This is a genomic window from Reichenbachiella sp. (assembly GCF_033344935.1).
GTDB lineage: Bacteria > Bacteroidota > Bacteroidia > Cytophagales > Cyclobacteriaceae > Reichenbachiella.
The window spans coordinates 1,710,417-1,941,102 of the sequence record NZ_JAWPMM010000001.1 but is presented as its reverse complement, the minus strand read 5'-3'; the positions used below and the strand labels follow the sequence as shown (position 1 = coordinate 1,941,102).

Sequence of the window (230,686 nt, the reverse complement as noted above, 5' to 3'; positions counted from 1 at the left end):
TGATTTTAGGTCTGGAGCCACTACTTATCAATTGGAGTACTCACCTATTTTTGGATTTCATGTTACAGACCCGATCACACTAGCCGACGGCACATTTATTACTTTAGGCGTGGGTCAAACTGTAGTGCAATTCAGTCTGAGTAGCTCAGATGGAAATGAGAACGTTGCTAATCCTAACATTCAAGTTTCTCTGAATTTTACCATGGGAAATGATGTAACTGTAAACTATGCAGCTACTGGTGGCAGTGCGCAAGGCAATAATGTAGATTATCTATTGACAGCAGGAACACTGACTATACCTGAGGGTCAGATGAGTGCCAACATTATTCCTGGTGTAATAGATGATAACGTATTGGAAAATGATGAAACCATTACAATCACGTTGACTACACCATCGGCCAATGTATCGCTTGGAAGTATATCCGAACATACCTACACCATTCATGACAATGACAATACAAGAGCCATCTCTTTTTCTACTCCACTAAGCGATACTCAGCTGGAATCAGTAGCAAGTAAAACAGTGACTGTGGAGGTAGATGTCGTTGACCCGTCTAATCCAACGACCGTGGATTTGGAACTGGTGGCTATTGGGAATACAGCAACTGAAACTGATGATTTCACTTTATCAACGACCACAGTAACTATCCCTGCCAATCAATCAACGGCTACTTTTGATATCAATATTGTGAATGACACCTTTTATGAAAATACAGAGGTTATTACGATTGATTTGACCAATCCTAACAATGCACAGTTGGGTACAGATGATCGTTACACCTATACCATTACAGATGATGACACCGCTCCTACAGTGGCGTATACTGAAACTTCTTCTTTTGCTTCAGAGACAAGTGGAACAGCTACTATAGAAGTATCATTGAGTACCACTTCCGTAGCCGATGTTACTATAGACTATAGCGTCACAGCTGGGACAGCCACGGATGGAATAGACTATACGCTGGCAGATGGTACACTTGTCATAAGTGCAGGTGAAATGGATGAAAATATTCTGGTTACATTGGTTGACGATATCTTATCTGAATCGGCAGAAACCATAACCGTAACCATTAGCAACCCTAGTGGGGCCACATTGGGCACTAATCAGATACATACCATCACTATCATTGATAATGATGCAGCCGGCGGCACTGGCCCTGGTGGAGTTGGTAATTCGACAAATAATGTGCTTTGGTTGAGAGGAGATCAGTATGACGGAGCTACCTGGACTGATATTTCAGGAAATAACAATGACTTGAATGGCGGGGTTTCGCCAAGTACCAGTACCAATATTAATAGTCTTGCTACCGTAAGTTTTGATGGCTCCCAATATTTGTCTGCTGATGCCTTGACTGAAGGTGCTGAAGATTTTGATTTTTTCTTTGTGACCAATTCATCTGCAACCAGTGATCAGGTACTATTTCACGTTGACGGCAGTGGCACAGAAGATCTAGCTTTTGGTTATCATCATTCGAATGGTGCATTTTTAGATCAAAACGGATGGACAGGAAATGAGCTAGCTGTTTCCGGTACAAATATCATTCAACTCAATTTGGAAAGTGGAAGCAATAATGCCGAATACTCTGTAAATGGCGTCGCACAAGCAAGTACCACCTATACCCCTACTGCCATCAGTGGAAGTCGTGCTTTGGGTGCATTAACCACAGGAGCAGAAGGATTTGTAGGAGATATTGGAGAAGTAATCGTGTTCAACAATAACTTGAACGATGCTCAGCGCATCATTACACTAAATTACCTTTCTGCCCGATTCAACATCAATATTGGGGCGCTAGACCGCTATGCTTATGATGGAGCAGGTGGGTTCACAGGCAATCTGATAGGCATTGGAAGGGAAGATGCAACTAATCTTCATGTCGAAGCAACGTCTGAGGATTATTTAACCGTCAAAAATCCAAATAGCCTTGAAGATGGAGATTATCTACTATTCGCCAACGATAATGCGGATGCCACGGCCTGGACCACAACAGAAACTCCAAATGGTAGCACAAGAAGAATAGCTAGAGAATGGCGTGTAGATGAGACCAACGAAGTAGGTACAGTGACGCTGGAAATAGATAACTCTGCCCTCCCTACTCCACCAGAAAGTGGATTGACTTGGGTACTCATGGTTGACAGCGATGGTGATTTCAATACAGTGGACAATTCATATCCACTGACTAATATTGGAGGTAATATTGTAAGCATCAATGGATTAGACTTCAATACAGGCGACTACTTTACTTTTGCACTTGTGAAGTTTGAAACTACTGGAGCTAGTTTCGATTTCAATAACCCGATAGCTTGGACTACAGGAATCGTCCCAACTGAAGGCACAGATGCAACCATCGTAAGTGGTCACCCTATGTTCCTATCATCAGATGCTGTGGTTGGGTCTTTGACGATTGAAACTGGTGCTTCCTTAGATTTAAGTGGTCAAACAATTGAATTTTCAGATGGCTGTATTACACTTGAAGGTACTGCTTCTGTAGATGTCGCTACCTCAGGTAGTTCTATTGGATACGTAAACCCTAATGTGATAGAGCAATGTGTCACAAGTATGACTTACAACAACATATTCACTGAAGGTACAGCTGGATCTGTTAAATACTTATTAGGTGATATTGTCATACTTGGAGACATGAATTTAACCAGCGCATCTGGATTAGCAGCGACTTTCGACGCCCGTGAGTTAAGTACTACAAATGATTATGATATTACGATTGCAGGCCATTGGACCAGTGAAATTACTTTCTTACCGCGGTCTGGTACAGTTACTTTTGATGGTACTGCAGATCAAAGTATCGACACAGACGGAGGTGAAACCTATAATAATCTGATCATCAATAAAGCGACTGGCGATGTGGACCTTCAATCTAGTGTATCTACCAATGGAACAGTTACTTTGACTTCTGGAAATATTGATTTGGGCATTAATGATTTGAACATAACCAGCACTTCTACAATTTCAGGAGGTGATGCGACGAGTTACATCGTGGCTGACAATATTGGAGTGCTTCGACATGCCATTACGGCTTTGAGCACAGCTTACACCTTCCCGATTGGCGATAGTGATGAATACGCTCCATTTACTTTCACCTTGAATCAGGGTACTTTAAGCTCATCCAATGTGACCATCAATATGAGAGATACTAAACATACCAACATAGAACAGGATGACTATATCACTCGTTATTGGTCGCTTAATAATGAGAACATCACAGGCACACTAGATTACGACGTTTCATACACCTATCAACAAGTTGATGTAGTTGGAACAGAACTAGCATTGAAAGCCAGAAAGTTCTCTGCTTCAGGAGATGCCATAGGCGGATCTGTGACAGTAGCGACCAATGTATTGGCTTATACTGGACACGATTCCTTCTCGGATCATACCGGCGAATCATTGGCCATTGCAACTCCAGTAGAACTAATGAGTTTTGATGCGTTACTTACAGATGCAGGCGTCGAAATTCATTGGCAAACCGCGAGTGAGCTTAACAATGATTATTTCGAACTAGAAAGATCGGGTGATGGAATTGCCTTCGAGGTGATTGGAAAAATAGATGGAAATGGAACGATCAACGAAATAATGAGTTATAGCCATTTGGATAAAGACCCTTATTATGGTATATCTTATTATCGATTGGTACAAGTGGATTACGACGGTACATACACGATCTACAATCCAATTGCAATCGACAATGATCTGTTCAGATCAGAAATGGAACTTACGCTATTTCCTAATCCAACAGATGAGTACAATATCAATGTGAGAATTGCCAGCGGTGATGAAAACACCCCAATCCAAATCTTGATTTATGATTTGATGGGACATTTGGTTCATAGTGAAACGATTGAAGCCATCTTGGGTATTTCTAATCATCAGATACAATCTAACACCAGAATGGACATAGGCGTATATCAGGTAGTCGTGTCACAAGCGAATAATCAACAAATCCAAAGATTAATTATCAAGTAAATCGAAAGCACGCACATACAGTCGGTATGTGCAGCTTTCAATACAAAATTTCATCTATTAAATGTTTTAATTGAGGTAAAACAGACTCATCAAACCACTGATTTTTGGCTCGCCATATATTGTTGCGCGGAGATGGATGAGGTAGTACAAAATAGTCCGGTAGGTACTCCTCAAAGTGTCTCACCGTATCTGTCAGTGTTTTCTTCACTCTTTCACCTAAATAGTAGTTTTGAGCATACTGCCCAATCAGAAGTGTAAGTTTAACCTCTTTCAGCTCGTTTAATAGTACCTCATGCCATTGAGCAGCACATTCTGGCCTTGGAGGTAAGTCGCCAGATTTTCCTTTTCCGGGATAACAAAACCCCATGGGAACAATGGCAATATTCTTGGGGTCATAAAAGCATTTTTGATCTATACCTAACCATGACCTTAAATTTTCTCCACTTTTATCATCCCATGGCACTCCACTGGCGTGCACTTTGGCACCAGGCGCTTGACCGATGATCAGTATTTTGCTCGATTTACTTGCATTTAGGACAGGCCTGGGTGCATGGTTTAATTGAGACTTGCAAATTTCGCATTGTCGAATCTCTTGAAGTAAAGACTGCATAAGTGATAAAAGTTAGATCCTGACTGAAGATACTCAAGAATTAACAGCTCTTCGAGTTTCGTGCTCAAACTTGAGTTCCTACTCTTCATCATCTTATTTACTATTCCAGGCTAGATATCATCAATCTAATTCATCATTAAACCGATAACCACTGCCCTTCTATTTCTCTCCAGCATTCGGTTTCCTTCATTTTTAGTCAAATTTCAGCTTGCATTTCTGGTCACTATGGTCAAAATCAAATTCTTAAAGGTTATAGAAAGACCTGTTTATTTTTTAGATTTAAACTAGCAACATGTAACCATAACCTCTACCTAACCCCCTAACTCATGATTAAAGTTGTGCTGGCTGACGACCACGAAATAGTAAGAAAAGGAATCCGATTATTGATCAATGGCAAGAAGAAAATTGAAATTATAGGAGAAGCTAATGATGGACTTCAAGCAGTAGAACTAGTCAATAATCTAAAGCCAAACGTCTTGATAACCGATTTAACTATGCCTGGCCTATCTGGGATTGAAGTAGCCGCCAAGGTGAAGAAACACCATCCTCATACCCATGTACTTATACTATCGGCCTTTTTTGATGAAGAGAATATTTTAAAATCATTCGAAGCCGGTGCTTTGGGTTACCTTCCTAAAAAATCGAACGAAGAAGAATTGATCCACGCCATAGAAGAAACGTCACTAGGAAAATTGTTCTACACTCCTTCAATCATGGAAATTGTAGGTGCATCCCTAATCGAAAGAAAAAGTCTTGGGGGTGACTTAGGGGCCTCGTTGACCACACGTGAGAAAGAAATTCTCAAACACTTGGTCAATGGCTCTACCAATAAAGAAATAAGTGCCAATCTCTTTGTGAGCACCCGAACAGTAGATGCACACCGCAGAAACATCATGAAAAAACTAAATGTGCATAACAGCGCTCAGCTGGTTAAAGTAAGCATGGAGAAGAAATTGGTGTGATTAAATACGTACGTTAGGTCGCATGGGGTCTTGTCTCAGAAGCTGGCTAGTCACCCAATACAGATGCGGATGATAGTCTTTCGACTGTCGTGGCTGTTCGGAGAATACTTAGACAATCACTACAACTATGTACATGTAGTAGATACAAAAAGCTTGAAATCAGGTTCGCAAATTAAGGTACAAATAAGATACAATCAAAAGTCGAACATTTTTTAGGACGAGCTAAAAACGTTCTCTCAAAACAATCACTGACAGAATAATAAATGCGGTTAAGAGGAAGTAATAAAAAATAAACTAAACATTGTTATATTTAAAAAATAATATTGGCAATGATAACAGCAAGCTCAAAAAACGGAAAGCACAAAAGGAAGCTCATTTTTAATGAAAATATCTTGTTAGTCGACAAGTATGATGAGATTCAATTTGAAGTAAAAGAAAAGAGTCTTAAACTAACGTTAAAATTCAAATTTGTTGACGAAGGAAAAAAATATGCAGCAGATATTGAACAATTTGATGAAGGCAGAATTCTAGAATTCACTTTACATGGATGGTACCACGATTTCAACATTGAGAACACAAACCCAGTTATATGGGAGTCTACAAATAAAGACCAAGTTCTTTGGATCAAGTATTCAACAAAAAGCCAAAAAGAACATACATTCAGAGAATTTCATATTACAGTTTGGAAGGAGGTGAAAGATGCTTCGTAACCCTGATGAACAAGGTGGCATAAGTACAGAACCCAGTAAGTTAGAAAAAAATGTTGGTCCGCATATAAATAGTATTATAGTCGGTGCCTTGATTATTTGCTGTGTGATTTGTTTCACCATTATTGTCGCGGTCAAAGAACAAATTGATGAAAACATTACGACTTATTTTGCCTCAATAACTTTAGCACTAACAGGTTTCTTTGCAGGAACTCAAATAAACAAAAGGTAGAAATCATCTCCGCTGAGCTACGGAATGACTGGTCTTTCAATTTACGTTTTTGGATAAAAAAAACCTCCAACACTTTCGTATTGGAGGCTTAGTCTGTGGGCCCACCTGGGCTCGAACCAGGGACTTTCTGATTATGAGTCAGATACTCTAACCAACTGAGTTATAGGCCCTTCAAAATAGTCTAGGAGACTGCCTTGAATTTGGAGGTGCAATGTTACATATTTGCCCAAAATTACACAAACAAACAGGTGAATATCAAAACAATAATTTTTGATCTCGGTGGCGTGATCATCGATCTTGATTTCAAACGTACACCAGAGGCTTTCTCTAAGTTAACAGATTGGAAATTTGAAGACATCTACCAAATGTACTTTGAACCTGGTTTGTTTCAGGATTATGAAAAAGGACTCATCTCTGATCTAGAACTTAGAACAGGAATCAATAATTTGTTTGGCACCAACCTCACCGATGCGCAAATAGATAAGGCCTGGTGTGCTATGCTGGGTAGTATTCCTAAAGCCCGTCTCGACTTCATGAACGAGCTGAGAAAAAAACACCAAGTCTTGGTACTAAGCAACACCAATACCATCCACGTAGAGGCCTTTAATCAAACTATAAAGCAAGTATCTGGCGAGGAGTCTCTGGAGGCTTTTGCCGATGAGGTATACTTCTCTCATGAGCTAAAGATGAGAAAACCTGACGAGGAGATATATCAAGAGGTTTTAAATCGATCCAACAACAAAGCCGAAGATTGCTTATTTCTAGACGATACCCAGCACAACCTGGATACCGCAGCTCAGTTAGGCATACACACCATGCACATTGCCCATCCAGATCAAATATTTAACTTATCAGCACATGTTTAAGGACAAAGAAGATAAAACTAAGCTCATACAAATTGGGCTATTCATTATTACCTTGATAGTCACAACATTCGCTGGAGCAGAATGGATGACTGGCAAATCGCTGTTATACGGGGAGAACACCATCACACAGACTGAACTTTTCAATGGACTTAAGTTCTCTATCCCCTTTCTGTTTATTCTGACTGTACATGAATTTGGCCATTACTTCATGGCCCAGTATCACAAAGTAAAAGTGACCCTTCCCTTTTATATCCCATTGTGGCTCGGTTTTATCCCTGGCGTGCCATCCCTTGGCTCTATGGGTGCTTTCATCAAGATTCAGGACATCATCGACAGCCGTAAAAAATATTTCGATATTGGTATTGCCGGACCATTGGCTGGTTTTGTGGTTGCCCTTTTAGTACTGGTCTACGCCTTTACTAATCTACCCGAGCGTGAGTCTATTTATAAAATTCACCCTGATTATGAAACTTATGGATTGGACTACGCTGATCATGTTTATACCTACGAACATTACATGCATCAGCATTATGGCCTTTACATGGAAGACCGTGCCCAGGACTCGTTGGCTCATGTGGCAGAATATGGAAATATCGAAAACTGGGGCTACCCAGCCTTTGAGCCATGGCCTTCTTATACTTCCACTTCCCTTGGCGGAAATCTCTTGTTTACATGCTTTGAATACCTATTTGTTTCGGACCCTGACCAAGTACCAAACAAGTATGAAATGGCGCATTACCCTTGGCTTTTCGCCGGATTTTTGGCTTTGTTTTTTACTTCTTTGAATTTGCTTCCTATTGGACAGTTAGACGGAGGACATATCTTGTATGGATTGATTGGATATAAGCAACACCGAAAGGTCTCTCAAGTATTATACATCGGTTTTCTTTTCTACGCGGGACTAGGCCTAGCCAATCCTCACCGCTTTTCAGACAGTATGATCAATGAGTTAATCTATTTGGGTTTTCTATTTTTATGTTTCACCAAATTCACTACTCAAAATAGAGATAAACTCATGTACGCCTTGGGGATATTCTCTGCTCAAATGACATTAAACTTCTTTTACCCTACACTTGAAGGATATTCAGGTTGGTTGCTCTTTGCATTTATATTGGGTAGAGCTTTGGGTATTTATCATCCACCAGTTATTGTCAATCAACCTTTGGATATGAAAAGAAAAGTATTAGGTTGGATTTCTCTTGGGGTATTCGTTATTTCTTTCAGTCCCAAGCCCTTCAATGTGGAGGAAATCAGGCCTCAGAGTAAAGAGGTCAAATCCGAGACACCAGGCATTCTATCTGCAATAAATCCCTCGCCGTATTTCACACGAATAGACATGCCGAACTCTCTGCCCCTAGCCTCAATTAATTCCATAAATTCGGGAGTGGAGATCAACGTATTAGACGATTCTCCAGAAGGGTCAAAAAACTGAGACTTGTAGGCTCTTACTGCTTCCATTCTGGTTTCCCAAAAGTCGGAAACGTCTACCACAAAATTTGGTTTGTGAAAATCTGTCTGAATGTAGTGATATAAGTTTTTGATGTACCAGTTTTCTTGTGCCTTCCCTTCTAAATCAGTTTTCACATTCTTCAGTCCAGCTAAAAAAGTAGCGCGTTTTACAACCTGAGCTCCTTTGCCATGATCTGGGTGGCGATCTGCTATGGCATTGGCCAAAATAACATCTGGTTGATACTGTCTAATTTTTTTTACTACCTCAAGCACATGTTCATCATCATTTTTGAAATACACGTCTTGAAATTTAAGATTTTCTCGAATGGTCAAACCTAGAATTTCACTGGCTGCTTCAGCTTCTGCATCACGAATCTCAGGGGTTCCTCTGGTTCCCATTTCACCTCGAGTGAAATCCACCAAACCTACTTTTTTGCCACTAGCAATCAATGAAAGAATAGTACCTCCACACGATAACTCAGCATCGTCTGGATGAGCAGCAAAAACAAGAACATCTAATTTCATATTTATACTTTTTTGTCATTTCGACGGTAGGAGAAATCTCATCGTCAATAAAAAATCATTAAGACTTCTCGCTGTCACTCGAAGTGACAGAAAAAAAATCAAGTAATCCTTAAGCGCTGACCAACTCTCAAGATAGTACTTCTTCTGATTCCATTCAAACGGCAAATCTTATTAATAGATACACCATAACGATAACTAATATGACTCAAAGTATCTCCACTGCGTACGCGATGATACCTGATCTTGCGAGCTTCTTTTAAATAAGAGAAGGTATCTGGTGTAACAATCATGGTGGTCGTGCGAATGGTATCCATATCGAAATTGAATATCTCTTTGGGGTCAATTGCATTGCCCTGATATCTCGTTTCAAAATGCAGGTGAGGTCCACTACTTCTTCCTGTGCTTCCTCCCAGGCCTAGCACGTCACCAGCTTTCACCACATCGCCCGGCTTCAACAACCGCTTACTCAAGTGTCCATAAAGTGTTTCTAACCCATTGTAATGTCTAATCAAAATATAATGGCCGTAACCGTATCGGTCATATTGAGCTACTCTTACGATTCCATCAAATGCCACTCTGACGGAATCCCCTGTTTTTAACCTTAGATCATCCCCATAATGCCATCGCCAGCGTCTCAAGCCAAATGGAGAGGTAACTTCTGTATTGGGAATAGGCAGGCACCAATCTAAAGCTGGGTTTTCAAAGGTCAATGAAAGCGCAAGGGTATCCGAAAATTTCTCTCCATCGATTTCATAAGGGTTCACTTTAGTGGTACTCCAGGTGCTGTAATACTCACGAAGCGTCACCCATACTGAGTCTATCATCAATTGCTCAGTCACCTGAACAGGAACATCATAGGCCAATATTACTTCGGCAGTATCTTCACGCAGCATATTTAACTCACGCTGCAGTGAAACCTCCTCCTCCATCGCCAAGCTATCCCAATAAGCATCTTCAATGACAAAAATATCTTCATCTATATCGATGATGGTATCCTCAGGAATGATTGGAACTATCTCTTTGTTTTTGAATTTAAAAAAATCCTTCAGCTTTTTCTGACTGAAGGATTTGTTTGCCGTGAACAATGACACAGCACATATTATTACGATTACTCTTAGTATCAAACCTTATTATTGTTCTACACTTTCAAATTCTTTGGCTGCTAAGAATCGCTCAGCATCCAGGGCACCCATACAGCCAGTACCTGCAGCAGTTACTGCCTGACGGTATACTCGATCGGCAGCATCACCCGTTACAAACACGCCTTCCACTTTTGTCTTGGACGTACCTGGCTCCACGATTAAATATCCAGATTCATCCATTTCCAAATAATCTTTGAAGATATCTGTATTTGGCTTGTGACCAATGGCAACAAAGAAGCCGCTGATTGGAATCTCTCTCTTCTCACCAGTAACAGTGTCAACCACTCTCATACCTTCAACTTCATCTTTACCCAACACTTCATCGGTAGATGTATTCCAAAGCACTTCGATGTTTGGTGTATTCAATACACGCTGTTGCATGATTTTAGAAGCACGCATTTCATCTCTTCTTACCAAAAGGTAAACTTTAGGGCAAATATTCGCCAAGTAAGTAGCTTCTTCTGCAGCGGTATCACCACCACCTACAACAGCCACTTCTTTTCCTCTATAAAAGAAACCATCACAAACCGCACAAGCTGATACACCTACATTCAATAGTCTTTTTTCAGATTCAAGTCCTAAGTATTTAGCGCTTGCTCCTGTTGAGATAATAACAGCCTCAGCGGTAATCTCATGCTTCTCATCTACAATCACCTTGTGTGGGTAACCAGAAAAGTCTACAGACGTCACCAATCCAAAGCGAACATCGGTTTCAAACCGTTCAGCTTGCTTCTGAAGATCAGTCATCATTTGAGGGCCATTCACACCATCAGGATAGCCAGGAAAGTTCTCCACATCATTAGTGGTGGTCAATTGTCCTCCAGGCTCACCACCAGTGTACAATACTGGCTTCAACCCTGCTCTTGAGGCATATATAGCAGCTGTGTAACCCGCAGGTCCTGAGCCTATGATCAATACTTTTACGTTCTCTTGAGTCATTATTTCAATACTTCTATTTAAAAATGATTTTGCAATTTAGCATGAAGCTAATCGACTATAAAACATTTAATATCAAAAAAAGTTTACGCAGATAGATAATCTTTATCTATGAGCAAATAGCTTTTTTTTAAACAAAAAACCACGCATCTAGGCGTGGTTTTTATCTATAATTTCAAAAGGGTTAATTACCCTTCTTTTTTTTCTGGCTTTGGTAAAAGCGCTTTTCTTGACAATCTGAACTTACCAGTTTTCTTGTCGATTTCGATCAACTTCACTTTGATCTCTTCGCCAACTTCTAGTACGCCGTCCATATTCTCCACTCGCTCCCATTTGATCTCAGAAATATGAAGCAAACCATCTTTACCAGGCATGAATTCGATAAACGCACCAAATGGCATGATCGACTTCACTTTACCTTCGTAAGTCTCCCCAACATCTGGCGTAGCCACAATGTTGTTGATTCTTCTTAGGGCTTCTTTCATCGCATCTCCATCAGCAGTAAAGACGTTTACGATACCGTTTTTATCGTCTTCTGTTACTGTTACAGTCGCGCCAGATTCTTTCTGAATCTCCTGAATGATTTTACCACCTGGTCCAATTAATGGCCCGATCATTTCTTTTTCAATTCTGATCATGGTAGATCTTGGTGCATGAGACTTCATATCATCTCTAGACTCAGTCATGGTCTTTCTCATTTCACCAAGGATATGAGCTCTACCTGCTTTCGCCTGCATCAATGCTTCTGTCAATACTTCGTAAGACAAACCATCCACTTTAATATCCATCTGACATGCAGTGATACCGTTGTCGTTTCCAGTTACTTTGAAGTCCATGTCTCCCAAGTGATCTTCATCACCCAAGATATCTGAAAGGATCGCATATTTTCCTGTCTCTGAATCAGAGATCATTCCCATCGCGATACCAGACACTGGCGACTTCAACGGAATACCCGCATCCATCAACGCTAGTGAACCAGCACAAACTGTTGCCATAGAAGACGAACCGTTAGATTCCAAAATATCAGAAACTACTCTGATAGTGTATGGATTCTCTTCGTCTGCAGGAAGCATTGGCTTGATGGCTCTCCATGCCAAGTTACCGTGACCTACTTCTCTACGTCCAGGACCTCTGTTTGGTCTAGCTTCTCCAGTAGAGAATGCAGGGAAGTTGTAGTGTAAGAAGAACTTGTTGTATCCAGAGTGCACTGCACCGTCTACCATTTGTTCGTCTAGCTTGGTACCCAAAGTAACTGAAGTCAAAGACTGAGTTTCACCTCTAGTGAAAATAGCAGATCCGTGCGCTGATGGCAAGTAATCTACCTCAGACCAGATGGGTCTGATTTCGTCTAGTTCACGTCCGTCCAATCTTTTTCTTGTGTCTAATACACACTGTCTGATTGCTTCTTTTTCCACATCGTGGTAATATTTTGCAATCAAACCTTCGTTGTGAGACTCACCTTCTGGTAATTCAGGAAGTCCTTCTTTGTATTCTTCGATAATCGCAGCAAATTTCTCCTTACGGATACTTTTGTTTGGATTACCTTCTTTTGCTACTGCATAAACTTTATCAAAAGTTTTTGCTTTGATGTCCGCTCTTAGCTCTTCATCTGGCTCTTCTTCGTGAGAATACTCTCTCTTTTCAGTTTTGCCTACAGCTTCAGTTAATTCCAACTGAATATTACACTGATCAATAATAGCCTCATGACCTGCTTTAATCGCACCGATCATAGTTTCCTCAGAAACTTCAAGCAACTCACCTTCTACCATCATGATATCGTCTTTAGTACCAGCGATGATCATGTCCAGGTCAGAACCTTCCAATTGAGTTTTGGTAGGGTTGATGATGAATTCACCATCCTTCTGAGCTACTCTTACCTCAGAGATCGGTCCTCCAAATGGAATATCCGATACGGCCAAAGCAGCAGAAGCAGCCAATGCAGCCAATGCATCTGGAAGATCGTTTTCATCCAATGAAATCAAAGAGATCATTACTTGTGTTTCAGCATGATAGTCGCTAGGAAACAATGGTCTCAATGCTCTATCTACCAATCTACAAACCAACACCTCGTTGTCAGACAATCTGCCTTCTCTTTTCAAAAATCCACCAGGGATTTTTCCAGCTGCAGCAAATTTCTCTTGATAATCAACAGACATTGGAAGGAAATCTACACCTTCTCTAGCTTCTTTGTTAGACACTACTGTGGCCAACAACATGGTTTTACCCATTTTGACAACTACCGAACCGTCAGCCTGCTTGGCCAATTTTCCAGTCTCGATAGTAATCTCTCTGCCGTCTTTTAATTTGACGGACTTTGTTACTACGTTTAATGACATAAGTAAAATGTTAAATTTTGACTAAAAAATTGAGTGTGAGTGAATGTCAAAATTTGTTATTAACGAGTGAGAAAGAACAAAAAAGGAAGTCTGTGAGAGACTTCCTTTTGCGCATATTTTTATTTTCTTAATCCTAATTCAGCGATTACCGCTCTATATCTTTCGATATCTTTCTTGTAAAGGTAATCGAGAAGGCTTCTTCTCTTACCTACCAATTTCAAAAGACCTAATCTAGTAGAGTGATCTTTTTTGTGTGACTTCAAGTGATCTGTCAAGTGATTGATTCGGTGAGTAAAGAGAGCGATTTGTGATTCCGCAGAACCTGTATCCTTCTTAGACTTCAACCGACCATGATTTTCAAACAATTCTTGTTTCTTATCTGTTGTTAAATACATGCTTAGTAAAAAGTTTAATTAATTGTATTTTTTCGAAATGCAAAATTAGGAATTCAAATCATTAAAACAAAGCCTTATACGGTTTGCTTTTTATTCTTTCTAGACTCCCACCAGCTTTTCGCGCGGTCAATCCAAACGCTGTAGAAGTCAGCATCAAATATCTTAGCATCCTTACGCGCCTGCTTCAGGAAGAAAACACCAATTGGAAACAGTACAACATTGGCCATCCAGGCAGCATACAAGCCATCTACCACCCCGCTTTTCGCCCACTTATCTCCTACACTAGTGAGCACATAGAAGATAATAAAAAAGAATATAGAGATGATCACAGGAAACCCTAAACCTCCTCGCTTTATGATTGCGCCCAATGGTGCGCCAATCAGAAACATCACGATACATGAAAAAGCCTGGGCGTATTTTTTATATTTCTCCACTACATGCGAATCTAGAGAAGTTTTCAAGCCTCGCATCTTTAGCACACTACTATTCAAAGTGGACTTAATGTTTCTAGCATTCCCTACAGCCCTCGACAGCACCTGATCTTTTACTCCTTGTTTTTCATAGACGCTATCCATTTTGAGTTTGATCAGGGCAATTAAAGAATCGCTATTAATAAATAAAGTATCCAAACGAGCCTTTTTCTCTATTTTTTTCTTGACTTGAAAGTTTTTTGTCTTTGCAGTGACCACGCCTCTGGTACTTTTTGTCCGGTCTTTCCTAAAAGATTTTGAAGCTAGTTTCTTTTTCGGAATCGAATCAGCTTCAGTTTCTAAAGAGTCTCTTGCATTTAGTTTAGCAATTTGCCGTAGCGAATCTCTCAAAGCCACTCTCAACTCCTTTAAAGAGTCAAGCATTTCCTTCTCTCTTGTTAATTCTTCTGGCGGAGAGATATACCCTGCCATGTGCAACTTATAAGAACCAGCTACACTTCCATACACTTTATGCTTTGAGTCCAACATAGAGTGGTTCATAGAATCAATACTCTCTGTTAATTCTTTAATGCCTTTCATGTACCTATTATCGGCAAAAAGATTATCATCCGTATCATTCAGATCAAATGATGCCAGACTGAAAACCAAATCCATATTGACGAATTTGGTCCTTACAAATTGAGTAATTTGATCCTTACCTTTCCGCCCCGAGGCCTTTTCTTCTTCTACGTAATAATTACCATTGAACAAATCCATCTTGAGATATCTATCCCCCATAAAGGAATACATTCTACAAGAATCAGCAAGTATTACCGTTTTATTACCCGATCCTGCCGTATGATCATAGATGACAATACCCTTGATGGAAATTCCGTCTGGGTATTTCTTTTCAATCTTGATACTATACTTTGGAATACCGTTATAAAATTGCCCCTCTCTAAGATCTAATGCAGGTTTCGTTTGCTTAATATCATACAACAAACTAAATGCTCGCAAGTTGGCAGTAGGCACCACTCGATCACTTAAAAAGAATGCGCCCAATGCCAGCATCAAACAAAATACAAACGCCGGCAAAATGATTCTAAGGAGAGAAATACCTGATCCTTTGATGGCGGTTAACTCGAAATGCTCTCCCAGCTTCCCATAGGTCATCAAGGACGAAATCAATACAGCTAGTGGCAACGCCATAGGCATTTGGTTGATACTGAAATATCCCATTAATTCCCCCAGAGTGGCAAAACCAATGTTCTTACCAATGAAGTCATCGAAATACTTCATCATGTAGACTAGCAACAAAATGAACACTGCCACCAAAAAGGTAATGACAAATGGCCCGATAAAAGATTTGAGAATAAGCTTATCGAGTTTTTTCATTTTTGAAGTCTAAATAAGGGGGATTTAATAATCAAAGTACCTGAATAATATTAATCATATTTGTGGAGCCACGAAATTTAGTGTGTTTTGCAAAATCAATCACAACCCATAGCAGTACGAGCAAAAACAAAAACACTGCCACAAAAAATATCTTCTTAGACTTGTTCATCAAATAGTTTACTTCGTATATCAGTAGATGCTCAGCTAAGCAAATTTCACATTAATAAATGATAATATAAAGCCAAATCAAAGATTGTCTGACAATTTACCCATACGAAAAATCATACACATAGATATGGATGCATTTTATGCATCCGTGGAGCAACGAGACCACCCGGAACTAAAGGGAAAACCGGTAGCTGTCGGTGGTAGTCGTTCTCGTGGAGTAGTAGCTGCGGCTTCCTATGAAGCTCGTAAATTTGGAGTAAGGTCTGCCATGCCGTCCGTCACTGCTTATCGAAGGTGCCCGGATATCATTTTTGTAAAACCCAGATTTGAAGTATACAAGGAGGTATCGCAAATCATTAGAGATATATTCTTTGAATATACAGATCTCGTTGAGCCTCTCTCCCTTGATGAGGCCTATCTGGATGTCACCAACAATAAAATTGGCCTTCCCTCTGCTACTTTGATTGCTGAAGAAATACGAAAGAAAATATTCGACACCACAGGATTGACTTGCTCGGCAGGTATATCTATCAATAAGTTCCTAGCTAAAACCGCCTCCGACATCAACAAACCCAATGGGTTCAAATTAATCAAACCAGATGAAGCCACTGCTTTTATAGAAACATTAAAAGTCAAAGACTTTTTTGGTGTAGGAAAGGTGACGGCAGAGAAAATGAAAAGAATGGGTATCCATACCGGATTGGACTTGAAGAACAAATCCATTGGGTTTCTAACCAAAAATTTCGGCAAGAGCGGCGCTTATTACTATAATATATGTCGCGCGATAGATGACCGAGAAGTCAACCCCAATCGCATCAGAAAATCAGTAAGCATTGAAAACACTTACGACGTAGACCTTACGGAAACTCAAGATGTTATCCTTGAATTGCAAGCTTTATCTGAATCGTTAGAAAAACGCTTGTCAAACAACCGAATAAAAGGAAAGACAGTAAATATCAAAATAAAATACGCTGACTTCGAGCAGGTAACAAGAAGTAAAACAGCACAAGTTTGGCTGTCTAAAAGTCAAGAATATGAACCGCTATGGAAGGAAATTATGAGTGAGCAAAAACTGACAGAAAAACCAATTCGACTCCTTGGTGTAGGGTTATCCAACCTGAATACAGAAGAGAAAGATGATCAAGGCCTTCAACTTACCCTTGAATTTTGATTATTTGGCGGCTCTTTGAGCCAGATGCTCCTGCGAACTCTTAAAATCTTCGGGGGTATCGATGTCATTCCAATAATATCCTACTACTTCAATTACTCTGGCTTTCTTCTCTGCAGAAAGGTGTGTAACAAGATTCGAAATAGACAATTTTTGATTCGTAGCGATATGGTCTAATACATCAAAAACATTCTTCTTCACATAGAACAAACCCGTATCGTAATAATTATATCCTTCAATCTCTTTCCCAATTCTATTGATATAATCATCAGCATCTACCTTGGTTACGTCATCCAAATCGATGTGTTCATTGTGCGCTCCAGGAATATCAACGGCTAATTTCAGATAAGCCCCTTTATCAAAGATCAATTTAGTCTTCAGATCATCCAGAAAGGCTTCTTCATAATAGTGATCCGCCATGGTAAAGAAAAATTCCTCGTCACCTATTTCATGAACCCAATCCTTTGCAGCATACAATGAATAGCCATTTTCCAATTCAAATTTCTCATTGTAAATGGTGGTGATGTTTGCATCATACTTTTGACGAATATCCTCGCAGATTTCCTCTAGTGCATCTTTATGAAATCCAGTGATTACTGCAAAGTCCGTTACTCCAATTTTTTGAAATTGGTCAATATGCCGCTCCATTAAACTTTGTCCTCCAACTGTCAAAGCAGATTTTGGCTGTCCTAAGTTTAAACGTAAGTTTTTGCCAGCGGCGAGAATTACACAGACCATAGAGTGATTGTAATCAGTTGATAGGAATGCGCAATGTTAGCAAATTATCAACGATTTATTACCCAATCTGTAATGAAATTAGGCAGATTCCTGAGTGGCCAATTGAAACTTCAATTGTTTCACGAAATCTTCATCCATGAATTTTTGAGCGAGCATCACGATAGCAATAGGTATCAGCTTGATCAGACATACAATAAGATACAAATCGAAACGTCCCATAATGCTAAAAAGCATAATTAGTGTTCTATGCGTATTGGTACCTCCCACTAACGCCCACCAAAACATGATAGGATTGAAAGTATTCCTGTATTTTTCAATAAACTTTTCTCTCGTGCTGTCATTGAAAGCAAAGTGCTCATATACATCTCGCATCTCTTCGGTACGAGTCACCAACATCCATTGTCTTTTGGTATAGTCAATTTCTAATCCTCTGAAAAACTTATTCCAAAAACCTACTTCATCAGATGCTTGTGGTAGTTCTACAATTTTTTTAACCTTAGAACTCTCAGAACCAGCAACATAATACAAGAATTCACTTTTGTAGAAATCGTATATCTGAGAGGTAAAAATATGAGAGACAACACCAGCTGGAATGGCTAACAAGAAAATAGTCCAACCCATTTCTCCTTGCACGTAATAAGCACAAGCTGCCAAGTAACAAGCGATAAATATGGCACTGTCAATGAATCCATCTATGAATCGACCAAGCTCAGTAGACTGCCCAGTCATTCTGGCTAATTGTCCATCAGCACTGTCTAACACCCCAGCAAGTGTGATAAGTACAGAAGCCCAAACCGTAATCACCCAGCTGTCTTGGTAGAACAACATGTATCCACCAGCTACTCCCACGATCAAACTTATGATAGAAACCTGTGTAGGTGTCATATTGAAAAATTTGCCCAATTTGGCAAAATACAATCCAAAGAATCGGCTGAATGCCAAGTCGAATCGCTCCTCAATATCAATAAGCTTAATGGTAGAATGAACTTCGGCGTTGTGATTGCTGAAGTGGTTTTTTATGCTACGTAACATTTACTGCGTATCTCGTTGTCAATTTAGGTCAAACACTCGCTGAGTTTTTGCGGCTGCAAAATTAGACTAATTTTCTACTAATTCCAGCCTTCCTTATACGTCAGACTTTCTAAATAGATATTTCAAACTAATTATGGATGCCACTACATGGCAAAGCCTGCTGATTCCAGCGAACACTAATGGGACAACGATATTTCGTTTACCCCCCAAACTTTTTTTCAATATGCTATTCTCAATATCAGGTTTTGAGATATTATCAATAAAACTTTGTACTATTTCTTGATTTTCCGTAATCATAACCACTTCCTCCTCAAAATAATAGCTGATGAAATCAAAATTGCTGCTCCCGCAGACAAGTCTCTTCCCATCTATCAATATGGCTTTGAGGTGTGACATTCTACCCTGATACTCGTAAAAATTAAAGTACCCTTTCATCAATTCATTGGTAAGGATCGCCTTGAATATGTTTTTATTATTGATACCCGGAGAAACAATATCAAGCCTCACCCCGTCAGCCTTATGGTTTCGAGTATAGGTCAATAAAGGATCAGAGACATATGGTGAAAAGATTTGAATCGATTCTTTGGCCTGGTCAATGTTATTGAAAACCTCTTTGTAAATCTCTTTACTTCGATAGCCATCGAGATAGTACATTTTCGTATCACCCAAGTCGTTGACGATTGATTGGTCATTCTCCGCAACAGATCGGTGAAAGTCGTTAGATAATGACCTCGCCATATCAGCGCTATTCATTTCCACCATCATATCGTGCCACTCAAAATTGTGCTCACAGAAGTTGAGGCCACCAATGAAAGAGACCTCCTCGTCGATAACCACCATCTTTTTGTGATTTCGGTGTGGGTATTTGAGAAACAAAAAACCAAGCGGATTGGTGTATTTGACTTTGATACCATTGGCTTTGGCTTTCTTGATAACAGCTGCAGTATTTTTTACTTCAGCACGGAACGCCTCATCTTTGAAATAACCCAGACTATAAATGAAGCGATCATTGATCACAAATTTTGAATAGGAATCCAGACAGAGCTGAATGTCTTTGGCTGGAGAAGCAATCAAGGTATCTACGAGCCACTCCCCCACAGAATCCCCCTCAAAAGACATGGCTTGTATATAAATACTTTTCTGTGCTTTAGCCGCTAATGCTTCAAATCGTACTTTGAATGCATTTGAATCTACTAATACCTGTCCGGTCATTTGTTTATTTATTGTCATGAAGGTCATTCAAAAGTCAATACTCACCAATACTTGTCACATTGAGCTACGTCGAAATGTCTGTCTGCTACTAGCATCTAGGCTTCGAGGGCCCGGACGGCGTACCGCTCAGCCTGACATCAGGTTTGACTTTTGAAATAGCTTCAAATTACGATTTGCAAAAAGCTTAGTTCAACCAATTGAATACCAAAAATTGGAAAGCAGCAAAATTAGCTGAAAAGCGCAATTCAGTTCCAGTTCAATCGAACTAATTCGTTTCTCCAATCAGAGTCACTCGCTAGAGAACTCTGATTCTTACTCAAAACTCAGAGTCCTTTTCAAGTGACTCTGAGTAGTCTTATGGTGAGATTATGTGAAAATATTGTAACTCCTATTGGGTACTCTTCAAAATATTGTTTTTTTGCGTCCAAACTAAGTACCCATTCCTTTATGAAGATCGCACAAGTATGTCCGTATGATTGGTCCAGACCTGGAGGTGTAAAAGCCCATATTGAAAATTTGGCCATCTATCTAAGGAAAATGGGGCACGAGGTAAAAATCATCGCGCCTAATGTAAATGCTGATCAGATTAATGATCCAAATGTCAAATTGATTGGAAAAGGTAGAAGCACCACACTATGGGGTGGAACCGAGATCGACATCAACGTGGCCAAAGGCGAGGAAGTCAATGAATTAAAAAAGTATCTTAAGGAAGAGCAATTTGATTTGTTGCATTTTCACAACGGATGGACGCCATTCATGACGTACCAGGTGAGATACTATTCCAAAGCCAAACACATTGGGACTTTTCATGATACGCCAGCCGATAATTTCCTGATGCAGAAATTCGTAGGGCCTATACTGATGCCGTTGGCGGCAAGCTTAGTTTGGAAGGTCGCCGATCATATGATTTCTGTTTCTGAATCTCAAGCCAGATATGTCAAGTCTTTTCTAGCGAAAGACCCGACCATAATTCCGAATGGCATCAATCCAGAGCAATTCAATACTTCCTTTGAACCTATCGAGGAATACAAGGATGGTAAGTTCAACCTCCTATTTCTTGGGCGATTTGAAGAACGAAAAGGGCTATTCTATACACTGAAAGCCTTCAAAGCACTAAAAGCGAAATACCCAGATATTCGTTTATTGATCGCTGGTGATGGTGAACAAAAGCAAGAAGCGCTGGACTTTGTTGCTGACAACAAATTGGAAGATGTGGTTTTCTTAGGCTTCATAGACGAAGAAATCAAGGCCAATTTGATACGCACCGCTGATGTACTACTCGCAACTGCCATCTATGGTGAAAGCTTTGGTATCGTGCTCTTGGAAGCTATGGCGTGCGGCACACCGGTAGCCGGATTCGGAAACGAAGGCTATCTCAACGTGATCAAATCGCCCTGGGACGAGTATTTTCCAACCCCTCGAGATTTAGAAACGCTCACTGACAAAATCGAAAAGCTCTACCTCAATGAAGATATCAGAAAAGAGATGTCGGCTTGGGGAATCAAAGAAGCGAAAACCTATGAATGGGAACATGTGACTAATCAGGTGTTTGAGGTGTATGAGATGGTGATGAATCGTTAAACACGCGCGTCATTACCCGGCGATGTCCGGGTAATCTTTATCGGTACGCAGGACATTCGAATATTGCAGCACTTATCATAAGCAGATTCCCTGAATGCTCCTCCGTCGCATCAGAGAATGACGAATTTCTGAATTACTTTCCCAAAATTCCTTTCAAATCAGCGGGAGAATATTCCACAGATTTCAATGTCTTATCGTCTTCCTTACGATAAACCAAGAATAGTCCATCTGCCTCTTTGATGTAGCTGTCCGTGTCTTTGTTTTCTTTGTAATGCTTGACAGTTGCTTCGGCTTCTTCCATGGTTTTGCAAGCCTTGCTCATATTCGAGCGCTGTACTTCGTTGAATAGTTCTACGAATTTATCTCCTAGGCCAAATTCCAAAACCGCGCCCGACAGTACGTATTGAATATCACAAAGTGCGTCAGCCACTTCCACCAAGTCATTGTTATCAATCGCCTCTTGTAGTTCTTTCAATTCTTCAGAAATCAACTCTACTCTCAAGGCACACCTTTTAGCATCTGGGATAGCCGGAGCATCTACGATAGGGTGTTTGAATGTCTTATGAAACTCGGCAACCTGATTGAGTGAATCTATCTTCTCCATGAAATTCTTTGTTGATGTTGAAAAATTGAAAGCTCGAAATTCTTCATTCACCTCTTAAATCCCAAAAAATGTGGAAAAGTATCTAGCCTTTCTTTTTTGATTCATTTCGCATGGCCAATGACAGAAAGTAAACAAACCCTCCGACCACAGTTCCAAGAATTAAAATCATACCGATTATTGCTGAAGTACTCATTTTTTAGTTGCGAATTTGTTGTACAAAAATTTATTCATCAAGAATCCAATCAACATCACAGCTCCCCATTGTGTAAGAATAGATGCGTTACTGTAGACATCAAAGAAATTCCAATGGCCATTGGCATCGAACCATGGATACTCACTGTAACCTTGCGACAACCACCAGTAAATTAAGAACAGCGCCAAGACTATATTTCCACTCATGCAGATCACAAAGTATTTGGTTGAAACTTTGAAATCAGAATCTTCATCTACCAGTTCTTCTTTGAATTTCTTAGCTCCAGATTTAACTACGGCGAACAAAATAAACAGACCTGTTACAATCAAACCTACCCCCCAAACCCAATCCTGGTTGGTAAAGAAATCCAAAGAATAGGCAGAAGGGAAACCAAATATGATAAAGAATATCACTACTCTGGTCATCGCACTCTTTCGACTGAAACCTAAGTCGTTTAGATTTCTTGTAAAAAGCTCAATCATGGGCAACAACGAACTAAATGCTGCCAGAAACAAAGCCGTAAAAAAGACGATTGACAATAATCCACCGCCTGGAAAAGTTGAAAACAATTTGGGTATAATGGTAAAAGTCAAGGCTTGATTTCCAGATTGCAGGTATGACACCGCACCCTCATATGATGGAGCCAGCGCAAATACTGCCGGAAGGATCGCCATACCAGCCACTAACGAAGCCGTGTTATTTCCAAAAGCACTAATAAACGTATTAAGGGTAACCTCCTCATTTTTTCTCGAATAAGAAGAAAGTGTCATCATCAGTCCCCAGCCGGCACCTGTAGACCAAGCCGATTGAGTCAGCGCTTCGATCCAAATTCTTGAATTTCCAAAATCATCCCAATTGATAGAGAACATGTATTCCAATCCTAAAACACCATTCTCCATATTGAGCGCAATGGCAGCAATGATGAGGAGCAAGAAAAACAAACTGGGAATTAGAATTTTGTTAGCCTTTTCTAAGCCTTTCTGTATCCCTTTGGACAAGACAAAAACACCTAATAAGACGTTCAAAATATAAAGTCCAATGGTGATCCAATTGCCATTAGAAATGGAATTCCAAAACTGATTGAGGTATTCGGGGTTCTCGACCAATTTTTCAGACAATGGCTGCGTATCAACCAAGTTCCCCAAAGAGAAACCAAGATAGCGCAATGCCCAAGCCGTAACGATCGAATAATAGAATGCAATCCCAAGTGTACAAATCGTGACGAAGAACCCCATCCAAGTGTACTTCTCTCCCGCCAGTTGAGCATAAGAGCCAATAACTCCTTTCTTGAATTTCTTACCGATCGAGAACTCTGCTAATAACAGAGGTATGGACCAAATAAAAAGAAATAGAATCCACAGAATAATAAATGTACCTCCGTACTGTCCTGCCAATCTTGGAAATCGCCAAAGGTTACCGGCACCAATGGCCATCCCTAAGGAGGCCAATACAATTCCCCATCTATTACTAAACTGATCTGTCTGACTCATAATTTGGTTGTTGTTTGTCAAATCGACCTAAAACAACCTAGGCCGGCATTTTTAACAATCGCCAATATTATGGAAAAAACCGACAGAAAAAAAGAATACTTATATCTGCGGAGGATTAGTGAATATAGTATCAAAAAAAGAGGTCTTCTCTCGAAGACCTCCACCAATTCAAATAATTAATTTACTCACAAAGTGAGAGTTTAATGCCACGAAACGCACCTCATTAAACAATTATTTACATAAATCCTGGCTCATGTGCTTGCTCTTGATTTGGTTGACTCATCAAATCTTTACGAGTTCGAGATTCAATTTCACATCCACTTCTTCTCCAACTACCAGGCTACCGGTATCCAATGTATCATCCCACTTCAATTTATAATCAAATCGATTGATAGTGAAACTAGCTTTAAAGCCGCTAACCGTCTTCTTCCCCATATTGATCATGCCACTATAAGTAGCAGGGAATGTGATTTTTTTAGTTACGTCTCTAATCGTGAGCATTCCGGTGATCTCATATTGATCTCCATCCTTTTTCTTAAATGATTCACTCACAAAAGTCATTTGAGGATATTGTTTCGCATTGAAAAAATCATCTTCTTTCAAATGTTTGTCACGAGTAAGATTCTCAGTTGAAACGCTTTCTACCTTCACCTTTGCATCAATCTTAGCGCCATCAAATGAGTTCTTCTTGGCTTCCAACTCACAAGTAAAATCTGTGAATTTTCCTGTCACCGTAGATATGGTCATGTGTGATACCTCAAACTGAATAGAAGAATGGGCAGGATCTGCCTTCCACATGGTTTGAGCACTGACAGAATAAACTACGAAAATCGATATTAGTAATAGAAAAGCTCTTCTCATTTTGGTTAATGTTTGTTTCACATAATATAATCAATTTTGAAAACATTACCTATGAAAAATATGTATGTTTGGAATTTGATAAATACTACTAGCTTATGAAGATTGCCCATTTGTCCTGTCTGCTCATGTTCTTGGTTTTTGGTTGTTCCACCCCCAAAAGCAATGATGAAAATACAGAGGTAGAAAATGAAACCGCAGAAATCAACCCTCCACCAAACGACAAATATTTCATGCAAGCCACAGATGGCACCTACTACTATCTGGAAGAGCTGGTAGGCAAAAGAGTCTTCATCAACTATTGGGCGACCTGGTGCAAACCGTGCATAGCAGAAATGCCAGACATACAAGCAGCAGCAGAAATCTTAACTAAAGAAAACTATGTATTCTTTTTGGTCTCTGACCAAGACATGAACAAAATCAAGGAATTCGAAAACAAAAAAGGCTTCAATTTGACTTTTGCCAAACTCAACGGGAAAATTCAGGACCTAAACATTCAGTCTTTGCCCACTACCATGATCTACAATACCAATGGAAAACAGATAAGAAAAATCGCCGGAGCGGTAAAATGGGATAGCGAGGACATGTTGAACAGCCTGAGAGAAGTAGAATAGTATGAGCGAATATGGATTCTGGTCATTAGTCCCCCCTCTTGTAGCTATAGGTCTGGCCCTTCGTACCAAACAGGTTTTTCTTTCACTTACTCTTGGTATCTGGATTGGTTGGGTAATTATCGAAGGCGGCAACCCATTGTCAGGATCGTTTGCTACACTGAACGCCTTTGTGGCCGTATTCGAAGATGCTGGTAATACTAGAACGATCATATTCACACTCCTCATTGGGGCACTCATTGCACTTATCCAACGGTCTGGTGGAGTAGCCGGGTTTATCGAATCAGTTAAGAACGTTCTAGAAAAACAAGAACAGAAAAATCGAAACAACCGACGTTTGGTGCAGCTTTTTGCGTCTCTGACTGGAATCGTAATTTTTGTAGAGTCCAACATTTCCATTCTAACCGTAGGCACACTTTACCGTCCCATCTTCGACAATCTAAAAATACCTAGAGAAAAACTGGCCTACCTCGCTGATTCAAGCTCTGCGCCGTCTTGTATTATCTTTCCATTTAATGCTTGGGGGGCTTACATTATGGGACTCTTGGTGATGCAGGGATTTGATCGTCCTTTTGCTACGATGATGAGCGCCTTGCCTTACAACTTCTATCCATTCTTAGCACTAGGAATTGTTGGCTACATCATCTACACGGGCAAGGATTTTGGTCCTATGAAAAAAGCTGAAAAACGCGCACAGGATGAAGGCAAACTCATCGCGGATGGATCAACGCCTATGATTTCTGACGAGGTGTCTATGCTAGAAGCCAAAGAAAACATTGCACACCGAAGTATCAATATGATTCTTCCTATCATCACCATGATCGTCATGATGCCGGTTATGCTGGTCTATACCGGATGGGAAAGTCTGGAATCAACCGAAGGCAGTTTCATTGATTTATCGCTGCAAGCCATGGGCCAAGGTTCTGGTTCTACTTCTGTACTTACCGCGGTAGCCACATCTGTACTCATCGCTATAGCCCTTTATAAAGCACAGCGATTATTAGGCATTAAGGAAATGGTAGGCCTTTCCCTCAAAGGCATGTCCGGCATGGTGTCTCTCGCCATATTGATGGTATTTGCCTTTGCACTCGGAAGTCTTTGTAAAGAATTGAAAACAGGACTCTATGTAGCAGAAGTCTCGAAAGCCTGGCTTTCGCCCAATCTGGTTCCGGCGATTGTGTTTTTAGTAAGTTGCTTTATCGCCTTTAGCACTGGTACCTCCTGGGGTACATTTGCCATCATGATTTCTATAGCGGTGCCGATGGCTACCTCTATGAATGTAGATCCACACCTGGCCATAGCGGCAGCTATTGGCGGCGGAGTATTTGGAGATCACTGCTCACCAATATCGGATACTACGATCATTTCATCTATGGCTTCTGCAAGCGACCATGTGGATCATGTCAATACCCAACTTCCGTATGCATTGACTGCTGGAGGTGTAACCTTGATTTTGTACTTAGCACTTGGATTTTTAATGTAATGAGAGGATTATTCATCCATATCAAAAGATTATTCCTCTTAGGAATTGTGACTGTTTTGATAGGCTCTTGTACTAAACCAAAAACAGAGCTCATTCTTTTAGGTACGGTACACCAACCAGTCGAGAACTTCAATGCAGACAGTTTGTACAACATCTTGGTAAGAATTTCGCCAGACGTCATTCTGTACGAAGTAGACTCCTCTTTTTTTACGGACCAATTTGAATTCAATACCAGCTGGAAAAGCAATGAATATAAAGCCACTTCAAAATATGCCAACCTGAATGAAGTCATCATTAGACCCTACGATTTTACGGGTAGAAATGAATATAGAAAAGCTATAGGCGCTCGTCCCACCGACGGCTTGGCCAAAGCATTGTTAGATAGTTTATATCAAACCGGTCTGCTCAACCCTGCAGATCAGCTTCAATACGAAAGCTATCTACGAGTCAATGACACTTTAAATGCGCTGGCTTATTATGGTGCAGCATCATTTAACAATCCTGCCACAGACAGCATTGCTCAATCCAGGCAACAATTACAATATGAGTCGCTGGCCAAGATCATGGAACAGTATCCTGTATTTTCGGATATTCATTATCAAATGGAAAATGGAGACAGCATCAGTTTTTTGGATGGATATAAACGAGCAGGTGAATTTTGGAAAATGAGAAATGAGGCCATGTCGAAGCACATTCTTCACTTTGTAAAAACATATCCTGGAAAACGAATTCTGGTACTCAACGGCTTCTTCCATAGGTATTACCTAAATAAGTTGCTTCTACCAGTGTGCAACGAGCATGATTTTGTTATCAAAAATTTTGACGAGTATTAAATCAACTTCACACTCCGTGCTTCGTTAAGGTAGCCATTAGTTCATATCTACAGATTGATGATATCAAGAAAGGCAACCCCAAACGACATACCAGGTATATTGGCGCTGCAGGCTCAAAACCTGATCAGTGAACTCAGTGAAGAGCAGAAAGCTACCAATGGCTTTGTTACCACACCCTTCACACCTGAATTACTAGATGAAATTATAGGATTAGGGTGGGCTTTTGTCACTGAGATTGAGGGTCAAATTGTAGCCTATCTATTTGGCGGTTCCTGGCCTTACTATGAGAAATGGCCCATCTTTCCATATATGACTTCCAGGTTTCTGAATTGGAAATTCAAAGAATGGGAAATCACGAATGAAAATAGTTTTCAGTACGGACCAGTCTGTATAGATGCTAATCACAGAGGGAAACAAATCATCAATCATTTGTTCGAAGCCATGCGCAAAGACTTTATCAAAGCTTATCCATTGGCAGCCACCTTCATCAATCAAGCCAATCTAATATCGACCAAAGCTCACCTCAAATTGGGCTGGACTATTGAAGATGAGTTTGAGTACAATAATTCTAAATACTATGGGTTAGCGTATGATATGTCTATCCCTGTTGCATTGCTTTAGATTAGATTATCGTAGTTTCACCAACACAAGATCTACAATCTCCTTAGCCGTGGTTATTCGACTCATATCAGTGTATAACTTTCCATCTCGGCCAGAATGATGTCCATGACCTATAAGATGCAACAACTCATACCGTTCAGATCGATCACTATCCAGAAGATCAGAAGAATAAATCATGGAGGGCTGACCAACCTGACCACTGCCTGAATATATTTCGTCATCAGGAAATTTATCTTCACTGTAAAACTCGTTCCAATCATAAGATTGATTCACTTCCATCAAAATTCTATATTGATTCACGCGGCTTTCACTTTTTGTTTGAATGATAAAGTTGTTCGTTGGTGTGGCTCCAGAGACGCCATCTAAATCGGCCGCCGGCGTCAGAGGAACATAGTATCCGTCCTCAGCCAAAATGTTTCTTTTATGTGACCAGAATGGCAAGGCTTCTGGACGTCTTTTCACGGAAGGTTTCCAAACGTCCCCTTCTTTGATTCCATAGTCAAAAACACCAGAAGCAATTACTCTGGAGATATACAGTGTCTCTATATAGTTACCCGCTGAGTCTTCCAACCAAATGGCAAACAATGGATATTTAAAGGCCCTTCCTTTTTTTACTTCAACTGCTAATGGTCTGGAAGCTATTGACTCATTTACTTTAATCAATTGATAGTCAAATGAACTCTCTTCTTTACCCACTTGTCTATTTCGCCACTCATTGCCCCAATCATACAAAGCATTAATTCCAGCCACATTCTGATAGCCTGCGAAAACAATCAAAGACAAAAGCACAGTCAAAATTAAACCCTGATATTTAGCCAGGTGCTTAGATCTTTTGCCGGTCAAATAGTTCTTGAGTGGTCTCTTATTATTCACAATATGAAAGGTCACACTCAATACAAAAAACATGGCGAACAAAGTATGAATGGCTGCAACATTCTTCTGAAATGCATTAAAATACATGACCCCACCTGACAGGGTTAATACAAGAAAAGTTAGGATCAAAAAGTTACCTACAAGACTTCGGTTCATATGTCTCTGTTTATTAAAAAAAACAAAGCTAGATCGAAGGGACACTTAAGTCAATAAGGGGCAAATTCACCCCTATGAATTTTCTCTTTCTACAAAGCCACAACTCTCATTAAAAACTCAAATCCATACATTTACAAAATGTGTTGACCATATTTACACCATATTCTCACTGGCATGAAACATCTTCTTTATTTCTTACTTTTCATTATTTGTCATCTTTCTTGTACGCCCACAAGCGAAGAACCATTCACCATCTACCTGGTCAGGCATGCTGAAAAAGATGTGTCGGATAAAACCAACTCGGACCCTACTTTAACCCCCTGTGGCGAGGAGAGAGCCGAAAGTCTCGCTGTTTTCTTTGACCAAGTAGCATTGGAAAAAGTCTACAGCTCAGATTACATCCGAACCAAAGACACTGCCAATCCAACTGCTGAATCCAAAAACAAAGACCTAACGCTATACAACCCTGGCGAATTAAATACCATCGCCCAAGTGCTACTGGAGCGAAAAGAAAATGCCTTAGTCGTGGGTCACAGCAATACCACAGGCGTATTGGCTGGGCTTCTTTGCGATCAAAAAATTGAACCCTTTGATGAAAGTATTTACAATCGCATCTACCAAGTGGTGATCAGTGATAAGACTCCACAACTACAGGTTTTTCATACGGCTTTCTCTTGTGAGTGATATATCTTGAGCGGTGCGGTTTAACTTTTCATTAACAATTGATAGGAAAATATTAACAAGCCCTGGTGCTGAGTTTGGCTTTCTTTGAATTCAAAAAAAAACCAAACTCATGAAACTCAAATTATCAATTCTTTTAATTTTTCCTGTATTTTTTACGTTCGCGCAAACTAGCGATATACAAATCCAACCACACATTCGATTACCACAAGACAGTCTTGTCAGCCAGCAACTTGTGCATGCACTGAATGGTTTTTTGGCAGCAAGCGCCGAACCCAACGAAGACAACCCTTGGGTGCTGGAATCCCAAAGAATAGAAACTCATATCCTATTGGATGAATTCAAGGACATAGAAAAGAGCCAGGCCTTTGCTGACAACCACTTCTACCAACCCTATTTGAATAATGTAGTAGAGTTAAATGAAAATCAATACCTCATCCAGCTCTCCTACATCGGTACAAAAGATACAGTAAGTCACCTCAGGGCATCTTACGAACTGATTGCTCATCGATCGGGAGATTCATTCAAATTCTCCTCTCCGCTCATTTACAATACACGAAACTGGAAGACAGCCGAAATCAACAACAATATCTTTCACTATGCAAACCACATCAATGAAGACAACCTGCAAGCCTTTGGCCGCCTCGCTCACGAGTTTGACGAAAAACTCAAAATTGAAAACAAAATCACAGAATTCTACTGTACAGAAAATCTCACCACCTTGCTCAAACTCATGGGTGTGAACTATCGACTGGATTACAATGGTGTGCGTCAGGCCAACTTCAGTTCGTCTCTTGAAAACAAGAAGCTGATCATCTTAGGCAATAACAATGCAACATTCGATAACCTAGATGCGCATGACCTGTGGCACGATCGATTGAGTCTGAAAATCTCGAGAAGGAAAGTAAACAAGCCCGTAGACGAAGCATGCGCCTATTTATACGGTGGTAGCTGGGGGTTGACCTGGGAAGAAATTTTCGATCGGTTTTATGCGCAAGTGGCCAGTGATAAAAAGACCAATTGGATGCAGATCAAAGAAGAGCCTGTAAACTTCGGTGAAAGTAGAGCCACGCACTTGATGGCGGACTATGTGGTAAATGCGCTTGTCATACAAAAAATAGAAAAAGAACAAGGATTCGAAGGCGTATGGCAAATGCTCAACTGTGGCCCTTTCGAAAAAGGAAATGCCAATTATTATTCAGCCCTCGAACAATTGACAGGAATAAGCAAGGCAAATTACAATAAGGCGGTCTGGAAGCTGATCAAAGAAGAAAGATAGCTTCCTTAGACAGAATAAATACACTTGATGCAACCCTCTGGCGATTCTCTGCATCTGAGTCTTAGTTTTTAAAATTTTATTAATCATAAACTCAAAACTATGACTACCAATCTTACGCCTCCTCTATGGAGACAGCATGTCTTACGTGTACTTTTTTTACTTATTCTTGTCGGCCTGGGGCCTGATCATTGGGCAGAAGTATTTGCGCCTACCAACGTACCAAGTCCCATGTCTGGGGTGACGATCAGTTTCTATGCCGCCTTCTCCTTTTTATGCCTACTGGGGATTCGGCACCCATTGAAGTTTATCCCCCTGCTTTTGATCCAACTGGTGTATAAATCCGCCTGGATCATTGGTACTTACCTGCCTGCAAAAAGCACCGGGCTGCTGGATGACAACTACGAATCCTGGTTTTGGTCGATGGCACCCGGCATCGTGATCGATCTAGTGGTTATCCCTTGGGGATATGTCTATCGAGAATACTTGAAGGACTTTTTTGTATGGAAAAAAGCCGCTGAGTAGTTCTACGGCCTGAGCTCTTGTAATTTCCCTACATATCCACTACTTTGGTAATCGGTCTGGTCAGCAGCTTGTCAATGCCTGTTTTTTTTATTGCAGACCATCAATCTGCTAGCCTAACCGCAGCCATTCTGAGAAAGTGTAATAAACGTTTAAAAAAATGCTTATTAAGCTCCGTTTGGTTAGAACGATGATTTTAAGTAAAATTAAGAGACCAAAAACATATAGTGGATAACACACACTAGTGTGTGTTATCCGGTTGTTAGCCATAACTTATGAATTATCGTACAATTGCTATTCTTGGAGTAGGTTTCTTTTTTAGCCCGACATTTCCTGGGTTCGGATTAAGAGACTTAATAACAAAGTTGTTAGAAAGGGTATTTTTTCAATCATCAATTAACAATATCATTAGTGCACTAAGTGCGAATATTATCGGACTAATTTGCTCCGTCGTAATATTTAACTACACACTTAACAGGTTATCAAAAACCAATTTTTCTGATAAATCGGAAACTCGTAGAGCATTCTTAACATCAATAGCTTTTTATTTATCCTATCAAATTATTTGGACTTCACTACCTTTTATTGACGGATTAATGGGTATTGAATATATCAACAACCTTAATCAGGGTTATAATAATTTGAATTACGATTTAACAATTGCGCCATTTTTCTGGTTAACAGGTATAATAATTGGAGCCTTCATTCTATTCAAAAACCTAAAAAAATATGGCTAACAAATTGTATGAGATCATGGTCATATCAGATGATAGAACCTCCCCTGCCATCATCGACGATCATATGTCACCGAGAACAGCTACGATGGTATTAGTGACTTGCTACGCGGACAAAGTCGTTGGCGCTCGTTGTTTCTTACCTGAAGGCGGGCTAATCCGATGACTTGTCCAGTTCATTTTGCCGCGGCAAAATGTAGGTTTTGAGCTTTTGACATATGATCTTTGACCAGCGCACCCTATCTTTATGACCACAGATCCATACAGGGTCGTTATGGCTAATTGAAGTCGATCTATGAAACTCATTTACTCACTTCTACTTTCTGTCCTCTTAATTTCATGTCAAGAGAACTCTTCCGAAGAAATTGACCTTGCGGGACATTGGCAAAGCCTTACAGATGGTGTACATGACATTTATACGGAATTCTATTTTCATGAGGACACTATTGAACGCTTCAATATCGATTGGGAATTACTGCCCTATGCGAAGTACGAAATTCGTGAAGATTCGCTAATAACTAACATAAGATATAAGATTGACATTCAAGGTGAACAGTCTATTGCCTTGATCAGTGAATTCGATACAATTCAATTGAATAAACTGATCACGAACGGCGTAACAATTGAACAGCTCCTGAACGAAGGATACTTTGCAAAGGACTTGAACGATTCGATTTATAGGAAAAAAATGAATTCATTTATCAACGAATCTTTCCGAATTAGAGAACTGGAATACAAGTTTGATAGAGCAATCCTAAATAAGGACACTTTGCTCACCTTTTGGAAATCGCAATTAACAGCAGACTCGCTCAATAAAGGTCTGTATGAGCTTTGGATCAAAGAGTTTGAGAAAAAATAGCCATAACATTATGTATGAGGCATATGCTTGCGTGCTTTCTACAAACTGCATCGGGACTCGACCGTGAATCAGCCGCTGAAGAAACTTCTCTGCTTTCTACCAAGCTCATTTCGCAGGAGTTTTGACCTTCTATGCGCACTGCCACTTGGATACTTTGGAAGCACCGGCTGAATTCACTATTTTAGAGCTGTCCACAAAGTGAGAGCATACGCCTCATACATGGTCGATATCTATGGTAAAAACAAGTGTATTGGCCTTTTTTTAATCCAATTTCTCTTGATAAGGCGTTCCCCTACTGACGCAAGTTTAGCGCAGCGTAACTTGTGATTTTTGTCAGCAGATATAGTCCTGGTTGTAATTAATTATGAAGGATAAAAGTAAGATACCGTCATTTGAAACTGAACGACTGATATTAAGAGCGGTTGAATTATCCGACGCCGATGCGTATAAAAAACACTTCGTGGACTATGAGGTAATCAGGTATTTGTCAAGCCTTGTTCCCTGGCCTTATCCGGAGCATGGTGTGCATGATTTTATCAAAAATGTAATCATTCCAAATCAAGGTCAAGGCAGATGGGTGTGGGGTATTTTCCTTAAAGATGAACCTCAAGAACTTATTGGATGTATTGATCTGTGGAAAGAAGGTAAGCCAGAGCACAGAGGATTTTGGTTGGCCAAAAAACATTGGAGCAAAGGTATCATGACAGAAGCCATGCCTCCCATATTGAGTTATGCCTTCGATTCCCTTGGCTTTGAAGAATTGATATTTGCTAATGCCGTGGGTAATGTGGCATCCAGAAGAATCAAAGAAAAAACAGGTTGCGAATTCATCAAAATCACCAAGGCAAAATACGTGGATCCAAAATTCACTGAGCAAGAGCTTTGGAAACTCACTCGAGAGCAATGGGCGAAAAATTACAACACCCCCACTGACGACTATAAATCAATTCTTTAGGAATAGAAGGATTAATATCTCAACTACTGAAAAAATCGAATGGGACCATTACTTGAATCGAACCTTTCTATACATTTGAAAACACGAAACCAACAGAACTCCATCATCACAACATCAACCTATATGTCAACATTTAGTATCGTCGTAATTGTCACCGTAGTATTGGCGGGATTTCTCTTATTTACAGCTTGCAGACCCTTCTCCGGACCGGTCGACGAAGCCCTTTCGGATAACTATTATTACAACCGCGACAAAAGCGATATCCAATACAGTCGGATGGGCAATTGGTTCGAACTGGGCAATACTAAGATGAATGCAGATGTAGCCTCTTTTGAAGTGCTTGGCTTAGAATATGCCAAAGACAAAGACAGAGTGTATTACAAAGCCGAAGACATTACGGCTGAGGTCGATCATGCTACATTTCGTGTCGTCGACTACATAGGCTATGACAAATCACATGTCTATGTAGCACAAGAATTTGCTCACGGAAGGATGTCCGAAAAACCTATGCCTAAAGAAACCATGCTAAAGATTGAAGGCGCTAATCCTGACACCTTCGAATTCATGGATTATGACTGGAGCAAGGATGACAAACTGTACTTTTATAATTACAAAGCTGTAGATGTAGACTACGCAACCTTTGAAATACTCAATGATGTAAGCAGCAAAGACAAAAACACCGTCTACCTTCACAGGCAAGATGAAATCATCCCCTCTTCTATTGATGTTGCTAGTATTCAGGTCATAGACAACCACTATATCGCGGACAAGGACTACCTCTACTCGTATAGCAACTGGCTCGAGGATATGGAAGAAGCTCTCTTAAAAATACCTGTGAAGAATCTTGAATCTATTTCAGTCATGGAGCATGATTACTTGCTAGTGGATGATAAAGTATATCATAATAACCAGCTGATGCCTATGGCAGACAGAAGCAGTTTCAAATTTTGGAAGGACACCTACTATGGAGCTGACAAAAACCACATCTATTATTTAGGGAAACCCATGGAAGGCGTCGATATGGAGACTTTCCATGTGTACGAATACCAAGCATACACCAAAGACAAAAACAATGCATACTTCGATGGCCAAGTATTGGAAGGTGTTGATTTGGCGACTTTCGGTCCCAAGGATGCCGATGGCCTTTTATTCAAAGACAAAAATCATGTCTATAGAGGGAATGAGATTGTGACGGAGTAAAGCAGGTGAGTTGCTATTATCAAAAGGCTTTTGTATTAGTTTCTTAACACTTTTTGAAAGATAAAACGGACAGAAATCAAAAAAATAGGGTATTGATCTGGCCTTGAATTAATTCCGTTAAGAAATTCGGCTTTGTGAAAATCGAATTTAAATCCACTGTTTGAGCATAGCGAGTTTGGATTTAAGTGCAGTAAAAAGCCGAAATTTAGGAATTTATTCACAGCCTAGGGTTTTTTGCTTCGTTTTTGGGCTATGCCAAAAATGAAGAGTCCACCTGGCTTGTGAACGTATGACGAATAATCTAGTACCCTCTAAAGTATCTCGTTTTGAGTCAGTTTATTTTCTGAATAATAAGACAGCAGCAAGTATCCGCAAGGGATTGCCGCACTTCGCTGCGCTCCGTTCGCAATGACGAGATGTTTCGAGCCTCGGCAAAAACAAAGATTGCAACCAATTAATTTCCCTTCACCCGCTGCCATAAATCTGCCAGTAGCTTCTTGCCATCCCTTTTGGTTTTAGGTACTTCTGTAAATGTGACTTGACCGGATGAATTTGTTTCGATCTGGTAACTAAACACAAAATCCTGTGCCTTAGGTTCTAGGCTCAAAAGGCCAAATCGCAGATCGTTGAAGTACAACTTTCCCTCCTTTTGGCTGATGGTGTACCACCCTTCTGAAATAGCGATCATTCGCTGTACCGGTTCCTGATCAATTAATGCTCCCAAGAGCTGATGATTCTTTGGATAAGATTCAAAGGTGATCGGTTGAGAATCAAACAATGAATAGTTTCCTAACAGATAAGCGACTTCAGTTTCCACATTGGCGCTCCAAAGGATGGTGTTCAAAGGTGAAGGACGAGTATCTAGTTGTGAATAGCTTATGTCTTGTGCTTTTAAGGCGGATTCAAATTGCGCGTAAGCCATCCACTTCAGTAAAAAGGTGAGTAGCAAATAGCCCGTGCTCACATACAAACCCAGACGATTGTAAAACTGACGTTTGATGGCCGATCGTTTTTGCAGCATCGTCAAAATCAAAAACACCAAGAAGGGCAATGTGTATAATGGATCGATCACAAAGATGGTCTTGAAAGCCAGTCGCAAATCAAAGGGCCAAAACAACTGCGTACCCCATGTAGTATGCGCATCTAATATGGGATGTGTAATGAATGCCCAGAAGAACAACCAGGACCAACTTTTGAAATTCCTCAGACTTTCGTATCGAGAAACTAGCCACCCAAAAACAGGAGCAAATAGCACAGAAAAAACAATGGAATGCGTAAACCCGCGATGTACAGCTAAAGCTGTCACTGTATCTGTGACATGTGAAGCCATCACATCTAAGTCTGGAATGGTTCCGGCAATGGCGCCATAAAGCATCGCTTTATTGCCTACCTTCTTTCCTAATACGGCTTCACCTACCGCGGCACCCAATACTATTTGTGTTACTGAATCCATTTAGATTTCTTCATTCTACAATACGCATATCTTGACTCATTATTAGTCACAAGTTACGCTTCGCTAAACTTGCTGCCAGTAGTTAATTCTTTTTCGAAACAGCTAATATTAAAAAACACAAAGACAGGCATTCTAAAACCACTCTCCCCCAATGCCAGCTGGCCCATGTTAGTAATTCGTTTTTCAGGTCGACTTCGTTAAATGCAGATTGATAGAAAGCTTGATTAGTCCCTTTGAAATAAATGTAAAAACAAGAGACAAATAAAATGGCCAGCGCGGTTGAAGTCAGGGCATATTTGAAACCCGCCGATCGATTGCTATAATAGTAAATAGCTAATGCAATAGGAATCAACAAAGCCACAATGGTCAGCACCGTGTAGAATCGATTAATAGCTGGTCCGAATTCTTGATAGTAGCTATAAAATTCACTGGAAGACATCGATTGCCAATAGGGAACCAGCAGAACGCCTTCTGTAATTTGGCTCCCAACAAAAATGGAAAATACGGCTATTAAGTAGTAATTCAATTGGTTTTTCATATCTAACAAATTAATTGATTTAAACTTACGCCAGCATGAGTGTTTAACACTTATGCTATCAATATTTCCGAGTTACAAACTCGATATTCATTGTTAGTCACAAGTTACGCTTCGCTAAACTTGCGCCAGTGAAAGCCAGTGAAAAGGTGTTTACCTAATCACTCCACCCCTTTCTCCAACAGCTTCAAACTTCCATTCTCTACATCCAGCTCGGCTTGCACGCCAAAGGGTAAGGTGGCATTGTCATCGATATGACCTATGGGTAGACCATAAAGTACCGGAATATTTATATGGCCGAATCGATCTTTCAAGACGTTCTCCAAGCTGGTCGACAATGCAAAGTCTGGATCATCGGGTTTGGTTTCGCAGCCTCTAAATACACCCATAGCAACTCCCTTGGCTTCGCTGAGTTTACCTGAATTGAGCAACTGCGTCAGCATACGGTCTACGCGATAAGGCGACTCCCCTATTTCTTCGATGAAAACGATCTTGCCTTTAAAATCAATATCATAAGGCGTACCCATGATTGAGCACATCAAACTGAGATTACCGCCCACCAATCCACCTTCAGCCGTACCTTCTACAATGGGCAAAGATTGGAATGCAGGATCTTCATTTTCTTCCCACTCCTTCGGTCTTTCGAATTTGGGTGCTTTGCCTTTCATTAGTACTTGCTCGAAGGCCTTATCCGTAAACTCCGAATACTCAGAAGCGCCTACCGGTCCATGAAAACAAACCAAACCCGTTTTCTGATGGATGCCATAAAGCAGCGCTGTGATGTCGCTGTACCCGACCAAAACTTTCGGGTTGGCCTTGATCAGATCATAATTGATCTTTGGCAACAGCCGTCCTGACCCATAACCTCCCCTGGCACAAACGATCCCATCGATATTGGGGTCAGAAAACATTTGATGTAGATCATCGAGTCGCTGCTGGTCAGTGCCTGCTAAAAAGCCTTTGCGCACGCTCATATTGTCCGTGTATTTCACCACAAACCCCATGGCTTTCAAGTTCTCCACAGCCTTTTCGAAAGCCTGTCTGGTCACTGCGCTGGCTGGAGTGATCAATCCAATCGTATCTCCTTTTTTTAGTGCTTTGGGTTTGATCAGCGATTGATTTTCAACTGCCTTTGCATGGGCGGCATTGAGGGTAAGCATAGTGGCCGCAGAGGCCACAGCCGATTTCTTTACAAAACTTCTTCGATCCATAGAATCGAAAATAGGGAATTCACGTAGAAGATGAAGATTAATTAATAATATATTGGCAAAATTGAGCCGTTCACCATTTCTTCATCAGTTTTGCTGGACTATTAACATTTTCTATGAATTCATACGCACCTCTATTTGGCTACTTGGCCGTGGCACTGACGATCTCCAGTTTTGTTCCGCAGGTTTGGCAATCACTCAAGACTCGATCGGTCGAAGATTTGTCCTTGTGGACATTGATCATTTTTGTTTGTTCGTCTAGTACCTGGCTCACCTATGGTATCCTAATTTTTGATTTGCCCATCATCATTACCAATACTATCGTTTTTACTCTTCAGATGGCATTGCTGGTTCTAAAATTGAAACACAATGGTCCACGGCAACCAAAAATTAAAATAGAGCATGCCGCCATTTGGGTGAATGATCTCGAAGGTATGAGTGCGTTTTACTCCAAGTACTTTCAGGCTGAAAAAGGAAATCGATATGAGAATCCAGCGAAAAATTTCAGTTCATATTTTCTTCGATTTGATCATAGAAAAACTCGAATCGAATTGATGCACAACCCCGATTACCTGCCACAACAAGAAAGTGACAAAAAGCACAATGGCTTGGCACACCTGGCCTTTTCAGTGGGTACTAAACAACGGGTAGACGAACTCACCAATCAATTTAGAGCGGATGGCTTCTCTATTTTAGGCGAGCCCAGAACCACAGGTGACGGCTATTATGAAAGTGTAATAGCCGACCCTGAGGGGAATCCCATCGAGATTACGGAATAATCTAGCCATAAAAAAAGGACCAATGGCCCTTCTTAACTTTAACTGAACTGTATTATATATTCCAATCAATCAAAATGTATTTCAATAGTACCGCGACTAATATTGCCATCAGCATCTTCAACTCTTACAATTAAATGAAGATGCTCTCCTTCTTCTAATTCATCCAGATCAGATTGACTTACCACGATAGACTCGTTGGCTAGTAGATTCCGAAATTGCACCATACCTTCACCTTCAACATCAAACTCCTTGTCATAGATGGCGTCTTCAAGTACACGTCCGTGATTGTGTCCGTCATGATCTCCTTCTTCCTCGTCCAGATGACCTACGCTAATATCAATATGTGCCAAAGTGCCACTTTCGTCGAGTACATACCCGTCAACCTCAAGCGCCTGTCCTACTACACCTTCCAGCTCTTCGATTTCAACGTCATTGGCATCAGTAAATGTGATATGTCCCATTTCCTCGTTGGTAATCCAGATTTCTACTTCTACATTAGAATCATCCTGAAAAGATGTTGAGTTGCCTGCTGCATCAATAGCTTGAACAATAAAGTGGTACGGGCCGGCGGTTACTGTTGCCGGAATTTCAATTTCCTGATGCATATGAACATTCGTACCTTCCGTCTCATAGCTTTCACTGAAACTAAATTTACTTTGCATTCTTCCGTGCGCATGGCCATCGAAATTATCATGAATAGTAATGCTATAGGTAGCCAAATCCACATCATCTTCCAAATCACCATGTACCTCCATGGTTGTTCCGGCAGCAATAGCTTCTCCATTTACAGGATCCTCTAAGGTAATCGTTGGCGCCGTTGTATCTACAGCATCATCGTCATCACAAGAAAACCAAACCGGTGCTACTAAAATGGCTAAAAGCCATACATTCATCTTTTTCATTTGAAAATTTTTATTTGCAACAATATTGCAATATTAATACTAATGTTACTTAATTGCAAAAGGAATTTTGAAAGATATGACGAAATTTCTTCCCTGCTCGGGTAGGTTTAGCAGCCTGTATCTACTCAGGTGATTGAAGTATTTTTTATCGAAAAGGTTTTGAGCGGAAAAAGTAATCTGACCAATGGCAGCTTTTCCCATTCGAATGCCCATTCCAGCATTAATACCTAATAACCAATAGCCAGGTGTCGTGTTCTCATTTCTGTCTACACGCTCTTGATCGAATACCCATTTGGTGTTAGCACCTACATGAATATCTTCCAATAGAGCCCCTTTCACGTCAAATCCATACTCCAGTTCAGAATACAGTGATCCTGGCGGAGTAAAAGGAAGCGGCAACTTGGAGTCCAGGTTGTAATTGTACACATATTCATATCCCGCACGCCAATGCAATGCTTCCAAAGGATGGTACTCAATAGCGACCTCGGTTCCGGCAAATACTGCATCGTTTTGCCGATACTGATAAATTTGACCGCTTTCTGCTGGCAAAAAGGGATTGAAATCTGAGGAAAATTGTGTGGTGGCTGCCAAATAAATGAACCCATCAAAATATGACATAAAAGGAGTGACTACTAAACTGAAATCTTTCTTCTGGTAGCTCATACTTAAGTCCATTTGCACTCCACGCTCAGAGGTCAGGCTTGGTTCGCCCAGTTCATATCTGAATGTACCGTGATGCAGTCCATTGATAGATAGTTCATTCGGTGTAGGCACACGGTAACTGGTACCCAGATTGAATTTAATGTTTAGCAGTTCGCTTGGATAATATGAAAGACCAAGCGCTCCTGATAGGTTGAAATACTCTCTATAAATATCTTCATTGTATTGAAAAAAAATCGTTCCATCTGACTCACTGTAGCCAGTAATATCACGAATGGCATAATCAACACGCAAACCACCGGTTGCAGTAAATCGATTGGCCCAGCTGTATTCCTCATAGACAAACACTCCAATATTGCTACTTCTAAATTCTGGTAATAAAAAAGCATATCCGTCCCAATCGTGCCACTGATATTGTCCTTGCAAGCCGATAATACGTGTATGGGATTCTGTGGCCTGCCAGAAGTATCTTGAGTTCACACTTATAGTCTGCAAATCCAATCCATGTTCCAGGGTACCATCAGGTCCTTCTTCTTGACCATGAGCCGTAGGGTCTGAGTGCTCTTCTCGACGATTACGCTGGTAGCCCCAGTCCATTTCCAGCCATTTGCCTCTAATTAAAACATTCGAATTACTAGCAATCTTAAAGTGCCTCGTTTCCTGATTAGGGATATCAATATTTCGGTAAGATCCGTCGTGCTCGAGCTGATAAGACCTAGGGATTCCCACTGCGCCTACAAACAACCCTGCCTTTTGATGAAAGTTGCTCACCGTAAGTGTGGAATAGCCCCAGTTCTTCTTGATACCCGTCATCAATGTGAAGTTCCGTTCTCTTCCAGCTGTATTTTTTAGACGTTCGTTGTATATGGGGAGATTGTAGCCATTGTATGTAAATTGATCTGCTGGCACGCGGTAGTCTCCAAAATCCTGCGTACTGAATCTTCCCCGATATACCCAGTCATCTTTTTTACCCTGCACTACTGTCGAAGTACCTATTAAATGGTTATTGGATTTATAGATCCCTTGCACCGAACCCTCAATCTCCTTGTTCTGAGGAATAGCCGGAGGAAATATATTAATCACACCTCCCAAACCATCAGAACCATACATTAACGAGCCTGGACCCTTTATAACTTCCACTCGACCTGGTTCGAACATGTCAATTTCCAACCCATGGTCAGTCCCCCATTGCTGACCTTCCTGCTTCACTCCTTTGTCATTTACAATCACTCGATTGAAACTCATGCCGCGAATGACCGGTTTGGAAATGCCTACGCCCGTATTAATCGCGCTGATACCCGGAATGTCTTCCAACGAGTTCACAAAAGTACCTTTTCTGTTTTTGGCCAAAAATTCGGCATCCAGAATTTCCATCGGCAAAGTCTGTTCCTTCGGACCGGTTTTGTAATGATTGGATTCCACAACAATCTCACTCAACTCTAAGGTAGTTGGCTCAAGATAGATGCTTAAATTTTCGGCTTGCCTTACACTTTTCACCATAGTTCTGGCCTTGTATCCCATATAGCTGATATGCAAATGATAAGTCGCAGGTCTTATGCTCTCAAACAAAAACTTACCATCAATATCAGTGACCTTTGTAACGTCCAGCTCGTGAATACTCACTATCGCTCCAGGTAATGGTTCTCTGTTTTCCGCATCATAGATTATACCTGACAACTGCACCTGAGACCAGGCAGATGTACTGACTACCAGCCCCACTATCAATCCCAAAAAATTCTTCATGATCTTATCCCGCGGTACAAGTTCCACAAACGCCATTTACTATAATGTCTACGGCGCCCATTTTATAATCTCGAGGAAGACTAATGGCTGGCAAGTGAATGTGTTCCTCTATACATTCTAATTGCCCGCAAGCCGTGCATTTGAAATGCACATGATCGTGCTGATGAGATTCAGGACTACAAGTATCAAAACATACACCATAGGAAGCTATACCATTGTCATTTGGGATTTTGTGAAGTACACCACTATCAATAAAACTGTGTAATGTACGGTATAGTGTCACTCGGTCATAAGCAGTGAGGTTCTCTTCTAAATCTTTTTGAGAGAGCGCTTGTTTTCTATTGATGAATAAATCCAAAACATCTAATCGGCAATCTGTAACTCTCATGCCATGTCGTTTGAGTATCTCTTTTCGTCCCTTAGTTTCCATGAGTGCAAATATAGTCTCTTTGCAACTACATTGCATAGTTGAAAGTAAGAAAAACAGGAATAACAAAATACATATTGGCAGAATCAACCATATTTTTAGTTAATTAATTATTATTTTAGTTGTATAACTAAGTTTATAGTTATAAGATTGTAAAGAAATTAAGTAATATGAAAGAACTAACAAAAGCGGAAGAACAGGTCATGAAGGCACTGTGGCAAATCGAAAGAGGCGTGGTGCATGACATCATTGCCAAACTACCGGAGCCTAAGCCGGCTTATAATACAGTCTCTACAATTGTGAGAATATTGGAAACAAAAGAGTTTGTCTCGCACAAAGCCTACGGCAAAACTTATGAATACTTTCCAATCGTGGCAAAGAAGGACTACTCCAAATTCTATTTATCCAACTTCATGGATGGCTATTTTGGTGGGTCATTCAAAAATTTGGTTTCCTTCTTCGCAGAAGAGAATAATCTGAGTGTAAATGAGCTCAATGAACTAGTCGAACTTGCCAAAAAAGAACATAAATCCACTGATCATGAATAACCTACTCAACTATCTCTTAGAATCTGGTTTGGCCTTAGGTGCCTTTAGTCTATTCTACCTTTTGGCGCTGAAGAACGAAAAGTCATTCAACTTCAATCGCTTCTTTTTATTAGGTAGCGCTACACTATCATTAATCATTCCTTTAATTTCCTTTCGATTCGAAGGCGTACCATCGAACCTCGTAGCGGGCACAATTTTTCTAGATGCGGTATCAATGGATGCTTCCCCTACCACCCAAGGAATGAATTTCCTCTCCTACTTACCTTGGGTATATATGTCTATTTCAACAATTCTATTGATCAAATTGATTGGAAGGACAGCAACACTATTGTTGAAAAGGCCTCAATCTCAAAAGATAGATCAGGTACGTCAATGCATCATTGCCGACAGTGCTGAAGCTTATACATTTCTCGATACAGTTTTTTTAGGCAGTCAACTTTCCACCGAAGAGCAAGACTTAATTCTTAGCCATGAGAAAGTGCATGCAAAGGAATGGCACTCTTTAGATATCCTATTCTTTGAATTGATTACAGCCCTATTGTGGATCAATCCATTCATATATATCATCAAAAAATTAGCACGAATCAATCATGAATATCTAGCAGATGCCCAAGCGATCCAAAACGCAAATAGGGAGTCCTATATTCAAACCTTGGCAGCACATACCATCAGAGCACAAGGCTATGAGTTGGCACACGCCTTTCATACCTCGTCGACACTAAAAAGAATTAAAATGATAAATCAACAAAACAATCAAATTATGAAAATCAAACAAATCATCCCCTTTGTCCTAGGGTTGGGACTAGTACTGACCTTTGGATGCGAAGATGCTGTAGAACAGCTCAGCGAAATGAATGATCAAGAAGCAGCAAAAGCCATCGCTCAAGTACAAACTTCAGCTGTAAAAAAAGCGGAAGGCATGGAGGGAGTTTATGACCAAGTGGAAGTCCTACCTGATCCTAGCGGCGGAATGACTGAGTTTTATCAATGGATCGCTGGCAACATGGAATATCCTACTCAGGCAAGAAAAGATGGCATAGAAGGTAAAGTGTTCGTCCAGTTTATCGTAGACGAAACCGGACAGCTCACCGAAGTAAAGTCCATCAAAGGCATTGGAGCAGGCTGCGATGCGGAAGCGGTTCGCGTGATGAAAAGTGCTGCAAAATGGGCGCCAGGTTTGGTAGATAACAAGCCGGTGAAAGTGAGAATGATTCTACCTATTACATTTAAGCTGTCTTAAGTCAAAATAACCAAATTGCTTACAAAATGAAGCTGTCTCAAAAATAGTTCGTCATTGCGAACGCCGTGAAACCATCTTACAATACGATCGGTGTCTGAACAATAAGATCACTTCGTTCCACTCGTTATGATGTAAACACGGACCTTTGAGACAGCTTTTTTATTCCTCAACCAAGTCCTCCGAGATAATCAAGCTATTGGACAAGGCTGATCTGATCACTGACATCTCCTCGGTTCCAGCATATTTCTGATTCACTTCTATTTCAATTCCCAAATACTTTTCCGCTGGAAATTGCTCTCTCAAATAGGTAGTAAATCCATCATCGGCTCCATTATAAGGCACATTGATCATGGTCAACTTTTTTGGCAATAACTGTTCGATCTGAGTCTTCCACATTTGACAAAACTCCATTTCAGGCCACCTCGACTCATCACAAAGCAATCCTATATCCACTTGTCGCCTTACACCATTCCAGACGGGTGTGAAACTATGAACCGACAGGTGAAGCACCTCCTGCCCTTCTTCAATGCATCTGGATATATTCTTCTCAATGGCATTCCGATACGGGTGATAGTACTTGCCTAGAATATATTTCTTAATTGGCTTCTCCAATTCTCTTGAATACTGAGAAAACAGTTCCTCATTTTGCAAGGATCTATTGGACTCCACCAGCAACCGGGACACACGCTGATAAGACAAGGGAGCAGGAATGTGTCTCGACATATACTTAGCTACTTCCAGTGCTCCAATATCCCAACCTCGATGAGAATTTAATTCATTCTCATATTTTGTAAATAAGTATCTAAACTCACGCGGAATATAGTTTCCGCCATGCTCACACGTGATTATAATTTTTCTTTTACGCATAACTCAAAAATTTCATTGTTTGACAAACAATCTGAAAGCTCATTGTACACGAGTTTGATATTCTCTTCGGTATATATACCATCTAAGGCGGTCATAATCCGCGTCGCCAAAGTCCCAGCCTCCAAAATCTCATGCAGGGTATCCAACCAAGGTCCGATAAAAACCGGGTGATGTACTTTCACCAATTCCAATAAATGGCTCCACAGCTCCTTGGCTGTCGCCTCTTCTTTTTCCATCCCAAAGGCCATCAAATAATCCTCATTCGCGATGACGGTATTTTCGGCAGTCATGATCATCTGTTTGAATATTTTATTCAATGGAATCGCTGACCAACTTTGCTGATCATGCGCACTGCATGTTTTTTCGGCCGTAAGCACTTTCAATACGCCAATGATCAGTGCCACAATGGCCATATCCGCTTTCGGGCATTCTTGAATGTCCAACAATCTTATTTCTATGGAGCCACGATCGAAGCGGGCAATGGCCCCACGAGAATTGAGCCATACGGGCTCCAAGATTTTCTCTTTATCATACGGTGCTACCGCCTCCTGAATCGGATCATAAATCATTTTGTGATAATGTCTTTTCGAGAAGGCCCTTTCAGGAATAACCTTACCAGTAATCTCAGGGATCACTTTTTGGTTGGACTGGTAGTAGTCCAATCGCTTATCCAAATAGCCTGTAGCCGCTCCATCCAAAATCGGTGAACTAGCCGCAATACCCGGAAGAATAGGCAAAATCAAACGTATGGCCGCATGCAGTCGCGCAAACTCCTCGTCATCATAAAACGGCAAGTTGAGGTGCGTACTTTGCAAGTTGGACCAGCCATGACCTTTGCAGTTGAAGATACGATTGTAGATATCATAGATCTCATTATTGTCGTGCGGCCACAAGAAAGTCTCCTTCTCTGGGTTCATCAAAGGGTGGGCAGCCGTCGGCATCAACTTGGCATTGTAAGCCAAAAGCTTCTGATTAATATCCTTAATATTTTTCTGAAATCCTTCAGTTAATGCAACGAGATCAGCTTCCGGCTTAGAACATTTGAGTTCCAGCACATGAAGCACCAGTTCGTTGCTCCACGTCACCAAACCACGATCTACTTCGTTACTGTATTCGCCTAATACACTCTTGATAAAATCATCCGTAATTGGCCGAATAGCCAAAGTATCAATATCTACGATCATATATTCCAGCTCTATCCCATATCGCTGAAACAAGTGCATTCTGTTACTCATCTTAATTCAATCTATTTAAATAAGCATCCATTATTCTTCCATACAACTCATTTTTGAGGACTTTATCCTCTACCCCAGCATCTATACTCGGGTTGTCATTGACTTCAATCACACAGAAATGGCCATCAATTTCTTTGATATCCACGCCATACAATCCTTTGCCAATGAGTGAAGTAGCCTTCACCGCCGTTTCGATCAATTTAGCCGGCGCATCTTCTACTTTTAATGTTTCACTCTTACCTTCTCGGTGCTCTCCGTTCTTCTTCCAATCGACGATCTGCCAATGATTTTGCGCCATATAGTACTTGCATACATAGAGTGGTTTGCCATCGATCACACCCACTCGCCAATCATAAGAGGTAGGTACAAATTCCTGAAGAATCAACAGTTCTGATTTGCTAAACAGTTCTTTCAGTGCTGGCTTCAACTCCTCTTCGTTGGCAATCTTTTTCACCCCCTTGGAGAAAGAACCATCAGGCTGTTTGATCACCAATGGGTAGTTGAACTCGCTTGGAATTTCCTGATGATCCTTTCTCAAAATATGAGACTTTGGCACCTTGATTTTGTTAGCCACTAGCAACTCATGTAAATACACTTTGTTTGTGCACTTCAGAATTGAGTTTGGGTCGTCGAAAACTACTAACCCTTCAGACTCCGCTTTCTTCGCAAAGCGATAAGTATAGTGGTTTACATTCGTTGTCACACGAATAAGTAGCGCATCGTATTGCACCAATTTACCAATGTCATTTTTGGTGATAATCTCCACATTGAACCCCTTCTTTTCCGCAGCAGCGATAAACTTCTGAATGGCCTTCGGACAAGAAGGAGGCGTTTGATCCTCTGGACTCAACAGAATTGCCAGATCATACTTCTTGCGTGCATACTTTTTTCGCACTACATTTTTGCCCATGACATAGAAATGAAGGGCTTTTTGAAGCATAGGAAAATCGTTTTCTCCTATTTCATTCAAATGTAGGGTCTTCAATGACTGCAATTGCCACTTCTCTTTCTTCACAAATACCGCCTGAACTATAGGTACCTGGTACAGGTTGAACAACAACGCACCCAATCGGCTAAACGCCTGCTCTCCCGTATGACCAAAATACACCCTCAACTCAAACTTGGATTCCGATATTCCTTTCAAACTTTCGTTGATCATATCTTCGAAATCTTCCGCGTCATCTTTGATCAAAGAAGGAAATCTAAAATCTTGTAAAGTGGCTATCTCAGGGATCACCTTATGCCCACGTGCCTCCGCCAATAGTGAAACATAGTAGCCCACACTTTGGTATTGGTGCGATTTGCACAAGTTGATGATCTTGAATTTTTTGGACTGGTATTCTGAGTCACCAAAGTACGTTGTGGGAGTGACTACGGTCACTCCTTCGAATTCTAAATCCCACTTCTCTGGGTTTTCTGTAATAATAAGTTTTGCCATCAGTTAGTTTTGTTTAGGCGCTATCATTAATAAGTTGGCATCGTAAGTCACCACGCCTAACATCACAGAGGATATTAACTTCTGATAACTCACTTTATAATATTGATTATCACTTATCGGGTTATACTTTAATGGATCTGCGATATAGACCTGTCTGCTATCCGGATTATATCCATTCACAATCACGAAATGACCGCTAGGTTCACCCTTCACGTCATTGTACACCACTTCAAACTCTCCGTATTCCCTCGGGCTATCGTACAAATAAGTCGCACTCAAACCTGAAAGAATGGGTATGTCTTTTGCCAAATAGGATCTGATCAAAGCCGGAGTCAACGCTTCGTATTTGATTTTTCCACCTAAGGATAAAAAGTCGATATAAGCCTGGCTCGCAGCAATCAATACTTCGTTGTCAGCCTTTGCTTCCATCTGAGCTTTGAGTTTTGCTATCAAATCCACCTTTCCATCAAACCAGGAAGGGTCAAAAACATGAAGGTTGAAAGTATAGATCGTAGCCTCATATCCACGCTTGAGCGCATGAGTTCCCAGCAATACAGCCAAGGTTCCACCCGTTGACAGTTGACTAACCTGCTCAATGACTTCAGCCAATGGAATCACATCTTTGTAATAATTGTACACCCCATGCAAGCATGTAGGCCCGCAGGTGACATCATTTGGCTGCGCCTTGATATCTACATCTAATATTTTTTCTTTGATTGCAGTTTGCATTTTATGCCTATACTTTATCTATATTTCATCATTGGACGCAGGTATTTAAAAAAGTCACTTATCACTTACATGTTTGATAAAAATATTTCTGACGAAGAATTGATCACTATCCTTCAGGCTGAAGAAAACCTGTCCTATTTCTCGGTACTCACTGAGCGTCATGAAAAAAGCATTCTCAAAAAATGCAAGACTTATGTGAAAGATGAGGACACTGCTGAAGACCTTTGCCAGGAAATTTTGATTAAAGTCTTTTTGAAAATCAAATATTTCAGAGGTGAAGCAAAATTTTCAACTTGGCTGTTTGCCATCGTACATAATACGTGTATGGATTACCTTAGGAAAAACAAAAAAAGCCAAGTCCTCAAGGTGATTACAGAAAAAATGGCTGATGAAGTGGCCGAAATGATTGAAGGAGTAGACGAAATACCCGAGGAGCTCTCCTTTCAAATTTTAGAAGAACTCCTCGAAGTTATTTCCCCTGAGGAAAAAATGCTCTTACTCCTTAAATACAAGGAAAAGCATTCAATCAAAGACATTCAGGAAAGTTTAGGTCTTTCGGAAAGTGCCGTAAAAATGCGCCTCAAACGCGCACGCACTCATGTGAATGAGTTGTATCAAAAGCTAAAAAAATAGTTTAAAACATCTTGGAGACGAAAGTATCAATCACTTCTACCAGGATCAGAATAATAATAATCCATTCGAGCTTACTGCTTTCCTTGTGATGATACAAATCCAAGTACGCCGATAGGTTGTCTTTGATGATATTGAAGGTACTATCGATCGAACGGTATCTAGAGCTCAACTCAAAATGCTTTGACAAGGATAAGTTCACTTGCTCCAAATACTCATTTTCCCAAGTCACAGCTGGTGCGTCAAAAATGTATAGGTTTTCTGCTATTCTGTTTTGTGTATTAAGGGCTTTCCCAACAAACTTCAAGATATTCTTTTGACTAATTTTTAGCTTTCCTTTCGTCTCGAGTTCACCTGTGAATTCACGGATACTGGAAAGTAAATCTTGAGAAACCGCATCATAGTATTTAAGTGCTAAACTCTGCCCAAGATTGAGCATCGCTATCCGAATTACCTCTTCATTAATTTCTGGTAAGGTGATGTAATGGAAATCAATTTTGTAATCTCCGTCAGACAGCTTTATCCCAAAGTCGTCTGAATAGTTTTCCAACGCTTTCACATCTTCAACAATGGCCAGTTCCATAAAAAGTTTAGAGATATCTTCTTGATTACAGCCATAAAAGACCATGACACCATAGTTGAAAATTCGCCCATACTTCCCATCACCCAGGTTGAGGAAAAGGTCCATAGAACTGGAGTCGATAACCAAACTCGATAGTGTAGACTTACACTCCTTTAAATTGATGGAGCTTTGAATATGGAAAGCCTTCAGTGTATTAATTGAATCAGACATTATATAATTGTTTTTCGATGTTGGACGCAGGTTTTCAAAAAAGTCACTCGACTTTGCCAAACATTCCTTTTCAATATTTAACATTGGCGCTGTGAAAGGCTGGAAATTTTTGGTTTGGGTTTTGGTGATTCTGTTCATCAACAAATCGGTGATTATTTCTTTGTGGAAAGAGACTCCGAAATTTTCTATCGAATCTTGCGAAGAATACACGCAGACAGGAACGTTTGCCGTGCAGCATCAACTGGCGTGGGAAGATCAGAAACACCATACGGACTATTGTTTGGCCTATGAAATGGATAAGCAGGCCAATCAATCGGCCGCTTCGAATAAGAATGAAATGGCCGACCCCAAAGCCTATTCTTATCCAAAGTTTTGGGGTAAAGTCTATCGACAACTGGCCGAAACGGATCAAGTTCATATGAAAACAGTTTTTGATTCCTTGGATCAATTATCAAAAAAAGACTCCTTGAGTTATACTGCTTTTGCTCATGCAGTGGTCAAGATGGTGCAGGATATTCCTTATCAATATATCTTGTCTGATGACTGTACCAACGAGCATAGCGACCACCCTTGCTATGGCAATCAGCGATATGGCATCACATCTCCTGTCGAATTTCTATATACATTGAAAGGGGATTGCGATTCTCGTACAGTTTTGATTTACGCGATCTTGAGGCACTTCAACTATGATCCAGTCGTACTGATCAGCAAAGAATACCGTCACTCTATGCTGGCTTTGAATATTTCAGCTGCTGGAGAATATCTAACGATCGCTGGCGAAAAATACTACTTTTGGGAAACTACAGCTACCGGCTGGGAGCCGGGTATCATTCCGCCAGGAATGGATAATAAAAAATATTGGGACATAGCATTAAAACATGAACTCTAACGTATTCTTTCTAGGTATCATAGAAATCCTCTCTGCCCTCTCGATGGGGCTGGTCATACTTTCTACCACATACAAAATTCTTAAATGGTATGGAAAGAAAAAATTCAACATTGGTCACAACAACCAGGCTTATAGTATTTTCATCGCTAGTGTACTCTTTGGCATGGGACTAATGGTCAGCGGTACGATTGAGCCAATTGTTTCTTCTTTTAGACTGCTATCCAATACTGAAACTAGTGCTAGTGGCTTATTATTTTCCTTTTTGATACGAGGTGGAGCTTATATTCTCATTGCGTATTGTGCAGGCCTGGCTATTAGCCTATTGGGGATTGTCATCTATTCTAAACTAACGCCCATTGATGAATTTGAAGAAATGAAGAATAACAATATCGGAGTGGCGATAATCTCTGGAGCCATTATCATCACGCTCATTCTATTGACTAAAGACGGCGTAGCACTGATCATCGAATCATTAATCCCCTACCCCGAATTGCCACCTAGATAATGTTCAGCCCACTACATCATATTCACCATCCAAAACCTTTACATTAAAAGGCATGTATTGAAAATTGGTAATTCGTTTGGATTTACGTCTAAACCACTTTTTTACTTCCACCACCGAATACGAATTTCTGCGTGATGTTATATCGTGATACAGTTGATGAATTTTAGGAGGTAAATTTTCAACCTTTTTTCCATCCATTTGTACAGCTATTTCCCTGAGGCTCTTTCCAAAACCATGACCTTGAAAATGAAAATGAGCGCGATCAATATCTGATTTGGTGGATTCAGCATAGGCATTTTGATCGATCAAGAAATCATCAAGTTTTCTAGCTTCATTCCATTCACTCAGTTTATCAATCATATAATACAAATTAGCCTGAGACAATTCTTTCTCTAAGTAGGTTCCCCCTATATCTGAATGAACTCCTGGGAACCAAACTTCATGAGTCACCCCTTCTTTATGATTCATGAGAGAAGGGCGAAAAGAATTGCGAGTTTCATCTATACTCACCAAATGCACAGCTTGTTGAATATTGGTAGCTATGTGCTGGTCTGTGAATAAATCTCTCTTTCTTAATTTGAAGGTAGCTAAGATATTGTTAAATAAACCCAGTGCACTTACCGTATCCCAAACTCCAAGAAACTCAATATCAACTTTCTTGCTGGCACTTCGATCGAAATTTACTCGATGTATTCGCTGTTCTACAACCTTTGTCTCACGATTTTCCACTGGTTTCAAGGTAATCTCTACACTCTTCGGAATCCCTTCTCGATTGATTTTTGAGGCCAACAACCGTGCAGCTGCAGCACCTCTACTAAAACCAAAAATATAAATCCTGTCTCCCCTCTGCCAATCTTGTACCAATCGTGCATACGCACGTTCTACAATCAAGCCGACAGCCTTACCATCCGCTCCTTTCCAATTATGACTCAACCATTTATTGTCGTTATCATTGCCTACGCCCCTATGATACCTAACAATCTGTTTATCCGGTTTATTTATAAATATCCTGGATAATTGAACAATGTTGGTTACCAGTCCACTTCCGTCCAGCCCGGTCTCATCATTCCAGGTACCATCTAAAAGGACAATATGTTTACGTTCTTTTTCATCAGCATGATGATCTTTTTCATACCGCTGGTTATAGGTTGATTTGCGCATATGTCAGGTTTAATTTTGTTGTTCAATAAATAGTAGAGTATCCGAAAAGACATTATTCTTAATCAGTTGATTAAATTGCTTGGTAGTCCATTGTACTTCAAAGTAATCTTCTTCAGTATTTGACAAGACAGGGTTAATATCCTGCTCGATCATCGCGTCAATACTTGGATAGGTCACCACCAACTTCCGCTGATCTGTAACTCCCATCAGGAACAATTCCCACCAATCATTATCACCTTTTACATTCAGTACAAATTGATCTCCAACTTGCCTCAGAAATGCTTTTCGTCCAAGCTGTACCTCTAAACTCTCTCTGATTTCATAGTAGATGGAATCATTTCTTACTTCAAATGATGTACCTACTCCTAAGATCTGTTGCCTTATGGAATCATAAGGATACACTTTGCTTCCCCTGAAAAGCGCATATGCGGTAGTGTCTCTTTTTGTATAAGGCAATGACAAACTGCTATATTCAATGTTGGCAAAAAAATACTTGGCTACAATCAATGAGTCCTTACCATCTGTCCAAATTCCTTGAAAAGGCGCTGGAAATGCATAGATATTTTTTCCATCTATGGGCTGAGGTTGATCAAAATATTGCTGACTACAAGCCGATAAAACAAAAAAGGAAATGATCAGTAGTTTAGCATACATAGCATCAATGTTTATTCCTGTCTGATAGAATAGCCCCACCTTTTGTTAACCAAGAAAACCCGAAAGCTATCAAAGCAGCTGTTTCCGCCCAAAAAGTATATTCAAATTCTGAATCAGGCCATAGTTTAGCATAAACTGGAATACTGACAACACAAAAAATGATAGCCCAACCACATAACTTATAAATACGATCTCTAGATCTCTTTTCAGGTGTTCTATTAGAATCATCATCGTCTTTAGTTTTGGTAAATAGTACCAAAGAGAAAATGGCGAAGGTGAGAAATAACGAAGCTGCGCAACCATAATGTATCCAACCTATCGTATCAATATCTCCAACTTTTGTAGTTGGAAACCAGGCTACCCCAACAGCGAAAACACCCGCACAATTTCCTGCCCAATCATCTCTCCAGTCAAATCCAGTTTAGAAAAACATAAATAGCGCCACAGCACACAATGCGCCTATAAAAACACGACCCATGGTCGAATAATAATAATGACTGATGGACTCCCATGAATTATTATCCAAAAGGTGTGTGCCAATCAGCAATACGAAAGGTAATAAAATACCTATCCAACCGACAGTTTTACGTAAAGCAAGATAGGAATGAGTATGATTTTGATACTTGCTAGGCGTAGACATGATAGGTTAGGTTTGGTGAATGTATTGAAAGTTAGAAAAACTAATGATAACTAACAACCTATGCGTTCTTCAGGCCTTGTTCTACAAACGCAATATTTCTATCAATTTGGGGGTTCGGCAAAATCACCGTCCATCAACCTAAAATAATTAGAAGGTATTGGACACAAAAACCCTGACTTCCTTTCGGAGTCAGGGTCTTATATTTAAGGATAATTTTTATACAATGTTCTAGTTAATTCTTTGTAGGTAAGTAAAACGGTAATCACTTTTACGTTCCAGCACTGTCATATTTCCGTCTAATCCCATAACCCCAGTGATGTCCTCCTCTGAAGTTAAATCAAATCCCGTAAATGATATTTCTCCAGATGAAATAAAATCATACTCATAAATTTCAATATTTGCCGGGAATTGGACTGCTTCATAAGAATTAAGTACAGCTACATCGATAGTTACACTTTCGGGGTCACTATACGTTCGCTGCTCCTCTGAAAATTTAGATAAGTCAAATTTATACATACTCTTGCTAACTGCATTCTCATTACCTATCCAAACAAAACCATCATTAAAGTGTTCGACCTTTACAAGGTCATTAGAGATGTTTTCAGGTAATACAATTTGCCTTATTCGATCAAAAGTGCCATCAAAAACAATCCCAACACTAATTATATTATCTAAATATGACCTAAGCAAATAGCCATAACCTTCATTTTCATAAGAGTATGCATACTCCCGATTAAACATATAATCTAGCTTAGCAATTTCCTTTAACTCATACGTATCCCCCCTCACAATTACTTCTACAAGATTATATACATCGTTTAGTGCTGGATCATCAAAATACTGATGATGAAATGCATAGGTTTTGTTATTAAATGAGAAAATCTCTTCAAAGGTTTCGTTTACCACAATTATTCCATTAGATGCAGTTTTTATCTTCATCCCAGAATTATTCCAATAAAAGCAATTTGATTCAGGTGAAATATAGAACTCTCCTCTTATACCATCTGGTCCTAAAATTTGACTTGAAGACACATAGGTCTCCAGACTCAATTGACCATCATTTAGTCCGCTAAGTTTTTTTAGAGATGCGTCATTTAAAAAAAGTGCGTTTGTAAAAAATCGATTGCCCTCATTGTCCTTTTGCAGAGATTCAGATCCTAAATAATAAGACGAGTATGTATCTGGGAAATTTTCGCTCATATCATAAATCCTCCCATCTGATTTATTCACCAATATACTATTGTAGAACAGGTAATTGGAAGTATCTAATGCAATTGTGAATCCTCCGTACATACACAAGTATTCAGGAGAAATATGTTTAATAGATTCTATGTAAATATCAGTAAACAAAGAATCGATAGGCTCCTTGTTTTCATCTAAGAACTGGACCCTTTGAGCGAAGAGCTCTTGTTTTTCATCCTTAGTAAACTTGTACAATTGATAATCTTTCTCATTCAAAGCTAAATACTGGCCATCACTTATGTCTAAGTATTCAACACTACTTGGAGCCCCCGCAAATGGGTCAATCTCATCGTTACATGAAAAAAACAAAAAGGTAAATATCATCAGGTAGGTCAGTGCTTTCATCGCTCTTAAATTTTTGAAGACAAAATAAACTAATAACTCACGAATACGACAACATTCATATTAATTAGTTCAACAGAGGCACAAAAAAACCCTGACGTCCTTTCGGAGTCAGGGTCTCAATATCTATTCAGTAATACAGCTTATTTCAACTGATCGATTACTGCTTTGAAAGCTTCTGGGTGATTCATTGCTAAATCAGCCAATACTTTTCTGTTCAATTCGATTTCAGAAGCAGACAACTTGCCCATGAACTGAGAGTAAGACAAACCGTGCTCTCTTGCTCCAGCGTTGATTCTTTGAATCCACAACTTTCTGAATTCTCTTTTCTTAACTTTTCTGTCTCTGTATGCGTAAGTGAGACCTTTTTCAACGGCATTTTTAGCTACCGTCCATACATTTTTTCTTCTTCCGAAATAACCCTTGGCTAATTTCAGAACCTTTTTCCTACGAGCTCTACTCGCTACTGTGTTTACCGATCTTGGCATAATTTTTAACTTTTTTGATTATTGGCGATCTCACTTCCGTCAGATACTTATGAACCAATACTCTGGTGAAAATTTGAACCTAATTCTGATCTAATCAGAATTAAATGTTGAGCATGTCTTTTACATTAGCTTCATCTGACTTGTGGACTAAGCCCATTTTAGTCAAGTTACGCTTCTGCTTGGTTTCTTTCTTAGTCAAGATGTGGCTTTTGAAAGCATGCTTTCTTTTGATTTTACCAGATCCTGTCAGCTTAAACCTTTTCTTAGCTCCTGCTTTAGTTTTAACTTTTGGCATTTGTATATATTGATAAAAAAATTAATTCTTCTTTTGAACCTTAGGAGAAAGCATCAAAAACATTCGTTTTCCTTCCAACTTAGGAAGCTGCTCCACCTTAGCATGTTCTTCGAGAGATTGAGCAAATTTCAACAACAAAATTTCCCCTCTATCTTTAAACACAATGGTACGTCCTACGAAATGAACATAAGCTTTCACTTTTGCTCCTTCCTTCAAAAACTTAATGGCATGATTCAATTTAAAATTAAAATCATGATCATCAGTATTAGGTCCGAACCTAATCTCCTTCAAAACGCTTTTATGCGCTTTAGATTTGATCTCCTTTTGTTTCTTCTTTTGCTCGTACTTAAACTTTGAGTAATCAGTAATCTTACAAACTGGAGGATCAGCATTCGGCGATATCTCCACTAAGTCCAACCCCTGATCTTTTGCCATGTTAATGGCCTGCGAAGTCGGATATACATCGACCTTTACATTTTCACCTACTACCCTAACTTCTCTGGCAGTAATCCGATCATTTACTTTGTAGGGTTCTTCGACACGACCTCTAAAGCCACGCCTTTGGAATCTTTGTTTAGCGATTTTTACTTAAGTTTTAGATTAACAAAAAATTTCGAGCTGCAAATATCAACATTATTTATATAAAAACAATATTGGCACCACGTAATAGCGCATATTATTTATATATATGCTCTTTACTTACTAACATCATCCACTATTCATTGAGACACCTTATTATATAGCGTAAATAATAGCCTGAATAAAACACCAAAAATAGCGGAATTTCACCCGGTTATTACCTCTTTTTCAGATTGCTAAAATTAGTTTGGCATTAATAGTTTAAATATCTTTCTTTGCACAGATTTTTAAACCAAACAATAATAAAATGTCTGATATAGCACAAAAAGTTAAATCAATTATTATCGACAAGTTAGGAGTAGAAGAGTCTGAAGTAAGCAACGAAGCTAGCTTCACAAATGACTTGGGTGCTGACTCTTTGGACACTGTCGAATTGATTATGGAATTTGAAAAGGAATTCAACATTTCTATTCCAGACGATCAAGCTGAGAATATCGGTACTGTAGGACAAGCTATCGAATACCTAGAAGCGAACGCAAAGTAATTTAAACATACCTAAACAGGGAACTAGCATATATGCAATTAAAGCGAGTTGTAGTTACCGGCATTGGAGCTCTCACACCTATAGGAAATAATGCCGCTGAATATTGGCAAGGACTTTCTAAAGGTGTGAGCGGCGCTGCTCCTATCACCCGTTTCGACGCGGAAAAATTCAAAACCCAGTTTGCATGTGAAGTGAAAAATTACGACCCCAACGATCACTTTGATCGCAAGGAAGTTCGTAAAATGGACCTTTTCACGCAATTTGCTCACATCGTAGCAGATGAAGCTGTTTTAGACTCTGGATTGGATCTAGAGAAACTAGACAGCAACAGAGCTGGTGTGATATGGGGTGCTGGTATTGGTGGATTGAAAACTTTCCAAGATGAAGTAATGAACTTCGCTGGAGGAGATGGTACCCCAAGATATAACCCATTCTTCATTCCGAAGATGATTGCTGATATTGCCCCTGGTATGATTTCTATTAAGTATGGCTTCAGAGGACCAAACTTCACTACTGTAAGTGCGTGTGCCTCAGGAACCAATGCAATCATTGATTCATACAACTACATTCGATTGGGAATGGCGGATGTATTTATCACCGGCGGATCAGAAGCTGCAGTTTGCGAATCTGGTGTCGGCGGATTCAATGCACTGAAAGCATTATCCGAAAGAAATGATTCTCCAGAAACGGCTTCGAGACCATTCGACAAAGACAGAAATGGATTTGTATTGGGAGAAGGTGCTGCTTCATTAATATTGGAGGATTATGATCACGCGGTGGCGCGTGGCGCAAAAATTTATGCCGAATTGATCGGAAGTGGTATGTCTGCTGATGCCTATCACATGACTGCCCCACACCCTGAGGGAATAGGTGCTACCAACGTAATGATTAATGCGTTGAAAGATGCCAATTTGAAACCAGAAGATGTTGATTACATCAATGTTCATGGTACTTCTACACCTCTTGGAGATGTGAGTGAATCTATGGCGATCCAGAATGTATTTAAGGATCACGCCTACAACTTGAACATTTCGTCTACCAAGTCGATGACTGGTCACCTTTTAGGTGCTGCTGGAGCCATTGAGGCCGCTGCTTGTGTAATGGCTATTCAAAATGGAGAAGTTCCTCCTACGATCAACCATTTTACAGATGACGAAGCATTCGATCCGAAGTTGAATTTCACGTTTAACAAATCCCAAAAAAGAGACATTAAGGTAGCTTTAAGTAATACCTTCGGTTTTGGAGGCCACAATACTTCCATCATTTTCCGTAAATTTGAAGGGTAATTTGTGAAACTAATTTAAAAGCCGCTGCTGTTATTCAGAAACGCTAAAGACCGGAAGTTTGCCGTTTTATTAAAACGAATCATTGGATTTAATCCATCCAACCTGAAACTCTATGCCCTCGCGATGAGGCACAGTTCGGCTGCGCAAGAAAGTCGCAAAGGATTTTTAGAGTCTAATGAACGGCTGGAATACTTGGGCGATGCTGTCTTAGGCATGGCTGTAGCCGAATATCTATTCAACAAATACCCGTTCAAGGATGAAGGATTTCTGACTGAGGTCAGATCGCGAATGGTCAATCGGGAACACCTGAATCAATTGGCTAGAAAAATTGGTTTAGCTGATGTCATCAAATACAATGGGCAGCTTAAAGCCAATGGTCAATCATTCAAATCTATTTATGGAGATGCGCTAGAAGCGCTTGTTGGAGCTGTGTATTTAGATAAAGGTTTTGCAGCCACCAAAGCATTTATCTTCAAAATGCTGATCATCCCGCATATCGACCTGGATGAAATCATCAACAACAACACGAACTTCAAAAGTAAAATCATAGAATGGTCTCAAAAAGAAAACAAAGACCTTCGATTTGAAGTAGAAGAACAAGACAATCAAAAGCATTTTAAGAAATTCGAGGCGAAGGTGTACGTTGGCAAGAAAGAAATCAGTGTGGGCCATGGACTAAGTAAGAAAAAAGCTGAACAGAATGCCGCTGAAAAGTCATGCCAAGTGTTAAAAATTGAATAGAATTACCCAAATCCTCACATGAGCCAAATCCGAATCGCTGGCGCCTGCCTCAACCAAACTCCAATTGACTGGGACAATAATGTTTCTAACATAAAAAAGGCGATCCGTGAAGCGCAAGAACAAAATGTTCGGATATTATGTTTGCCTGAACTCTGTATCACGGCCTATGGTTGCCAAGATTTATTCTTAAGTGAGTGGCTAGTAGAAGAAGCGATTAATCAACTTCAAAAAATCGTACCTCTCTGTGAAAACATAGCCGTTGCCGTTGGCCTACCGATTATTCACAACCACAAAATTTACAATACCACTTGCCTAATCCAAAATGGCAAGATTCAAGGTTTTTACGCTAAACAAATCCTAGCCAATGATGGCATTCACTACGAACCACGTTGGTTTTCACCCTGGCCTAACGGGCTTAAAGAATCTTTAACCATCGATGGTCAAAGCTACCCTATTGGGGACTTGACTTTCCATATTGAAGGCGTATACGTTGGGTTTGAAATCTGTGAAGATGCCTGGAATGAAAACAGACCCGCATGTCGATTGTTTGAAAAAGGCGTGGATTTGATTCTCAACCCTAGCGCTAGTCACTTTGCCTTTGGGAAGCATAAGATAAGAGAGAACCTAATCGTAACTAGCAGTCTCAATTTTGAATGCCACTATTTATACGTCAATCAGTTGGGCAACGAATCGGGCAGAGTTATTTATGATGGAGACATCATACTGGCAAGTCATGGTCAATTATTGGCCACAAACAAGCGATTATCTTTCAAGCCGTATGAGTTATTGACTTTTGATATTGATGTCAAAAGCAAAGCTTATAAGCAGACTGATCATGTAGATGACTTAGACAACAATCGTGATTTTGCAAAAGCAGCATCTTTAGGACTTTTTGATTACCTCAGAAAGAGTAGAGCCAAAGGATATGCCCTATCGCTCAGTGGTGGCGCCGATTCCTCATCCATAGCGGTACTGGTTGCGGAATCGGTTCGAAATGGCGTGAAAGAATTGGGTATTGAACCTTTCGCCAATGCCATCCATCAAGATTTGGATTCAATTCAGAGACTGACAGAAACTGAAACAATTAAACATCTGGTTGGTAAAATTCTAATCACCGCCTACCAAGGCACCAAAAACTCTTCCGAGGACACTTTAAATTCAGCTAAGTCTTTAGCTGAATCGATTGGTGCACAATTCAAACAGTGGAAAGTCGATGATGTGGTGAATACCAATCATGAGATAATAGAAAAAGCAATTGGCCGAAAGCTCTCTTGGGAACAAGACGACATTGCCATGCAAAATATACAGGCTAGAACACGTTCACCACTGATTTGGATGATTGCCAATATCACAGGAGCCATCCTACTTACAACTTCTAATCGAAGTGAGGGAGATGTAGGCTATACGACGATGGACGGCGACACCAGTGGTAGTTTGGCGCCAATCGCGGGTGTTGACAAACCTTTCCTACTTCAATGGCTCAATTACGCTGAAAAGGAATTAGGCTATTCTGGGCTTTCTCATGTCAATAGTCTGACTCCCACTGCCGAATTGCGACCTAAGGAATACACACAAACCGACGAAGATGATTTAATGCCCTACCCTATCATGGTTAAGATTGAACGTCTGGGCATTTTCCAGCGAAAGTCTCCATTAAATGTATTTCAGACTTTAAATAAAGAATTAGATATCGATTCTGAATTACTGAAAAGTTATATCCGGAAATTCTACAAGCTATGGTCGATCAATCAATGGAAACGAGAGCGATTGGCTCCATCCTTTCATCTGGATGATTTTAATGTAGACCCTAAGACTTGGTGTAGATTCCCGATTTTATCTGGGAGTTTTACGAATGAATTAAAAGCGTTGGATAAAGCTTAATACTTCCTGTCCAAAACTTCTTTAAGCACCATTGCTCTACGGACTCCATCGTAGTCAGAGAGCATTTCTTCAATATCACCTCCGATATCCTCCTCTTCTCCTACCTCTTCCATTTTAAAATGGATATCTCTTTCAAAATGAAGCTTTTTTCTTTCGAGTGGTTTATGAGGCACAATATCAATTAGATCATCTTCCTCAAGCGCTTCGATGTTCTTCTTTTGATAATCCACTAATTCAGTTGCCAATACCGGCTCTGGAACTGGCTGAAGTGGATGCTCCTTTTCTTCTTTGGTAAATGCAGGTGTCTGCTCACCAGTGAGCTCTTTCAGAATGTCCTCAAAAGTTGGTGCAGGTTTCTTCGTTGGTCTGGGCGAATCCAATTCCTGATATTCATCTACTTCAGCCGGAATATCCTGATTTTTCTTTTTACCAAAAAGCTTTGATAAAACATAAATCGCTCCTAAAACAAGATAGTACAGTATCGAATCATCCATGATTCAAATGTAATTAAAACCTAATCATTCTTTGTTTTAAACCAAGCTAAAAGTGAACATTCAATTGATATTCAGCTCAATCTCTTGCGATAGAAACAGTATCGAGAACCTTAAAAGGAAATAGACTACCTTTGTCACGGATTATTTATCCGTTGATATATATCATTTCCGTTCATGGCCAATTCGTACTGGCCAAGACTACACTAGTCTTCCTTTGATTGTTGATACACAGAGAACCACTTGATGCATGCTCTCTGCAAAGTAACTCGTCTACTATAATTATTTGGTGATCCGTATCATTCATTGCGCTACGATTCACTCCCATTTCTTTAAAAGAATATCACATGAATTTATTAACCATGGGTGTAATCGGTACATCCAAAAAACAAGACGAGCGTCGTGTACCCATCCATCCCGAACACCTCAACAGACTGCCAGAAAATATTCGCAAGCAGCTCATTTTTGAAAAAGGCTACGGAAAACCATTCAACATCACCGACGAAGAAATCCGCACTAAAACTGGTGGGATAGCCACCCGAAGCGAAATACTATCTGATATTGGCTCAGCCATCATAGCAAAACCGGTTCAATCAGACCTTGAAGACATGAAATCTGAAGGTGTGCTTTGGGGCTACCCACATTGCGCACAGCAAGAAGCCATAACGCAAATTGCTATTGATAAAAAATTAACTCTCATTGCGTTTGAGGATATGTACGTTTGGCATCCATCCGGGCAAATAGGCAGACACACCTTTTATAAAAACAATGAAATGGCTGGATACAGTGCTGTGATACATGCACTTCAGCTTAAAGGCATCGACGGCCACTATGGCAATCAGAGAAAGGTTATTATTTTTAGCTTCGGGGCAGTCAGTCGAGGAGCCATCTATGCACTAAAAGCCCATGGTTTCAGAGATATCACCATTTGTATTCAGCGCCCGGATCATGAAGTCAGAGAAGAAGTACTTGATGTTCACTATTCACGAATAAGAAAAGGCAAAAAAGGCGAACCTCGATTGATGGTCGCAGAACATGATGGGACCGAAAGGCCACTGATGGACCTCATCAAGGAATCAGAAATTATCATCAATGGCACCTATCAAGACACCGATGATCCAATAGATTATGTGAAAGAGAGTGAAAAAAATAACTTAAAGCCCGGCACGCTGATCATAGATGTAAGTTGTGATGAAGGCATGGGGTTTTATTGCGCGAAACCTACCACTTTTCAAGACCCTATCATATCTGTGGATCACATCGACTACTACGCCGTGGATCATACACCGAGCTACTATTGGGAAAGTGCGTCTCGATCAATTTCTGCTGCACTCATTGTGCACCTTCCATCTGTCATAGAAGGACGAAGCAGCTGGAAGAATAACAAGACCATTCAAAACGCCATCAATATTGACAATGGCACCATTGTAAAAGATCATGTTTTGAGATTTCAAAATAGAGAAAATGAATATCCACATTTGGTGAGAAAGTAGATTTAATATGTAATAGCTTTTCAGATGAATAGTTGATTTGTCTGAACGGCTTTTCTCCATTTTATATAAAGATTTATAAGTCTTCACGCGATTAACCGATTCTTCAAGAATGTGGTTTAATTGTTAATAAGTTTGATATTCTGCCCAATTGACCTTTCGGAAATAATTCTAAATTTGTTGGTTCTGAAAAAAGTGTATACTGCATGCAACTGACCAAGTTAGAGATTAAAGGATTCAAAAGTTTTGGTGACAAAGTGGTCATCAACTTTGATGAAGGGATTACAGGAATTGTAGGGCCTAATGGCTGTGGCAAGTCCAATGTAGTAGACTCCATCCGTTGGGTACTGGGAGAGCAAAAGGTAAAGTCCCTACGCTCAGAGAAGATGGACAATATCATCTTCAACGGAACCAAAAACCGTAAACCCACCCAATTGGCAGAAGTATCACTTTCATTCAAAAACACTAAAAACCTCCTCCCTACCGAATACTCCAATGTAACCATCACCAGACGATATTATCGTTCCGGAGAAAGTGAATACCAACTCAATGGCGTCACCTGTAGATTGAAAGATATCACCAGCTTATTCCTCGATACGGGTATTGCGTCCAATAGCTATGCTATCATCGAATTGGGTATGGTAGATAACATCCTAAACGACAAAGACAACTCAAGACGTGGGCTGTTCGAAGAGGCGGCAGGTATTTCTAAGTTTAAAATCCGAAAAAAAGAGACACTACGAAAGCTCAATGATACCGATGCAGATTTGGATCGTGTGGAAGATTTACTTTTCGAAATTGACAAAAACCTAAAGTCGCTAGAGCGACAGGCCAAACAAGCCAAGAAGTACTATCAAATCAAAGAGGACTATAAAACCTATAGCGTAGAGCTAGCCAAGTCCACTTTGCAACAGCAAAAGGAGAAACTAGAAAGTTTAAAAAAATCTACCGAGCAGAACAACGATAAAAAAATCAGCCTCAATAAACAGCTAGCAGAAAAGGAAGCACAAGCTGAAAAGTCTAAAGCTGATTTGGTAAGCAAAGAAAAAACGCTCGCTACTCGACAAAAAACGCTCAACGAGCATGTCAATAAAATCAGGCAATACGAGAGCGAAAAGAAAATTAAAAATGAACGCCTTCGCTTTTTGAATGATAGAAGTGATAGTTTGAAAGAAATCATAGAGCAGGATAGAAAAAGTAGCGAAAGAGCCTCTTTCTCTATTTCTAGCTTGAGCAATGAAAAACTCTCTTCAGAAAAGATATTAAGCGAAGTCTTTCACAAGCTGGAAACACTAAAGCGAGATTTCGAAGAGGAAAAGGCTAAAAATGAAGCTCTTAAAAATGAAGGTGAAGAGCTCAACCAAAACTTCATCAACAAAAAAGAAGAAGTATATCAGCTGATCAAGTCTTTGGAGATCAAGTCGATCCAAGTGAGTTCACTAAAACAAGAACTAGAAAAGGCCGCTACAGATACGTCTACAAAAACAGAAAATCTCCAGAATTTCGAGAAGCGAATCTCTGAAATTGAGCTTGAAAAGAAGGAAAAGCAAGAGCAATACGACTATCTGAAATCAAAAGATGAGGAACTCAAAAACAGAATCACTCATTCCGAAAAAACAATAGAAGTAATCAAAGAAGAATTGACTCAAGTCAATAGAAAACTTGACGCTTCGCAAAACGAATACAACCTTACCAAATCGCTCGTAGATAATCTTGAGGGCTTCCCTGAGGCGATTAAATTCCTAAAAAAGGAAACCAGTTGGAGTAAAAATGCACCACTGCTATCTGACATCCTGACTTGTCCTGAGGAGTATCGCGTGACTGTAGAAAACTATCTGGAGTCGTACATGAACTACTACATAGTCGACACCGAAGCCGAAGCATTCAAAGCCATTAATATCCTAAGCGATGCTGCAAAAGGGAAAGCACATTTCTTTGTTTTGGATCGATTTGAGAAATTCAAACCTACTCAAACTGATTTTATTGAAAATGCGGTGGCTGCTACGGAAGTAGTAGAATACGATCCTAAATACAAAAAACTTATCGGGTATATACTCGACAATGTGTACATCAGCAGTTTCGAAGATCCCCAAGGCACGGATCATAGAGACACCGTCTTGATTACCAAAAACGGCAAAGTCATCGACCGACAATTTAGTATATCAGGTGGCTCAGTAGGGTTGTTTGAAGGAAAGCGAATCGGTCGAGCAAAAAATCTTGAGAAGCTGTCTGCCTCAATTAAGAAATTGACCGCTAAGCTCAATGAAGTAAAGTCCAACCTGGAGGAAAAAGTATCGGATCTGAACCGCCTCAAAGAAAATAATTTTGAGGAGCAGTTAGAAGTGGTTCAAGTAGAATTGGCTCAAATCAAAGAAGAACATGTCTCCTTTGTGACGAAACAAGAGCAATTTTCAAATCTCCTTACAGAAAACACTAATAAGAGCGAGGACATCCTAGAGAACATCAATGTACTCAATGAAGAGATTGCTGAGCTTACTCCAAAGAAAGAAACAGAGCAAAAATTGCTTGAAGAGCTTGAATTGAAAAACACAAGCTTTAAAGCGGAATTGAGTTCTTACAACGACCAGCTCAACGAAAAATCTACTGCTTTCAATCAAGAAAACATACTCTATCATCAGCAGCAGAATAAGGTAGCGAGTATAGAACAAGAGATTTCGCACAAGCAAGGAAATCTAGATTCCGCCAAAGAGCGCATTGAAAAAAACCAATCAGAATTAAAACAGACAGACGAAGAAGTTCGTCAACTGATTGAAAAATCTGACTCTAATGACGACCAACTCATCGAAATGTATGAGGAGAAGGACTCGATTGAGGTAGCTGTAACCGAGGCAGAAAAAGACTACTATGCCGAAAGAGAGCTGATCGAAACAGTAGAAAAAGAAGCACGAGAAATTCAGCGCGAACGTGAACAAACCGACGTGAACATCATGGAGGTGCAGAACGAACTCAACGAAACTCGTCTTCAATTATCCAGCGTCAAAGAGCGACTCTCCGTAGAGTTTAATATCGACATAGACCAACTTCTCATAGACGGTAAAGAAGACGAAGAAAAAACGGCAGCACTGAAAGACTTGAGCGAAGAAGAGCTTCGAGCACATGTAGAAAAACTAAAAAGCCGAATGGATACCATGGGGCCAATCAACCCGATGGCGATGGAAGCTTATGAAGAAATTAAAGAGCGACATGATTTCATCATCAGCCAAAAAGAAGACTTGATAAAAGCCAAAGAGTCTTTGATGGAAACTATCAGTGAAATCGATGCAGTGGCTAAAGATACTTTCGTTGAAGCCTTTGAAAATATCAAAACCAATTTCATCAGAGTATTTAGATCACTATTCACCGAAGAAGATCAATGTGATCTGCGTTTATCTAACCCAGACGATCCTTTAGAATCAACCATTGAGATCATGGCTAAGCCAAAAGGTAAACGGCCATTGAGTATTAATCAGCTCTCTGGAGGAGAAAAAACACTCACGGCAACCGCTTTGCTTTTCGCCATTTATCTAATCAAACCTGCTCCATTCTGTATTTTCGATGAGGTAGACGCACCTTTGGATGATGCCAATATCGATAAGTTCAACAATATCATTCGAGAATTTTCGAGCGAATCTCAATTCATCATTGTGACGCACAACAAACGTACGATGATCTCTACCGATGTTATTTACGGTGTAACTATGGTTGAGCAGGGTGTTTCTCGTGTAGTTCCTGTTGACCTAAAAGAATTGGCTTAACCTATATCAGTCCCTTTTTTGTGTGATCTGAAGCCAGATAGAAAAAAACAATAGCATTGAATGCTATTGCTAACGCATCGTTTAAAGTTGTTCCAAATATCAGCCGTGTACACAATGCCCCAATCATAACAATGGCTAGTATTATTCCGCCCAAATGCCTTGTACGGGGAATTAACAAAAGTAGTCCGCCCAAAATTTCAAGCACTCCTATAAAAATTCTAAACCAAACAGGGTAGCCCCATTTTATAAATGCCTTGGTCCACATACCATCGGGATCAAATTTGCGAAAGCCATTGATCATTAACTTATATGATAAATAGGCCCCGATTAACCAGAGCAACATAGGTTTAGCTTTGGTGAGTTGAATTCGGAAATTTTGAAGAGTTGTTTGAAACATCTGATCTATATTTTGATCTACTCAAACGTAATGAGAGATTCTTGCTCGAAACAAATTAATGTGGCGAACTACAGATAAATTGTGGTGAAAAGCTATCGTTTTCTAGTAATCTCGTCAATCTTATCCCTAAAGGACTTGCTCATTTTTAAAGTTGTCTGATCTATCATCGTAATGAGGTTTCCGCCATTTGAATCAGCCTTCCAAAAAGCTATGGCTTTAAGATTAACAATAAACTTTCTATGAATTCGCTGAAAAACTAAAGGATCCAGTTGAGATTCTAACGTCGACAAGGTCATTCTAAGCAAGTGTTTTTTACCATCATTTGTCACAAGGTTCACATAGTTATCATTCGCCTCAATAAAGATTAACCGATCAGTACTAATTACATAATTCAGGCCTTGATCTCTTAATTTTATATTTTTCAAATAGGAAACTGGAGTGTCTCCAACTCTCAGTAACACAAGAGCTACGGCAATGAGTCCATACACCAACAACACCTGAAGTCCAGAATGTAGAATTGCAAATTCAAACCCTGACCAAAAAGAATACGACTGTTCAACTACCCACCAATCAATACTTGTTAAAATAAATAGGTAAGAGAACACAAATGATAATGCAGCCAGTACCGCGAGTACTAGTTTGGCTCTGCCACCCTGTCTACAACTTTTTAAAAATACGGGAGCTGCAAAGGCGAATAGCACATACTCAACCCAAATGACATAGATATCGTCCCAATTTGGCTTTTCATACCGACTGTTCAAAACTGCTAACTTAACAGTCAACACTAATGAGATCACCAAACCAATAATAAAAATGGTAGTAAAGGCCTGTCGTTCTCTGGCGTATCCCATCTTATAAAATTTCGAAATATGCATCCTCTACTTTTGTAAATTAGAAATTAGGGAAAGGTTAAAAAAGTAGCATTCAGGCAATTCTCAGCTACCAAATTACTTTCATTAAAGGTATCAAACAGATTTATCTTCCAATTATACTTTTACATGAATATCAACCAAGTCTGGATTCATGACAGCAGCAATTAGCAATAGACAAATCCCTAAAGCCATCCATACTGAAAAGATGAACAAAGAAAAGTAGGGATACCACCACCCCAAACCACTCACAACCAAGATAATCTCGGTTGCCAAAAAACCTATAACAACCAAAACCAACCCGACCCTCGTCAATTTTATGTTTGGAATCCACCCTTTGATCAATAACCAAACAAGAAAAAAGAAGGTCAGCACACCAATTAAACTCAGGTGCATATATGCCATTACTATATTTCTACTGAAGAAGGCCAATTCCTGTAATTGTGGAAATACGGAAATGCATTGCAAGGTAGTTTTTAACAAAAAGCTAATGAATGAAAGCAGTAAGAGGTTTCGAACCCAAAACCCCTTTTTCTTTAGTTCGAACTTATAAAAAGATAAAACTATTGGTACAAAATATATCAAACCCAGTCCTTGTAATAAGGCGGCAATTAGTGAAGGGATTCGAACCCAATCGGAGAAACTCATCCCCAAAAGAGATAAACAATAAGCGGGTCCCACTGCCCACAACCAACAAGTATAAAACCGTTGACTAGATAAACACTCCACCTTAATCCCTGAGCGCTCCATATACAAGTAGAACAGTCCTATAGCTACGAAAACGAACCACCCATTATACTGGAAATGCAGGAAAAAATAAATCACAGACTGGTAAAGTTCCGATCCGGCCATACCTTTGGCTGATATCACCCCTACGAACCATGGGGCAATAGACGACAAAATTCCCAGCCACAGTCCAGTTCTGATCCACTTCAAAGACAGTATATGAGCTACTGGTTTTTCCACATCTTTGAAAAATCTAAAGGTAAACCAGTAGCTCATCAATTGAAACAAGGATGAAAATAGTATTGAAAAGAAAGCATAACCTTGAAGAGCAAATGACACCAAAATTCCAACAATTATTACACCAGTCACTCCTATCATCCACTCATATTTTTTCTCTTTGATCTTTTTAGGAGGAATAAATTCATAGGTAAGAATTACCACCATCAATGTATAAATCCATCCCTGAAAAGCCACATGAGAATGTGAGTGTCGCAAATATTCAAAAGAAAAAGGCAGCTGAAAATATCCAGCTCCACGGAGAAGAGTTCCTATTAATGCAATGACTAATAGAAATATCAAGCTCATTCTACTCCATCTGAAAATCATCATGTACTCTTAATTAAATGCGCTCAAAAATATGAGGGTCGTGCAACATAACAAAGCCTATCAAATATGAAAATCGAATCTTTAGATTAACTCCTTTGATCCTTAAATCCCTTTTTAGCTCTAATCGATCCCCATTCAGCTAAATAAATTCAACAAACTACTTTTTGTCTTTAGTCTTATAAGAACATTTAAAATACGTGGATAGACAAAAGATGAAGATTCGTTACTTTTTAACCCTTAGTTTATTAGCCTTTGCAGTAGTAGCTTGCCAGGAAAAATACGTACCTGCATCCTACAATGAAGGAATAAATATTACACCAAAACCGCTCGAAGTCAAGGAAAACGAAGGTTCCTTTTTCGTTAATGAAGAAACCACTTTTGTAACAGGCGATGATGAAAGGATCCGAAAAGTAGCAGATTTTTTTGCATCAAAACTTAAAAAATCCACAGGGCTTGCTCTTCAATCTCAAAGTGAAATCAAGGAAAATAATTTCATCTTATTGACCTTAGACTCTAATTTAAGTCTAAACGAAGAAGGCTATACACTGAATTCAACCAACAAAGGCGTTTCGATAAAAGCTACCTCTCCGAAGGGAATTTTCTACGGATTAAACACCTTGATGCAGCTCTTACCTGCTGAAGCAGAATCACAATCATTGGTAAAGAATATAAACTGGACTATACCAGCAGTAGAAATCAAAGACGAACCTAGATTCTCCTGGCGTGGGTTTCATCTCGATGTTTGTCGTCATTTTATCTCACTAGAAGAGGTGAAAAAGCATATTGATATGCTCTCCATATTTAAGATCAATAAGTTTCACTGGCATTTGACAGAAGATCAGGGTTGGAGAATAGAAATAAAAAAATACCCAAAGCTTACTACTGTTGGCAGTACAAGGGTCGAAGCTGACGGCTCTGCGCACGCTGGTTTCTATACACAAGAAGAGATCAAAGAGGTGGTAGCCTACGCAGCCGAAAGATACATCGATGTGATTCCTGAAATAGAAATGCCTGGTCATGCGTTGGCCGCTTTATCGGCCTACCCAGAGCTCTCATGCAATGAAGGACCCTTCACACCCAGAATCATCTGGGGTGTAGAAACAGACGTATTCTGCTCTGGTAAGGATGAAGTTTTCACTTTCTTAGAAGACGTTATCGAAGAAATCATTCCTCTATTTCCTTATGAATATTACCATATGGGAGGTGATGAATCTCCTAAGGATCGATGGAAGACCTGCGCCAGATGTCAAAACAGAATGAAAAAAGAAGGCTTGCATGACGAACATGAGCTACAAAGCTACTTTATGACAAGAATGGAGAAGGTGCTAAAAAAACACGACAAGAAAATGATCGGTTGGGACGAAATTCTCGAAGGAGGAATCTCTAGTTCTGCCAACGTAATGTCTTGGAGAGGTGAAGAAGGGGGTATAGCTGCTGCCAATGCCGGTAATGACGTAATTATGGCTCCGGGCGCCTGGATGTATTTGGATAAATATGAAGGAGATTACAAAATCGATCCAGTGACCATTGGAGGACTATTGCCCATTAAGAAAGTGTACAATTACGAGCCTATTCCTGCAGACATTGATTCTTCCAAAGCGCACCATGTGCTAGGGGCACAAACCACTCTATGGTCAGAATACATCTACGAAGAAGAACTGTCTGAATACAGAATGTATCCACGGGCCATTGCTTTGGCAGAATTGACATGGACGGCGAAGGACAAAAAAGATTATACAGATTTTGAGCGAAGACTAAACAACCAAATGGTAAGGTTGGACGGTCATGATATGGACTATTATATTCCTATGCCAGAGGGACCAACGTCACAAATTGCATTCATCGACAGTGCCATTCTAGAATTCAAAACCCCTAGACCAGTAGACCGAATGGTTTACACCACAGATGGCAGTGAACCTAACCTTGATTCACGAGTGTATCAGGAGCCTTTAGTGTTCAGCACAGATGCTACACTTAAAATTGCTTCTGTTTTGCCGCAAGGTAAAATGAGCAGAATTAGAACCATCTCAATCGAAAAACAAGAACTATCAGCTGCAGTTGAGACTAAAGCTTTGAAACAAGGATTAGTTACTAAAACAGCCTATGGTAAATTCCTAAACACCAGCGACTTAGAAGGGGTCATGGAATGGCAGGAAAAACCTTTGGACTCATTGGCTCAAGCTAACACAACGTTGTATTGGGGATTTGTTATCGACGAGAATCAATTCAGAGCTGAAGTGATAGAAGGTTACATTAACATTCCTGAGGACGGTGTGTACTTCTTCTCGAGCAATCAAGATCAAGTTTGGATCGATGATGCTTTAGTCATCAACAATGACGGCTATGTGAAACGTTTCTCTCAAAATGACGGTTCTAAAGCCTTGGCCAAAGGATTGCACAAATTGAAAGTCATTTATCTAAACAACGTCTATCGCGGATGGGCCTCAGATTGGAATACTATTGAAGTCCAAATCAGAAAATCTACCCACGAAGATTTTCAACCGATCACAGCAGATATGACTTTCACTAATGGAACCGCGGCCCTATTAACGAGCAACTAATTGTAATTAGTTGCTTCTATTTTGCCGCTGGCTCAAGTGCATCAATGATCTCCTGCATTTTATTCCGAGTGTATTTACCAGAAGTGTGATAAATAATTTTTCCTTCTGTGTCTAGCACGTAAAAATAGGGCACATCATTACCATCGAATTTCAAGGCTTGTTTATACTGCTTGAGCGTACCTTTATAAAATAACACTAAATGTTGTAGTTCTGACGCTACGGTTTCCTGCACCTTCTTCATGGTACTTTTGTAGGCAGCTCTTTTGGCTCCGGTAAACATCGGAATGATATACATATTCAGATCATACTCGAAACTAAAAAAAGCATTTGGGTCTGGTTCAGTCAAAAATTGATTGTAGAGTGGGTTGAACCAGGAACCAAGATCCTTTTCGGACTTTTTAGAAAACGCTAATGCGATCAGACTATACTTTCCATTCAGATCAGAAGGAATATTTACTGTATCATAACGTAGGCTTTCTCCCTCCATTTCAGGAAATATGTCACCAATTTGCGCAAAGCATGTACTTACGCTAAAGACTAATATGATTGTTAATAGGTTTTTCATGGATACATGTTTTTGTATAGTCATCTTTCTCTTCATTTGAACACCACTAATCTAATCATTCCTCTCACTTCTAATAGCAGATTGAAAGCATAAAAAAGGCCGATAGAATTCTACCGACCTCTTTTATTCCATTCTTCTGGGTAAAATTATTTCTGATCCAAGGCAGGTCGCTTGTCTCTATTAACTAATTCCCATGCAGTATAAAAAACCAAACGTGTTCTTTTCAAATACACTTCTCTTTCAATTTTTTCTACTGTATCTGTTTCCTTGTGGTAGTCATCATGTGACCCTGTAGTGTAGAAAATAACAGGAATACCGTTTTTAGCAAAATTCCAATGATCAGATCTGTAATAGATTTGCTCCGGATGATTTTCATCATTGTACACGTAATTCAAATCCAGATTCGTGTAAGTAGCATTTGCCTTCTCACTAATTTCATGTAGTTCGGTTGAAAGTTTATCTGAACCTACCAGACACACATAGTCTTTGCCCTTGTAGTTTTCATCGTCATTTCTACCAATCATATCCATATTCAAATTAGTAACTGTATTCTCCAATGGAAATACAGGATTATCAGCATAAAACTCAGAACCTAAAAGACCTTTCTCTTCTCCAGTGAAAGCTAAAAACAGCATGCTTCTTCGAGGCCCATTTCCATCAGCTTTGGCCATAGCAAAAGCCTCAGCCATTTCCATCACTCCTGCCGTACCTGAACCGTCATCATCTGCACCGTTGAAGATTTTGTCCCCTCTTCTACCTAAGTGATCGTAATGCGATGTGATAACCACTAATTCATCCTTCAAATCTGTTCCTTCTAGGTAACCCATTACATTTTCAGAACTGATTGTTTTAACTTCTTTTTCGATAGAAACAGACACCTTTCCTTTTTTGATTTTTTCAAAGCCGGCATTGTCTTCTGAAAAGGCAATCTGGCTCAATTTATCATATGGCTTACCTACTATTTCTTTCAGCAGACTTGGCGCCAAAAAGTACATACCCAAAAATTCACTCTCTTCTATTCCAGTATCGACAGTCATACGGCCAGCTTCTAGGTAGCCTCTATAAGAGATAAGTAGCTGCTCCAAAATTTCATCTGTAGCTGTTCGTACAGCAATCAACGCTTTGGCACCATTGGCGGCTGCGACTTTGCTCGCCTTGATGGTAGATCGGTAATTGTTGTCGCCAATCATCAAGACAAATTTCCCTTTTACGTCTAAAGACTCATATCTTTCTGCCGCTCCATTGCCCACAAAAACCACTTCGCCTGATATTTCACCGGTTGTTGCTCCTGTACCTACAAAAACATTCTTGTTAAAGTTTTCATATTTAGTCTTTCCTATTTTTAGATAAGCACTTTTAATCTTCGAAGAAATCAAAGGTACATTTTGATAATAGCTCATTTGATCACCCTGCTTTACAGGAGCTTCCAATCCTAAACTTTGAAAATGATCACTAAGAAGTGCTGCAGCCATACGCTGGCCTCTTTCGCCGGTTTCTCTACCTTCCAGTGCATCTGATGCTAGAATACTAAGTTGGTCCATCAAATCTTCTTCAGTGATGGTATTGGCATATTTTGTTGCCAGTTCTGATTGCTGTGCATGTAGACCGGTCACGGCCAATGTCAGCATGATAATTACTAGTCTTTTCATAAAGCGTATAATGTTATATTATTCGGCGAAGATAAAAATTACAACGGGTCATAAGGTAAATATTATATCAGTGGTCAAAACATCATAAAAACGGCAGCTACAGCCGTCATAGTCATGACAAACCACCTAAAACCTTGATCCGAAATTTTTTTGATCACAAAAATACCCAGGTATGCACCTATAGCTATCATAGGCAGTGCTACAAGGTCTAGTAGAACAGAATTCAAATTGATGGTCTCCCAACTCCAAATATGAAAGGGCACTTTAAACCAATTGACAGCCATGAAGAACCAAGCCGCTGTACCAATAAATTCATTCTTTGGCATACGCATGGAGAGTAAATAAAGCGCCATGGTACTGCCAGCCAAATTCCCCACCATGGTGGTGAATCCAGCTGCAATTCCCAAAATCATCGCAAACCACCAATAATCAGGTATCTTATTTTTGTTGACTCGCTCTAACCAAACCATGATTCCCAAGCTTAGAAAGATGATAACTCCCATAATGGTCCGAAAAAGCTGGTCATCAATATAATTACCTGTCCAGGTACCGAGTAGTACGCCCAATATGGCCCACGGAAATAGTCTAATGAGATGTTTCCATTCGGCGTGACGGTGATAATAGGCGACACCAAAAACATCAGCCATGATTAGTAGAGGCAACATTAATCCACTGGAAGCTTTACCTCCAAATGTGGCAGCCAACAAGGGTACAGCTATCATACCCATACCATGAACGCCTGTTTTGGACATGCCTACCAGCACACCTACAATTAAGAAAGAAACAAAAGCTAAATAAGTTAGCTCGTAAGAAAATAATGTAATCAAACCCTTTTTGCTGCGAAGATAGCAGATTGGGATCAACCCTTAGAAAATAGCTTCCCCAAAGTTTTACTTCAGGAAAGCTATTGTTTTATATCATTCATGATTTAGGTTATCGGCAGGATTCGAGCGAGCGGCCTGAAAGGACTGAGCGCTTACCGTAATCCAAGCTATAAGGAACACAAGTGCGCAGGAACCTATGATTAAACCTATTCCAATTTCAGTTCGGTAAACGAATTCTTCTAGCCATTTCCCCATTAGGTAATAGCCTAAAGGTACCGATACCAATATGGCAATTGTCAAAAGTTTTGAAAAAGAAGAAAACAGCATGCTAACCACATTGCCTACGGTTGCACCTAGTACCTTTCGTATTCCAATTTCTTTCCTCCTTTGTTCGGCAGTAAAAGACGCTAGTGCAAATAACCCCAAACAAGCAATCACAATAGCCAAGGATGAAAAGAAACTAAATATGGTCCCTAATCGTCTTTCCTCTTCCAGCTTAGCACGATATTCCTGATCCATGAAAGAATACTCAAATGGTTGACCAGGGGCGTGTTCTTGCCATAAGTTTTCAACTTTGGCTACCAATTCTAGCGGATCATCAGACTTATATCGAATGGCCATTGAATAGTTAGCATCTGAGTTAAGAAAAAACACCAACGGCATTATTTTTTGTTTAAAAGAATCAAAGTAAAAATCCTCCACCACACCAATGATGGTGATTTTGTTTTCTTCTGAAACGCGTTTTAACTTTTTCCCAATCGGATCTTCATAACCTAATCGTTTAGCCATTGACTGATTGATCACCACGGACGCCGTATCTATAGCTCTGCTATCGTCAAAATTTCGTCCACTCACCACTTCCATACCTAATGTGGGAATGTATCGGTCATCCACTTGCCAAACCTGTGCTGATATGGCATGTTCTGCTCCACTATTCTCCTCTCTATTGAAAGGGTAATCACTACGACCACCACGAGTAGGAAGAAAAAAGCTTGCGGTTGCGTTTTCTATTTCCGAATCATTCAACAACTCATTTCTGAAGGCTTCCAACCCCTCTCCCAGCGTATAGGTATTGTCGACAATCATCACTTGCTCAGTATTGTAACCAAGTCGCTTGTTTTGGCTATACCGTAATTGTTTATAAACTACGGCTGTGGCCATGATCATAATGATCGAGATGGAAAATTGAAAAATGACCAAGAGATTTCTCAGCTTCCCACTTTTCATACCTGTACTCAGATTACCTTTTAATACGGCAATGGGCTGAAATCTAGACAGGAAAAATGCTGGGTAAATTCCAGCCAATAAACCAATCACCAGACTACTAATTAGCACATAGGGCCAAAGGTTGAGCACTCCGAATAATGGGTCTACTATATTTTTTCCTGTAAATGCATTGAAGTATGGCAAGGTCAGATAGACCAAAACGATCGCTAGCGCAAATGAGATCAAACTTATAACTGTGGATTCAGTTAGAAATTGAGCAATTAAAAATCTCTTCCTCGACCCCATGACCTTGCGCATGCCGACTTCTTTGGCTCGGCCTGCTGACTTGGCTGTAGCCAAATTCATAAAATTGATACAGGCTAATAATAGAATAAACAGGCCTACCGCACTGAATAAATAAATATTATCCATGCTTCCATTGGCCTCTATTTCAGCACCAAGATTCGAATGCAAATGGATATCTGTCATAGGAATCAATTTGTATTTAAGAAAATTACCTGAGGCCTCAAAATCTTCGATCGAAATTTGTGCCATTTCCTGAAGTCTTGGCCCTACATATGTCTTCAAAATTTCAGGTAGCTTTTCATTGACTTCCTGATAGTCAGCACCATCTTTCAGCAAGAAATAGTTGGAGTAGTTATTTGACAACCAAACCGTGTTTTTGCTATGCTCATAGCCTTCCATCGAAAGGAGAACATCGAAATGAAAATGTGTTTGATGTGGCAAGTCCTCATACACTCCATCTATCTGGTATAGCGTTCCATCACTGGATTTAATTGATTGTCCTACCGGGTTTTCAAAACCAAAATACTTTTCACTAGCGCTGCGAGATAACAACAAAGATTCCGGATTATCTAGCGTGTTTTCACCTCCGCCATGTATAAACTGGAGTTTGAATATGTTGAGAATGGAAGCGTCTGCGAAGGCAACATTTTCCTGTTTGACAAAATAATCGCCTTTTTGTAATAATATGGGCACATGAGTTCTGAATCGCCCTGATTCGATAATCTCAGGTAAGTCAGATTTGAACGCATCTTTCATAGGTGCAGGTGACTGCGCCATTCTAAACTCGTTGCCATTGAACAACATATGGGACGAAATCCTATAAATGTTTTTATGATTTTCAAAATGCTTGTCGTAATTGAGTTCGTCTTTGACGAAAATGGCTATAATCAAACAACAAGCGATGGCAATGGCTAGCCCTGAGATATTGATGACGGAATAAAACCGCTGCTTTTTTAGATTGCGAATAGCAATCAGAAAGTTGTACTTGAACATAATTGTGATATTTGAGTTTTGACTTTTCTTTATAGCAAAGGGACGTAAGAAATTCAGCACCTGAAACCAGTACATAAGAGCAGAAATTAATCGTCCTCTCTTTTCGTAGTTTTTTTGTAGATGTTCGTAGAGGTCTCCTTGTATCTCCTCGAGTAAATATCCTTTACAGAATAATTCCAAAAATCGATCGGCCCACTTCGGTGGTTGGACATCCATCATCAGACCGTTTTTATGGCATATTGTTCCCAGAGATTCACTCTCAAATCACGGGACAATTCAAGTGCCCTTCTTCCTGCTGCAGTAATTTCAAAGATTCTTTTTCGTCTGCCCCCTCTTTCTTTTGTGGCTCCTCCTAACTTTGAGTTGAGTAGTCCTTTGTCCTCCAACCTACTAAGCACGGCGTGTACAGCCCCTATTGTTGTACTTCTTCCTGCTTGCTCTTTGATCAGCTCCATGATAGCCAACCCGTAGGCTTCTTCACCAGCAATCCCCACTATGAGTAAAACAATCTCTTCAAATTCACCAAGATTTGATCCTTTCATAAGCTTTTGCAGTATTTTATTCTACAAACATAGAACATATTACGAGAGTTCAAAATCATTTGTTCTACAAATACAGAATTAATTACATAAAAAAGCCGCTACACTTCAATTTAGAAGCACAGCGGCTCAAACTACTTAACCAATATTTCCTATAAACTTTGTTCTAACAATCTGGCATTCTCAAATAATATGTTATTCTCTAAATGGATATGTCTGTGTAGGTCATTCACAAATTCCTCCAGCTTAGCGAAAGCGACCTGATAGGTATTGCATGCATCTTCCGGTGGTGTAAAGTTGCTCGACAATGCCGCTATTTGCTTGAATGCATCTCCCTCAAAATCATGCTCTCCTTCCATACCCTGTATGGGATTAGAAATACTTCCAAAAGGGAATGGAGGCATTGGCTTACCATTTAATTTTGCTTGCTCTATACTCTCAATCGCTGGAAACAAAATCATTTCTTCTTTTTTCATATGATCATATAGGGCATCCGTTGCCTCCTCATAGATATCTCTGATTTGAATCAATTCAGGATGCCGCTCTCCATGCACATTGGCTATTTTGTCTAGTAGCTGAAATAGATATGGCACGGTGTCTTCAATATACGCATGATGCACCTCGACTATATGCTTGATGAGCTGTGCGTTAGTCCATCCTTCGTAGGATATGGAATGATCACCCTGCTTTTTAAGTGCATCAAGCTCTTCGAGTACATTTTCCACATTCAGTCCACTTTTTTCACAGGCTTCAGATAGTGGCACTTTCCCTCCACAACAAAAATCTAATCCATTGGCACTGAAAATTTGCGCGGCTCTAAAGTCTTGCTTTACAATATTCGCTATCGTTTCTTGTTTATTGATCTGCATGATTTCTCTTATTTTTGATCAAAATTATAAAAGCGATTACATCGAGTTTATGACTCAAATCATAAGAGAAGAAAATGATTGACCCTAGTAGTTTAGAGAAAGCAGGAGCTAAGAAAATACATTTCAAAAAAGGCGAGTGGATTTTCAGACAAGGTGATCATGCGCTCAACTATTTTCAAGTAGTTCTGGGTCAGGTCAAGATGAGCAACTTTAGTGAACAAGGACAAGAATTTGTACAAGGGATGTTCACCGAAGGCCAGAGTTTTGGAGAACCACCATTATTCGTGGATGTCACCTATCCCGCCAGTGCATTGGCTACTACGGACTGTGAAGTCCTTAAGCTAGGAAAGGATAAATTCATAGAGCTGCTTCTAAACAACCCTAAAATGAATCTGGAAGTTTCTAAAAATTTGGCCAAACGGCTGCATTATAAAGCCGTTATGGCAACTGAAATTTCGAGTTATGACCCCGAACATCGTATCCTCACTTTGTTGAAATACTTAAAAGCAGAAATGAATATTGATCCAGATTCATTGTTTGCTATAGCGCTCACTCGTCAGCAAATAGCCGACATGACTGGACTGAGAGTAGAAACAGCGATTCGCGCTATCAAAAAAATGGAGACCGACAACCTGCTCCAAATCAAGAACAGGAAGATCTATTTGTAGAAGATATTTTTATGTCAAGAAGGTCAAACCAAGAAAAGCTAAAAAGTAAAAATATAACTATTTCAAGATGAAGTTTTAAGTATACTTGAACTTTAATCGAAAAATTAAAAGCACTCCGCTAACTTCAACATTATTACTATTTTTACTAAATGGTAATATTTGATGCTCAGGTCACATAAAAATATTAACCGACTATCCCAAAATAGTAATTGAATTTTCAAAATAATCTTGATGCAAATTGCATTTTTATCTTATTCAAGATTTTAAATAAAAAACAATAATTATGACCAGCGTGTTCAGAACCCTTAGAGATGATGAGATAGAAATCGTAATGAATGCACCCGCAATGGTCGCCATGCTGATAGCCGGTGCTGACGATGACGTTGATAAAGATGAAATAGCTGAAGCTATTCATTATGCTACTACGGCCAAACATCGCTATGATAAACTCGGAGAGTACTTCGAAGATATTGCCAATCAATTCGAGGATATTTTCAAAAATTACATCTCTGATTTACCAACTGATTTGGACACCAGACAGCATACCATCACCTCTTACCTTCGTCAGCTCAATGGTATACTTCCAAAAGTGGAGCCTGAGGTGGCTAAGCAAGTACACCAATTTTTGATAGATCTTGCCAAGGTGGTAGCCGAAGCTTCCGGTGGTGTTTTTGGCATTAAAAAAATAAGCAAAGCTGAAGCCCAATGGCTGCCGCTTGACATGATTGATAAGCCTGCAGATTACGAAATGATGTAATCCAGATCAAAAGAGAAATCTAAAAGCCAGTTTCGAATATCGAACACTGGCTTTTTTTATGGCCATTTGCAACTATTTACGTTGTACTACAATCTATACATTTAGATATAACCAAAAACTCAACTCATGTTTAAGCACAATCTGATCCTGACATTTAGGAACTTTAAGCGATTTAAAAGTTCCTTTTTCATCAACCTTATTGGCCTATCCACAGGACTAGCCTGTACGATGTTCATCTATCTTTGGGTAACAGACGAGATGAATACAGATAAGCATTACGCTAAGGATGATCAACTTTTTCAAGTAATGGAGCATCAACAGTATGCCGATCATATTATGACCACATGGTCTACGCCAGGCCTTCTGGCTCGATCACTCAAAGAGGAATTCCCTGAAATAGAATATGCAGCCACCACTACTTGGGTAAACAATATGACATTGTCATTTGAAGACAAAAACATAAAATCAGAAGGATGGTATGTAGGGCCTGACTTCTTTAATATTTTCTCCCACGAACTGATTGAAGGTAATGCGGATCATGTAATGAAAGATTTGAGTTCTATTGTTATTTCCGACGACTTGGCCCTCCGAATTTTTGGTACTACCTCAGACCTCATTGGAAAACCCTTAAAATTAGATCACGATCAAACCTTCTTAATCTCAGGAATATTTAAAAAAATATCAGCCCAATCGAGTATCACTTTTGATTTCGCGCTACCATTTGACAACTTCATGGAGCGCAACCCATGGGTGAAAAACTGGGGAAGTAATGGACCAAGAACTTATGTAATGTTAAGAAGTGGCGCACAGGCTTCTGAGGTATCAGACAAAATTGCGGAGTTCGTTAAAACCAAAAACGAAAATACTAACGTCACCTTATTTCTGAAGAAATACTCAGATAACTATCTCTATGGAAGATATGAACATGGTCATCTGGTCGGGGGTCGCATAGAGTATGTTCGCCTTTTTTCAATCATAGCCATTTTTATTTTGCTCATTGCATGTATCAACTTCATGAACCTCGCTACAGCACGAGCATCCAGAAGAGCTAAAGAAGTGGGTATAAAGAAAGCTGTAGGTGCGCCAAAATCGACGATAGTAACACAATACATGACTGAGTCTCTACTCATGTCATTGATCTCTTTTGCCGTTTCCGTTTTAGTAGTCTTCTTCCTTCTTCCCCAATTCAATGAAATCACGGGAAAGCAAATTTCTAATTCATTTGACCTCGATGTAATTTTTGCATTTTTTGGCATCACCCTTTTTACCGGAATAATCTCAGGCAGCTATCCTGCCATTTACCTTTCAAGTTTTACGATAGTCAAAGTATTAAAAGGAGAAATGAAAGGTTCTCTTGCAGAGCTATGGGCAAGAAAAGGTTTGGTTATTTTCCAATTCACACTATCCATCATTTTGATTGTATCCGTGATGGTCATTTACAAACAAATAGACTATGTACAATCCAAAAGCCTTGGATATGACAAAGACAACATGATCTACTTTGACCAAGAGGGAAAGGTGGAAAGCAATGTAGAATCATTCCTTACAGGTTTAAAAGCTATCCCGGGTATCGTCTCAGCAACTAGCACAGGTCATACCCTACTCTATAGAAACAACAATACTTCAGGTTTAGAATGGGAAGGAAAAGACCCTGAGGTCAACATACTCTTTGAAAATGTAAGAACTAACTATGGCATTTTTGAGACTTTAGGAATTGAATTCAAAGAAGGCCGTGCCTTTTCGAAAGAATTCAGTACAGATACCACAAAAATCATATTCAACGAAGCCGGCATTAAAGCCATGGGCATGGAAGATCCCATCGGAAAAACAATCACTCTTTGGGGTGACAACAAACTCGAAATCATTGGTGTAGTAAAAGACTTTCATTTTCAATCCTTGCACAATGAAGTGAAACCCTTGTTTTTTATTCTTTCTCCAGAAAACACCTGGCACATCATGGCCAGAATACAAGCCGGAACAGAAAAACAGACACTGGCTGATTTGAAAACCTTTTATGAAGAGTTTAATTCAGGTTTTGCCTTTGAATACAACTTCATGGACGAAACCTATAAAACGCACTATGAAGCTGAACAACGCGTATCCACTTTATCTAGATTTTTCGCAGGTATGGCAATTGTTATTTCTTGCCTAGGACTATTTGGATTGGCCAGCTTCACAGCAGAGCGTAGACAAAAAGAAATAGGGATTAGAAAAGTCCTTGGTTCTAGTGTATTGAATATCGTCTACCTGCTTTCCTCGGACTTCACCAAACTTGTAGGCTTGTCCATCCTCTTAGCGCTTCCCATCAGCTATTACCTCATTAGCGAATGGTTGGATCAATTTGCTTTCCGCATCAGTCTGGAAGTTTGGTTTTTTGTAGGAGCAGGCTTGCTCTCTCTGATCATTGCCTGGCTAACTGTTGGCTCGCAGGCGTTGAGAGCAGCGCACGTCAATCCAGCAGAATGCTTGAGAGATGAATAAAGAATTTTGATTGATGGTTATATTGAAACGGCTGCAAGTTGCAGTCGTTTTTTTATTCCGCTATATATTTGTTGAAAACAGAAAGTCTATGTCCTACGACGAACCAGTAATGAAACAACTGCTCCGGTCCATTCCCCAAGTTGGAAAAGTAGAATGGATAGGTATCCGCAAAGAACGAAAGGCTATTCCCACAGCAGTGGATCACGTAACTGCGAAGAAAAAGACAGGATTGGAAGGCGATCATTTCAAAGGAAGTCTTTCTGGAAAAAGACAAGTGACCTTGATTCAAAAAGAGCATCTAGAAGCAGTAGCGGCCATGCTTGGTAAAGACGCTATAGATCCTGGACTCACTAGAAGAAATATTGTGGTGTCTGGCATTAATTTACTATCTCTCAAATCTCAGAAGTTTAAGATTGGAGGAGTTGTTTTAGAAACCTCCGGAATTTGTGCGCCTTGCAATCGAATGGAAGAAAACCTGGGCCCGGGTGGCTATAGTGCAATGAGAGGGCACGGAGGCATTACCGCCAGAGTGGTCTCAGAGGGAGATATAAGGATTGGAGACGAGGTTTCATTGGCATAAAATTTCAATAAAAATCACATTATATCCCGGCAACCGATCAAATAAAATATATAATTATTTCAATATATAATTTTAGTATTGCTCGATTTTTAATACCTGAAATATAAATAAACGAGTAGAACACCCCATTCGTCGAAAACGATAGTCATTGCTGATTATAGCTGTTATTTTGCTTCTTCCATTCCCCCTCAATTATCCCCCTTTTAGTTAAGAACCAATATACTAACAGCTATGACTATAGATCATTTTTCTGAGAAAAGGGCCATGGTGAGGATGCAGCAAATCTTTGATTTGTTTACAGAGCTTTCAGCTGATCAATCTTATCACTTCGACAAAGTACTCAAAAGAGCAACTGAGTTAGTTGAAATGGACATTGGTATTATCAGTCATATTGACAATAGCATGTACGAAGTACAAGAAGTATTTAGTACAGGTGAAAATATGATTGAAAAAGGTCAATCCTTCAGTCTAGATGATACCTACTGTAGCCTCACATTCGCAAGCAATAATATTGTTGACCTCAATCACGTAGGAGCATCCGAACATTGCAGCCATCCTTGCTACCAAAACACCCAACTCGAAGCTTATATCGGCGTGCCCATTGTGGTAAACGGTAAAAAATATGGTACACTCAATTTTTCTTCGCCATCACCAAGGAAAAATCATTTTAACCAATTCGATAGAGATTTTGTGCTGTACCTAGGTCAATGGTTAGGCCAACATATCACAAGGTTAGAATACGAAAAAAAGTTGAGCCAGAAGAACAAACAATTGCAAGAACTGCTCTACGAGCGTGAAAAGCTGAGTTCTATCCTGATCCACGACCTAAAAGCACCTTTGAATAACTTGAGTGGACTATTAGATATTTCTGAATCCATGACTGATCAACATGTGATTTCTGATATGATGAAGGATTCGCTCAACCGGGCTTTTGGACTCATCACAGATTTACAAGAGGTCAATCAACTGGAACAAGGGTTAACTAAGTTTCAACCTACTGTTCTTAACGGCATTGAAATTGCAGAAATCATAATTAGTCAGTTTATCAACGCTTCTCAGCAGAAAAAAATCAATCTGGTACTTTTGAGTATTGAAGAATCAATACCAGTTGAGTCTGACATGAAGCTGCTTTGCAGATCGCTGAACAATTTGGTATCCAATGCGATCAAATTTTCCAATGCAGATTCAACGGTGGAATTAAGTGTGTTTCAGGAAAATGATCATTTGCACTACAGAGTGAAAGATCAAGGACCAGGAATCAGCAAGGAGGACCAAAAGAAGCTCTTCAAAAGATTTCAACGACTTTCAGCAAAACCCACTGCTAATGAGCACTCTTCCGGACTCGGTTTGTACATTGTTAAAGAAAATTGCAAGATCATGAAAGGTGACATTGTAGTAGAAAGCAAAGTCGATCATGGTACGGCATTTACGCTATCAATTCCCCTTAAAGTAGAAAGTAATTAGCGATAGCACTTTCATGCCATCGCTATACATAAGTCACTAAACTAACTATGATATTATATCTTCCCGAGTCACAGGCAGCTTGCGGATACGTCGACCAGTAGCATCATAAATAGCATTGAGCACGGCCGGCGCCAACGGCGGCGTAGCGGGTTCTCCTAAGCCTGTTGGAGGCTCCTCACTTGGTACAAAATGCACCTCTATCTCTGGCACTTCATCTATCCGAAGTAGCTTATTGTTGTGGAAATTGCTTTGCTGCACCACGCCATTTTTGATGTCAATTCCTCCATATTTCATAGCTGATAAAGCCCAAATAATACTTCCCTCCACTTGTCCTCGACCAAAATGTGGATTAACTACTATTCCACAATCTAAAACACTCGTGATCTTCTTGATTCGAATTCCCCAGTCAGAATTATCCTTTTCCACTTCCACTATATGGGCGCAAACTGTGTTGGCAAAAAAGTCTTCCATGGCAAAGCCTCTGCCTCCACCTTCAGTCTTCGCCTTTTCCCAAAGCCCTTCTTTTTCTACATAGTTGAGCACACTGAGATATTTATCTCTGATTTGAATTCGAAACTCCTTTACAATTTCATCAAATGGTTGTTGTCCCGGACGAGTGGGTCTATTAAACTTAACCGTTTCGATCTCCTTGGTTAGAAGTTCATTTCTTAATGCCACTGGATCCTTTTCAAGTGCTATTGCCACCTCATCTATAAAACACTCTTTGCCCATAGAACTCGAATGAACCTGCACACTTCTCCAGGCTCCTTGATGTACCAGTCCGTCCACTGCATTGAGATAAGTATCCATGTTGTCCACAGGATATGGATTCTCCCATAAATGATCCCCCGAACCATAATCCACGGTTTTAATTAGCTTGACCTGCATGCCAACCAATTGATCTTCTTTCAGTAAAGCGCTAAATCTGGATTCTTGATAAGGATGAAAATAATCGTGCTGAATACCATCTTCTCGAGTCCAAGTCAGTTTAACTGGTTTTTTAATCTGCTTAGAAATGTAAGCGGCTTCTATTGATGTGTCGGGATAATACCTTCGTCCAAAAGAACCACCTGAATTTTGAGTATGTACCTCAATTTTATCATCAGGAATATCCACAGCCTTGGCTACATTCAGTACTACACTGCTCGCATTTTGTGTACCCACCCAAATTTGACATCTATCCCCATCATAATGAGCCGTAGCATTCATCGGTTCCATCAAGGCATGAGCCTGATGAGGGTTAATGTAGGTGGCTTCTATCTCTCTTGTTCCCTCTTCATTTTTCACCTTTTGATAATCTCCTTGGGTATAAACCGGTTCCTCAAACTGCTCCCCAGCTTTATTAAAATCATCTTCTATTTTCTTATTGCTATTATTCGAATTATCTCCCAAGTCCCAATCAATCTTCAGTGCCTTTCGTCCTTTGAATGCCGCCCAGGTAGAGTTGGCTATCACCACTACCCCTTCCTGAATATGATTCATATCTTCTGCAGGTTCTAGTGCCGGTAAGGCAAATACCTGCATCACACCGTTCACCTTCAAAGCTTCTGTGTCATCGAAGGACTTAAGTTTTCCTTTATAGACAGGGCATTTCTCTATAGAAGCATAGACCATATCTGGCAAATCCACATTGATTCCGTAGTTACCTTTTCCAGTAACCACATGATCGGTAATCAGGTTTCGAACCGATTGACCTACAATCTTAAAATCTGCAGGTTTCTTAAATTCCACCTCTTCAGGCGCCTTAAGTTTGGAGGCTGCTTCGGCTAATTCACCAAAACTCAGTCTTCTAGTGGTACCCGTTTCCATCACCCACCCCTCTTCAACCTTGAGTTGATCAACTGATACCTTCCACTGATTGGCCGCGGCCGACTTTAGCATCTCACGGGCGGTTGCACCCATACGCCTCATCAAATCCCATTGATCCTGAATAGTTCCACTGCCGCCGGTGGTTTCTCTAATGACTCCGATAAATTTCTTGTCATAGCCCGCTCGATTTACTCTTACCTTGGACCAATCAGCCCCTAGCTCTTCTGCCAAAATCATAGGCAATCCTGTACCTGAACCTTGCCCCATTTCATGAGCCGTCAGCTGAAAAATCACATTCCCATCTAAGTCAATGCTCAAAAAATGATTCAGTTCGGGCAAATCTGTTTGGTTACCAGCCTGAATCAACTTCGCCACCCCAGGCACTGACACAGCCAGCATAAATCCACCCCCAGCCAAGGAGCTTACTTTCAAAAATTCTCTTCTGCTCGTTTTCATGATTCCTGTGGTTTAGCTGCTGATAGAATGGCTTTCATAATTCTTGGATAAGTACCACATCGGCAAACATTACCTTTCATGGCTCTGTGAATCTGGTCTTCTGTGGGCTGAGGAATTCGCTCAAGTAGAGCAGCCGCTGACATGATTTGGCCCGTCTGACAATAGCCGCACTGTGGCACATCTATATCTTTCCATGCCTCTTGAACAGGGTGATTGCCGTTTTCAGAAAGTCCTTCTATTGTAATGACCGACTTGCCTTGGACTCGTTCGATGGGTACCACACAGGAGCGAACAGGTGTACCATCTATATCGACCGTGCAAGCGCCGCATTGCGCAATACCACAGCCATATTTGGTTCCATACAGTTTCAAAAGGTCCCTAATGACCCACAACAATGGCATGTCTGCTTCGGCTTCTATGCTTGTCGGTTTTCCGTTAATGTTGAGTTGATAAGTAGGCATATTAATTTTTTGATAGTTGTGGTGATAAGGTTTCAAAGTCCGCCTCGTTGCCCCAAGCGTTTTGAATGTAATTGACAACTTCGATCATTTCCTTTTTAGAAATGGGAATGGGAAGCATACCTCCTTCTCCAGGAGATCCCTTTTCAATCAAATACTTGGCTCTAGCTGTAAAGTCAGGAGTGATGGATGCTCGTGTAAGTGAAGGATAGGTACCTCCTAGCCCTTTGCCGTCCGCTCCATGGCAGCTCAGACAATTCGCGAGATACACCTCTTGGCCTCTGGCCCATTCTAGTTGTTGTTCGTCCGACAATCGACTACAGGCGCTCATTCCACACAAGCAAAGACCTAGCATCGTAATTTTGAGTTTTGATATCATCTTTCGGTTCTTTTTTACAAAAAGCTAACGAAAAACGATTTTGATTAGAATCCGGTCCCTACAAACGACAGAATGAGCACGATCAATGACAACTGTTCGCCAAATCCACTATTTCGCACACCTATTGCACGGATACGAACATATCCTGGCATTTAACAAAACTCTATCTTACTGATAATCTATAAGTTAACGTTGTCGGCACGTATTTTGGCATAGAGGTAAAAAAACCAAGACATGCTGAAAAACTACTTCAAAATTGCGCTTCGCACGCTTATTAAAAACAAAACCTATGCATTGATCAATATCCTTGGTCTATCTGTTGGGATTACGTGTGCCTCTTTGATTTTATTTTATGTGGAAGATGAATTGACCTACGACCAATTCCATAGTCAACATGATAAAATCTATCGTGTGATTGAGTCAGATCATTCTGACCCGTCAGACGTCCAGCATTATGGTCAAACCTCGCCTGCAGTACCTGCTGCAATGAAAAGTGATGTTCCTGGAGTTTCCGATTTCACGAGAGTATTTCAACCGGGTGGACACAGAGATATTCTATGGAATGGAGATAAAATTCAGGTAAGAAGCTATATGATTGCTGAATCCAACTTCTTTGATTTTTTTGATTTTGAATTTGTGGCCGGGGATAAAGGCTCCGCACTTAAAGACTACAACTCCATAGTGCTTACAGAATCAGCAGCCAGACAGTTTTTCGGAAACGAAAACCCGATAGGCAAAACAATGAAATGGACCAGCATGAACGATGTGAAAGTAACGGGCGTACTCAAAGAAGTTCCAGAAAATTCACATTTACAATTCACCGTTTTATTCTCGATGAATTCGGCGGATCAGGATCGATTCAGTGAATATTTGAACTCATGGGACAACTATGGTGCATTTTCATATGTTATGCTAGAATCAAATGTAGATGCTCAGTCCGTAGCAGCTAAGTTTCCTTCTTTGATCACTACCTATGACAAAAGAAACACTCCTGAAATAAGACAGCTGTCACTTCAAAACTTGGGTGATATTTATCTTAACTCGAAAGACATCCAATATGGAATTACGGATGCCTATGGTAATATTTTCTATATCAAATTATTTATGGGTATAGCGGTTTTTATCATGATCGTTGTCTGCATCAACTATATAAACCTTTCCACAGCTAAGTCTACGCAGCGAGCCAAAGAAATTGGATTGCGAAAAGTGAGTGGAGCGAGTAAAAGTCAGTTGATCTCGCAGTTTTTAATCGAATCGATTGTTTTGGCTTTTTTCTCTTTCCTATTTTCCGTTTTGCTGATCGAAATTCTTTTGCCCTACTTCAATGAAATAGCAGGAAAACACTTTGAACTCAACAAAGAAAACATCCTTAACATCTCCTTGATTATTTTCTGTATCACCTTGCTTTTAGGTACAGCTTCTGGATTTTATCCTGCACTAGTTTTATCAAAGCTACAACCAGTAGCAAGTCTAAAGGGCGAGGTAAAGTCAAACTCAATGAACGTTAGAAGTTCATTGGTTGTCGTTCAGTTTGCTATCAGTATCGTGATGTTAGTTGGAGCGCTGGTTATATATCAACAAATGCAATTTATCAAAAACAAAGAATTGGGTTTTGATCAAGAGAACATGCTAGTGATAGACATCAACAACCGCAATGTGAGAAAGAACTTCGAAGCCATGAAAGCGGAATTGGCTCAAGTGCCAGGCGTTCAGAAAGTAGCTACCTCCTCTCGAGTTCCTGGAGAGTGGAAAGGCATTCGTCGGGTGGACTTCAAATCAAGACAATCGGCACAAGACTCTGTGAACACCTACTTTATGTGCTTCGATGAGCAAATGCTGGACACTTATGGATTTGAGCTATTAGAAGGTACAAATTTCACTGGAAACAAGGTGACCGACTCCACGAAAATCATTTTGAATGAGGCCGCTGTAAAAGCGATGAACTTGGAGAACCCAGTAGGTCAATCGATCTATCTATCCGCGAGAAATTCTGGTCCCATGCAAATCATAGGTGTAGTGAAAGACTTTCACTACCAATCTTTGCACAACGACATTGCACCTATTGCGCTAGGATACTGGGCCAATCCAGTGACAGCCATAGACTATTTTTCATTGAAACTAAATACTTCAAACTTTAATGAAACCTTAGCGGGTTTGACTGAAGTGCATGACAAGTTTGATAATAGCACTGCCATGGAGTGGCACTTCCTGGATAACCAAATCAATAACTTCTATGTCAACGATCAGCGAATAGGTCAACTATTTGGTATCGGTGCAGTCATCATGCTGATCATTGCAGGATTCGGATTGTTCGGAATTACTTCATATATGATCGATAGACGCAAAAAAGAAATTGGGGTGAGAAAAGTATTGGGTTCTACCGGCATACAGCTGGTAACACTGCTCTTCAAATCGTATGGCAAGCAGGTTTTGATAGCCTTTGGTGTAGCAGCACCATTTGCTTATCTCTTCGCTAGCGAATGGTCGAGTCTTTTCACCTATAAAGAAACTATATCAGTAGTAGTTTTTCTAATAGCCGGTTTAGTTGTAATGCTTTTTACTTTCCTCACGGTAAGTTACAGGGTGATCAACGCCGCTAGGCTAAACCCTGTAGATGTACTGAAAGACGAGTAGTTGGTTCTCCGTCTCAGTCGCAAGAAACTATAGGTCATTTACTCAAATTGATAAGCCTACCACTCAGTCGCCGCTAACGACAAAGGGTGGTAGGTTTTTTGCTTTCAGCAGAAAAATACGTTCTGAATCAAATAATTTCACCTATTGGCTCGACCCAGTTTTTCTACTTTTTTCAACCATTTGGCCCTGTAACTTTCCTTGGACTCTCTAATCGGACCAATAGCAGTTATTCGTACCTTTTTAACGCCGACAAAATGCATAGTTAATTTTTTCATGGCTTTGTGACTGGGGCTACCATATATCAACTTGTAGTACCAACCGGGTTGATCTAAAGTGCAGATGATTCGGGCCGATTTACCTGTCAACAATTCGTCCCACCAAACTGAGTTTTCTTTATGCTCAAAGGCAAAGCCAGGAAGAAAAACCCTATCTACAAAGCCCTTGGCAATGGCCGGCAGCGAACCCCACCAAACGGGGTACACCCAAACGATATGGTCGGCCCATTTAATTTTCTGCTGGGCGTCCAGCAGATCCGGCTCTAATTCAGTTCTTTTTCTATATCCATATTGAAGATTGGGGTTGAAATCTAGCTCTCGAATATTAATTTCTTTTACTTCCGCATTTGAATATTGTGCTCCCTCCTTATAAGCATCAGAAAGTGCGAAATTGAAGCTTTCCTTATCAGGATGTCCGTTGATGATCAGTATTTTTTTCATTTGATTCTTTTGATAAATTGATTTGAAGTAGTGCAAAAAAGCGGCTAAAACCAGATTTTCATTTTCAGTTCTAATTCAGTTCCGGTGAGGTTTTGGGTACTAAAGAATTTGTATAGCACAAAACAAGCCGGCACGGATAAAAAAGCAGTGCAAATAGAGAATGTCACCATACTGCAGGAGATGGTCAAAATTTGAGCACCAAGTCCTCCCAAATAACAAGTTATTTGATCTTGCGCGTTGGATAAATAGGTATGTACTGTCCAAGAATATTCATAAAATCGATAGGAGATTTCGTAGAGCAACCAGATGGGGTAAAACCATTTTCGGATCGGCATCCACCAACTACCCCAGATTGAAATGTTTTGCATTTTTCTTCCATTTTTTTCACAAATGTCTCGTGAATGGAAGAAGAATCATTTGATATAAATCAAATTCGGACTTTCGGGTTTCTTATTCTACTCAGCGTTTCTAAGGTTATCCCCAAATAAGATGCAATGTGAGTGAGTGGTATTCTATAGGCGATATCAGGATGAATATTGATAAGGTGCCTATATCTTTCTTCTGCTCTATTGAATTGAATGGTATACAATCTTTCGCAAAGGCCAAGCATAGTTTCTGTTACCACTTTGCTAATAAATCGTTCAAAATTATGGTATTTAGTAGAAAGCATGTCCATCGTTTCCTTTGAAAACTCAAGAACTATTGAATCTTCTACATACTCAATATTGTGAGGGCTCGGCTGATCACTAAAAAAACTCACAATCGGTGCCATAAACTGATTCTCGAATGTAAACCAGTCGGAAATGTCCTTTCCATCTTTTAAATAGTAAGCGCGTGCACAACCTTCTACAATCAAAGATGCCTTTTTAGAAAACTGCCCTTCACGAACAACAACATCGCCTTTTTTGAAGGTAGCCACTCGTGCGTGGGCTACAAACTCCCTTTGACACGCTACAGATAAAGGAGAGTATAATTCACCTACAGTACTTAATATTTTTTCAAAATCCATCTTTCCGATTATATCAATGCCCTTAATAGACGTGCAATTTTAGATTTTGTTTTTAGTACAATCTTAACGTCGAAATCGCTATCAATGACAAGGCACAACGCTTCATGGGCCAAGTAGAAGTACCTTTCACCTTAAGATGGAAATTAAGATATACAGGTAATTATCGCAGAAATACCTGCTGTTACATTTCGCAGCTACCTTATATAAGTTTCCTTTATAGTCTAAGGTGGATTTGCACTTCGATATGTCATTAGTTAAACCTTAAATTCACTGCATTTTGATTTAAAATTTCTTCAACACTGGTACCAATCGCTTCAGGTAAGTTTATAGACAATAAATCAAACTTTATACTGGAAAAAGAAGGATCAGCATTCCATTTATACGTTGTTGTTGGCACACTTAAACTCACTGCTAGCCTTGAAACATCATATGAAAACTGCTTTAAAATCATGCTACCCTCCTCAGACTCCAATTCTTCCAAAAAGTCATTATTCAAATTATATCTAAATATTTCAGGTATGTTAACTGATACATAACCAACAAACCCTTTCGTATTATGTGGTCTGAAAAATCTCAAATTTTCCAAATCAGATGATTCAGTTTTACAATACATTCTAACTATTTGGTTTGAAGGATATTCAGCTTTACTAAAATCAAAAACCACTGATGAATCAGATTCTACAGTATTGTAAAACTTCTTTTTCATTGCTTTTTCTCTTAGACCACCTTCATCATTAGAGATGACATATGCTTTAGTTTTAGTGATTTTTTGATCCTTAAAAAGCGAAACAGAAAATTTTGAATCGATCAAATCAGACACTTTTATTTGAATTACATATTCATAATTAGCCTTAAACAACATAATCTTGGCTGGACTGAATGTTTGATTGTAAAACGGATTTTTAGAATACCTGACAAAAGCATTTAAACAAAAGGAATTGGCTAGTTGGTTCTTTAACTCTTGTTTGAAGTCTATTTGGTTGTTATCAGTATCATAAGTATAATCCTTTAATAATGGAAGTGGGTTTTGAGAGACACAAATCATGTCAAATCCCAACATAAGGAAAGCCATCAGTATTAAATTCTTCATTGTACGGTGCGGTTAAAAAAGATTTGATATCAAAAAACGCTAAATCAAGTTTTTCAAAAAAGGCTGCTACTCAAGGATAATGTATTTTGAAGTAGTTTCAAAAGCGTGTCGTTGAAGAAAACCGTAAAAGATAACCTGTTTAACTGACAGAGTTATTACAACCTGTCAGTTCAGACGTAATGCAACGAGGTGAGAATTCTTATCCTCATTAGCTGTATGACTATTCTCATACAATTAGATTTCAATGCTACATGTTGAAATGACGAAATACGGTAGAAATTCAAAATAGATCATCTGGCACCTTCATTTAATTTGCTGCCAAAATCTCGTCAAAAAGTCGCTTGACCTGCAAATCTCCAAAGCCATAGATACTTTCTCGTTGATTAAATTCTTTGAAAACTGGTGCAAATTCAACTGTGTCTAGCTCTTTCATGATTTCTCGTAAAGCAAGCGTTGGTCTGCCAGGGTTGTCATGGGTAGGCACGCGATCCAAATGAGCCTGAATAGCATCGGAAATAAATGGAAACTCAGTCCTTAAACCCTCACCTATATTAACCAATTGATCTAAATCTCCTTTTTTGTAAGATGACCAAAGTGAAGCCAGCTTATCCAGGTTATCAATTCGTTTTCGCTTTTCGAAGATTTGCTCTAACTCATGCTGATTTAGGGCAGCAAAGCCATAGGGAGAGTGAACTTCAGGCCTGATCAAGTAGGTTTTACAGTTCTCTGTAAATTGATTCAGAAGATAGCAAACAAACCAAAAATTGACCTGGCAAAACAAGTCATCCTCAAACCAAAGATAAATCTTAGTGTGGCTAGGAATGTTCTTGATTTTTTCAAACTCATCAATAGTTTGAACTTTATACTCTTCTGTGGGAATATCATAAGCCTCAAATAGAAACTCAGCCCTTACTTGGAATAGTTCTTCAAGGCTATTGCTTTTCACCTCTCCATCTACCAAACACTCTCGAGCTACTAGGATATCTCCTTCAATGGTGTTAGGAAATTGTTCCTTGAGCGCGTCGCCGTTGAGTATGTGGTAGGTTCTCATAGTTTTTTAAACTAACCAGGTTACTTTTTATTATCCTCAAAAGACTTGTCAGGATATGCCGGCACGGGCGGCACATCTCTTGGATCTTCTTTTATTAGTTTTTGCAAATGCTCAATAGCCGCATCTAGCTGGGCATCTTGTCCTTTGAAGGTTGCATGAGGTAAATTATCCAACTCCACATCAGGTACAAATCCATGCCCTTCAATCACCCATTCGCCTTTTTCATTATACACACCGAACATCGGTGCTCTGGCATAGCCATTGTCACTGAGTCTATTGCCGCTATGTAACCAGATCTCACCTCCCCAGGTTCGTGTTCCAATGGTCACCCCCATACCTAACTCTCTAAAGCCTTCAGCAAAAGCTTCACCATCAGAGTAGGTATTTTCGTTGACCAAAACGACCATGTGCCCTCTAAAGGCATACGGCATATTCCAATACGGTTCTCCATTTCTAGCCTTCCAATACATCCAGGCTTTTCTGAGTAATTTCTCCAATATAAAGCTGTCGATATTTCCTCCAAAGTTGTAACGTACATCTACGATCAATCCACACTTATTAAATATAGGATAAAACTCACGGTAGAATTGACTTAAGTCTCGACTTCCCATAGCGCGTAGATGTAAGTAACCAATTTCATCATCGCCCTTTTCTTCGACCTCAAGACGCTTGCCATACTCCCAATCTCTATACCTCAAGCTATACTCATCGGTGATTGGCTTCACTATAATATCTCTGGTATCGGTTCCTCTTTTTACCGTCATTCTCACCTGCTTGCCTTGCTGGTTTCTGATGAGCGCTCCCATATCCATAGCAGATAAGGCGTCGATGCCATTTACTTGTGTGATTACATCCCCCACACGAACATCCAGATAAGGATCATCCAAAGGAGATTTTTCGTCCGGATAGTCTGGATCTACTTTGTAGATATAGTCTATTCTAAAACCTTGATTTACCTCGTCTCGGCTAAACTCGGCACCTAAGCTCGCCACAGAAATATCTTTTTCATCCAATCTCCAATCACCGCCTCTTACACTGGTGTGTAAGGCTGAAAGCTCACCCACAAATCGACCAATCAGATCAGACAACTCTCTTCGGGTAGTTACTCGGTCTACTAATGGCAAGTACTTCTCGTGCATCGCATCCCAGTCTACGCCGTGCATATTTTGATCATAGAAATAATCCCGTTCCATGCGCCACGCATCTGTAAATATCTGTTTCCAATCTTCCAATGGAGTGATCATAAATCGCCAGCCGTTCAGGTCTATTTTACTGTCCGAAAGACTGCTGACTGCCCCAGTACCGGCATCGATCATGTAATAGCTTCCTTTTTTCGTCACCAGAATTTTTTCTCCATCGCCTGTCAACTCGTAACTAGCTACTCCTTCCACCATGGTTTTGATCTTGACTTCTTCATTATCAATTTTGATGACACTCAGGTGGTTTTGGGCGTTGAGTCCAGTTTCTCTGGACATCAAATAGATAGCCTTTTTGTTGACAGATAGTCTACTATAGTTCCCTGCTGGCACAGGCACTTCCATAATTCTTTGCTGGATACCAGATAAATCAATATCTACTACCAATTGATCATCTCCTTCTTCTTTCTTTTTGCCTTTTTTCTTGGAGGACTTATCACCGTTTTCCTCTCCTTCTTTGTACAGTTCGTCAGGCTCTCTAAAAGGTGACCTTGTTCCCTTTTTCAAGGCTACGTGATAGACTTTTTCACTGGCGTCAAAATACGGCTCTGGTTGTCGGGTACCCCATGGGCTTCCCACCAACGATGTAAAACTTCTATCCGATAAGAAGTAGATGAACTCCCCATCAGGACTCCATTTTACACTCATGCTATTGGCGCGATCCGTAGTGAGGTCAAAAGCATTTCCCGTATTCACATTGTGAATTTTAATTTGGTACATGGTGTTCTTGGCAGCCTGCACAAAGGCCATCCACTGGCTATCCGGCGACCAGGAAAAATCTAGAATGCCTTCTTCGTTCGTGGAGATTAATTTACTTACACCTGTTTCCAAATTGAGGACATACATGCGGTTAGCCAAATCATCGTAAGCCAGCCATTTGCCATCGGGAGATGGGACTCCCGCATACCTAAGTATTTTACCATCACGGGTTATTTGCTTTTGATTACCCAATCCATCGGCAGACATTTTTACAAACTCAAATTCACCTGATTCATCAGACAGCGCATATATATTCTCTCCATCATGAGAAAAAACGGCGTCTCGCATTCTCACATCTTTCTTTTCAGAAAAAGAAACCATTCGACCGGATTTCACCGGGGCCACAAAAACACGACCTCTGGCCGTAATGGCTATTTGATCTCCTTTGGGACTTGCATGTACAGATGTGATGTACTGGGAAGGGTTGCGCTCCCACTTTTCACGTAGCTGATCCATATCAGAAGCCAGTCTAATATCAATGACTTTGGTTTGACCTGACGAAATATTTAGATGCCAGAGATCCGCACCTCTGTGATACACCACATTACCTTCGGATAGATTCGCGTATCTCACATCGAATTCTTTGTGCGTCGTATGCTGCTTGAGGTCAGCACCAGATTCATTCATCGACCAGATGTTCATCGTTCCATCACGATCTGTAATGAAGTACACCCGGCCATCATACCACATCGGGTGATGACTTTCACCCAAATAGTCAGTCGTGAGTTTCACTGCTTCTTCTGTGCCTTCCGTAAACTTCCAAATCTGACGGGCTGTCCCTCCCTTGTACCGCTTGGTCACATTTCCGTGAAAACCCGGTCTCACAAAATATACTGTTTGCCCTGACTTATCAAAAGAGGCCTCACTCGCTTGATACAAAGGAATTCTAGATTTTTTCTTCGTTTGAGTATCAATAGTGACTAGCTGATCATCAGGTAATTTAGAATAAGCAAGAGTGGCATAAACCAGCTTTCCATCTGGCGTCCATTCATTCATTTTAGAGGATTCTGCCTCGTAAGTCCATCGGACGGGCAGTCCTCCCTCTATAGGCATAGTATACACTTCTTGAGGCCCCTCGTACCTTGCCGAAAAGGCCAAAGTTTTTCCATCTGGAGAGATAGAGGCATTGATTTCTTCCTCCATGTGGGTGGTCAGGCGTTTGGCCAATCCACCGCTCAAAGGCACCGACCACAAATCACCTTCAGCAGTGAATACCACTGTGTTTTGATGTATATCAGGAAATCTGTAGTATCCTTGAAATCCCTGAGCAGAAACCACAAAATGTGTCGCTAGATAAAGGAGAAAGGTAAATAAGATTTTAGTCAGTGGTGAAGACGAGTGGTTAGTCATTTCGAAAAGATTAGGGTCATAAAAATATTTAATGCTCAACGGCTAAAGCAAGAAACATATTCTACCCTAATTATCTAAATCGAGATAAAACTAATCGTGTCAAAATAACATGAGGGGTTAAAAAGTTATTTCAATGGGGTACCTAGACCAAAACTATTTCTTTTTCGACTTATTCGCTTTGGCTAAAGGGTTGTAAGCCAAACACAAATCAATCCATCGCTCCAGGTCGGCATCAAAATCAAAACCCGCTGGCGTGATAAAGAGATAGCCTTTCATGGGCCTTCCGGTAAAATCCATCGGAAGACATTCCTCCTTTGATATATGTTCCTGATAGGCCTCCTCTCCCACTCGAGCCATCAGTAGACTATCTCCAAACTTTTTGTCGATATTGATGCCACACAGCATTTTATCATCTACAAAAAACACGAGCCCACCCATCATCTTTTTGCTAAAGAAATTAGCCGATTTGCACTTTAGGATATTGGTGATTCGCTCACCGAGGTATTCGTCGTATGCCATGCGTGCTTTTACATTTCTGAAATCTCCTCTACTTCATCCATTTCAGGTTCAGGAAAATAGTCGGTAGTATTTTCTTCGATCAATTTTTTCAAACTACTCAAGTTCTTTTCTTCTTGCTCTACCATAGCGGAGCGAAAGAAAGACACAAAGGATTGATTGACTAGCCCGTTTCCTTGCACCATCGACTTAGAGCGAATCATGGTCTTTCCTTCCTTTTCTTCAAAGGAGATCTCATAATCCATATTCATAAAATCCATAGTAAAAGTCATGGCCATACGCTGGTTGGGTTCTAAGGCGTTGATCGTTTCTTGCATCACCATTTCTTCGCCGTTTTCCTCCACATAGATATTGGATACGGCACCTACAGTACCTGGCTCGCCACTCACAGCCTCGCCTCTTTTATAACCTTCAATCCATTGAGCCAATTTCGATTCGTCAGACATCACGGCCCAGGCTTCATCAGCTGGTTTGTTTACAGTGGTTTCGCAGTCGTAAGATACCGAAGGAGTCAGCAGTCCTTTGCCAATAAATATTGCTACAAGGGCCAATACGGCATAGAGAAGGTACTTTAGATATTTCATAGTGCTTGGTTTTGTTGTTGGATAAATTTAGGGAATTATTGGTAATTGAAGTGAGTGGGTTGACGGTACAGTATAAAAGCAGTAGCGGGTTATAAGCGACTACTTTTCAGATGGTAATATACTTTATAAAGCACAAATATGGTTCAAGTTTACACCTAAACCGCTATTGCTTTTATACAGTGTTGTAAGCCGTTTTATTTTCACAATAACTTTAGACACCCTCTTTGTCTATATTACTTAGTTTGTTCAGGTGTAGACTTTCTGTATCGTACGATAAGAATTGTCATGGAACCAAGTATAAAGCCGGGAATAATTTGAACGAGAGCTCCATAAATAACATGATTTAGGAGTGTTTGCACCAAGTTATCAAAGTAGAGGCCGTAATGAGTTCCAATTTCCCATTTAGTATCAATCCACCAAGCAGTAACAACCGGAAGCCTTGAAACAGGTGAAAATATTATTAAATTGAATAGCAGCAGGAGGTATGCTTTCTTTTCGGTATACAGTTTAAGTCCCCAATAAATGGAAAAGGCTAAGGTTAACCAGAGCAATCCAATAATAAAAATAGCATATTCAGGTAGACCAGCTAGTTCAAGTAGAAAACGAACAGGTGTTAAAAATAGACTAATTACTATAGGGATCTTTGCAAGATGAAATGCTTGTTGAAATACTCCTTGTTTGTTGATTAATTCCATTTTAGACATTCTGTTGTTTCAACCATTTTAGAATTGCTTGAGTTGTTTCTTCTGGTTTTTCTTGTTGAATACAATGACCACAGTCTAGACTAATCACTTCTACATTAGGAACGAAATCTGTCAGGCTCTCGGACTTAGGAATCATATCCTGCTCACCATATATCATAAGTGTCGGATGTTGAATGGTTGGTTTTACATTTGCCAGTAAATGCCAATTTCGGTCAAGGTTTCTGTACCAATTAATAGCTCCTGTAAATCCTGATGTTTCGAAGGCAGAAATATAAATAGCCAGCTCACTTTCACTCATTATTGGTTCGCCAAGTGGTTTTTCCGCTCTTGCAAGATTAATCATTAACATTCCTGGCTCTGGCGGCGCAAGGGGTACGTTCTTTCTGAATAAATTTCGGAGAAAATTACTTTTGTTTTCATCAAGTATAGCATCTGCGACTCCTTGTTGGCGATTAAAGTGAACAAAATAATTATCTTCTCCGAAAATTTCCTCCATCCATTCAACCCAAGGTTTTTCTCCGCGCACTTGGTAAGGTAAAGCCAAGTTTATTATTTTGTTTACTCGCTTTGGATTCAATAATGCAAGGCTCCATACAACATTTGCCCCCCAATCATGACCAACAAAAGTGGCATTTTCGTAGCCATAGTAATCGAGTAGTGCAATTATGTCATCCGTTAAATGTACAATGTCGTACGCCGTTATTTCAGTTGGGCGAGATGAGTTACCATAACCACGCTGATTTGGAGCAATGACATGATAGCCAGCTTTAACAAGTTCGGGAATCTGAAAACGCCAAGAATACGCAGTCTCCGGAAAGCCGTGGCAGAGCACAATAGGTTTGCCTGTATTTTCAATACCTGCTTCAAATACTTCAAGTTCTAAGCCATTGAAGAAAATCATTTTTGGGTCAGGAAATCCAACTGATTGAAGTTCTGTGTAACTTACATTTTTCATTATTTTCAATGTTTAAATGAATTAATGATGCAAATGTAAAATCGACCTGTGACAGCCCTATGTCAAGGGTTAGTGAGAACTTTGATATTTGTCAAAATATTCTTGTAAGGTCATATTATGAGGTTCGAAATTTTCTGTTAGAATTTCTAATTTTTGAATTCTGTCTGGTCTAAAAAACCTAAACTCGTTACGCAAACGACAAAATGCAACTAAATACCAATTTTCAGAATTTAATATAGCAAATGGTTCTATTATTCTAATTGATGCAGAATTTTCTTTATTGATATATTCTATTTTAACAAGGTTGTAATTAGTTAATGCATTTTGTAAATCTGATAAATTACTACTATTCCTTTTTCGATTTATGTTTTCGTCATAACGTGTACGTTCAAGAAGTATATTAGCTTTATCTTTTGTTGTATATTTTAGAATTGATTTTATTTTATCTATTGCTTCCGAATAGTCCTTTACAAATGATGCATCCTTACTATTTAACACTAATTGTTCTGCAAGTATTAAAGCATTTGCTTGTTTTTCGGTAAACATTACAGGTGGGATTTTATATCCTTTCATTAACGTATAACCCTTCCCTTCTTCTGTTAATACAGGAACACCAGATTGTTCCAATGCTTTTATGTCTCTGTAGATAGTTCTTTTACTAATATCAAATTTATTTGCTAATTCCGAAGCCGTCACAATGCGTTTAGTCTGTAATTGAATTAAAATTTCTGTTAATCTTGATAGTCTATTTGTTTCGGAATAATCCATTATTCAATGCGGTTATTAGGTTTCCCAAAATGGCTTACAACATTTGTGTAAAGTGCACAATGCACTTAATCCACACTGCAACTATACCACCAATTTTGGATTTTTAGAAATAGCATCAAAGCATTGCGATGCCGAATTCATTACCTCCTATTTGGAATTATCAGACACTCAAACTGGCTCCTCTATCAACTCAAGCTCTTCTATTTCGAAATCAGCAGACTGGGTTACTTCCTCTTTCTCGTCTACCATAGTTTTATTAGGCTGCTTGTTTTTCACCTTCCGATACGCCCAAAAAGTAGCCACCGATAATACCAACCAGAAAACATCTACAAACAAGACTTGAAAATGACCGTCGCGTAAAGACTGCCAAATCCAGTCGCCGGAGATGATGCCATTGACGAAAGGAACCAAAAAGCCAATTACGCTACCAGAGAGTAAAGTCACTCGATTGATATAGTGGATGTCCTTTTTCCAAATCAGAAAGGCAGAAGCCACCAGCCACGTGATGAAGTAAAACTGGTAGAGGAAGGTCAGGCCACTGCCCATTGTTTTCACGGCAATAAAAGCAAGTGCCGTAACTGGATACATGCTCAAGCATATCGCCATATACACGCTAGCGACCCGCTCATTGAATTTGCGTCGCTTTTCAGGCACGTTCTTTTTGCGTCGAGCGACCAGCCAGATCATGATACCTGAGGCAATCACAAAACAGGAGATCAAACCAAGCAGAAAGGAGACCACTTTCAGCACATATCCGCCGTAGTCACCATAGTGAAGTCGATAAAGCGAATTTTTTACGCCATCGAGGTAGCTCGCAGGTACGAATGGGTTTTTCTCTTCTATAAGTTCACCCGTAGCCACTTTGTAGAGTCGCTTGCCGGGGCCAGTAAATTTTGAATTGCGTTTGGTTTCGCCTTCTACAGCTAAATGCATGTTGGCATCCCCGTAATTGAAAATGTGCAAGTGATTGATGTCGAATTCTGGCCAATCTTCGGCCGTCTGAGCCACCAGGTCTTTGACGCTAAAGCCGCCATGCAAAGGCTCGTACTGATAAGCGACCTCAGGCTCTCCGTACCCCAGATCTTCATATAGCGCCGCTTGGTCTCCATCATACAACGCGAAGACGCTTGGCGCAATGAGCAGCGCCTTGATCATAAAAAAAGCACCCGTAACCGCATAGACAAACTGAAAGGGCAAACCGATAGTACCCAACGCTGTATGGGCATCCGTCCAAATAGTTTTGAGCTTGACCCATGGCCGAAAAAGGTAAAAATTGGAAACAATCTTTTCCCAATGCACGAGGATACCCGTGATGATGGCAAAAAGGAAAAAGAAAGCAGTAAACCCTGAAAGGTAATAGCCTACCGGATTGGGGATTTGCGCAAAAAAATGCAATCGATACAAAAACTCTCCTAGAGAATAGGAGCTGGCATAATCGGCCGTCTCATACGTCTCGCTATCCATATAGAAAAAGTGGCGCTTTTTAGCGCCCTCGCTCGCCAGCGAATCTGCAGAAGCGGACAAGCTCACCCCAAAACTACGCTCTACATAGTGCTTGCCGATGGACACTTCCCTACCCTGCAGGTCGTATTTAGACTCCAGCGAATCAAATACCACATTGAAATCGGTCACGAGGTGCTCGGAAAATTCTACGGCATGATTCCGCTCCCAATTCACAATCTCATCCCTAAAAAAGGAGAAAGAACCTGCAAAGAAGATCACATAAAGTAATACACTGATGACGATGCCACTGACCGTGTGCAGATGAAATAGGACGTTGTAAATTCTTTTGCTCATCGGATTAAATCGTTTCGGGTAAATACATTTTGCCTACATAAACCACTCCCATAAAAAAAGCCGTGAGTAGTAAATAAATTCCCCAGGTTTTCCAGCCATTTCTACCCAAAAAGGCAACCACCATGAGTGCCGCCCAAAGGATAAAACCAGTAAAAGTCGCGGTAATCAGCACCGTCGCTCGATCGAGCCAAAGCGCCAGTACCAGGTGCAGAGACATAGTAACCAAATAGCCCCCAATGATGGCGGCTGATATTTTAGCGATGCGCTGATGCAAGGATTTGGTCAGGTGTTTTTTATTAGCCGGCATATCGGATTAATTCAATTAAAAAAGAAACCGCCAGCAAACCGACTACAAACTTGTAGTTCAAAATATTGAGCGGAGTCAATAGCACGATCAGACTTCCAACTGTCATGAGCTGGATAAAGAAAAAAAGCAGCCCAGCTCCCAATCCCCATATTTGCACGGCTAGCAAAGCAGCCATTAGAAATAATGCTACCCCAGTTCCCTTGGAGTTGATCTCTTGCCTTCGCACCCATAAGATGATAGGCCAATCAAAATTTAATTCTATTCTTTTTGAGCCTAGATAGAGAGCGAAAAAGCCTATAAAAACCAGTAGTACGGATAGCGTAATCATATTCAAAAACATTTTAATATTAATAAATCAGCCCCCTACGAGTGACTCTGGGTGATTTTTCTCATTATCTACTTTTTTATTTCGTCATCGCGATCCCCAGCGGTCTACTACTGCCTACATTGAGTGCAGTGCTAGACGAAGGAGATTGCCACGTCGGACATTCAACTTCCGTTGAATTGTCTTCCTCGCAATGACGAGAATAGTATTTAGTTGGTGATGCAAGTGGTGGCACAGTGCCAGATGAATTCGTAGTCCTCACCTCTAAACTGGCCCGGCACTTCTTCTTTGATCGTGGTCTCCACGATATACTTGCTATTCCATGGCAATCGGAAAGTTACCTTTCCCTGCTCATCCGTTTCCAAGGTCTTGGACCATTGATCGGCAACGAAAACCTTTACTTCATTTTCAAGAAGCGGCTCTCCTTTGTAAGTCACCAAAAGCTCGATGCCACTTTCTGATTTCAATTGCTGAATGGCGATTCCCTCTGCATTCTGCGCAGCCGTGTTTGCTTCATCGTCCCCTACTTGCACTTTGGCGATCGAATTGTAATGCGTGCGGAAGATGCCGAAATCGTATTTCGTATAGTCGATCACATCGATTTGGTAATTGTCTAGCACCACGGTGTAAGTACCTTTCTTCTTAGGTGTGAAACTGGCGGCATAATGATCCGTCTGAGCCGTGACTTCAAGTGCTGTTCTATTACCCTTTGGGTCAATGACATACAGGGTAAAATCCTTCACAGCATTGAAGCCGTCTCCTCCTACTTGTTCGATTACACCGTAAGTGTATTCTCCGAAATGGACTTTGATTGTTTGCTCCTTGTTGAGTTCTCCCGTGCTACTGGTTTCTACCCAGAGGTAGTGAGCGAAACTTGGCATGGCCGCCAAAGCGAATAGGAATGTTACTATTGATTTTTTCATGTTTGGTAAAATGATTGAAACAATCACTTCAAATGTCTAATAACCTGTCAGGCTGAGGTCCTCGAAGCCTTGCTGCTAGAAGCAAACGGACATTTCGACGTGGCTCAATGTGACAGTACTGGTGAGTACATTGACATTTGAAGCGATTGCAATTCGTTATTACAATGCCGCGAACCCCTTCGTCCAATTGCCATCTACTTTGGCGCCTTTTGTAGCGGTAGCAGTAGATGGATCGATTTGATAGATGTAAGCCTCCGTCTCAGTAGAGATGTTTACATACACCATTCCATCGTGGTAGAGATTGGCCATTCCCCATTCACCACCGTGTGCCGGGATATCCAATTTGGTGACCGTTTGCGCTTCTAGATCGACCACTGCCATTTCGCATATCGCCAAGTCGCTAGCGATGTTCGGACCGTAAGTCGCCCACAAATAGTCGCTGTTGGTATCGTCTTCCTTAGCCATTCTCACTACCGCTTTGTTACCACCGGCATACACCACGTTGTTCAGTTTGTATCCTCCACTCTCCTCTTCGAAATTGAAGAAGTAATCCTCATCGAATTCGGTAGTACCACTATTGATTCTCAAAAAACCAGATGGGTTATCAGGCGTAGGTGCAAACCCACTGGCCAATGCTGATGTAGAATAAGTATAAAGGTCGCCTCTATCCGTTTTCAGGATACTATTCTCACCAGAGTACAAGCCGATGTCCGTCGTACGATCATCGGTAATGATTTTTTCAAATTCCAATTCTGGGTAAGAGTAGATCGCCACTCTAGCTTGATTCGAATTTGGTGTGGAGAATGCGGGTGCATCTTCCAACTCTCCGGCTCCCATTAGGTAGTAAGCCACATACATTTTGTCATTATCTACCACGATTCCCGTAGGCCAAGCCACCAAACCTTCATCTTGTCTTTCGTCGATTTTAGTGCTGAATCGGCTAGCGATAGACATATCGTCCAGATTGATTGTGTAAAACACGCGATCCTCATAGCCCGCTCTCGTTACGCCCACAGCCATTGCTGTATTTTCGTCGATTTCTACGATGCCATAGATACCCAATTCAGTTACCAATGAACCAAGGCTGATTAGCTCTTCTCCTATCAAACGATAGCCTGTCATAACATTGTCGGCATTGTATCCTGTAGTCACCAACGTCTCGCCGATTTGGTAATACGACATCCATGCCGGCTGTTCGATGCCATTGCCTACAGGTGAAATGGTTCCTGAGGTGATGGTATCTACAGACACCAATATATCTGTACCCGTAGCCGCCTCGATTCCCAATACAAATTGTGCGCTTTCCGCCACGTCATTGTCATCCGAACAAGATGTCATGGTCATAATGGCCAAAGACAGGACTGCTGCTATATTTAAAAATTGCTTCTTCATTTTTATATTCTAATTAATTTTTACTTATGAAATACCTCAGTTTGAGATTGAAAGATCTTCCGGGGTTTTGTTGGTTGAAATTGTCGTACACCTTGGCGTCCAGCACATTGGCTACCAAAAACGACACATTGTAGGTGCCTTCTTTTAGACTATAAGTGAGTTGTAGGTCGTTGGTGAATCGGGTGGGAATGCTTGACTTGCCACTGGCCGCCAAACTGGGCCATTTCAGATAAAATTCGTGGACGTAACGATTGATGTTGGTCAACGTCAGCTCATTGGCTAAGCCTAACCAATCACTCATGCGATAGGTGATAATCAGATTACCAAACAGATAAGGTTCATTGGGTAGGCGGTCCTGATAGACTGAAGAAGTCTCGTCGTTGTTTCTCAAATCCAGGTAAGTACCACCCAGTCCCACATTCCAATTTTGATCCAATTGAAAGTTCATTGACAAGTCTAACCCTGCTGCAAAAACCTTTGGGTCGTTGACATAGGTGCTGCGATTCATGCGTGGCTCAAAGCGAATGTAGTCTCTGGAATCTCGCACAAAAACATTAGCTTCGACGACATAACCATTGTAGGCTGATTGCTTGTTTAGTCTTACCCCCAGGTTGTAATTGTAGCTGGTCTCTGGCTCTAGTGTTGGATTGGGTATTACATTCAGGCCATCACCATACATCTCGGTAGATTCTGGAAAACGATAGGCCTTTTCGAATGACGCCTTGAACTGTAAGCTTTCTTTCAGAAAGAAAGTAGAAGCCATTCCATAACCCATTCGCGTGTTTTGCGTCTCGAAGTAGTTGTCTTCATCGCCATTATAACTCGAGTTATTTGATTTCAAATTGTACTGATACCTCTTGGTAAACAAGGTGGTTTTCAAACGATCCTCAAAGGCAACGTTGGTATAAGCCAGCCCTACCACCTGTTTGGTAACTGTGTTTGGTGTACTGTATTGTGTATTGTTTTGAGGCTGATAGTCATCGTGCCCTTGTAGTTCTAAGCTATTGAGCGAATAGCTGGCTGATACGCTATGCTCATCGGCTAACTGATATTCTGCATTTACATTGGCTAAATAATTTTCTCTATTCAGGAAAAAGTGAGTCTTTCGGCCCAGCTCACCGGTGGTTGGGTGTACATCGGCTTCGTAGTTTCCAAACCAATCGTATCTGTTGGGGCTGATGTCTTTATATTCTTCATTAGATTTTAAATAAACCCCATATCCACGAACATTCAGGTTTTTCACCAATAGGTTCTTTTTGCGATAAGACAGGTTGAATATGTTGATATCCGAAGCGGCGAAGGCCTCACCAACAGGGAAAGACGAGACACCGGTGGCATACGGATTTTGTTGTATCTCCTTAAAATTGTCAGAAACGACCGTACCAATCATGAGTTCATCAGCATAAGGCTTGTTCATAATACCAGCCTCGATCCAGGCCATTTTAGAGGTATAAGCATCATGAAATCTTCTAATCTCAGTGGTCTCCTCGTCCAGCTTGCCCGACTCCACATCGAGTAAATTGATGTCTATAGGATAGTCATTGTCTGAATGATTATAATAAGACTTGACACGTAAAGTCAACCCGGTATTGGCATGGTGCCACTGGGCATTGACAGCACCTGTGTGAGTATTGAATGATCCAAAAGAATAGGAAGCATCCAGATAATTGATCGGTCTGGTGTCGGTCACAATATTGATCGAGCCGCCCAAGGCATCTGACGAAAGGTGAATCGGCACAGCACCTTTATATATCTCAATTGTGCTGATCAGGTTCGCTGGGAAATTATTGAGGCTCAGAGACGACCCAAAGTAATCCATTGGTATGCCGTTGATAAAAGTTCGGACTCGGTTACCTGATAGGCCATTTAGCGAAAGATTGAAACTAGACCCCATGCCTCCGCTTTGGCGGATATTAATACCCGAAACGCGATTCAGGATTTGATTGACGTCGGCACTTACATTTTTGAATGCTTTGGCTTCTACTACGGCAACAGCATAAGCCTGCTCTCTCACCACAGTAGCTTCAGACTTACCGAAAATTGTCACCTCCTGAAGGCTGGTGGCATCGGCCTTCATGACCACTTGGAGCTGGGTGGTCTGTCCTTCAGTCACCGTTACCGTCAGCACTTGTGTCAAAAGTCCAAGTGAAGATATTTTGATTTGATGTGTGCCGGGCTGGAGATTATTTAGATGAAACTTGCCATTGATATCGGTAATACCACCCTTGGTCGTATTTACAATTTGGACCGTGCTGCCTGGAATGACTTCACCCCCCTCGTCTACCACCGTACCGCTAATTGATTGCGTCATAGCCACACCAGCCATCAATTGAAAACCCACCAAAAAGAACAGTACTCTTCGCATTTCTATTATTTAGAATCATTATAAATAGAATGCAAATGTACGGTTAGCAATAGCAGAGGCGCAATCGCTATTGTTAGTGAAATAGGTAATTAAATACTCGCCAACGATAGTGAGTAGGCATAAAAATAGTCACTACTTCTAGTGACTAAGACTAACTACATTAGAAAATTTATCAGGTTTAGTCTAAAAAATATCGATCGAGCACATCTATGAACGCTTCCTTTGTCAAGGGTTTTCTCATAAACGATTTAATATCCTTTATTCCATGTGCTTTCGCTTCATCATCAGGATTCAAAGAGGTAGTTAGCATCATTATAATGACTTTACCCTTTTGCGACTCATCCAGGTTTTTATATTTTACTAAAAACTCCCATCCATTCATGCCAGGCATGTTAATATCCAAGAGAATCAAATCCGGCTGAGGAAATTGTCCATCGACTTGAGAACCTAAATAATCCAACGCCTCTCTTCCGCTTTGTACCGCTACAATAGACTCGGTACAATTCAGCTGAGAAATGATCATTTCATTGAGGAAGTTGGTAGGTTCATCATCGTCTATGAGCAGTATGCAGTTCAGTTTTTTCATGGTTAGTTTATTTAGGTATAGAAAAATAAAAAGAGCTTCCCTTGTCAGGTTCAGATTCAACCCAAATTTGCCCTCCGTGTAGTTCAACAATTTTACGACAATGGGCCAATCCTATGCCGGTACCTTCATATTTGTCTTTGTTGTGTAAACGTTGAAAAATTTCAAAGATTCGATCTCTATGCTCGTCTGCAATTCCTATTCCATTGTCTTCAACACAAAATACAACTTCTCCCCTTTTTTTCTTTGCCTTTACGTTAATAACCGGAGCCTCATTAGGCTTGCTAAATTTCATTGCATTTGAAATAAGGTTTTGTAACAGCAATCGCAGTTCGATTGGATGGCCTTTGACAACAGGTAAATCGTCAACTTCAAGTTTGGTATTTGATTCCTTCAACCCAGTAGCCAAATCTTTCTTGAGATCAAGCAATAGATCATTACAATTAATATTTTCCTTTGAATCGCTTTTACCCAATCGTCCATAGTCGAGTAATCCTTTTATTAATTGGCTCATTCTTCCAGTTGCATCTAAAATAAACCGTAGGCTCTTCTTCCCTGTTTCGTCAAACTGATCTTTATAATTCGTCATCAGCATTTCTGAAAAGCTTGTAATTGTACGCAATGGTTCTTGCAAATCATGCGAAGCTACATAAGTAAACTGCTCCAATTCTTTGTTCTTGTTTTGCAACTGCTGACTAAAAAGCTCCATAGATTCTTCAGCATTTTTCCGAAAACTAATGTCGCGAATAGCAGCACAAACTAAGTCCCCGTCGTCTGTCTCCAGCGGACTAAGCGAAACTTCCATAGGAAATTCTTCTCCCGACCTTTTTGTACCGATAAGCTCGACTGCTCTGCCCTGCTGCTCAATATCTGGAATATCAAAAAAACCACTCCTATGACCTTTGTAAAGTCTCCGATACCGCTCTGGTATCAATTGCTCCACGCTAGTTCCCACAATTTCGTCCTTCTCGTACTCAAACAAGTTTGTGATTTGCTGATTAATTAATTGAACTGTGCCATTTCGCTCGGCAATTACCATCGCATCGGGCGCACTTTCTAATAAAGACTTGTATCTCTCTTTACTTATTTCAAGAAGGCGCTGCTTTTCTCTCAGTTCCTTAGTCCTTTCCATCACTCGTTGTTCCAGTTGATCACGCGCTTCTTCTAGGCTTCTAAAACCATTTTTTGCCATCATGACCAGCGCCGTGCAAACCCATATTACAATCACCGATATAACACGGTTCATTCCAAAAATTTCATTTCCAACTGCCCTTGATTGAGAAAGAATCAAGCCTAAAACAATGAGTACAGTACATATCAAACCCGCATAAACAGGAGTCAACCGACCTGGCAACAACCAGCTATAAAATATCACGATGCAATACATGGCACCTACTGCGACCCCTAAAGGAACAAATACATCGGCGATAAATATCATCGATGTAATAAATAGAGCAAAAAAGGTCAATACAATGATTTGAATCCAATCTTGGAGATTTACTCTGTTACTTTTCACTTGCTAGACTTTAACTCTGACAATTCCTTTTCTAATGCTTTAATCTTAGACTTATACTCTTCGATTTCGTTGGGCTGATTATTCTCAGAGTTTAGAGAGGTGATTTGCAAAAGTTTAGGCAAGTCTCTTATAAGTGCAAACACAGTTACGAAACTCACAACGGCTGTAAAAAATCGAACCAAGGCACTCAGCCTGTAGGCTGGCCACCAGAACATAAGAGCATCCAAAATATGTGTAGCTCCACAAAAAATAATAAAGGCACCAAACAGCCAAAACACTGGCAAAAATGGAATATCTGGCCTTCGTTGAATGAAGTACATGATAATGACTGGTATGATAAAATAAGCCAACCATATCGCAAAGTCACTGGTGATATAGAGCCATCCGTGAAAACTGGACCACTCTCCACAAATCCAACGCGGCGGCCAATTAGAGGTCTCAAAAAGCTTCTGCAAAAACGTGTTCAAATGACTCATAGCAATAATGGTAATGGTTGTGAAAAACAAATAGAGATTTACTAGGTAAATACTCTTCAATATTCAATTTCCTACTCTTGCTGATTGAGTTTTTAAACAATGCCTAAGATAATTTACTCGATTTGACCTAAAGATCAAAAGGCCATGTTTCTAATTGAGTCTCTATACACTACTCTTTCCTAGACCATCCCCTTTTATACAATCTGTGTTTTCGCAGGTTCATTTTTGCGATAAATCATTTCAGGCCTTGTTAAGAGTCATTTTAAGCTGAAACTAAGTAGTCTACTTTTGTAAGTATAAATACGTAATTAATAAAACAGAACTACGTAAAGCCAAATCAAACACAAAAAGACTATGTACGCGAGCTCTACTCTTGAAAAAGCCACTAGAATCAACTTATTCGACTTTAAATCGCTTCAAATGCGAACCTTTCACCTGAGCTGGATGGCTTTCTTCCTCTGCTTCTTTGGCTGGTTTGCTCATGCGCCGCTTATGAATTCCACTATCGGTCCTGATATGGACTTGACTAAAGCACAAAAGATCACCGCCTTCATTGCTTCTGTCGGTGTGACCATCTTTGCACGACTGCTTATCGGTAACCTCTGTGATAAAATTGGACCAAGAAAAAGCTATACCTATCTTTTGATCTTTGGTGCCATCGTGGTAGCGGGCTCATCCTTTGCCTACAATTGGGAGACGTACCTGATCTCTAGAATGGCTATCGGAGTGATCGGTGCTTCTTTTGTAATCACTCAATATCATACCACCAAAATGTTTGCACCTAACGTTGTGGGTATCGCCAATGCTACCACCGCAGGCTGGGGAAACCTCGGTGGCGGGGTAACTCAAGCACTTATGCCATTGATTGCATCAGGCATGTTGGCTTTAGGCTTTGCCGAATCAGAATTGTCAAAATGGAGACCGGCCATGTTTGTACCAGCAGTGATCATGCTTGGCGTAGCTTTCCTATACTGGAAGTATACCAAGGATACACCTAAAGGAAACTTCGATGAAGCGCCTGAAGAAAAGCCAAAAGCAGAAAAAGGTGAATCAGGCTTGTTTATGTCTGCTGTGAAAGATCGAAGAGTATGGATTTTATTTGCCATCTATGGCGCCTGTTTTGGACTAGAGCTTTTCGTGAATGGCCGTGCGGCTACTTACTATCAAACCAAATTCGAATTGAATGAAACAACGGCTGGACTCATTGCAGCACTTTTCGGACTAATGAATCTTTTTGCCCGGTCGATGGGCGGTTATCTAGGTGATCGTTTTTCTAAAACCGGTGGACTCAGTGGCCGAGTGAAGTGGTTGGTCATGGTATTGTTTGCAGAAGGATTTGCCCTAATGCTTTTCTCTAGAATGGATATGCTCGGCCTTGCGATCATCACGATGATTATCTTTTCACTATTCGTTCAAATGGCTGAAGGTGCTACCTATTCTGTTGTGCCATTCATCAATAAAAAATCTTTGGGTGCCGTAGCTGGTATCGTAGGCGCAGGTGGTAATGTAGGAGCCGTCATGTATGCGCAATTCTTGCTTCGAAGTGGAGCCACACTAGAAAACAGCTTCTTGTATTTCGGTATCGCCGTGGTGGCTATCAGCTTGCTGGGACTGGGCATTAAGTTCTCTGATGCAGATGAAGCCGCCGCCGTGGAAGAACAAAAGAAATTAGAAGCTATCGAGCTAAAGCTTAAAACCAGCGAGAAGCTAGCCGCTTAAGACTTTTTGGGTTTAATGTTGTAAAGTCCTGTTCTGATATTTTTTCGGAATGGGACTTTTTTTAGTAAAGAGGTTACTTGAAGTCAATCTTGTCCAAGTTGTTTTAAATATGTTGTGATACAAGCTGTAGCCTGCAATTTTCAGCCACTTTCTTGAGGTATCTCCCTTATAAAATTGAACGATAGCTGATGACTAGTGTCTCGATTAGTAAACCCTTCTGGTATGAAGGGCTGATTGAGCCATTTGAACAAGTCTATTTTAGATAGGATTGCGATTCTGATAAAGCTGATCAGATTAGCTAGTGACCAGTTATATTTTGCCTTGATTTTAAGGTATTTCAGGATCAGCATGGCCAGCATTGCGGTCCATAGCTGGATCAACACTGCATTTGGGCTTGTGCCAATAAAGGTTTTGACTTTCAGATGAGTTTTGATATCTCGAAAGAATATTTCTATTGACCATCTCTGTTTATAAAGCTCAGAGATGGTTTGTGCTGTCCAAGTCTTTTGATTGGTTAAGAGTCTGATAATTTTCTGATTCACCTCATCCCAGATCTCTACAAGGCGCAGTGGCCTTTGATACACTTTTCTTGAATTTGGGCTCAAATTTATCTTGGCGTCTTTCATAATTGGCATTTTTGTTTTGCTACAACTAGCAATTGTTTCCAAAGACACATCGTCTCTACAGCGGACTACAAAATTCAGTCCCTGCTCATGCCAGTGTTGCAGGAGTTTAAAGTCAAGAAAACCCCTGTCTGCCACTACTACACTGCCTTTGGGCATGCTAAATTGCCTGGCAGCAGGAGCTTCATGCTTTCTTCCATCAGTGAAATACATATATTGAGGCAGGCAGTTGTCGTAATCCAAGAGCATGTGCAATTTCATCGCACCCTTACATTGTCTGTAATGTGCCCAGTCAAATACTTTAAGGCAGACACCTATCAAACTGGCATCTAACATAAATATCTTCGCCTTTATCCTGCTTAACTTCCTGCGGTCTTTACGATTACCCTGTTCAAACAGCCTTTCCTTACATTTGAGATAAAAATCTCTGAATAGCTCCCAACTACGATGTGTATTTTGATAGCTCAAAGTAGATCGTTTTACTAGGTGACTGATGCCCAGGTGATTTAAATTTCCTTGTGCCGACATTAGTCCATTGCAAATATCACGAAGCCCTTCACACTTGGTAAATTGACAAAATACCATTGCAATTAGCTGATGCCAGCTATCCAGACCTTTGCTATGCTTATTGGAATTATGCTGTCCAACTAATTTATCGAAATCTTCTCGTGGAAGTAGCCCAACTATTTGAGCAAAAAGTGTCATATTCATATCGGCAATTGATTTTATTTATCGCTAAATAAATCTAACCCACTTCGGTGGGTTTGCCACTTTTTCTGAAAATCCGTCTTGGACAGGATTGACTTCAAGTAACCTCTTTACTCTACCAGTCTATTTTGTATAATTCACTTTCTGCCGCCTATCTAATGGAGAAATTAATAAAATATCATATCCGCTCAATACGGACTTTATTGATTGATAATTTTCCTCTTCCAATATGTCAAGCTCTCCCATTAATAGTTTTTTATTCAAAGCTTTCAAGTCAATTAACCTCCACTCTTCCAAATCACCAAATCTCAAAAAAGTATCAAATTCTTTGATGTGATCTACTTCATCGTAGTGTCTATTCATCACATACAAATTAGTACTAACTGTTCCGTTCAATGTCGCCAATTCATTAGTCAATGCCCCAATATCATATTGCCCTAGCGAACGCATATTTTTTGCAGCATGAAGTGCCCCAAACTTTAAAAAATATTTAGACCCTGGTAATCTATGCTCCCTTTCTTTGTATTGACTCAAAAACAAATTTCTCATGTAGGCTATTCTCCTTTTGTGAGAGCCTCTTCTGACGGTATAAATATCCCAACTAGTGTATAGGTCTTGTATTATTTTTTGAGCTAAAGTGTCTTCTTTGGAAAAATAACTTATGAACTCATTGAATTTCTTGTTCTTTTTAATTTCGTCAAAAACTTCAATCTCCTTTTTCATATCTTTATCTAAAAGGTGAACAACTGAAATTCTCGCTTCTTCCCAATTTTGCCTGATTTTATTATAATCAGAACTATTTTTCATTAAAGAAACTAATTCATCCCCCAGAAAGAGAATAGCATTATAGTATTCTTGGTCACAGCCCCAAATTTCAAAATCAGCTTCTGAAAAAGCACTTAAGAATTGAGCATCTTCAACTCCATCAAAAAATGGGATAGGTGTATCACCTTGTAAAGGGTGAAAGTATTTCGTATTGAACTGATACAAAGAAGCCTTTGTCTGTTCGAAAGGGGTTGATAATTCAACCAATTTATTTGCTGAATTTGGTCCTACTTCAAAAGCAACAACAGAGTATCCTTTGTCCTTGAGGTGTGGTACCAATGATTTTGTCAATTTTGAAATTTGACTTGAATAGTGATATTCGCCAAGTACTAGAAATTGAGAGTTTTCAATTTGTTGAATTAGAATATCCGCTCCCCTACCTGATATTTCAGAATTAATGATTTGAAAAGAATAAACAAATTGGCTTATAAATGCACTATCTAAGTGTTCAACTCTTTTGTTGATTTGCTGTGCTTGCAAATTGAAGAAAATGCACAAGACACAGAGAACCGAAATGGCTTTTGTATTCATAGATTAGGTTTTGTTAAAACTCAAGTATAATGGAATCTAATTCAAATCCCACTTATTTCATATGCACTAACTAGCACGGAATGCAATTTTGAGCGGAAGTAATTAAGGACGGTAAAACCGGATGCTCCTACTTTTCTGCAAACTCCTCTCCGATTCATCCACCCAATTCCACAATTCATCTACCTTATCCCCCGGTTTACCTATTTGCAGTTCGATTTTCTTATTGCAATCCTGAGTTTTGAACCATCAAAAAATTAAAACTCAGATGACCAAATCAATTTTAACACTACTCTTAATAGGCGCTTCGCTACTCACCGAAGCCACTACGATCAAAGGACGAATCACAGACCCTACAGGTGAAGGTCTCCCAGGTGTCAATGTCTTCATCAAAGACACTTACGATGGAGCCACTACAGATATGAATGGCAACTATTCCTTTGACACTTACGAATCAGGGGAACAAATTTTAGTAGCCAGTTTCATTGGATACAAAAAGCATGAAGAGGCCATAAACCTTGCAAATACCATTACCCTCAACATTGAGCTGAAAGAAGAAGTCAACCGACTATCTGGTGTAACTATTACTGCAGGTAGCTTCGAAGCCAGCGACGAGAAAAAAGCCGTAGTACTCAAGCCGCTGGACATCGCCATGACCGCTGGTGCTTTGGCAGACATCCCTGGTGCTTTGAGTAAGCTCCCTGGTACATCTACTAATGGTGAATCAGGAAGGCTATTTGTAAGAGGCGGTACCGCAGCGGAAACTCAAGCTTTTATAGACGGTATTCTTGTACATAGCTTTTACACGCCTACACCGAATAACGTACCTTCAAGAAGTCGATTTTCTCCCTTTCTATTCAAAGGAACATTCTTTAGTACCGGAGGCTATTCGGCTGAATATGGGCAAGCGCTGTCTTCTGTGCTTTCGCTCAACTCCAATGACATCGCAGACGAAACCAGAACAGACCTGTCCTTTATGACGGTCGGTGTAGATGCTTCACACACCCAAAAGTGGGAAAATGGTTCGGCCTTTGGCCAGGTGAATTACACCAATCTAGATCCTTACATGAATCTGGTGGATCAGGCTTATGACTGGGAAGACGGCTACACTTCGCAAAGCGGCACCTTTATGCTTCGCCAGAAGCTAAGTAAAAATGATATGCTGAAGGTTTATGCCAATTACGATCACAGTGCTTTCGTGATTAACCAAGAAAGCCTGAACCAAGCTGGATACGACCATACGGACATGGGCAATAATAATTTTTACTTAAACACCAGTTACAAAAGAGCGATTGGTGAGAACAGCACGGCCTATTTGGGTACTTCGTACGGAAGAACATATACCGATGTAATCTTTAACGAAGCCCATGTAAAAGACACCCAAAACAGTGTGCACACCAAAGGCTATTTCACCTCAGACATCAACAGTCTATCTGTCAAAGTGGGAGGCGAAATTATGAGCACCAAACACGAAGAAAAAACAGTGATTGAAAATGGCGGCATCTTCGCTCCAGACTACACCAATCATCTCTCAGCAGGATTCGCAGAAGCAGATTACTACCTAACGAATAGTCTGACTGTTAGAGCAGGATTGCGCTACTCACACTATTCGATTTTCAATGAAAGTGCTCTTTCCCCAAGGCTTTCTATGGCGTTGAAAACTGGAGAAAATGCTCAATTGTCATGGGCCTATGGAAAGTTCCACCAGATGCCAACTAGAGACCTCTTGCTTCGCTCACAACAAATGAGTTTCGAGCGTGCAGACCACTACATGCTCAGCTATCAGACCATCAACAATGGTCGAACATTCCGATCAGAAATTTATTATAAAAACTATGACGACCTGGTAAAATTCGATGGCAATGATCCCTTCAATCCTACCTTGTTCAACAACAACGGTGGTGGCTACGCCAGAGGTATTGACCTGTTCTGGAGGGACAGCAAAACGTTCAAAAATGTAGACTATTGGGTGTCTTATTCTTATATCGATACCGAAAGAGATTTTAGAGACTTCCCTTACCAGGCTCAACCAACTTTTGCAGCTGGGCACAATTTCGCACTAGTCTACAAACACTGGCTCCCAGACCTGAGAACGCAAGTAGGTGCATCATTCACTTACAACAACGGTCGACCTTACAATGATCCTAACATAGATGATTTCAACGGAAGTAAGACCAAACATTTCTCGGACCTGAGCTTCAATTTTGCCTACTTGTTTAAACCCAACTTCATCATTTATGCCTCTGCAACTAATCTCTTAGGTCGAGATAATGTTTTCGGCTATGATTATGCAGACAACCCTAATGCTAATGGAATCTATGAATCCAGAGCTATAGGACAGCCGGCCAAAAGATTTTACTTCCTCGGGGTTTTCATTACCCTGACTAAAGACAAGAACAAAAACAACCTTGAAAACCTTTAACCGGCATGGCCGGAGCATTTTAAAAAAGTATTAAAGAACATTTTAACAATAAATCAAATACTCATGAAAAAGTCAATTTTAACTGTATTGGGAATTGTGGCAGCCACACTTTCCATACTCGCAGCAGATGGTCAAAACGAATTGACCGTAGTCATCAAAAACATGAAAAGTACAGATGGTGTGCTGGAAGTCACACTCTTCGACTCAGAAGGCAACTGGCTAAAAGAGGGTCAAAAACAAAAAGTAACCATAGACAATACGTCGGCTGTATCAGTCATTTTCAAAGATTTACCTCAAGGCACGTATGGTGTTGCCGTCATTCATGATGCCAATGAAAACGGTGAATTGGACGCAGGTGCCTTCGGAATTCCGATTGAAGCTTATGGTTTCTCCAATGACGCTCGCGGCATATTCGGCCCTGCCTATTTTGACGAAAGTCAATTTGAACTAAATGCCAACAAACAAATCGAAATCAACATCAAATAAACATGTCATGCTGAGGTACTCGAAGTATGTCATATACCAATTGATATCACATTTTAAAAATCAAAACTATGAAATCTCCATATATCCTCCTCGCTTTTATCATAGCCGCTACTTTGGCCAATGCACAGGACAAAAAGTATCTGAAAACCATGGAGTCTAGTATTCCTGCAATTTTTCAGGCAGAAAACACCGATGCACTTGATGCTACCGCCAACAAATTTGATCGAATCGGTCAGGCCGAATCAGACCAATGGGAACCCTATTATTATTCGTCCTTATCCTACGTTTTCAAAGCATTTAAAATTGATGATTTGCAAGCCAAAGACCAAGTGCTGGACCAAGCGTTAGTAGCACTGGGCAAGGCCGCTACCCTATCGGAAAACAATTCAGAAATCATTGCTTTACAAGGATTTATCAATATGATCAAGATTGGCGTAGATCCAGGAACAAGAGGGCAGACTTTGTCACCAAAAATCATGGCCGATTTTAGCAAGGCACTAAAACTAGATCCTAATAACCCTCGTGCGAACCTATTTATGGGGCAAATGCTATTTGGAACCGCTCAGTTTTTTGGTACTGGTGTAGGAGATGCCTGTGCGTTGGTAGACAAATCATTAGCCCTATTTGAGTCTGAAAAGCCTGAGTCAACCATTGCGCCAAGTTGGGGACTATATAGTGCCAACCAGTACAAGCAACAATGCGAATCTGCGCTTACCAAAGCAGAAAGTCAGGAATAGCACATAGGGATCGTTTGTGATTACAAACGATCCCTTTATTTTGCAGCATACAAACCGAAAACATGAGCAGTCCAGAAGTTTGCGTTAGCACAAAAAAAAGTCCTTGGGGAATCATTAAGCAATGGATTATTATTCCAGGTATTGGAGGAATGACCTTTGCCATCATTGAGCATCTAGCAAGTGACGAAATGCACGGCCAAACATTTCTTCAGAGTCTTCTTGTTTCTAGTACATTCTGGAGTGTATTAGCCAACGGAAATGGAATTATCGTTGATTGGCTGGATAAGAGGTGGACCTGGCTTGAATCTCCCGTTCGTCGGGTGATTATAGGTGTTTCGGCTTTATTGATCTATACTGTTATCGCCTCCCTTTTTATATTATATGCCTACATCGAATGGGTATTGGACTACTCGTTCTATAAGGTAATAGAATCACAGGGTGTGATGGCTATGCTGTCTCTTCCTATTGGAATTACTGTTTTTATAGCGCTATTTCAGCATGGACAAGGCTTTTTACTCGAATGGCGCCAAGCGGCCATCGATGTAGAACGACTGAAGAATGAAAACCTCAAATCAAAATTTGAAACACTCAAAACTCAGGTCAATCCACACTTCTTGTTCAATAGTTTAAATGCATTAACATCCTTAGTTTATGCAGATCAGAGCAAAGCGGTAGAATTCATACAAAAACTATCTCAGGTCTATCGCTACGTGCTGGATCATCAGAATGACGAAGTCGTGCCACTACAAACCGAAGTGGATTTTTTGAAATCATTTGTCTACTTGAACACGATTCGATTCGGAGATAATTTTGAGGTTACATATGTCAATATGGATGATTTTAAATCGAGTGAAACCATCCCACCGGTCACACTTCAAATGCTTATTGAGAATTGTATCAAGCACAATGAGATTTCAAAAAAGAACCAGCTAAAGATTTCCGTTGAAAGAAAAAACGGAGAAGTCGTGGTGACCAATAACATCAATCCGATTACATCAGCCAAACAAGACTCCAGCGGTTTAGGCTTGAGCAATATCATTTCTCGATACGAGATGCTCTCGGATAAAAAAGTAGAAGTCCGTGAGTCCACTAATACTTTTGAAGTAGTAATCCCCATTCTTTCCTTGTCATGAAAGTACTCATCGTAGAAGACGAAGGCATTGCCGCAGATCGATTAATCCAGTTACTGGAACAATTGGACGCGTCCATAGAGGTTGTCGAGCATTTAGATTCTGTAAAATCAGTAGTGGAGTGGTTCGAATCTCATGCTACTCCTGACTTAGCTTTTTTCGATATTCAACTGGCTGATGGATTAAGCTTTGAAGTTTTCGAACAAGTAGAAGTAAGGTGCCCGATTATCTTCACAACTGCCTACGACCAATACGCCATCGAAGCCTTTAAGGTTAACAGTATCGACTATTTGCTCAAACCGATGGTTGAAGCCGACCTACAGCGAGCGTTGGACAAGTTCCAAAAGCAAAAGCAGCCAGCTCAAAACGTAGATGTATCTACCTTAATGAAGCTGATGCAGCAGCAAACCAAATCCTACAAAGAGAGATTTGTAATCAAAGTAGGCGAACACCTGAAGTCAGTACTCACTGAAGACGTAGAAATCTTTCTAAGCGAAAACAAAGCTACCTATCTCCTCTCAAAGGACAATAAGCGGTTTATCATTGATTTTACCTTAGATCAGATTCAAGAAGCCATAGATCCCAAGTCCTTTTTTCGCATTAACCGAAAATACCTCATCCACATCGACGGCATCAAAGACATCATCACCTACTCCAACAGCCGACTGAAACTAGAACTACACCACTTCAATGCAGACGATTTGATCGTCTCTCGTGAGAAAGTAGCACAGTTCAAAGAGTGGTTGGATCGCTAATCGTCATTGCGAGGCATGCGATTCGATGCCAATCGAATGCACAACGAAGCAATCTCATTATTTTAATTTCCAAGCGAAACAAAGGCAGTAGAAGCCGCAAGGGATTGCCACGTCGTCTATTTTGCTAACTGCAAAATATTCTTCTCGCAATGACGAGTTTCAAAGAGACTCCGAACCATTTCCCTTCTAGTCCAGTTAATTTTTCTGTGACGGCAACAAACACGTTGACTATACGTATTCAACTTTTCGTTTTATTATTCATATTTGCTCAAACGCTTTCAGCACAAACAAAAAAGATGGAAATAGCAACATTCGGCAATGGTTGCTTCTGGTGTACAGAGGCTATTTTTCAAGAACTCAAGGGAGTATCCAAAGCCGTATCCGGCTACATGGGTGGAGAGACCAAAGACCCTACCTACAAGGAAGTTTGTTCGGGTAGTACTGGCCATGCCGAGGTGCTACAAATCACCTACGATCCATCTGTGATTACTTTCGATGAATTACTCGAAGTATTCTGGAAGACACACGACCCTACCACGCTCAACCGACAAGGTAATGATGTGGGAACCCAGTATCGCTCAGCGGTATTCTATCACAACGAAGAACAAAAGAAGCTAGCCACCGAATACAAAACCAAACTTGATGCTTCCAGTTCCTGGAGCGATCCGATTGTGACCGAAATCACAGAGGCAAGCACTTTTTACCCTGCCGAGGACTACCATCAGGAATACTTTAACCTCAACGGATCACAGCCCTACTGCAACTTCGTGATCCGTCCAAAAGTGGAGAAGTTTAAAAAGGTGTTTAAGGATAAGATGAAGGATTAAAAAAAGTCCTTCGCGCACTCTTAGAAACCCATAAGGTTTTGAATGCCTTATAGGTTTGATTCGAACTACTCCTGTGTAATGGCAAAGGGATGCAACTCTACAGGATAACCATCCGATGACAATCTACCGCCATCATCGCCAAAGACTCCATGGTACAAGATATTGACGCCTGAAACATCGTCTACATAGAAAGTTTGCTTGAAGTCGCTGGATTTGTTATCACTACTAGATATTTGTGTGCCTTTCACCTTATTTGCAAGTACGGTGTTTCCGTTCAGTTTAGCCTCAATGGTTTCTAAAGTTTGGAAAGTGATGGTCACCTTTTCTGTGGCATCGGGATTTTCACAGGTCTCTCCAGTATATTGATGAATTGTAATGACAAGGTCCCCTCCATCAAAGTCAAAAGACTCATTGAGCCTAAAATCAGTAAAGTCAATACAGTTCGAGTGCCATATGCCGTCCATAGCAATTTCATTCCCACTGCTAGTCAATATTGTGGATTTTATTGATTCGTCTTCACTACAGCCCCACAATAGAAAAAATAAACAAATGATTGATAACATTTTATTGTAATACATTTTATTGAATTTTTGATAATGCCCAAATCAACGGCGAAACCATAAAATCAATCATCTGTTTTGTTATTCAGTTGTTCGGATACATGCATTCGAATAAAATAATTGGTAAAATTGACCTATGATTCTCATTCATGACGTGTCCATCCTGCTCAACGCCATCTTCTTTGGCCTCAGCCTTTTCTTGGCCGTCCTACTCTGGAACCAGCGAACTTCTTATCGCCTATCTAACAGAATGTTATCCGTGCTTTTGGTAGCCATGGCTATCACCACATTCAACACCATCGTTCGACTATCCTACTATATGGATGCCATGGATTTTTATCAGCACATTTCTAATGTGGCCCTGCTCGTCATGGGACCCTCGATATATTTCTTTGTTAAAATCAGGATTTCTGATCCTAATGATTGGAAATGGGCCATACACTTTGTGCCATTCTTTATTTATGCCTTACTGCTCACCATGCATGCTATAATGTCATTTCAACATGCGATAGAGGTGATTAACAATTTGGCATTTCTCACCTTTGTTATTCAATGGGTCATTTATATCATCCTGACTTTCTATTTGGTCAACACATATCAGAATCAAACCAAGCAAACCTATTCCAACCTGGAGAAACGCGACTTAGGCTGGATTAAAGTTATTCTTAGTTTACTTCTTGCTACACTTATTATGCGATTGGTTCTTTTAGCCTATTCTATAGTTGCAGAGCAAATACTTGATGTGGTTGGTCTAAATTTGACATTAATCTTTGCAATGATTACCTGCTATTTGGGTTATAAAATTTTCAAAAACCCAGCACTTTTCGTTAAACTTACGAGTTACAGCCAGTCAAAATTATCTACAAAAGACTTACAATTTTACATAGAGAAAATTGAATCTGTGATGACCGATCAAGCGCTATTCGCCAATCCTAAATTGACCATTACTGAATTAGCCGATCAAGCCGACTTGCACAGTCGTGTGGTTTCGCAAACGCTCAATCAAGAAGCTAATCAAAACTTCTTTGATTATGTAAATGGCTATAGAGTAAAAGACTTGATCGAAAGGTTAAAAAGCCCAAACGCAAACAACTACACCCTTCAAGCCTTGATGGAAGAATCAGGCTTTCAGTCGCCCTCAGTGGCCTATTCAGCATTCAAAAAAGTTACAGGCACTACTCCAGCCAAGTTTAGAAAAACAAACCTATAAAGTTTAGCCCTACTACTCCTGCCTTAATGACTTCACTGGATTGGCCGTAGCTGTGCGGATCGACTGGAAGCTTATCGTGACCAGTACCAAAGCGATTGTAACCAAGCTGGCCACACCAAAATTCCAATACGAAATATCGACCCGATAGGCAAACTCATCTAGCCAAGCATTGGCCAGATAATAAGCCATTGGAATGGCAATCAGCATGGCACCAAAAGCTAACAACACAAATCGCTGCGACAGTAACAAAACCAATCCTGAAACTGACGCCCCCAGCACTTTTCGAATGCCTACTTCTTTCATTTTTTGACTCGCCAAAAACATGATCATTCCATAAGATCCCAAACAAGAAATCAGAATCGCCAATATTGAGAAATTGCCAATGAGCTTACCCAACTGTTCTTGCTCACCGAAGCTCTGTGCCAGCTGTTCGTCAAGAAACTGAGCAGCAAAAGTTTCTGTGGGGAAGTGCTTATTCCAGACTCCCTCAATAGCGCTTAGTGTCTGAGGTATATTTTGATTGTTGATCTTGAAAGAGAAATGTGTAAACGCCGGCACTCTGATATCTATCAACATAGGCCCTAGCGCCTGCGACAACGACATAAAATTAAAATCCTTTGCCACACCGATCACCTTCCCAATTTTCCCTTCCATATTGATCGATTTGCCCAACGCCTCTTCAGGTGAACCAAAATTATAAGTATGCACCGCCGTTTGGTTAATAATAAAGGCTGCTTGAGGATCAGTTTCAAATTCCTTTGAAAAATCTCTTCCCGAAACAATCTCAATTCCGTAGGTGCTGATAAAATCAAAATCCACAGATAGTACTGGCGCGAGCATGTTATCCTCTGCGGTAAATCCATCAGGTATAACATTTCGATGAGCTACCCCTTGCCCTGGAATTCCAGCAGATAAAGTACTGGCCAAAACCCCTGGAATACTCATCAACTCGGTTTCAAAAGCATCCATCGCTTTACGCTTATCTTCACTGACCGCACCAAATACATTATTGAAATTATCACTCATCACTGGAGCGGTTATCATATGGTCTTTATTGAGACCAAGGGGTTTGTTCTGAAGGAAATTCAGCTGATCGTATACGATCAAGGTTCCAGATATTAAAAGAATAGAAATAGAAAATTGAATGACTATCAAACCTTTTCTGAATGAGAGACCACCTTTAGCACTATTCCCGCTTAACCCTTTGAGACTATATATGGGCGAAATTCTAGTAGCAAAAAAAGCAGGGTACAATCCAGCCAACAAACTAGTTACAAAAAACAACCCAATAAATCCAACTACTATTTCAGGCCTATACAGTGCAGCCAATTCCAACTCCTTGCCAGTTACTTCATTGAGCACTGGTAGTAAAAAAACGGATGATACATAAGCCACCACAGCAGCCACTCCAGCTGTCACAAATGATTCACCTAAAAATTGAGCGACTAAACTTCCCTTCCAGGCGCCCATCACTTTACGCATGCCGATTTCTTTGGTACGCTGCAGCGAACGAGCGGTCGACAAATTCACAAAATTGATACAGGCTATCAATAGGGTCAAAGCCCCAACCGCCATAAATACAAAAAGGAACACGCTACTTCCAGAAGGCTCTAGCTGCGCCCCTACTTCATCATTTAGATGAATATCCAACAAAGGTTGAATTTTGAAAGACTGCCCTTTCTGCATGTTTTCAGGAATCTTTTGAGATACAAAGTCAGTAAAGCGAGTATTGACAGCCTCTGGGTCTGCTCCTTCTTTGAGCAATACATAAGTGGGAGAATGAGACACCATCCAGTTGAGTTTGAAATTTTGGCGCAAGCCAGTGGCTAATGGTTCAGGCTCTAAGTCATACATGTTTTGGTATGGCACCAGCGCATTAAAATGAAAATGCGAATTCGTAGGATACTCGGCTACCACAGCAGACACTCGAAAAGGCTTGCCTTCCATTTTAATGACTTGCCCGATCGCAGATTGACTTCCAAAATATTTCTTTGCTAGTTCCTGCGTGATGATAGCAGTGAATGGCTCCTGTAGTGGCAATGTGGCATTACCCTCTAAAAATTGAAAATCAAAAATTTCTAATGTGGATGAGTCTGTGAAAAAGATATTCTCCTCTTCAAATTTTTTCATCTCACCGTTTAATCCATCCACCTGCACGCTGACCCCACGAGTAAACAATCTGGTTGTTTTTTCGACTTCGGGAAAGAACTCATTGAGGTGCTCTGCAAAAACCGGGGGAACTCTTCCAATATTGAACTCCTGAATAAAGTATTGTAATCGATAAATGCGATCCTTCTTGCTTTGAAACTTGTCATAACTCAATTCGTCATTGACAAAAACAAAAATGAGTAAACAACAAGTGAGTCCTCCCGCCAGACCAATGATATTGATAAGACTAAAAGCCTTGTGCTTGAATAAATTTCTAATGGCGATTTTGATGTAATTCCTGAGCATGACCGAGTTTTTAAGTTGAGTAGTTTCCGATTGTTAGTACTAGATAGACTAATCTTATTACAAATCAATGGGAGATTTTAGGAATGGGATTTTCTAGAGACGAACGGTGTGGTTTCGCCTATTTCCTACATTTTTTACTTAATCAAGAAAAAAGAAATTCAATTTGTTATGCATGCATACTAATTTTATATATATTTGGATTTGTTATGCATGCATAACAAAAGAAAAGTCATTAACTTTAAGTATTACTAAAGAAAAGATATGGAAACCACAGCAGAAAAAAGATCGATTCGAGGGGGAGAATTTCTCATCAAAGAATCACAAGCAGCAGACATCTTCATCAGAGAAGAGTTTTCTGAAGAGCAAAAGATGATGGCTCAGGCTACTCAGGATTTCATTGAAAAGGAAATCAACCCTAACATAGAAAAAATAGAGAAACAAGAAGAAGGATTGATGCCTTCGCTCATGGAAAAGGCTGGAGAGCTTGGACTATTGGGAGTGGCTGTACCAGAAGAGTATGGTGGGCTAGGCATGGATTTCAACACTTCTATGTTGATCGCAGATGAAATTGGAGCTACTGGCTCATTTTCAACCGCCTATGGCGCACATACAGGGATTGGTACTTTACCTATCCTATATTATGGCAACGAAGAGCAGAAAAAAGCTTATTTACCAAAATTAGCCAGCGGCGAATGGAAATCATGTTATTGTTTGACTGAGCCAGATGCTGGATCAGATGCCAACTCCGGAAAAACAAAGGCAGCTTTGAGCGCCGATGGTAAGCACTATTTGATCAATGGGCAGAAAATGTGGATTTCGAATGGTGGATTCGCCGATCTATTGATCGTATTTGCTAAGATTGATGATGACAAGAAATTAACTGCCTTTTTAGTAGAGAAGACTTATGGTGGCATCACCATGAACGACGAAGAAGTAAAGTTGGGCATCAAAGGCTCATCTACTCGGCAAATTTTCTTCAATGACTGTAAAGTACCTGTTGAAAACATGCTTTCTGAGAGAGAAAACGGTTTCAAGATTGCCGTAAACATTCTCAACATCGGAAGAATCAAATTAGGTGCTGGTGTAATCGGTGGATGTAAAGAGGTCATCAGTCAGTCTACCAACTATGCCAACGAAAGAAAGCAGTTCAACACCCCTATTTCCAGCTTCGGTGCGATCAAGCACAAATTGGCTGAAATGGCGATCAAAACTTGGGTCACTGAGTCTGCAGCCTACAGAGCTGGGCAGAACATCGATGACAAAATTGCAGACTTGATTGCAAGAGGTACAGATCCAGCTGAAGCTAAATTGAAGAGTTTCGAGCAGTTTTCTATTGAATGTGCGATCATCAAAATACACGGATCAGAAATGCTTGATTATATAGTTGATCAGGGTGTTCAAATCTATGGCGGTATGGGATTCTCTGAAGAGGCGCCAATGGCCAGAGCTTATAGAGATGCACGTATCACAAGAATTTATGAAGGCACCAATGAAATCAACAGGATGTTGATGGTCGGTATGATCATGAAGCGAGCAATGAAAGGAGAATTAAATATTATGGAGCCTGCCATGGCAGTTGCGAAAGAATTGGTTTCGGTGCCTTCTTTCGAAGTTCCAGATTTGTCGAAGCCTTTCGCCGTTGAAAAAGACGTTTTAGTGAAATTGAAAAAGGCCGTCTTGATGGTCGCTGGTAAAGCCGCTCAGACTTTCGGCCCTAAACTGGAAGAAGAGCAAGAGATCATGATGAATGCAGCGGATATGATGATTGAAATCTACGCAGCGGAGTCAGCACTTTTGAGAGCGGAGAAATTAGTAGGAATGAATGGAGAAGAAGGAGCCAAATTGCAGGTAAATGCAGCTAAAGTATACTTGTACGAAGCCGTTGATAAAATCAATAAGGCTGGAAAAGACGCCATCGCTTCATTCACTTCAGGAGACGAACAAAAGGTGATGTTGATGGGATTGAAAAGATTTACAAAAATGAATCCTGTAAACATCAAGGAACTAAGAAGAGAAATCGCTGATCATTTGATTAGCAAAAATCAATACGCTCTTTAATTAGACGTAACCCAAAATAGTTCAGTTCGTCATTGCGAACGCAGTGAAGCAATCTTATCACTGAGATTGCTGCGTTTCCTCGCGATGACTTCTTGAAATTGAAAAAAGAAACAATTGTTTGATTTAGTATCTAAAGGCCGTTCTAACGAGAGCGGCCTTTTTCTTTGATTAGAACTCCCCTCCTGGGAAGGATTTGGGGGTGGGTTAATTACCACTAGTATTCAATTCCTGCACTACATGATAAATTTCATTCAATACCCATTTGATATTGGTCCTAATATCTAAATCATCAAATCTTAAAAATCTAATTCCCAAAGATTCTAACCGCATTTGTCTATTCTTGTCCTTTTCAGGTTGATCATCGTGATAATGACTATCTCCGTCAACTTCTATGGCAAGTAGGAGGTCTTTACAATAAAAATCAACGATAAATCGATCTATAGGAATTTGTCGGCTAAAGCGAACACCAAGTTGTTTGTTTTTGATTTCTTGCCAAAATAGAACTTCGGCTAAGGTCATATTATTCCTTAATTTCCGCGCCAAAGGAACTAGTTTATTATCATATGGTATGATTTTCCGCATAAGCTAAAGATAACTATTTAGTTCAATCCATAACCCACCTCTAAATCTCCTCCCTAGAGGAGACTTGGTTCTGTTTCACAAAAAACTATTAATCCAATTCCCCCACAATCAGCTTCCCATGATAGGCATCTGCGCCTATCAGCTCAGCCAGCTCTAAAATATTCTTATCGGTGATTTTACCTGCGGCTATCATATCCAGTTTCTCATTTGCCGCCTTTATCATTTGCTTAATAACTAAAGCCCCTTCTTTAGCGGTAGGTTTACCACCGGAGGTAAGCACTGCTGTAATGCCAGGTATACTGACCAACTGCCTCACTCCTTCTACAGGATCATCCAACTCGTCAATGGCTTTGTGAAAAGTGACCTTCATGGGCTGTGCCAGTGCTGCCAGTTTCTGAGTGGAGACTATGTCAATCTTTTTTTGATGAGTGAGCAATCCCAGAACTATTTCCTGAACTCCCATACCTTTTAAAAATTCGATGGTCACAGCCATTACATCTATCTCTTCTTCGGTATAGACAAAATTTCCTCCTCTTGGCCTTACCATTACCTTTGTATGAATAGAAAGCTTGTTTAACACTTCTTCAACCAAAGCCATATCTGGAGTAATCCCATCCAAATCCAAGCGCCCGCAAAGCTCTATTTGAGAGGCTCCTCTTGTCTCAGCTGTTTTGGCTTCTTGTAAGTTTTCTACACACGCTTCTAAAACCATATTCTTTTAATACTTTTTATTCCATTTTAAAAGTGGAATGCGTTCGCCTTTGGCTGAACATTCAATCATGATTTTTAACCTTCTTTGTCGCGTTGCCTCTTGTTTAGCGCTAATGACCCACCAAACTGTTGGTTTCTTTATGGAAGGAGGCAATTCGTTGAAAAAAGCCCATGCCGGACCATTAGAACGAAGTTGGTCCTCGTATACTTTATCTAGCTTGATTTCCTTCTGCTCGAAAGAGGCCTTTCTTGCATTCTCTTTGTCTCTTTTCTCATAGATGGCAAGTCCTGCTGGAGCAACGAGATTTTCTGCGAGAAGAAACTTCATCTTTTTGAGATTGACTGCACTCCAATGACTTTTGGGCTTGCGTGGCGTAAAGCGAATTTTATAACTCTGGTCATCAATAGATTTTCTCAATCCATCTATCCAACCATAACAAAGCGCCTGATCCACTGACTCTGACCAGGTCATTGATGGCCTTCCAGATTTCACTTTATAAAACCCAATCCACTGCTCGGTAAGTTTTTGATGATGTGCTGCCAACCACTGGCCAAACTCATGAGCTGAAGAAAAGAAAATAGCATCCTCCATTTTGATTATCTAATTAAGCTTTTATCAAATGTATAAAAGGTGAATGATAAATCTGTCTTCCCCTATTGTGATATATCCCATTGTCCTCCTTCTTCACTTTATTCTTTATTTGTTCATCAAAATTTAAAAAATCGAACGGTATGAAAGTACAACTGGCCATAGCCATTGTGACTATAGCGCTTACGGCGTGTATGAAGAATAATTCAAGTAATACAAAGAGTACTGCAGCTCCTTTTGCCACTGAGGTAGATAGTCTTTTGTCATTGATGACTTTAGAAGAAAAAGCCGGACAACTCAACCTCTATGCAGGTAGCTGGGAATTCACCGGGCCTGTTCCGAAAGATGCAAACAATCAACAAAAATTAGAGAATATTAAAAGTGGCCGAGTGGGCGCCATGCTCAATGTAATTACCACTGAAGGTACCAGAGAGGCACAAAAGCTTGCTGTAGAAAATAGCAGATTAGGTATTCCTTTACTATTTGGGTACGATGTTATACATGGGTATAAAACCATGATGCCGATTCCTTTGGGTCAGGCCGCGAGTTGGGACGCAGAAGTGGCTAGATCAGGTGCGCAAGTGGCCGCCAAAGAAGCCTCAGCCTCAGGCATCAACTGGACGTTTGCCCCTATGATGGACATTGCACGAGATGCTCGTTGGGGTCGCATGATGGAAAGTCCAGGTGAAGACCCATACTTAGCCTCATACCTATCGAAAGCGTGGATTGAAGGGTTTCAGGGGAATAACCTCTCAGATGAAGCTACGATTGCAGCCTGTGCGAAGCACTTTGCGGCCTACGGCTTTGCAGAGGCTGGACGAGACTACAACACGGTAGACATTAGCATGCAAACCCTTTATAACATGGTGTTGCCACCATTTAAAGCAGCGAGTGAAGCTGGTGTGGCTTCATTCATGAATTCATTCAACGAAATAGGCGGAGTGCCAGCCAATGGCAGTGAGTTACTTCAGAGAGAATTGCTCAAAGGCGCGTGGAATTACCAAAATGGATTCGTGGTTTCTGATTGGGGTTCAATTGGCGAAATGATTACCCACGGGTTTGCAGCAGACACCTTAGAGGCGGGTTACAAAGCTCTGACCGCAGGTAGTGATATGGACATGGAAGCTCATGTATATGAAAACTCCATTGAGGAGTTGGTCTCTACAGGGAAGATTAGTGAAGAGATACTCAATGATGCCGTAAGAAGAGTCTTAACGATCAAGTTTCAATTAGGACTATTCGAAAATCCTTACCGATATAGCGATACCACAAGAGAAAAGGCTGATTTACTTACAGAGGAGAATTTGAAAGTAGCTAGAGAAGCTGCTCGAAAATCAATCGTTTTGCTAAAAAATGAAAACAACCTACTTCCCCTCAACAAAGAAGGCCAGTCTATTGCAGTTATTGGTTCGTTGGCGGCGGACAAGGATGTACCGTTGGGAAGCTGGAGAGCTCAGGCCAATGAAGGAAGTGCGGTATCGGTATTGGAAGGTATTCAAGGAGCGGTTTCCAACAAATCAGATGTCTCTTTCGCTCAAGGTTACACATTAACTACAGGAAGAAGAAAGTTCGTATATGAGCTCGAATTTGTAGAAGGAGACCAATCTGGGTTTGACGAAGCTATCCAATTGGCCAAGAAGGTGGATGTGGTAGTGTTGGCTCTAGGAGAAGACTGCTGGCAATCTGGTGAAGGCCGAAGCCAAACAGACATTGGTCTAAAAGGTGATCAAATGGACTTGATGTACGAAATACTCAAAGTCAATAAAAACATTGTGGTAACTCTTATGAATGGTCGTTCTCTAGCCATTCCTGAATTGGATGAGAACATACCAGCCATTCTCGAAGTTTGGCACCTAGGATCTGAAGCAGGAAACGCCATAGCAGACGTGCTATTCGGTGACTACAACCCTTCAGGTAAACTTCCTGTAAGTTTTCCTAGAAACGTTGGTCAGTGTCCTATTTACTACAATCACAAAAACGGTGGCCGTCCAGCCACCAACCCTCATGATGCTGGTATGGTATTCTGGTCTCATTATACAGATTCACCAAACACGCCATTGTATCCATTTGGTTATGGGTTAAGCTACACCACTTTTGAATACAGTGACCTATCACTTTCTTCTTCAGAAATGAATCAAGCAGGTGAAATCGTAGCATCGATAAAAGTGAAAAATACCGGAAAAGTAGGTGGACAGGAAACTGTACAACTCTACATCAGAGATTATGTGGGTAGTGTAACCCGACCTGTGAAAGAATTAAAAGGTTTTGAAAAAATTACGCTAAAACCTGGGGAAGAAAAAGTGGTCCAGTTTACAATCAATAACGAAACACTCTCCTACTATCGAGCGGATCTGTCTTTTGGCTCTGAGCCAGGCCAATTTGCTCTGATGATAGGTGGCAATTCCCAAAAAATATTAACGACTGATTTTAGATTAGTTGATTAATAGATTTTAGCAAAAATTAGTTTTGGGTAAGTGGAGAGGAGTCGAGAGGCTCCTCTTTTTTTGCACATACCTTAGTGCATACGATCAGGACGAACTTCTAAGTTCTTCAGAATTTCAGCTTCTGCTTCTAGAAATTCTGACCATCGTTTCATCACGTATTCTTCCGGTTTGAATCGCTTGGCCATATCCAAGAAGCTATTGTAATGACCAGCTTCTGAAACCATCAATTCAAAATAGAATTTAGAAAGTTCTTCGTCTTGTATGTTCTGATGTAGGATTTTGAATCGTTCGCAGCTTCTGGCTTCAATTAATGCATTCAAAAGCAACTTTTCTACTAGCTGAGCTTCTCTGCTCCCTCCTCCTCTGAGTATTTTTGAAATGGCCAGTACATACTCATCCTTGCGCATGCGATCCAGCTTGATGCCTCTTTTTTTCATCATCTCCAGCACACGTTCGAAATGACTCCATTCTTCGGCTACTAAATCAGTGAGCATCTCTACCAGCTCTTCATGTTCAGGATATTGCACGATGAGTGATATGCCTGATGACGCTGCTTTTTGCTCACAATAGGCGTGATCAATCAAAATTTCAGCAATCGACTTTTCTGCAATATTGACCCAACGAGGGTCTGTGGGTAGGTTGAGACCAAGTGTCGTTTTATTCTTCTGCTCCATGGTTATCAATCATAAAAATGCCATCTTAAGCCCAAGTCAATCATTTTCCTTGTCCCGGGATAGTAAGGGGTTTCGAAATAACCCTCCTCTTTCTTTTGATTGATATACTTGAATTTCGCCCATAAGCTCAATTTCTGAGCTTTCATGACAAAGAAAAGATCTGCAGTCCAGAAGGACGGTATTTCAAAATCATTTTGGATATAAAACTGCTGGGTGATCGGATCGTAGGCATTGGCAAAGTAAGCAGACTGCCACCTGATATTAAAGCCCAATTGCATTTCCATGTAATTGTTGAACACGATATTCTCATAATACCACTTACCAAAATAATTCCAATCTGGTGTTCTAATAACATCTGCTCCATCTCCAGCCACATGATTAAAAATGACTCGGTTCTCAAACTTAAAATTTTTTAGGACTGTGAAATCTGCCTTCAAAGTATAATTATTGACTAGCGCAACAGCTGAATTTTGAGCAGGCAGACTATCCAAGCCGAAATAGACATAATTATCAATACTAGAAATTTTCACCTCTGGCTCCAACCTCACAAAAGGCAAAGCATAGAAAACCGAACCCGTTATCGTATTGGATAATATATCAGAAAAACTGTTCGACCATTCGTAGTGATTGCCAAAATATCTTTCAGCCATGAAAGATGGGAGGTACTTACTTGAAGTATATTCTGCTCTCAAAAAGTTGTTTTCATATCGCCCTGAAAACATATATTGGCCACCATCACTTACTTCCACATCACCGCTCAGTACATTATTTTTTGTAACATACAGCATGATATCTCCTCCAACATAATTTTCAGCTGTATGTCCGAAAGTATCCAGATGTCTATAGCTAAAATCAATATCTCTCCGCTTCACATAGCCAGAATAATATATACGTTTGCCCGCACGCCCTTTCAAACCGGCCTCTGTTTTCCATTCATTGAATAGAGAAGCATCCAAGGTAGAATCAGTGCGTATCAAAAATTGATTGTAATAATCTGTAGTAGCCGATAGCGGCGCATCTTCATATTTATTTTCGACATTATTTCTCTCTACCACTGCATAAATCTCAAAAAACTCAGCGACAGAATATTCCTGATATAGATGTAGTCTGGTGCGGTTATCTGAGCTCACTGCATTTCTTAGCTTTATGTCAGAATCCTGATATTGAAAGTAATCTCTTTCCTCAGGGTCATCTGGCAACTTGATCCCTCCTGTTTCACTGGCATCATGCTCAAATTTGTAGGCATGAAACATCAAATGGTACTTTGAATTCTTAGAACTGTGAAAAGTATACGCATCAATTGCAGTACCTGAAATCTGAGTTTCCCTCAATGATGAAGCCCCGATCAGCTTAAAAGAAGATATCTTGTGCACATCAAAACCAATATTCCATTGTGCATTTACATTTCTTGAAAAATTAAAATCAACGACATTTCTTCCTTTTCCGCCAAATCCTACATTCAACTCCATAAAAGGTGATTTGGAGTCGTAGTATTTAAAATCTTCTGATTTTTTTACATACGGCGTATAAGACTCAAACCCAGTGGTCCTCCCGATGATTTGTGGCTCCGAATAATATATCGGTCGTAAGGCAGTACCATTATTTCCCAGGTCCTGGTATACCGTCTCGGTTTTATCCTTAAACTCGAACCGTTCCAAGTTATGAATAGTTGTATCTATGGTATGATAAAGCGTATCGCTACGCATTAAATCTTTTTCAAATATGTACCTGGACGTGGTAGGCCCATAAACCAACTTAGTCGAATCATCAAGTATTTGCGACCAAGCCGTTGTTGAGAAGCACATAAAAACGAAAAAGAGTAATCTATTCACTATCTGGATTTGCGTTTGGCAAGATGTTCAGAATCAAGCGCTCAAAGTTAGGACGATCTGATATAAATTCTATTTCTTCGGAAGATTTAAATGAGTTTAAAGAGTCAAATGAGTTTTTTATAAAAAACACTGGTGTTCCTTTCTCCAAAAATGGCATCAAAGATCTTTCCAACTTATCGCATTCTTCCTTATTCATTGAATTGTAAACAAGAATAGCATCTGCTCTTTTTGCTTCATCCTTACTCTCTTTCAGTTTTCCAATTGGGCTCATTTTATCACCATTAAACGGTCGATTGAAATCAGTAATCAACAACCTAAACTGGGGACGTATTTCGCTCCTTTTAAATTCACCGTCCATAACAAAGGCTGAAGTATCACCATGGGTTTGAAACCACTCCGATAGGCCGAGTACTTTGTGTTTTGTAGAAAAGGTATTTTCAGCATTTAAAGCCCAATGATAAGAACCTGATTCGTTCGTATTCTTTTCTAAGTGATAAGTTGCCGTTTCATAACGATCTATATGAAGGGCGCCTTTCAGCAGCTGTTGGATGTACTTGGATACATCGATAGTCGGATCCTTGGCTATTGATCCAACAAAAATCACTGGCACTTCAAACTCCACAGATTTCCAAATACCAAGATCAAATAATCTATTTCTGAATATGGTCTTACACCAATTCACCATAACCAAAGGCCACCACACATACCTCCATTTTGAAATCATCTTTCAAAATTAATAGTCGCAAGACTAACCTCATCTGTGTTAGCTCATTAATTTAGCAATCACGGAATACTTATCTTTAGAGTACTATGCGAATAAACGATATTATAGGAGCACTTAATCAATGGGCACCTCCAGCTTACCAAGAATCTTATGACAATGCTCGGCTTATCACCGGAAGCCCAGACCTACAACTTCAGGGCGTATTGGTCAGTCTCGACTGTACCGAAGAAGTTGTTCAGGAAGCAATAGACAAAGGAGCCAATTTGATCATTGCGCATCACCCCATCGTATTTAAAGGTTTGAAGTCATTTACAGGCAAAAACTATGTGGAACGAACAGTGATCAAAGCCATCAAAAATGACATTGCCATCTTCAGTATTCATACCAATCTTGATAACGTACATACCGGAGTCAATCGAATGATTTGCGATCGCATAGGTCTCCAAAATTGCAAAACGCTGGCGCCAAAGTCTGGATTGCTTAGTAAGCTTGTGACCTTCATCCCTACAGAACACGCTCAAAATGTCCTTGATGCATTATATACCGCTGGATTGGGTCATATTGGCAACTATGACGAATGCAGTTTTCAGGTAAAAGGTACCGGTTCGTTTAGACCAAATGATCAGGCCAATCCGGTCATTGGCAAAAACAACGAACGCGAGCTAGTCGAAGAAACCAGAATCGAAGGCATATTCCCTTCTCATATCAAAGGCAAAGTGGTGGCCGCATTGAAAAAGGCACATCCCTACGAAGAAGTAGCCTATTATCTCACCGCATTAGAAAACGAAAACCAGGATGTGGGGTCTGGAATGATCGGTGAATTAGAAACCGCCATCCCTACAGCTTCTTTTATGAATCTATTGAAAGAGCAATTCAACCTCAAGGTGATCAGGCATACAGCATTTCATAAAGCAGAAGTCAAAAAAATTGCAGTATGCGGAGGGGCAGGAAGTTTCTTATTAGGTCATGCCAAAGGAGCTGGGGCTGATGTTTTTGTTACAGCAGATTTTAAGTATCACGAGTTTTTTGATGCCGAAGAAAAAATTATCATATCTGATATCGGACATTATGAAAGTGAGGTGTTTACAAAAGAATTGATTTGCAATTTTTTAAAAGAAAAATTCGCTAATATTGCACTCAATTTATCCGAGGTGGATACAAATCCTATAAAATACTTTTAAAATACATGGAAAGTACGGTAGCAAAAAAGCTCGAAGCTCTAACAAAATTACAGTCAATAGATTCACAATTAGATGAATTAATTAAAGTCAGAGGGGCTTTACCTGAGGAAGTGATGGATCTCGAAGATGAGATAGCCGGATATGAAACTAGGGTAAACAATCACAACGGTCAGATCGAGGAATTAGAATTGGCCATTTCGAACAACAAAACGGCGATCAAGGATGCTGAAAAACTCATAGCAAAATATGAGGAACAGCAAATGAATGTTCGAAACAACAGAGAATATGACGCGATTACCAAAGAGGTAGAATTGCAACAATTGGAGATTCAGATTCTTGAAAAAAGAATAAAAGAGGCTTATGCCAATATAGAGGCAAAGAACGAAGAAATCGCTGACACCAAAAATGCGCTTGAAGAAAGAACAAAAGATCTTGAAAGCAAAAAAGGTGAATTAGATAACATCACTACTGAGAGCAAGGAAGAAGAAGATAAATTACTCAAAGGAAGAGAAAAAGCGTCGAAAGGAATTGAAGAGCGTTTACTCCTATCTTACAACAAGATCAGAGAAAATGTAAGAAACGGCTTAGCTGTTGTTCCGGTAAAAAGAGATGCTTGTGGTGGATGTTTCAACATCGTACCTCCTCAGAAGCAAGCGGAAATCAGAGAGAAGAAAAAACTGATTGTATGTGAGCACTGTGGTAGAGTATTAGCGGACGTAGAAGAAGTAGTGGTAGAAGAGAAAAAGCCTACGAGAACAAGAAGAAAAGCAGCGGCAAAGAAATAAGCTAGTTTGAAGGCTTTTCAAAAACATATTATGATATTAAAGGTGGGCATGTCTCACCTTTTTTTGTTTTTCGCCTTTCTTAGTTTTTTACCCACTCAGGCTCAGAGCATCAAGGATCATCCGGAAATTTATGAAGCCTATCACGATGTTTTAAGACTTAGATTAGAGAGTGGCCGAGCCAAACTCAATCAAGTCATCCCCAATCACGCTCAGCTGGGTCATTATCACTATGTAAAAAGTCTCGCTGACGTTATTGAAATCTTAATCACAGAGGACCCCAAGCTTTTCAAAAAATATGAAGATAGTGAGGAAGATAATTTGGATGGACTCAGGGAGATGGAAGACTCAGACCCACACAAAAGGTTCTACAATGCCGAAATAAGAACACAGTGGGCCATTGTAAAAATTCTCTTTGATGAAGACATGAAAGCCGGTATGTCTCTAAAAACCGCCTACAACTATATTGAGAAGAACATTGAAAAACATCCGGACTTCACTTCCAATTACAAATCGTATGGCACGCTCCACGTACTTTTTGCCGTAGTACCGGAAAGCTACCATTGGATACTCAAACTATTTGGGATCCGAGGTAATGCGATACTTGGATGGGACGAGCTAAATAAAATACAACCAGACAATCCCTATTGGCTCGAAACAGGACTCATCAAGTCTCTTATAGCAATCAACATCTTAAACAAAGAGGAACAAACGCTCTCCCTTTTAGATGAACTTAGAAAATCAAACAAAGACAATCTCATTGTCAATTATTTGTATAACACTGCACTCATCAAATATGCAAAAAGTGAGCAGGCCCTTCCTAATCTCCGCAAGCTACTGTTCACCAGTTCAGACTACTATCGCATAGATAACATCTACTATAAACTAGGTGATATTTATATGCAGAAACAACAATACCCGCTGGCCAGATACCATCTGTCAAAATTTCTAAACCAATATGATGGTAAAAACTATATCAAGGATACTTGGTTCAAAATCTTCTTGAGTTACTGGCTGGAGGGGAATGAAAAAATGGCTGAAATCCACTGGAATAAAGCCAAGGAATCCGGCCAAACACTCGCCTCTGCAGATAGGAACGCTAATAGTTTATTGGAAGAAGATGAATACCCCAATCCACTACTAATGAAGGCTCGCCTGGCCACAGATGGTGGCTATTTCACTTTAGCCAAGCAGGCACTGGACGACATCCAACAAGGTTTGTTGGCAGATAAAAAAGAAGAGTCTGAGTATTTCTATCGATTCGGTCGATTGTATGACAAAACGGGAAGAGATCAGGATGCTATTTTCAACTATCTGAATGCCATAAAGAAGGCTGGTAAAGAAAATTGGTACTTCGCTCCTTCAGCTTGTCTATATACCGGCTACATCTACGAGTATCGTAAAGATTATGAAAAGGCCGAGTTTTACTACGAAAAAGCGATGTCCTATAAAAAGCATCCATATAAAGCAGGAATAGACCACAAAGCCTACGCTGCACTACAACTGCTCAGAGCCAAACTACCCAAAGAGAAAAAGTAACCTAGCAACAGCCGTCTTCAGCACATACCGTTCGCTGAGCAAAAAACTGAGAAAATGCATCAGAAATAGACTCCCACTTTTCTGAATCAATGCAATAGCACGTGCTGGTTCCCTCAATATTACCTTTGATAATCCCAAGGTTCTTGAGCTCTTTCAAATGCTGAGACACCGTAGCTTGAGCCAAACCAAGCTCTCCCACTATATCTCCACAAATACAGCTGTTAGCCTTCAGCAAGTATTCGAGAATAGCAATTCTCGCTGGATGTCCAAGCGCCTTCGACATAATGGCTAGCTCATTCTGATGTGCAGTGAATTTTTCTGTCTTTGATAGTCCCATAATCGTAATATTACGAAAAATTTAATCAATTGTTTTTTGCTCTAAATCTTGTGCAGAGTTGACAGTTCTCAATAGTACAATGGCTGATTTATTGAGTCTTCCATATATGTGAGGAAAAAGTGCATTCCTCGATGGTACTTCGTTGATTTTTACATCTGCTTCTACTTTCTTCAAATCTACACCTAGCAAAACCAGTTCTTCGTTTGGACTAAAATACTTTTCATAAGAAATCTTGAGTTCTGATATATAGGAGGTATGAATAAACCCTTCATTCTCAAGAGATGAATGGGTATATAGCGTACTCAATTCCTGCTCTTCCCAACTCTGCTTTGTGGCTAAATGAAAACTAATAGACTCCTGTTTGGGCGGAACTTGAAACATTCTTGCTTTAACAAAATTTATAAATGTGTTTAAAACAAAATGATTCGCCTTAATCAGAAAAACATGTCGCTCCTTGCCTTCTGTCAGTTCGAGGCCGTCTTTTCCTAGAAACCCATAATACATCCAAGCAAAAAAAAGAAACACCAAAAATAGATTGGTCTGATAATGATACCAGCCAAGAGATAATGCCAACCAAGACAAGCAAGTACCTATGCCGCCAATAACCAATGGAATAATCAACTTTTTCCGGCTAACTATTAAACCCCTGATGCTAGATAGAGGGAAATCTGCTCGTTTGCCTTTGAATACCACCACTAAGGTGTATTCATACAAGAGCAGGATATTTTGTACATCACCACTTTTACCCAAATAACATTTCAGCAGGATAGGTCGCATCAAGGTTGCTTTAAAAATTCAACCGTTGTAGACACCAATTCTTTACTAAACACTGGAAGCTCTGGAGACGTCCAGGGATGTTTCCCTCCAAAAGTATGATTAGCTCCCTCAATGCGATGTGTTTGAATAGAAGGATAAGCGTTTTTCAATAAAAGTAGGGCTTCTACAGGAACGGTTTCATCATCTGTACCGTGAATGGCTAAAAACGGAATGGTAAGCTTAGTCAACTGATCAGTAATCCTGAATCGTTGTGAGTTTTTCTCAAAATCTTCTACCATTTGATAATACAACGGCATATCTTGATGCGTACGTGCGTTTTTAATATACTGTACCCCTTTTTCTCTCCATTCCTTTACGAAATCGGGAGACCAAAACGCTTCCAGATCTGCCACAGCAGCCCAGGTAACCAATCGTTTGACTCTCGTATCTTCACACGCCCTTAATATAGAAACTGCTCCTCCTCTACTGTGCCCTGCCAAATAAAGTCGAGATACGTCAATTTCGTTTTCGGGAATACCCAATTGATGATTGCAAATGTGATTCACCACCACACCAATATCATCCAGCTCGATACTGAAATTATTATTACCGAAAGCTTCCAGGTCAACAAAATCTTGAGGATGTTCTGGAGTCACGCCATTGTGAGACAAATTCATTTTGACGTATACAAATCCAGCTTCAGCTATCACATCAGCTATGACATTAAAATGCATGGTGTCCTTAAACCCCTTAAAACCATGAATAAATAATATGACCGGTTTTTGCCCATCGGTCGACTGATATCTATAGTCAACACCAAATGGTCTATTGTTATGTTTAGAGCTTAATGTGAGTTCCTTTTTTATCATCTTTTCGACTTGGCTTAAAATCAAATATCATCATCCTGAACTCATTATCGAAATAATTATGAAGAACCTTCTATTTATTTTCAGTCTATTGCCTCATTGTATTAATTTGCGGCCAAATAATGGCGCTTAGAATAAAAGACATCCAATCCCCTGTAGCCAATGAGATGGCTGAATTTGAAAAGAAATTCAGACAGTCCATGAAAAGCAATGTAATGCTTTTGGACAAAATCATGGCCTACATCGTAAAGCGAAAAGGCAAGCAAATGCGTCCGCTTTTCGTTTTTTTAAGCGCTGCTACTACAGGAACAGTATCGGAGGCTTCTTATCGCGGAGCTTCTCTCATCGAACTACTTCATACAGCTACCTTGGTCCATGATGACGTCGTTGATGATTCTACCTATCGCCGTGGTTTCTTTTCTGTGAATGCCTTGTGGAAGAATAAAATTGCCGTATTAGTCGGTGATTTTCTTTTGTCAAGAGGCATGCTGTTGTCTATTGATAACGAAGACTTCGATTTGCTCAAATTAGTATCTGAGGCTATAAGAGAAATGAGTGAAGGCGAATTGCTTCAAATGGAAAAAGCTAAGAAACTGGACATCACCGAAAAGGTATACTACGAAGTCATTCGTCAAAAAACGGCCAGTTTGATTAAAGCTTGCTGCGCAGTGGGCGCGGCTTCTACTGGAGCAGATCCAGTCACCGTACAAACGATGGGTGAGTTTGGTGAAAAAGTAGGAATGGCCTTCCAGATTAAAGATGATCTTTTCGACTACGGAACGCAGGAAATTGGCAAACCATTAGGTATTGACATCCGAGAAAAGAAAATGACGCTACCGCTGATTCATGCACTCAACCAGGCGACCAGTTCGGAAAAAAGCAACATCAAGCGTATCATCAAAAAACACAGTGAAAACACGAAGAAAGTGAATGAGGTGATTGACTTTGTAAAGGAAAAGCAGGGATTGGCCTACGCTACTGACGTGATGAACACCTATCACACCGACGCCATCCAAATGCTGAAGACTTTCCCTGATTCTCCTGCTCGTCAATCATTAGAACAACTCGTTCAGTTTACGATCGAAAGAACAAAATAACCTTACTCAAGCGTAAGACTTAGGTATTTTTCAAATCTGTCAGTTCAATCACAAAAGTGGTTCCTTTTCCAACCTGAGATTGTACTTCAATAAATCCATTCAGATTATTAATAATCTCTTTGACAATATACAAACCTAAACCAGTGCCTTCGCTTTTGTGCGTGGCCCGGTAAAACATATTGAAAATTTTATCCTGCTCTTCTGGTTCTATGCCTGGTCCGTTGTCAGAGATGATTAACCTTACTCCTGTGTCTGTTTGATGAATAGCGACTTTTACAAATGGATCAGCCACATCATCCGGTGCATGATGCTTAAAGGCATTGGTAATCAAGTTGTTTAACACGATTTTCAAACGGTTCACATCTGAATGAATGACACCTTCTCCCTTGCATTCTACGGTAGATTTTATCTTAGAAAAATTCTCGGAGTAAGTCAGGTCTTCGATCACTTCGGCTATCTCGTGCTGCAAGTCTAAAGGAGCAATTTCTAATTCCGTTCGAGCATTTTTGGAGTGATCAACAATATCCTGCAACAAAGCATCCAAACGTTCCACACTATGTTTGATATAGGCTAAATACTCCTCTTTGTTTGATGTATTGTCCAGTGATGCCACATTGATCAACCCCAGTATCGACGAAAGAGGTGAACGCATCTCGTGGGATGCACTGTAGACAAAACGATCCAATTCAGCATTCACTTTTCTTAGTTCTTTGTTCTGGTTATTGATAAAAGCTACACGCCAGGTAAAGAATAAGAAAATAGTGAACAAAACGATGAGAATGCATAGTACCAGAAACCAGGTGGTTTCATAATAGAATGGATGAACTGTAAAGAATAGTGAATCACCTTCTTCATTCCAAACATGACTATCATTAGTGCCAATTACTCTAAAAGTATAATCTCCGGGCGATAGGTTGGTATATTGAACTGTACCTTCGTAAGTGGGTACACTCCAGCCTTTATCATACCCTTCCAGTATATACCTAAACTGATTTCTATCAGGCGAGCTAAAGCTCAGAACACAGAAGTCAAACCTGTATCTTGAGGTACCGGGTTCTACATTAATATTCCCTTCTTGAATATTGATCACTTCATCATCAGCAATCATTTGTCGAATTTTTACTTTGGGAACGTACACATCACGTTGAAATGAAGGAGGATCTATAAACACCACACCACCTAATGTCGGTACACAAATATTTCCGTCCGACAACTTAGTTGATCGTGTAGCTCCCGTGCATTCCTCGGTATTCATCCCACTGCTTCGATCTATGGTAAAATAACTGAGATGATCGACTTCTCCACTTTTATACTTTTCCCAGTTCGACTTCTTAATTTGCAACACGCCCAAATTAGTCGTGAGCCAAAAGTTCTCATAGTCATCAATCACCAGGTCAAAAAATGTGTTGCTCCGTCGATCTGTTTGAAGTTTGACTCTTTCAAGGTTTTTACCATCAAAATACAACAACCCACTGTTGGCAGTCACAAAAGCACTATTTTCAGAATCAAAGTCTACATTGAAAATTACCAAACCTGAATCATCCGACGAAACGTGATAAGTCTTACAATCACCGTTTGGCTCTATAATGGTCAGTCCGCCACTAAAAGTTCCCACATAAATGTCACCATTAGCCGACTCTTCTGCAGCCAGTACAAAGTTTGATTCAAGACCATTCCCGTTGGAGTAGACTCGCAAAATTTCCTCATCCTTAAACTTAACCAGGCCTCCGGACCTTGTCGTAAACCAAAAATTTCCTTTGGAATCCTTGAGTATCGTTCGAAAATCATCCGCCGGCATGCCATTCAATTCTGAATACACCTTTTCCTGATCTCCTTTAATATGAATTATTCCTATGTAAGTGGCTAACCAAAATGAACCATCTTCATCATGATAAATGTCTCGAATACCATTACCATTAAGGTTCGTTTTCACTAACAATGTGCTGAGATTTTGCCCATCGTAAACATCTATTTTATTGGCATCAGTTCCGATGTAGTATTTGCCATCCCAGGATTCATGAATAATGTTGGCTCTAGTACTAGACAGTCTAGGTTCCGACAAATTGAATACTTTGCTAGCTTTAATTTGAATGAGTCCTGAGCGATTAGATGACAGCCAAATCTGATTCTCTTCATCAAGCAATAAGTGATTTACTCTCACCAGATCAATATTGTGTTTTGAATAAAGCCACTCAATGAGGTTATTTGCTGGGTTCCATCTGGCCAATCCACCTTCCGATCCCAACCACAAATTTCCCCAATCATCCATGAGCAAACTGTTTATATAGTGATCTTCAAGAACTGCGACTACCTGTAAGTCCATGTTTTGCTCAGCATCCAATATCTGTAACCCCTTTGCGGTACCTATGTACAGCTTATTATCATTACTTAATAAAGAAAGAACATTGTTGCTGAGTAGCCCATCCGACAAACTTAAATGCAAAGGCCCCGCTGGACCAACTCTATTTAATCCACCGCCCTCCGTTCCAAACCAGATATTTTTACCGGCGTCTTCAGTAATCGTCCGTACCATGGCATGATTGAAAAGATCTCCCGCTACTTTGTATAAGGAATCATCTTCAACTCTAAATAAACCTGCATGATTGGCGCCTATATATATACTACTATCTGAAGCTACGTATAACCTTCGCACAGACCCTGGCACTGCCGCTCCTCTGGGTTCATAGGAACTAAAAATACCATTTTCATACTTTACGATGCCATCACCATTACTAGCAATATAGATGATTCCATTGTGGTCTTGGGCTATGGCATAGAATCCATCATTGTTTAAAAATGCTAATCTGTTTTTATCGTATGATTCTATTCTCTCACCATCATAAATCATAAACCCATTGTATGAGGTAATCCAGATAAGCCCTTCTGAATCTTGAAATACCGAATTGGTATTGTTAGAAGGTAAACCTTCTTTATTAGTCCATTGCAAAATGCTTACATTGTCAAGCGGCTGATTAGGTTTAAAAGATGATAACTGACCCCACGTCAATGTAGCGCATAATAGAATGTACGTGGTCAAGGTCAGTTTCAAAGTCATATCCAGGTTCTTCCAGTAGCCGGTTATCAAGCAAGAATATAATGAATTATCAGTATTTATTTGAAAAGAAGGTTATAACTATAACGGTTCGAGGTGATCATGCCATGGAGAATAAAAGGATAATATTTCGGAATTCTAATTGTCAAATTGCTGATTTCGTGCTTATCTATTTAAAAAGGCTTTTATAAAATTAGCGACAAGCTACTTTTTACTAACCTTTAAGTATTTTAGAATAAGGAAAGAATCTTATACGCAAATCCTTACTTGCGTTATAGTCAAACATACCATTACAACCATTGAAAAAGAACTCACTATTTTTTCTAATCCTATTTGCTATCTCTTTCTCTACAATGGCACAGTTGGATGCAGGATTTGGCCAAAACCCAAATAAACAAGAATGGCAAAAACTCAAATCCCCAAAAATCGACATCGTTTTTCCTTTAGGAAAAGAAGCACAAGCCCAGCGAATTGCAAATCTTATCAATTATCAAGGAGCTGAATTAAGTGCAACTATCGGTCCCATAGTCAAAAAACCGAACCTGCTCCTTCAAACTGAAACTGTTATCTCCAATGGTTTCGTTGGTCTGGCACCATTTAGAAGTGAATTTTTCTCTACGCCTCCGGCTAATATGAAGATTTTTGGAGCCATGGGTTGGTTAGATATTCTATCTATTCATGAATATCGTCACGTACAACAAAACAATAATTCTCTACATGGATTCACCAAAGCATTGAGGTACATACAAGGCGAAAATGGATGGGCATTTGGCCGCGTATTAGTGGTTCCAAATTGGTTTATGGAAGGGGATGCAGTATGGGCCGAAACTAAGTTTTCTACTGGAGGTCGGGGCCGTGTACCACATTTCACTAAAGAGCAAAGAGCCATCGCTTTATCTGGCAATACTTACAAGTATCAAAAATTTAGAAACGGTTCATTCAAAACCCAACTTCCTAGCCACTACCCTACTGGGTATATGCTATGCTCCTACTTAAGAAATGAAGAAGGCACCGAAGTGTGGAACGAGATTTTAGCAGATGCGACGGCTTGGAAAAGTGTGCTATGGTCTTTCAACAATGCGATCAAACGAAATTCAACCTATCGAAATAGTGATCAACTTTTCAATGCTTCTTGGCAAAGCATGAGTGAAAAATGGCAAGAACAGCGAACAGCCGCCAATGTACAACCTGGAGAAACCATTAATAAAAAACGCCATACCACCACCTATTACTCCTTTCCGCAAGAAATCAGCTCTGGTAAATTAGTAGCCTGGAAAAGGAGTTATCAACAAACAGATCAAATCGTAGAGTTGTCAGATGGACAAGAGCGTGTACTTTTCTCTCCAGGTTACAACCTTTGGCAATACTTCAACACCAGAGCTGGTGCTTTTGTATGGACAGAGCTATCGCAAAATCCCAGGAGAAATAATGAAAGTTACTCGGATATTTACGTCAAGCAGTCAGTAGATGCTCCTACTCAAAAGATTACTGCTAAAGGAAATTATTTCAGCCCAATATTTGCGAATAGCACTGAAGAAGTCTTTGCGGTTAAATACGGTTCAGACTTAATCCCAACAATCCAAAAAATCAATCTTGTTGCTGGTAACGTAGCGGACATAAAATCTTTTAGTACTAATGAATTCATAGGTAGAATATCCTTCTTAGAAAAGGAAAACACCATAATAGCAGTATATAAGGATGTCAATGAATTGACACTGATTAGAATCGATGCATCAAATGGTCAATTCGAAGAAGTTATTCCAAGAACTAAGCACTCCATAGATGACGTTGCCATTCACAATGGCTATGTTTATTTCACTAGTTCATACTCAGGAATTGATAATATTTTTCGCACTCCGCTAGATGGACCTAAAACAATTGAGCAAATGTCATCTGAGGAAGTGGGTGCTTACAACCCAACGATTAGTAAAGATGGAAAAACCATTTACTATACCATTTTTGATGAGTTAGGAAATGAAGTGGTTCAGCGGCCAAATGAAAAACTCAATCCTTCAGATAACTTTTCTTATCTAGAGCCTATGCAAATGAAATGGCAAGATGAAACGCCAGATATCTTTGAAAGTAAAGGAGCTTCAATAATAACGGAAGCCCCAAAAAACAACTATTCTACTAGTAGCTATTCAAAATCTCCGTTTAGAGGAATTCAGGCTCATTCTTGGAATCTAATTCCGAGTTCTATAGCCCCTGGTGCGTCACTAATTATGAATAACTATACGAATGACATCGCAGCTCAATTAAGCGCAGGGTATAACTTCAATGAAGAAGGTGCTTACTTCGGAACATCCTTGATTTATTCTAGGCTATTTCCTGTAATCAGCATAAATGCCAAACACAATTTTCGAACTTCTGACTTTCTATTGCCTGCTGATTCTCTTGCCAATGTGGACTATACTGAAACGGTCGTTGGCAGTGAAATAACCATACCTTTGAAATGGCTGAAAAACAATTATAGCACTACGTTAGAACCTTCGGTGGCTTACGACTACCATATCACAAAAAACATCTCAGAAGCGGGGAGCGATTTTCAAATTGATGATATCAATTATACTACATTAAAAGAAGGTATTTCATTTTCATTTCTTCGAAGAACTGCAAGGCAAAACCTAGCTCCTAGGCTTGGAGTGACTGTATCTACTTCATACACACACAATCTAACTGAAAAATCAAATCAGAAATATACAGGAATTGGAAAGTTGTTTTTACCAGGTATAGGTAGAAATCACACGTTCCAACTTACCGCAGCTTATCAACATGAACCACTTAGTAATGTTTTTCAAGAAGTAGATTTATTTCAGTATTCAAGAGGATATAAACGACCGATCAACGATAACTTTTTAAGACTATCAATGGATTACGGTTTTACTTTGTTCTATCCGGATTTAGGTTTTTTTGGCATCACCTACTTCAAAAGAATCCGAGCCAACGCATTCTTTGATATTGGGAAAGGTACCATCGATCAATTAGACTCAGAATTGGATTATAATTCTGCAGGATTAGAAATTATATTCGACAATACTTTCTTAAACCTGGCACCAATAAGTATCGGACTTAGAGGTTCCTATTTATTAGATACTGACCCTCAGAAACCAGAAAATACATTTGTTACAGGAATAATTATTAGTGGTAATTTTTAATTTCCTTACTGAGGCATCCCGGTCATTTCCCAGTGACCAAGTGAAATAGGGATATTTCCAATACTATTTAGTTCATCAAAGAAAGATTTGGTTTTAAACAACTTCCCTTTCAATTCCTGAAGTCGAGCCACATCGGCCATAGCATTTTCCAAAAGGTATTTTCCAGTGATGTAGCTAGTACCATATCCTGGCTGTCTCAAATACAAATGCTGTTCAAATAATAGCAATTCTTTCTCCGTCTTCATCCACCCTCTAGGGGTATATTCTGAATGAATGCTTCCCGCCTCTTCCATGGTCATATCGTTGGCATGAGCATAGAGCGAACCTAAACCGCGAGCAGCACGCTGGGCGATCATGATATAGACGATCTCTCGCACCCTCGGTGCATCATCATACAAACCCGCTTGCATAAACATTTCTTCCACGGCTGTGGCAGTACCTTCATTTCTGGAATCGAAAATATTATACAACAAAGGCCCTCTTCTTATTTCACTGGCATGTGGTTCGGTATCCATTCTAGCTAATTCGAACCAATGGTAAAAATGAGAATAAAGTGGTCTAGGATCATAGTGCTCGCCAATGGTGAAAAAATTTCGCTTTTCTTTTGGCGCATACTCACCCAAGTGCTCGCGTAAAGCCGGATCAAAGTAATCCTTAACTGTTACGATTTCTTGTTCATCCAAAAAATTGATCAGGCTTTTGGCCGCGGCATCAGCCATGACGTCATAGGCCTCGGGTGAATCGGCATCGACAAGTTCTGGCAAAGCTCGATTCCTGTGCTCTTCGAGTTTCAGAGAGGACCAGGCACGTGCTAGCTCTCTTTTCAAGAGCATCACTTCATCTTCCCAGGACAGTGGCACCAAATGCACATTCTGCAGGTACCATGTATAGTTTTCCTTCCCTATTCCCGAGGGACCAGTCTTGGATACTGACTCCGCTTTCAACCAACTGGCCAGATCAGTAGTGGCTTCCTTTGCAGATTCAATGGCTCCTACCAACTCTTCATCTTCGGCAACACCGGGTTTCTTAAGCAAATTATCTAACCCTGCATGCTGATATTCAATAACACCAATTCCTGCTAACCACAACTCTCTAGCATTTCCTGTAAGATTTTGCTTGGCCTGATTAAATAAAGGAGGTATCACACTTAGGTCAGAAAGGAGCTGTACTCTCTCTTCACCACTCACCGGAAAATCATACTGCCAGACTTCCGTGATTTCATGATGTGTAGGTCCTTCGTGCGCAGGCACATCACTTCGAGCCTCCCAAACAGAATAGTAAAAAGCTGGATCTCGTGCCCATGGTTTTAATACTCGATGATTGAAATCATAACCATTCATCTCTGCCCAGACGATCATCCAATCTACTCTTTCATTGATGGCCCAACCAGCAGTATCCATCGTTAGCAATTGCTGTTGCAAGTTTTGGAATTCGGGCCAACGTTTTTCAAAAGTAGCAGCTGTATAATCTGGGGCTCCATCTTTGCTTGGAGGCCTTTCAAAAGCTCTCCACTCTTTGAACAAACTGACTAAGTCCTGGTAATTGGCTTCGACTTTAGCAGGAGTAACATTTTTTTCTTGATTTGGCGATTGGCAGCTAATTCCTATTAAGACAATAGAAAATAGAAAGCATACTTGTTTCATGTTGATTAATGTTGAAATGAGTCAATTCAAAAAGCCTTACAGCTCAGATTAAATTTCAATTTAATCAAATTAGCACCAACCGATCATATCCCTCCATTTTCACCTTACCTTCATCTACAAGGATGCGAATGGCTTCGGTAAATACAAAATCACCTTTCACTTCTACAGCATCTTTGAGTTCATCGATGTAGGTGGTGCCAGAGGTAATTTGAGCCAGGATCTCGGCTTTGGTCTGATCGAGTGCAGCGATTAGTTTTTCTTCCTTCTTGGCTTTGATGCAGACATCACATACACCACAGTTGAGATAGGTTTTTTCATTGAAATACTCTTGAAAAATTCGTGTGCGGCACCCTTCCTTGTTTGAGGCATAGGCTTTCATGGCTTCCACTTTTTCTTTGACCACCGCATGTCTGGGAGCCACTTCGTTGTAGAATCTTTTTAGTGCGGAAACCTCTAGTCGTGGTGTGAGATAAGTGAGCTGCGGCAGCGTCTTCATGGGGTCATAGACAATCACCCCTTGCTGCTCGAGCAATTGTAGTTTTTTGATTACCTCACTTTTAGACAGCTTGGCCAATTTGGCCACTTCAAACTCCGAGACATTCATAAAGTCCGAATACAATCCTCCTCCATATAGTCTCAACATAGCTTTGATCACGGACTCGTAGGCCACATTCGATATAGTGAATTTATAAACCTCATTGCCGTCCAGAGCGAATTTGACCGTACTTGACTTATTCAAGCTTTCACTGACTAGCAATAGCCCCATCTCCTCTAGTTTTTGAATACAGAAGTGTGCCTCTCGCGGATTGAGTTGGTAAGTAGCAGCAAACTGCTTCAAATCAAAATCATAGCTCTGCCATTGGCTACTGCCTGTGGCCAATTTGAAATAGTTGGCAATGGCTTGATAGACTCGCTGGACGTAATCAAGCGTAGGATTTCTGTGCTTTTCGTTTTCGCTGAGGCGAAATAAATCGGAGGGATTATAAAGCAGCACGGCGAAAGCATTTCGCTCATCTCGACCGGCTCGACCGGCTTCCTGGTAATAGGCTTCCAGAGAATCAGGTAAATCCAAATGTGCCACCACACGAACATCGGGTTTGTCTATTCCCATGCCAAAGGCATTGGTAGCCACCATCACGCGGCGCATGTTTTTGATCCACTCGTCTTGCTTTTTGTTTCGAGCGACAGGATCCAAACCCGCATGATAGAAATCGGAAGAAATACCATGCTGATAAAGATACTTGGCTACGTTCTGGGTCTCCAACCGGCTTTTCACATAGACGATAGCTGAGCCTTTGACATTGTTTAATATGTCTATGAGTTTCGGCCCCTTGTTTTCTAACTCAAAAGCCGAGTAGGACAAATTCACTCGGGCAAAACTCTTCTGAAAAATGGATGGTTCATCAAAAGCCAACTTCTCGCAAATATCATCGGCTACGTCGGCTGTGGCCGTAGCCGTCAAAGCAATTTTTTTGGTGTCAGATAAATAGTCGTAAATGTTAGCAATTTCTATATAGGACGGCCGAAAATCATACCCCCACTGAGAAATGCAATGCGCCTCGTCGATAGCCAATAAACCCACATGCATCTTTTTCAACCTTTCGATAAAGAGGTCGGATTTTAAACGCTCGGGTGACACGTAAAGGAACTTTACTTTACCAAACACACAGTTGTCCAGCAGTATATCAATCTCACGCTTAGGCATGCCAGAAGTAACGGCAGCTGCGGATATGCCCCGTTTTTTGAGCTGCTGCACCTGATCTTGCATCAGTGCGATCAATGGAGAGATCACCAAACATACGCCTTCTAGCATCAGTCCAGGCACTTGAAAACAAATGGACTTTCCTCCGCCCGTAGGGAGCAATGCGAGTGTGTCCTTGCCTTCCAATACAGACTCGATGATTTCTTCCTGCAAAGGACGAAAGGCATCGTACCCCCAGTATTTTTTCAGTATGTCCTTGGCTTCGCTCAATCGATTGAATTAATTGCAACAAATAAACGAATAACTCGATGAATACAAATGACATTGTAGCTTAAATAATATCTTGTATAATGTCATTTCGACGTTAGGAGAAATCTAAACTCATCTGTGAATTTCTGATAAGATTTCTCCCTTCGGTCGAAATGACAAAGAATTGTAAAGTGTATCTTAACACAATTGCAAAACTCACATGTAGAGCAAAATCAATAACCATGAAAAAGATAAACCTCAAAGAAAAATTCGAACTGTTTGACGACTACTGGCACCCCAGAATCATAGGCGAGCTCAATGGTCAGCTGGTGAAAATCGCCAAATTCAAAGGGACCTTTGAGATGCATAAGCACGACCATGAAGACGAACTCTTTCAGGTGATCAAAGGACAGATTCAAATCAAATTTGAGGACCGAACGGAAACACTAGACGAAGGAGAAATGATCGTAGTACCCAAAGGGGTACTGCATCAGCCCAGTGCAGCACAAGAAGCTTGGGTCATGATGTTTGAACCAGCTTCTACTGTGAATACTGGCGAGAATGATAGTTCTGATTTGACAAAGGAAGAGTTGGATTGGGTTTGATTCAAACCTATAAGGTTTTAGAAACCTTATAGGTTTCGTCAGGCCTATTTTGATCCCACATCAAAAAATCGTATCCTTGAGTAGCAGCTCCTTGTAGAAAAATCAAAACTTAATTTGAAATGCGCTATATATAGTGCGGATATAGTGCATTGTTTATACTCGCATGTTAGGGCGAATTGCCGCTCGGATCAAACTTTATGAAAAAACCGATTATTCTCTTAACCTTCTTCTTGAACTGTCTTTTGGGAACAGCACAGGAAAACTCAGATATTGTCCAGATTCGGGAGAACTTCCAAGCATGGCAACCCATTATTGAGAGCAAACTAAAAACCTCAACCCAATTTTTTCATTATGCCTGGGGAGAGAACTATCAAGAGGATGAATGGTACACGAGCGAGCAAGCTTCTGAAGACAAATTCCTCTTTCAAAAAACCTACATAATCGAGAAGGCGAACCTAGGAACCTTCGTTTACTACGACAACTTCGCAATGTCAGGCGACTGGAAGATTTCTGTTGACTACTATTTCGACACGAACGATAGATTGTACTTTATCTTTTGGCGGATGAACACTTTTCAAGCCAATGAACCATTAACAATTGAGAAAAGGCTCTATTTTAACTCAGAAGGTGAACTCATCCGAAATCTGAAATCAACATTCAAGATGAACACCAAGGACGAATCAACAGCTGGATTCGCAGACCGAGATGTAGAATACGAACTGCATCTGAACAAAATGGACTTTTACAGCAAGTGGAAAGAAGAATAACATCGCCCTAACAAAATGTATAAGGCATGTGCTCACGTGCTTTCTACATACTTCACCAGAACTTGTCCGTTTCGTCTACCGCCGAGAAAGTTTTGTGGTATTTGGAAACTTCAGCTAGCGGGATTTTTCACTTCAGGACGCAGTGCTTGCTGCAAACTTTGGAAGCACCGGCAGACTTCACTATTTTGCAGGTATTAGCCAAGTGTGAGCACACGCCTCATACATAGACGTTACTCTCCCTACTCCACCAAAACACTATCTGGAAGCAACTCCTTATACTGCGAGCCATAAGTTTTGATAAACTCTTGGTAAATAGCGGAAAGCTGAATACTCCAATGTTTGAAGGTCTTAAGTTGCCCATAGTTAGAATCGACAATCGCCTTCGCATTTTCATCCTTTTTGGCATCCACACTGTGCATAGAGAGCATATAATTTACGCCGTTGTTATGATACATTTCTTGAAATGTATAAATATCAGAAAGCTCCATCAGCATATTCAAATCAAAATCTTTGATGGCTCCTGTGCTATTAGCCACATTCCATGCTGACCGACTCAAAACAGGCATATTAAACCCAAGTGAATAAGGCATGCCTTCCCCCTTATCGAAAGCATCTTTGAACACTTTTACTTCAGCAATTTGCTCATCGTAAGAGGGTATTTCTGCTTCCACTTCCTTTTGGTTGGCCTGAATTTCCAGAAAAATATTCACTAGTGCCTTTTCGGCTAACTTTTCATCATTATTGGCTTCTCGCCAATGATTGAGACCCAGCGCCAACAGCACGGCAAAAACTACCGAGATAAATTCTGTCAGGAGTTTCCCAATCCATCCTTTCTTATTTTCCATCATTCAGGTTTAAGTGTTTGATTTTATCTACTAGGACTTCGTTGATCTTTTGATAGGATTCGAAGGACCATCCACCGACGTGTGGTGAAAACAATACGCGATCATCTTTGATCAATTGGTTGAATACTTTGGCTTGCGCGTCTGTCAGAAAATGCAATTTTTCATTCTCCAGCACGTCCAATGCCGCCATACGTACGGTGCCGTCTTTCATCGCGGCAAGTAGGTCTTTCAATGGCACTACCTCCCCTCTCGAAGCATTAATGAACACGATCGGTTTTTTGAATTTACTGAGGTAAGCGAGATCAACCAAATTTCTGGTTTCTTCAGTCAGCGGCACATGCAGACTGAATATGTCAGCCTGCTCAAAGACATCCTCCATATCCACCTGCTCGGCGTATAGGTCTCCGTAGTTTTCCTTGTATTTGTCATGCGCGATCACTCGACATCCAAACCCGCTAAGTTTTTCCGCCACGGCACTTCCCATATGTCCATAACCCAGCAAACCAACCGTCTTTCCACTAATTTCAAACCCTCGATTGCCTTCTCGATCCCAGACTTTGTTTCGTACATCCATATCGCCATGGCGAAGGTTGTTTGACAAAGAAAGCAACATCCCCACGACATGCTCCCCTAACGCATCGCGATTGCCTTCTGGCGCATTGAGCAATTCAATATTTCTTGAAGCCAAATAGTCGACATCACACTGATCTACCCCAGCACCGGCTCGGGCGATAAACTTCAGCTCTTGCTGACCTGCCAGCAATTCTTTGTCAATAGTAGTCTTGCTCCTCACCACAAAGCCCACGAACTGGTCTTTGTGATTAATAATTTCTTCTCGGGAAATATTGGGCGAATAATTGGGTTCGAAACCCGCTTTTGTCAACAAAGGAGAAATGCTTTTGTGCATTTCATCGATAATTAAAATGCGATTATTAGTCATTGGATTAAAAACCGTATAGAAAGTGTGCGACTAGAAAATATACCGTCAGTCCTAGCAAATCATTGGCGGTGGTAATGAATGGCCCTGATGCCATGGCCGGATTGATACCGATGCGATCCAAAATCAACGGAGTGACGGTGCCCATAAAAGATGCCAGAAGTACCACACTAAAAAGCGCAATCGCCACAGTACCCGCCATCGCCTGATCTGAGCTAGAAAATATCACAATGCCAAAAACGATGAGTGCCAGGATCATTCCATTGACCACGGCTACGAATAGTACTTTGGTCATTTTTTTGAAAAGTGAATCTTCAAAAGCATTGTAACTGGCTAAACCTTGTACTACAATGGATGAAGATTGAATCCCAACATTTCCACCCGTCGCTGTGATTAGCGGAATAAAAAATGCCATGGCTGGGATGAGCGCAATATCTTTTTCAAACAAACTGATGAATTTGGCACCGAGTAATCCCCCTACCAGTCCAATGACCAACCAAGGCAAACGTGCTTTAGAAAGCACCCAAACGGTATCATCTTCCTCTACATCACCAGAGATACCTGTCATCATTTGACGATCTTCTTCGGCTTGTTCGGTGATTACATCCATCGCATCATCAATGGTAATACGCCCAACGAGTTTGCCCTTGACGTTGACTACTGGAAGTGCTTCCAGGTCGTACTTCTGCATGGTAAGTGCTACTTCTTCTTCGTCGGCATGCGTACCTACCGAAACGATATCTTCTTCGTAAATATCTGCCACCAAGGCATCCGGCTCGGATAGGATAATTTTCTTCAGCGATACACGGCCTAGCAATTTGCCTTCATTGTCTACCACATAGACCGAATAAATTTTCTCTACATTTTCGGCCTGCTTTCGGATTTCTTCGATACACTGCTGGATCGTCCAATTGAGATTGGCACGGATCATCTCCTTTGCCATCAAACCACCCGCTACATCTTCTTCGTAGCGCAAAAGGTCCAAAATGTATCCGGCCTTTTCCTGATTTTCTACGGAAGCAATTACCTCTTCTCGCTTCTCGATAGGAAGTTCGTTGATGACGTCCACCCCATCATCCGAATCCATCTGATCTACAAACCCAGCAAGTTCATCAGCGGTAAAATTCTCAAGGAATAAAGATTGGCGGTCTTCTTCGAGATTGACAATGATCTCAGCCCCAACTTCGACATCCAGCAGGTCAATAACAAACTTGGTCTGCTCAGCATCCAACTCTCTAATGACCTCCGAAATATCAGCAGGATTAACACCTTCGAGCGTAGAAATGACAAAGTCCTTCTCTTTAGCATCTACCGCTTCGGTAAATCGCTCGAGGTACTCCTTCGACAGTTCAAACTCCATGTGCTCAATCATGACCCTCAATTAGTTTAGTTAGTTCTATAAAATCCGCTACGGAGAGCTGCTCAGCGCGCATATTTAGCACGTCCATCTCCATCATGGATTCGGGCAAATTTAGCCCTTTCAAGGCGTTTCGCAAGGTTTTGCGTCGCTTTCCGAATCCTTCCTTCACGACTCTTATAAATAGCTTTTCGTCGCAATCCAATTGCTTTACATTATTCCTTACCAATCGGATAACCCCCGAATTCACCTTGGGTGGCGGGTTGAAGACATGAGGCGGAACGGTGAATAAATATTCGATATCATAATAGGCTTGTAGCAATACGCTAAGGATACCATAAGTCTTATTTCCTTCTTTAGAAACGATTCGATCGGCAACTTCTTTTTGAATCATCCCTACGACGTAGTTCACCTGATTTCTATTCTCCAAAACCTTGAAGAAGATCTGAGAGGATATATTGTAGGGAAAATTGCCAATAATACTCAATGGCTGGTCGCCAAAAATTTCCTTAAAATCACTTTTAAGAAAATCTGTAAATTGGATATCTACCTTTTGCCCGATGTATCTATTCTTGAGATAATCGACAGATTCAGCGTCCAAATCCATCAATACCAACTGATCAATTCCTTTATCGACCATCAAATCTGAAAGCACGCCAGTGCCGGGCCCCACTTCCAAGACACAAGACGGATCCGTCACGTCAAACAAACCTTTGACAATGTTGTCTGCGATGTTTTGATCTTTAAGGAAATGCTGTCCGAGATGTTTTTTGGGTTTTACTCCAGCCATAGTTTGCTTTATGATTTATCTAGAATTGACTCTAGCATTCAGTAATATTTTCTAATTTAATTGATTGCAAGGATGCTCGAAGAACACTAGGTGTATCTCGGGGATTCCGTTTAAATTAGCAATCAAATATTCATTCAATACATACCTAAATGTAGATGATCCCAATCCTAAAACCGTAGAAGCGGATCATTAAATTTCGACATTAGACATGGACAAAGAATCTAAAAGCCATAAACAAAAACCTTTAATAGGAATCACGATGGGCGACATCAACGGCATCGGGCCGGAGGTGATCATCAAAGCGCTGGAAAATAGCAAGATTACCCAGCATCTTACTCCCATTATTTATGGCTCAGCAAAAGTACTTTCGTTTTACAGAAAGCAGCTTAACCGCGACAATTTTAATTTTTCGCCAATCAACGATTTGTCTAAACCTTATCATCGAAAAGTGAATGTGCTCAACTGCTGGGAAGAAGTAGTCGAAATCAATCCTGGACAAGACAATGCCATCGGTGGTCAATATGCCTTCAAAGCACTAGAGGCTGCCACTAATGATTTGAAAGAAGGGAAGATCGCAGCACTGGTTACGGCGCCCATCAATAAATTGAATATTCAAAACGATGATTTCAAGTTTGCCGGACATACTGAATACCTCGCTGAGAAAGCGGGTTCAAAAGAAAGTTTAATGTTTATGGTGGCAGATTCGATGCGCGTAGGGGTTTTGACAGGACACATTCCACTGAAAGATGTTGCTGCCGGAGTGACAAAAGAAAGCATCATCAAAAAGCTCAAAATGATGAGCAAATCATTGAAACAAGATTTTGGCATACAAAAACCTAAAATAGCCGTACTAGGCCTAAATCCTCATGCCGGGGAAGACGGACTGCTGGGAAACGAAGAAATAGAAATCATCCGACCGGCTATTGAAGAATTCAAATCAAAAGGCCAAATCGTGATGGGGCCTTACCCAGCTGATGGCTTTTTCGGTTCGGGAGAACACCACAAGTTTGATGCGGTTCTCGCTATGTATCACGATCAAGGTTTGATACCATTCAAAAGTCTAACCTTTTCCACAGGGGTGAACTTTACCGCTGGTTTACCTTTCGTCCGTACTTCTCCAGATCATGGAACAGCCTATGCCATAGCCGGAAAAGACCAGGCAGACGAAGGTTCGATGCGCACTGCCATCTTTGCGGCTTTGGATATTGCCAATTCGAGATTGGAAAACACCGAGTCTTAAATATGCGCACGCATTGGATAAAAACAAATCCAAACAGCACGACTGTCGGGCTAGCAGAAATAACTTCCGAAAAGGATGAAATTCTATCTCATGATCACGCTGACCTTGATCATTTACATCCAAAAAAAAGGCTGGAATTTTTGGCTTCGCGTCAATTGATCAAACAGATGTGTACCAAACTAAATATTCCTTATCAAGGCATTGAAAAGGATGAATTTGGCAAACCGCATTTGATTGACTCTTCTTATCAAATCTCTATTTCTCATAGCTATCCTATGGTAGCCTGTGCCATTCACCCCAGCCAACCCTGCGGTATTGACATAGAGTCTAGTCGACCACAATTACTAAAAATCAGACATAAGTTCCTTAATCCAGAAGAACTAATCTATTGCGGTGACGATTTAAAAAAATTATGTCTGCACTGGTCTACAAAAGAGGCTTTGTACAAAATACACGGAAGGAAAACCCTGATTTTCGCCGAACAACTGGCTATTCTGAAAATTACTTCTGAAGAAATACAGGCTCAAATTATAATCGATGAAACCGCTGATAATTTCATACTTAATTATGAGTATTTTTTAGAATATTTTCTGGTTTATAACGTTTAACCCTTGCGCTTCTTGCTGAAAACTCAATAAACCATCTACCTTTAAAGTAGTTAGCTAAACCCAAACATGAACCTAAGACTCTTCCTAACACTAAGCGCGTTACTTTCCTATTCTTTTTGTACGGCCCAAAATGTAGTCAGCAAAGACCTTCGTCTATACAATGTAGTGACAGATAACGAAATCACTATGAGCCATTTTGACTCTCACGACGCGGTCGTTATGGTTTTCACAAGTATTCGATGCCCGTATGCCAAACTTTATAAAGATCGGGTGAGTGCTCTATCAGAACAATACGCTGACCAAAATGTTCGATTCTTATTTGTGAACCCACATGCGGCACATCCTTCAAAAAAAGAAACTATTGCCCTAATGAAAGAGGAAGCTAGTAGCCTTGATGATATGCTTTACTTCTCGGATACGAATCATGAGGCACGCAAATTATTGAATGTAGAAAAAAGTCCTGAAGTAATAATTCTAACTCCTTCCTCCAAAGGATACCGAAAAGTATATCAGGGAGCGATAGATGACAGCCCGCAGTCAGAAGCATTAGTTCGTAACAATTACGTCCAGATGACATTGAATAATGTGCTATCCAACAAAGAAGTTTCTGTAGCCTATCAGCAGCCAGTGGGATGCAGAATCAAATAGAAACCGAAGTTGTAAAGCGGGTTATTTGATCACAACTTTCCTAACAAAAGACGTCTGTAATCCTTCTCCCTTAAGAAAATACAGTCCCTTACTGATATTTTTAAATTCCACTAAAACCTCATTCTTTTCTATAGTCACTGTTTGTAAAGATTGACCGTTGAGTTCATAGAGAGTGAGTCGCTCTACTCCTTCGGCTTCCACCACAAATGCACCAGTATTTGGATTTGGATAAACCTTCATCCCACTTTTCAAATCCCTCACGGACAAAGTCGTAACTTCTGAAGAATCATAGGCTGCACCTGCAAAACGTCCAGTATCTTCATCTTTTAATTGTGCTGTACTTGCTTCATTAAACCCAGGAATGTCATTGATATTACCTCGCCATGCACCTACCAATAGGTGATGCTGAGTAAATGGGCCGACAGTGCCACCATCCTGACCTTGGTAGGTCATATCACCCGCAAAAGCATGATAATGATAACCAAAACTACTATGATCGTGCCCTCCATACTCGTCCAGGTCTTCACTATATCCTTCCATATTCGGATAGTTCGCCTCGTATTTTCCGAAAAGTGCGATTCCATCATAAGCGAAACCAATCAATGGAGGGTGATTTTGCCCATCATAATCAGAATAATTATACAAATTGATACCATTACCATTGTATCCATGTCCATCGGCGTGATAGTGCAGTCCCATACCTCTTCCTACATGAATGCCTGTACTGGTAATTTCTGCATCAGCCGCCGCTACTCGCAAATTGTTGTTGTAAGAAGGGTAAATCACCACCCCATCGATGGCAATTCCGCTCGAAGCAGTACCCGTATAATTGTAAGTATCGTATGTTGAAGGATCTAAGTTTAAATCACTAGCCAAACTACCATAAGTAGATAAATCATTGTCTGTTAGCTCTTCGACCAGTCCATAGTCTTTCAACGGAATTTTAACCAATTTCACTTCCAACACGGCATTCCTCGTAATGGTCTGCTCCTCATATCCTCCACCTTCTCCGTCACCTGGAGGTCGGGCTACATCGATCAGAAAATTGGGGCCATCAGACGCATTGTGCGAGGCAATGACCATGAAAGGGTGGTGCACCCCCTCATCGTCTGTTGCATTGGTGAAATAAACATGCTCGACCGTGCTTTCATCCAATTTGCTGTTGTAGATATCATTCGCACCAAAAGTTCTTGCCAATAAATTATCTCTAAATGCCAGGTAAACTGCAGGGTCATAGCGAAGAGATTCTCCAGCACTACTTAGGGTTGTTTCTATGGCATCAAGTGCTTCACTTGCTACCGTGCTAGCTTCAGATGAGTTCCCGAATTGCGTTTGATAGCTCTCGTCGACGTCCTTCGAAAATTGATCTCCAAACAAAGCACTTTCCCCATAATCCCAAGCATCATCTGGGAAAGCGGCAAATTCATTGTCTTGCCATTCTGTATTTCCAGGATTAAAATCAGATCCCAACTCCAAACTAAAATCTATCAGATCAAAAGGATTAGCCAAATAGAAAGCTGATGCATTGCCTTCCGTCGAAGTCAAAACAAGATCCTCCCCTGTTATCATCAACCACTGAGTTGTCCAGAATGTGTTCTTCTCAAATTTTCCGGTTGACGTATTGTAATCATATTGCGCCACAGCTTTGAGCGTTGTACTGGCGGCAGTTCCATCCAATTCAAAAACGAGATAACCTCCATTTTCATCCACATAATAGGACCCAGCGTCAGAAGTTACCAAACCCGAACCATCGGCATTCAAGGCCGAATAACTATTAAGTAAGGGCTTAATCAAAAATTGGTCAGACAAAGCAGCATCAGTATTAGAATTGATATCTACCAATTGAAACATGCCACGCAATAACGAAGCATAGGTAGCCGAGCTGCCAACGAGATGATCGGTACTCTTAAAACTGGTTGTGGCCGTGGAGACATCATCCAACATCAGTGCATCAGCCTGATTCTCGGCGTCCAGCACAATGATATGTTTTAGGTTTTCTATAGCTGAAATACTCGATGGAGTCCAAGCCACATGATGAGACTGAGTCAATATCTCCGAGAAAGTCTTCGGAGTATGCACATCGAAGGTCTGCGCTTTAACTTGTGTGAAAGTAAGTATGACAAGGGACAGTAATATATTTTTCATGGTCTTTGTAGATATGTCACAAGTAGAACGGCGGGATACTCAGATGCCCTACTCAGAATGAATTAAAATATTAGACTCGTTTAGCAAAGTCATGGCAACAATTAATTAAACTTTAAGTATTCTATGTTATAGCCATTATTCCCAGAGCGATTACCTTTGCATCGTTAATTGAAACACACACTATGAAAATATATCCAAGCAATCCCTGGCACAAAGTGAAAGTTGGGGATCGAACGCCGGACGTTGTGAACGGTATCATTGAAATTCCACAAAACACAAGAGCAAAGTACGAGCTGGACAAGGAATCGGGCCTCCTTATGATGGATCGTGTACTGTACTCAGCGATGTACTACCCAGCCAACTATGGTTTTATCCCACAGACGTATTGCGATGATGGTGATCCGCTAGACATCGTGGTTTTGTCGCAAATTGATATTGTACCAATGTGTATCGTATCTGCCAAAGTAATCGGTGTGATGCGCATGCTAGATGGTGGTGAAGCGGATGATAAGATCATCGCAGTAGCTGAAAACGACATGAGTGTTAATCACATGAATGACATATCTGAGTTGCCAGAGCATTTTTGTAAGGAATTGAAAAACTTCTTTGAGGACTACAAAAAATTAGAAAACAAAACAGTAGAAGTTGAAGAGTTTCAAGATGCTTCTACAGCCAAGCAGATTATCCTACAAAGTATGGAAGATTACAAACAGCTAATGGCTGACTAAAACCAAACCAACCATGACCGATATTCTAATTCCCACCCTGGCGGCGCTCATTGGCACCGCCTTCGGTGGGCTAATTACTTACTTCACTCAGCGTCAGCAGCTCAAGCACGATTTGGAAATCTTGAAGCAGACCTACAAGACGGACTTCATGGCTGAGGAAACCGCCAAACATTTTTTAAGTCATAAAACGTACACTGATCGATCATTCGAAGTATTGAAGAAGCATTTGGGTGGCTTTGATGATGATGAGCTACGAAAAATTCTGGTGAGGGCAGGTGCCATTCGGGAATTTCGCGAGGACGGTTCTGAGTGGTGGAGACTACTCTCACGTATGGATGAATACATCGAGAAAAAAAGAAATGGCAGTTAAGCTTTAGACGCTGACCTCCATTCATCCCATTGATCTTGAGAAAAACCTGTATTCTAATTCTATCTTTTTACCACAGGTAGAATTAGACGGTGGAATAGTTTGATTTGTGTAATTAACAGAAATATTCGTTCAATTTCAACCCTCAAAAACACAAAATAAAGCGTAAGTTAAAGCCAAGTCATCAGGAAAAAACCTGCTCTAGAATTACTTCCAAAAACAGCCTACAGACCCATTTTAAGCCATATCCGTATATTTACTGAGTGCAATTTCACGAATAATATAGAGCCCATGACAGGTCTTCTTCTGCTAAATTGCATATGTAATCAAAAAGTTAAACCCGAAAAAAACTGAACGATGAAAAAGCTATTATTTACCCTAGGTGCGTTGTTTTTTATTATCACAGTAAATCAGGCACAAAATAGAAATGACTTGAAAGGACCTAAAGCCAAAAACTACAAAGTTTGGCAAGATGATAGTCCTTCAGTCACAGTATATACAAATTCAGACCAAGTAACTCTTAAAGGGCCAGAGGCCAAGAATCAAAAAGTATGGGCTGAGACTACGGCTAAAGAAAATAAAGTAACTATTAAGAGAGACACTAGAAGGATAGGTTTAAAAGGGCCAGCAGCTAAAAATTTTAAACCTTGGAAATAAAATCTGAGTGATCAACAGATCACCAGGAAGATCAATTTTCTTCTTATGCACATTGAGACTTGCTCTAGCTCACCAAACGGGTGATGAAGGCGGGTCTCAATTTTTTTTACCGACTCACACCAATATAGGCTTAGGTATAAATGTCTCCGATGAGATCAATCGTAGAATAAACTTACGTCTCCACCAGAAGCATGCAAACTCACCAATGAGCCACCACCATTAACTCGGCCCTCGACCAAATGATCTTTCGAAGTTCCTGAAAAATTATCCAAGACCGTTCGTATATCTTCTCCTCTTAATAAAAGGTCAAAACCTTTATTCCTTGGAATGGTGACTGCTATATTTCCATCTGAGGTACGCAATTCCAGATCACCGTCTAGCTGTATTATATTTCCTTTGATCTCTCCGTCAGAGGTTCTTGCTTTCAAAGACCCAGTGATATCTCGAAACGAGATGTCGCCATCAGATGTATTCAAGACCAGGATTCCATTGGCTCGGCCCACGCGAAGATCCCCATCACTACTCGTCAACTCTAAATCTCCGTCAACTCCTAAGGCTGTTACATCTCCGTCGCTAGTTACTAAGTCAACACTTCCTTTTATATCTTCCAACTCAACATCTCCGTCTGATGTACGACCCTGCACATCTCCTTCTATATTTTTCAGTTCAATGTCACCATCACTTGTGATTGACTCTACATCTCCAACGACTTGATTTACATAAATATCACCATCAGAAGTGCGCGCATACAAATCTCCATTTACATTCGTCACATCAATATCCCCATCACTAGTTTGCAACTCCTGAGCAGCAGTCAATCCTTTCAATTTCACATCTCCATCAGATGTTCTTAGATCACATGAGGTTTTGAAAGGGGTGTAAATTTCAAAAGACACATTGAGTCTATTCCTCCAATCTCTCATTCGGTATTGGTACCGCTGCTTTACTGATATAGTCAAATAGTTATTCCCGGAGGAGACCTCTATGACAAATTCCTCTTCCAATTCTTTTGGAGAGATTTTTAACACTTCATTGTTTCGCTCAACGATATAGAAGACTTCAATTTTGTCCTTTTCAGATGGATAGACAGACACATCACCGTCCGCTGTATTGATGGTCAGCTTAGGTGAATTGGATACATCATAAACCTCGTTGAAGGAATATTTTTGCTTTTGAGCAAGTCCATTGACTGATAATAGAAGGCCACTTATTAGTAGAGAGGTAAATAGAGCTTTTTTCATGACTTTAGTTTTGTAGTAATTAACAAACCAAAGACATGGCAAACTCAAAGAGGTTGCACGGATTGGGAAATTATCTGGATTGGGTAATGGAAACCGAAGCTCTTTTACAAACTCCTTTTATCGGGGGATTATGTTTACTAACCGTAGCGGTAACTTGTTGAATGGATCCAAATTGCTTGAGCAACTCTCTACACATCGAAGAAGCCAAGGTTTCAAGTAGTTTAGTGGATACTGACATGATGGTCGAAGCTATTAGATAAATCTCTTCATAATTGATGGTTTTTTCAAGATCATCGTCCGTATACGATGTGTTCTCGACCAACACCTCTATATCAACCGTGTATTTATTTCCTACCTTCCGTTCTTCTTCGTAAAACCCATGATGGGCGAAGAAATCCAATCCCTCCAGCCTTATTGTAGTCATTTATTAATCTTCCAACTCGTCAAAAAATGACAATCCTCCTTCCGCTACCGGTTCTTTTTTCACCTTTGGTTTAACCACCTGAGGCGTAGAGACCGTTCTCGCAATCGGATTTTCTTCAGAAATGTAATTTTTCTTCACTGTAGTCTGGTCGTTGGCTTGAGGTCTAGCTTCCTCCAGATTGTCTTCCTGGATTGGCTCCTTTGTTATTTTAACTTCCTCTAGCTTTATAGATTCTATTTTAGACACGCTTTCGTCCGAGTGGTTACTTACCCGCTCGGAAGTTTCACGAAGCAATTGCTTCACTTTCTTCACGTGGGTTTCAATGCCAGATTCCTGGTATTTGACCTTTTCCACCTTACTCATGACATCACCAGAGAGCATTTTGAGTTGAGAAATAATATTGTCTCTTTGGTTCTCGATGATTCGATAATTTTCTTCCAATTCCTTCACTTCACCAGTCATTTCTTCCATGACATCACGGGCTTCCATTTCGGCTCTTTCAATGATCGCACGCGCTTTGTTTTTAGCTTCGCTGATCATTGCATCTGCGTTGATTTGTGCTTCTTTGAGGTGAAGGGCTGCAGTTTTATTGGCCTGATCTACCACACTGGCGCCAGTATCCTCTGCAGTTTTCAGTGTTTTGAAAAGTGTAGTTTCTACTTCACGTAGCTTCTGCACTTCTTTTTCCAGCTTTTCCCTCTGCTGTTTTAAGTCTTTGTTTTCATCTAGGAAACGCTCCCATTCGTGCGAAAGGGATAATAAAAATGCTGTAACCTCGTCCTTATCGAGCCCTCTAAAAGACTTTTCGAACGTCTTTTGCCTAATTTCTAATGGAGTAATCTTCATCTGTCTATAGATCTTTTAAACACCAAAGGGATCAATTATGATTGAATCACCTCATCCGATAGATGTTTGGTTCAAGCTATTTTCGATCAGTAGTTTTCTATACCTATCAATCTTAATATACTTATATTAATACGTACAAACTGGTAGTTTAATTACTAATTGGGCGGCTTATAATGCAATTATAAACATTATTTCTTAATATCAATGCGCCAAACACCTATAGAACGGTCGTCACTGCAAGAGATTAAATAGTCCTTATATTCCAACCAAAGCAATTTATTTACTGAAGTGAGATGACCTTTATGACGGGCTTTGTCTATTACTTTGATCAGTTTTCGATGAGCATAATCCCAGATTTTGATGGTTTTATCCATGCTAGCAGTAGCCAAATAAGCTCCATCATGCCTTTCTACCAAATCATTAATGGCATACATATGTGCATTAATGGACTCATCTAGCGCCAATTGGTCCAATTGCCAAAACTTCAATCGTGCATCTCGACTTCCACTAATTACGATTTGATCCTTTTGCAATAATGCAAACACCGAATTATCGTGCGCATGCACCTCTTGCTTCAACTCAAAATTAGGCAAAGCATATTTTCGTATAAATCCATCACTAGAACCTACCAAACAGTAGTTATCGTTTGTAATAAGTATCTCTCTCAGATTTTGATCACAAACCTCCACTTCTCGTAAAACTTTGAGTTTAGGCAGGTCAATGACCACCAATTTTCCGTCACCTGTTCCAACAATCAATAAATTTCCAAATACTTGCATATCAAAAATCGCTGATTGAGTAAACTGTAAAGAGCCTAGCTCCTTATTAGATAGCACATCAATGAGGTGAATACCTTCGTAGTTCTGAGCCACGATAAGAAGATGTCGTTCAGGAACCAATCGTATGGAGTAAACAGAGGCAGGAACTTTGGCAATCAAGCGGCCACTGTCCGTTTTATTAAGATCCCACTCTACGATATTTCCATCTCCGCCAGCCGAATAAAACAAATGAGGCTCTACTCCTTTTTCTAGCGTATATACAGCATCCGAGTGACCGGTATAAGTTATGGTTTTTTCTATTTGGACCATGCGGTCAAATTACAGCTGGATAGCTGATTTAATTTTAGCAGCAATCTCTGCCAATTCTTCTGGAGTAGGTTTCAATTTTGGACGAGCAAAATTGGCATCATCCATGGTGTTCATGGGAATAAGGTGAACATGAGCATGTGGGACTTCTAAACCCAAAACCGACACAGCAATACGCTGACACGGAATAGCCTTTTGAATTCCCAAAGCCACTTTTTTGGCAAATACATGTAAGCCAGCCAAAGTATCATCCTCCAAGTCAAAAATGTAATCTATATCCACTTTGGGGATAGCCAAGCAATGACCTTCCATCAAAGGATTAATGTCGAGAAATGCCAGATAGTTATCATTTTCAGCAACAATGTGGGCTGGTATTTCTCGACTGATGATCTTACTAAAGATACTAGGCATGATTAAGCCAATCCGATTTCTAATATCTCAAAGTCGATCTTACCTGCTGGTGCTTCTACCGTTGCCACTTCACCAACTTTCTTACCCAATAGGCCTTTACCTATTGGTGATTTTACAGAAATTTTAGCCGCTTTCAAATCAGCCTCTTCTTCGGCCACCAAAGTGTATTTCACTTCCATGCCGTTCTTTTTGTTCTTGATTTTTACTGTCGATAGAATTGAAGCTTTTGACGTATCAATTTGTGATTCATCAATAACTCTAGCATTGCCCACTACAGCTTCCAATTTAGCAATTTTAAGCTCTAGCAATCCTTGAGCATCTTTTGCCGCATCATACTCAGCATTTTCACTCAAGTCTCCTTTGTCTCTTGCTTCAGCGATTTGCTTTGCAATATCCGTTCTGCCGTGTGTCTTCAGTTCGTTCAGTTCATCCTTCAACTTCTGAAGCCCTTCTTCTGTATAATATGATACACTCATCTTGTTTGATTTATAATAAAAAAGAACGGTCTCATTGCTGAAACCGTTTCTTGTTATTTTCTTAAATGTCTACGCAAATCTACGAAAAAATAACGAATTCCTCTTTCGTTTAGTTGCCAGAATTCAACGTGCGCTCTTATGCATTATTTTGTTTCTTAATCAAATTCAAAGCAGACCCGGCTTTAAACCAATCTATTTGACTGTCATTATACGTATGATTAGTCGAGATCGAATCCTCTGAACCATCCGCATGTTTTGCAACTATCGTCAATGGTTTGCCAGGTGCAAAATTTTCCAAGTCAACAAAATCAAATGTGTCGTCCTCCAAAACTTTATCGTAGTCGGATTCATTAGCAAAAGTCAAGGCTAACATTCCTTGCTTTTTCAAGTTTGTTTCGTGAATCCTTGCAAAAGACTTCACCAATACCGCTCTTACACCAAGATGTCTTGGCTGCATCGCCGCATGCTCTCTGGAAGAGCCCTCGCCATAGTTGTGATCCCCAACTACGATCGTCGGTATACCTGCAGCTTTGTAAGCTCTTTGTGTGGCGGGTACCGGACCATACTCGCCAGTCAACTGACTTTTCACCTTATCAGTTTCGCCGTTGAAGGCATTGACCGCTCCAATCAAGGTATTGTCAGCAATATTGTCTAAATGACCTCTAAACCTCAGCCATGGACCTGCCATCGAAATATGATCTGTAGTACATTTGCCTTGTGCTTTAATTAGCAATCGAGCACCAGTGATATTTTTACCATCCCATGGAGCAAATCCTGCCAACAACTGCAGCCTCTTAGAATCCTCTGCAACATTGATTTGAACACTAGACCCGTCCGCTGCGGGTGCCTGAAAACCTGGATCTTCCACATCAAATCCTTTTGAAGGCAATTCATCCCCTACTGGAGGATTTAATTTCACTTGCTCTCCCTTTTCATTTGTCAAAGTATCAGTAATTGGGTTGAAACCAAGGTCACCAGAGATCGCAATTGCAGCTACCATTTCTGGTGAGGTCACAAAAGCATGGGTATTTGGATTGCCGTCTGCTCGTTTAGCAAAATTTCTATTGAAAGAATGGACAATCGTGTTTTTTTCTTGTTTATCTGCTCCTGTCCTTGCCCACTGACCAATACATGGGCCACAAGCATTGGTGAAAATTGTTGTTCCAAGTTTTTCAAAAACGTTCAAAATACCGTCTCGCTCAACAGTATATCGCACCTGCTCTGAACCCGGATTGATACCGAATTCAGCCTTTGGTTTCAGTCCTTTATCTACCGCTTGCTGCGCAATGGATGCCGCTCGCGACAAATCTTCGTAAGACGAATTGGTACATGATCCGATCAACCCCCATTCCACTTTTGTAGGCCAGTCGTTAGCTACCGCTTTCTCTCGCATTTCTGCCACTGGCGTAGCCAAATCTGGTGTAAATGGACCATTCACATGTGGTGATAAAGTAGAAAGGTCTATTTCAATCACTTGATCAAAATATTGCTCTGGATTAGCATATACTTCATCATCACCAGTCAAATGTTCTTTGATGCCATTGGCTAAATCTGCGATTTCAGCACGGTCTGTAGCTCTCAAATATCTCTCCATAGCCTCGTCGTACCCGAAGGTAGAAGTGGTAGCCCCAATCTCTGCACCCATGTTACAAATTGTACCTTTACCTGTACAGGATAGGCTTTTGGCTCCGTCACCAAAGTATTCTACAATAGCCCCAGTGCCTCCTTTTACCGTCAGGATACCTGCTACTTTTAAGATAACATCTTTAGAGGAAGTCCAACCATTCATTTTACCAGTAAGCTTCACTCCGATTAGTTTCGGGAATTTCAGTTCCCAAGGCATGCCAGCCATCACATCTACGGCATCAGCACCACCTACACCAACTGCTACCATGCCTAAACCTCCAGCGTTCACAGTATGTGAATCAGTTCCAATCATCATACCACCAGGAAAAGCATAATTCTCCAGTACCACTTGATGAATAATTCCTGCTCCAGGCTTCCAAAACCCAATTCCATACTTATTGGAAACAGATTCCAAGAAATTGAACACCTCATTGGAGGTATTAATTGCATTTTGCAAATCTGCAGCCGCACCAATCTTTGCCTGAATCAAGTGATCACAATGAACAGTTGTAGGCACAGCCACTTTATCTTTTCCTGCTTGCATAAACTGCAACAATGCCATTTGCGCAGTAGCATCTTGACAGGCAATTCTATCTGGCTCAAAGTCCACATAAGATTCACCTCTTTGATAAGGCTTGGAAGGATCACCTTCGGTTAAATGAGAATAAAGGATTTTTTCCGATAGGGTTAACGGTTTTCCTGTTGCTTTTCTTGCCGCTTCTACTCTTTTTGGAAGTTTAGAGTAGACGCTTTTTATCATATCAATATCAAATGCCATAGATGTAGTTTTAATTATTCCTAATTAGTCTTCTAATTTAACTAATAAACGGGGATTATATCATTGACGTTAGCGATAAGCCATCAATAAAATTGATAACAAAAAAGCCCAAGTCTATGACTTGGGCTTTCCTTTATGTATTGCAATTCTTATACTACTTCACAAGTAACTTCCCTGAAGGTTTGAATTTCGTCAAGTCAATTCCCTCTACAGCAGCTTCATACTCATCCAATCTAGGCGTACGTCCTAATAATGTAGACATCACTACTACTGGCGTAGAAGAAAGCAAAGACTCTCCTTTTTTCTCATTTGAATCCTTCACCACTCTTCCTTGGAATAATCGAGTAGAAGTCGCCATCACCGTATCACCTGGCTCGGCTTTTTCCTGATTACCCATACATAGGTTACATCCAGGACGCTCTAAGTAAAGCATGTTTTCGTACTTGGTTCGAGCCTCACCTTTTGGTGCCTCATCATTGAACTCAAAGCCAGAGTACTTCTGTAATACTTCCCAGTCACCTTCAGCTTTCAATTCATCTACGATGTTATAGGTAGGAGGCGCCACTACTAGCGGTGCATTAAATTCTACTTTTCCTTTTTGTGATTCTATGTTTTTCAACATTTGAGCCAAGATCTTCATGTCTCCCTTGTGAACCATACAGGATCCAATAAACCCAAGGTCTACTTTTTTCTCTCCTCCATAATAAGACAGTGGACGGATGGTGTCGTGCGTGTATCTTTTCGATACATCAGCATTGTTTACATCTGGATCAGCGATCATCGGTTCAGAAATTACATCTAAATCAACAACTACCTCAGCATAGTATTTAGCACTAGAATCAGGAGTCAAAGCAGGCTTTTCACCAGATCTGATTTCTTCTATTCTTTTATTCGCTTTATCGATCAAGCCTTGAAGAACGGCACCCTTGTTGTCCATTCCTTTATCAATCATGATCTGGATTCTGGACTTTGCAATTTCCAACGATTCGATCAAAGTCTCATCTTCAGAAATACAGATAGAAGCTTTAGCTTTCATCTCTGCTGTCCAGTCAGTGAAAGTAAATGCTTGGTCAGCGGTCAACGTACCGATATGCACTTCAATCACTCTACCCTGGAATACATTCTCTCCACCGAATTGCTTCAACATCTGCTGCTGTGTCGCATGAACCACATCACGGAAGTCCATGTAGCTCTTCATTTCGCCTTTGAAGGTCACTTTTACAGACTCAGGGATTGGCATAGAAGCCTCTCCGGTAGCTAATGCAAGCGCCACTGTACCTGAGTCGGCACCGAATGCCACACCTTTTGACATTCTTGTATGCGAATCTCCTCCGATAATGATTGCCCAATCATCGATGGTAATATCATTCAATACTTTATGAATCACATCAGTCATCGCATGGTAATCGCCTTTAGGGTCGCGAGCAGTGATCAATCCAAAGTCGTTCATGAATTTCATCAACTTTGGAATATTAGCTTGTGCTTTTTTATCCCATACCGAAGCGGTATGACACCCTGATTGGTACGCACCGTCTACGATCGGAGAAATCGTAGTAGCAGCCATGGCTTCCAATTCCTGAGAAGTCATCAATCCGGTAGTATCCTGAGATCCTACAATGTTCACTTCTACGCGAACATCAGATCCTGCATGCAATGTTTTGCCTGGTGTAGTTCCAACTGCATTTTTGTTAAAGATTTTCTCTACAGCAGTAAGACCTTGGCCTTCGTGCGAAATTTCTTTTGAAGGAGCGAATACGGTTGGAGCATTCACACCTAAAGTCTTCGCAGCAAATGTTTGCAATTTCTTGCCAAACACCACCGCATAAGAACCACCAGCTTTGATAAACTCTACTTTTTGAGGAGTAAGTGCAGCTGAAATATCCTTAACAACTTCACCATTTTTGTATAGCTTTTTCTCTTTGGTGTTGATAGTCAATACCGTACCTGTTTCCACTGAGTAGGCTTGCTCCAAAACTGGTTCGCCGTCAGCATCCACAACTGTGTTGCCATCAGTATCCTTTTTCTTCACCCAATTCTGAAGATCTATTCCAATACCTCCGGTTACTCCTACCGTCGTTAAGAAAATTGGAGAAATACCATTTGTTCCTGCGATGATTGGAGCGATATTGATAAATGGCACGTACGGACTGGCTTGGACTCCTGTCCAAAGTGCTACATTGTTTACTCCAGACATCCTTGACGAGCCAACACCCATTGTACCTTTTTCAGCAATCAACATCACTCGCTTGTCTGGATGCTGAGCCTTCAAAGCAGTTAGCTCATTTTGCATTTCCTTGTTGTGCTCAAAAATACACTGGCCATGCAACTCACGATCAGACCTTGAGTGTGCGTCAGCCCCTGGTGAAAGCAAGTCAGTAGAAATATCGCCAGTTCCGGCAATAAAAGTTACGATCTCGATTTCTTCTTCTACCTCTGGCAATTCAGTGAAAAATTCTGCTTTCGAATAGCTTTCCAGCAATTCTTTGGCAATGGTGTTTCCAGATTTATAAGCTTCCTCCAATCTTGCTGTGTCCGCATCGTAAAGGAATACTTGAGTCTTCAACACTTTAGCAGCTTCAGCAGCAATAACGGCGTCGCTACCCAATGCCAAATCCAACAGCACTTCAATAGAAGGCCCACCCTTCATGTGTGACAACAATTCAAAAGCAAACGCAGGAGTAATTTCCTCTACTACGGATTCACCAAGGATAATTTCTTTAAGGAACTTAGCCTTAACACCAGCTGCCGCTGTGGTACCTGGAAGTGTATTGTAGATGAAGAATTTGAGAGAATCTTCTCTGTGTTCATTGCCCGAATCTTTGATTTGTTCAATGATGGCGCTGGTCAATTCTGCGCTATCAATTGGCTTGGGGTGAAGCCCTTGTGCTTTTCTTTCTTCAATCTCCTTGATGTAATCGTTGTATTGCGGATCAATTGCCATAATCGCTGCTCTTAAGTTGAAATTTTGTTTTTTAAAAATTAATCGGTGGGTCTAATGCTAATTTTTAAGGTGGCAAAAGTATGGATTTTTACATGCAATTCACACTCCGGGCGTTCAAAAATGAGGTATGACTATGGGAATTATCTACTACATTTAGGTAATAATGCATGAATCAGCTTACTGTTCTTTAGTCCTATAATACTTAAGTAAATCTGTTGATGTGACTATACCGACTAGCCTTGTACCATCTACCACAGGCAAAGCATGAAAATGATTTTTCAGAAAAATATCAGCCGCTTCTGAAATCGTTCCTTCAGGGCCAATCGTTATCGGTCTTTTCATGAGTGCTTTGACACTAACCGCCTCTAACTCTTCAAACAACGTCCGATCCCCTGAATCAAGGACTTGGCAAAATTGCTTCATCATGGCTACATCTGATTTACTCACCATGCCAAGCAAAGTATCTCCAGAAACTACTGGCACGTGTCGAATTTTGATATTATCAAACACATTCGCTACTTCTTTGAGATTATCTTCAAGGGTCACGGTAATAAGATCCGTGATCATTATTTCTGATACCGCTTTTGACATAAATAGATTATTTCGTTCATATCAAACTTACTTTGATTCTAGATGCAATCAAAGGCGAATACTCATTTTGGCACGAACAAAAAAAGCACAACTCTCGTCATGCTTTTATATCTTATGAATTTATTTTCAAGCGATCAGACGTTAAATCTAAAGTGCATCACATCTCCATCCTTCACCACATACTCCTTACCTTCGATGGCTAGTTTTCCTGCTTCTTTGCAACCTGCTTCAGAACCATATTGTTGATAGTCTGGAATTTTGATTACTTCAGCTTTGATAAATCCTTTTTCAAAGTCGGTATGAATAACGCCTGCGGCTTGTGGCGCTTTCCAGCCCTTTTTGATGGTCCAGGCTCTCACTTCAGTTTCACCAGCAGTGAAATAAGTGATCAAGTCTAGCAACTCATAAGCAGCTCGAATCAGCTTATCCAAACCAGACTCCTTCAACCCATACTCACCTAAGAACATTTCTTTTTCATCAGGTTCATCAAATTCTGCAATTTGAGATTCGATAGCCGCACTTACCATTACTACCTGTGCATTTTCCTTGGCCACTGCAACTTTCAATGCTTCCACATGCTCATTACCAGTAAGAATTGCTGTTTCTTCTACGTTGGCTACATAGATCACTGGCTTGATTGTAAGCAATTGTAATGGACCAACCACTTCTTTTCTCTCCTTTGTCAATTCCAACGCTCTTGCATTTTGACCTGACTCCAATAGCTCCTTGTATTCTTTGAGGACTTCAACCATCGCCTTGAGCTTTGCATCTCCAGACTTGGCCGCCTTTTCATTCTTTTGAAGTTGCTTGTCGATCGACTCCAAATCTTTTAACTGAAGCTCTGTATCAATTACATCTTTATCAGCTACTGGATTTACATGACCATCTACATGCACAATGTTGTCGTCATTGAAGCATCTGGTCACATGCACAATAGCGTCTACTTCGCGAATATTGGCTAAGAATTTATTACCCAACCCTTCTCCTTTACTAGCTCCTTTGACTAATCCTGCGATATCAACAAATTCAATTACCGTAGGCAAAACTTTTTGAGGATTCACCAACTTTTCTAATATACCTAGCCTTTCATCAGGCACCGTGATCACGCCAACGTTTGGTTCAATTGTACAGAAAGGAAAATTGGCAGCCTCTGCCTTCGCATTTGATAATGCATTAAAAAGGGTTGATTTACCTACATTCGGCAAACCTACAATCCCACATTGCAATCCCATTTATATAATATTTTTTGATACTTGAAAAATCCTGTAGCTCTTGAATCCGTCTCTGATTTCCATTACTGATACACGAATAATCGTATAGACTGGAATGGCTGCAATCATGCCCGGAATGCCGGCTAAACTTGCGGCCGCAAAGATAACAACAAAAATCTCTAAAGGATGTGCCTTCACACTTTTAGAAAAAATGAGTGGCTGAAGTAGCACGTTGTCCGTGATTTGCACAACTGTAAATACAGAAACAATTTTCAATACGAAAATGACCGTAAACTGGTCAAAGGCAAAATGTCCACTGGTAGACAATCCAACAATGATCCCAAAAGTAGCCCCAAGCAAAGGACCCATATATGGAATTAGATTAGCTACTGCAGCAAATACAGCTATGGTAAGCGCATATTTTACGCCAAAAATAGAAAGGCCTAATCCTGCAATGGAAAATATGGCCATCATCTGAAGTACCAATCCTATCAGGTAATTGGACAATAAGTGCTCGATCTTGTGAATAGCTGATATAAACAACTCGAAGTACTGGTTGGGGACAATGGCTATCAATCTCCTGCTCAATAATCCATTTTCCAAAAGAAGGAAAAAAGTAATGAAGGCAATCGCCAAAACGCTCACAAAAAATCCACCAGTAAACGTCAATAGGTTATTGATGATATTTCGGAAATTGAGATTACTTACGAATTCGAAAACACTGCTTCTTATAGTTTCGGTCAGACTGTGCTCATCTTCACTGACTAATTGATACTCAATAAGGAAATTCTCAACAGCTACTACCGGCTGAGACAAATTGGTATAGACCTCATCAAAACTGACGTTAGATAAAACATTTACCTGTTCTACGATCAAAGGAATAAAAAGAAGGATAAAGGAAAATACCACCCCCACAACAGCACAGTAAGAAATCAAAATGGCTATCACTCTGGGCATTCTTACTCTGTATATGTAAGTCCTATGAATGAAATTGGTCAATGGCCTGAGAATGGTCGCCAAAACTATTGAAATACATATATAAATGAAGATATCACTAAAGAGCCAAGCGCTAAAAACGAATAGAGCCGATGCAATTATTAAAAACAGTAGTGTTCTTCTGATCATGGTCTAAAAATAGAAAAAGCTCAAGGAGTACCCAAGAGCTTTCATGTTTCTTCTTTCAAGAATTATATCAATCCCATTTCAATTCACTGTCATCGTTAGACGGAACTGTTTCTGGCTGACTCTCAAATTCTTCTTTTTCTCTATCAAATTGTTCAAAATCAACCTCTGGCATCAGTTCATTTTTTACATGATTTACTGAATCATTGAGTGCTTGAACGAATTTATTAAAATCCTCTTTGTATAAGAATATCTTATGTTTTTCGTAGAAATAACCGTCATCCTTATAGCGTCTCTTGCTTTCGGTGATCGTTAAATAATAATCATTCGAACGTGTGGCTTTTACATCAAAAAAATAGGTTCTTTTCCCCGCTCTTACTCTCTCAGAAAATATCTCTTCTCTTTCGTTATCCTTATGATCTTCCACTTTTTTTCGGTTTGATTTAGTAGTTAGAATTTAGATTTTAATCATTAATTAAATTCTTTAAAAGCTTTAAATATAATGTTTTTTAATTCAGAAAAGCAAATCACACTATATAAACTCAACAAGATCATCGAGGGCCTGAAATCATATTGAAAATTTCACTTCAAAAAGCTCATCTAATTATAATATTGTCAACAACACAGATCATTTATATCTTGCATACGTTGACCCCATAAAAAAGAATTTGTGAAGCTAGATATAGACATCAATAAACTAAAAGAGTACGCCAATGTAGAGCTTTTGGCCAAGCAGCTGGTAGAAGGTTTTATTACTGGTCTACACAAGTCACCGTATCATGGGTTTTCTGTGGAATTTGCAGAGCACAGATTATACAATTACGGGGAAAGCACTCGGCACATCGACTGGAAGGTGTTTGCTAAAACCGACCGTCTCTACACCAAACGCTACGAAGAAGAAACTAATCTGAGGTGCTATATTGTATTAGATACTTCTTCCTCCATGTACTACCCAAAACCCGGGCATGGCAAGATCAAGTTCTCTATACTAGCAGGTGCGGCAATTTCATTTTTATTACAAAAACAAAGGGATGCCGTAGGACTTTTCACTTTCAGCGATCAAATTGATTTTCAATCAGACACCAAGTCCACCTCCACCCATATACACAATCTGCTCAACAAGTATCAGCAGCTGTTTGAAAAACCTCCGGTGAAACAAAAAACTAATGTCTCGCAGGTCCTTCATGAAGTCGCAGAGAAAATTCCTAAGCGGTCTTTGGTAATCATATTTTCTGATATGCTTCAACAGGAAGCTGATCAGGAAGAGGTTTTCTCAGCGCTGAATCATCTGAAGCACAATAAGCATGAAGTGTTGTTATTTCATGTCAATGACAAAGAAACAGAACTTGATTTTGAATTTGAGGACAGGCCGCATCGATTCGAGGATCTGGAAACAGGACAAGTAGTAAAACTGACCCCTACAGAAATCAAGAAGATGTATAAGCAGCATATGGATGAAGCTTTCAGGAATTTGTTTTTAAAATGCTCTCAGCTAAAAATTGATTTCGTCGATGCCGATATCAAAGGAGGGTTCGACAAAATCCTGAGCACCTACTTAACCAAAAGAGCTAAGATGGGTTAAGCCATTCCATCAATTTTCATATCTTTAATTCATGCAAAATTCCAACGAACTCAAACTAGCCAATGTCGCCTACTGGATGATCGTAGTAGCAGGCACAGTGGGCGTCTTGATGTACTTCCAAAATTTCCTAAAGGTATTCTGCATTTCATTTTTGATCTGGTACATCGTAAAGAAATTGAGAGATCTGGTGAGCAAAATAAAAATTGGAAAATTCAAACTACCTAAGTGGCTTGTAACTGTAATCAGTACTGCGGCCGTATTCCTTGCTATTTACTCTATAGCCAAAATCATAAGCACTAATTTTCAGAGCTTAGCACAAAATCTACCACAATACAGTGATAACATATCCATGGCGCTGGTTTCCCTTGGAAACATAACCGGAATAGAAGACCTGGATCAATCATTTAAGTCCCTTTTCTCGGAATACAAAACCAGTATCGTAACCTATGCGGGCTCTATCGCAGGAGGTGTCGGTCAATTCATTATCATTCTGATCTATGTGGTCTTTTTGCTCTTAGAAGAGACCTTATTTCAAAAGAAAATCCAAAAAGTACTGGATACCACTGCCGCTGGAGGAAATATCTATAAAACATTTAGTGCCGTCACGAACCTATTTGACGACTACTTGTCAGTGAAGATCTTCACCAGTTTTCTAACTGGCCTTTTAAGCTATTTTGCCTTATTGATTATTGGGATAGAATTACCTGCGCTATGGGCTTTTATTATTTTTCTATTCAATTTCATCCCATCCATCGGATCCATTGTGGCGACTTTGTTTCCCGCTTTATTCGGTCTTATTCAATATGGAGAGCTCCATGTGCTACTGACTGTTTTAATCGCAGTAGGTGCTATTCAAATTCTTGTTGGCAATGTGCTTGACCCGCGGCTCATGGGAAGTAAACTAAATATTAGCCCGCTTGTGGTCCTACTAAGTCTTACGCTTTGGGGATTTTTATGGGGCGTGGTTGGAATGATCCTATCAGTTCCTATTACTGCCACATTAATCATCATATTTGGTCAATTCGATAACACCCGACCACTGGCTATTTTGCTTTCTAAAAATGGGGAAATTCATTTCGGAAAGGAAAAAGAAGACTAGGACGCTTGCTCCTTCATAAATTTATCAAGCATGGTAGAACATTGTGCTTGCACCTTTTTATGCAGATAGCCAGTCCAGCCTAGTAAAATCCCAGGCATACCTAAAGCCATTCTGCTCCATTTGTAGAAATCGAAGTAGTCGCGATGACCTACAATCAATCCATCTTTAAATTCAAACTTGGCGTCAATTACGTTGTGTACTTTTCTCCCTGTTTTAGAAAAAGGATATTTGGCTTCCCAGTCCACTCCTCCAAATTCATTCTCCGACCATGCGTTTTTGAATGTAACCTCAATATCACTGTTTCTACTCAATAGCATCGTCCACATGGCACAGGTCTGATCGTAATTCAACACACCAAAAGCGGGATCTTCAAACTCGAGATCTTTGTGATAGCATTCGCACATCGTGCTGAAATCTTTTTTACCGAAAGCTGTATAAAACTTCTCAATAAGGGCTACATGTTCTTTTACTTGCATGATTAGATTTTTAATATTTTTTTAATGAACTCATCAATCCGTCTAGCAGAAATCAGACTTAATAAATTATACTTTAATAATTTGTTCTTAATCACTACATCAGAAACCTTTGGTTTTTTGCTTTGAAAAGTTTTGAAAACACGATTGGCAAAATCATCCGCTTCTATCGCATCCTTAGATTCCTTATCTACCAGTTTGATGAATCGTTTGAGTATGGGCTCATAAATAGTCCCTTCTACCAAATCCATTTTGACATCAATTTTTTCCCAAATAGGCGTACGAATCGGTCCTGGGTTAATGGTCACGGCATCTATTCCATAAATCATCAACTCTCTTCTTAGCCCTTCGGTAAAACTATCCACTGCTGCTTTTGATCCTGCGTAGGGCGTCATAAATGGCATCGTGCGCTTACTAGCTATTGAGCTCATGTTAATAATTTTTCCTGGCTCAAATGAGCAATTCTCTATTGCACCAAGCAAAGGAAGAAAGGCTTTGGTTACAGCAATTAATCCAAAGTAATTAACTTCATATTGTTTCCTAAAAGCGTCTATATCTAACAGCTCCACAGCACCTGTAACTGCAATCCCGGCATTATTGATCAACAATTGCAGGCCTTGCCCATCCAATTCAGTTGTTAATTCAGCGGCTACTTTTTTAATAGCCTCTTCATCAGTTACATCAAATAATAAAGGATGAAAGTCATTCCCCATCTCCTCTACCAATCGATCCGCATCTTCCTGTTTTCTAACACTACCATAAACAGCATAGCCCTCGTTGACAAACTTTTTGACGCATGCTGCACCAATGCCGGTAGAAGCTCCAGTAATTAATATATTGCCCTTGGTCATCCTTCGAATATAACAAAAAAAGGGGCTGTTGTGCAGCCCCCTTTAATTAAGTATTACTCTAATCTTATTTCCAGACGTTCAAGTCAAAGTCGTCTGCGAATTGTGATGCTTTCTCATATCCGGCGTCATGATGACGAAAGATACCCATTGCTGGGTCATTATGCAAAACTCTTTTAAGACATTTTTCAGCTCTTTCTGTTCCATCGGCTAAAACAACCATGCCTGCATGCTGAGAATAACCCATACCAACACCTCCACCATGATGGAATGAAATCCAGGTGGCACCTCCTGTTGCATTAGACATTAAGTTGAGCAATGGCCAATCCGAAACGGCATCTGTTCCATCTTTCATCCCTTCTGTTTCTCGATTTGGAGAAGCCACAGATCCACAGTCCAAATGATCTCTTCCGATCACTATTGGAGCCTTTACCTTACCTGATTTTACTAAGTCATTGAAAATCAAACCAGCTTTTTCTCGTTCGCCCATTCCCAACCAACAAATCCTACATGGGATGCCTTGAAATGCTACTTTCTTCTGAGCTTCTTGCAACCAATTGATCATGTGCTTGTTTTCAGGAAAGGCTTCGATCAGCGCCTGGTCAGTCACATAAATATCTTCTGGGTCACCTGACAAAGCTGCCCATCGGAATGGCCCTTTTCCTTCACAAAACAAAGGTCTCACATACTCAGGAACAAAGCCATTGAAATCGAATGCATTTGGTTCTCCGCCATGCTTAGCAAACTCACGAATGTTATTGCCATAGTCGAAGGTCTTGCTTCCTTTCTTCTGCAAGTCGAGCATCAAACCCACATGGCGCGCCATACTCTTCAAAGAAAGGTCTTTGTATTTTTCCTGATCTGTTTTTCTCAACGCTGCTGCCTCCTCTAAAGACAGTCCATTAGGCACATAGCCAAAAACCGGATCGTGAGCCGAAGTCTGATCAGTCAATACCTCCGGCACGATGCCATCGGCGATAAGTTTTTCCAACATATCCCCAGCGTCAGCCACTAGACCTACAGAAAGATTTTCACCTTTGGCCTTCGCTTCCATCACCCAATCACGTGCCTCTTCGTAAGAATGAGTCATGCGATCGATGTATTTAGTATCTAATCTTTTTTGGATTCTTGCAGGGTCAATATCCGCACCCAAAAATGTCGCTCCGGCCATAGTCGCAGCGAGTGGTTGTGCGCCACCCATTCCACCAAGTCCAGCAGTCACGACCAATTTTCCTTTCAGGCTTCCGCCAAAATGCTTTTCACCACAAGCCACAAAAGTCTCATAAGTCCCTTGTAGAATTCCTTGCGAGCCGATGTAAATCCAGCTTCCAGCGGTCATTTGTCCATACATCATCAGACCTCTTTCTTTGAGAGACTGAAAATGCTCCCAATTGGACCAGGCAGGTACAAGATTGGAATTTGCAATCAAAACTCTTGGCGCCTCAGCATGTGTTCGAACGATACCAACGGGCTTGCCCGATTGTACCAAAAGACTCTCATCTTCTTCTAACTTCAGTAGAAGTTCAATAATCTTCTGAAGTGACTCTACATTTCTTGCGGCTTGTCCAGTGCCACCGTATACCACCAACTCTGAAGGGTCTTCTGCCACTTCTTCATCCAAATTATTGAGCAGCATACGAAGTGCTGCTTCAGTTTGCCAGGTTTTCGCATGAAGCTGATTTCCTACTGGTGCTTTATAGTTAGGGTGTGAAGCGTATTGCTTAATAAATTCCGAATACTTCATTGTTGTATAGTTTAATGTTGTTTTGATCTGCTGCCTCATTCGCTACAGCTACAATTTCTTTATTCCTAATCATGTCCGTGGCAATCACCATGTCATCACCAAAGATTCGATCTTCTTCTGCAAAACTGATTTGCTTTCTCACATGTGCATGAACAGCCTCCAAAATGCTAGTTGATTTCAGCGGTCTTCTAAAATCGAAGCCTTGGGCTGCACAGAAGAGTTCAATACCTAGAATATTTTCCAAATTATCCAAGATGGTATTGAATTTCCGCCCACCTATCGAGCCCATACTTACGTGATCCTCCTGCCCCATCGAGGTAGGCACACTATCAGCACTCGAAGGAAAGCATAATCCCTTGTTTTCACTCACCAAAGCCGCTGAGGTATATTGAGGGATCATAAAACCTGAATTGAGTCCGGTGTTTTTCATTAACAAAACAGGCATACCCTCGCGATCTCCTTCAAGCATCAAATACACGCGTCTGTCAGAGATATTTCCAATTTCTGATGAAGCTAATGCGGCATAGTCTATGGGCATCGCCATGGGCTGACCATGAAAATTGCCTCCACTGATGGTTTTGTCCACACTACAAATGATCGGATTGTCGGTGACAGAATTGATCTCGATGGTAAGCATATCCTTAAGATGCAACCAAGCATTTCGAGAAGCGCCATGTACCTGTGGCATACAGCGCAACGAATATGGATCTTGAACCCTACTGCAGTTTTGATGCGATTCAATGATCTCAGAGCCGGTCACCAACTTCTCTAGTCGATCTGCCACATAGATAGAACCTTGGTAAGGTCTAATCTGATGCAATTCTTGATCAAATGGCTTCATAGATCCCATAAGTGCTTCCAAGCTCAGAGCACCAATGATATCAGCAGAATCGAGACAATTGCTCATTCGAACAAATCCCTTCAAAGCATAGGCTGCAATGAACTGTGTCCCGTTGATCAAAGCGAGGCCTTCTTTTGGGCCAAGATTTAAAGTCTCTTTATTTTCCTTTTGGAATAATTCTTTGGTGGTAATCCATTGATCATCTTTCCACACTTTGCCCTCACCGATCAATGGCAAAAACAAATGTGCCAATGGTGCCAGATCTCCTGATGCACCTACCGACCCTTGCTGCGGCACGTAGGGGATAAAATCATTTTCAATGTGCCAAATGATGCGTTCCAATGTTTCTAAGGCTACACCTGAATATCCTTTGGATAAGGCATGAACTTTTAGAATCATCATGAGTTTCGCAACGTCCAGTGGCGTCTCTGGCCCTACACCCACGCTATGACTGCGCAAGATATTTTCCTGTAACTTGCCTGCGTCAGCTTTGTTGATGATCGTGGTGCAAAGTGATCCGAATCCAGTATTCACCCCATACACGATTTTTTCCTGCTCGGTGATGTCTAGCACATTTTGGCGGCTGGCCAAAATCTTTTGGATGGCTTCTTCATTCAATACACCCTGCGTGCGGCCTTCGGCCATGTCGATGGCCACACCTGGGGTCAAATGATCGATTCCATAATTGAAAATCGGCATACTCTTGTTGTTTATCAATTGGGTTGTTGTTTGAATAAATGAAAAGCTATTGTCAAGCTGAGGTTCTCGAAGCTTAGGCAATATTTCCCAACTATTCCTGAATGAAAAGTCTCTGCTTTTAATTCATGAACAATATTAATTGCTAATTTTGATTACTGAAAATACTTTGTAGATCAACAATTGATAACAATGAGTAATCAAATAGAATTTAGACACCTCAGATATTTCATGATTGTCGCTCAGGAATTGCATTTTCGAAAAGCTTCTGAAAGGCTTTTCATTACACAGCCAGGACTGAGCCGCCAGATCAAGCAATTGGAAGATGAACTAGGTGTTCAACTATTTATTCGCAATAAGCGAACGGTTGAGCTCACTGATGCGGGCAGGTATTTGTATAACGAAAGTTCCAATCTCTTGAATCAATTAGAATCGATCAAACGATCAATCAAACTGATTGACAAAGGTGAAGAAGGTGAACTGAATATCGGATTTGTAGGTTCGGCCATGCAGGCTGTCATTCCCCATTTGTTATTAAAGCTCAATGAGCAGTTTCCGAAAATCCATACCAGTTTGGAGGAGATGAGTAATGAAGATCAACTCTTCGCCATTCAGCACAACAAACTGGACATTGGCTTTATCCGAGCCAAGCAAGCACCGGAAGGCATTGCATTTAAACAGATCTTTAAAGACAACTTTTCGATTGTGCTACCAAAAAACCACCGCATCAATGAAAACAATTTTACTGACCTCAGTCAGTTTGCGCAGGATAATTTCATTCTATTCTCCAGCGACTATAGCCGCACCTACTACAACAAGGTGATGAGCATTTTTGATGACCATGGATTTGCTCCCAAAATCTCGCATAAGTCGGTTCACGCGAATACGATCTTTAGACTGGTGGAAAATGGACTAGGCGTAGCCATAGTACCTACCTCTTTAAAGCATGGTTTTGATTTGGACATCAAATTCATTGAATTAAAAAACGTCAAACAGATTACTTATCTGTCTTTGATTTGGAAAGCGGGCACGACCAATGAGCTAATTAAGAAGTTTGTTAGTTTGGTAGGGTAGATTTGTCACGCGTTGCAAACTTGCGCCAGAGGGCCTTTACCTTCGCTTCTCTTCTGCTATGATAATCTCGATGTTATGCAGTTCTAGTGCAGTTAAAAACTCGTTAACATCTGTAAATTCAGGATGATACCAGTGTAGATTATCAAAGTAGCTAGCCATTTTTCCATTTGGTTTGAACTTATACCCGTATCGAGCAAATATCTCGTTGCGCATTATCCTCAATTCCCTTTTGCTAAGATTACTTAGATCGGTTTGATCCAGTATATCGATTGACGGTTTAGGGAATTGACCATTTAATCCATGGGTTACATCACCAATTTTAGAACCAAGTTCGTAAGCTTGATCATCAAAAAAGGTAAAGGCTTCATATATCTTAAGAACCTTGATTTTCCAATTGTGTCCTTTGTATGTTAGAAACTTTCCTTTGAATTCATCGCTTGAAAAATTACCATTGCTGTCTATTTTAATGTTGTTCAAATTCATAAAGCTATGTTCCCAATGCGAATTTGCCTCATACTTGTACCTGCTTTCAACTTGCACAAATATTGAGTTTTGATATTTACCAATTCTAAATGTGACATTACTTTGCACATCATCGCCAAATTTATAAACCCCGAGATATTCTGCAATATCTTTATTTGGAAAGTCAAAGAGCTCTGATTCTTTTACGATCGTTCCACCGTTCAAATATTGAGCCGTTACTTGAAAGCTCACACTTGTCAGAATGGCAATACAAAATAAAATTGTCTGATTCATGAATCTGGCATTTAACAACCTTTTAATACTATGCGCCTTGCGGAACTTAATCTGTTTTGTTTATTGCTTGTTAATTTTCAATAAAACTGCGTTCAAGGATAAGTTAATTTCAAAAGATATCAAACTCCCTTTTGCCATTTCGTATGAACCGACGAAAGGAGGTGAAGGAGAAATCCACTAAGCTACTAGCAGTCATCAACCTAGTCAAGAGATTCCTCCGTTGCACTACGGAATGACTGGATCAGAGGCAGGTCGAAGAGGATTGCCATGTCGATCGCTTGCTTTGCCGCTACGCACTCTCTTCGCAATGACGAAGTTATCGTTACGCCTTCAGCAACCGCCTAAAATTATCACAGAAGACCGCGGTGGACACTGCGACATTTAAAGACTCGGCTCCTCCATAACCAGGAATGTAAACTTCTTGGGTCAGGTATTGCTTCAGCTCTTCAGCCAAGCCTTCAGATTCATTACCGAATACGACCACGGCAGGCTCTTGGAATTTCAGTTCGTGGATATTGTCTCCTTGTAGTGTCGTTCCATAGACATGCGCTGAGTTTTGTAGCAGTTCACCAAGATCCATATAATGTACTTGCACACGAGCAAATGACCCCATCGTAGCAGAGATCACTTTAGGATTGTAACAATCTACCGATTCTGGTGAACAAACGATTTGTTTGAACCCATACCAATCAGCTATTCTGATGACAGTACCCAGATTGCCCGGATCTTTGATGCGATCGAAAGCCAAAATGGATTGAGAACTATTGATTTCGGTTTGCACAGGAATTTTCACCAAGGCCAGCGCGGCGTTGTTACTAGCGAAACTTCCCACTTTTTTTAGCTCTGCCTCTTTAGCCTCAGTCACCAATTCGGAATGTTTAGACAAAGTATCTTGATGCTTATTCAAAAAATCAGAGGTCCCAAATACCCTAATCACTTCTAAGTCGGACTGTAGCAGTTCTAGCACATTTTTTGCCCCTTCCACGACAAACTGATTTTCCAGCTGCCGGAATTTTTTTAATTGTAGGGATTTAATGAATTTTGACTCTCGATTTGAAATCATCAATTGTTGTGCTTTATTTATCAAAATTTAGCTTTTGCGCGGCATTCACGGCGATCTAAAACCGACAGCTGACATTTGTCCAAACTTAATGGATAATCAGTAAATCAAGGCAATGGATCATCGACTAGACAGAGAAAAGTATTAACAATTTCAAACCTTCATATGGGCCGATCATCCTGATCATGTTCCTGTTTCTCACAGGGTGCATGGGTCGTAGATTTTTGCCTGCTGGTGAATCCTTGCTAGTCGAACAAAAACTAGATGGCGCAGATAAACTGAATAAAGAAGATATTCAGTCGCTGTACGTCTATAAACCCAATCGAAAAATTCTCTTCATTCCCTGGTCTCCTTATGTTGGCATTTATCAACGTGGCGTGAAGCGCTATGACTCTGCGAAATACGAACAAAAAATTGAAGACATTCAAATCAAATTCAAAGAAAAAATAGCTCAAAAAGAGAAGGAGAAGCAAAAGAAACGGCTCAGGACCAAGATGAACAAAAAGGTCAACAAACAGATCAGAAACATCAAAGAAGGGAATTTTGGTATGAGAATGGGTGAGCCTTTGGCCATTTTTGATTCAGCCAAAGAACGGGCTACGGTTGAAAAAATCAAAGACTATATGAAGACTAAAGGTTACTTCAATTCCGAGGTCACTTATTCGACTGAAAACACATTCAAAATGGTTTCAACGGTTTACACCATCGAACGAAATCAGCCCTACATTATCGATTCCCTCTTTTACAATATTCCTGACACCGCTGTGTACAATAGGGTCATCGAGTCCTCTGAAGAGTCATTCTTAAAGACCACTGAAAATTATGAGCAGGCGAACCTTGTACAGGAAAGAGACCGACTCAATACCCTTATGCTCAATAATGGTTACTATAATTTTAGTCGACAGTTTATCAGTTTTGTTGTGGATTCATCCTCCTTAGGAAATAGGAAAGTTATTATTGGCTTGACCATTCGCAACCCCAATAATCAACCTAAACACAAAGTCTATACCATTGACTCCGTCATTTTCACTACTGACGCGGACATTACAGGCTTAGTCCATAATCGGGAGAATGAAAGTTTTGAAGGCATAACCTACCAATTCTATAGCAAACAATACTCGGAAAAAATTCTTGACCGAAGAATATTCATTAAACCTGGAGAACTCTACCGTAGATCCAATACACTGGAGACTCAGAAACAGCTGTCTAACATGGATATCTTCAAATTCATCAATGTGAATTATGATACAACCGGTGGGCAATTCATTTCAAATGTATTCACCAGTCCGCTCAAGAAGTTTCAAACCTCCTCTGAGCTAGGACTCAATGTGAGCAAAGGACTACCGGGACCATTTTTCAATGCCTCCATAAAAAACAGGAATACCTTCCGTGGCCTGGAAGTGATGGAACTAAGTGGCAGAGTGGGTTTTGAAGGTATCTCAGGTGCAACTGACACCGGCAACCCGTATTCCTCACTGGACTATGGTGCCAACCTCGCTTTCACTTTCCCACAGTTCATGATTCCCTTACAGCCTGAATTTAGAGCCAAGATTGGACACCTCAATCCCAAAACCAGGCTTTCCTTTGGTCTGAACTATACCAACAGAACGGAATACCTGCGTACCAACATCAATACTTCGTTGATTCTAAGCTGGCAGAACTCTAAGAAACGAAGAAACTATGCCCTAAACATCGCTGATATTAATTTTATTGACTCTCATATAAAGACGCAGGAATACCAAGACTTTCTAGATGAATTGGAAGCACAAGGCAACAACCTAAAAAACTCATTCTTGCCTTCGTTTGTAAGTAGTACCTGGTTCAGTGTAACCTACAACATCAACGACTATGGAAACAGAAAAGAAAAATCATCTTTCTTCAGATACCAACTGGAAGCAGGAGGCAATTTTTACAGCGCTATCGCACAAAAAATGATTGAGAGAGATTTGGAGTACTTCCAGTATGCCAAGGTTGACCTCGATTTTCGACATTCAGCACCTATCAATTCTCAAGTAACCCTCGCCTATCGCGCACATTTAGGTGTAGCCATTCCTTACGGAGAAAATGAGACCCTACCCTATGAGGAATTCTTTTTTGCAGGTGGTAGCAATAGTATTCGTGCTTGGGAACCACGACGACTGGGACCTGGTTCCTATCTCCCCGTGGATTCATTAGGTGTTTATACCAATGACTTTGAGCAGCCAGGTGAAATTTTACTTGAGACAAGCGTAGAGCTTCGACATAAAATATTTGGTTTCCTTCACGGGGCGCTATTTATAGATATGGGTAATACATGGACGATGCGTGTAGATCCAGTAAGACCTGGTAGCCAATTTCAATTTGACAATTTTCTAAAAGAGATCGCCATAGGGGCTGGATATGGTCTCCGATTAGACTTTTCTTTTCTATTGCTGAGACTCGATGCTGCATGGAAAGTCTATGACCCTGGTAATCAAACCAGGTATGACAACAATGTAAAGCGAGGTAGTTTTGATCTACCTGATTATAGCAACTACAATCGCCTGGTATGGAATCTGGGTATTGGATATCCTTTTTAATTTAAGCTGATGACAAAAGAAGAAATACAAGAATGGTTTAAGGGACTTCAAGATGACATTTGCTCGGCTCTTGAACAAACTGACGGCAAAGGCAAATTTCATGAGGACCTCTGGGAAAGACCAGAAGGTGGCGGCGGTAGAACCAGGGTCATCAAAGAAGGAAATATTCTTGAAAAAGGCGGGGTCAATTTCTCCGCTGTGCATGGCCCTACGCCCGCTAAAATACTAGAAGCGTTGAAAATCGACCAGGCCGACTTCTTCGCCACCGGCGTATCGATTGTGATGCACCCTCACAGTCCCATGGTGCCAATCATTCATATGAATGTCAGATACTTTGAAATGAGTAATGGTATCAGCTGGTTTGGTGGTGGTATCGATCTAACTCCACACTATGTAAATGAAGAAGATGCCAAGTTCTTCCATACACAGATGAAAAACTGCTGTGACCGCCATGACTCAAGCTACTACCCTGAGTTCAAAAAATGGGCGGATGATTATTTCTACATCAAACACAGGAAAGAGACTCGAGGTATTGGTGGTATTTTCTTCGATCGCTTATCTTCCAACGATCAATTCAGCAAGGAAGATCGATGGGAATTTGTAAAAGAGGTAGGCAGTCAGTTTGCACCCATCTATACACATCTAATGACCAAGAACAAAGATTTGAATTTCAGTGAAAACGAAAAACAATGGCAATATCTACGCCGTGGCCGATATGCGGAGTTCAATCTCATCTGGGACAAAGGCACTAAGTTCGGACTCGATACCGATGGGCGAACCGAATCTATTTTGATGAGCTTGCCTCCCCAAGCCAATTGGGAGTACAATCATATTCCAGCACAGGGATCAAAAGAACAACAGACGCTAGACTTATTGAAAAAAGGGATTCATTGGGTGTAATTACCCCTTTCCAATTAATCAAGTAACATTGTCTTTATGTAAAGTTTATTTGTCATTTTTGATAATTAATATATATTTATGTAAAGTTTTATTTACATATTATCAAACAACACATACATGACAACTACTCCGAATAACAACTGGGCAGCAGAAATGAAGAGAAACACACTTCATCTTGCCTACTGGACCTTCGCCTGGACAGCCTCAATGGCCTTGGCTACTTTCGGGCCTCTAATGATATGGGACAATCAAACGGCTACAATTAGTGGCGTCATCTTAAATTTTGCACTGGGTGTAGGAATGATAATGGCCAATAAACGTCATATCAATGGATTGGATGAAATGCAAAAGAAAATCCAACTTGAAGCCATGGCAATTTCTTTGGGCGTAGGAATAGTTACTGGATTAAGCTATTCGCTTCTCGATGTAACTAATGTGATTGCTGTAGATGCAGAAATATCACATTTGGTTATTCTGATTGGCCTTACCTATGCAGTAGCTATTTTGATTGGAAGAATTAGATACAAATGAAAAACAAACTAAAAGTACTTCGTGCTGAGCGAGACATGACCCAGGCACAATTGGCTGATCTTTTAGCTGTATCTAGACAAACCATCAATGCCATAGAAAAAGGTAAATTCGATCCAAGTTTGCCTTTAGCTTTTAAAGCATCTAAACTCTTTGATACATCAATTGAAGAAATATTCCTATATGAGGATTAGACCAAAAACAAAAAAGTATCCTGTCGGCCAGGACAGGATACTTTGCATGATACAAAAACAAAACTACTTAACGATTAAGTTTCTTTGAATAACCGACCGAGTCGATTACTTCTTTTCGATTTTCTTTAGTACGCTGTAATCTTCATTGCTTACTTCGTAAGAATATGATCCAGCAGGAAGGTTTGAAACATCAAATCTCTTCAACACTTTGTCATTTTTGACTTTGCCACCGTAAAGGATAACACCGGCTTCGTCTTTTATAGTAATTCTTACCTTACTATCCGCAGGATTCTCCACCTGGATGTACACCATACCATTTTTCTGAGCGAAGATGTTTGCCTTTACTTCTGAAACGTCCTTGGTTTCTGCACCGTGGATTTCAGCCATTGCTACTGATGAGAAGGTTAGAGTTGCGATCACTAATAATGATAAAGCTTTCATAAGAATTTGTTTTTCTTGTTTAATAATTATGTAGCAAGATTAACGGCGTTTTCCGACCAGCGAAAGTAAATTCCGGTGAGCTATATAATTTCATAGTTGAAATGTAGACGTTTTCAGATGAATTTATTGGTGCTTTTTCATACAAAAACATAGCTCGAACAATACACATATTATTACCTGTTATACAACAGGTAACCAACAAGAAAAGGGCATATAAGTGATAATAACAAACATCATATACGTGGTTCATTAAAGAGGTTTCTTGAAGTCAATCCTGTCCAAGTTGTTTTAAATATGTTGTGATACAAGCTGTAGCCTGCAATTTTCAGCCACTTTCTTGAGGTATCTCCCTTATAAATTGAATGATAGTTGTTGACTGGCATCTGGGCATGTAAACCCTTCTGGGATGAAAGGCTGATTGAGCCATTTGAACAAGTCTATTTTAGATAGGATTGCGATTCTGATAAAGCTGATCAGATTAGCTAGTGACCAGTTATATTTTGCCTTGATTTTAAGGTATTTCAGGATCAGCATGGCCAGCATTGCGGTCCATAGCTGGATCAATACTGCATTTGGGCTTGTACCAATAAAGGTTTTGACTTTCAGATGAGTTTTGATATCTCGAAAGAATATTTCTATTGACCATCTCTGTTTATAAAGCTCAGAGATGGTTTGTGCTGTCCAAGTCTTTTGATTGGTTAAGAGTCTGATAATTTTCTGATTCACCTCATCCCAGATCTCTACAAGGCGCAGTGGCCTTTGATACACTTTTCTTGAATTTGGGCTCAAATTTATCTTGGCGTCTTTCATAATTGGCATTTTTGTTTTGCTACAACTGGCAATTGTTTCCAAAGACACATCGTCTCTACAACGGACTACAAAATTCAGTCCCTGCTCATGCCAGTGTTGCAGGAGTTTAAAGTCAAGAAAACCCCTGTCTGCCACTACTACACTGCCTTTGGGCATGCTAAATTGCCTGGCAGCAGGAGCTTCATGCTTTCTTCCATCAGTGAAATACATATATTGAGGCAGGCAGTTGTCGTAATCCAAGAGCATGTGCAATTTCATCGCACCCTTACATTGTCTGTAATGTGCCCAGTCAAATACTTTAAGGCAGACACCTATCAAACTGGCATCTAACATAAATATCTTCGCCTTTATCCTGCTTAACTTCCTGCGGTCTTTACGATTACCCTGTTCAAACAGCCTTTCCTTACATTTGAGATAAAAATCTCTGAATAGCTCCCAACTACGATGTGTATTTTGATAGCTCAAAGTAGATCGTTTTACTAGGTGACTGATGCCCAGGTGATTTAAATTTCCTTGTGCCGACATTAGTCCATTGCAAATATCACGAAGCCCTTCACACTTGGTAAATTGACAAAATACCATTGCAATTAGCTGATGCCAGCTATCCAGACCTTTGCTATGCTTATTAGAATTATGCTGTCCAACTAATTTATCGAAATCTTCTCGTGGAAGTAGCCCAACTATTTGAGCAAAAAGTGTCATATTCATATCGGCAATTGATTTTATTTATCGCTAAATAAATCTAACCCACTTCGGTGGGTTTGCCACTTTTTCTGTAAATCCGTCTTGGACAGGATTGACTTCAAGAAACCTCTTTAATGATTGTCTTTTCGTGCGGAGTTTAGCTACAGGCGAAACTTCAACTCATAGCAGTCTGTAAGTCAGCGAAGATACTCCTTTGTATAGCTAATGAATGGCTTTCTAGTGATAGAAGGCAAGGGTTATTATTGAGTAATAACTACCAGATAAGGTTTGTTTTATTTGGCGATCCATGTTGATCTTGTCCCGAAAGGGTCCATTGGTATGACCAACATACTAATAATATCACAGAGCCTGCTAGATACTTTTGTTACAACCACATCAACCATTGTGGGATTACTTAATAAAATGTATAGATTGGACATAAAAAAAGTATCCTGTCGGCCAGGACAGGATACTTTGCATGATACAAAAACAAAACTACTTAACGATTAAGTTTCTTTGAATAACCGACCGAGTCGATTACTTCTTTTCGATTTTCTTTAGTACGCTGTAATCCTCATTGCTCACTTCGTAAGAATATGATCCAGCAGGAAGGTTTGAAACATCAAATCTCTTCAACACTTTGTCTTTTTTGACTTTGCCACCGTAAAGAGTAACACCGGCTTCGTCTTTTATAGTAATTCTTACCTTACTATCCGCAGGATTCTCCACCTGGATGTAAACCATACCATTTTTCTGAGCGAAGATGTTTGCCTTTACTTCTGAAACATCCTTGGTTTCTGCACCGTGGATTTCAGCCATTGCTACTGATGAGAAGGTTAAAGTTGCGATCACTAATAATGATAAAGCTTTCATAAGAATTTGTTTTTCTTGTTTAATAATTATGTAGCAAGATTAACGGCGTTTTCCGACCGGCGAAAGCAAATTCCGGTGAGCTTCATTATTTCACAGGTGAAATGCAGCACTTTTCAGATGAATTTTAAGGCTATTTTTTGGACAAAAATCCGTCCAAACTATCCTCATATTTTATTCTGTCAATTGACAGTTTTTTAGTGCGTAAAGTGCAGATAAATAGAATAGAAAGGGTAAAAATGAAAAACCATTAACCAGGTTACATAGAGTAACCTGGTTAATTAGTCTATCGTATAGGATGATCTTTTATTGTGCAGTAGAAGGCCTGTGGGGATGGCCGCGTCAATCCAATCTCCCGGCGGAGATTTGTTTTCCTCGCCATGACGTCGTTCACTAGAGCCTCTATATTAACCCTGGGTTTTGAAAACTTTGAAGCGTTCTGGTTGGAATATTTCGCTGAATTCTCCAACTGGTATATTCCTATTACACACCCCAAAAACCGCCGAGCCAGTCCCGGTCATAGAAGCATAGTCTGCGCCTAGGTCAAGAAGTTGATTTTTAATCTTTTGAATTTCTGGATGGGCGGAAAAGACGGTTTCTTCGAAATCATTAATTACAGTGCCTTGCCAAGTTTTGGGGGATTGCTGGAGGGTGGTTTTGATATCATAGTCAGGCGCTTTAGGCGTGATACCGCTGAAAGCAGTCTTCGTACTCACATGAATGCCTGGAAAAACCACCACAATCCTATACCCGGATAAATCAATACTAATGTCCTCCATCACCTCTCCTATGCCTGTGACTAGCTTGGGTTTGTTGTCGATGAAGAATGGACAATCCGCTCCTAAGGTTTTAGCGTAAGCTTCTAGTTGTGTATTAGCCAAGCCTATTTCAAACTGATCGTTCAACAACTTCAAAGCAAAAGCGCCATCGGCAGATCCGCCGCCTAAACCTGCTCCCATAGGAATGACTTTATGCAAATGCATTTTTACAGGTGGAATGTCATGCTTTTCTTTAAGCAGCTCATAAGCCTTCACACAAAGGTTGCCACTACTGTCGCCCGGAATGTCTAAACCTGATGAAGTGAACTCAAACTCATCCGCTGGCACAATTTCTAATGCGTCCTTCCAGTCTATAGGCAAAAAGCAAGAAGAGAGATTGTGATAGCCATCCGCCCGTTTGGAGGTGATGTTGAGACCGATGTTGATCTTGGCGTTGGGGAAAGCGATCATTTGAGGAGGTATTCGTCACTTCGAGTGAAACGAGAAGTCCCCCGCGGCAGTGCAGCTCGCCAGGGATTTCTCCTTCCTACGTCAGTCGAAATGACGCTGTTTTAGTTTACTTAGTCATCTGATCGATGATGTCTTGCGTGATACCAGACGAAGAAAATCCACCGTCGTGCATCAAGTTTTGCATCGTCACCATCTTAGTCAAGTCTGAGAACATAGAAATACAGTAGTCCGCACAGGCTGCTGCAGAAGCATTGCCTAGCGGCGACATCTTTTCTGCATAATCCATGAATACATCAAATCCACCTACTCCAGAACCAGCTGTGGTCATGGTTGGAGACTGAGAAATGGTGTTTACTCTTACTTTTTTCAATCTTGCGAATCTTTCTCCATAGCTACGTGCGATAGACTCTAACATTGCTTTGGCTTGTGCCATGTCTGAATAATCAGGAAATGTTCTTTGCGCAGCGATGTAAGTCAAAGCCAAGATTGAACCCCACTCGTTCATGGCGTCTTGCTTTTCAGCTACTGCCATTACTTTATGAAATGAAATCGCCGAGATGTCCATGGTCTTGAGCATCCAATCGTAGTTCAAATCGCCGTATTCTTTATTTTTTCTTACATTCGGGCTCATGCCGATCGAATGCAGTACGAAATCCAATTTTCCACCTAAAACTTCCTGAGACTTAGTAAATAGGTTTTCCAAGTCCTCTACAGAGGTAGCATCTGCAGGAATCACTTCAGCCCCACATTGCTCTGCCAATTGGTTGATCGCTCCCATTCGCAATGCGATTGGTGCATTTGTCAATGTAAATGAAGCACCTTGCTCGTGAGCTTTCAAAGCCACTTTCCATGCAATTGAATTTTCGTCCAAAGCACCAAAAATGATCCCTCTTTTTCCTTTTAATAGATTATTAGACATTTGATTTAGTTTCTATTGTTGTAAAAAAAGCAAAGATAACCACTCTTGCTAGAGTTGCCCTTTGCGTTCAAATTATTTCATTTCTATGAGTTCCTTGGCACTATTTCGTGCCGTATCCGAAGGATTCTCTCCTCCGATCATCTTAGCAATTTCCTCCAGACGATCAGCAGGTTCTAGTTTGCGAATCATACTCTCGGCCTTCTCCGCTTCGTTGTTTTTATACACAAAGTAATGTGCCTGACCACGTGCGGCTATCTGTGGCAAATGACTTATAGAGATGATTTGATGATTCTCAGACATTCGTCGCATCATATTGGCCATTTTCATAGCAATTTCACCTGATACTCCCGTATCAATCTCATCAAATACCACGGTCGGCATGGCTGTTTTGCTTGCCAGCAAATACTTGATACAAAACATGAGTCTAGAAAACTCTCCGCCTGAAGCCACATTCCCTACAGGTTCAGGCTTAATGCCTTTGTTTGCACTGAATAAGATTTCAATCTCGTCAATGCCTAATTTCCAAGGCTCCACTCTTTTGTAGACAAACTCAACATGTCCGTCAGGCATTCCCACTTCCGCAAGCAAACCATTGAGTGAGGAAGAAAAGGTATCAATCTGGCCTCGGCGCTTTTCAGAAAGGGTCTCGGCCGATTGTATCATTTGCCTTTCCATCTTTTCCTTTTCACCTTTCAGCTCTTTAATCTCTTCTTCCAGATTGATGGCACCTAAAGTTTCGCTTTCCAACTTATTTTGAATGGTGATCAAACCCTCGACATCAGCCACTTTATGCTTTTGTTGCAACTTATAGATCAGGTCTAGTCGCTGGTTCACTTCTTCTAGTCGCGAAGGGTTGTGTTCCACATTATCCTGGATAGTGACCACATCTCTAATGATGTCAATAATTTCCTCCGTAGCTGATTCAAACCTTGAGCTTAGTGTTTCTAATTCTTTCGAAAAGCTGGCTATGTTTTTTAATGCCACTGAGGCCTCCTTCAGGCGATCGTTTATGGCTATTTCACTCTCATCAAACTCCACAGATATCTGTGACAGTTTGAGTTTTATTTCTTCTGCGTGCTCCAGAAGTTTTAGTTCCTCTTCCAAGGCAGCTTGTTCCTCTGCCTTTAGGTCAGCGGCCGCAAGTTCTTCTAGGAGATACTTTTTATAATCTTCGTCTGTTTTGGAGTTTTTCTCCTCCTCGAGAAGCTCTGTTAGTTTTTTAGACAATCGGCTAAATACCTGATAATCGGATTGAAATTGTTGAAGTTCTTTTGTGGTCTGAGCAAAATCATCAATCAGCTTGATCTTCACCGATTTGTTACCCAATTGGATACTTTCATTTTGAGAATGAATATCAATCAGGCGCAGACCAACTGTTTTCATTGTCTCCAACGTCACGGGTACGTCATTGATAAAAGCTCTAGACTTTCCTTTAGGATTAATTTCTCGTCGGATAATAGAAGAAGCCTCATAATCCAAGTCTTCTTCTTCAAAGAGCGCTTCCAAGCCAAGTTTAGAGATATCGAATTCCCCTTCTACCACACACTTCTTATCCTTATCGAGCAAGGCTTTGGTATCGGCTCGTTTGCCTAGCAACAAGCCTACTGCACCTAGCATGATTGACTTTCCTGCTCCTGTCTCACCTGTAATGATATTTAATCCTGCATCTGGTTCGAGTTGCAGTTTTTTTATCAAGGCATAATTACTGATGGACAAACTGGAAATCATAAAATAGCAGTCTCTTCTTTAGGTGAAAATGAGGTCAAAAATAAGAACTTTCGAGATATGTATCTGTCAATCTTTTCCAAAGTTTAGAACTTTGGAAAAGATGCGAATTAGTTATCCAGGATCTTACCAAACTGGTCCGTCTTAGAAGGCTCCAATGCCTTTAAGATATTGTAAACTTCTCGTCGCTGCGACAAGTCTCCATCTGAGAAAATGCTGACAATCTCATCCATTTTGGCATCTAAAAAAGAGATGATCAAAATAGACCGAGGTTTTGATCGATTGACTTCCTGTACTTTTTTAAGCGCTTCAAAAATGTTCGTTCTTGCTGTCTCCGGATCGTCGGACATCAGGTCTAGTCCTTTAAGGTGATAGTCATACATCACTTCTCTCATTGGTTCCATCACCTGATCTATACTATTCTCCGCGAGCCAATATCTGTTTCGCACGCTGTTGAATTGATCCCAGCCAGTATAGCCAGACTGCTGTGCATTATTCACCACTTGCCAAGCGGCTTCGTAATACCGCTGCCCCCCCAACTTCTCGAAAGAATCGTAATCATTGGCAATGATCATGTAAGCATAAAAACCCAACATCGAAGTGATATTAGACATGAATGTGGTAGGCTGGAAGTCAAGCGGCTGCGATTCTGTGTATTCGAAATTGAAATCTCTATCGGCAAAATTGATCAGTACGGCTTCATAAGATGAATTATAGACCGGCCTTGCTGCAATGACCTGAACGGTAGCTTGGAAATTACCTAGTGATGGCTGAGACTCCAAAGTGATATTTACCCCACAGTTGATCCGCTCGTTGTTTTCAAAACGTTCATCCGCCCATTTTCGGTCATTTAAGAATTTAGCAAACTCAATTTCCATCTCCTGAAAGACTTGTCTTTCAGTTGTTTCAATTTGCACGGCATTCACCGTAACCTGACAATTGAGCTCTTGTGCGCTGAGCGGCCTCATAGCACAAACAAAAAAAACAAGTAAGAAAAAGTTAAGCGGTGATTTTTTCATGAATGCAGTCAACAATGTCTTCAGCTACTTTTTGCTTCGATTTGAGCTCAAAGTGTTTCGGTTTTTGATCAACGCTGAAGATAGTAATTTTATTAGTATCGACAGAAAATCCAGCGCCATTATCATTCAATGAATTCAAGACAATGAGATCAAAATTCTTCTTGGCTAATTTCTCCTGTGCGTGTTGCTCTTCTTTTTCTGTCTCGAGAGCAAATCCCACATTGATCTGATGCTTTGATTTGCGTTTTCCCATCTCAGCGGCGATGTCCTTGTTCTTCACCAATTCAATGGTCATGGACTCACCTGCTTTTTTGATTTTCTCTTCTGCTGGGGATACCGGTCGATAATCTGCCACTGCGGCGGCAAATATTGCAATATCGGTTTTCGAATAGCTTTCTTCAACGGCATGAAGCATTTCATCAGCTGAAGAAACTCTTATTAAAGCAATGCGATCAGAATCTATTGAATAGTTACCTGGCCCTGCGATGAGTTGTACTTCAGCTCCCTCACTGGCCATGGTACGCGCCAACGCCAATCCCATCTTCCCAGATGAATGATTACCAATAAATCGGACGGGATCAATTTTTTCGTAAGTAGGACCAGCAGTAATCAATACTTGCTTGCCTTCAAATCTTTTTTTTTTGGAAAAGTGAGACTCTACTTGGGCAACTATTTCCTCTGGTTCGGCCATTCTTCCCTCACCTACTAGTCCACTAGCCAATTCTCCATGCTCAGCATCTAATACTTGATGCCCGAAAGATTGCAGTGTTTTTAAATTCTGCAACGTGGCGGGATGTTTATACATATCCAAGTCCATGGCAGGTGCTATCATCACCGGACATTTGGCAGATAAGTAAGTCGCTAAAAGCAGATTGTCACATAAACCATGAGCCATTTTGGCTATGGTATTGGCACTGGCTGGAGCTATCAAAAACAGATCAGCCCAAAGGCCCATTTCTACATGATTCTCCCATTGTCCTTGATCATTCTTCTCAAAAGAAGAAACCACAGGATTTTTTGAAAGCGTAGAAAGTGTGAGTGGTGTAATAAAAGTTTTGGCCGAAGATGTCATGATTACACGAACCTCACAGCCAGCTTTGACCAGGAGCCTAATCAAAAGTGCGGATTTGTATGCGGCAATGCTGCCGCATACTCCTAATAATATTTTCTTCCCCTTGAGCACTGGGGCGCCAATTAAATTTCGATGCCGCCTTCTTCTTTTACCGCATCTCTAACCAAGATTTTTCCTTCAGAAAATTCTTCGATAGCCACGATAGTAGGCTTTGGCATTCTTTCATAAAATTTAGAAATTTCGATTTGCTCTCTGTTTTCGAAAATTTCCTCCAAGTTGTCCACTGTAGAAGCAAACTCGGCCAATTTCCCGCTCAACTCTTCTCTTACATTCGAAGAGATTTGTCTAGCTCTTTTAGAAATTACATTCAAAGACTTGTAAATATTGCCAGTAGAAGCTGACAAATCAGTGATATCTCTAGTTACAATTGATGGTTTAACCGCCATTATTATGAATTTTTAGATAATTTTTTCTTTTGTTCAAGTGACTCCACATAAAACTTCTCAGCCTTTTTTAAGAATTCACTTTCTGGATATTTGTCTATAAACTCTTCATAGAGTTCAATAGTTTTTTGATAACGTTCTTTTTGCTTCGCTCTAATACTCTGTTTAGCATAGCTATATTCAGAATCAACCGCGTAATACATGATTTCTTCATTCAACTTAGAATCAGGAAACTCATCTGCGAAAGTTTCAAAAGCTACTCTAGCTGCCTCCCATCTTTCCAGTCTGTGGTATTGCTTAGCATTTTCAAACGCCTTTTTTTCTAATTTTCTCTGCAGTTCGTCAATATACTTGGTAGCTGGCTGAGCATATTCGCTGTAGGGGTTTCTATTGATAAACGTTTGGAATTCGTTGATTGCTGTATAAGTACTTGTCTGATCCAGATTGTATACCGGACTTTGTAAGTAGGCAGAATAGGCAGACATATATGCGGCTTCTATAGCCCACTCACTTCGAGAATAAATTCTGGCGAATTCATTAAAGTAACTACCACTAAGAATATACTGTCGCTGATGGTAGTAAGCATAAGCCCTATAGAAACTGGCTTTTTCAGCATCCTTTGTACCCTTGATGATAGGCAATACCTGATCGAATAAAACACTTGCCTTATAATACTCCTCTTCTTCGTAATAGCGAAGAGCAGCCTCATACTTCATTTGCCAATCTGTGCTTTTTTGTAGTTTTTTAAATTCACTACATGAAATGGCTAAAACAGCCATCAAAACCAGTACAAAATTCCCTAAAACCCTCATTTTTCGCATAAGCCTGCAAATATAGCTTCTTTGTTTTAAATACAATACTTTTTTGAGACGAGATTATTCTTGACCAGAATGGTTCTATCGCTCTTTAAGTAAATGATCCTGAGTGGTTTTTAGTTGCTTCATCATGCCAGATTTATCACCTTCTTCCAGCATTTTTTTTCCTTTTTCTATTTCATCCTTGTTCTCCTCGATGAGTTGCTCAGCTTTGCTTTTCAGGTTTCCATATTTTGTCACCTTGTCTCCGGGTTTGTAATAGGTTGCCACTTCGTAAAGCTCCGGCCTTTCATCCGAGCGCCAGTCGAATTCTTCCAGAAACATTTGATCCTCTTCTAACTCATGTGGCGGAATGAATTTAGCTTCGGGTTGTGTATAAAAGGAAATATTCTTCATAAGGTTATCCTCAAATCGCAGGGTCATCGAACTGCAAAATATTTTGTTCATGCCTATCATCAGACTATCTCCTTTGAGAACAAAATAGTGACTTTCCCCATTTCCATTAATATCCATGGTTTGAATATCTCCGTATTCATTAAAGTCGCCGACCATTTTCCTTCCTTTGATTTGATTGTGCTGCCCCAGCGTATCTATCGATATCAAAAAAGCCTTTCGTCGTAGTGTCATCGTTCTTAGAATATCATCCTTAAACAATAGGTCGATACTATCCGCAACCATCTGACTACTCTTGTTCCATATCACTGGATCGTTGTACATTTGTATAGTCGAATCAGAGAGAAAATAGGCAACCGAATCACATTTCCCCTGCATATTCAGCTTGTACATCAGAATATTGTGATAGGCCAATATTCGCTCTTTGTCTTTATCCACATTTTCTATTGAAACCAAAGTATCAGATACCATAAAAAATGTATCCTGACGCATGACTCGTTTCATCAGTGGGCGGCCATATACTGTACTCACACCTGCTTTTTTATCATAAACCGCCTTCTCTCCGAAAATCAATATGTCATCCTTTTTTGAAGTCATCACTACATTTCCCTTCGCAGTGTAAAACTTCTTTTGATCGTCAAGAAATAGCTCATCACCGGTGACAATGTAGTTTCTAGTTTCGATAGTTCCTTCAGTGAAAGTGGTTTGGTCGTGTGAGGTTCTAAAACGTCCTCCATCTGAATCTACCGTAGTTCCATCCTTATCTTCTATGTAAGTTGGACCTTTAGTAATAGCGATTTTGGTCCTGGAAGAATACTCCAAAGTATCAGCTCGTAGGTTGAAATCAGGAGAAACTAAAAGCACATTTCTATAAAAGAACGCCTGGCTGCTTTTTGAATGATAGACACCATACACACTGGTAAGCGTATTTGTTTCATCCACTAGTTTGCCATGTTCCTTGAACTCACCTACTTCGGTTACTAAATTGTAATCCAAAATATCAGTATAGAGTACCTTTTTTCCTTTTCTATAGACTACATCTTCGCGAAGCAAAGCCATACCTTCATCCCCTTGATAAATAAGTTTCTTGGCCGTAATAGTCACAGAATCGTCTACAATTCTCACTCTACCAAAAGCTTCCATTTCGTTCTTCCTGTTGTAGAAATAGGCAGAATCACAATAGACTGTGGTTGATTCCTGAGTAAAACTCACATTATGAAGAAGCTTCTTAAACCTTACATTTCCATCACGCGCATTGGTTAGTCGATCAGCCTTATATCTGATCTTCTCTCCCTTCTGAGCAAAAGCAGCCCCGGATACAACCAATGAACAAATCAACCAAAACAGAAATGTATTTCGCATAGTGTAAAAATATGAGGCAAAACTACAAGGAAACCTTGAGATAAGTAAACATTAAAATCGAGGACTGTCCAAACAAATCAGATGCCAAATGAACCAGTGTTCATTCGCTTCCCAAACGAAAAAAAACTAAGTTTGATCAAAATTTTCCAAGTGAGTACATTCTTAAATCAAGTCAAGCGGTATATCAATAAAAATAGTCTGTTCAGTAAAGAAGACAAACTATTAATTGCATTGAGCGGGGGGCTGGATTCTATGGTATTGACTCACCTTCTATTTCAACTTGATTTTCATATTGCAGTAGCTCATTGCAATTTCCAGTTGAGAGGAACAGATTCAGATGCTGATGAGGAGTTTGTGGAGGCTTTTGCCAAAATGCACAAGATCCCATTTTACAGCAAAGCCTTTGACACTAAAGCGTTTGCAAAAGAGAAAAAACTATCTACACAGTTGGCCGCTAGAGCATTGCGGTATGCATGGTTTGACGAAGTGATGAAGGATCAGGGATATGATTATCTTGTTACGGCCCATCATGCCAATGATCAGGTAGAAACTATGCTATATAATATGACCAAAGGAACAGGTATTGCTGGGCTCCGAGGTATCCCACTCAAAAATGATCAAATCCGAAGACCACTGCTTTCCATTCCCAAAGCGGACATTGAAGCCTACGCGAAGAAGCATCAACTACCCTGGCGAGAGGATGTATCCAATCAAGAGGACAAATACAGCCGGAATCGCTTGCGCTTGAATGTGATTCCCGAACTCAAACAACTTAACCCCGGACTGGAGCAGACCCTGACCAATAACAGCAAAAGATTTGAAGCTTTAGAAAAACTGCTATTGCACCAAGCCAGTACAATCAAATCACAATACTTATCCAAGTATCAAGACTCCTATTCGCTGGAGCTATCATGGTTTGATGAAGAAAATGGTGGATTAGCTATTCTGATAGAAATTCTAAAACCCTTTGGTTTCAATTTAGATCAATGCTTTTCAATAGCTGAAGGCTTATCGAAAACCTCGGGAAAACAATACTTGTCATCGGATTATGCACTAACGACTGATCGAAGCAAACTTCAAATCACTCCTAAAGGAGAGACTAAAAATTTTCTCCTTACCATAACAGACTTTCCAAATCAAATAACCACCCCTTGGGCCGATTTTAGCATTGAACGTGTCGCTGCTCAGAAGGACTGGCCAAAAGACGGTCAGGTGGCTTGTCTCGATGCGGATTTGGTCAAATTCCCGCTAAAAGTGAGAAATTGGGAACAAGGAGATAGTTTTTATCCTTTAGGCATGAAAGGCAAAAAAAAGCTTAGCGATTTTATGATTGATGAGAAAATTCCCGTAAACTTGAAATCAAGGGTTATGCTGTTCGAATCTGATCATGATATCATTTGGGTAGCTGGCTATCGAATCGACGATCGATACAAAATCACTTCAAACACTAAAAACCTGTTGCTCATCAAAATGACCAATCATGTTTAATCCATTCAAGAAAAAATACAGCAAAGAAGAACTTGATCTCATCGCCTTTATGGCGCAGACCAGGCACTTTGAAAAATTGGATGAAGATGAATTGGCTTTATTTCTTCCTAGCATGTACCTGCGTACATACCAGCAGGATGAAGTAGTTTTCTTTTCTGGAGACCCCAGCCATGCCTTGTATGTAATCAAAAGAGGATCTGTCGCTCTCTCCATAGATGTGAATGACAAATTCGAGCAACTGGCAGAGACCTACCGTGGTGGCATATTCGGAGATAACAGTTTGATCGAAGACGCCAAAAGAATTTACACCACAGTGATCACATCTGAGAAAGCACAGCTTTACGTTATTCCTCAGATCAACATTTTAGAAATTTTTCAGTCGCACCCTGAAGTGAAGGCCAAAATGATGAGTGCCTTCTCGGAAATCTACAACGAGTATACCACACAGCTTTTCAAAACCTACAAGTCTCACTTTGGCTTTTTCGAGCTAAGCAAAGTCTACCAGGGAAAAATCTAGCACTAGATTAAGAAATCATTTCTTTATTCCAATTAAGCCTAATATTTGGCTATTTTTGCGGCACGAAAGATCCCTAATTTAGAATTATAAAAATACAAACAAGATGAAAGTAACCGTAGTAGGTGCCGGAAACGTAGGCGCCAGTGTAGCTGAGTACGTAGCCATGAAAGAATTGGCTGATGAAGTAGTGATCCTTGATATCAAAGAAGGTTTTGCTGAAGGTAAGGCCATGGACCTTAACCAATGTGCCACGCTTAATGGTTTCAACGCCAAAGTAATTGGTACTACGGGCGATTATTCTAAGACAGCCGGATCTTCTGTAGTAGTAATTACTTCAGGTATTCCTAGAAAGCCAGGAATGACTAGAGAAGAATTGATCGGTACGAACGCAGGAATTGTGAAGTCGGTAACTGAGAACTTAGTTAAACACTCTCCTGATGCGGTATTGGTAGTAATCAGTAACCCAATGGATACCATGACTTACTTGTCTGCTAAAACTAGCGGATTGGCTAAAAACAAAGTAATCGGTATGGGTGGTACTTTGGACAGCGCAAGATTCAAGTACAGATTGTCTGAGGCCTTGGATTGCAACCCTAACGATGTGAAAGGTATGGTAATCGGCGGACATGGTGACACGACTATGATTCCTTTGACAAGACTTGCATCTTACAACTCTACACCTGCTTCTGACTATATCTCTGCAGAGAGAATGGAGCAAGTATCTGCTGATACTATGGTTGGCGGTGCTACATTGACCGGCTTATTAGGTACTTCTGCGTGGTATGCTCCTGGAGCAGCAGGTGCTGAAGTGGTAGAAGCTATCATCAGAGACAAAAAAATCATGATGCCATGTTCTGTATACCTAGAAGGTGAGTACGGGCAAAAAGATATTTGTATCGGCGTGCCTGTCATCCTTGGGAGAAATGGATGGGAGAAGGTAATCGAATTGGATCTCAACGATGAAGAGAAAGCAAAATTCGAAGCAAGTGCTGCTGCCGTTAGAAAAATGAACGACGCTTTGGAACTATAATCCTTCGAGAACCTCAGGATGACACCTTCGAGAGCCTCAGGATGACACATTCGAGAACCTCAAGGTAGTAAAAATATCAACTCCCGCTTGAGCAATCAGGCGGGAGTTTTTTGTTTAAATCTTAGCGTTAAATGCCTTCCAGAATCTCAAGCAATTGATCAGCCGAAAGAAACTGATTATACTGAAATAGAATCTGATAATTCGGATTCAAAATACAAAGCGAAGGGTAAGACAATTTTCCATGCTGTGTTCCTAATTCTTTGGCCAATTCGTGAGTGCCCGTATTCACACCTGAAGGTTTGAAACGAAACACACGCCCACTAAATCCAATATCTTCTTTAGACTCTGCATTGAGCTTGATAAACCAAAAGGAGTCATTCAGTTTTCGGGCTACCTCTTTATTTCTAAAAGAAGTATTCTCCATAGCTTCACAATATTTACACCAGTCGGTATGAATAAAAACTACCAGCTTCCTTTTGGAAATTTGCTGTAAACTATCCAGTTGATCAAAAGTGTAGACGTTGGGCTGACTGTAAGTCAGAAATGGAAATAACAGCGGTGCTATGACCCAAATTATTATAGTTCGCGAACCAATCATGAATCACCTATCTAAAAGTAAACCTAGCCCCTAAAAAACCTCGAATCCCTTGATTGGGCGCATACACATAACTTGGATCAAAAGTTAACGCATTGGGATTATTAGGCGTAGGTACCACCTGTCCATTGCCATCAAACACTACACCCTCATCAAAAGGATCGAATGATCGAGCAATACTATTTGCCGGTGGAGTGAAATTGAGTAGGTTTTTTACCCCTCCATATACTTCCCATTTGTCCCCGAGAATTTTTGTAAGTTGAATATTTTGAATACTCCACCAAGGGGAATATTCTGAACGATTATCCAGATCACCCAAAAGAGGCAATCGCATAGGTCCGTACAAATTACCTGTATAATCTACCACCAGTCCTAGCTTATCAAATGAATAACCCACACTCCAAACTCCCTGAAACCGCTCAGTGAGCAATTGCCTGAATTTCTCCCCATTTTCCTCAACAGATACATCCATGAGCGTTCCTCCGGCGATGATTTTAAGTCCACTCTCCCAGGCCATGTCTACATTAAAGGAAACACCTTGAGAAACTGAAGACCCGTCCAGATTGCTATAGATGATCTTGTTTGGATCAGATTCATAGTCCGGTAAAATCTGATTAGTGAAATAGGTATAAAACACACTGGCATCCAACCCAATAAACAATCCGCTAGAAGTATAAATCTTTTTCACAAAATTGATATTTCCATTCCAGGAGGTTTCCGGGCGAAGCTCACCTTCAAACTCCACCGTTCTGGCACCTGTTAGTGCTGCATGGTCCTCAGTAAATACATTGGCCACACGGTAGCCATTACCCGCACTGACACGCAAAACATTCTTTTTATTTACTGACGACCATTTGTAATTGATCCTTGGGCTCAAAATACTACCGTGCACACTGTTGTAGTCGTAGCGTGCCCCGAGTAACAACTTATTTTGCTCACTAAGTTTGATCTCATCTTGCACGAATAATCCGGGTAGGTGGGTCACAGATGGCTCATTTTTGGGATTGCTGGCATCGGCACTAGCTGTAGCTGGTGTGTTGTCATCGTAGTAAGTATATCTATAGGCGAGACCAGTAAGCACATCATGTGCACCCAAGATTTTGTTCCAAGTCAGCTGACCAAATACGATATACTGATCGGCGATATACGAAGTACTGCCATAGACCGAGTTTTGATTATGCCCGTTGGCGCTAAATTGAAAATTGACAAACTCTTCGGTGGGTAACTGATAGATACCAAAGGTCTCCCAACGACTGGTATAAATACTCTCTCCATAGATTTCATCACCACCTCTGTATTCTTTAGTCCAATCCATCTCGCCTCCCCAGCGATCTTCGTAGACATAGCGACCTGCCAATGAAAATACACGACCGTCTTTTCGATCAATGTTAAACTTATTGAAGACAGAAATTCTATTCTGCAACGTCACATCTGTAAACCCATCCTTATTATTATCGATTGGGTTCTGATAGTTGAAGTAGTTGATTCCCAAAAGAGATGAGATTTTTTTCCCGAGATCATAGCGCACCCCCAAGTCAGTGTTTACTTCGGCCCAACTCGTGGCAAATACATCAGCAGACACCAAGGGCGCTGAAGACGGCTTTTTTGTAATAATGTTGACCAAACCTCCCACAGCCTCTGAGCCATACAAGGTCGAAGCCGGTCCCTTTACGATTTCCATTCGTTCGATAAGCGACTGTGGTATTCCTGTCAGTCCATAGACGGTAGACAATCCACTCACAATGGGCATTCCATCAATCAACACCATGGTGTAAGGCCCTTCCAATCCATTGATATGGATATCTCCGGTGTTGCAGACATTGCAGTTGAGCTGTGGACGAACACCATTAACGTTTTGCAAAGACTCAAATATTGAAGGTGTTGGATTGGCTTTGAAAAATGCTGGCGAATAGACTTCAACCGGCACTGGGCTTTCTAGCTTTGAAACTTCTTTCATAGTTCCGGAGATCACCACCTCTCCTAACGTAGCACTATTTTCTTCCAAAGTGAAATTCAGAATTGCCACTTCACCACTTTGAACAGTAATGGTTTGTTCAGTCCTATGATACCCCATAGCAACAGCTTCAACGCTATACGTACCAGCAGGAATTTTTACCATTTGGTAATTTCCACTTTCATCCGCTACTGTACCGGTCTGCGTACCCTTCAAAATTACATGAGCAAATTCAACAGGCGATTCTCCGGAGACCACCTGCCCTTTAATAATTACCATTTGCGCTTGTGCACTAAGACACACGACAACCATTATTACTGCCATTAACCACTTGCTAAAAGTGTTGTTTATCATCAGGATAATCTAAATTATTATATTATGCAAGCAAAAATAATATGTTAGACTCGTCTAACAAATTTATTTGAATGGTTTTTTATATAATTGCTGAAAGTTTAGATCGCTCATGGTATCCGCAACGGTAGAAAACTATCTCAAAGCCTTATTTAACCTAGCTAATGACAATGGAGAAGTAAACATCTCTGATTTGAGCACTACGCTAGAAGTGAGTAAACCCACTGCCAACAGCATGGTCAAAAACCTGCAACAGCATGGCTGGGTGAGGTATGAAAAATACAAACCGCTCAAACTAACCGAGGCAGGTAAAAAGGCAGCTGCCCTGATCATTCGCAAACATCGTCTGACTGAAATGTTTCTTGTAGAAAAAATGGGATTCGGATGGGAAGAGGTGCACGAAATCGCTGAACAGGTCGAGCATATTAAAGCCCCGGCACTTTTTGACAGAATGGACGAATTGATGGAGTATCCTAAGATAGATCCACACGGCTCGCCTATTCCTGACAAGGATGGCAACATCATCACTCCAGCTCACCAAAAACTAGCAGATTGCCAACCCGGTGATAAAGTGATATTAGTAGCCTTGAGCCATTCCTCTAAGGAATTTTTGGAATTCCTCGATAGTCGTAATATCTCTTTGGAAATAAAAATAAACGTGCTGTCGATTGAATCCTTTGATCAGAGTATGAAGGTAAGCTACGATGGACATCCTACCGAAATGCTAAGCCAAAAAGTATGTGAAAGACTCTTGGTAAAAAAAGTATAACGACTCACTTCAACCGTTCCAACTTCCCTTTCCTTTTTACGATATTTTTGTAATCCCACTGGATTTCTATTGACTTTTTGAGCCAACGCTTCAGATCGTTTTCGTCAATCTCACCTGCAGATTGATAAAATACAGAAGCATCTTTAAACTTGGCTCCTAATACGTTCAATCCTTCCTCTTCAAAATCTGCCCCACTCCAAAACATTAAACGTAGCCCTTTCTTTTGTTTGCTATATCCCACGATTGGATTTCCCTCTAAAAACCAAACCGGGTGCGCATGCCAGATTTTGCTTTCGGCTTCTGAGAGCTCTTGGTCAATAATTCGTGCCAATGTGGCACAAATCTTCTGATCTATTTCCTGCTGACTATTATTGTAAGCCCTTATTCCAACATCCATATTTATCAAGTCAACCAAAAAGTAGTGAAGAAAACAAAGCTTCGATATATGAATTGTGTGAATACACCTGCGAACATGATGAACAATCCACTCCAAATCGCATGATACCACTTGACTTGCGCAAAACGTTTAAAACTAACGATCGCATAAAATAAAGGAAGTACAGCCATGAATGTTGGCATCCAAAAAACCCATGGGCCAATTGACGATCCAAAATATTGATTCACGATCAGGTAATAGCCTTTGGCGGTGAATACCCCTACGACGATGCACAACAAAAAGATAGTGAAAAAATGCATGCTGAAAATCAGACTATCAAAGTAGTATTTGCGCTTTCTGATGGCCAACAAATAGACAAAAAAGGCGATCATGGGCACATTCAGTATCATGATCGTCTTGGAAACATTGTCAGAAGCTTGTCTATAGATCGGCGCATACGTTTCGAAATCCATCTCCTCCTTCGTCAATTTTTCTTCTACCATTCTAGTCGCCAGAGCCCCATGCGTAGGCTGTTTCATCTGGTCAGTCAGCGTGAGTGAATAATCTGTAAGCGGAGATATAAAAAAGTACAGGACATTCACAAAAAGAAACAACGTAACCGGTGGCATAAACTTCCTTCGTTTGCCTTCCAGAAACTCGTAAGTCATAATCCCTGGCTTGAAAACGAGATACTTATAACTCACCCAAATCCGATTGTCTACAAAGAAGAGATTATTGATAAGCTCACCTATCAGGTGTTTAAGCGAACGATCTGCATCCTTTTCTCTTTGGCCACATTGGCTACAAAAACTTCCTTCCAGAGAAGCTCTACAGTTTAGGCATGAGTTTGACATACATTTAGTTTAGATTCTTCGCTCTAAAATAATGGAATTGGTTGAATTGTGAGTGATAGGGGTTTAACGATCAGCTATCGGTTGTATGCCCACAGCTAATGAATAGCACAATCTAGTGAAATCTGTCGTAGCTCACAACGATTCCAAATGGCACAGCGTTCCGAAAATCAAAACCTCCTGCAAGCAGAAGATAGTAGTAAGCACTGAGACATATGCCCGGTCAGCGTCAGTTAGCATCTGTTAATTCTTGGTAAAGTTTTGCAGGATCTTGTCTGTTGTCCCAAACCAGCAAAAGTCTCAGATGTTCAGGTAAATTTTGATAGTAGAGGGTAACTGACTTATGAATTACCAATTTTCTGACTTCACTATCCTCGAAAGTAGGAGCAAGTTCAGGGTTCTTTCTTATCTGATCAACCCGAAAGTTCAATTGGTTCAGAAACTCCATTTTTACCTGCTCGTTCCAGAGTTCGGATATGAAAGCTGATGTTCGTCTGAGCGATTTTCTGGCAGTTAGAGACCAGATTACCTTCTTCATTACTCCTTCATATTTAAGATATCTTGAGCCGAAGTATGCTCGACACAATTTTCGATGGGTTCTGAGGCAGAAATGTTTAGGAGTTCAATGATCTCTTTTGGTAAAGTGTTGATGGAAGTTTTTCTGTAGCCCTCAATCTGATTGATCACAGTTTCGTCATCAATGTTGGTGATCCAGTTGATCAAAGATATTTTTCGTTGTTCGATCGTCATAACTTAAAGTTAATCATTTTCACCCTGAAGTCCATAGATGCTACGCCACTGTATGAATTGTGCGTTTTGGTGAAGATAATGTTTGATTTACAAAATAGCCAAATCTGCGGAGTGGTCTATTTCTTTTTTCAATTTTCAATAGGCCAATTTGCAGAATTGGCGGGGCTGATAGAAAGCAAAGAAGTACAGTCTAGCATCACTCAAGCATGATTTCATACAGAATGTTGAGCGCTATTCTTCATATAATTTGAAATCAACTGCCTCCATTCCATTTGCTAATCTCAGGTCGTTGAATTTCTTCTTCAATGCCATAGCTTCTTCTTGAGGTTTATTGTAAATGACGTTTACAAAGCCCCAAATCAATTGATCCATTAAATATTTGCGGTTTGAAAATTGTTCAAATGCCCACTCTGGCTGACAAACAAAAAGTTCGCCCATAGCGAACATTGGTGATTCATCTTCAGATCCTCTTTTGAGAAATTTATCAGCAAGGTCCCCATCTTTAAATTCGCATAAGTATTTTATTAATGAATTTAAGGATGCAACATATTGATAATCATGAAAAACGTTTGATTCGGCACTGTTCCACTCAAATTCTTTTGTAGTCCGGTCTTGAACTTTTGACATATTATTAGTTAGCAAGTCTTCTTTCGCTAATAATTCATAGAAGAAATTCATTCTATCAGCTTGTCCAAGTTTATCCAATTCTTGAATTCTACTACGATGAACGAAACCAGTAATTTGATTATATATATTATAGGGAGTGTCGCAATTACATTTTGTTATCTTAATTGCTAGCCAGTTTTCTCCTATTGAATCAACGTAGAAAAAAAGTTCATTTGTTAATAACTTATCAATGACCTCAAATCCAGAACCTTTTCCAGAACGGATATTTGTATAACCATCTGGGTCATTAATTATGCCAGCTTTCCACTCTTGGGCAAACAGCGATAATTGAAGGCTGACAAAAGCAATGATTGTAAAAATAAATTTCATGGGTTGTTAATTGCGCTCAACATTTATGTAAGTGTAACAAGTTACACTTATTTCTTATACATCGTTACCATTGATTTTTCTGATCTCCTAGAAAAAGCTGCTACTCAAGAATCATCCATTCCAGCAGGAGATCAAAACTAAGTCTAATGAAACCTATAAGGTTTTAGAAACCTTATAGATTTGAACACAATTCTCCTACTCCATCTCCACGACCAAATCGTCCTGATCTACCATTTCACCAGCCTTGATCAAAATGGTAGTGACGGTTCCGGGCTTTGGTGAAGAGATGGTCGACTCCATCTTCATCGCCTCGATAGCAAACAGAGGATCATTCTCCTCTATCTGATCACCCACTTTCACAAAGACATTCGACAGTTTACCCTGCAATGGCGCTCCGATATGGTTCGGATCGTCTTTGTCGGCTTTCTTGTGAGAAATCGCAGTAGCTTTCACATGAATATCTTTGACCTGCACCCTTCGCACCTGACCATTGAGTTCAAAACCCACCGTACACATACCTGTCTCGTCTGGCTCCAAAATGTACATCAGTTTCACCATAATCGTCTTACCTTTCCCAAGGGTGACGAGTATTTCCTCGCCCTTTTTCATCCCATAGAAAAATGCTTTAGAAGGGATCTTGTCTACATAGCCGAATTCTGCATGGTGTTGGTAATATTCATCAAATACTTTCGGGTAGAGCTTGTAAGACAAGAAATCAAGAAAGTCCGAATACTCCGTATATTTTTCCTGAAAGGCCGCAAATTCTTTATCGAAATCGATAGGCGTTAGATGCTCATTGGGTCTGCCCTTCATAGGCTTGATGTCTCTGAGAATTACCTTTTGCAGTTGCGCTGGGAAGCCACCTTCTGGTTGCCCCAGGTCTCCTCTAAAGAAGCCAATCACCGAATCCGGAAAGGACAATTTCTTGCTTTCATCCAATACATCTTCAGGCGTCAAATTGTTGGACGTCATGAAAATCGCCATGTCTCCTACCACCTTCGAACTAGGCGTTACTTTCACGATGTTGCCAAACATCTCGTTGACCACTGCATAGTTTTTCTTCACTCGTTCGAAGTCCTCTCCTACCAATCCAATAGCCGCCGCCTGAGGTTTTAAGTTGGAGTACTGACCACCAGGAATTTCGTTTTCATATACTTGAGCGGTACCTGCTTTGAGCCCCGACTCAAACGGATAATAAATCTCACGCACGTCTTCCCAATAGTTGGACTGCTTGTTGATCGCTTCCAGGTTTATATCCGGCTTGCGGTCGTGATGACCAAGCACGGAAACCAGAGAATTGAAATTTGGCTGCGAAGTAAGCCCTGACATAGATGCCAATGCACAATCTACCACATCTACCCCCTGCTCAATGGCCTTGATGTAGGTGGCGTTTTGCATCGATGACGTATCGTGGGTATGCAGGTGAATCGGTAGATCGACGGCCTTTTTCAATGCCGGAATCAGCTGTTCAGCGGCATACGGTGTAAGCAAACCGGCCATGTCTTTGATTGCCAATATATGAGCACCCTCGTCTTCGATGCGCTTAGCCATATCGACGTAATAGTCGAGATTGTATTTTTTGTTATTCGGATTTAGGATATCTCCGGTATAGCCGATACAGACTTCCGCCAACGAGTTAGTTCTTTCTTTCACTGCTTTGATGCTCACTTTCATGGCTTCAAGCCAATTGAGCGAATCGAAAATTCTGAATACATCAATGCCTTCCTCACCAGCTTTCTCCACAAACTTCTCCACCAGATTGTCTGGGTAGGCCGTATAGCCCACTGCATTTGATCCTCTCAAGAGCATTTGGAATAGGATGTTTGGAGCCGCTTGGCGTAATAGTTTTAATCGCTCCCAAGGACATTCGTGCAAAAATCGCATCGACACATCGAATGTAGCACCTCCCCACATTTCCATGGAAAAGGCCTGTGGGACATTCTTGGCATAACTTTCGGCTACTGCCAACAAATCGATTGTTCTGAATCTGGTAGCCAATAAAGACTGATGCGCATCTCTAAATGTCGTATCGGTAAACAAGATCTGCTTTTCGTCCTTCATCCATTTCACAAAACCTTCTCGACCCAATTCATTGAGTCGATCTTTTGTGCCTTTAGGATAAGGAGCATACTTATCGAACGCTGGAACTACTGGCGTCACAAATTTCTTATTGGGGTCAACGAATTTCACATCCGGATTGCCATTGACACTGACTTTGGCTAGATACTTCAATGTTTTAGTACCTCTATCCTGCGTCCTTTTGACCTTGAACAAATCAGGATGTTTGCCAATAAAATTGACGGTACAATCCCCTGCAATAAACACAGGATGAGAAATCACATTCTTCAAGAAGCCAATATTGGTCTTCACGCCTCGAATTCTAAATTCAGTCAAGGTTCTTTGCAATCTTTCACTCGCTCCGCGAAGCGTACGACCTGAAGCGCTTACTTTCACCAACATAGAATCAAAGAAAGGCGAAATACGCATGCCTGGATAAGTAGAACCTTCGTCTAGTCGAATCCCAAATCCTGCGGCATTGCGATATGCGATGATGGTGCCATAGTCCGGCTTAAAATCCTGAATCGGATCCTCCGTTGTCACCCGACATTGAATAGCAAATCCATTCACCTTGATGTCGTCCTGGCTATTGAGGAAAATACCTTTGTAAGTCAACGGATGACCTTGTGCAATCAAAATTTGCGAACGCACAATATCAACGCCTGTCACCTCCTCGGTGATGGTGTGTTCCACTTGTATCCTTGGGTTTACTTCGATGAAGAAGACCTCTCCATGTTTGTCCACCAAAAACTCTACAGTCCCTACATTGTTGTAGTTCACATGCTTCGCAATGTTGATGGCATAATCAAAAATAGCCTGACGAGTTTCTTGCTTCAGGTTCGGGCTTGGTGCTACCTCCACCACTTTTTGAAACCTTCGCTGCACCGAACAATCACGCTCGTGCAAATGCACGATGTTGCCATGATTGTCCCCCATGAGCTGCACTTCGATGTGCTTGGGCTCGTCGATAAATTTTTCTATAAAGACAGTATCGTCTCCAAAGAATTTTTCAGCCTCACTTTTAGAATCGTGAAACGCCTTTTCCAATTCTTTCTCTGATCGGATCACTCGCATACCACGACCTCCACCGCCAGATGCGGCCTTCAGCATGATCGGATATCCAATTCTTCCTGCCTCTTTTTTAGCAATAGCTACATCTACCAAGTCTTCCTTGCTGTCCTGAATGACCGGCACCTTAGCATCGATGGCCAGTTTCTTGGCTTCTACTTTGTCACCAAGTCTTGCCATAATCTCGGATCTAGGTCCCACGAAAATGATTCCCTCTTCTTCGCACCTTCTGGCAAAAGTGACATTTTCAGACAAAAAGCCATAGCCTGGATGAATCGCATCTATCTGCTGCTCTTTGGCTAATGCGATGATTTCTTCAATGTTCAAATACGGCTTTAGTGGATCATCATCCTTGCCAATTTGATAGGCTTCATCCGCTTTGTAACGATGGAGCGAGTATCGATCCTCATAGGTATACATAGCGACCGTTCTGACATTGAGCTCCGAGGCAGCTCGCAGAATACGAATAGCTATTTCTCCTCTATTGGCAACGAGGATTTTGTCAAGTTTTTTAAGGTTTTGGGGCATTACGTCAAGTGTTAAAGTTTGGGCTTATAATAACATATTTAGTAGTACAATTGCTTACTGATCTATGTACACAAATATATGGGTTAGCCGCGCAACACAAGTCAAATAGAATTAAGAATTAAAAACTAATTGCCCATGACTTTTTGAATATAACCTTACTGTTAACCACCTTCTAATTCTTCAAACAAATCTGACACTTTGATTTGCCATATTTGACTGTTTACTTCATAGAAAAAGTACTTGCCATCTGGTGAAAGTGTTGGTGTCAATTCCCATTGATCCGGTTCATTGATTGATGTCAATGGAATTGCATCCGACCAATGACCATTCTTTCTAAATGAAATATACATGTCTATGGACTGCGTAGTGAAAACATATCTATTGAAAATAATAAACTGTTCATTCGGGTCAATCACAAGGTCGTTTTCAACGTATTCAGAATTTATTTGCTGCAACAAAACAGGCATTTGATATTCACCGCCTTTTAATTCAGAAACGTAAACATCCATTCCTCCCAAACCTCCCTCGCGATCTGAATTGAAGTACAGGTTCCCACTTTTTGCAACGGACGGATAAGAATCGTATGATAAAGAGTTAACCACCCCATGAAGAACAGGACTACTCCAACCATCACCTTCTTTTATGCTAAACCAAATATTGTGTGGTGTCTCATACTCTAAAGAGTCAGGATGAGCTCTAGAGTTAAAGTATAGGGTATCCCCGGCATAACTAAGTACAGGGTGGTAGGCATCTATGGCAATATCCAATAGATTTCCTCTTGTCCACTTTTCATTTTCAAAATGATAAGCCCGGATACCCATCATTGATTTCCCACTACTAAATGATTGGTCAATGGACTCTGAGATCAGAAGATTTTTCCCATCTGATGAAAAACAAATACCATTACTAGTTTTTACTTTTCCAGAATCAAAAAGTACCGAGCCGTGAACTGAATTAGGAAGATCATAAGGTTTCTTTTTATTCGTTTGGCATGCAATCATCAAAATAATTAAAACCAAGAACCTCATCATACTGCGGCTTCATAAGCTTCCCTAAGCCAGTCAATTAATTCATCATCCACGTCACTTATCTCAGATAACAAAACTCGATGCGTGCACATTGTCCCAAAAGGGCCCGATGCCTGTAACCTCGCATCAACAGGCTTTCCTTTGAGTTTTAAACCCAAATCTATTCGAGTTTTTGTAGCTGGTTTGACAAGTGCAAACTGCTTCTTTCGAATCATACTCACACTATCTTTTTTCGGTGTTTTAGTAACGTCCGCCCCAAACTTCTCTATTTCGTCAACCAGCTTTTCATAAATCGGCTTCAGCGCTTCTTTATTTTTATATTGAGCATAAAGCAGATCCTGATCATCTATAGACGCTGCATCGGACTTTCTAGCCTTTAGGGCTACAAAATTTGCATAACCGTGCGTAAACCCATGTTCCTTTTTTAAAAAGTCAATAATCATTTTATGCTTATCAATTTTAGCAATTTTCACAACTTCAACCCATTGCTTCAATGATTTTCCGGTCTTTTCTAGTAGTCCTTTTTCCATAATGATAATTTTACCAAGCCCCCAAAATAAGTCCCATAAGTGTAAGAGACACCACGCAATAGCCCGCATTGATAAGGTAGACCTTCAATGATTGCATTTCAAATAAATAAAGAATACCAAGCATAGTTGCTACCCACCCAAAACCCGCTAAAAAGCCAGCCATTGCACCAAAAGCCAGTGTTGCTTCGCTACCAATGAACATCTCTAATGTTATTGCAGCTATAAAAGCCAATAACAAGGAAAGTCCAAATGTCTTAGGAATACTTCTTGACTTCAAATCCTCCTCTGAATAATTAAAAGCTTCCATCCATGCTTTCCCAAAAAGAGGCCCATACCAGATCCCACCCACTAGGAATGATGATATCGCTGCCACAATTACTGAGCCCCATCCTATGGCTCCAAAAGTTGTTGATAAATCCATGTTTTTTCTTTTTTCAACAATTTTAAGCAAGCCTTAGAAAAGAGTATTGTAAAAAATTAACCTCTCTTATCTAATGGAAAAAAATTAGGATCACTGGTTTGATTATACTCTTGCTCAATGTATTCTTTCGGATTAAATCCAGAAAAATGTTTGAATTCTTTGATGAAATGTGACTGGTCAGAATAGCCACATTGGTAAGCTACTTGAGACCATGGCACACTTTTCTTTTCTTGTATCTGCTGCAACAACTCATTGAACCTGAGGATACGCTGAAAATACTTCGGAGTCAGTCCTAGGTATTTTTTACACTGATCTATTAGGTGTTTTTGTGTATTCGGATAATCGGCTATGGCTTCAGCATAATCTGTAACAGACTCCTGTTGCAATTTTTTAGAAACGACATATAAATCATTAGTTGGTACCTTTTGACTATCAAACCGCTCAGTAAGCCAAGTTTCTGCTATTGCGAATTTATCTTGAGAAGTTTTTGCTAGATATAGTTTTTCGCGAATATCCAATATCTCTGGTCCTAAAACCTTTTCGGCTTGCACTACTTTCTCATTCAATTCCTCCAATGGAAAATGAAAAAATGGATAGGCTCCAAAAGGCTTAAACTGAATCACAAACATTTCAGATTGCTGATGGGCGGATATTGAAATATAGTTTCTATGCATGCCTGAAATCCAGACTTTTGTAAAGCTGTCTTGTTCTTTCAAGGTTTCATTGTCATAAGTATGGCGAACAAAACCATCCAGCTCAAATATGATAAAAATGTGCCCTGTGGGTACCACTCTCTGAATGGAATGGTCGGGTACAAATTGGCTAATGTGAAAAATTGATTGGATAAATGGACTTAAATGACCACTTGTGTTATGAGGTACAAATTGCATAAATGGAAGTTTAGATTATACCAATGAAAGATACCTTAACTTCCAAAATCCTGCAAATTGAATCGAGTCACTTATCAGAGGTAAACAACATCTTCCATCGAGCGAGTCAAATCAGCTCATTATCCTTAGCAAACTGAACCACTTGCATGCTATTCTTAAGGTCGAGCTTACGCATCACATTTCTTCGATGGGTTTGCACGGTCAACTCTGAGATGAATAACTGATCAGCAATCTCTTGACTGGTGAGTCCCTCTGCTACCAATTTAATCACATCCAACTCTCTCGCACTCAGCTTGTATTGTTTGATTTCCTCTTCTGATGAGTTGAAATTCTTTAACCTGTCGTAATATTGGCTACCATTCATTACTCGGAAGATTGCGGTAGTCAATTCTTTACCTGTGTTGTTTTTGAGTAAGCATCCATCGATACCAATTTTTACAATTTCGTCTACGAAGGATCTTTGTGCATACATGGTTAGTATGATAATCTTAATATTAGGATATTCCTTTTTCAATTTGCGAGCGCAGGTGATACCGTCCATCACGGGCATATTGATATCCAGAACTACTACATCTACCTCATGTTTGGCTACAAAAATCATGACTTCTTCGCCATTGAGAACCGTGCCTACTACTTCTAGTTCCTCTTCGGCACTCAATACCACCTGAAGTCCCTCCATAACAATCGAATGATCATCGGCAATTAAAACTTTTATCGTATTCATAGTGGTAGTTCAATTATTGTGGTGGCCCCTTTGCCCTTATTGCTTTCTATGGTCAAGTGTCCGTCCATCCGATCTACTCTAGACCTTAGATTTTTTAACCCAAGCCCTTTTTCCTCTTGATTGGCATCAAATCCGACCCCATCGTCTTCAAATATAAGCGTGAGGTGATCTGCGGTAAGGGATAAATCAATGTTGATGTTGTTGGCCTTAGCATGCTTTAGTGTGTTATTCACTAACTCCTGAATAATTCGATAGACCTGTACATTTGTTTGGCTGTCCATCTCTTCACCCAAATCGATATGGCTGGTCACCTGTATGGTGTGTGCCTCATTCAGGGCATCTATCAATTCATTAATGGCGGCAGTCAATCCAAAATGCTTCAGCAAACCTGAGTGCAAACTATGAGAAATTTTTCGTGTGGCCTCTGTAGCTTGAGCAGCAATTTCACTAATCTTTGCTGCCAGATTTTTCATCGATTCCGGGTCAGTTTTTTTGGGTAACGTATCGGACAGCATATTCAGGGTAACTAGCATACTACCCAAATTATCATGCAACTCTTCAGCCACTTGTTTATAGGCTCGGTCTTGCCCTTCAAGAATATTATAGGCCGATTTTAATTCCTGTTTTTTGAGTAAGTCTTCGATCTCCTGATACTCTTGCTTGCGCTTGATGAGTTTGCGTTGATAGAGATATATGAAAAGTACAATAGCAGTAGTGAGTAGAAGCATTCCGCTAGTACCAAGTACCAGTATCATTTCGGTATTTAGCGAGTTTGTTTGATCCACGAAAGTATAACTCTATAGTAGCACTACATTCAAATTTACAAAATACAATTTAACCCTTTCAAAGATGAAAGACACTCGTCAGTATATAAATACCTAAAAATGAGTATTAACCCCAAACTAACCCTAACAGGGTTTGAAACCCTGTTAGGGTTGAATGTTTTAGCAATCAAAATCTTGAAAATCATGACCAGACAACTTACTATCAATCTGAAGTTCTTGGTGAAATTTCTTATACAATTTTACTCCTCCAAACCATTCGAGTACCTTATCTCTTTGAAGTCTTGTGGACTTATGACTCAAATGACTCATATATGAAGAATATCGATAAATCTTAAAATCATCGACCAGTCTATGACGTTCTGGGTTAGCATGAATATAATAAATCAAACGGGTGAAATAAGAATTATCCGCTACTGCAACTCTCCTAAATGGCAATTCAAACAACTTGCCAGTTCTTTTCTCTTGCTTGTTGATAGCCTGTGAATACCCATTAAAAAAATGTGCAAACTGCAAGCTTAGCACCTGATTCGCCTTTTTTTCTTTGAATTTAGGTTGAATTAATTTGAATTCGTCTATCTCACTTTCACTATTAGTCTGTATTAAAAAATGAAAATGATTCTTGAGCAAACAAAAGGCAAATGTATCCGCTACAGGCGAAATATATAAGTTGAATTTCCGAAGAAAATAAGCATAATTTTCAGGTTTTTTGAAAATTACTTCACCATTGATCCCACGATTATAGATATGATAGTATGTACTAGGTTGAAGTTGGTCGGTATTTTTCATAAAATTGAATTAATTAACCCTAACAGGGTTTGAAACCCTGTTAGGGTTATACTGACAGAACTTGCTTCACTCGACCCACCTCCCCGGTTTCTAATTGCACTTTGATGCCGTGGGGATGATTGGGGGATTTTGTAAGAAGACGCTTGACAATACCGTTGGTCAGCTCACCAGATCGCTGATGATGTTTCTGTACAATTTCCACTTCTGCACCTACGTGGATGTTTTTTCTTATGGTTCCGTCGGACATGGTTTACAAATTTGAATTTTCCTTTTTATTTTTCTCTTGAAAATAGTTTTGAATTTGATGAATCATTCCTTTCGAATAATTAGTAGCCCCCTTTTTATTGAAGTGATTTTTGTCGGCCATATAGTCTTCTGAACTACATGATTGTATAAATCGATCAGAAAATCTTAATTTCATTCGTTCTGGTAAAATGGCAAACAAGTCGGTTGCAATACGCACTTCAGTTTCTTTCAAATAAGTCAGAGGTAAAAAGAAAACAATTTCTCCATCAGAGAATGAAGCCAATTCATCCAAATCATTAATCATCTCAATATAGAGTTTGTAGTTGCTAAAACAGGAATCCTCCACATCTGAAGACCTCAAAAATCGAATAAGTTTATCTCTGGACTGTAAATTAGTCGGACGATAACCTATCCATTGATTATCTTTTTCAATACTTTGCTTATATCTAAATATTCTCTTCACATCATTCTTTAGTGAAATCTGTGAAAACATTCTTGTATTAAGAACATCCAACACTAGCATTAGTTGCGTTGACAATCCCAAATTCTCTGTCAGTTGAAACACTTTTGACAGTACATTAAATTTTTCCACTTCTCCAAATTTGAATACTCCCGAAGGAATGTCATGCTTGAGTGGAGAAAGTTCAATGAAAATCACCTTCTTTCCTGGCAACCTCAATATATGATCTGCTACTACGCAATTTCCCAAAAACGTCGATCCAGATATTCCCAAATTATTAATCGAATAGTTTTTCAACTCAGACTCAAGTAAATGAGGATCTATGGCCCTCTGAACCCGACTAGAACCTATGAAAAATAGAGAGGTATTATCAACATCAATTAAAGCTTTGGTTGAAAATTCAGTTTTACTTTCAACAACTTGTTGATCAAGTTTGATATTTTTCAATGCTACATAAAACGCAAGCATGGTCAAAAGAAATATTCCTAGTTTGAGAAGACTACTTTTCATCTAAATCTCTTTAAAACTGAATATAATAGTTTTCTACCCCGCCACTAATTCCAAATATTAGAATCAAGGCAGCTAATTTATAATATATTGCCCATCGGGTTATTCCACTCTGACCTTCCAGGTAGTTATCGAATCTTAATTTCCCTGCTCTTGCGTAATGAAAATCCATGATAAGAAAACCGAAAATTACAATTAGTATTCTAGTTAGGTAATCATGAATAAATGAAATCGGGAAATAACTAAGATCCCAAAGTCTGGAAGCAAAACCTGAAATTGATGGAGTAATAAATACCAATGCCAACAAACTAGATAGACACAAATGATAACCTACGCCTAAAACCTTCCTATACTTTACAAACTGCCAATTCTTGAATGGTACCATTTTTTCAATTACAATCCATAGTCCGTTCCCCATTCCCCAGATCAAAAGAACTAAGGATAGTTCGTGCCATAGTGCAATCAGAATAAACGTTATAAGAAGCAATACATTCGCATACCTTCTCTCTCGGTCATATTTTGATGCAACAAAAAAGAAATAATCCCGAAACCATTCATTGAGCGTAATGTGCCAGCCCTTCCAAAACTGTTGTCTGGAAGTTGAAAGGTAAACTCGATTTAAAAAATTGCTTTTCAGTGTAATTCCCCAAATTTGAGAGACTCCTTGAAAAAAATCAATAAACGAGCTGAAGTTGCAATAGAGATAGAGGAAGAACATAAACCCAACAATCAAATAATAAGCCCCTGCGATTTCAGTTTTATTTAATTGTATCAATAAATCATATATAGTCTGAGCTAATACTACATTCTTAAATATTCCCCAAAGTATTAGACGCAGCCCACAAGAAACATTTTTATCATTAACCTCAATTTTTTGAAATTCTGAAAATAAGTACTTAGCTCTGTGAAGTGGTCCCGAAAAGACAGCTGGCAAATAAATTAAATAGAGCAATAAGAGACAGAAATTTTTTTGCACTTCGACATAGCCTCTTTTAATATCAACTAAATAACTAATAGCATTAAATGTAATGTAAGACAGCCCTAGTATTTCAAAAAAGGAAACCCATTCGGTGGAATCCCCCCCTCCTAAAGTATCTATGCCATATTCGACAAAATGATTAGTTGGAGTTACACATTTATAAATGATTAAAGGTGCTAAAAGAATGACAATCACTTGCGAAAAACTAATTCTAGTCTTTTTTGAAATTGTGAAACTTGCCCAATAACTAATAACAGCGAGAGACAGTACAACCAGAACTGAATTTCCAATTAGCAAGTAATATGAAATTGAACTAGTTGCTAAAAGCACTTTCCATCTATGAGGTTGTTTCACAAGCCTTATTAAAGAGGCTGTTACAATTACGAAAACTGCTACAAATAGAAAATTGGCTCCAACCATATTACTTGTTCTTTGAGATCTTCGCGGAATTCATAGTCCTCATAAAAATCTGTTTGGACCAATCTGGTGAACCTTCTACTTTATATTGCTTTAATAAATGCACCATAGGTTTAAGACAATACCTGAGCTCCAATCGAGCTATTGTTGCACCTAGACAGAAGTGCAAACCTTTTCCAAAAGCCAGGTGATCATTTGGTGTTCTGCCCGCAACAATTTTGTCTGGATTTGCAAATACTGTATCATCATGATTTGCACTAGCTAATGAGAGATAAATTTTCGAGTTGGCTGATATTATTCCTGATTCCGTCTCCAAAGAATTCTTATTCACTCGAATGGTATATTGCAAAGGGGATGAAAAGCGAAATAGCTCTTCAATTAAGAGGTTTAATTCTTTTTTAGAGCAAGTCTCGACATGATTCTGTATTTCTTCACTTTTCATTATTTCCCACAACGCTACAGATAGATTGTCTTTCGAAGTTTCGAAGGCCGCCATTAAAACCAAGCTGGTAATGGAATAAATTTCGTCCTCAGTATAATTTATACCCGACTTCGTAGAATAATTGACTAAGTTTTGTCTAAACTCAGATTCTGTAAAAATGTTTTTACCAGAGAGGAACCATTCATTTATCTTTTGATACAGTTGCTTTGGGACATAAATATCCTGAACTCGAGCCAGCATATTCGAGTATGTTTTGATTGTCTCAAAGCTTCCTAAATCTCTAATTCCCAAAATCCACTTTAGGATTAAATAGATAAATTCACCACAATAGGAAACCAGATCAAAACTCGATTTAAGCTGGTGCTTTTCATTTATCTCGTCCACTGCATTGGCCATCACTTCATCGAGCTGATTTAAGTTTAGTGATTTAGTCATTCCAATACGTGCATTTTTATGAACCTCATCGTTCAAATACATCGTCCACATTTTTGTGCCTTTCGAAAGGTAAGGGCAAGTGTCGGAGTGTTTAAATATGTAAGGTTCCTTCTCTTTAAGAAATTGACTGAACTCCGAAACCATAAAATCTTGTGATGACAGCGTTTGACTAACATCAGAATATCTCAAAAATATCCACGCGTCATTTAAAATTCTATGGATTGGGTTTTCCTCTCTACAAGCCTTGAGATGATCATATGGATTATCAAAGTACCCAGAAGTATGTGGGTTCCAAACTATTTTTGACTTTCCAACCATGTAGTTAACTTGTCAATCGTGTTATACTCCGAAAATACGGTAGGACTTATTTCTTTATTCAAAAAGCTCTCTAGATCGTAGGACAAAGAAACTAAGGCCAAAGAATCAAGGTCAAAGTCTTCAAAATCCATATGGCAATCTACGGTACCCTTATCAACTTCAGCTTCTTCAGCAATCTTAGCTATTAACCATTCTCGAATATTTTCCATTAATCAATTATAGTTTGTAATTGACTAATGTAATAAAATGTGAAATATTGGAACAGAAAAAGCTAAACATTAAAATCCCTATCAATGCATCAAGAAATCATTATTCTTCAATAGATCTACAGATAATAACTCTAAGCTTTATGACATACAAACTACCCTCATGAGTCTCACAAATTTGAATACTGTTTGTATCCCAAAAAGCCAATCCAAACGGCTACAATTCCAATGATCCAAAGGCCGATTGGACTAATCCCAAAAGGACCGAAAAGAAGTAAAAATACACTGCCCACTACCCAACCAGCATCCATCAAACTGATCAATTTTACGAGCCCAGATTTTTCTATTTGCCAACCTGTGACATAAAAAACAAACACCGCAAATACCAGAAGATTCGCCCCGATAATCGGAAACAGTAAAGGATCAGAAAAGTGAAAAATTTGGTTGAGTTGCTCCGAAAACAATAGCATAGTTGTGCCGCTGAATGCTGAGAAGGCATAGTTGATCGTGAGGTAAAGTCTAAGTTTAGTCATCATCAAAAGTTAGTTATTAGTACAATTCAAATTCCTCCTCAGCGAGCTTCTTCCCGTTCACCAGAACCCCAATCTTATGCAAACCTGGATGATGTTTTCGTGTGGTTAGGTCTTTAAAGGATAGTTTCTTATTAAAAGTGGTCGAATCCACCGAAGCAAATTCCTTTTCGGTGACGTGAAATATCTTATCAGACAAAGAGCCATTGGCTTTTTGGTAGGATACTACGAAACCCACTTTCGCAAAAGCTTGTTTCGGCTCCTTATTGGAAATTTGAAATTCAAAACTAAAGCTATCGCCAATTTTTACTTTTTGTTCGGACAATTGAAGCGCTTCCACTTCAAACCTGGCCTTGTCATCAAAACCAATAATTTGCAAAGCCCTTTCATTACCATTCTTCAATAGCGTTCTCAAGCCATGTTTAACGATCCAGTTGGTATTCGGATTCTTTCCATACCATTTTTCACAAAGCGCCAATGCCACCTCAGGATTATCCTTAGTGATGTCATTGATATTGTTGGCCACACTCTTACGTACGTACAAAGAATCATCGGCTTTGAGATTTTTCAAAATGGGTAGTATCAGTCCTGGATCTTTCTTGAAAGCCGGCAAGGCCATGGCCCAAGGCAGTCTGGAGCGACATCCTTCTGAGGCCAACCGCCTCACATGCTCATTTTCATCCTGGCTCCAATCAAGCATGGATCGCATTACCTCCTTTTCATATTTTACAATAAAAGGGCGAATGGCAAATTCTGATGACGAGTATTTGGTCATTTCCTTCAGGGCATCCATCGACTCCTTCAGGTGGTCCAACCCATAAACTTCTACGTAATCGGGAAAGGTCATACCAGCCAGGCCACCAAAGTGAGATGATATATCAGTCATGATTTTTAGCTGATCAGGATAATCAAGCGAAGAATGCGCATGCACCATGTTCGTGATATGGCGCATACGGGCTTTGAGTTCTCGATCTTCCCAGTTGTCATTGATTATGGAGCAGACAAAACCATCGAGGTTAAATGATTCGTCTCTTTCCGCAAGCAAATCACCCAGTTTATTGACGAAAGTTTCGTTGTATTCGTTTTTAAGCGGTTCAGGCATTTGGAATTGTAAGTTTAAAGTTGAAATACTACCATCATCGCGAGCCTAACAGGCGAAGCAATCTCGACCTTCCTTGTAGAGTATGAGATCGCTTCGATTCCCTCGTGATGACGGCAGAACTGGTCAGCTCTATTTAACGGCGTAGCGAATAATTGTTTTCAATTTTTCTTCAGCAGTTCTGGTAGGATCAGAAATATAAATCTCATGATGATGTCCATTCATCTCTAATCCATTCATTTTGATATACTCCATGATCTTGTTGATACTCGGAGCTTCCTCATAATATGAGCCTCTATGCAATACCTGCACACTTTTTCCTTCATGAATCGGCTTTAATTGTACTTCGTTAGCTAGAATTAACTTCTTCATTTTGATCACCTCCTCTACGGCTTGGTCTACATGATCATTAGACACAAACTCAGGCATACGAATCATCAGCTGCCAATGCCAATCGGACTGCGGGGTTTCCTCAAAAATCAATTCCTCCTCGACCCACCAAAAAGCCTCCAACTTAGGGACTACGAAATCATTTTGATCAGATTTACAATACTTCTTCACCGTATATGCCACCGCATACAAAGCCCCAATACTACTTTGAAATGCTTCTCCATCCGGCGCTCCGATGCCACTAATTGTTAGGCAGTTGATAGGCTCGATATCCAATTCTACCGGCTGACTATTTGCTTTATAATAGGTAGGATATTCTTTGATTAAATTGATCTTTTCCATTAGGCTACTTGTTTTACGTGTAGGAAAAATTTGACTTCTTCGAAAGCAGAGAGGTATGGCGCATATAGCTCTTCTTGCTGCATTTCTTTTACTTTTTCAGCGGCGAATTCTGCGCATTCCAGATTCTTCCATTCCACTTGGTCTACAAACAGACCCTCCTCCTTTACTGCATGATAGGTCTGATAGTTTAGCATTCCATCAAAACTTTTTACCAGTTCCCTGAAATGATGAATGATTTTAGTTTGGTAATTCTCCACCTGGTGAGGTTTGATTTTGTAAATCACCAACTCTGTCACTTGATCGGTCATTTGTATAAAGTTTAAATTTTGAATTTGATTTGATACAAATGAAACACCCCTCACTGACAGCCCTATGTCAGTGCATTTTTAGAAAATTGGATTTTGTTGATTTTTTTTTAAAAAAACGGATAAACCCCAATAAGCAATGGTCGATGGTAATGTCGTCATCATCGACTTTTAGCCTAATATCGTCGATTAATCTTCTTATATATCAAACGTAACTTTAAATTGTGCAATAAATCAAATTCACCTTATTACTCATGAAGCAATTAAAAACATTATTAACCAGCATTTTATTAGCTACAGTCATCGTTTTTGGCTGTACGGAAGACGAACCTGAGGTTGACATTACAGACATCAAATTTGATGGAGAAAAAGTAACTGTTACAGAAGGTTTCACCGTTGATTTAGATACAGTCCTCACTGTATCTGGAGCGGATGCCGATCAGGCACAAATATCTTTCACATCCGGAGATGCCACTATTGTCTCTGTAGATGGATTTACACTGACTGCAGTAAAAGCAGGCAATACCACCTTGACGGCAACTGAAGCCAATTCCGAATTGACCGCCACTGTGAATGTGGAGGTCGTGGCCAAAGAAGTAGATGTAACAGGCGTATCCCTAAACCAAACTGAAGCCGATTTAAAAGTGGGCGACGAGCTACAGCTGACAGCTACCATTGCCCCTGAGGACGCCACTGAAAAAGGAATCATTTGGAGCGTGACCTTTCCTTCTGGCTCTAAAAATACAGAGGACAGCCCATCAGCTATTGCTACCGTATCCGATCAAGGATTGGTGAAAGCACTCTCTGCAGGTGATGTAGTAGTTACAGCCAAAACCAAAGATGGCGAGTTTACCGCCAGTGTATCAATCTCAGTCACCAATATCGCGGTGACACAAATTACCATTTCACCAGAAAGTGCAACGGTCAATGTAAATGAAACAGTTCAACTCACAGCGACCATAATTCCTGATAATGCAACCATAAAAGACGTAACCTGGTCGGTGGATTTCGATGCCGAAGCCGGCAGAACACAAATTGCATCTCCTACTGTAGATTACTATTTAGAAATTTCTCAAGATGGATTGCTAAAAGCGAAAGAAAGATGTGATGAATGCGCATTTATCGCACGAGTAACATCAAAAGATGGTGAGGTATCCAGCTATATCAGCGTCACGATTAAATATATTCCTGTGACCAGTATCACACTTGATCCCAATGAACTATTTGAGATTATCAAAGGAAATACTCGCCAAATAAATTTCACGATACTTCCAGAAAACGCGACTGACAAAACGGTTAGTTCATGGGATATATCTCACACCGGTGTTCCTGATCTTTGTGGGTTGAGTTCAATTGATTTCGACACCTATGCCACGGTTGATGAAAATGGCTCACTCACTGGGCTGAATTCCTTCTTTGACGACTGCAATAACAATCTAATTGTAAGAGCTCATCATCCCGATTTGGTAGATCCGGCCACAGTTGAATTCGATGTAATCAACCCAGTAGAATCTTTAGATATTTTAGATAATACTGGTGAACCAGTAAGTTCAATCAACTTTAATGGTTGCGGATCATATGATTTAGGAGTAAGCATAAGTGCTACATTCCCCTACAATTCCTCAGTGACCTGGAGTTCAGAAAGTCCTGATATATTACCTATAGATAAAAATGGTGTAATCGAGTTAGGGCCAAATGCTCCTTTCCCTTTAAATACGACAATTAAAGTAACGGTAGAAGCTAATGACGGAGCCGGAGCAAGCGATTCTATTGACATTGTAATAAACTACAATGGCTGTTAAAGCATAAATGAATAAAATTTAAAAAAAGACCAGTC

General features: G+C 40.3%; 210 protein-coding genes, 1 tRNA gene and 1 pseudogene (1 of these 212 running past the window's edge). 72 read left to right on the top strand and 140 right to left on the bottom strand.

The window, feature by feature from the left end; genetic code table 11:
* Window positions 1-3,979, top strand: partial view of a DUF2341 domain-containing protein gene (locus tag R8N23_RS08445; RefSeq protein ID WP_318171146.1) — the 3' end only. Its footprint begins 9,773 nt before the window's first position; only the last 3,979 of its 13,752 coding nucleotides appear in the window; the start codon falls outside the window, past its left edge; it ends in the stop codon at window positions 3,977-3,979.
* Between the two features lie 37 nt (window positions 3,980-4,016).
* Here R8N23_RS08445 and R8N23_RS08440 read toward each other — a convergent pair whose 3' ends face one another.
* Window positions 4,017-4,589 carry a uracil-DNA glycosylase family protein gene (locus R8N23_RS08440; RefSeq protein ID WP_318171145.1) on the bottom strand — a complete coding sequence of 191 codons (573 nt, stop codon included), beginning with the start codon at window positions 4,587-4,589 and terminating at the stop codon, window positions 4,017-4,019.
* Between the two features lie 326 nt (window positions 4,590-4,915).
* On the opposite strand from R8N23_RS08440, the gene R8N23_RS08435 reads away from it, so the two are divergent.
* Both R8N23_RS08435 and R8N23_RS08430 read left to right on the top strand, forming a co-directional pair.
* Window positions 4,916-5,551, top strand: coding sequence for a response regulator transcription factor (locus R8N23_RS08435; RefSeq protein ID WP_318171144.1), 636 nt, complete (start codon window positions 4,916-4,918; stop codon window positions 5,549-5,551).
* Window positions 5,552-5,880: 329 nt separating this feature from the next.
* Entirely contained in the window at window positions 5,881-6,261 is a 381-nt protein-coding gene (locus R8N23_RS08430) for a DUF6864 domain-containing function (RefSeq protein WP_318171143.1), read from the top strand.
* A gap of 325 nt (window positions 6,262-6,586) precedes the next feature.
* On the opposite strand, the gene R8N23_RS08425 is transcribed toward R8N23_RS08430, so the two are convergent.
* Window positions 6,587-6,660, bottom strand: a tRNA-Ile gene (locus tag R8N23_RS08425).
* 78 nt (window positions 6,661-6,738) lie between these two features.
* On the opposite strand from R8N23_RS08425, the gene R8N23_RS08420 reads away from it, so the two are divergent.
* Together R8N23_RS08420 and R8N23_RS08415 are read left to right on the top strand one after the other, a co-directional pair.
* On the top strand, window positions 6,739-7,356 hold the full coding sequence (locus tag R8N23_RS08420; RefSeq protein WP_318171142.1) for an HAD family phosphatase: 618 nt from the start codon (window positions 6,739-6,741) through the stop codon (window positions 7,354-7,356).
* Window positions 7,349-8,239 (top strand): annotated as a pseudogene (locus R8N23_RS08415) (site-2 protease family protein); the annotation flags it as partial. The gene R8N23_RS08420 and the pseudogene R8N23_RS08415, both read left to right, overlap by 8 nt.
* Before the next feature lie 374 nt (window positions 8,240-8,613).
* On the opposite strand, the gene bshB1 reads toward R8N23_RS08415, so the two are convergent.
* From bshB1 to R8N23_RS08385, 6 genes are all read right to left on the bottom strand, one after another.
* A complete protein-coding gene (bshB1, locus tag R8N23_RS08410) occupies window positions 8,614-9,330 on the bottom strand; it encodes a bacillithiol biosynthesis deacetylase BshB1 (protein WP_318171141.1) in 717 nt (238 codons plus the stop codon).
* Window positions 9,331-9,428: 98 nt separating this feature from the next.
* Window positions 9,429-10,421, bottom strand: a complete 993-nt coding sequence (locus R8N23_RS08405; protein ID WP_318171140.1) for a M23 family metallopeptidase — start codon at window positions 10,419-10,421, stop codon at window positions 9,429-9,431.
* A 39-nt stretch (window positions 10,422-10,460) separates the two neighbouring features.
* On the bottom strand, window positions 10,461-11,411 hold the full coding sequence (trxB, locus tag R8N23_RS08400; protein ID WP_318171139.1) for a thioredoxin-disulfide reductase: 951 nt from the start codon (window positions 11,409-11,411) through the stop codon (window positions 10,461-10,463).
* A gap of 185 nt (window positions 11,412-11,596) precedes the next feature.
* Entirely contained in the window at window positions 11,597-13,744 is a 2,148-nt protein-coding gene (pnp, locus tag R8N23_RS08395) for a polyribonucleotide nucleotidyltransferase (protein ID WP_318171138.1), read from the bottom strand.
* A gap of 119 nt (window positions 13,745-13,863) precedes the next feature.
* The gene (gene rpsO / locus R8N23_RS08390; RefSeq protein ID WP_318171137.1) at window positions 13,864-14,139 is read right to left on the bottom strand and encodes a 30S ribosomal protein S15; all 276 of its coding nucleotides are present in this window, start codon (window positions 14,137-14,139) and stop codon (window positions 13,864-13,866) included.
* Between the two features lie 74 nt (window positions 14,140-14,213).
* Window positions 14,214-15,944, bottom strand: coding sequence for an LptF/LptG family permease (locus R8N23_RS08385; protein ID WP_318171136.1), 1,731 nt, complete (start codon window positions 15,942-15,944; stop codon window positions 14,214-14,216).
* A gap of 295 nt (window positions 15,945-16,239) precedes the next feature.
* On the opposite strand from R8N23_RS08385, the gene dinB reads away from it, so the two are divergent.
* Window positions 16,240-17,283: a DNA polymerase IV gene (dinB, locus tag R8N23_RS08380; RefSeq protein WP_412071632.1), complete on the top strand. Its 1,044-nt coding sequence runs from the start codon at window positions 16,240-16,242 to the stop codon at window positions 17,281-17,283.
* Here dinB and R8N23_RS08375 read toward each other — a convergent pair whose 3' ends face one another.
* The 3 genes from R8N23_RS08375 to R8N23_RS08365 form a co-directional block, all read right to left on the bottom strand.
* Window positions 17,284-18,018: an NTP transferase domain-containing protein gene (locus R8N23_RS08375; RefSeq protein ID WP_318171134.1), complete on the bottom strand. Its 735-nt coding sequence runs from the start codon at window positions 18,016-18,018 to the stop codon at window positions 17,284-17,286.
* A 78-nt stretch (window positions 18,019-18,096) separates the two neighbouring features.
* A complete protein-coding gene (locus R8N23_RS08370) occupies window positions 18,097-19,050 on the bottom strand; it encodes a CDP-alcohol phosphatidyltransferase family protein (RefSeq protein ID WP_318171133.1) in 954 nt (317 codons plus the stop codon).
* A 93-nt stretch (window positions 19,051-19,143) separates the two neighbouring features.
* Complete coding sequence (locus R8N23_RS08365; RefSeq protein WP_318171132.1) at window positions 19,144-20,280, bottom strand: phosphatidylserine/phosphatidylglycerophosphate/cardiolipin synthase family protein; 1,137 nt, start codon at window positions 20,278-20,280, stop codon at window positions 19,144-19,146.
* Between the two features lie 429 nt (window positions 20,281-20,709).
* On the opposite strand from R8N23_RS08365, the gene R8N23_RS08360 reads away from it, so the two are divergent.
* Window positions 20,710-21,843, top strand: coding sequence for a glycosyltransferase family 4 protein (locus R8N23_RS08360; RefSeq protein WP_318171131.1), 1,134 nt, complete (start codon window positions 20,710-20,712; stop codon window positions 21,841-21,843).
* 133 nt (window positions 21,844-21,976) lie between these two features.
* Here the strand turns inward: R8N23_RS08360 and R8N23_RS08355 are convergent, their stop codons facing one another.
* The 4 genes from R8N23_RS08355 to R8N23_RS08340 form a co-directional block, all read right to left on the bottom strand.
* Window positions 21,977-22,447 (bottom strand): nucleoside triphosphate pyrophosphohydrolase family protein, encoded by a 471-nt coding sequence (locus R8N23_RS08355; protein WP_318171130.1) that lies wholly within the window; start codon window positions 22,445-22,447, stop codon window positions 21,977-21,979.
* 82 nt (window positions 22,448-22,529) lie between these two features.
* On the bottom strand, window positions 22,530-22,640 hold the full coding sequence (locus R8N23_RS08350) for a MetS family NSS transporter small subunit (RefSeq protein WP_318171129.1): 111 nt from the start codon (window positions 22,638-22,640) through the stop codon (window positions 22,530-22,532).
* Window positions 22,637-24,130 carry a sodium-dependent transporter gene (locus tag R8N23_RS08345; RefSeq protein WP_318171128.1) on the bottom strand — a complete coding sequence of 498 codons (1,494 nt, stop codon included), beginning with the start codon at window positions 24,128-24,130 and terminating at the stop codon, window positions 22,637-22,639. Before R8N23_RS08345 ends, R8N23_RS08350 begins: the two co-directional genes overlap by 4 nt.
* Before the next feature lie 282 nt (window positions 24,131-24,412).
* A complete protein-coding gene (locus R8N23_RS08340; RefSeq protein ID WP_318171127.1) occupies window positions 24,413-24,991 on the bottom strand; it encodes a YceI family protein in 579 nt (192 codons plus the stop codon).
* A gap of 95 nt (window positions 24,992-25,086) precedes the next feature.
* Here R8N23_RS08340 and R8N23_RS08335 point away from each other — a divergent pair, with 95 nt between their 5' ends.
* The 4 genes from R8N23_RS08335 to R8N23_RS08320 are packed head-to-tail and all read left to right on the top strand — an operon-like array spanning window position 25,087 to window position 28,536.
* Entirely contained in the window at window positions 25,087-25,602 is a 516-nt protein-coding gene (locus R8N23_RS08335; RefSeq protein WP_318171126.1) for a TlpA disulfide reductase family protein, read from the top strand.
* A gap of 1 nt (window position 25,603) precedes the next feature.
* Window positions 25,604-27,082: a Na+/H+ antiporter NhaC family protein gene (locus R8N23_RS08330; RefSeq protein WP_318171125.1), complete on the top strand. Its 1,479-nt coding sequence runs from the start codon at window positions 25,604-25,606 to the stop codon at window positions 27,080-27,082.
* A complete protein-coding gene (locus R8N23_RS08325) occupies window positions 27,082-27,915 on the top strand; it encodes a hypothetical protein (protein WP_318171124.1) in 834 nt (277 codons plus the stop codon). Before R8N23_RS08330 ends, R8N23_RS08325 begins: the two co-directional genes overlap by 1 nt.
* Before the next feature lie 57 nt (window positions 27,916-27,972).
* Window positions 27,973-28,536, top strand: coding sequence for a GNAT family acetyltransferase (locus tag R8N23_RS08320; protein ID WP_318171123.1), 564 nt, complete (start codon window positions 27,973-27,975; stop codon window positions 28,534-28,536).
* A gap of 6 nt (window positions 28,537-28,542) precedes the next feature.
* Here the strand turns inward: R8N23_RS08320 and R8N23_RS08315 are convergent, their stop codons facing one another.
* Window positions 28,543-29,565, bottom strand: coding sequence for a hypothetical protein (locus R8N23_RS08315; protein WP_318171122.1), 1,023 nt, complete (start codon window positions 29,563-29,565; stop codon window positions 28,543-28,545).
* 174 nt (window positions 29,566-29,739) lie between these two features.
* On the opposite strand from R8N23_RS08315, the gene R8N23_RS08310 reads away from it, so the two are divergent.
* The 7 genes from R8N23_RS08310 (at window position 29,740) to R8N23_RS08280 (ending at window position 35,792) form a co-directional block, all read left to right on the top strand.
* A complete protein-coding gene (locus tag R8N23_RS08310) occupies window positions 29,740-30,249 on the top strand; it encodes a phosphoglycerate mutase family protein (RefSeq protein ID WP_318171121.1) in 510 nt (169 codons plus the stop codon).
* Window positions 30,250-30,358: 109 nt separating this feature from the next.
* Entirely contained in the window at window positions 30,359-31,525 is a 1,167-nt protein-coding gene (locus tag R8N23_RS08305; RefSeq protein ID WP_318171120.1) for a hypothetical protein, read from the top strand.
* Between the two features lie 99 nt (window positions 31,526-31,624).
* The gene (locus R8N23_RS08300; RefSeq protein WP_318171119.1) at window positions 31,625-32,047 is read left to right on the top strand and encodes a hypothetical protein; all 423 of its coding nucleotides are present in this window, start codon (window positions 31,625-31,627) and stop codon (window positions 32,045-32,047) included.
* A gap of 726 nt (window positions 32,048-32,773) precedes the next feature.
* Window positions 32,774-32,944, top strand: coding sequence for a hypothetical protein (locus tag R8N23_RS08295; protein ID WP_318171118.1), 171 nt, complete (start codon window positions 32,774-32,776; stop codon window positions 32,942-32,944).
* Window positions 32,945-33,073: 129 nt separating this feature from the next.
* Complete coding sequence (locus tag R8N23_RS08290; protein WP_318171117.1) at window positions 33,074-33,637, top strand: hypothetical protein; 564 nt, start codon at window positions 33,074-33,076, stop codon at window positions 33,635-33,637.
* 364 nt (window positions 33,638-34,001) lie between these two features.
* Entirely contained in the window at window positions 34,002-34,592 is a 591-nt protein-coding gene (locus tag R8N23_RS08285) for a GNAT family N-acetyltransferase (RefSeq protein ID WP_318171116.1), read from the top strand.
* 123 nt (window positions 34,593-34,715) lie between these two features.
* A complete protein-coding gene (locus R8N23_RS08280) occupies window positions 34,716-35,792 on the top strand; it encodes a DKNYY domain-containing protein (RefSeq protein WP_318171115.1) in 1,077 nt (358 codons plus the stop codon).
* Window positions 35,793-36,246: 454 nt separating this feature from the next.
* Here the strand turns inward: R8N23_RS08280 and R8N23_RS08275 are convergent, their stop codons facing one another.
* The 3 genes from R8N23_RS08275 to R8N23_RS08265 all read right to left on the bottom strand — a co-directional run bounded on the left by R8N23_RS08275 (window position 36,247) and on the right by R8N23_RS08265 (window position 38,991).
* Window positions 36,247-37,245 (bottom strand): metal-dependent hydrolase, encoded by a 999-nt coding sequence (locus R8N23_RS08275; protein WP_318171114.1) that lies wholly within the window; start codon window positions 37,243-37,245, stop codon window positions 36,247-36,249.
* Between the two features lie 82 nt (window positions 37,246-37,327).
* Window positions 37,328-37,783 (bottom strand): hypothetical protein, encoded by a 456-nt coding sequence (locus tag R8N23_RS08270; protein ID WP_318171113.1) that lies wholly within the window; start codon window positions 37,781-37,783, stop codon window positions 37,328-37,330.
* Between the two features lie 158 nt (window positions 37,784-37,941).
* Complete coding sequence (locus R8N23_RS08265; protein WP_318171112.1) at window positions 37,942-38,991, bottom strand: LD-carboxypeptidase; 1,050 nt, start codon at window positions 38,989-38,991, stop codon at window positions 37,942-37,944.
* Window positions 38,992-39,104: 113 nt separating this feature from the next.
* Between R8N23_RS08265 and R8N23_RS08260 the strand changes: the two genes are divergently transcribed.
* A complete protein-coding gene (locus R8N23_RS08260; protein WP_318171111.1) occupies window positions 39,105-39,767 on the top strand; it encodes a SemiSWEET family transporter in 663 nt (220 codons plus the stop codon).
* 65 nt (window positions 39,768-39,832) lie between these two features.
* Here R8N23_RS08260 and R8N23_RS08255 read toward each other — a convergent pair whose 3' ends face one another.
* From R8N23_RS08255 to R8N23_RS08245, 3 genes are read right to left on the bottom strand one after another with little or no spacing between them, the layout of a single operon-like run.
* A complete protein-coding gene (locus R8N23_RS08255) occupies window positions 39,833-40,669 on the bottom strand; it encodes a DUF4625 domain-containing protein (protein WP_318171110.1) in 837 nt (278 codons plus the stop codon).
* Window positions 40,670-40,714: 45 nt separating this feature from the next.
* Window positions 40,715-43,072 carry a TonB-dependent receptor gene (locus R8N23_RS08250; RefSeq protein WP_318171109.1) on the bottom strand — a complete coding sequence of 786 codons (2,358 nt, stop codon included), beginning with the start codon at window positions 43,070-43,072 and terminating at the stop codon, window positions 40,715-40,717.
* Window positions 43,073-43,076: 4 nt separating this feature from the next.
* Complete coding sequence (locus R8N23_RS08245) at window positions 43,077-43,502, bottom strand: Fur family transcriptional regulator (RefSeq protein ID WP_318171108.1); 426 nt, start codon at window positions 43,500-43,502, stop codon at window positions 43,077-43,079.
* 167 nt (window positions 43,503-43,669) lie between these two features.
* Here R8N23_RS08245 and R8N23_RS08240 point away from each other — a divergent pair, with 167 nt between their 5' ends.
* Both R8N23_RS08240 and R8N23_RS08235 read left to right on the top strand, forming a co-directional pair.
* Entirely contained in the window at window positions 43,670-44,047 is a 378-nt protein-coding gene (locus R8N23_RS08240; protein ID WP_318171107.1) for a BlaI/MecI/CopY family transcriptional regulator, read from the top strand.
* Window positions 44,040-45,287 (top strand): M56 family metallopeptidase, encoded by a 1,248-nt coding sequence (locus R8N23_RS08235; protein ID WP_318171106.1) that lies wholly within the window; start codon window positions 44,040-44,042, stop codon window positions 45,285-45,287. Before R8N23_RS08240 ends, R8N23_RS08235 begins: the two co-directional genes overlap by 8 nt.
* Before the next feature lie 159 nt (window positions 45,288-45,446).
* Here the strand turns inward: R8N23_RS08235 and R8N23_RS08230 are convergent, their stop codons facing one another.
* Genes R8N23_RS08230 through R8N23_RS08215 form a run of 4 tightly spaced genes read right to left on the bottom strand, consistent with a single transcriptional unit; the run spans window position 45,447 to window position 49,556 of the window.
* A complete protein-coding gene (locus R8N23_RS08230; RefSeq protein ID WP_318171105.1) occupies window positions 45,447-46,154 on the bottom strand; it encodes an N-formylglutamate amidohydrolase in 708 nt (235 codons plus the stop codon).
* Window positions 46,133-47,389: a glutamate-cysteine ligase family protein gene (locus R8N23_RS08225; RefSeq protein WP_318171104.1), complete on the bottom strand. Its 1,257-nt coding sequence runs from the start codon at window positions 47,387-47,389 to the stop codon at window positions 46,133-46,135. The genes R8N23_RS08230 and R8N23_RS08225 overlap by 22 nt, the downstream gene beginning before the upstream one ends.
* A gap of 1 nt (window position 47,390) precedes the next feature.
* Window positions 47,391-48,827, bottom strand: a complete 1,437-nt coding sequence (locus tag R8N23_RS08220) for a RimK family protein (protein WP_318171103.1) — start codon at window positions 48,825-48,827, stop codon at window positions 47,391-47,393.
* Between the two features lie 3 nt (window positions 48,828-48,830).
* Window positions 48,831-49,556, bottom strand: a complete 726-nt coding sequence (locus R8N23_RS08215) for a C39 family peptidase (protein ID WP_318171102.1) — start codon at window positions 49,554-49,556, stop codon at window positions 48,831-48,833.
* A gap of 69 nt (window positions 49,557-49,625) precedes the next feature.
* Between R8N23_RS08215 and R8N23_RS08210 the strand changes: the two genes are divergently transcribed.
* Window positions 49,626-50,189, top strand: coding sequence for an RNA polymerase sigma factor (locus R8N23_RS08210; RefSeq protein WP_318171101.1), 564 nt, complete (start codon window positions 49,626-49,628; stop codon window positions 50,187-50,189).
* A 1-nt stretch (window position 50,190) separates the two neighbouring features.
* Here R8N23_RS08210 and R8N23_RS08205 read toward each other — a convergent pair whose 3' ends face one another.
* Window positions 50,191-50,979 (bottom strand): RMD1 family protein, encoded by a 789-nt coding sequence (locus tag R8N23_RS08205; RefSeq protein ID WP_318171100.1) that lies wholly within the window; start codon window positions 50,977-50,979, stop codon window positions 50,191-50,193.
* 91 nt (window positions 50,980-51,070) lie between these two features.
* Here R8N23_RS08205 and R8N23_RS08200 point away from each other — a divergent pair, with 91 nt between their 5' ends.
* Together R8N23_RS08200 and R8N23_RS08195 are read left to right on the top strand one after the other, a co-directional pair.
* A complete protein-coding gene (locus tag R8N23_RS08200) occupies window positions 51,071-51,868 on the top strand; it encodes a hypothetical protein (protein WP_318171099.1) in 798 nt (265 codons plus the stop codon).
* Window positions 51,858-52,373 carry a DUF350 domain-containing protein gene (locus tag R8N23_RS08195; protein WP_318171098.1) on the top strand — a complete coding sequence of 172 codons (516 nt, stop codon included), beginning with the start codon at window positions 51,858-51,860 and terminating at the stop codon, window positions 52,371-52,373. Before R8N23_RS08200 ends, R8N23_RS08195 begins: the two co-directional genes overlap by 11 nt.
* A 3-nt stretch (window positions 52,374-52,376) precedes the next feature.
* Here R8N23_RS08195 and R8N23_RS08190 read toward each other — a convergent pair whose 3' ends face one another.
* The 6 genes from R8N23_RS08190 to infC all read right to left on the bottom strand — a co-directional run bounded on the left by R8N23_RS08190 (window position 52,377) and on the right by infC (window position 57,777).
* Window positions 52,377-53,534 (bottom strand): DUF2235 domain-containing protein, encoded by a 1,158-nt coding sequence (locus tag R8N23_RS08190; RefSeq protein ID WP_318171097.1) that lies wholly within the window; start codon window positions 53,532-53,534, stop codon window positions 52,377-52,379.
* Between the two features lie 9 nt (window positions 53,535-53,543).
* Window positions 53,544-54,188 carry a hypothetical protein gene (locus R8N23_RS08185; RefSeq protein WP_318171096.1) on the bottom strand — a complete coding sequence of 215 codons (645 nt, stop codon included), beginning with the start codon at window positions 54,186-54,188 and terminating at the stop codon, window positions 53,544-53,546.
* An 868-nt stretch (window positions 54,189-55,056) separates the two neighbouring features.
* Window positions 55,057-56,415 (bottom strand): hypothetical protein, encoded by a 1,359-nt coding sequence (locus R8N23_RS08180; RefSeq protein WP_318171095.1) that lies wholly within the window; start codon window positions 56,413-56,415, stop codon window positions 55,057-55,059.
* A gap of 140 nt (window positions 56,416-56,555) precedes the next feature.
* Window positions 56,556-56,900: a 50S ribosomal protein L20 gene (gene rplT / locus R8N23_RS08175; protein WP_318171094.1), complete on the bottom strand. Its 345-nt coding sequence runs from the start codon at window positions 56,898-56,900 to the stop codon at window positions 56,556-56,558.
* A 100-nt stretch (window positions 56,901-57,000) separates the two neighbouring features.
* A complete protein-coding gene (rpmI, locus tag R8N23_RS08170) occupies window positions 57,001-57,195 on the bottom strand; it encodes a 50S ribosomal protein L35 (protein ID WP_318171093.1) in 195 nt (64 codons plus the stop codon).
* A gap of 21 nt (window positions 57,196-57,216) precedes the next feature.
* Window positions 57,217-57,777 (bottom strand): translation initiation factor IF-3, encoded by a 561-nt coding sequence (gene infC, locus R8N23_RS08165; protein ID WP_318173569.1) that lies wholly within the window; start codon window positions 57,775-57,777, stop codon window positions 57,217-57,219.
* Window positions 57,778-58,081: 304 nt separating this feature from the next.
* On the opposite strand from infC, the gene R8N23_RS08160 reads away from it, so the two are divergent.
* The 4 genes from R8N23_RS08160 to nadE are packed head-to-tail and all read left to right on the top strand — an operon-like array spanning window position 58,082 to window position 62,226.
* Complete coding sequence (locus R8N23_RS08160) at window positions 58,082-58,318, top strand: acyl carrier protein (protein WP_084373960.1); 237 nt, start codon at window positions 58,082-58,084, stop codon at window positions 58,316-58,318.
* Window positions 58,319-58,350: 32 nt separating this feature from the next.
* Complete coding sequence (gene fabF, locus R8N23_RS08155) at window positions 58,351-59,604, top strand: beta-ketoacyl-ACP synthase II (RefSeq protein ID WP_318171092.1); 1,254 nt, start codon at window positions 58,351-58,353, stop codon at window positions 59,602-59,604.
* A 24-nt stretch (window positions 59,605-59,628) separates the two neighbouring features.
* Window positions 59,629-60,345, top strand: coding sequence for a ribonuclease III (gene rnc / locus R8N23_RS08150; RefSeq protein WP_318173568.1), 717 nt, complete (start codon window positions 59,629-59,631; stop codon window positions 60,343-60,345).
* Window positions 60,346-60,363: 18 nt separating this feature from the next.
* On the top strand, window positions 60,364-62,226 hold the full coding sequence (gene nadE, locus R8N23_RS08145; protein WP_318171091.1) for an NAD(+) synthase: 1,863 nt from the start codon (window positions 60,364-60,366) through the stop codon (window positions 62,224-62,226).
* On the opposite strand, the gene R8N23_RS08140 is transcribed toward nadE, so the two are convergent.
* The gene (locus tag R8N23_RS08140; RefSeq protein ID WP_318171090.1) at window positions 62,223-62,720 is read right to left on the bottom strand and encodes a hypothetical protein; all 498 of its coding nucleotides are present in this window, start codon (window positions 62,718-62,720) and stop codon (window positions 62,223-62,225) included. The two genes, nadE and R8N23_RS08140, sit on opposite strands and share 4 nt — an antisense overlap.
* A 344-nt stretch (window positions 62,721-63,064) precedes the next feature.
* Here R8N23_RS08140 and R8N23_RS08135 point away from each other — a divergent pair, with 344 nt between their 5' ends.
* The gene (locus R8N23_RS08135) at window positions 63,065-64,210 is read left to right on the top strand and encodes a N(5)-(carboxyethyl)ornithine synthase (RefSeq protein WP_318171088.1); all 1,146 of its coding nucleotides are present in this window, start codon (window positions 63,065-63,067) and stop codon (window positions 64,208-64,210) included.
* 203 nt (window positions 64,211-64,413) lie between these two features.
* Entirely contained in the window at window positions 64,414-67,962 is a 3,549-nt protein-coding gene (gene smc / locus R8N23_RS08130) for a chromosome segregation protein SMC (protein WP_318171087.1), read from the top strand.
* 1 nt (window position 67,963) lies between these two features.
* Here smc and R8N23_RS08125 read toward each other — a convergent pair whose 3' ends face one another.
* From R8N23_RS08125 to R8N23_RS08115, 3 genes are all read right to left on the bottom strand, one after another.
* The gene (locus R8N23_RS08125) at window positions 67,964-68,359 is read right to left on the bottom strand and encodes a DoxX family protein (protein ID WP_318171086.1); all 396 of its coding nucleotides are present in this window, start codon (window positions 68,357-68,359) and stop codon (window positions 67,964-67,966) included.
* A 92-nt stretch (window positions 68,360-68,451) separates the two neighbouring features.
* Window positions 68,452-69,210, bottom strand: coding sequence for a LytTR family DNA-binding domain-containing protein (locus R8N23_RS08120; protein WP_318171085.1), 759 nt, complete (start codon window positions 69,208-69,210; stop codon window positions 68,452-68,454).
* Window positions 69,211-69,345: 135 nt separating this feature from the next.
* Window positions 69,346-70,563, bottom strand: coding sequence for a hypothetical protein (locus tag R8N23_RS08115; RefSeq protein WP_318171084.1), 1,218 nt, complete (start codon window positions 70,561-70,563; stop codon window positions 69,346-69,348).
* Window positions 70,564-70,772: 209 nt separating this feature from the next.
* Here R8N23_RS08115 and R8N23_RS08110 point away from each other — a divergent pair, with 209 nt between their 5' ends.
* Entirely contained in the window at window positions 70,773-73,121 is a 2,349-nt protein-coding gene (locus R8N23_RS08110) for a family 20 glycosylhydrolase (RefSeq protein ID WP_318171083.1), read from the top strand.
* 16 nt (window positions 73,122-73,137) lie between these two features.
* Here the strand turns inward: R8N23_RS08110 and R8N23_RS08105 are convergent, their stop codons facing one another.
* The 6 genes from R8N23_RS08105 to ric form a co-directional block, all read right to left on the bottom strand.
* Window positions 73,138-73,686 carry a hypothetical protein gene (locus R8N23_RS08105; RefSeq protein ID WP_318171082.1) on the bottom strand — a complete coding sequence of 183 codons (549 nt, stop codon included), beginning with the start codon at window positions 73,684-73,686 and terminating at the stop codon, window positions 73,138-73,140.
* 146 nt (window positions 73,687-73,832) lie between these two features.
* Window positions 73,833-75,335, bottom strand: a complete 1,503-nt coding sequence (locus R8N23_RS08100) for a M28 family peptidase (protein WP_318171081.1) — start codon at window positions 75,333-75,335, stop codon at window positions 73,833-73,835.
* A gap of 74 nt (window positions 75,336-75,409) precedes the next feature.
* Window positions 75,410-76,162, bottom strand: a complete 753-nt coding sequence (locus R8N23_RS08095) for a sulfite exporter TauE/SafE family protein (protein WP_318171080.1) — start codon at window positions 76,160-76,162, stop codon at window positions 75,410-75,412.
* Window positions 76,163-76,252: 90 nt separating this feature from the next.
* The gene (locus R8N23_RS08090; protein ID WP_318171079.1) at window positions 76,253-78,883 is read right to left on the bottom strand and encodes an ABC transporter permease; all 2,631 of its coding nucleotides are present in this window, start codon (window positions 78,881-78,883) and stop codon (window positions 76,253-76,255) included.
* Window positions 78,883-79,206 carry a PadR family transcriptional regulator gene (locus R8N23_RS08085; RefSeq protein ID WP_318171078.1) on the bottom strand — a complete coding sequence of 108 codons (324 nt, stop codon included), beginning with the start codon at window positions 79,204-79,206 and terminating at the stop codon, window positions 78,883-78,885. The genes R8N23_RS08090 and R8N23_RS08085 overlap by 1 nt, the downstream gene beginning before the upstream one ends.
* 149 nt (window positions 79,207-79,355) lie before the next feature.
* Complete coding sequence (ric, locus tag R8N23_RS08080; RefSeq protein WP_318171077.1) at window positions 79,356-80,072, bottom strand: iron-sulfur cluster repair di-iron protein; 717 nt, start codon at window positions 80,070-80,072, stop codon at window positions 79,356-79,358.
* A gap of 74 nt (window positions 80,073-80,146) precedes the next feature.
* On the opposite strand from ric, the gene R8N23_RS08075 reads away from it, so the two are divergent.
* From R8N23_RS08075 to R8N23_RS08055, 5 genes are all read left to right on the top strand, one after another.
* Window positions 80,147-80,740, top strand: a complete 594-nt coding sequence (locus tag R8N23_RS08075) for a Crp/Fnr family transcriptional regulator (protein WP_318171076.1) — start codon at window positions 80,147-80,149, stop codon at window positions 80,738-80,740.
* A 283-nt stretch (window positions 80,741-81,023) separates the two neighbouring features.
* A complete protein-coding gene (locus R8N23_RS08070) occupies window positions 81,024-81,497 on the top strand; it encodes a hypothetical protein (protein WP_318171075.1) in 474 nt (157 codons plus the stop codon).
* Window positions 81,498-81,623: 126 nt separating this feature from the next.
* Complete coding sequence (locus R8N23_RS08065; RefSeq protein ID WP_318171074.1) at window positions 81,624-83,978, top strand: ABC transporter permease; 2,355 nt, start codon at window positions 81,624-81,626, stop codon at window positions 83,976-83,978.
* Between the two features lie 88 nt (window positions 83,979-84,066).
* Window positions 84,067-84,558, top strand: coding sequence for an MOSC domain-containing protein (locus tag R8N23_RS08060; protein WP_318171073.1), 492 nt, complete (start codon window positions 84,067-84,069; stop codon window positions 84,556-84,558).
* A 231-nt stretch (window positions 84,559-84,789) separates the two neighbouring features.
* The gene (locus R8N23_RS08055) at window positions 84,790-86,022 is read left to right on the top strand and encodes a GAF domain-containing sensor histidine kinase (protein ID WP_318171072.1); all 1,233 of its coding nucleotides are present in this window, start codon (window positions 84,790-84,792) and stop codon (window positions 86,020-86,022) included.
* 45 nt (window positions 86,023-86,067) lie between these two features.
* Here the strand turns inward: R8N23_RS08055 and R8N23_RS08050 are convergent, their stop codons facing one another.
* Genes R8N23_RS08050 through R8N23_RS08040 form a run of 3 tightly spaced genes read right to left on the bottom strand, consistent with a single transcriptional unit; the run spans window position 86,068 to window position 89,124 of the window.
* A complete protein-coding gene (locus tag R8N23_RS08050) occupies window positions 86,068-88,287 on the bottom strand; it encodes a xanthine dehydrogenase family protein molybdopterin-binding subunit (RefSeq protein ID WP_318171071.1) in 2,220 nt (739 codons plus the stop codon).
* Window positions 88,284-88,748 (bottom strand): (2Fe-2S)-binding protein, encoded by a 465-nt coding sequence (locus tag R8N23_RS08045; RefSeq protein WP_318171070.1) that lies wholly within the window; start codon window positions 88,746-88,748, stop codon window positions 88,284-88,286. Before R8N23_RS08045 ends, R8N23_RS08050 begins: the two co-directional genes overlap by 4 nt.
* A 1-nt stretch (window position 88,749) precedes the next feature.
* Entirely contained in the window at window positions 88,750-89,124 is a 375-nt protein-coding gene (locus R8N23_RS08040) for a cytochrome c (RefSeq protein ID WP_318171069.1), read from the bottom strand.
* A 234-nt stretch (window positions 89,125-89,358) separates the two neighbouring features.
* On the opposite strand from R8N23_RS08040, the gene R8N23_RS08035 reads away from it, so the two are divergent.
* Entirely contained in the window at window positions 89,359-91,758 is a 2,400-nt protein-coding gene (locus R8N23_RS08035) for an ABC transporter permease (protein ID WP_318171068.1), read from the top strand.
* 137 nt (window positions 91,759-91,895) lie between these two features.
* On the opposite strand, the gene R8N23_RS08030 is transcribed toward R8N23_RS08035, so the two are convergent.
* The 20 genes from R8N23_RS08030 to R8N23_RS07935 form a co-directional block, all read right to left on the bottom strand.
* Window positions 91,896-92,474 carry an NAD(P)H-dependent oxidoreductase gene (locus tag R8N23_RS08030; protein WP_318171067.1) on the bottom strand — a complete coding sequence of 193 codons (579 nt, stop codon included), beginning with the start codon at window positions 92,472-92,474 and terminating at the stop codon, window positions 91,896-91,898.
* A 44-nt stretch (window positions 92,475-92,518) separates the two neighbouring features.
* A complete protein-coding gene (locus R8N23_RS08025; RefSeq protein WP_318171066.1) occupies window positions 92,519-92,842 on the bottom strand; it encodes a hypothetical protein in 324 nt (107 codons plus the stop codon).
* A gap of 59 nt (window positions 92,843-92,901) precedes the next feature.
* Complete coding sequence (locus R8N23_RS08020; RefSeq protein ID WP_318171065.1) at window positions 92,902-93,483, bottom strand: Crp/Fnr family transcriptional regulator; 582 nt, start codon at window positions 93,481-93,483, stop codon at window positions 92,902-92,904.
* 250 nt (window positions 93,484-93,733) lie between these two features.
* On the bottom strand, window positions 93,734-94,573 hold the full coding sequence (locus R8N23_RS08015; RefSeq protein ID WP_318171064.1) for a hypothetical protein: 840 nt from the start codon (window positions 94,571-94,573) through the stop codon (window positions 93,734-93,736).
* A gap of 307 nt (window positions 94,574-94,880) precedes the next feature.
* Window positions 94,881-95,624, bottom strand: coding sequence for a DUF1835 domain-containing protein (locus tag R8N23_RS08010; RefSeq protein WP_318171063.1), 744 nt, complete (start codon window positions 95,622-95,624; stop codon window positions 94,881-94,883).
* Window positions 95,625-95,644: 20 nt separating this feature from the next.
* Window positions 95,645-98,929 (bottom strand): S41 family peptidase, encoded by a 3,285-nt coding sequence (locus tag R8N23_RS08005; protein WP_318171062.1) that lies wholly within the window; start codon window positions 98,927-98,929, stop codon window positions 95,645-95,647.
* 153 nt (window positions 98,930-99,082) lie between these two features.
* Window positions 99,083-99,448, bottom strand: a complete 366-nt coding sequence (locus R8N23_RS08000; protein WP_318171061.1) for a TfoX/Sxy family protein — start codon at window positions 99,446-99,448, stop codon at window positions 99,083-99,085.
* Between the two features lie 8 nt (window positions 99,449-99,456).
* The gene (locus R8N23_RS07995) at window positions 99,457-100,029 is read right to left on the bottom strand and encodes an SRPBCC family protein (protein WP_318171060.1); all 573 of its coding nucleotides are present in this window, start codon (window positions 100,027-100,029) and stop codon (window positions 99,457-99,459) included.
* 233 nt (window positions 100,030-100,262) lie between these two features.
* Window positions 100,263-100,724, bottom strand: a complete 462-nt coding sequence (locus R8N23_RS07990; protein ID WP_318171059.1) for a hypothetical protein — start codon at window positions 100,722-100,724, stop codon at window positions 100,263-100,265.
* A gap of 1 nt (window position 100,725) precedes the next feature.
* Entirely contained in the window at window positions 100,726-101,688 is a 963-nt protein-coding gene (locus R8N23_RS07985) for an alpha/beta hydrolase (protein ID WP_318171058.1), read from the bottom strand.
* A 69-nt stretch (window positions 101,689-101,757) separates the two neighbouring features.
* Window positions 101,758-102,456, bottom strand: a complete 699-nt coding sequence (locus tag R8N23_RS07980; protein WP_318171057.1) for a YafY family protein — start codon at window positions 102,454-102,456, stop codon at window positions 101,758-101,760.
* 168 nt (window positions 102,457-102,624) lie between these two features.
* Window positions 102,625-104,253: a PepSY-associated TM helix domain-containing protein gene (locus R8N23_RS07975; RefSeq protein WP_318171056.1), complete on the bottom strand. Its 1,629-nt coding sequence runs from the start codon at window positions 104,251-104,253 to the stop codon at window positions 102,625-102,627.
* Window positions 104,254-104,257: 4 nt separating this feature from the next.
* Entirely contained in the window at window positions 104,258-104,560 is a 303-nt protein-coding gene (locus R8N23_RS07970) for a hypothetical protein (RefSeq protein WP_318171055.1), read from the bottom strand.
* Window positions 104,550-104,888 (bottom strand): hypothetical protein, encoded by a 339-nt coding sequence (locus R8N23_RS07965; RefSeq protein ID WP_318171054.1) that lies wholly within the window; start codon window positions 104,886-104,888, stop codon window positions 104,550-104,552. The genes R8N23_RS07970 and R8N23_RS07965 overlap by 11 nt, the downstream gene beginning before the upstream one ends.
* A gap of 206 nt (window positions 104,889-105,094) precedes the next feature.
* Complete coding sequence (locus R8N23_RS07960) at window positions 105,095-105,808, bottom strand: DUF4198 domain-containing protein (protein WP_318171053.1); 714 nt, start codon at window positions 105,806-105,808, stop codon at window positions 105,095-105,097.
* A 159-nt stretch (window positions 105,809-105,967) separates the two neighbouring features.
* Window positions 105,968-107,200, bottom strand: a complete 1,233-nt coding sequence (locus tag R8N23_RS07955; protein WP_318171052.1) for a DUF4374 domain-containing protein — start codon at window positions 107,198-107,200, stop codon at window positions 105,968-105,970.
* Between the two features lie 13 nt (window positions 107,201-107,213).
* On the bottom strand, window positions 107,214-109,565 hold the full coding sequence (locus R8N23_RS07950) for a TonB-dependent receptor (protein WP_318171051.1): 2,352 nt from the start codon (window positions 109,563-109,565) through the stop codon (window positions 107,214-107,216).
* 178 nt (window positions 109,566-109,743) lie between these two features.
* Complete coding sequence (locus R8N23_RS07945; protein ID WP_318171050.1) at window positions 109,744-110,151, bottom strand: response regulator; 408 nt, start codon at window positions 110,149-110,151, stop codon at window positions 109,744-109,746.
* A 7-nt stretch (window positions 110,152-110,158) separates the two neighbouring features.
* Window positions 110,159-111,664, bottom strand: coding sequence for a sensor histidine kinase (locus R8N23_RS07940; protein ID WP_318171049.1), 1,506 nt, complete (start codon window positions 111,662-111,664; stop codon window positions 110,159-110,161).
* Window positions 111,661-112,140 carry a hypothetical protein gene (locus R8N23_RS07935; protein WP_318171048.1) on the bottom strand — a complete coding sequence of 160 codons (480 nt, stop codon included), beginning with the start codon at window positions 112,138-112,140 and terminating at the stop codon, window positions 111,661-111,663. The genes R8N23_RS07940 and R8N23_RS07935 overlap by 4 nt, the downstream gene beginning before the upstream one ends.
* Window positions 112,141-112,560: 420 nt before the next feature.
* On the opposite strand from R8N23_RS07935, the gene R8N23_RS07930 reads away from it, so the two are divergent.
* Window positions 112,561-113,859, top strand: a complete 1,299-nt coding sequence (locus R8N23_RS07930; protein WP_318171047.1) for an MFS transporter — start codon at window positions 112,561-112,563, stop codon at window positions 113,857-113,859.
* A 140-nt stretch (window positions 113,860-113,999) separates the two neighbouring features.
* On the opposite strand, the gene R8N23_RS07925 is transcribed toward R8N23_RS07930, so the two are convergent.
* The gene (locus R8N23_RS07925) at window positions 114,000-115,193 is read right to left on the bottom strand and encodes an IS4 family transposase (protein WP_318171046.1); all 1,194 of its coding nucleotides are present in this window, start codon (window positions 115,191-115,193) and stop codon (window positions 114,000-114,002) included.
* A gap of 120 nt (window positions 115,194-115,313) precedes the next feature.
* Window positions 115,314-116,546, bottom strand: coding sequence for a hypothetical protein (locus R8N23_RS07920; protein ID WP_318171045.1), 1,233 nt, complete (start codon window positions 116,544-116,546; stop codon window positions 115,314-115,316).
* Window positions 116,547-116,811: 265 nt separating this feature from the next.
* Here R8N23_RS07920 and R8N23_RS07915 point away from each other — a divergent pair, with 265 nt between their 5' ends.
* From R8N23_RS07915 to msrA, 6 genes are all read left to right on the top strand, one after another.
* Complete coding sequence (locus R8N23_RS07915) at window positions 116,812-118,965, top strand: TonB-dependent receptor (RefSeq protein ID WP_318171044.1); 2,154 nt, start codon at window positions 116,812-116,814, stop codon at window positions 118,963-118,965.
* 63 nt (window positions 118,966-119,028) lie between these two features.
* The gene (locus R8N23_RS07910; RefSeq protein WP_318171043.1) at window positions 119,029-119,451 is read left to right on the top strand and encodes a DUF2141 domain-containing protein; all 423 of its coding nucleotides are present in this window, start codon (window positions 119,029-119,031) and stop codon (window positions 119,449-119,451) included.
* 68 nt (window positions 119,452-119,519) lie between these two features.
* Window positions 119,520-120,188, top strand: coding sequence for a hypothetical protein (locus tag R8N23_RS07905; protein WP_318171042.1), 669 nt, complete (start codon window positions 119,520-119,522; stop codon window positions 120,186-120,188).
* A gap of 62 nt (window positions 120,189-120,250) precedes the next feature.
* Window positions 120,251-121,321, top strand: coding sequence for a sensor histidine kinase (locus R8N23_RS07900; protein ID WP_318171041.1), 1,071 nt, complete (start codon window positions 120,251-120,253; stop codon window positions 121,319-121,321).
* Window positions 121,318-122,073 carry a LytTR family DNA-binding domain-containing protein gene (locus R8N23_RS07895; RefSeq protein WP_318171040.1) on the top strand — a complete coding sequence of 252 codons (756 nt, stop codon included), beginning with the start codon at window positions 121,318-121,320 and terminating at the stop codon, window positions 122,071-122,073. Before R8N23_RS07900 ends, R8N23_RS07895 begins: the two co-directional genes overlap by 4 nt.
* A gap of 296 nt (window positions 122,074-122,369) precedes the next feature.
* Window positions 122,370-122,900 carry a peptide-methionine (S)-S-oxide reductase MsrA gene (gene msrA, locus R8N23_RS07890; protein ID WP_318171039.1) on the top strand — a complete coding sequence of 177 codons (531 nt, stop codon included), beginning with the start codon at window positions 122,370-122,372 and terminating at the stop codon, window positions 122,898-122,900.
* 65 nt (window positions 122,901-122,965) lie between these two features.
* Here msrA and R8N23_RS07885 read toward each other — a convergent pair whose 3' ends face one another.
* A complete protein-coding gene (locus R8N23_RS07885; RefSeq protein ID WP_318171038.1) occupies window positions 122,966-123,478 on the bottom strand; it encodes a hypothetical protein in 513 nt (170 codons plus the stop codon).
* 118 nt (window positions 123,479-123,596) lie between these two features.
* Here R8N23_RS07885 and R8N23_RS07880 point away from each other — a divergent pair, with 118 nt between their 5' ends.
* Complete coding sequence (locus tag R8N23_RS07880) at window positions 123,597-124,670, top strand: helix-turn-helix domain-containing protein (RefSeq protein ID WP_318171037.1); 1,074 nt, start codon at window positions 123,597-123,599, stop codon at window positions 124,668-124,670.
* A gap of 12 nt (window positions 124,671-124,682) precedes the next feature.
* On the opposite strand, the gene R8N23_RS07875 is transcribed toward R8N23_RS07880, so the two are convergent.
* Window positions 124,683-127,124, bottom strand: a complete 2,442-nt coding sequence (locus tag R8N23_RS07875) for an ABC transporter permease (protein ID WP_318171036.1) — start codon at window positions 127,122-127,124, stop codon at window positions 124,683-124,685.
* A gap of 261 nt (window positions 127,125-127,385) precedes the next feature.
* Here R8N23_RS07875 and R8N23_RS07870 point away from each other — a divergent pair, with 261 nt between their 5' ends.
* Window positions 127,386-129,182, top strand: coding sequence for an acyl-CoA dehydrogenase family protein (locus R8N23_RS07870; protein WP_318171035.1), 1,797 nt, complete (start codon window positions 127,386-127,388; stop codon window positions 129,180-129,182).
* A gap of 204 nt (window positions 129,183-129,386) precedes the next feature.
* Here the strand turns inward: R8N23_RS07870 and R8N23_RS07865 are convergent, their stop codons facing one another.
* The 3 genes from R8N23_RS07865 to R8N23_RS07855 all read right to left on the bottom strand — a co-directional run bounded on the left by R8N23_RS07865 (window position 129,387) and on the right by R8N23_RS07855 (window position 131,067).
* Window positions 129,387-129,764, bottom strand: a complete 378-nt coding sequence (locus R8N23_RS07865; protein WP_318171034.1) for an endonuclease domain-containing protein — start codon at window positions 129,762-129,764, stop codon at window positions 129,387-129,389.
* 88 nt (window positions 129,765-129,852) lie between these two features.
* The gene (locus tag R8N23_RS07860) at window positions 129,853-130,476 is read right to left on the bottom strand and encodes a copper homeostasis protein CutC (protein WP_318171033.1); all 624 of its coding nucleotides are present in this window, start codon (window positions 130,474-130,476) and stop codon (window positions 129,853-129,855) included.
* 6 nt (window positions 130,477-130,482) lie between these two features.
* Window positions 130,483-131,067 carry a YdeI/OmpD-associated family protein gene (locus R8N23_RS07855; RefSeq protein ID WP_318171032.1) on the bottom strand — a complete coding sequence of 195 codons (585 nt, stop codon included), beginning with the start codon at window positions 131,065-131,067 and terminating at the stop codon, window positions 130,483-130,485.
* Between the two features lie 140 nt (window positions 131,068-131,207).
* On the opposite strand from R8N23_RS07855, the gene bglX reads away from it, so the two are divergent.
* Window positions 131,208-133,508 carry a beta-glucosidase BglX gene (bglX, locus tag R8N23_RS07850; protein WP_318171031.1) on the top strand — a complete coding sequence of 767 codons (2,301 nt, stop codon included), beginning with the start codon at window positions 131,208-131,210 and terminating at the stop codon, window positions 133,506-133,508.
* Between the two features lie 71 nt (window positions 133,509-133,579).
* Here bglX and R8N23_RS07845 read toward each other — a convergent pair whose 3' ends face one another.
* Genes R8N23_RS07845 through R8N23_RS07835 form a run of 3 tightly spaced genes read right to left on the bottom strand, consistent with a single transcriptional unit; the run spans window position 133,580 to window position 136,738 of the window.
* Complete coding sequence (locus R8N23_RS07845) at window positions 133,580-134,182, bottom strand: tRNA-(ms[2]io[6]A)-hydroxylase (protein ID WP_318171030.1); 603 nt, start codon at window positions 134,180-134,182, stop codon at window positions 133,580-133,582.
* Window positions 134,183-134,187: 5 nt separating this feature from the next.
* Window positions 134,188-135,987: a putative porin gene (locus tag R8N23_RS07840; RefSeq protein WP_318173567.1), complete on the bottom strand. Its 1,800-nt coding sequence runs from the start codon at window positions 135,985-135,987 to the stop codon at window positions 134,188-134,190.
* A gap of 19 nt (window positions 135,988-136,006) precedes the next feature.
* Window positions 136,007-136,738, bottom strand: coding sequence for a hypothetical protein (locus R8N23_RS07835; RefSeq protein ID WP_318171029.1), 732 nt, complete (start codon window positions 136,736-136,738; stop codon window positions 136,007-136,009).
* Window positions 136,739-136,824: 86 nt separating this feature from the next.
* Here R8N23_RS07835 and R8N23_RS07830 point away from each other — a divergent pair, with 86 nt between their 5' ends.
* Genes R8N23_RS07830 through R8N23_RS07820 form a run of 3 tightly spaced genes read left to right on the top strand, consistent with a single transcriptional unit; the run spans window position 136,825 to window position 140,240 of the window.
* Window positions 136,825-137,919: a Nif3-like dinuclear metal center hexameric protein gene (locus R8N23_RS07830; protein WP_318171028.1), complete on the top strand. Its 1,095-nt coding sequence runs from the start codon at window positions 136,825-136,827 to the stop codon at window positions 137,917-137,919.
* Between the two features lie 5 nt (window positions 137,920-137,924).
* On the top strand, window positions 137,925-138,704 hold the full coding sequence (locus tag R8N23_RS07825; protein ID WP_318171027.1) for a zinc ribbon domain-containing protein: 780 nt from the start codon (window positions 137,925-137,927) through the stop codon (window positions 138,702-138,704).
* Between the two features lie 30 nt (window positions 138,705-138,734).
* Window positions 138,735-140,240 carry a hypothetical protein gene (locus R8N23_RS07820; protein WP_318171026.1) on the top strand — a complete coding sequence of 502 codons (1,506 nt, stop codon included), beginning with the start codon at window positions 138,735-138,737 and terminating at the stop codon, window positions 140,238-140,240.
* 1 nt (window position 140,241) lies between these two features.
* Here the strand turns inward: R8N23_RS07820 and R8N23_RS07815 are convergent, their stop codons facing one another.
* Genes R8N23_RS07815 through R8N23_RS07805 form a run of 3 tightly spaced genes read right to left on the bottom strand, consistent with a single transcriptional unit; the run spans window position 140,242 to window position 142,202 of the window.
* A complete protein-coding gene (locus R8N23_RS07815; protein WP_318171025.1) occupies window positions 140,242-140,577 on the bottom strand; it encodes a metalloregulator ArsR/SmtB family transcription factor in 336 nt (111 codons plus the stop codon).
* A 21-nt stretch (window positions 140,578-140,598) separates the two neighbouring features.
* A complete protein-coding gene (locus tag R8N23_RS07810) occupies window positions 140,599-141,354 on the bottom strand; it encodes a DUF952 domain-containing protein (RefSeq protein WP_318171024.1) in 756 nt (251 codons plus the stop codon).
* Complete coding sequence (locus R8N23_RS07805; protein WP_318171023.1) at window positions 141,354-142,202, bottom strand: alpha/beta hydrolase; 849 nt, start codon at window positions 142,200-142,202, stop codon at window positions 141,354-141,356. The genes R8N23_RS07810 and R8N23_RS07805 overlap by 1 nt, the downstream gene beginning before the upstream one ends.
* 119 nt (window positions 142,203-142,321) lie before the next feature.
* Here R8N23_RS07805 and R8N23_RS07800 point away from each other — a divergent pair, with 119 nt between their 5' ends.
* The gene (locus R8N23_RS07800; protein ID WP_318171022.1) at window positions 142,322-143,296 is read left to right on the top strand and encodes a polyprenyl synthetase family protein; all 975 of its coding nucleotides are present in this window, start codon (window positions 142,322-142,324) and stop codon (window positions 143,294-143,296) included.
* A 19-nt stretch (window positions 143,297-143,315) separates the two neighbouring features.
* Here the strand turns inward: R8N23_RS07800 and R8N23_RS07795 are convergent, their stop codons facing one another.
* The gene (locus R8N23_RS07795; protein ID WP_318171021.1) at window positions 143,316-146,351 is read right to left on the bottom strand and encodes a two-component regulator propeller domain-containing protein; all 3,036 of its coding nucleotides are present in this window, start codon (window positions 146,349-146,351) and stop codon (window positions 143,316-143,318) included.
* Window positions 146,352-146,647: 296 nt separating this feature from the next.
* Here R8N23_RS07795 and R8N23_RS07790 point away from each other — a divergent pair, with 296 nt between their 5' ends.
* The gene (locus tag R8N23_RS07790) at window positions 146,648-149,503 is read left to right on the top strand and encodes a hypothetical protein (RefSeq protein ID WP_318171020.1); all 2,856 of its coding nucleotides are present in this window, start codon (window positions 146,648-146,650) and stop codon (window positions 149,501-149,503) included.
* Between the two features lie 5 nt (window positions 149,504-149,508).
* Here the strand turns inward: R8N23_RS07790 and R8N23_RS07785 are convergent, their stop codons facing one another.
* Together R8N23_RS07785 and R8N23_RS07780 are read right to left on the bottom strand one after the other, a co-directional pair.
* Window positions 149,509-151,146 carry a hypothetical protein gene (locus R8N23_RS07785; protein WP_318171019.1) on the bottom strand — a complete coding sequence of 546 codons (1,638 nt, stop codon included), beginning with the start codon at window positions 151,144-151,146 and terminating at the stop codon, window positions 149,509-149,511.
* A 64-nt stretch (window positions 151,147-151,210) separates the two neighbouring features.
* The gene (locus R8N23_RS07780; protein ID WP_318171018.1) at window positions 151,211-153,118 is read right to left on the bottom strand and encodes an ATP-dependent DNA helicase RecQ; all 1,908 of its coding nucleotides are present in this window, start codon (window positions 153,116-153,118) and stop codon (window positions 151,211-151,213) included.
* Window positions 153,119-153,339: 221 nt separating this feature from the next.
* Here R8N23_RS07780 and R8N23_RS07775 point away from each other — a divergent pair, with 221 nt between their 5' ends.
* Window positions 153,340-153,702 (top strand): cupin domain-containing protein, encoded by a 363-nt coding sequence (locus tag R8N23_RS07775; RefSeq protein ID WP_318171017.1) that lies wholly within the window; start codon window positions 153,340-153,342, stop codon window positions 153,700-153,702.
* Window positions 153,703-153,899: 197 nt separating this feature from the next.
* Entirely contained in the window at window positions 153,900-154,469 is a 570-nt protein-coding gene (locus tag R8N23_RS07770; protein WP_318171016.1) for a hypothetical protein, read from the top strand.
* 239 nt (window positions 154,470-154,708) lie between these two features.
* Here R8N23_RS07770 and R8N23_RS07765 read toward each other — a convergent pair whose 3' ends face one another.
* From R8N23_RS07765 to rsmA, 4 genes are read right to left on the bottom strand one after another with little or no spacing between them, the layout of a single operon-like run.
* Window positions 154,709-155,314 (bottom strand): hypothetical protein, encoded by a 606-nt coding sequence (locus R8N23_RS07765; protein ID WP_318171015.1) that lies wholly within the window; start codon window positions 155,312-155,314, stop codon window positions 154,709-154,711.
* Complete coding sequence (locus tag R8N23_RS07760; protein WP_318171014.1) at window positions 155,304-156,254, bottom strand: NAD(P)-dependent oxidoreductase; 951 nt, start codon at window positions 156,252-156,254, stop codon at window positions 155,304-155,306. The genes R8N23_RS07765 and R8N23_RS07760 overlap by 11 nt, the downstream gene beginning before the upstream one ends.
* 4 nt (window positions 156,255-156,258) lie before the next feature.
* Entirely contained in the window at window positions 156,259-157,623 is a 1,365-nt protein-coding gene (gene mgtE / locus R8N23_RS07755) for a magnesium transporter (protein ID WP_318171013.1), read from the bottom strand.
* Window positions 157,616-158,398, bottom strand: a complete 783-nt coding sequence (rsmA, locus tag R8N23_RS07750; RefSeq protein ID WP_318171012.1) for a 16S rRNA (adenine(1518)-N(6)/adenine(1519)-N(6))-dimethyltransferase RsmA — start codon at window positions 158,396-158,398, stop codon at window positions 157,616-157,618. The genes mgtE and rsmA overlap by 8 nt, the downstream gene beginning before the upstream one ends.
* A 208-nt stretch (window positions 158,399-158,606) precedes the next feature.
* Between rsmA and pdxA the strand changes: the two genes are divergently transcribed.
* The 3 genes from pdxA to R8N23_RS07735 all read left to right on the top strand — a co-directional run bounded on the left by pdxA (window position 158,607) and on the right by R8N23_RS07735 (window position 160,894).
* Window positions 158,607-159,638 (top strand): 4-hydroxythreonine-4-phosphate dehydrogenase PdxA, encoded by a 1,032-nt coding sequence (gene pdxA / locus R8N23_RS07745; RefSeq protein WP_318171011.1) that lies wholly within the window; start codon window positions 158,607-158,609, stop codon window positions 159,636-159,638.
* A 2-nt stretch (window positions 159,639-159,640) separates the two neighbouring features.
* On the top strand, window positions 159,641-160,246 hold the full coding sequence (locus R8N23_RS07740; RefSeq protein ID WP_318171010.1) for a 4'-phosphopantetheinyl transferase family protein: 606 nt from the start codon (window positions 159,641-159,643) through the stop codon (window positions 160,244-160,246).
* Between the two features lie 66 nt (window positions 160,247-160,312).
* Complete coding sequence (locus R8N23_RS07735; RefSeq protein ID WP_318171009.1) at window positions 160,313-160,894, top strand: thioredoxin-like domain-containing protein; 582 nt, start codon at window positions 160,313-160,315, stop codon at window positions 160,892-160,894.
* 21 nt (window positions 160,895-160,915) lie between these two features.
* Here the strand turns inward: R8N23_RS07735 and R8N23_RS07730 are convergent, their stop codons facing one another.
* Window positions 160,916-163,039, bottom strand: a complete 2,124-nt coding sequence (locus tag R8N23_RS07730) for a T9SS type A sorting domain-containing protein (RefSeq protein WP_318171008.1) — start codon at window positions 163,037-163,039, stop codon at window positions 160,916-160,918.
* Window positions 163,040-163,221: 182 nt separating this feature from the next.
* Here R8N23_RS07730 and R8N23_RS07725 point away from each other — a divergent pair, with 182 nt between their 5' ends.
* From R8N23_RS07725 to R8N23_RS07715, 3 genes are all read left to right on the top strand, one after another.
* On the top strand, window positions 163,222-163,767 hold the full coding sequence (locus tag R8N23_RS07725) for an inorganic diphosphatase (RefSeq protein ID WP_318171007.1): 546 nt from the start codon (window positions 163,222-163,224) through the stop codon (window positions 163,765-163,767).
* Window positions 163,768-163,780: 13 nt separating this feature from the next.
* On the top strand, window positions 163,781-164,137 hold the full coding sequence (locus tag R8N23_RS07720; RefSeq protein WP_318171006.1) for a hypothetical protein: 357 nt from the start codon (window positions 163,781-163,783) through the stop codon (window positions 164,135-164,137).
* Between the two features lie 354 nt (window positions 164,138-164,491).
* Window positions 164,492-164,791 carry a hypothetical protein gene (locus tag R8N23_RS07715; protein ID WP_318171005.1) on the top strand — a complete coding sequence of 100 codons (300 nt, stop codon included), beginning with the start codon at window positions 164,492-164,494 and terminating at the stop codon, window positions 164,789-164,791.
* Between the two features lie 155 nt (window positions 164,792-164,946).
* On the opposite strand, the gene R8N23_RS07710 is transcribed toward R8N23_RS07715, so the two are convergent.
* The 12 genes from R8N23_RS07710 to R8N23_RS07655 form a co-directional block, all read right to left on the bottom strand.
* Window positions 164,947-166,032 carry a DUF4097 family beta strand repeat-containing protein gene (locus tag R8N23_RS07710; RefSeq protein ID WP_318171004.1) on the bottom strand — a complete coding sequence of 362 codons (1,086 nt, stop codon included), beginning with the start codon at window positions 166,030-166,032 and terminating at the stop codon, window positions 164,947-164,949.
* A gap of 70 nt (window positions 166,033-166,102) precedes the next feature.
* Window positions 166,103-166,456 (bottom strand): dihydroneopterin aldolase, encoded by a 354-nt coding sequence (gene folB, locus R8N23_RS07705; RefSeq protein ID WP_318171003.1) that lies wholly within the window; start codon window positions 166,454-166,456, stop codon window positions 166,103-166,105.
* 3 nt (window positions 166,457-166,459) lie between these two features.
* Window positions 166,460-167,302 carry a DivIVA domain-containing protein gene (locus R8N23_RS07700; protein WP_318171002.1) on the bottom strand — a complete coding sequence of 281 codons (843 nt, stop codon included), beginning with the start codon at window positions 167,300-167,302 and terminating at the stop codon, window positions 166,460-166,462.
* Window positions 167,303-167,490: 188 nt separating this feature from the next.
* The gene (locus tag R8N23_RS07695; RefSeq protein WP_318171001.1) at window positions 167,491-168,390 is read right to left on the bottom strand and encodes a WD40 repeat domain-containing protein; all 900 of its coding nucleotides are present in this window, start codon (window positions 168,388-168,390) and stop codon (window positions 167,491-167,493) included.
* 9 nt (window positions 168,391-168,399) lie between these two features.
* A complete protein-coding gene (locus R8N23_RS07690; RefSeq protein ID WP_318171000.1) occupies window positions 168,400-168,798 on the bottom strand; it encodes an HIT family protein in 399 nt (132 codons plus the stop codon).
* A gap of 2 nt (window positions 168,799-168,800) precedes the next feature.
* Window positions 168,801-169,274: a transcription elongation factor GreA gene (gene greA / locus R8N23_RS07685; protein ID WP_318170999.1), complete on the bottom strand. Its 474-nt coding sequence runs from the start codon at window positions 169,272-169,274 to the stop codon at window positions 168,801-168,803.
* Between the two features lie 136 nt (window positions 169,275-169,410).
* On the bottom strand, window positions 169,411-171,678 hold the full coding sequence (locus tag R8N23_RS07680; protein WP_318170998.1) for an aconitate hydratase: 2,268 nt from the start codon (window positions 171,676-171,678) through the stop codon (window positions 169,411-169,413).
* A 154-nt stretch (window positions 171,679-171,832) separates the two neighbouring features.
* Window positions 171,833-174,619: a bifunctional aconitate hydratase 2/2-methylisocitrate dehydratase gene (locus tag R8N23_RS07675; protein WP_318170997.1), complete on the bottom strand. Its 2,787-nt coding sequence runs from the start codon at window positions 174,617-174,619 to the stop codon at window positions 171,833-171,835.
* Window positions 174,620-174,796: 177 nt separating this feature from the next.
* A complete protein-coding gene (locus R8N23_RS07670) occupies window positions 174,797-175,210 on the bottom strand; it encodes a CBS domain-containing protein (RefSeq protein WP_318170996.1) in 414 nt (137 codons plus the stop codon).
* A gap of 134 nt (window positions 175,211-175,344) precedes the next feature.
* Complete coding sequence (gene ychF, locus R8N23_RS07665) at window positions 175,345-176,442, bottom strand: redox-regulated ATPase YchF (protein ID WP_318170995.1); 1,098 nt, start codon at window positions 176,440-176,442, stop codon at window positions 175,345-175,347.
* A complete protein-coding gene (locus R8N23_RS07660) occupies window positions 176,443-177,546 on the bottom strand; it encodes an AI-2E family transporter (protein ID WP_318170994.1) in 1,104 nt (367 codons plus the stop codon).
* 67 nt (window positions 177,547-177,613) lie between these two features.
* Window positions 177,614-177,970, bottom strand: a complete 357-nt coding sequence (locus R8N23_RS07655) for a DUF3276 family protein (RefSeq protein ID WP_318170993.1) — start codon at window positions 177,968-177,970, stop codon at window positions 177,614-177,616.
* A 243-nt stretch (window positions 177,971-178,213) separates the two neighbouring features.
* Between R8N23_RS07655 and R8N23_RS07650 the strand changes: the two genes are divergently transcribed.
* Both R8N23_RS07650 and R8N23_RS07645 read left to right on the top strand, forming a co-directional pair.
* Window positions 178,214-179,125, top strand: coding sequence for a DUF58 domain-containing protein (locus R8N23_RS07650; protein ID WP_318170992.1), 912 nt, complete (start codon window positions 178,214-178,216; stop codon window positions 179,123-179,125).
* Between the two features lie 31 nt (window positions 179,126-179,156).
* A complete protein-coding gene (locus R8N23_RS07645; protein WP_318170991.1) occupies window positions 179,157-180,224 on the top strand; it encodes an AI-2E family transporter in 1,068 nt (355 codons plus the stop codon).
* On the opposite strand, the gene R8N23_RS07640 is transcribed toward R8N23_RS07645, so the two are convergent.
* From R8N23_RS07640 to hutH, 4 genes are all read right to left on the bottom strand, one after another.
* The gene (locus R8N23_RS07640; RefSeq protein WP_318170990.1) at window positions 180,221-180,700 is read right to left on the bottom strand and encodes a nuclear transport factor 2 family protein; all 480 of its coding nucleotides are present in this window, start codon (window positions 180,698-180,700) and stop codon (window positions 180,221-180,223) included. The genes R8N23_RS07645 and R8N23_RS07640 overlap by 4 nt on opposite strands.
* Window positions 180,701-180,702: 2 nt before the next feature.
* Complete coding sequence (locus R8N23_RS07635) at window positions 180,703-181,548, bottom strand: SDR family NAD(P)-dependent oxidoreductase (RefSeq protein ID WP_318170989.1); 846 nt, start codon at window positions 181,546-181,548, stop codon at window positions 180,703-180,705.
* A 64-nt stretch (window positions 181,549-181,612) separates the two neighbouring features.
* The gene (gene hutU, locus R8N23_RS07630) at window positions 181,613-183,289 is read right to left on the bottom strand and encodes a urocanate hydratase (protein WP_318170988.1); all 1,677 of its coding nucleotides are present in this window, start codon (window positions 183,287-183,289) and stop codon (window positions 181,613-181,615) included.
* On the bottom strand, window positions 183,267-184,829 hold the full coding sequence (gene hutH / locus R8N23_RS07625) for a histidine ammonia-lyase (protein ID WP_318170987.1): 1,563 nt from the start codon (window positions 184,827-184,829) through the stop codon (window positions 183,267-183,269). Before hutH ends, hutU begins: the two co-directional genes overlap by 23 nt.
* 189 nt (window positions 184,830-185,018) lie before the next feature.
* Between hutH and R8N23_RS07620 the strand changes: the two genes are divergently transcribed.
* On the top strand, window positions 185,019-185,900 hold the full coding sequence (locus R8N23_RS07620) for a LysR family transcriptional regulator (RefSeq protein WP_318170986.1): 882 nt from the start codon (window positions 185,019-185,021) through the stop codon (window positions 185,898-185,900).
* 36 nt (window positions 185,901-185,936) lie between these two features.
* Here the strand turns inward: R8N23_RS07620 and R8N23_RS07615 are convergent, their stop codons facing one another.
* A complete protein-coding gene (locus R8N23_RS07615) occupies window positions 185,937-186,656 on the bottom strand; it encodes a YARHG domain-containing protein (RefSeq protein WP_318170985.1) in 720 nt (239 codons plus the stop codon).
* 322 nt (window positions 186,657-186,978) lie between these two features.
* The gene (locus R8N23_RS07610; RefSeq protein WP_412071628.1) at window positions 186,979-187,719 is read right to left on the bottom strand and encodes a TrmH family RNA methyltransferase; all 741 of its coding nucleotides are present in this window, start codon (window positions 187,717-187,719) and stop codon (window positions 186,979-186,981) included.
* Between the two features lie 206 nt (window positions 187,720-187,925).
* Here R8N23_RS07610 and R8N23_RS07605 point away from each other — a divergent pair, with 206 nt between their 5' ends.
* The 4 genes from R8N23_RS07605 (at window position 187,926) to R8N23_RS07590 (ending at window position 191,896) form a co-directional block, all read left to right on the top strand.
* A complete protein-coding gene (locus R8N23_RS07605; protein WP_318170983.1) occupies window positions 187,926-190,274 on the top strand; it encodes a BamA/TamA family outer membrane protein in 2,349 nt (782 codons plus the stop codon).
* 9 nt (window positions 190,275-190,283) lie between these two features.
* Window positions 190,284-191,174 carry an oxygen-dependent coproporphyrinogen oxidase gene (hemF, locus tag R8N23_RS07600; protein ID WP_318170982.1) on the top strand — a complete coding sequence of 297 codons (891 nt, stop codon included), beginning with the start codon at window positions 190,284-190,286 and terminating at the stop codon, window positions 191,172-191,174.
* Window positions 191,175-191,291: 117 nt separating this feature from the next.
* On the top strand, window positions 191,292-191,705 hold the full coding sequence (locus tag R8N23_RS07595) for a hypothetical protein (protein WP_318170981.1): 414 nt from the start codon (window positions 191,292-191,294) through the stop codon (window positions 191,703-191,705).
* Window positions 191,702-191,896, top strand: coding sequence for a helix-turn-helix transcriptional regulator (locus R8N23_RS07590; protein WP_318170980.1), 195 nt, complete (start codon window positions 191,702-191,704; stop codon window positions 191,894-191,896). The genes R8N23_RS07595 and R8N23_RS07590 overlap by 4 nt, the downstream gene beginning before the upstream one ends.
* 105 nt (window positions 191,897-192,001) lie before the next feature.
* Here the strand turns inward: R8N23_RS07590 and R8N23_RS07585 are convergent, their stop codons facing one another.
* The 11 genes from R8N23_RS07585 to R8N23_RS07535 form a co-directional block, all read right to left on the bottom strand.
* Window positions 192,002-192,337: a T9SS type A sorting domain-containing protein gene (locus R8N23_RS07585; RefSeq protein ID WP_318170979.1), complete on the bottom strand. Its 336-nt coding sequence runs from the start codon at window positions 192,335-192,337 to the stop codon at window positions 192,002-192,004.
* Between the two features lie 351 nt (window positions 192,338-192,688).
* Complete coding sequence (locus R8N23_RS07580) at window positions 192,689-193,855, bottom strand: IS4 family transposase (protein ID WP_318170978.1); 1,167 nt, start codon at window positions 193,853-193,855, stop codon at window positions 192,689-192,691.
* A gap of 513 nt (window positions 193,856-194,368) precedes the next feature.
* Window positions 194,369-194,704 carry a T9SS type A sorting domain-containing protein gene (locus R8N23_RS07575; RefSeq protein WP_318170977.1) on the bottom strand — a complete coding sequence of 112 codons (336 nt, stop codon included), beginning with the start codon at window positions 194,702-194,704 and terminating at the stop codon, window positions 194,369-194,371.
* A 404-nt stretch (window positions 194,705-195,108) separates the two neighbouring features.
* Window positions 195,109-195,930, bottom strand: coding sequence for a 4-(cytidine 5'-diphospho)-2-C-methyl-D-erythritol kinase (gene ispE, locus R8N23_RS07570; RefSeq protein WP_318170976.1), 822 nt, complete (start codon window positions 195,928-195,930; stop codon window positions 195,109-195,111).
* A gap of 106 nt (window positions 195,931-196,036) precedes the next feature.
* Window positions 196,037-196,849, bottom strand: a complete 813-nt coding sequence (locus R8N23_RS07565) for an enoyl-ACP reductase (RefSeq protein ID WP_318170975.1) — start codon at window positions 196,847-196,849, stop codon at window positions 196,037-196,039.
* 72 nt (window positions 196,850-196,921) lie between these two features.
* Complete coding sequence (gene recN, locus R8N23_RS07560; RefSeq protein WP_318170974.1) at window positions 196,922-198,577, bottom strand: DNA repair protein RecN; 1,656 nt, start codon at window positions 198,575-198,577, stop codon at window positions 196,922-196,924.
* A gap of 107 nt (window positions 198,578-198,684) precedes the next feature.
* Window positions 198,685-199,593, bottom strand: a complete 909-nt coding sequence (locus R8N23_RS07555) for a DUF4835 family protein (protein WP_318170973.1) — start codon at window positions 199,591-199,593, stop codon at window positions 198,685-198,687.
* Entirely contained in the window at window positions 199,574-200,776 is a 1,203-nt protein-coding gene (gene coaBC, locus R8N23_RS07550; RefSeq protein WP_318170972.1) for a bifunctional phosphopantothenoylcysteine decarboxylase/phosphopantothenate--cysteine ligase CoaBC, read from the bottom strand. The genes R8N23_RS07555 and coaBC overlap by 20 nt, the downstream gene beginning before the upstream one ends.
* 11 nt (window positions 200,777-200,787) lie before the next feature.
* A complete protein-coding gene (locus R8N23_RS07545) occupies window positions 200,788-201,111 on the bottom strand; it encodes a DNA-directed RNA polymerase subunit omega (RefSeq protein WP_318170971.1) in 324 nt (107 codons plus the stop codon).
* Window positions 201,112-201,113: 2 nt separating this feature from the next.
* Window positions 201,114-201,929: an outer membrane protein assembly factor BamD gene (locus R8N23_RS07540; protein WP_318170970.1), complete on the bottom strand. Its 816-nt coding sequence runs from the start codon at window positions 201,927-201,929 to the stop codon at window positions 201,114-201,116.
* 75 nt (window positions 201,930-202,004) lie between these two features.
* The gene (locus tag R8N23_RS07535) at window positions 202,005-203,678 is read right to left on the bottom strand and encodes an OstA-like protein (RefSeq protein WP_318170969.1); all 1,674 of its coding nucleotides are present in this window, start codon (window positions 203,676-203,678) and stop codon (window positions 202,005-202,007) included.
* An 81-nt stretch (window positions 203,679-203,759) separates the two neighbouring features.
* Between R8N23_RS07535 and tilS the strand changes: the two genes are divergently transcribed.
* The 3 genes from tilS to mdh all read left to right on the top strand — a co-directional run bounded on the left by tilS (window position 203,760) and on the right by mdh (window position 206,713).
* Complete coding sequence (gene tilS, locus R8N23_RS07530) at window positions 203,760-205,166, top strand: tRNA lysidine(34) synthetase TilS (protein ID WP_318170968.1); 1,407 nt, start codon at window positions 203,760-203,762, stop codon at window positions 205,164-205,166.
* A complete protein-coding gene (locus R8N23_RS07525) occupies window positions 205,159-205,683 on the top strand; it encodes a cyclic nucleotide-binding domain-containing protein (protein WP_318170967.1) in 525 nt (174 codons plus the stop codon). Before tilS ends, R8N23_RS07525 begins: the two co-directional genes overlap by 8 nt.
* A gap of 103 nt (window positions 205,684-205,786) precedes the next feature.
* A complete protein-coding gene (mdh, locus tag R8N23_RS07520; RefSeq protein ID WP_318170966.1) occupies window positions 205,787-206,713 on the top strand; it encodes a malate dehydrogenase in 927 nt (308 codons plus the stop codon).
* 127 nt (window positions 206,714-206,840) lie between these two features.
* Here mdh and R8N23_RS07515 read toward each other — a convergent pair whose 3' ends face one another.
* Both R8N23_RS07515 and R8N23_RS07510 read right to left on the bottom strand, forming a co-directional pair.
* Window positions 206,841-207,311, bottom strand: coding sequence for a thioredoxin family protein (locus R8N23_RS07515; protein ID WP_318170965.1), 471 nt, complete (start codon window positions 207,309-207,311; stop codon window positions 206,841-206,843).
* Between the two features lie 7 nt (window positions 207,312-207,318).
* Window positions 207,319-209,586 (bottom strand): TonB-dependent receptor, encoded by a 2,268-nt coding sequence (locus R8N23_RS07510; RefSeq protein ID WP_318170964.1) that lies wholly within the window; start codon window positions 209,584-209,586, stop codon window positions 207,319-207,321.
* A gap of 139 nt (window positions 209,587-209,725) precedes the next feature.
* Here R8N23_RS07510 and R8N23_RS07505 point away from each other — a divergent pair, with 139 nt between their 5' ends.
* On the top strand, window positions 209,726-210,382 hold the full coding sequence (locus tag R8N23_RS07505) for a metal-dependent transcriptional regulator (protein WP_318170963.1): 657 nt from the start codon (window positions 209,726-209,728) through the stop codon (window positions 210,380-210,382).
* A 4-nt stretch (window positions 210,383-210,386) separates the two neighbouring features.
* Here the strand turns inward: R8N23_RS07505 and R8N23_RS07500 are convergent, their stop codons facing one another.
* The 22 genes from R8N23_RS07500 to R8N23_RS07395 all read right to left on the bottom strand — a co-directional run bounded on the left by R8N23_RS07500 (window position 210,387) and on the right by R8N23_RS07395 (window position 228,852).
* Complete coding sequence (locus R8N23_RS07500; RefSeq protein WP_318170962.1) at window positions 210,387-210,779, bottom strand: DUF1801 domain-containing protein; 393 nt, start codon at window positions 210,777-210,779, stop codon at window positions 210,387-210,389.
* A gap of 5 nt (window positions 210,780-210,784) precedes the next feature.
* Window positions 210,785-211,612, bottom strand: a complete 828-nt coding sequence (locus R8N23_RS07495) for a DUF3667 domain-containing protein (protein WP_318170961.1) — start codon at window positions 211,610-211,612, stop codon at window positions 210,785-210,787.
* 226 nt (window positions 211,613-211,838) lie between these two features.
* On the bottom strand, window positions 211,839-212,147 hold the full coding sequence (locus R8N23_RS07490; protein WP_318170960.1) for a type II toxin-antitoxin system RelE/ParE family toxin: 309 nt from the start codon (window positions 212,145-212,147) through the stop codon (window positions 211,839-211,841).
* Entirely contained in the window at window positions 212,147-212,359 is a 213-nt protein-coding gene (locus R8N23_RS07485; RefSeq protein ID WP_318170959.1) for a hypothetical protein, read from the bottom strand. Before R8N23_RS07485 ends, R8N23_RS07490 begins: the two co-directional genes overlap by 1 nt.
* A 231-nt stretch (window positions 212,360-212,590) precedes the next feature.
* Window positions 212,591-213,355, bottom strand: coding sequence for a hypothetical protein (locus R8N23_RS07480; protein ID WP_318170958.1), 765 nt, complete (start codon window positions 213,353-213,355; stop codon window positions 212,591-212,593).
* Between the two features lie 195 nt (window positions 213,356-213,550).
* Window positions 213,551-217,009 carry a pyruvate carboxylase gene (locus R8N23_RS07475; protein ID WP_318170957.1) on the bottom strand — a complete coding sequence of 1,153 codons (3,459 nt, stop codon included), beginning with the start codon at window positions 217,007-217,009 and terminating at the stop codon, window positions 213,551-213,553.
* Between the two features lie 161 nt (window positions 217,010-217,170).
* Complete coding sequence (locus R8N23_RS07470; RefSeq protein WP_318170956.1) at window positions 217,171-218,010, bottom strand: hypothetical protein; 840 nt, start codon at window positions 218,008-218,010, stop codon at window positions 217,171-217,173.
* Window positions 218,011-218,036: 26 nt separating this feature from the next.
* Window positions 218,037-218,567 carry a DUF5655 domain-containing protein gene (locus R8N23_RS07465; RefSeq protein ID WP_318170955.1) on the bottom strand — a complete coding sequence of 177 codons (531 nt, stop codon included), beginning with the start codon at window positions 218,565-218,567 and terminating at the stop codon, window positions 218,037-218,039.
* Window positions 218,568-218,577: 10 nt separating this feature from the next.
* Window positions 218,578-218,988 (bottom strand): DUF1761 domain-containing protein, encoded by a 411-nt coding sequence (locus R8N23_RS07460; RefSeq protein WP_318170954.1) that lies wholly within the window; start codon window positions 218,986-218,988, stop codon window positions 218,578-218,580.
* Between the two features lie 56 nt (window positions 218,989-219,044).
* A complete protein-coding gene (locus R8N23_RS07455) occupies window positions 219,045-219,878 on the bottom strand; it encodes a helix-turn-helix domain-containing protein (protein WP_318170953.1) in 834 nt (277 codons plus the stop codon).
* Window positions 219,879-219,984: 106 nt separating this feature from the next.
* The gene (locus tag R8N23_RS07450) at window positions 219,985-220,602 is read right to left on the bottom strand and encodes a response regulator transcription factor (RefSeq protein ID WP_318170952.1); all 618 of its coding nucleotides are present in this window, start codon (window positions 220,600-220,602) and stop codon (window positions 219,985-219,987) included.
* Entirely contained in the window at window positions 220,599-221,357 is a 759-nt protein-coding gene (locus R8N23_RS07445; RefSeq protein WP_318170951.1) for a sensor histidine kinase, read from the bottom strand. Before R8N23_RS07445 ends, R8N23_RS07450 begins: the two co-directional genes overlap by 4 nt.
* Before the next feature lie 189 nt (window positions 221,358-221,546).
* On the bottom strand, window positions 221,547-222,173 hold the full coding sequence (locus tag R8N23_RS07440; RefSeq protein ID WP_318170950.1) for a hypothetical protein: 627 nt from the start codon (window positions 222,171-222,173) through the stop codon (window positions 221,547-221,549).
* A gap of 46 nt (window positions 222,174-222,219) precedes the next feature.
* The gene (locus tag R8N23_RS07435; RefSeq protein ID WP_318170949.1) at window positions 222,220-222,420 is read right to left on the bottom strand and encodes a YwbE family protein; all 201 of its coding nucleotides are present in this window, start codon (window positions 222,418-222,420) and stop codon (window positions 222,220-222,222) included.
* A 3-nt stretch (window positions 222,421-222,423) separates the two neighbouring features.
* On the bottom strand, window positions 222,424-223,389 hold the full coding sequence (locus R8N23_RS07430) for a hypothetical protein (protein ID WP_318170948.1): 966 nt from the start codon (window positions 223,387-223,389) through the stop codon (window positions 222,424-222,426).
* 10 nt (window positions 223,390-223,399) lie between these two features.
* Window positions 223,400-224,785 carry an MBOAT family O-acyltransferase gene (locus tag R8N23_RS07425; protein ID WP_318170947.1) on the bottom strand — a complete coding sequence of 462 codons (1,386 nt, stop codon included), beginning with the start codon at window positions 224,783-224,785 and terminating at the stop codon, window positions 223,400-223,402.
* Window position 224,786: 1 nt separating this feature from the next.
* Window positions 224,787-225,977 carry a cytochrome P450 gene (locus R8N23_RS07420; protein WP_318170946.1) on the bottom strand — a complete coding sequence of 397 codons (1,191 nt, stop codon included), beginning with the start codon at window positions 225,975-225,977 and terminating at the stop codon, window positions 224,787-224,789.
* Window positions 225,956-226,186 carry an acyl carrier protein gene (locus R8N23_RS07415; RefSeq protein WP_318170945.1) on the bottom strand — a complete coding sequence of 77 codons (231 nt, stop codon included), beginning with the start codon at window positions 226,184-226,186 and terminating at the stop codon, window positions 225,956-225,958. Before R8N23_RS07415 ends, R8N23_RS07420 begins: the two co-directional genes overlap by 22 nt.
* Before the next feature lie 167 nt (window positions 226,187-226,353).
* Complete coding sequence (locus tag R8N23_RS07410) at window positions 226,354-226,716, bottom strand: hypothetical protein (protein ID WP_318170944.1); 363 nt, start codon at window positions 226,714-226,716, stop codon at window positions 226,354-226,356.
* Between the two features lie 16 nt (window positions 226,717-226,732).
* Window positions 226,733-227,815, bottom strand: a complete 1,083-nt coding sequence (locus R8N23_RS07405) for a DNA alkylation repair protein (protein ID WP_318170943.1) — start codon at window positions 227,813-227,815, stop codon at window positions 226,733-226,735.
* Window positions 227,816-227,944: 129 nt separating this feature from the next.
* The gene (locus R8N23_RS07400) at window positions 227,945-228,544 is read right to left on the bottom strand and encodes a GyrI-like domain-containing protein (protein WP_318170942.1); all 600 of its coding nucleotides are present in this window, start codon (window positions 228,542-228,544) and stop codon (window positions 227,945-227,947) included.
* On the bottom strand, window positions 228,544-228,852 hold the full coding sequence (locus R8N23_RS07395; protein ID WP_318170941.1) for a hypothetical protein: 309 nt from the start codon (window positions 228,850-228,852) through the stop codon (window positions 228,544-228,546). The genes R8N23_RS07400 and R8N23_RS07395 overlap by 1 nt, the downstream gene beginning before the upstream one ends.
* A 251-nt stretch (window positions 228,853-229,103) precedes the next feature.
* Here R8N23_RS07395 and R8N23_RS07390 point away from each other — a divergent pair, with 251 nt between their 5' ends.
* Window positions 229,104-230,651 carry an Ig-like domain-containing protein gene (locus tag R8N23_RS07390; protein WP_318170940.1) on the top strand — a complete coding sequence of 516 codons (1,548 nt, stop codon included), beginning with the start codon at window positions 229,104-229,106 and terminating at the stop codon, window positions 230,649-230,651.
* The last annotated feature ends 35 nt before the right edge of the window (window positions 230,652-230,686 follow it).

What these genes read in the sequence shown, in the direction of transcription:
- R8N23_RS08440 (WP_318171145.1), bottom strand. Translation starts at nt 4,589, where the DNA reads ATGCAGTCTTTACTTCAAGAGATTCGACAATGCGAAATTTGCAAGTCT.
- R8N23_RS08435 (WP_318171144.1), top strand. Translation starts at nt 4,916, where the DNA reads ATGATTAAAGTTGTGCTGGCTGACGACCACGAAATAGTAAGAAAAGGA.
- R8N23_RS08430 (WP_318171143.1), top strand. Translation starts at nt 5,881, where the DNA reads ATGATAACAGCAAGCTCAAAAAACGGAAAGCACAAAAGGAAGCTCATT.
- bshB1 (WP_318171141.1), bottom strand. Translation starts at nt 9,330, where the DNA reads ATGAAATTAGATGTTCTTGTTTTTGCTGCTCATCCAGACGATGCTGAG.
- trxB (WP_318171139.1), bottom strand. Translation starts at nt 11,411, where the DNA reads ATGACTCAAGAGAACGTAAAAGTATTGATCATAGGCTCAGGACCTGCG.
- pnp (WP_318171138.1), bottom strand. Translation starts at nt 13,744, where the DNA reads ATGTCATTAAACGTAGTAACAAAGTCCGTCAAATTAAAAGACGGCAGA.
- rpsO (WP_318171137.1), bottom strand. Translation starts at nt 14,139, where the DNA reads ATGTATTTAACAACAGATAAGAAACAAGAATTGTTTGAAAATCATGGT.
- R8N23_RS08385 (WP_318171136.1), bottom strand. Translation starts at nt 15,944, where the DNA reads ATGAAAAAACTCGATAAGCTTATTCTCAAATCTTTTATCGGGCCATTT.
- dinB (WP_412071632.1), top strand. Translation starts at nt 16,240, where the DNA reads ATGGATGCATTTTATGCATCCGTGGAGCAACGAGACCACCCGGAACTA.
- R8N23_RS08375 (WP_318171134.1), bottom strand. Translation starts at nt 18,018, where the DNA reads ATGGTCTGTGTAATTCTCGCCGCTGGCAAAAACTTACGTTTAAACTTA.
- R8N23_RS08370 (WP_318171133.1), bottom strand. Translation starts at nt 19,050, where the DNA reads ATGTTACGTAGCATAAAAAACCACTTCAGCAATCACAACGCCGAAGTT.
- R8N23_RS08365 (WP_318171132.1), bottom strand. Translation starts at nt 20,280, where the DNA reads ATGACAATAAATAAACAAATGACCGGACAGGTATTAGTAGATTCAAAT.
- R8N23_RS08360 (WP_318171131.1), top strand. Translation starts at nt 20,710, where the DNA reads ATGAAGATCGCACAAGTATGTCCGTATGATTGGTCCAGACCTGGAGGT.
- R8N23_RS08355 (WP_318171130.1), bottom strand. Translation starts at nt 22,447, where the DNA reads ATGGAGAAGATAGATTCACTCAATCAGGTTGCCGAGTTTCATAAGACA.
- R8N23_RS08350 (WP_318171129.1), bottom strand. Translation starts at nt 22,640, where the DNA reads ATGAGTACTTCAGCAATAATCGGTATGATTTTAATTCTTGGAACTGTG.
- R8N23_RS08345 (WP_318171128.1), bottom strand. Translation starts at nt 24,130, where the DNA reads ATGAGTCAGACAGATCAGTTTAGTAATAGATGGGGAATTGTATTGGCC.
- R8N23_RS08340 (WP_318171127.1), bottom strand. Translation starts at nt 24,991, where the DNA reads ATGAGAAGAGCTTTTCTATTACTAATATCGATTTTCGTAGTTTATTCT.
- R8N23_RS08335 (WP_318171126.1), top strand. Translation starts at nt 25,087, where the DNA reads ATGAAGATTGCCCATTTGTCCTGTCTGCTCATGTTCTTGGTTTTTGGT.
- R8N23_RS08330 (WP_318171125.1), top strand. Translation starts at nt 25,604, where the DNA reads ATGAGCGAATATGGATTCTGGTCATTAGTCCCCCCTCTTGTAGCTATA.
- R8N23_RS08325 (WP_318171124.1), top strand. Translation starts at nt 27,082, where the DNA reads ATGAGAGGATTATTCATCCATATCAAAAGATTATTCCTCTTAGGAATT.
- R8N23_RS08320 (WP_318171123.1), top strand. Translation starts at nt 27,973, where the DNA reads ATGATATCAAGAAAGGCAACCCCAAACGACATACCAGGTATATTGGCG.
- R8N23_RS08315 (WP_318171122.1), bottom strand. Translation starts at nt 29,565, where the DNA reads ATGAACCGAAGTCTTGTAGGTAACTTTTTGATCCTAACTTTTCTTGTA.
- R8N23_RS08310 (WP_318171121.1), top strand. Translation starts at nt 29,740, where the DNA reads ATGAAACATCTTCTTTATTTCTTACTTTTCATTATTTGTCATCTTTCT.
- R8N23_RS08305 (WP_318171120.1), top strand. Translation starts at nt 30,359, where the DNA reads ATGAAACTCAAATTATCAATTCTTTTAATTTTTCCTGTATTTTTTACG.
- R8N23_RS08300 (WP_318171119.1), top strand. Translation starts at nt 31,625, where the DNA reads ATGACTACCAATCTTACGCCTCCTCTATGGAGACAGCATGTCTTACGT.
- R8N23_RS08295 (WP_318171118.1), top strand. Translation starts at nt 32,774, where the DNA reads ATGGCTAACAAATTGTATGAGATCATGGTCATATCAGATGATAGAACC.
- R8N23_RS08290 (WP_318171117.1), top strand. Translation starts at nt 33,074, where the DNA reads ATGAAACTCATTTACTCACTTCTACTTTCTGTCCTCTTAATTTCATGT.
- R8N23_RS08285 (WP_318171116.1), top strand. Translation starts at nt 34,002, where the DNA reads ATGAAGGATAAAAGTAAGATACCGTCATTTGAAACTGAACGACTGATA.
- R8N23_RS08280 (WP_318171115.1), top strand. Translation starts at nt 34,716, where the DNA reads ATGTCAACATTTAGTATCGTCGTAATTGTCACCGTAGTATTGGCGGGA.
- R8N23_RS08275 (WP_318171114.1), bottom strand. Translation starts at nt 37,245, where the DNA reads ATGGATTCAGTAACACAAATAGTATTGGGTGCCGCGGTAGGTGAAGCC.
- R8N23_RS08270 (WP_318171113.1), bottom strand. Translation starts at nt 37,783, where the DNA reads ATGAAAAACCAATTGAATTACTACTTAATAGCCGTATTTTCCATTTTT.
- R8N23_RS08265 (WP_318171112.1), bottom strand. Translation starts at nt 38,991, where the DNA reads ATGGATCGAAGAAGTTTTGTAAAGAAATCGGCTGTGGCCTCTGCGGCC.
- R8N23_RS08260 (WP_318171111.1), top strand. Translation starts at nt 39,105, where the DNA reads ATGAATTCATACGCACCTCTATTTGGCTACTTGGCCGTGGCACTGACG.
- R8N23_RS08255 (WP_318171110.1), bottom strand. Translation starts at nt 40,669, where the DNA reads ATGAAAAAGATGAATGTATGGCTTTTAGCCATTTTAGTAGCACCGGTT.
- R8N23_RS08250 (WP_318171109.1), bottom strand. Translation starts at nt 43,072, where the DNA reads ATGAAGAATTTTTTGGGATTGATAGTGGGGCTGGTAGTCAGTACATCT.
- R8N23_RS08245 (WP_318171108.1), bottom strand. Translation starts at nt 43,502, where the DNA reads ATGGAAACTAAGGGACGAAAAGAGATACTCAAACGACATGGCATGAGA.
- R8N23_RS08240 (WP_318171107.1), top strand. Translation starts at nt 43,670, where the DNA reads ATGAAAGAACTAACAAAAGCGGAAGAACAGGTCATGAAGGCACTGTGG.
- R8N23_RS08235 (WP_318171106.1), top strand. Translation starts at nt 44,040, where the DNA reads ATGAATAACCTACTCAACTATCTCTTAGAATCTGGTTTGGCCTTAGGT.
- R8N23_RS08230 (WP_318171105.1), bottom strand. Translation starts at nt 46,154, where the DNA reads ATGCGTAAAAGAAAAATTATAATCACGTGTGAGCATGGCGGAAACTAT.
- R8N23_RS08225 (WP_318171104.1), bottom strand. Translation starts at nt 47,389, where the DNA reads ATGAGTAACAGAATGCACTTGTTTCAGCGATATGGGATAGAGCTGGAA.
- R8N23_RS08220 (WP_318171103.1), bottom strand. Translation starts at nt 48,827, where the DNA reads ATGGCAAAACTTATTATTACAGAAAACCCAGAGAAGTGGGATTTAGAA.
- R8N23_RS08215 (WP_318171102.1), bottom strand. Translation starts at nt 49,556, where the DNA reads ATGCAAACTGCAATCAAAGAAAAAATATTAGATGTAGATATCAAGGCG.
- R8N23_RS08210 (WP_318171101.1), top strand. Translation starts at nt 49,626, where the DNA reads ATGTTTGATAAAAATATTTCTGACGAAGAATTGATCACTATCCTTCAG.
- R8N23_RS08205 (WP_318171100.1), bottom strand. Translation starts at nt 50,979, where the DNA reads ATGTCTGATTCAATTAATACACTGAAGGCTTTCCATATTCAAAGCTCC.
- R8N23_RS08195 (WP_318171098.1), top strand. Translation starts at nt 51,858, where the DNA reads ATGAACTCTAACGTATTCTTTCTAGGTATCATAGAAATCCTCTCTGCC.
- R8N23_RS08190 (WP_318171097.1), bottom strand. Translation starts at nt 53,534, where the DNA reads ATGCGCAAATCAACCTATAACCAGCGGTATGAAAAAGATCATCATGCT.
- R8N23_RS08185 (WP_318171096.1), bottom strand. Translation starts at nt 54,188, where the DNA reads ATGTATGCTAAACTACTGATCATTTCCTTTTTTGTTTTATCGGCTTGT.
- R8N23_RS08180 (WP_318171095.1), bottom strand. Translation starts at nt 56,415, where the DNA reads ATGAAAGCACTGACCTACCTGATGATATTTACCTTTTTGTTTTTTTCA.
- rplT (WP_318171094.1), bottom strand. Translation starts at nt 56,900, where the DNA reads ATGCCAAGATCGGTAAACACAGTAGCGAGTAGAGCTCGTAGGAAAAAG.
- rpmI (WP_318171093.1), bottom strand. Translation starts at nt 57,195, where the DNA reads ATGCCAAAAGTTAAAACTAAAGCAGGAGCTAAGAAAAGGTTTAAGCTG.
- R8N23_RS08160 (WP_084373960.1), top strand. Translation starts at nt 58,082, where the DNA reads ATGTCTGATATAGCACAAAAAGTTAAATCAATTATTATCGACAAGTTA.
- fabF (WP_318171092.1), top strand. Translation starts at nt 58,351, where the DNA reads ATGCAATTAAAGCGAGTTGTAGTTACCGGCATTGGAGCTCTCACACCT.
- nadE (WP_318171091.1), top strand. Translation starts at nt 60,364, where the DNA reads ATGAGCCAAATCCGAATCGCTGGCGCCTGCCTCAACCAAACTCCAATT.
- R8N23_RS08140 (WP_318171090.1), bottom strand. Translation starts at nt 62,720, where the DNA reads ATGGATGATTCGATACTGTACTATCTTGTTTTAGGAGCGATTTATGTT.
- R8N23_RS08135 (WP_318171088.1), top strand. Translation starts at nt 63,065, where the DNA reads ATGAATTTATTAACCATGGGTGTAATCGGTACATCCAAAAAACAAGAC.
- smc (WP_318171087.1), top strand. Translation starts at nt 64,414, where the DNA reads ATGCAACTGACCAAGTTAGAGATTAAAGGATTCAAAAGTTTTGGTGAC.
- R8N23_RS08125 (WP_318171086.1), bottom strand. Translation starts at nt 68,359, where the DNA reads ATGTTTCAAACAACTCTTCAAAATTTCCGAATTCAACTCACCAAAGCT.
- R8N23_RS08120 (WP_318171085.1), bottom strand. Translation starts at nt 69,210, where the DNA reads ATGGGATACGCCAGAGAACGACAGGCCTTTACTACCATTTTTATTATT.
- R8N23_RS08115 (WP_318171084.1), bottom strand. Translation starts at nt 70,563, where the DNA reads ATGATGATTTTCAGATGGAGTAGAATGAGCTTGATATTTCTATTAGTC.
- R8N23_RS08110 (WP_318171083.1), top strand. Translation starts at nt 70,773, where the DNA reads ATGAAGATTCGTTACTTTTTAACCCTTAGTTTATTAGCCTTTGCAGTA.
- R8N23_RS08105 (WP_318171082.1), bottom strand. Translation starts at nt 73,686, where the DNA reads ATGAAAAACCTATTAACAATCATATTAGTCTTTAGCGTAAGTACATGC.
- R8N23_RS08100 (WP_318171081.1), bottom strand. Translation starts at nt 75,335, where the DNA reads ATGAAAAGACTAGTAATTATCATGCTGACATTGGCCGTGACCGGTCTA.
- R8N23_RS08090 (WP_318171079.1), bottom strand. Translation starts at nt 78,883, where the DNA reads ATGATGGATGTCCAACCACCGAAGTGGGCCGATCGATTTTTGGAATTA.
- R8N23_RS08085 (WP_318171078.1), bottom strand. Translation starts at nt 79,206, where the DNA reads ATGAAAGGATCAAATCTTGGTGAATTTGAAGAGATTGTTTTACTCATA.
- ric (WP_318171077.1), bottom strand. Translation starts at nt 80,072, where the DNA reads ATGCAGATCAATAAACAAGAAACGATAGCGAATATTGTAAAGCAAGAC.
- R8N23_RS08075 (WP_318171076.1), top strand. Translation starts at nt 80,147, where the DNA reads ATGATTGACCCTAGTAGTTTAGAGAAAGCAGGAGCTAAGAAAATACAT.
- R8N23_RS08070 (WP_318171075.1), top strand. Translation starts at nt 81,024, where the DNA reads ATGACCAGCGTGTTCAGAACCCTTAGAGATGATGAGATAGAAATCGTA.
- R8N23_RS08065 (WP_318171074.1), top strand. Translation starts at nt 81,624, where the DNA reads ATGTTTAAGCACAATCTGATCCTGACATTTAGGAACTTTAAGCGATTT.
- R8N23_RS08060 (WP_318171073.1), top strand. Translation starts at nt 84,067, where the DNA reads ATGTCCTACGACGAACCAGTAATGAAACAACTGCTCCGGTCCATTCCC.
- R8N23_RS08055 (WP_318171072.1), top strand. Translation starts at nt 84,790, where the DNA reads ATGACTATAGATCATTTTTCTGAGAAAAGGGCCATGGTGAGGATGCAG.
- R8N23_RS08050 (WP_318171071.1), bottom strand. Translation starts at nt 88,287, where the DNA reads ATGAAAACGAGCAGAAGAGAATTTTTGAAAGTAAGCTCCTTGGCTGGG.
- R8N23_RS08045 (WP_318171070.1), bottom strand. Translation starts at nt 88,748, where the DNA reads ATGCCTACTTATCAACTCAACATTAACGGAAAACCGACAAGCATAGAA.
- R8N23_RS08040 (WP_318171069.1), bottom strand. Translation starts at nt 89,124, where the DNA reads ATGATATCAAAACTCAAAATTACGATGCTAGGTCTTTGCTTGTGTGGA.
- R8N23_RS08035 (WP_318171068.1), top strand. Translation starts at nt 89,359, where the DNA reads ATGCTGAAAAACTACTTCAAAATTGCGCTTCGCACGCTTATTAAAAAC.
- R8N23_RS08030 (WP_318171067.1), bottom strand. Translation starts at nt 92,474, where the DNA reads ATGAAAAAAATACTGATCATCAACGGACATCCTGATAAGGAAAGCTTC.
- R8N23_RS08025 (WP_318171066.1), bottom strand. Translation starts at nt 92,842, where the DNA reads ATGCAAAACATTTCAATCTGGGGTAGTTGGTGGATGCCGATCCGAAAA.
- R8N23_RS08020 (WP_318171065.1), bottom strand. Translation starts at nt 93,483, where the DNA reads ATGGATTTTGAAAAAATATTAAGTACTGTAGGTGAATTATACTCTCCT.
- R8N23_RS08015 (WP_318171064.1), bottom strand. Translation starts at nt 94,573, where the DNA reads ATGAAGAATTTAATACTGATGGCTTTCCTTATGTTGGGATTTGACATG.
- R8N23_RS08010 (WP_318171063.1), bottom strand. Translation starts at nt 95,624, where the DNA reads ATGAGAACCTACCACATACTCAACGGCGACGCGCTCAAGGAACAATTT.
- R8N23_RS08005 (WP_318171062.1), bottom strand. Translation starts at nt 98,929, where the DNA reads ATGACTAACCACTCGTCTTCACCACTGACTAAAATCTTATTTACCTTT.
- R8N23_RS08000 (WP_318171061.1), bottom strand. Translation starts at nt 99,448, where the DNA reads ATGGCATACGACGAATACCTCGGTGAGCGAATCACCAATATCCTAAAG.
- R8N23_RS07995 (WP_318171060.1), bottom strand. Translation starts at nt 100,029, where the DNA reads ATGAAATATCTAAAGTACCTTCTCTATGCCGTATTGGCCCTTGTAGCA.
- R8N23_RS07990 (WP_318171059.1), bottom strand. Translation starts at nt 100,724, where the DNA reads ATGGAATTAATCAACAAACAAGGAGTATTTCAACAAGCATTTCATCTT.
- R8N23_RS07985 (WP_318171058.1), bottom strand. Translation starts at nt 101,688, where the DNA reads ATGAAAAATGTAAGTTACACAGAACTTCAATCAGTTGGATTTCCTGAC.
- R8N23_RS07980 (WP_318171057.1), bottom strand. Translation starts at nt 102,456, where the DNA reads ATGGATTATTCCGAAACAAATAGACTATCAAGATTAACAGAAATTTTA.
- R8N23_RS07975 (WP_318171056.1), bottom strand. Translation starts at nt 104,253, where the DNA reads ATGAGCAAAAGAATTTACAACGTCCTATTTCATCTGCACACGGTCAGT.
- R8N23_RS07970 (WP_318171055.1), bottom strand. Translation starts at nt 104,560, where the DNA reads ATGCCGGCTAATAAAAAACACCTGACCAAATCCTTGCATCAGCGCATC.
- R8N23_RS07965 (WP_318171054.1), bottom strand. Translation starts at nt 104,888, where the DNA reads ATGATTACGCTATCCGTACTACTGGTTTTTATAGGCTTTTTCGCTCTC.
- R8N23_RS07960 (WP_318171053.1), bottom strand. Translation starts at nt 105,808, where the DNA reads ATGAAAAAATCAATAGTAACATTCCTATTCGCTTTGGCGGCCATGCCA.
- R8N23_RS07955 (WP_318171052.1), bottom strand. Translation starts at nt 107,200, where the DNA reads ATGAAGAAGCAATTTTTAAATATAGCAGCAGTCCTGTCTTTGGCCATT.
- R8N23_RS07950 (WP_318171051.1), bottom strand. Translation starts at nt 109,565, where the DNA reads ATGCGAAGAGTACTGTTCTTTTTGGTGGGTTTTCAATTGATGGCTGGT.
- R8N23_RS07945 (WP_318171050.1), bottom strand. Translation starts at nt 110,151, where the DNA reads ATGAAAAAACTGAACTGCATACTGCTCATAGACGATGATGAACCTACC.
- R8N23_RS07935 (WP_318171048.1), bottom strand. Translation starts at nt 112,140, where the DNA reads ATGAGTCATTTGAACACGTTTTTGCAGAAGCTTTTTGAGACCTCTAAT.
- R8N23_RS07930 (WP_318171047.1), top strand. Translation starts at nt 112,561, where the DNA reads ATGCGAACCTTTCACCTGAGCTGGATGGCTTTCTTCCTCTGCTTCTTT.
- R8N23_RS07925 (WP_318171046.1), bottom strand. Translation starts at nt 115,193, where the DNA reads ATGAATATGACACTTTTTGCTCAAATAGTTGGGCTACTTCCACGAGAA.
- R8N23_RS07920 (WP_318171045.1), bottom strand. Translation starts at nt 116,546, where the DNA reads ATGAATACAAAAGCCATTTCGGTTCTCTGTGTCTTGTGCATTTTCTTC.
- R8N23_RS07915 (WP_318171044.1), top strand. Translation starts at nt 116,812, where the DNA reads ATGACCAAATCAATTTTAACACTACTCTTAATAGGCGCTTCGCTACTC.
- R8N23_RS07910 (WP_318171043.1), top strand. Translation starts at nt 119,029, where the DNA reads ATGAAAAAGTCAATTTTAACTGTATTGGGAATTGTGGCAGCCACACTT.
- R8N23_RS07905 (WP_318171042.1), top strand. Translation starts at nt 119,520, where the DNA reads ATGAAATCTCCATATATCCTCCTCGCTTTTATCATAGCCGCTACTTTG.
- R8N23_RS07900 (WP_318171041.1), top strand. Translation starts at nt 120,251, where the DNA reads ATGAGCAGTCCAGAAGTTTGCGTTAGCACAAAAAAAAGTCCTTGGGGA.
- R8N23_RS07895 (WP_318171040.1), top strand. Translation starts at nt 121,318, where the DNA reads ATGAAAGTACTCATCGTAGAAGACGAAGGCATTGCCGCAGATCGATTA.
- msrA (WP_318171039.1), top strand. Translation starts at nt 122,370, where the DNA reads ATGGAAATAGCAACATTCGGCAATGGTTGCTTCTGGTGTACAGAGGCT.
- R8N23_RS07885 (WP_318171038.1), bottom strand. Translation starts at nt 123,478, where the DNA reads ATGTATTACAATAAAATGTTATCAATCATTTGTTTATTTTTTCTATTG.
- R8N23_RS07880 (WP_318171037.1), top strand. Translation starts at nt 123,597, where the DNA reads ATGATTCTCATTCATGACGTGTCCATCCTGCTCAACGCCATCTTCTTT.
- R8N23_RS07875 (WP_318171036.1), bottom strand. Translation starts at nt 127,124, where the DNA reads ATGCTCAGGAATTACATCAAAATCGCCATTAGAAATTTATTCAAGCAC.
- R8N23_RS07870 (WP_318171035.1), top strand. Translation starts at nt 127,386, where the DNA reads ATGGAAACCACAGCAGAAAAAAGATCGATTCGAGGGGGAGAATTTCTC.
- R8N23_RS07865 (WP_318171034.1), bottom strand. Translation starts at nt 129,764, where the DNA reads ATGCGGAAAATCATACCATATGATAATAAACTAGTTCCTTTGGCGCGG.
- R8N23_RS07860 (WP_318171033.1), bottom strand. Translation starts at nt 130,476, where the DNA reads ATGGTTTTAGAAGCGTGTGTAGAAAACTTACAAGAAGCCAAAACAGCT.
- R8N23_RS07855 (WP_318171032.1), bottom strand. Translation starts at nt 131,067, where the DNA reads ATGGAGGATGCTATTTTCTTTTCTTCAGCTCATGAGTTTGGCCAGTGG.
- bglX (WP_318171031.1), top strand. Translation starts at nt 131,208, where the DNA reads ATGAAAGTACAACTGGCCATAGCCATTGTGACTATAGCGCTTACGGCG.
- R8N23_RS07845 (WP_318171030.1), bottom strand. Translation starts at nt 134,182, where the DNA reads ATGGAGCAGAAGAATAAAACGACACTTGGTCTCAACCTACCCACAGAC.
- R8N23_RS07840 (WP_318173567.1), bottom strand. Translation starts at nt 135,987, where the DNA reads ATGTGCTTCTCAACAACGGCTTGGTCGCAAATACTTGATGATTCGACT.
- R8N23_RS07835 (WP_318171029.1), bottom strand. Translation starts at nt 136,738, where the DNA reads ATGATTTCAAAATGGAGGTATGTGTGGTGGCCTTTGGTTATGGTGAAT.
- R8N23_RS07830 (WP_318171028.1), top strand. Translation starts at nt 136,825, where the DNA reads ATGCGAATAAACGATATTATAGGAGCACTTAATCAATGGGCACCTCCA.
- R8N23_RS07825 (WP_318171027.1), top strand. Translation starts at nt 137,925, where the DNA reads ATGGAAAGTACGGTAGCAAAAAAGCTCGAAGCTCTAACAAAATTACAG.
- R8N23_RS07820 (WP_318171026.1), top strand. Translation starts at nt 138,735, where the DNA reads ATGATATTAAAGGTGGGCATGTCTCACCTTTTTTTGTTTTTCGCCTTT.
- R8N23_RS07815 (WP_318171025.1), bottom strand. Translation starts at nt 140,577, where the DNA reads ATGGGACTATCAAAGACAGAAAAATTCACTGCACATCAGAATGAGCTA.
- R8N23_RS07810 (WP_318171024.1), bottom strand. Translation starts at nt 141,354, where the DNA reads ATGCGACCTATCCTGCTGAAATGTTATTTGGGTAAAAGTGGTGATGTA.
- R8N23_RS07805 (WP_318171023.1), bottom strand. Translation starts at nt 142,202, where the DNA reads ATGATAAAAAAGGAACTCACATTAAGCTCTAAACATAACAATAGACCA.
- R8N23_RS07800 (WP_318171022.1), top strand. Translation starts at nt 142,322, where the DNA reads ATGGCGCTTAGAATAAAAGACATCCAATCCCCTGTAGCCAATGAGATG.
- R8N23_RS07795 (WP_318171021.1), bottom strand. Translation starts at nt 146,351, where the DNA reads ATGACTTTGAAACTGACCTTGACCACGTACATTCTATTATGCGCTACA.
- R8N23_RS07785 (WP_318171019.1), bottom strand. Translation starts at nt 151,146, where the DNA reads ATGAAACAAGTATGCTTTCTATTTTCTATTGTCTTAATAGGAATTAGC.
- R8N23_RS07775 (WP_318171017.1), top strand. Translation starts at nt 153,340, where the DNA reads ATGAAAAAGATAAACCTCAAAGAAAAATTCGAACTGTTTGACGACTAC.
- R8N23_RS07770 (WP_318171016.1), top strand. Translation starts at nt 153,900, where the DNA reads ATGAAAAAACCGATTATTCTCTTAACCTTCTTCTTGAACTGTCTTTTG.
- R8N23_RS07765 (WP_318171015.1), bottom strand. Translation starts at nt 155,314, where the DNA reads ATGGAAAATAAGAAAGGATGGATTGGGAAACTCCTGACAGAATTTATC.
- R8N23_RS07760 (WP_318171014.1), bottom strand. Translation starts at nt 156,254, where the DNA reads ATGACTAATAATCGCATTTTAATTATCGATGAAATGCACAAAAGCATT.
- mgtE (WP_318171013.1), bottom strand. Translation starts at nt 157,623, where the DNA reads ATGATTGAGCACATGGAGTTTGAACTGTCGAAGGAGTACCTCGAGCGA.
- rsmA (WP_318171012.1), bottom strand. Translation starts at nt 158,398, where the DNA reads ATGGCTGGAGTAAAACCCAAAAAACATCTCGGACAGCATTTCCTTAAA.
- pdxA (WP_318171011.1), top strand. Translation starts at nt 158,607, where the DNA reads ATGGACAAAGAATCTAAAAGCCATAAACAAAAACCTTTAATAGGAATC.
- R8N23_RS07740 (WP_318171010.1), top strand. Translation starts at nt 159,641, where the DNA reads ATGCGCACGCATTGGATAAAAACAAATCCAAACAGCACGACTGTCGGG.
- R8N23_RS07735 (WP_318171009.1), top strand. Translation starts at nt 160,313, where the DNA reads ATGAACCTAAGACTCTTCCTAACACTAAGCGCGTTACTTTCCTATTCT.
- R8N23_RS07730 (WP_318171008.1), bottom strand. Translation starts at nt 163,039, where the DNA reads ATGAAAAATATATTACTGTCCCTTGTCATACTTACTTTCACACAAGTT.
- R8N23_RS07725 (WP_318171007.1), top strand. Translation starts at nt 163,222, where the DNA reads ATGAAAATATATCCAAGCAATCCCTGGCACAAAGTGAAAGTTGGGGAT.
- R8N23_RS07720 (WP_318171006.1), top strand. Translation starts at nt 163,781, where the DNA reads ATGACCGATATTCTAATTCCCACCCTGGCGGCGCTCATTGGCACCGCC.
- R8N23_RS07715 (WP_318171005.1), top strand. Translation starts at nt 164,492, where the DNA reads ATGAAAAAGCTATTATTTACCCTAGGTGCGTTGTTTTTTATTATCACA.
- R8N23_RS07710 (WP_318171004.1), bottom strand. Translation starts at nt 166,032, where the DNA reads ATGAAAAAAGCTCTATTTACCTCTCTACTAATAAGTGGCCTTCTATTA.
- folB (WP_318171003.1), bottom strand. Translation starts at nt 166,456, where the DNA reads ATGACTACAATAAGGCTGGAGGGATTGGATTTCTTCGCCCATCATGGG.
- R8N23_RS07700 (WP_318171002.1), bottom strand. Translation starts at nt 167,302, where the DNA reads ATGAAGATTACTCCATTAGAAATTAGGCAAAAGACGTTCGAAAAGTCT.
- R8N23_RS07695 (WP_318171001.1), bottom strand. Translation starts at nt 168,390, where the DNA reads ATGGTCCAAATAGAAAAAACCATAACTTATACCGGTCACTCGGATGCT.
- R8N23_RS07690 (WP_318171000.1), bottom strand. Translation starts at nt 168,798, where the DNA reads ATGCCTAGTATCTTTAGTAAGATCATCAGTCGAGAAATACCAGCCCAC.
- greA (WP_318170999.1), bottom strand. Translation starts at nt 169,274, where the DNA reads ATGAGTGTATCATATTATACAGAAGAAGGGCTTCAGAAGTTGAAGGAT.
- R8N23_RS07680 (WP_318170998.1), bottom strand. Translation starts at nt 171,678, where the DNA reads ATGGCATTTGATATTGATATGATAAAAAGCGTCTACTCTAAACTTCCA.
- R8N23_RS07675 (WP_318170997.1), bottom strand. Translation starts at nt 174,619, where the DNA reads ATGGCAATTGATCCGCAATACAACGATTACATCAAGGAGATTGAAGAA.
- R8N23_RS07670 (WP_318170996.1), bottom strand. Translation starts at nt 175,210, where the DNA reads ATGTCAAAAGCGGTATCAGAAATAATGATCACGGATCTTATTACCGTG.
- ychF (WP_318170995.1), bottom strand. Translation starts at nt 176,442, where the DNA reads ATGGGATTGCAATGTGGGATTGTAGGTTTGCCGAATGTAGGTAAATCA.
- R8N23_RS07660 (WP_318170994.1), bottom strand. Translation starts at nt 177,546, where the DNA reads ATGATCAGAAGAACACTACTGTTTTTAATAATTGCATCGGCTCTATTC.
- R8N23_RS07645 (WP_318170991.1), top strand. Translation starts at nt 179,157, where the DNA reads ATGCAAAATTCCAACGAACTCAAACTAGCCAATGTCGCCTACTGGATG.
- R8N23_RS07640 (WP_318170990.1), bottom strand. Translation starts at nt 180,700, where the DNA reads ATGCAAGTAAAAGAACATGTAGCCCTTATTGAGAAGTTTTATACAGCT.
- R8N23_RS07635 (WP_318170989.1), bottom strand. Translation starts at nt 181,548, where the DNA reads ATGACCAAGGGCAATATATTAATTACTGGAGCTTCTACCGGCATTGGT.
- hutU (WP_318170988.1), bottom strand. Translation starts at nt 183,289, where the DNA reads ATGAAGTATTCGGAATTTATTAAGCAATACGCTTCACACCCTAACTAT.
- hutH (WP_318170987.1), bottom strand. Translation starts at nt 184,829, where the DNA reads ATGCCGATTTTCAATTATGGAATCGATCATTTGACCCCAGGTGTGGCC.
- R8N23_RS07620 (WP_318170986.1), top strand. Translation starts at nt 185,019, where the DNA reads ATGAGTAATCAAATAGAATTTAGACACCTCAGATATTTCATGATTGTC.
- R8N23_RS07615 (WP_318170985.1), bottom strand. Translation starts at nt 186,656, where the DNA reads ATGAATCAGACAATTTTATTTTGTATTGCCATTCTGACAAGTGTGAGC.
- R8N23_RS07610 (WP_412071628.1), bottom strand. Translation starts at nt 187,719, where the DNA reads ATGATTTCAAATCGAGAGTCAAAATTCATTAAATCCCTACAATTAAAA.
- R8N23_RS07605 (WP_318170983.1), top strand. Translation starts at nt 187,926, where the DNA reads ATGGGTCGTAGATTTTTGCCTGCTGGTGAATCCTTGCTAGTCGAACAA.
- hemF (WP_318170982.1), top strand. Translation starts at nt 190,284, where the DNA reads ATGACAAAAGAAGAAATACAAGAATGGTTTAAGGGACTTCAAGATGAC.
- R8N23_RS07595 (WP_318170981.1), top strand. Translation starts at nt 191,292, where the DNA reads ATGACAACTACTCCGAATAACAACTGGGCAGCAGAAATGAAGAGAAAC.
- R8N23_RS07590 (WP_318170980.1), top strand. Translation starts at nt 191,702, where the DNA reads ATGAAAAACAAACTAAAAGTACTTCGTGCTGAGCGAGACATGACCCAG.
- R8N23_RS07585 (WP_318170979.1), bottom strand. Translation starts at nt 192,337, where the DNA reads ATGAAAGCTTTATCATTATTAGTGATCGCAACTCTAACCTTCTCATCA.
- R8N23_RS07580 (WP_318170978.1), bottom strand. Translation starts at nt 193,855, where the DNA reads ATGAATATGACACTTTTTGCTCAAATAGTTGGGCTACTTCCACGAGAA.
- R8N23_RS07575 (WP_318170977.1), bottom strand. Translation starts at nt 194,704, where the DNA reads ATGAAAGCTTTATCATTATTAGTGATCGCAACTTTAACCTTCTCATCA.
- ispE (WP_318170976.1), bottom strand. Translation starts at nt 195,930, where the DNA reads ATGATCGCTTTCCCCAACGCCAAGATCAACATCGGTCTCAACATCACC.
- R8N23_RS07565 (WP_318170975.1), bottom strand. Translation starts at nt 196,849, where the DNA reads ATGTCTAATAATCTATTAAAAGGAAAAAGAGGGATCATTTTTGGTGCT.
- recN (WP_318170974.1), bottom strand. Translation starts at nt 198,577, where the DNA reads ATGATTTCCAGTTTGTCCATCAGTAATTATGCCTTGATAAAAAAACTG.
- R8N23_RS07555 (WP_318170973.1), bottom strand. Translation starts at nt 199,593, where the DNA reads ATGAAAAAATCACCGCTTAACTTTTTCTTACTTGTTTTTTTTGTTTGT.
- R8N23_RS07545 (WP_318170971.1), bottom strand. Translation starts at nt 201,111, where the DNA reads ATGGCGGTTAAACCATCAATTGTAACTAGAGATATCACTGATTTGTCA.
- R8N23_RS07540 (WP_318170970.1), bottom strand. Translation starts at nt 201,929, where the DNA reads ATGCGAAAAATGAGGGTTTTAGGGAATTTTGTACTGGTTTTGATGGCT.
- R8N23_RS07535 (WP_318170969.1), bottom strand. Translation starts at nt 203,678, where the DNA reads ATGCGAAATACATTTCTGTTTTGGTTGATTTGTTCATTGGTTGTATCC.
- tilS (WP_318170968.1), top strand. Translation starts at nt 203,760, where the DNA reads ATGCCAAATGAACCAGTGTTCATTCGCTTCCCAAACGAAAAAAAACTA.
- R8N23_RS07525 (WP_318170967.1), top strand. Translation starts at nt 205,159, where the DNA reads ATGTTTAATCCATTCAAGAAAAAATACAGCAAAGAAGAACTTGATCTC.
- mdh (WP_318170966.1), top strand. Translation starts at nt 205,787, where the DNA reads ATGAAAGTAACCGTAGTAGGTGCCGGAAACGTAGGCGCCAGTGTAGCT.
- R8N23_RS07515 (WP_318170965.1), bottom strand. Translation starts at nt 207,311, where the DNA reads ATGATTGGTTCGCGAACTATAATAATTTGGGTCATAGCACCGCTGTTA.
- R8N23_RS07510 (WP_318170964.1), bottom strand. Translation starts at nt 209,586, where the DNA reads ATGGCAGTAATAATGGTTGTCGTGTGTCTTAGTGCACAAGCGCAAATG.
- R8N23_RS07505 (WP_318170963.1), top strand. Translation starts at nt 209,726, where the DNA reads ATGGTATCCGCAACGGTAGAAAACTATCTCAAAGCCTTATTTAACCTA.
- R8N23_RS07500 (WP_318170962.1), bottom strand. Translation starts at nt 210,779, where the DNA reads ATGGATGTTGGAATAAGGGCTTACAATAATAGTCAGCAGGAAATAGAT.
- R8N23_RS07495 (WP_318170961.1), bottom strand. Translation starts at nt 211,612, where the DNA reads ATGTCAAACTCATGCCTAAACTGTAGAGCTTCTCTGGAAGGAAGTTTT.
- R8N23_RS07490 (WP_318170960.1), bottom strand. Translation starts at nt 212,147, where the DNA reads ATGAAGAAGGTAATCTGGTCTCTAACTGCCAGAAAATCGCTCAGACGA.
- R8N23_RS07485 (WP_318170959.1), bottom strand. Translation starts at nt 212,359, where the DNA reads ATGACGATCGAACAACGAAAAATATCTTTGATCAACTGGATCACCAAC.
- R8N23_RS07480 (WP_318170958.1), bottom strand. Translation starts at nt 213,355, where the DNA reads ATGAAATTTATTTTTACAATCATTGCTTTTGTCAGCCTTCAATTATCG.
- R8N23_RS07475 (WP_318170957.1), bottom strand. Translation starts at nt 217,009, where the DNA reads ATGCCCCAAAACCTTAAAAAACTTGACAAAATCCTCGTTGCCAATAGA.
- R8N23_RS07470 (WP_318170956.1), bottom strand. Translation starts at nt 218,010, where the DNA reads ATGATTGCATGCCAAACGAATAAAAAGAAACCTTATGATCTTCCTAAT.
- R8N23_RS07465 (WP_318170955.1), bottom strand. Translation starts at nt 218,567, where the DNA reads ATGGAAAAAGGACTACTAGAAAAGACCGGAAAATCATTGAAGCAATGG.
- R8N23_RS07460 (WP_318170954.1), bottom strand. Translation starts at nt 218,988, where the DNA reads ATGGATTTATCAACAACTTTTGGAGCCATAGGATGGGGCTCAGTAATT.
- R8N23_RS07455 (WP_318170953.1), bottom strand. Translation starts at nt 219,878, where the DNA reads ATGCAATTTGTACCTCATAACACAAGTGGTCATTTAAGTCCATTTATC.
- R8N23_RS07450 (WP_318170952.1), bottom strand. Translation starts at nt 220,602, where the DNA reads ATGAATACGATAAAAGTTTTAATTGCCGATGATCATTCGATTGTTATG.
- R8N23_RS07445 (WP_318170951.1), bottom strand. Translation starts at nt 221,357, where the DNA reads ATGATACTGGTACTTGGTACTAGCGGAATGCTTCTACTCACTACTGCT.
- R8N23_RS07440 (WP_318170950.1), bottom strand. Translation starts at nt 222,173, where the DNA reads ATGAAAAATACCGACCAACTTCAACCTAGTACATACTATCATATCTAT.
- R8N23_RS07435 (WP_318170949.1), bottom strand. Translation starts at nt 222,420, where the DNA reads ATGTCCGACGGAACCATAAGAAAAAACATCCACGTAGGTGCAGAAGTG.
- R8N23_RS07430 (WP_318170948.1), bottom strand. Translation starts at nt 223,389, where the DNA reads ATGAAAAGTAGTCTTCTCAAACTAGGAATATTTCTTTTGACCATGCTT.
- R8N23_RS07425 (WP_318170947.1), bottom strand. Translation starts at nt 224,785, where the DNA reads ATGGTTGGAGCCAATTTTCTATTTGTAGCAGTTTTCGTAATTGTAACA.
- R8N23_RS07420 (WP_318170946.1), bottom strand. Translation starts at nt 225,977, where the DNA reads ATGGTTGGAAAGTCAAAAATAGTTTGGAACCCACATACTTCTGGGTAC.
- R8N23_RS07415 (WP_318170945.1), bottom strand. Translation starts at nt 226,186, where the DNA reads ATGGAAAATATTCGAGAATGGTTAATAGCTAAGATTGCTGAAGAAGCT.
- R8N23_RS07410 (WP_318170944.1), bottom strand. Translation starts at nt 226,716, where the DNA reads ATGACTAAACTTAGACTTTACCTCACGATCAACTATGCCTTCTCAGCA.
- R8N23_RS07405 (WP_318170943.1), bottom strand. Translation starts at nt 227,815, where the DNA reads ATGCCTGAACCGCTTAAAAACGAATACAACGAAACTTTCGTCAATAAA.
- R8N23_RS07400 (WP_318170942.1), bottom strand. Translation starts at nt 228,544, where the DNA reads ATGGAAAAGATCAATTTAATCAAAGAATATCCTACCTATTATAAAGCA.
- R8N23_RS07395 (WP_318170941.1), bottom strand. Translation starts at nt 228,852, where the DNA reads ATGACCGATCAAGTGACAGAGTTGGTGATTTACAAAATCAAACCTCAC.
- R8N23_RS07390 (WP_318170940.1), top strand. Translation starts at nt 229,104, where the DNA reads ATGAAGCAATTAAAAACATTATTAACCAGCATTTTATTAGCTACAGTC.